This window comes from Phenylobacterium sp. (assembly GCF_965284355.1).
In the GTDB taxonomy this organism is placed as follows: Bacteria; Pseudomonadota; Alphaproteobacteria; order Caulobacterales; family Caulobacteraceae; genus Phenylobacterium.
Window position 1 is genome coordinate 2,334,856 of sequence record NZ_OZ260078.1, and the last position, 220,310, is coordinate 2,555,165.

Annotated in this window: 207 protein-coding genes, 1 tRNA gene and 5 pseudogenes (1 of these 213 running past the window's edge); 85 read left to right on the forward strand and 128 right to left on the reverse strand. The window is 69.3% G+C overall.

The window, feature by feature from the left end; translation table 11 throughout:
- Positions 1 to 144: 144 nt before the first annotated feature.
- Positions 145 to 921, reverse strand: a complete 777-nt coding sequence (locus ACQ66R_RS11325; RefSeq protein WP_430422010.1) for an SDR family oxidoreductase — start codon at positions 919 to 921, stop codon at positions 145 to 147.
- 161 nt (positions 922 to 1,082) lie between these two features.
- Between ACQ66R_RS11325 and ACQ66R_RS11330 the strand changes: the two genes are divergently transcribed.
- Both ACQ66R_RS11330 and ACQ66R_RS11335 read left to right on the forward strand, forming a co-directional pair.
- Entirely contained in the window at positions 1,083 to 3,164 is a 2,082-nt protein-coding gene (locus tag ACQ66R_RS11330; protein ID WP_430422012.1) for a 3-hydroxyacyl-CoA dehydrogenase NAD-binding domain-containing protein, read from the forward strand.
- An 88-nt stretch (positions 3,165 to 3,252) separates the two neighbouring features.
- Positions 3,253 to 4,458, forward strand: coding sequence for an acetyl-CoA C-acyltransferase (locus ACQ66R_RS11335; RefSeq protein ID WP_430422014.1), 1,206 nt, complete (start codon positions 3,253 to 3,255; stop codon positions 4,456 to 4,458).
- 95 nt (positions 4,459 to 4,553) lie between these two features.
- On the opposite strand, the gene ACQ66R_RS11340 is transcribed toward ACQ66R_RS11335, so the two are convergent.
- Positions 4,554 to 4,961: a GIY-YIG nuclease family protein gene (locus ACQ66R_RS11340; protein WP_430422016.1), complete on the reverse strand. Its 408-nt coding sequence runs from the start codon at positions 4,959 to 4,961 to the stop codon at positions 4,554 to 4,556.
- A 209-nt stretch (positions 4,962 to 5,170) separates the two neighbouring features.
- Positions 5,171 to 5,785: a YceI family protein gene (locus ACQ66R_RS11345; protein WP_430422018.1), complete on the reverse strand. Its 615-nt coding sequence runs from the start codon at positions 5,783 to 5,785 to the stop codon at positions 5,171 to 5,173.
- A 176-nt stretch (positions 5,786 to 5,961) separates the two neighbouring features.
- Here ACQ66R_RS11345 and ACQ66R_RS11350 point away from each other — a divergent pair, with 176 nt between their 5' ends.
- Positions 5,962 to 8,037 (forward strand): PQQ-dependent dehydrogenase, methanol/ethanol family, encoded by a 2,076-nt coding sequence (locus ACQ66R_RS11350; protein ID WP_430422020.1) that lies wholly within the window; start codon positions 5,962 to 5,964, stop codon positions 8,035 to 8,037.
- An 11-nt stretch (positions 8,038 to 8,048) separates the two neighbouring features.
- Here ACQ66R_RS11350 and ACQ66R_RS11355 read toward each other — a convergent pair whose 3' ends face one another.
- The 3 genes from ACQ66R_RS11355 to ACQ66R_RS11365 all read right to left on the reverse strand — a co-directional run bounded on the left by ACQ66R_RS11355 (position 8,049) and on the right by ACQ66R_RS11365 (position 10,618).
- Positions 8,049 to 8,642 carry a DUF3501 family protein gene (locus ACQ66R_RS11355; protein WP_430422022.1) on the reverse strand — a complete coding sequence of 198 codons (594 nt, stop codon included), beginning with the start codon at positions 8,640 to 8,642 and terminating at the stop codon, positions 8,049 to 8,051.
- A gap of 2 nt (positions 8,643 to 8,644) precedes the next feature.
- Positions 8,645 to 10,021 (reverse strand): heterodisulfide reductase-related iron-sulfur binding cluster, encoded by a 1,377-nt coding sequence (locus tag ACQ66R_RS11360; protein WP_430422024.1) that lies wholly within the window; start codon positions 10,019 to 10,021, stop codon positions 8,645 to 8,647.
- Positions 10,022 to 10,198: 177 nt separating this feature from the next.
- Positions 10,199 to 10,618, reverse strand: coding sequence for a rubrerythrin family protein (locus ACQ66R_RS11365; RefSeq protein WP_293362671.1), 420 nt, complete (start codon positions 10,616 to 10,618; stop codon positions 10,199 to 10,201).
- Between the two features lie 166 nt (positions 10,619 to 10,784).
- On the opposite strand from ACQ66R_RS11365, the gene ACQ66R_RS11370 reads away from it, so the two are divergent.
- On the forward strand, positions 10,785 to 10,976 hold the full coding sequence (locus ACQ66R_RS11370) for a hypothetical protein (protein ID WP_430422026.1): 192 nt from the start codon (positions 10,785 to 10,787) through the stop codon (positions 10,974 to 10,976).
- Between the two features lie 113 nt (positions 10,977 to 11,089).
- Here the strand turns inward: ACQ66R_RS11370 and ACQ66R_RS11375 are convergent, their stop codons facing one another.
- The 3 genes from ACQ66R_RS11375 to ACQ66R_RS11385 all read right to left on the reverse strand — a co-directional run bounded on the left by ACQ66R_RS11375 (position 11,090) and on the right by ACQ66R_RS11385 (position 13,989).
- The gene (locus ACQ66R_RS11375; RefSeq protein ID WP_430422028.1) at positions 11,090 to 12,751 is read right to left on the reverse strand and encodes a hypothetical protein; all 1,662 of its coding nucleotides are present in this window, start codon (positions 12,749 to 12,751) and stop codon (positions 11,090 to 11,092) included.
- Between the two features lie 164 nt (positions 12,752 to 12,915).
- On the reverse strand, positions 12,916 to 13,479 hold the full coding sequence (locus ACQ66R_RS11380) for an alpha-ketoglutarate-dependent dioxygenase AlkB (protein WP_430422030.1): 564 nt from the start codon (positions 13,477 to 13,479) through the stop codon (positions 12,916 to 12,918).
- Between the two features lie 144 nt (positions 13,480 to 13,623).
- Positions 13,624 to 13,989 carry a hypothetical protein gene (locus tag ACQ66R_RS11385; protein ID WP_430422032.1) on the reverse strand — a complete coding sequence of 122 codons (366 nt, stop codon included), beginning with the start codon at positions 13,987 to 13,989 and terminating at the stop codon, positions 13,624 to 13,626.
- Between the two features lie 206 nt (positions 13,990 to 14,195).
- Here ACQ66R_RS11385 and ACQ66R_RS11390 point away from each other — a divergent pair, with 206 nt between their 5' ends.
- Positions 14,196 to 14,738 (forward strand): SAM-dependent methyltransferase, encoded by a 543-nt coding sequence (locus ACQ66R_RS11390; RefSeq protein ID WP_430422034.1) that lies wholly within the window; start codon positions 14,196 to 14,198, stop codon positions 14,736 to 14,738.
- Positions 14,739 to 14,798: 60 nt separating this feature from the next.
- On the opposite strand, the gene ACQ66R_RS11395 is transcribed toward ACQ66R_RS11390, so the two are convergent.
- The 5 genes from ACQ66R_RS11395 to ACQ66R_RS11415 form a co-directional block, all read right to left on the reverse strand.
- The gene (locus ACQ66R_RS11395) at positions 14,799 to 15,614 is read right to left on the reverse strand and encodes a hypothetical protein (RefSeq protein ID WP_430422036.1); all 816 of its coding nucleotides are present in this window, start codon (positions 15,612 to 15,614) and stop codon (positions 14,799 to 14,801) included.
- A 140-nt stretch (positions 15,615 to 15,754) separates the two neighbouring features.
- Positions 15,755 to 16,153: a hypothetical protein gene (locus ACQ66R_RS11400; protein WP_430422038.1), complete on the reverse strand. Its 399-nt coding sequence runs from the start codon at positions 16,151 to 16,153 to the stop codon at positions 15,755 to 15,757.
- Positions 16,143 to 16,679, reverse strand: coding sequence for an ImmA/IrrE family metallo-endopeptidase (locus ACQ66R_RS11405; RefSeq protein WP_430422039.1), 537 nt, complete (start codon positions 16,677 to 16,679; stop codon positions 16,143 to 16,145). Before ACQ66R_RS11405 ends, ACQ66R_RS11400 begins: the two co-directional genes overlap by 11 nt.
- A gap of 158 nt (positions 16,680 to 16,837) precedes the next feature.
- Complete coding sequence (locus ACQ66R_RS11410) at positions 16,838 to 17,614, reverse strand: alpha/beta fold hydrolase (RefSeq protein WP_430422040.1); 777 nt, start codon at positions 17,612 to 17,614, stop codon at positions 16,838 to 16,840.
- Positions 17,615 to 17,616: 2 nt separating this feature from the next.
- Positions 17,617 to 18,894, reverse strand: coding sequence for an LLM class flavin-dependent oxidoreductase (locus ACQ66R_RS11415; protein ID WP_430422042.1), 1,278 nt, complete (start codon positions 18,892 to 18,894; stop codon positions 17,617 to 17,619).
- Positions 18,895 to 19,075: 181 nt separating this feature from the next.
- On the opposite strand from ACQ66R_RS11415, the gene ACQ66R_RS11420 reads away from it, so the two are divergent.
- Together ACQ66R_RS11420 and ACQ66R_RS11425 are read left to right on the forward strand one after the other, a co-directional pair.
- Entirely contained in the window at positions 19,076 to 19,270 is a 195-nt protein-coding gene (locus ACQ66R_RS11420) for a DUF2061 domain-containing protein (protein WP_430422044.1), read from the forward strand.
- Between the two features lie 16 nt (positions 19,271 to 19,286).
- Positions 19,287 to 19,724, forward strand: coding sequence for a Dps family protein (locus tag ACQ66R_RS11425; RefSeq protein WP_430422045.1), 438 nt, complete (start codon positions 19,287 to 19,289; stop codon positions 19,722 to 19,724).
- 3 nt (positions 19,725 to 19,727) lie between these two features.
- On the opposite strand, the gene ACQ66R_RS11430 is transcribed toward ACQ66R_RS11425, so the two are convergent.
- Together ACQ66R_RS11430 and ACQ66R_RS11435 are read right to left on the reverse strand one after the other, a co-directional pair.
- The gene (locus ACQ66R_RS11430; protein ID WP_430422047.1) at positions 19,728 to 22,808 is read right to left on the reverse strand and encodes a DUF2339 domain-containing protein; all 3,081 of its coding nucleotides are present in this window, start codon (positions 22,806 to 22,808) and stop codon (positions 19,728 to 19,730) included.
- Positions 22,809 to 22,859: 51 nt separating this feature from the next.
- Entirely contained in the window at positions 22,860 to 24,302 is a 1,443-nt protein-coding gene (locus ACQ66R_RS11435) for an erythromycin esterase family protein (protein ID WP_430422049.1), read from the reverse strand.
- Positions 24,303 to 24,392: 90 nt separating this feature from the next.
- Between ACQ66R_RS11435 and ACQ66R_RS11440 the strand changes: the two genes are divergently transcribed.
- The 3 genes from ACQ66R_RS11440 to ACQ66R_RS11450 all read left to right on the forward strand — a co-directional run bounded on the left by ACQ66R_RS11440 (position 24,393) and on the right by ACQ66R_RS11450 (position 27,011).
- Positions 24,393 to 24,959, forward strand: coding sequence for an NUDIX domain-containing protein (locus tag ACQ66R_RS11440; RefSeq protein WP_430422050.1), 567 nt, complete (start codon positions 24,393 to 24,395; stop codon positions 24,957 to 24,959).
- 118 nt (positions 24,960 to 25,077) lie between these two features.
- Positions 25,078 to 25,350 carry an usg protein gene (locus ACQ66R_RS11445; protein WP_430422052.1) on the forward strand — a complete coding sequence of 91 codons (273 nt, stop codon included), beginning with the start codon at positions 25,078 to 25,080 and terminating at the stop codon, positions 25,348 to 25,350.
- A 44-nt stretch (positions 25,351 to 25,394) separates the two neighbouring features.
- Positions 25,395 to 27,011, forward strand: coding sequence for a peptide ABC transporter substrate-binding protein (locus ACQ66R_RS11450; protein WP_430422054.1), 1,617 nt, complete (start codon positions 25,395 to 25,397; stop codon positions 27,009 to 27,011).
- A 33-nt stretch (positions 27,012 to 27,044) separates the two neighbouring features.
- Here the strand turns inward: ACQ66R_RS11450 and ACQ66R_RS11455 are convergent, their stop codons facing one another.
- A complete protein-coding gene (locus tag ACQ66R_RS11455) occupies positions 27,045 to 27,338 on the reverse strand; it encodes a glycine zipper 2TM domain-containing protein (protein ID WP_430422056.1) in 294 nt (97 codons plus the stop codon).
- Between the two features lie 125 nt (positions 27,339 to 27,463).
- Between ACQ66R_RS11455 and mhpT the strand changes: the two genes are divergently transcribed.
- The 4 genes from mhpT to ACQ66R_RS11475 are packed head-to-tail and all read left to right on the forward strand — an operon-like array spanning position 27,464 to position 32,115.
- A complete protein-coding gene (gene mhpT / locus ACQ66R_RS11460; RefSeq protein WP_430422058.1) occupies positions 27,464 to 28,648 on the forward strand; it encodes a 3-(3-hydroxy-phenyl)propionate transporter MhpT in 1,185 nt (394 codons plus the stop codon).
- A gap of 1 nt (position 28,649) precedes the next feature.
- The gene (locus ACQ66R_RS11465; protein WP_430422060.1) at positions 28,650 to 28,871 is read left to right on the forward strand and encodes a hypothetical protein; all 222 of its coding nucleotides are present in this window, start codon (positions 28,650 to 28,652) and stop codon (positions 28,869 to 28,871) included.
- A gap of 41 nt (positions 28,872 to 28,912) precedes the next feature.
- Positions 28,913 to 31,036, forward strand: coding sequence for a TonB-dependent receptor (locus ACQ66R_RS11470; RefSeq protein WP_430422062.1), 2,124 nt, complete (start codon positions 28,913 to 28,915; stop codon positions 31,034 to 31,036).
- The gene (locus ACQ66R_RS11475) at positions 31,036 to 32,115 is read left to right on the forward strand and encodes a PepSY-associated TM helix domain-containing protein (protein WP_430422063.1); all 1,080 of its coding nucleotides are present in this window, start codon (positions 31,036 to 31,038) and stop codon (positions 32,113 to 32,115) included. Before ACQ66R_RS11470 ends, ACQ66R_RS11475 begins: the two co-directional genes overlap by 1 nt.
- Positions 32,116 to 32,202: 87 nt before the next feature.
- On the opposite strand, the gene ACQ66R_RS11480 is transcribed toward ACQ66R_RS11475, so the two are convergent.
- From ACQ66R_RS11480 to ACQ66R_RS11490, 3 genes are all read right to left on the reverse strand, one after another.
- Complete coding sequence (locus ACQ66R_RS11480; RefSeq protein ID WP_430422065.1) at positions 32,203 to 33,189, reverse strand: NAD(P)H-dependent flavin oxidoreductase; 987 nt, start codon at positions 33,187 to 33,189, stop codon at positions 32,203 to 32,205.
- Between the two features lie 175 nt (positions 33,190 to 33,364).
- Positions 33,365 to 33,454, reverse strand: a tRNA-Ser gene (locus ACQ66R_RS11485).
- Positions 33,455 to 33,550: 96 nt separating this feature from the next.
- Entirely contained in the window at positions 33,551 to 33,973 is a 423-nt protein-coding gene (locus ACQ66R_RS11490) for a PaaI family thioesterase (RefSeq protein ID WP_430422067.1), read from the reverse strand.
- Between the two features lie 144 nt (positions 33,974 to 34,117).
- On the opposite strand from ACQ66R_RS11490, the gene ACQ66R_RS11495 reads away from it, so the two are divergent.
- The 3 genes from ACQ66R_RS11495 to ACQ66R_RS11505 all read left to right on the forward strand — a co-directional run bounded on the left by ACQ66R_RS11495 (position 34,118) and on the right by ACQ66R_RS11505 (position 37,269).
- The gene (locus ACQ66R_RS11495; RefSeq protein WP_430422069.1) at positions 34,118 to 35,590 is read left to right on the forward strand and encodes an AMP-binding protein; all 1,473 of its coding nucleotides are present in this window, start codon (positions 34,118 to 34,120) and stop codon (positions 35,588 to 35,590) included.
- 72 nt (positions 35,591 to 35,662) lie between these two features.
- Positions 35,663 to 36,859 carry a thiolase domain-containing protein gene (locus tag ACQ66R_RS11500; protein WP_430422071.1) on the forward strand — a complete coding sequence of 399 codons (1,197 nt, stop codon included), beginning with the start codon at positions 35,663 to 35,665 and terminating at the stop codon, positions 36,857 to 36,859.
- 2 nt (positions 36,860 to 36,861) lie between these two features.
- Complete coding sequence (locus ACQ66R_RS11505; protein WP_430422072.1) at positions 36,862 to 37,269, forward strand: Zn-ribbon domain-containing OB-fold protein; 408 nt, start codon at positions 36,862 to 36,864, stop codon at positions 37,267 to 37,269.
- Here the strand turns inward: ACQ66R_RS11505 and ACQ66R_RS11510 are convergent.
- Entirely contained in the window at positions 37,266 to 37,811 is a 546-nt protein-coding gene (locus ACQ66R_RS11510) for a hypothetical protein (protein ID WP_430422074.1), read from the reverse strand. The two genes, ACQ66R_RS11505 and ACQ66R_RS11510, sit on opposite strands and share 4 nt — an antisense overlap.
- Before the next feature lie 4 nt (positions 37,812 to 37,815).
- Entirely contained in the window at positions 37,816 to 38,979 is a 1,164-nt protein-coding gene (locus tag ACQ66R_RS11515; protein ID WP_430422076.1) for a S1C family serine protease, read from the reverse strand.
- 157 nt (positions 38,980 to 39,136) lie between these two features.
- On the opposite strand from ACQ66R_RS11515, the gene ACQ66R_RS11520 reads away from it, so the two are divergent.
- Positions 39,137 to 41,800 (forward strand): CHAT domain-containing protein, encoded by a 2,664-nt coding sequence (locus tag ACQ66R_RS11520; protein WP_430422078.1) that lies wholly within the window; start codon positions 39,137 to 39,139, stop codon positions 41,798 to 41,800.
- Between the two features lie 20 nt (positions 41,801 to 41,820).
- Here ACQ66R_RS11520 and ACQ66R_RS11525 read toward each other — a convergent pair whose 3' ends face one another.
- Complete coding sequence (locus ACQ66R_RS11525; RefSeq protein WP_430422079.1) at positions 41,821 to 42,492, reverse strand: hypothetical protein; 672 nt, start codon at positions 42,490 to 42,492, stop codon at positions 41,821 to 41,823.
- A 334-nt stretch (positions 42,493 to 42,826) separates the two neighbouring features.
- Positions 42,827 to 43,348, reverse strand: a complete 522-nt coding sequence (locus tag ACQ66R_RS11530) for a hypothetical protein (protein ID WP_430422081.1) — start codon at positions 43,346 to 43,348, stop codon at positions 42,827 to 42,829.
- A gap of 144 nt (positions 43,349 to 43,492) precedes the next feature.
- On the opposite strand from ACQ66R_RS11530, the gene ACQ66R_RS11535 reads away from it, so the two are divergent.
- Positions 43,493 to 43,963, forward strand: a complete 471-nt coding sequence (locus ACQ66R_RS11535) for a hypothetical protein (RefSeq protein ID WP_430422083.1) — start codon at positions 43,493 to 43,495, stop codon at positions 43,961 to 43,963.
- A 59-nt stretch (positions 43,964 to 44,022) separates the two neighbouring features.
- A complete protein-coding gene (locus ACQ66R_RS11540) occupies positions 44,023 to 44,739 on the forward strand; it encodes a hypothetical protein (RefSeq protein WP_430422085.1) in 717 nt (238 codons plus the stop codon).
- Positions 44,740 to 44,745: 6 nt separating this feature from the next.
- Here ACQ66R_RS11540 and ACQ66R_RS11545 read toward each other — a convergent pair whose 3' ends face one another.
- The 4 genes and pseudogenes from ACQ66R_RS11545 to ACQ66R_RS11560 all read right to left on the reverse strand — a co-directional run bounded on the left by ACQ66R_RS11545 (position 44,746) and on the right by ACQ66R_RS11560 (position 49,602).
- Positions 44,746 to 46,080, reverse strand: a complete 1,335-nt coding sequence (locus ACQ66R_RS11545; protein ID WP_430422087.1) for a hypothetical protein — start codon at positions 46,078 to 46,080, stop codon at positions 44,746 to 44,748.
- Positions 46,081 to 46,990: 910 nt separating this feature from the next.
- A pseudogene (locus ACQ66R_RS11550) lies at positions 46,991 to 47,095 on the reverse strand (PEPxxWA-CTERM sorting domain-containing protein); the annotation flags it as partial.
- A 535-nt stretch (positions 47,096 to 47,630) separates the two neighbouring features.
- Positions 47,631 to 48,851, reverse strand: a complete 1,221-nt coding sequence (locus ACQ66R_RS11555; RefSeq protein WP_430422089.1) for a CaiB/BaiF CoA transferase family protein — start codon at positions 48,849 to 48,851, stop codon at positions 47,631 to 47,633.
- 10 nt (positions 48,852 to 48,861) lie between these two features.
- Positions 48,862 to 49,602, reverse strand: a complete 741-nt coding sequence (locus tag ACQ66R_RS11560; RefSeq protein ID WP_430422091.1) for an IclR family transcriptional regulator — start codon at positions 49,600 to 49,602, stop codon at positions 48,862 to 48,864.
- 134 nt (positions 49,603 to 49,736) lie between these two features.
- Between ACQ66R_RS11560 and ACQ66R_RS11565 the strand changes: the two genes are divergently transcribed.
- The 4 genes from ACQ66R_RS11565 to ACQ66R_RS11580 are packed head-to-tail and all read left to right on the forward strand — an operon-like array spanning position 49,737 to position 53,273.
- Positions 49,737 to 50,903 (forward strand): acyl-CoA dehydrogenase family protein, encoded by a 1,167-nt coding sequence (locus ACQ66R_RS11565; protein WP_430422092.1) that lies wholly within the window; start codon positions 49,737 to 49,739, stop codon positions 50,901 to 50,903.
- A 1-nt stretch (position 50,904) separates the two neighbouring features.
- On the forward strand, positions 50,905 to 51,687 hold the full coding sequence (locus tag ACQ66R_RS11570) for an enoyl-CoA hydratase/isomerase family protein (protein ID WP_421937006.1): 783 nt from the start codon (positions 50,905 to 50,907) through the stop codon (positions 51,685 to 51,687).
- Positions 51,677 to 52,495 (forward strand): hypothetical protein, encoded by an 819-nt coding sequence (locus ACQ66R_RS11575; protein WP_430422095.1) that lies wholly within the window; start codon positions 51,677 to 51,679, stop codon positions 52,493 to 52,495. The genes ACQ66R_RS11570 and ACQ66R_RS11575 overlap by 11 nt, the downstream gene beginning before the upstream one ends.
- Positions 52,496 to 52,550: 55 nt before the next feature.
- A complete protein-coding gene (locus ACQ66R_RS11580; RefSeq protein ID WP_430422096.1) occupies positions 52,551 to 53,273 on the forward strand; it encodes an ankyrin repeat domain-containing protein in 723 nt (240 codons plus the stop codon).
- On the opposite strand, the gene ACQ66R_RS11585 is transcribed toward ACQ66R_RS11580, so the two are convergent.
- The gene (locus ACQ66R_RS11585; RefSeq protein ID WP_430422098.1) at positions 53,267 to 53,473 is read right to left on the reverse strand and encodes a hypothetical protein; all 207 of its coding nucleotides are present in this window, start codon (positions 53,471 to 53,473) and stop codon (positions 53,267 to 53,269) included. The genes ACQ66R_RS11580 and ACQ66R_RS11585 overlap by 7 nt on opposite strands.
- 321 nt (positions 53,474 to 53,794) lie before the next feature.
- Between ACQ66R_RS11585 and ACQ66R_RS11590 the strand changes: the two genes are divergently transcribed.
- Positions 53,795 to 54,868: a helix-turn-helix transcriptional regulator gene (locus ACQ66R_RS11590; protein WP_430422100.1), complete on the forward strand. Its 1,074-nt coding sequence runs from the start codon at positions 53,795 to 53,797 to the stop codon at positions 54,866 to 54,868.
- Positions 54,869 to 54,971: 103 nt separating this feature from the next.
- Positions 54,972 to 55,763 carry a PEPxxWA-CTERM sorting domain-containing protein gene (locus tag ACQ66R_RS11595; protein WP_430422102.1) on the forward strand — a complete coding sequence of 264 codons (792 nt, stop codon included), beginning with the start codon at positions 54,972 to 54,974 and terminating at the stop codon, positions 55,761 to 55,763.
- Between the two features lie 291 nt (positions 55,764 to 56,054).
- On the opposite strand, the gene ACQ66R_RS11600 is transcribed toward ACQ66R_RS11595, so the two are convergent.
- From ACQ66R_RS11600 to pgl, 5 genes are all read right to left on the reverse strand, one after another.
- Positions 56,055 to 57,401, reverse strand: a complete 1,347-nt coding sequence (locus tag ACQ66R_RS11600; protein ID WP_430422103.1) for an ABC1 kinase family protein — start codon at positions 57,399 to 57,401, stop codon at positions 56,055 to 56,057.
- A 4-nt stretch (positions 57,402 to 57,405) separates the two neighbouring features.
- Positions 57,406 to 57,900: a DUF427 domain-containing protein gene (locus ACQ66R_RS11605; RefSeq protein WP_430422105.1), complete on the reverse strand. Its 495-nt coding sequence runs from the start codon at positions 57,898 to 57,900 to the stop codon at positions 57,406 to 57,408.
- Between the two features lie 288 nt (positions 57,901 to 58,188).
- Complete coding sequence (gene glk / locus ACQ66R_RS11610) at positions 58,189 to 59,157, reverse strand: glucokinase (protein WP_430422107.1); 969 nt, start codon at positions 59,155 to 59,157, stop codon at positions 58,189 to 58,191.
- Complete coding sequence (edd, locus tag ACQ66R_RS11615; protein ID WP_430422109.1) at positions 59,157 to 60,974, reverse strand: phosphogluconate dehydratase; 1,818 nt, start codon at positions 60,972 to 60,974, stop codon at positions 59,157 to 59,159. The genes glk and edd overlap by 1 nt, the downstream gene beginning before the upstream one ends.
- Positions 60,975 to 60,979: 5 nt before the next feature.
- The gene (gene pgl, locus ACQ66R_RS11620) at positions 60,980 to 61,639 is read right to left on the reverse strand and encodes a 6-phosphogluconolactonase (protein WP_430422111.1); all 660 of its coding nucleotides are present in this window, start codon (positions 61,637 to 61,639) and stop codon (positions 60,980 to 60,982) included.
- 142 nt (positions 61,640 to 61,781) lie between these two features.
- On the opposite strand from pgl, the gene ACQ66R_RS11625 reads away from it, so the two are divergent.
- The 3 genes from ACQ66R_RS11625 to ACQ66R_RS11635 all read left to right on the forward strand — a co-directional run bounded on the left by ACQ66R_RS11625 (position 61,782) and on the right by ACQ66R_RS11635 (position 67,161).
- Positions 61,782 to 62,837 carry a glycosyltransferase family 4 protein gene (locus ACQ66R_RS11625; protein ID WP_430422113.1) on the forward strand — a complete coding sequence of 352 codons (1,056 nt, stop codon included), beginning with the start codon at positions 61,782 to 61,784 and terminating at the stop codon, positions 62,835 to 62,837.
- A gap of 15 nt (positions 62,838 to 62,852) precedes the next feature.
- Positions 62,853 to 65,012, forward strand: a complete 2,160-nt coding sequence (locus ACQ66R_RS11630; RefSeq protein ID WP_430422115.1) for an amylo-alpha-1,6-glucosidase — start codon at positions 62,853 to 62,855, stop codon at positions 65,010 to 65,012.
- A gap of 259 nt (positions 65,013 to 65,271) precedes the next feature.
- Positions 65,272 to 67,161 (forward strand): glycoside hydrolase family 15 protein, encoded by a 1,890-nt coding sequence (locus ACQ66R_RS11635; protein WP_430426271.1) that lies wholly within the window; start codon positions 65,272 to 65,274, stop codon positions 67,159 to 67,161.
- Positions 67,162 to 67,312: 151 nt separating this feature from the next.
- On the opposite strand, the gene ACQ66R_RS11640 is transcribed toward ACQ66R_RS11635, so the two are convergent.
- The 3 genes from ACQ66R_RS11640 to ACQ66R_RS11650 are packed head-to-tail and all read right to left on the reverse strand — an operon-like array spanning position 67,313 to position 68,585.
- Entirely contained in the window at positions 67,313 to 67,528 is a 216-nt protein-coding gene (locus tag ACQ66R_RS11640) for a YdcH family protein (RefSeq protein WP_430422117.1), read from the reverse strand.
- A 12-nt stretch (positions 67,529 to 67,540) separates the two neighbouring features.
- Positions 67,541 to 67,984 carry a TIGR02444 family protein gene (locus tag ACQ66R_RS11645; protein WP_430422119.1) on the reverse strand — a complete coding sequence of 148 codons (444 nt, stop codon included), beginning with the start codon at positions 67,982 to 67,984 and terminating at the stop codon, positions 67,541 to 67,543.
- 1 nt (position 67,985) lies between these two features.
- Positions 67,986 to 68,585 carry a UbiX family flavin prenyltransferase gene (locus ACQ66R_RS11650; protein ID WP_430422121.1) on the reverse strand — a complete coding sequence of 200 codons (600 nt, stop codon included), beginning with the start codon at positions 68,583 to 68,585 and terminating at the stop codon, positions 67,986 to 67,988.
- Positions 68,586 to 68,710: 125 nt separating this feature from the next.
- Between ACQ66R_RS11650 and ACQ66R_RS11655 the strand changes: the two genes are divergently transcribed.
- On the forward strand, positions 68,711 to 68,884 hold the full coding sequence (locus ACQ66R_RS11655; protein ID WP_430422122.1) for a YdcH family protein: 174 nt from the start codon (positions 68,711 to 68,713) through the stop codon (positions 68,882 to 68,884).
- A 149-nt stretch (positions 68,885 to 69,033) separates the two neighbouring features.
- On the opposite strand, the gene ACQ66R_RS11660 is transcribed toward ACQ66R_RS11655, so the two are convergent.
- Together ACQ66R_RS11660 and ACQ66R_RS11665 are read right to left on the reverse strand one after the other, a co-directional pair.
- On the reverse strand, positions 69,034 to 69,732 hold the full coding sequence (locus ACQ66R_RS11660) for a DUF1013 domain-containing protein (RefSeq protein ID WP_430422124.1): 699 nt from the start codon (positions 69,730 to 69,732) through the stop codon (positions 69,034 to 69,036).
- Positions 69,733 to 69,844: 112 nt separating this feature from the next.
- Positions 69,845 to 71,626, reverse strand: coding sequence for a M57 family metalloprotease (locus tag ACQ66R_RS11665; RefSeq protein ID WP_430422126.1), 1,782 nt, complete (start codon positions 71,624 to 71,626; stop codon positions 69,845 to 69,847).
- A 235-nt stretch (positions 71,627 to 71,861) separates the two neighbouring features.
- Between ACQ66R_RS11665 and ACQ66R_RS11670 the strand changes: the two genes are divergently transcribed.
- Positions 71,862 to 72,353: a hypothetical protein gene (locus ACQ66R_RS11670; protein WP_430422128.1), complete on the forward strand. Its 492-nt coding sequence runs from the start codon at positions 71,862 to 71,864 to the stop codon at positions 72,351 to 72,353.
- 34 nt (positions 72,354 to 72,387) lie between these two features.
- Here ACQ66R_RS11670 and ribB read toward each other — a convergent pair whose 3' ends face one another.
- The 7 genes and pseudogenes from ribB to ACQ66R_RS11705 form a co-directional block, all read right to left on the reverse strand.
- The gene (ribB, locus tag ACQ66R_RS11675; protein ID WP_430422129.1) at positions 72,388 to 73,530 is read right to left on the reverse strand and encodes a 3,4-dihydroxy-2-butanone-4-phosphate synthase; all 1,143 of its coding nucleotides are present in this window, start codon (positions 73,528 to 73,530) and stop codon (positions 72,388 to 72,390) included.
- A complete protein-coding gene (locus ACQ66R_RS11680; RefSeq protein WP_430422131.1) occupies positions 73,527 to 74,102 on the reverse strand; it encodes an NADPH-dependent FMN reductase in 576 nt (191 codons plus the stop codon). The genes ribB and ACQ66R_RS11680 overlap by 4 nt, the downstream gene beginning before the upstream one ends.
- Before the next feature lie 151 nt (positions 74,103 to 74,253).
- Entirely contained in the window at positions 74,254 to 76,011 is a 1,758-nt protein-coding gene (locus tag ACQ66R_RS11685; protein WP_430422133.1) for a class I adenylate-forming enzyme family protein, read from the reverse strand.
- A gap of 34 nt (positions 76,012 to 76,045) precedes the next feature.
- Complete coding sequence (locus tag ACQ66R_RS11690; RefSeq protein WP_430422135.1) at positions 76,046 to 76,429, reverse strand: type II toxin-antitoxin system VapC family toxin; 384 nt, start codon at positions 76,427 to 76,429, stop codon at positions 76,046 to 76,048.
- Positions 76,430 to 76,617: 188 nt separating this feature from the next.
- Positions 76,618 to 76,683 (reverse strand): annotated as a pseudogene (locus ACQ66R_RS11695) (type II toxin-antitoxin system prevent-host-death family antitoxin); the annotation flags it as partial.
- A gap of 61 nt (positions 76,684 to 76,744) precedes the next feature.
- Positions 76,745 to 78,070 (reverse strand): acyl-CoA dehydrogenase family protein, encoded by a 1,326-nt coding sequence (locus ACQ66R_RS11700; RefSeq protein WP_430422137.1) that lies wholly within the window; start codon positions 78,068 to 78,070, stop codon positions 76,745 to 76,747.
- A gap of 87 nt (positions 78,071 to 78,157) precedes the next feature.
- A complete protein-coding gene (locus ACQ66R_RS11705; RefSeq protein WP_430422139.1) occupies positions 78,158 to 78,925 on the reverse strand; it encodes a crotonase/enoyl-CoA hydratase family protein in 768 nt (255 codons plus the stop codon).
- Positions 78,926 to 79,011: 86 nt separating this feature from the next.
- Between ACQ66R_RS11705 and ACQ66R_RS11710 the strand changes: the two genes are divergently transcribed.
- Positions 79,012 to 80,235, forward strand: a complete 1,224-nt coding sequence (locus ACQ66R_RS11710; RefSeq protein WP_430422141.1) for a serine hydrolase domain-containing protein — start codon at positions 79,012 to 79,014, stop codon at positions 80,233 to 80,235.
- Here the strand turns inward: ACQ66R_RS11710 and ACQ66R_RS11715 are convergent.
- The gene (locus tag ACQ66R_RS11715) at positions 80,192 to 81,727 is read right to left on the reverse strand and encodes an MATE family efflux transporter (RefSeq protein ID WP_430422143.1); all 1,536 of its coding nucleotides are present in this window, start codon (positions 81,725 to 81,727) and stop codon (positions 80,192 to 80,194) included. The genes ACQ66R_RS11710 and ACQ66R_RS11715 overlap by 44 nt on opposite strands.
- 117 nt (positions 81,728 to 81,844) lie before the next feature.
- On the opposite strand from ACQ66R_RS11715, the gene rfbD reads away from it, so the two are divergent.
- Positions 81,845 to 82,732, forward strand: coding sequence for a dTDP-4-dehydrorhamnose reductase (gene rfbD, locus ACQ66R_RS11720; RefSeq protein ID WP_430422145.1), 888 nt, complete (start codon positions 81,845 to 81,847; stop codon positions 82,730 to 82,732).
- 140 nt (positions 82,733 to 82,872) lie between these two features.
- Here rfbD and ACQ66R_RS11725 read toward each other — a convergent pair whose 3' ends face one another.
- The gene (locus ACQ66R_RS11725; protein ID WP_430422147.1) at positions 82,873 to 84,258 is read right to left on the reverse strand and encodes an amino acid permease; all 1,386 of its coding nucleotides are present in this window, start codon (positions 84,256 to 84,258) and stop codon (positions 82,873 to 82,875) included.
- A 152-nt stretch (positions 84,259 to 84,410) separates the two neighbouring features.
- Between ACQ66R_RS11725 and ACQ66R_RS11730 the strand changes: the two genes are divergently transcribed.
- From ACQ66R_RS11730 to ACQ66R_RS11740, 3 genes are all read left to right on the forward strand, one after another.
- Positions 84,411 to 86,159 carry a DUF885 domain-containing protein gene (locus ACQ66R_RS11730; RefSeq protein WP_430422149.1) on the forward strand — a complete coding sequence of 583 codons (1,749 nt, stop codon included), beginning with the start codon at positions 84,411 to 84,413 and terminating at the stop codon, positions 86,157 to 86,159.
- 243 nt (positions 86,160 to 86,402) lie between these two features.
- Complete coding sequence (locus ACQ66R_RS11735; protein ID WP_430422151.1) at positions 86,403 to 88,502, forward strand: redoxin family protein; 2,100 nt, start codon at positions 86,403 to 86,405, stop codon at positions 88,500 to 88,502.
- Positions 88,503 to 88,548: 46 nt separating this feature from the next.
- Positions 88,549 to 89,538, forward strand: a complete 990-nt coding sequence (locus ACQ66R_RS11740) for a D-2-hydroxyacid dehydrogenase (protein WP_430422153.1) — start codon at positions 88,549 to 88,551, stop codon at positions 89,536 to 89,538.
- A gap of 45 nt (positions 89,539 to 89,583) precedes the next feature.
- Here the strand turns inward: ACQ66R_RS11740 and ACQ66R_RS11745 are convergent, their stop codons facing one another.
- Positions 89,584 to 90,222 carry a TetR/AcrR family transcriptional regulator gene (locus ACQ66R_RS11745; protein ID WP_430422155.1) on the reverse strand — a complete coding sequence of 213 codons (639 nt, stop codon included), beginning with the start codon at positions 90,220 to 90,222 and terminating at the stop codon, positions 89,584 to 89,586.
- Positions 90,223 to 90,443: 221 nt separating this feature from the next.
- Here ACQ66R_RS11745 and ACQ66R_RS11750 point away from each other — a divergent pair.
- The 3 genes and pseudogenes from ACQ66R_RS11750 to ACQ66R_RS11760 all read left to right on the forward strand — a co-directional run.
- Positions 90,444 to 90,626, forward strand: a pseudogene (locus tag ACQ66R_RS11750) (TetR/AcrR family transcriptional regulator); the annotation flags it as partial.
- Between the two features lie 126 nt (positions 90,627 to 90,752).
- Positions 90,753 to 91,850: a glycosyltransferase family 4 protein gene (locus tag ACQ66R_RS11755; RefSeq protein ID WP_430426273.1), complete on the forward strand. Its 1,098-nt coding sequence runs from the start codon at positions 90,753 to 90,755 to the stop codon at positions 91,848 to 91,850.
- An 86-nt stretch (positions 91,851 to 91,936) separates the two neighbouring features.
- Entirely contained in the window at positions 91,937 to 92,422 is a 486-nt protein-coding gene (locus tag ACQ66R_RS11760; RefSeq protein ID WP_430422157.1) for an NUDIX hydrolase, read from the forward strand.
- A gap of 26 nt (positions 92,423 to 92,448) precedes the next feature.
- Here ACQ66R_RS11760 and phnE read toward each other — a convergent pair whose 3' ends face one another.
- The 3 genes from phnE to phnC are packed head-to-tail and all read right to left on the reverse strand — an operon-like array spanning position 92,449 to position 95,065.
- Positions 92,449 to 93,261 carry a phosphonate ABC transporter, permease protein PhnE gene (gene phnE, locus ACQ66R_RS11765; RefSeq protein ID WP_430422159.1) on the reverse strand — a complete coding sequence of 271 codons (813 nt, stop codon included), beginning with the start codon at positions 93,259 to 93,261 and terminating at the stop codon, positions 92,449 to 92,451.
- A complete protein-coding gene (gene phnD, locus ACQ66R_RS11770) occupies positions 93,258 to 94,274 on the reverse strand; it encodes a phosphate/phosphite/phosphonate ABC transporter substrate-binding protein (RefSeq protein WP_430422161.1) in 1,017 nt (338 codons plus the stop codon). Before phnD ends, phnE begins: the two co-directional genes overlap by 4 nt.
- Positions 94,271 to 95,065, reverse strand: coding sequence for a phosphonate ABC transporter ATP-binding protein (phnC, locus tag ACQ66R_RS11775; protein ID WP_293361603.1), 795 nt, complete (start codon positions 95,063 to 95,065; stop codon positions 94,271 to 94,273). The genes phnD and phnC overlap by 4 nt, the downstream gene beginning before the upstream one ends.
- 355 nt (positions 95,066 to 95,420) lie before the next feature.
- Here phnC and ACQ66R_RS11780 point away from each other — a divergent pair, with 355 nt between their 5' ends.
- From ACQ66R_RS11780 to ACQ66R_RS11790, 3 genes are all read left to right on the forward strand, one after another.
- On the forward strand, positions 95,421 to 96,692 hold the full coding sequence (locus ACQ66R_RS11780; protein WP_430422163.1) for a type III PLP-dependent enzyme: 1,272 nt from the start codon (positions 95,421 to 95,423) through the stop codon (positions 96,690 to 96,692).
- A gap of 101 nt (positions 96,693 to 96,793) precedes the next feature.
- Positions 96,794 to 97,849, forward strand: coding sequence for a 1,9-bis(guanidino)-5-aza-nonane synthase (locus ACQ66R_RS11785; protein WP_430422164.1), 1,056 nt, complete (start codon positions 96,794 to 96,796; stop codon positions 97,847 to 97,849).
- Between the two features lie 240 nt (positions 97,850 to 98,089).
- Positions 98,090 to 98,866: an acid phosphatase gene (locus tag ACQ66R_RS11790; protein ID WP_430422166.1), complete on the forward strand. Its 777-nt coding sequence runs from the start codon at positions 98,090 to 98,092 to the stop codon at positions 98,864 to 98,866.
- 142 nt (positions 98,867 to 99,008) lie between these two features.
- On the opposite strand, the gene ACQ66R_RS11795 is transcribed toward ACQ66R_RS11790, so the two are convergent.
- Together ACQ66R_RS11795 and ACQ66R_RS11800 are read right to left on the reverse strand one after the other, a co-directional pair.
- Positions 99,009 to 99,797, reverse strand: coding sequence for a molybdopterin-binding protein (locus ACQ66R_RS11795; protein WP_430422168.1), 789 nt, complete (start codon positions 99,795 to 99,797; stop codon positions 99,009 to 99,011).
- A 14-nt stretch (positions 99,798 to 99,811) separates the two neighbouring features.
- Entirely contained in the window at positions 99,812 to 100,639 is an 828-nt protein-coding gene (locus tag ACQ66R_RS11800; protein WP_430422170.1) for a cytochrome b/b6 domain-containing protein, read from the reverse strand.
- Positions 100,640 to 100,778: 139 nt separating this feature from the next.
- Here ACQ66R_RS11800 and ACQ66R_RS11805 point away from each other — a divergent pair, with 139 nt between their 5' ends.
- The gene (locus tag ACQ66R_RS11805) at positions 100,779 to 101,012 is read left to right on the forward strand and encodes a hypothetical protein (protein ID WP_430422172.1); all 234 of its coding nucleotides are present in this window, start codon (positions 100,779 to 100,781) and stop codon (positions 101,010 to 101,012) included.
- Positions 101,013 to 101,236: 224 nt separating this feature from the next.
- Positions 101,237 to 102,154 (forward strand): thioesterase family protein, encoded by a 918-nt coding sequence (locus ACQ66R_RS11810; RefSeq protein WP_430422174.1) that lies wholly within the window; start codon positions 101,237 to 101,239, stop codon positions 102,152 to 102,154.
- Here ACQ66R_RS11810 and ACQ66R_RS11815 read toward each other — a convergent pair.
- From ACQ66R_RS11815 to ACQ66R_RS11825, 3 genes are read right to left on the reverse strand one after another with little or no spacing between them, the layout of a single operon-like run.
- Positions 102,143 to 102,589 (reverse strand): potassium channel family protein, encoded by a 447-nt coding sequence (locus ACQ66R_RS11815; RefSeq protein WP_430426275.1) that lies wholly within the window; start codon positions 102,587 to 102,589, stop codon positions 102,143 to 102,145. The two genes, ACQ66R_RS11810 and ACQ66R_RS11815, sit on opposite strands and share 12 nt — an antisense overlap.
- A gap of 21 nt (positions 102,590 to 102,610) precedes the next feature.
- Complete coding sequence (locus ACQ66R_RS11820; RefSeq protein WP_430422176.1) at positions 102,611 to 103,486, reverse strand: alpha/beta fold hydrolase; 876 nt, start codon at positions 103,484 to 103,486, stop codon at positions 102,611 to 102,613.
- 41 nt (positions 103,487 to 103,527) lie between these two features.
- Positions 103,528 to 104,808 (reverse strand): MFS transporter, encoded by a 1,281-nt coding sequence (locus tag ACQ66R_RS11825; protein WP_430422178.1) that lies wholly within the window; start codon positions 104,806 to 104,808, stop codon positions 103,528 to 103,530.
- Positions 104,809 to 104,879: 71 nt separating this feature from the next.
- Here ACQ66R_RS11825 and ACQ66R_RS11830 point away from each other — a divergent pair, with 71 nt between their 5' ends.
- Both ACQ66R_RS11830 and ACQ66R_RS11835 read left to right on the forward strand, forming a co-directional pair.
- Entirely contained in the window at positions 104,880 to 105,494 is a 615-nt protein-coding gene (locus ACQ66R_RS11830) for a TetR/AcrR family transcriptional regulator (protein WP_430422180.1), read from the forward strand.
- On the forward strand, positions 105,491 to 105,961 hold the full coding sequence (locus ACQ66R_RS11835) for a DUF488 family protein (RefSeq protein WP_430422182.1): 471 nt from the start codon (positions 105,491 to 105,493) through the stop codon (positions 105,959 to 105,961). Before ACQ66R_RS11830 ends, ACQ66R_RS11835 begins: the two co-directional genes overlap by 4 nt.
- 22 nt (positions 105,962 to 105,983) lie before the next feature.
- On the opposite strand, the gene ACQ66R_RS11840 is transcribed toward ACQ66R_RS11835, so the two are convergent.
- From ACQ66R_RS11840 to ACQ66R_RS11850, 3 genes are all read right to left on the reverse strand, one after another.
- Positions 105,984 to 107,198, reverse strand: a complete 1,215-nt coding sequence (locus tag ACQ66R_RS11840; protein ID WP_430422184.1) for a pentapeptide repeat-containing protein — start codon at positions 107,196 to 107,198, stop codon at positions 105,984 to 105,986.
- A gap of 199 nt (positions 107,199 to 107,397) precedes the next feature.
- A complete protein-coding gene (locus ACQ66R_RS11845) occupies positions 107,398 to 108,351 on the reverse strand; it encodes a magnesium transporter CorA family protein (protein ID WP_430422186.1) in 954 nt (317 codons plus the stop codon).
- A gap of 59 nt (positions 108,352 to 108,410) precedes the next feature.
- Positions 108,411 to 109,088, reverse strand: coding sequence for a CHAP domain-containing protein (locus tag ACQ66R_RS11850; protein ID WP_430422188.1), 678 nt, complete (start codon positions 109,086 to 109,088; stop codon positions 108,411 to 108,413).
- 497 nt (positions 109,089 to 109,585) lie between these two features.
- On the opposite strand from ACQ66R_RS11850, the gene ACQ66R_RS11855 reads away from it, so the two are divergent.
- On the forward strand, positions 109,586 to 110,365 hold the full coding sequence (locus ACQ66R_RS11855) for a TerC family protein (RefSeq protein ID WP_430422190.1): 780 nt from the start codon (positions 109,586 to 109,588) through the stop codon (positions 110,363 to 110,365).
- Positions 110,366 to 110,409: 44 nt separating this feature from the next.
- On the opposite strand, the gene ACQ66R_RS11860 is transcribed toward ACQ66R_RS11855, so the two are convergent.
- Positions 110,410 to 111,352 (reverse strand): IS630 family transposase gene (locus tag ACQ66R_RS11860; RefSeq protein WP_430419033.1). Its coding sequence is split into 2 segments (ribosomal slippage): positions 110,410 to 111,015 and positions 111,017 to 111,352, totalling 942 coding nucleotides; the frame shifts between segments, so codons are not numbered across the junction.
- Between the two features lie 85 nt (positions 111,353 to 111,437).
- A complete protein-coding gene (locus ACQ66R_RS11865) occupies positions 111,438 to 113,591 on the reverse strand; it encodes a primosomal protein N' (protein WP_430422192.1) in 2,154 nt (717 codons plus the stop codon).
- 76 nt (positions 113,592 to 113,667) lie between these two features.
- On the opposite strand from ACQ66R_RS11865, the gene fsa reads away from it, so the two are divergent.
- Genes fsa through ACQ66R_RS11880 form a run of 3 tightly spaced genes read left to right on the forward strand, consistent with a single transcriptional unit; the run spans position 113,668 to position 116,028 of the window.
- Entirely contained in the window at positions 113,668 to 114,321 is a 654-nt protein-coding gene (gene fsa, locus ACQ66R_RS11870; RefSeq protein ID WP_430422194.1) for a fructose-6-phosphate aldolase, read from the forward strand.
- A 13-nt stretch (positions 114,322 to 114,334) separates the two neighbouring features.
- Complete coding sequence (locus ACQ66R_RS11875; protein WP_430422196.1) at positions 114,335 to 115,117, forward strand: DUF484 family protein; 783 nt, start codon at positions 114,335 to 114,337, stop codon at positions 115,115 to 115,117.
- A complete protein-coding gene (locus ACQ66R_RS11880) occupies positions 115,102 to 116,028 on the forward strand; it encodes a tyrosine recombinase XerC (protein WP_430422198.1) in 927 nt (308 codons plus the stop codon). The genes ACQ66R_RS11875 and ACQ66R_RS11880 overlap by 16 nt, the downstream gene beginning before the upstream one ends.
- Positions 116,029 to 116,059: 31 nt before the next feature.
- Here ACQ66R_RS11880 and ACQ66R_RS11885 read toward each other — a convergent pair whose 3' ends face one another.
- The 12 genes from ACQ66R_RS11885 to ACQ66R_RS11940 all read right to left on the reverse strand — a co-directional run bounded on the left by ACQ66R_RS11885 (position 116,060) and on the right by ACQ66R_RS11940 (position 127,608).
- Positions 116,060 to 116,338 carry a hypothetical protein gene (locus ACQ66R_RS11885; protein WP_430422200.1) on the reverse strand — a complete coding sequence of 93 codons (279 nt, stop codon included), beginning with the start codon at positions 116,336 to 116,338 and terminating at the stop codon, positions 116,060 to 116,062.
- The gene (locus ACQ66R_RS11890; protein ID WP_430422202.1) at positions 116,338 to 116,604 is read right to left on the reverse strand and encodes a hypothetical protein; all 267 of its coding nucleotides are present in this window, start codon (positions 116,602 to 116,604) and stop codon (positions 116,338 to 116,340) included. Before ACQ66R_RS11890 ends, ACQ66R_RS11885 begins: the two co-directional genes overlap by 1 nt.
- A gap of 134 nt (positions 116,605 to 116,738) precedes the next feature.
- A complete protein-coding gene (locus ACQ66R_RS11895; RefSeq protein WP_430422204.1) occupies positions 116,739 to 117,170 on the reverse strand; it encodes an N-acetyltransferase family protein in 432 nt (143 codons plus the stop codon).
- Positions 117,171 to 117,326: 156 nt separating this feature from the next.
- On the reverse strand, positions 117,327 to 118,733 hold the full coding sequence (gene lpdA / locus ACQ66R_RS11900; RefSeq protein ID WP_430422206.1) for a dihydrolipoyl dehydrogenase: 1,407 nt from the start codon (positions 118,731 to 118,733) through the stop codon (positions 117,327 to 117,329).
- A 148-nt stretch (positions 118,734 to 118,881) separates the two neighbouring features.
- A complete protein-coding gene (locus tag ACQ66R_RS11905) occupies positions 118,882 to 119,346 on the reverse strand; it encodes a response regulator (protein WP_430422208.1) in 465 nt (154 codons plus the stop codon).
- Positions 119,347 to 119,359: 13 nt separating this feature from the next.
- Positions 119,360 to 119,752: a hypothetical protein gene (locus ACQ66R_RS11910; RefSeq protein ID WP_430422210.1), complete on the reverse strand. Its 393-nt coding sequence runs from the start codon at positions 119,750 to 119,752 to the stop codon at positions 119,360 to 119,362.
- Positions 119,753 to 119,889: 137 nt separating this feature from the next.
- Positions 119,890 to 120,243 (reverse strand): hypothetical protein, encoded by a 354-nt coding sequence (locus tag ACQ66R_RS11915; RefSeq protein ID WP_430422212.1) that lies wholly within the window; start codon positions 120,241 to 120,243, stop codon positions 119,890 to 119,892.
- Positions 120,244 to 120,267: 24 nt separating this feature from the next.
- Entirely contained in the window at positions 120,268 to 121,476 is a 1,209-nt protein-coding gene (odhB, locus tag ACQ66R_RS11920) for a 2-oxoglutarate dehydrogenase complex dihydrolipoyllysine-residue succinyltransferase (RefSeq protein WP_430422214.1), read from the reverse strand.
- Positions 121,477 to 121,555: 79 nt separating this feature from the next.
- Positions 121,556 to 124,492: a 2-oxoglutarate dehydrogenase E1 component gene (locus tag ACQ66R_RS11925; RefSeq protein ID WP_430422216.1), complete on the reverse strand. Its 2,937-nt coding sequence runs from the start codon at positions 124,490 to 124,492 to the stop codon at positions 121,556 to 121,558.
- Between the two features lie 262 nt (positions 124,493 to 124,754).
- A complete protein-coding gene (gene sucD / locus ACQ66R_RS11930) occupies positions 124,755 to 125,633 on the reverse strand; it encodes a succinate--CoA ligase subunit alpha (protein ID WP_430422218.1) in 879 nt (292 codons plus the stop codon).
- Positions 125,634 to 125,636: 3 nt separating this feature from the next.
- The gene (sucC, locus tag ACQ66R_RS11935) at positions 125,637 to 126,836 is read right to left on the reverse strand and encodes an ADP-forming succinate--CoA ligase subunit beta (RefSeq protein ID WP_430422220.1); all 1,200 of its coding nucleotides are present in this window, start codon (positions 126,834 to 126,836) and stop codon (positions 125,637 to 125,639) included.
- A 223-nt stretch (positions 126,837 to 127,059) separates the two neighbouring features.
- Entirely contained in the window at positions 127,060 to 127,608 is a 549-nt protein-coding gene (locus ACQ66R_RS11940) for a DUF2306 domain-containing protein (protein ID WP_430422222.1), read from the reverse strand.
- A 161-nt stretch (positions 127,609 to 127,769) separates the two neighbouring features.
- On the opposite strand from ACQ66R_RS11940, the gene ACQ66R_RS11945 reads away from it, so the two are divergent.
- A complete protein-coding gene (locus ACQ66R_RS11945) occupies positions 127,770 to 128,534 on the forward strand; it encodes a LytTR family DNA-binding domain-containing protein (RefSeq protein ID WP_430422224.1) in 765 nt (254 codons plus the stop codon).
- A gap of 45 nt (positions 128,535 to 128,579) precedes the next feature.
- Here ACQ66R_RS11945 and ACQ66R_RS11950 read toward each other — a convergent pair whose 3' ends face one another.
- Positions 128,580 to 129,125: a GNAT family N-acetyltransferase gene (locus ACQ66R_RS11950; protein WP_430426277.1), complete on the reverse strand. Its 546-nt coding sequence runs from the start codon at positions 129,123 to 129,125 to the stop codon at positions 128,580 to 128,582.
- A 118-nt stretch (positions 129,126 to 129,243) separates the two neighbouring features.
- Here ACQ66R_RS11950 and ACQ66R_RS11955 point away from each other — a divergent pair, with 118 nt between their 5' ends.
- The 5 genes from ACQ66R_RS11955 (at position 129,244) to ACQ66R_RS11975 (ending at position 136,033) form a co-directional block, all read left to right on the forward strand.
- Positions 129,244 to 130,473: a hypothetical protein gene (locus ACQ66R_RS11955; RefSeq protein ID WP_430422226.1), complete on the forward strand. Its 1,230-nt coding sequence runs from the start codon at positions 129,244 to 129,246 to the stop codon at positions 130,471 to 130,473.
- A 159-nt stretch (positions 130,474 to 130,632) separates the two neighbouring features.
- Complete coding sequence (locus ACQ66R_RS11960) at positions 130,633 to 131,424, forward strand: PEPxxWA-CTERM sorting domain-containing protein (RefSeq protein WP_430422228.1); 792 nt, start codon at positions 130,633 to 130,635, stop codon at positions 131,422 to 131,424.
- A gap of 155 nt (positions 131,425 to 131,579) precedes the next feature.
- On the forward strand, positions 131,580 to 132,353 hold the full coding sequence (dapB, locus tag ACQ66R_RS11965) for a 4-hydroxy-tetrahydrodipicolinate reductase (RefSeq protein WP_430422230.1): 774 nt from the start codon (positions 131,580 to 131,582) through the stop codon (positions 132,351 to 132,353).
- A gap of 1 nt (position 132,354) precedes the next feature.
- Complete coding sequence (locus tag ACQ66R_RS11970) at positions 132,355 to 133,794, forward strand: amidase family protein (protein ID WP_430422232.1); 1,440 nt, start codon at positions 132,355 to 132,357, stop codon at positions 133,792 to 133,794.
- 310 nt (positions 133,795 to 134,104) lie between these two features.
- The gene (locus ACQ66R_RS11975) at positions 134,105 to 136,033 is read left to right on the forward strand and encodes a YgiQ family radical SAM protein (RefSeq protein WP_430422234.1); all 1,929 of its coding nucleotides are present in this window, start codon (positions 134,105 to 134,107) and stop codon (positions 136,031 to 136,033) included.
- A gap of 5 nt (positions 136,034 to 136,038) precedes the next feature.
- On the opposite strand, the gene ACQ66R_RS11980 is transcribed toward ACQ66R_RS11975, so the two are convergent.
- A complete protein-coding gene (locus tag ACQ66R_RS11980; RefSeq protein ID WP_430422236.1) occupies positions 136,039 to 137,949 on the reverse strand; it encodes a potassium transporter Kup in 1,911 nt (636 codons plus the stop codon).
- Positions 137,950 to 138,093: 144 nt separating this feature from the next.
- Between ACQ66R_RS11980 and ACQ66R_RS11985 the strand changes: the two genes are divergently transcribed.
- The 3 genes from ACQ66R_RS11985 (at position 138,094) to ACQ66R_RS11995 (ending at position 144,429) form a co-directional block, all read left to right on the forward strand.
- Positions 138,094 to 139,593 carry a sensor histidine kinase gene (locus tag ACQ66R_RS11985; protein WP_430422238.1) on the forward strand — a complete coding sequence of 500 codons (1,500 nt, stop codon included), beginning with the start codon at positions 138,094 to 138,096 and terminating at the stop codon, positions 139,591 to 139,593.
- On the forward strand, positions 139,590 to 140,267 hold the full coding sequence (locus tag ACQ66R_RS11990) for a response regulator transcription factor (protein ID WP_430422240.1): 678 nt from the start codon (positions 139,590 to 139,592) through the stop codon (positions 140,265 to 140,267). Before ACQ66R_RS11985 ends, ACQ66R_RS11990 begins: the two co-directional genes overlap by 4 nt.
- A gap of 709 nt (positions 140,268 to 140,976) precedes the next feature.
- Positions 140,977 to 144,429, forward strand: coding sequence for a hypothetical protein (locus ACQ66R_RS11995; RefSeq protein WP_430422242.1), 3,453 nt, complete (start codon positions 140,977 to 140,979; stop codon positions 144,427 to 144,429).
- 92 nt (positions 144,430 to 144,521) lie between these two features.
- On the opposite strand, the gene ACQ66R_RS12000 is transcribed toward ACQ66R_RS11995, so the two are convergent.
- The 3 genes from ACQ66R_RS12000 to coaBC form a co-directional block, all read right to left on the reverse strand.
- Positions 144,522 to 145,847: an RsmB/NOP family class I SAM-dependent RNA methyltransferase gene (locus ACQ66R_RS12000; RefSeq protein ID WP_430422244.1), complete on the reverse strand. Its 1,326-nt coding sequence runs from the start codon at positions 145,845 to 145,847 to the stop codon at positions 144,522 to 144,524.
- Between the two features lie 252 nt (positions 145,848 to 146,099).
- Complete coding sequence (gene dut, locus ACQ66R_RS12005) at positions 146,100 to 146,555, reverse strand: dUTP diphosphatase (RefSeq protein ID WP_430422246.1); 456 nt, start codon at positions 146,553 to 146,555, stop codon at positions 146,100 to 146,102.
- On the reverse strand, positions 146,556 to 147,749 hold the full coding sequence (coaBC, locus tag ACQ66R_RS12010; RefSeq protein WP_430422247.1) for a bifunctional phosphopantothenoylcysteine decarboxylase/phosphopantothenate--cysteine ligase CoaBC: 1,194 nt from the start codon (positions 147,747 to 147,749) through the stop codon (positions 146,556 to 146,558). It lies immediately after the preceding gene.
- Positions 147,750 to 147,862: 113 nt separating this feature from the next.
- Here coaBC and ACQ66R_RS12015 point away from each other — a divergent pair, with 113 nt between their 5' ends.
- On the forward strand, positions 147,863 to 148,426 hold the full coding sequence (locus tag ACQ66R_RS12015; protein WP_430422249.1) for a hypothetical protein: 564 nt from the start codon (positions 147,863 to 147,865) through the stop codon (positions 148,424 to 148,426).
- Here ACQ66R_RS12015 and ubiB read toward each other — a convergent pair.
- Both ubiB and ACQ66R_RS12025 read right to left on the reverse strand, forming a co-directional pair.
- Entirely contained in the window at positions 148,423 to 149,913 is a 1,491-nt protein-coding gene (ubiB, locus tag ACQ66R_RS12020; RefSeq protein WP_430422251.1) for a 2-polyprenylphenol 6-hydroxylase, read from the reverse strand. The genes ACQ66R_RS12015 and ubiB overlap by 4 nt on opposite strands.
- A gap of 7 nt (positions 149,914 to 149,920) precedes the next feature.
- On the reverse strand, positions 149,921 to 150,679 hold the full coding sequence (locus ACQ66R_RS12025; protein WP_430422253.1) for a class I SAM-dependent methyltransferase: 759 nt from the start codon (positions 150,677 to 150,679) through the stop codon (positions 149,921 to 149,923).
- Between the two features lie 62 nt (positions 150,680 to 150,741).
- Here ACQ66R_RS12025 and mutM point away from each other — a divergent pair, with 62 nt between their 5' ends.
- The 5 genes from mutM to dnaA all read left to right on the forward strand — a co-directional run bounded on the left by mutM (position 150,742) and on the right by dnaA (position 155,582).
- Complete coding sequence (mutM, locus tag ACQ66R_RS12030; protein WP_430422255.1) at positions 150,742 to 151,605, forward strand: bifunctional DNA-formamidopyrimidine glycosylase/DNA-(apurinic or apyrimidinic site) lyase; 864 nt, start codon at positions 150,742 to 150,744, stop codon at positions 151,603 to 151,605.
- A complete protein-coding gene (locus ACQ66R_RS12035; protein WP_430422257.1) occupies positions 151,605 to 152,465 on the forward strand; it encodes a TraB/GumN family protein in 861 nt (286 codons plus the stop codon). Before mutM ends, ACQ66R_RS12035 begins: the two co-directional genes overlap by 1 nt.
- A 29-nt stretch (positions 152,466 to 152,494) precedes the next feature.
- Positions 152,495 to 153,274: an enoyl-CoA hydratase gene (locus tag ACQ66R_RS12040; RefSeq protein WP_430422259.1), complete on the forward strand. Its 780-nt coding sequence runs from the start codon at positions 152,495 to 152,497 to the stop codon at positions 153,272 to 153,274.
- 119 nt (positions 153,275 to 153,393) lie between these two features.
- Entirely contained in the window at positions 153,394 to 153,663 is a 270-nt protein-coding gene (rpsT, locus tag ACQ66R_RS12045; RefSeq protein ID WP_293362720.1) for a 30S ribosomal protein S20, read from the forward strand.
- A gap of 449 nt (positions 153,664 to 154,112) precedes the next feature.
- Positions 154,113 to 155,582, forward strand: a complete 1,470-nt coding sequence (gene dnaA, locus ACQ66R_RS12050) for a chromosomal replication initiator protein DnaA (protein WP_430422261.1) — start codon at positions 154,113 to 154,115, stop codon at positions 155,580 to 155,582.
- Between the two features lie 67 nt (positions 155,583 to 155,649).
- Here dnaA and ACQ66R_RS12055 read toward each other — a convergent pair whose 3' ends face one another.
- The 9 genes from ACQ66R_RS12055 to ACQ66R_RS12095 all read right to left on the reverse strand — a co-directional run bounded on the left by ACQ66R_RS12055 (position 155,650) and on the right by ACQ66R_RS12095 (position 163,706).
- Entirely contained in the window at positions 155,650 to 155,883 is a 234-nt protein-coding gene (locus ACQ66R_RS12055; protein ID WP_430422263.1) for a hypothetical protein, read from the reverse strand.
- 117 nt (positions 155,884 to 156,000) lie between these two features.
- Complete coding sequence (locus ACQ66R_RS12060) at positions 156,001 to 157,233, reverse strand: serine hydrolase domain-containing protein (protein WP_430422264.1); 1,233 nt, start codon at positions 157,231 to 157,233, stop codon at positions 156,001 to 156,003.
- Positions 157,234 to 157,364: 131 nt separating this feature from the next.
- On the reverse strand, positions 157,365 to 158,045 hold the full coding sequence (locus ACQ66R_RS12065) for a PEPxxWA-CTERM sorting domain-containing protein (RefSeq protein WP_430422266.1): 681 nt from the start codon (positions 158,043 to 158,045) through the stop codon (positions 157,365 to 157,367).
- 141 nt (positions 158,046 to 158,186) lie between these two features.
- A complete protein-coding gene (gene pnp, locus ACQ66R_RS12070; protein ID WP_430422268.1) occupies positions 158,187 to 160,322 on the reverse strand; it encodes a polyribonucleotide nucleotidyltransferase in 2,136 nt (711 codons plus the stop codon).
- Positions 160,323 to 160,625: 303 nt separating this feature from the next.
- The gene (gene rpsO / locus ACQ66R_RS12075) at positions 160,626 to 160,895 is read right to left on the reverse strand and encodes a 30S ribosomal protein S15 (protein ID WP_430422270.1); all 270 of its coding nucleotides are present in this window, start codon (positions 160,893 to 160,895) and stop codon (positions 160,626 to 160,628) included.
- A 16-nt stretch (positions 160,896 to 160,911) separates the two neighbouring features.
- The gene (gene truB / locus ACQ66R_RS12080; protein ID WP_430422272.1) at positions 160,912 to 161,841 is read right to left on the reverse strand and encodes a tRNA pseudouridine(55) synthase TruB; all 930 of its coding nucleotides are present in this window, start codon (positions 161,839 to 161,841) and stop codon (positions 160,912 to 160,914) included.
- A gap of 2 nt (positions 161,842 to 161,843) precedes the next feature.
- The gene (gene rbfA, locus ACQ66R_RS12085) at positions 161,844 to 162,281 is read right to left on the reverse strand and encodes a 30S ribosome-binding factor RbfA (protein WP_430422274.1); all 438 of its coding nucleotides are present in this window, start codon (positions 162,279 to 162,281) and stop codon (positions 161,844 to 161,846) included.
- A 98-nt stretch (positions 162,282 to 162,379) separates the two neighbouring features.
- Entirely contained in the window at positions 162,380 to 163,162 is a 783-nt protein-coding gene (locus ACQ66R_RS12090; protein WP_430422276.1) for a dienelactone hydrolase family protein, read from the reverse strand.
- A 40-nt stretch (positions 163,163 to 163,202) separates the two neighbouring features.
- Positions 163,203 to 163,706, reverse strand: a complete 504-nt coding sequence (locus tag ACQ66R_RS12095; protein WP_430422278.1) for a DUF2939 domain-containing protein — start codon at positions 163,704 to 163,706, stop codon at positions 163,203 to 163,205.
- A 59-nt stretch (positions 163,707 to 163,765) separates the two neighbouring features.
- Here ACQ66R_RS12095 and ACQ66R_RS12100 point away from each other — a divergent pair, with 59 nt between their 5' ends.
- Positions 163,766 to 164,299, forward strand: coding sequence for a GNAT family N-acetyltransferase (locus ACQ66R_RS12100; protein ID WP_430422279.1), 534 nt, complete (start codon positions 163,766 to 163,768; stop codon positions 164,297 to 164,299).
- A gap of 97 nt (positions 164,300 to 164,396) precedes the next feature.
- On the opposite strand, the pseudogene infB reads toward ACQ66R_RS12100, so the two are convergent.
- From infB to ACQ66R_RS12130, 6 genes and pseudogenes are all read right to left on the reverse strand, one after another.
- A pseudogene (gene infB, locus ACQ66R_RS12105) lies at positions 164,397 to 167,416 on the reverse strand (translation initiation factor IF-2).
- A gap of 86 nt (positions 167,417 to 167,502) precedes the next feature.
- Positions 167,503 to 168,168 carry an RNA-binding protein gene (locus ACQ66R_RS12110; protein WP_430422281.1) on the reverse strand — a complete coding sequence of 222 codons (666 nt, stop codon included), beginning with the start codon at positions 168,166 to 168,168 and terminating at the stop codon, positions 167,503 to 167,505.
- 21 nt (positions 168,169 to 168,189) lie between these two features.
- Positions 168,190 to 169,896, reverse strand: a complete 1,707-nt coding sequence (gene nusA / locus ACQ66R_RS12115; RefSeq protein WP_430422283.1) for a transcription termination factor NusA — start codon at positions 169,894 to 169,896, stop codon at positions 168,190 to 168,192.
- Positions 169,897 to 169,908: 12 nt separating this feature from the next.
- Positions 169,909 to 170,469, reverse strand: coding sequence for a ribosome maturation factor RimP (rimP, locus tag ACQ66R_RS12120; RefSeq protein WP_430422285.1), 561 nt, complete (start codon positions 170,467 to 170,469; stop codon positions 169,909 to 169,911).
- 129 nt (positions 170,470 to 170,598) lie between these two features.
- Complete coding sequence (locus ACQ66R_RS12125) at positions 170,599 to 171,057, reverse strand: hypothetical protein (protein WP_430422287.1); 459 nt, start codon at positions 171,055 to 171,057, stop codon at positions 170,599 to 170,601.
- 208 nt (positions 171,058 to 171,265) lie between these two features.
- A complete protein-coding gene (locus ACQ66R_RS12130) occupies positions 171,266 to 171,928 on the reverse strand; it encodes a hypothetical protein (RefSeq protein WP_430422288.1) in 663 nt (220 codons plus the stop codon).
- Between the two features lie 285 nt (positions 171,929 to 172,213).
- On the opposite strand from ACQ66R_RS12130, the gene ppa reads away from it, so the two are divergent.
- Positions 172,214 to 172,747 carry an inorganic diphosphatase gene (ppa, locus tag ACQ66R_RS12135; RefSeq protein ID WP_421936949.1) on the forward strand — a complete coding sequence of 178 codons (534 nt, stop codon included), beginning with the start codon at positions 172,214 to 172,216 and terminating at the stop codon, positions 172,745 to 172,747.
- Positions 172,748 to 172,866: 119 nt separating this feature from the next.
- Here the strand turns inward: ppa and trmB are convergent, their stop codons facing one another.
- From trmB to miaB, 7 genes are all read right to left on the reverse strand, one after another.
- Complete coding sequence (trmB, locus tag ACQ66R_RS12140; RefSeq protein WP_430422290.1) at positions 172,867 to 173,541, reverse strand: tRNA (guanosine(46)-N7)-methyltransferase TrmB; 675 nt, start codon at positions 173,539 to 173,541, stop codon at positions 172,867 to 172,869.
- A 77-nt stretch (positions 173,542 to 173,618) separates the two neighbouring features.
- Positions 173,619 to 174,839, reverse strand: coding sequence for a methionine adenosyltransferase (metK, locus tag ACQ66R_RS12145; RefSeq protein WP_430422292.1), 1,221 nt, complete (start codon positions 174,837 to 174,839; stop codon positions 173,619 to 173,621).
- A 99-nt stretch (positions 174,840 to 174,938) separates the two neighbouring features.
- Positions 174,939 to 176,495, reverse strand: coding sequence for an apolipoprotein N-acyltransferase (gene lnt, locus ACQ66R_RS12150; RefSeq protein ID WP_430426279.1), 1,557 nt, complete (start codon positions 176,493 to 176,495; stop codon positions 174,939 to 174,941).
- A 27-nt stretch (positions 176,496 to 176,522) separates the two neighbouring features.
- Positions 176,523 to 177,419, reverse strand: a complete 897-nt coding sequence (locus tag ACQ66R_RS12155; RefSeq protein WP_430422294.1) for a hemolysin family protein — start codon at positions 177,417 to 177,419, stop codon at positions 176,523 to 176,525.
- Positions 177,406 to 177,819 (reverse strand): rRNA maturation RNase YbeY, encoded by a 414-nt coding sequence (gene ybeY, locus ACQ66R_RS12160; protein WP_430426281.1) that lies wholly within the window; start codon positions 177,817 to 177,819, stop codon positions 177,406 to 177,408. The genes ACQ66R_RS12155 and ybeY overlap by 14 nt, the downstream gene beginning before the upstream one ends.
- 53 nt (positions 177,820 to 177,872) lie before the next feature.
- Positions 177,873 to 178,838: a PhoH family protein gene (locus tag ACQ66R_RS12165; RefSeq protein WP_430422296.1), complete on the reverse strand. Its 966-nt coding sequence runs from the start codon at positions 178,836 to 178,838 to the stop codon at positions 177,873 to 177,875.
- The gene (miaB, locus tag ACQ66R_RS12170; RefSeq protein ID WP_430422298.1) at positions 178,835 to 180,178 is read right to left on the reverse strand and encodes a tRNA (N6-isopentenyl adenosine(37)-C2)-methylthiotransferase MiaB; all 1,344 of its coding nucleotides are present in this window, start codon (positions 180,176 to 180,178) and stop codon (positions 178,835 to 178,837) included. The genes ACQ66R_RS12165 and miaB overlap by 4 nt, the downstream gene beginning before the upstream one ends.
- A gap of 143 nt (positions 180,179 to 180,321) precedes the next feature.
- Between miaB and ACQ66R_RS12175 the strand changes: the two genes are divergently transcribed.
- Positions 180,322 to 181,641, forward strand: a complete 1,320-nt coding sequence (locus ACQ66R_RS12175; RefSeq protein WP_430422300.1) for an alpha/beta hydrolase family protein — start codon at positions 180,322 to 180,324, stop codon at positions 181,639 to 181,641.
- A gap of 5 nt (positions 181,642 to 181,646) precedes the next feature.
- On the opposite strand, the gene ACQ66R_RS12180 is transcribed toward ACQ66R_RS12175, so the two are convergent.
- The 7 genes from ACQ66R_RS12180 to murJ form a co-directional block, all read right to left on the reverse strand.
- Positions 181,647 to 182,018, reverse strand: coding sequence for a Fur family transcriptional regulator (locus tag ACQ66R_RS12180; protein ID WP_430426283.1), 372 nt, complete (start codon positions 182,016 to 182,018; stop codon positions 181,647 to 181,649).
- 71 nt (positions 182,019 to 182,089) lie between these two features.
- Positions 182,090 to 182,545, reverse strand: coding sequence for a ribosomal protein S18-alanine N-acetyltransferase (rimI, locus tag ACQ66R_RS12185; protein ID WP_430422302.1), 456 nt, complete (start codon positions 182,543 to 182,545; stop codon positions 182,090 to 182,092).
- The gene (gene tsaB, locus ACQ66R_RS12190; protein WP_430426285.1) at positions 182,542 to 183,195 is read right to left on the reverse strand and encodes a tRNA (adenosine(37)-N6)-threonylcarbamoyltransferase complex dimerization subunit type 1 TsaB; all 654 of its coding nucleotides are present in this window, start codon (positions 183,193 to 183,195) and stop codon (positions 182,542 to 182,544) included. Before tsaB ends, rimI begins: the two co-directional genes overlap by 4 nt.
- Positions 183,196 to 183,292: 97 nt before the next feature.
- A complete protein-coding gene (locus tag ACQ66R_RS12195) occupies positions 183,293 to 183,862 on the reverse strand; it encodes a NifU family protein (RefSeq protein WP_430422304.1) in 570 nt (189 codons plus the stop codon).
- 43 nt (positions 183,863 to 183,905) lie between these two features.
- Entirely contained in the window at positions 183,906 to 184,382 is a 477-nt protein-coding gene (locus tag ACQ66R_RS12200) for a universal stress protein (protein ID WP_430422305.1), read from the reverse strand.
- 16 nt (positions 184,383 to 184,398) lie between these two features.
- Positions 184,399 to 185,433: a tryptophan--tRNA ligase gene (gene trpS, locus ACQ66R_RS12205; protein WP_430422307.1), complete on the reverse strand. Its 1,035-nt coding sequence runs from the start codon at positions 185,431 to 185,433 to the stop codon at positions 184,399 to 184,401.
- 123 nt (positions 185,434 to 185,556) lie between these two features.
- On the reverse strand, positions 185,557 to 187,185 hold the full coding sequence (gene murJ, locus ACQ66R_RS12210; protein WP_430422309.1) for a murein biosynthesis integral membrane protein MurJ: 1,629 nt from the start codon (positions 187,183 to 187,185) through the stop codon (positions 185,557 to 185,559).
- Between the two features lie 122 nt (positions 187,186 to 187,307).
- Between murJ and ACQ66R_RS12215 the strand changes: the two genes are divergently transcribed.
- Both ACQ66R_RS12215 and ACQ66R_RS12220 read left to right on the forward strand, forming a co-directional pair.
- Entirely contained in the window at positions 187,308 to 188,723 is a 1,416-nt protein-coding gene (locus ACQ66R_RS12215; RefSeq protein WP_430422311.1) for a class I adenylate-forming enzyme family protein, read from the forward strand.
- Between the two features lie 26 nt (positions 188,724 to 188,749).
- Complete coding sequence (locus ACQ66R_RS12220; RefSeq protein WP_430422313.1) at positions 188,750 to 189,403, forward strand: sulfotransferase family protein; 654 nt, start codon at positions 188,750 to 188,752, stop codon at positions 189,401 to 189,403.
- Here the strand turns inward: ACQ66R_RS12220 and ACQ66R_RS12225 are convergent.
- Positions 189,400 to 192,219 carry a [protein-PII] uridylyltransferase gene (locus ACQ66R_RS12225; RefSeq protein ID WP_430422315.1) on the reverse strand — a complete coding sequence of 940 codons (2,820 nt, stop codon included), beginning with the start codon at positions 192,217 to 192,219 and terminating at the stop codon, positions 189,400 to 189,402. The genes ACQ66R_RS12220 and ACQ66R_RS12225 overlap by 4 nt on opposite strands.
- A 129-nt stretch (positions 192,220 to 192,348) precedes the next feature.
- Here ACQ66R_RS12225 and ACQ66R_RS12230 point away from each other — a divergent pair, with 129 nt between their 5' ends.
- Positions 192,349 to 192,699 (forward strand): hypothetical protein, encoded by a 351-nt coding sequence (locus ACQ66R_RS12230; RefSeq protein ID WP_430422317.1) that lies wholly within the window; start codon positions 192,349 to 192,351, stop codon positions 192,697 to 192,699.
- Here the strand turns inward: ACQ66R_RS12230 and ACQ66R_RS12235 are convergent.
- Positions 192,696 to 193,244 carry a hypothetical protein gene (locus tag ACQ66R_RS12235; protein ID WP_430422319.1) on the reverse strand — a complete coding sequence of 183 codons (549 nt, stop codon included), beginning with the start codon at positions 193,242 to 193,244 and terminating at the stop codon, positions 192,696 to 192,698. The genes ACQ66R_RS12230 and ACQ66R_RS12235 overlap by 4 nt on opposite strands.
- Positions 193,245 to 193,373: 129 nt before the next feature.
- Between ACQ66R_RS12235 and ACQ66R_RS12240 the strand changes: the two genes are divergently transcribed.
- Positions 193,374 to 193,718 (forward strand): ArsR/SmtB family transcription factor, encoded by a 345-nt coding sequence (locus ACQ66R_RS12240; protein WP_430422321.1) that lies wholly within the window; start codon positions 193,374 to 193,376, stop codon positions 193,716 to 193,718.
- Positions 193,715 to 194,197 carry an SRPBCC family protein gene (locus ACQ66R_RS12245; protein WP_430422323.1) on the forward strand — a complete coding sequence of 161 codons (483 nt, stop codon included), beginning with the start codon at positions 193,715 to 193,717 and terminating at the stop codon, positions 194,195 to 194,197. The genes ACQ66R_RS12240 and ACQ66R_RS12245 overlap by 4 nt, the downstream gene beginning before the upstream one ends.
- 112 nt (positions 194,198 to 194,309) lie before the next feature.
- Here ACQ66R_RS12245 and ACQ66R_RS12250 read toward each other — a convergent pair whose 3' ends face one another.
- On the reverse strand, positions 194,310 to 194,888 hold the full coding sequence (locus ACQ66R_RS12250) for an HAD-IA family hydrolase (protein ID WP_430422325.1): 579 nt from the start codon (positions 194,886 to 194,888) through the stop codon (positions 194,310 to 194,312).
- A gap of 650 nt (positions 194,889 to 195,538) precedes the next feature.
- A complete protein-coding gene (mutS, locus tag ACQ66R_RS12255; protein ID WP_430426287.1) occupies positions 195,539 to 198,229 on the reverse strand; it encodes a DNA mismatch repair protein MutS in 2,691 nt (896 codons plus the stop codon).
- Positions 198,230 to 198,463: 234 nt separating this feature from the next.
- Between mutS and ACQ66R_RS12260 the strand changes: the two genes are divergently transcribed.
- On the forward strand, positions 198,464 to 199,018 hold the full coding sequence (locus ACQ66R_RS12260; protein WP_430422327.1) for an N-acetyltransferase family protein: 555 nt from the start codon (positions 198,464 to 198,466) through the stop codon (positions 199,016 to 199,018).
- A gap of 7 nt (positions 199,019 to 199,025) precedes the next feature.
- Here ACQ66R_RS12260 and ACQ66R_RS12265 read toward each other — a convergent pair whose 3' ends face one another.
- A complete protein-coding gene (locus tag ACQ66R_RS12265) occupies positions 199,026 to 199,970 on the reverse strand; it encodes an ABC transporter ATP-binding protein (RefSeq protein WP_430422329.1) in 945 nt (314 codons plus the stop codon).
- Positions 199,971 to 200,063: 93 nt separating this feature from the next.
- On the opposite strand from ACQ66R_RS12265, the gene ACQ66R_RS12270 reads away from it, so the two are divergent.
- Positions 200,064 to 200,354 (forward strand): zinc-finger domain-containing protein, encoded by a 291-nt coding sequence (locus ACQ66R_RS12270; protein WP_430422331.1) that lies wholly within the window; start codon positions 200,064 to 200,066, stop codon positions 200,352 to 200,354.
- A 162-nt stretch (positions 200,355 to 200,516) separates the two neighbouring features.
- Here the strand turns inward: ACQ66R_RS12270 and dnaN are convergent, their stop codons facing one another.
- The 4 genes from dnaN to hrcA all read right to left on the reverse strand — a co-directional run bounded on the left by dnaN (position 200,517) and on the right by hrcA (position 204,282).
- Positions 200,517 to 201,635 (reverse strand): DNA polymerase III subunit beta, encoded by a 1,119-nt coding sequence (gene dnaN / locus ACQ66R_RS12275; protein WP_430422332.1) that lies wholly within the window; start codon positions 201,633 to 201,635, stop codon positions 200,517 to 200,519.
- A 180-nt stretch (positions 201,636 to 201,815) separates the two neighbouring features.
- Positions 201,816 to 202,538: a PEPxxWA-CTERM sorting domain-containing protein gene (locus tag ACQ66R_RS12280; protein ID WP_430422334.1), complete on the reverse strand. Its 723-nt coding sequence runs from the start codon at positions 202,536 to 202,538 to the stop codon at positions 201,816 to 201,818.
- 120 nt (positions 202,539 to 202,658) lie between these two features.
- The gene (gene grpE, locus ACQ66R_RS12285; protein ID WP_430422336.1) at positions 202,659 to 203,249 is read right to left on the reverse strand and encodes a nucleotide exchange factor GrpE; all 591 of its coding nucleotides are present in this window, start codon (positions 203,247 to 203,249) and stop codon (positions 202,659 to 202,661) included.
- Positions 203,250 to 203,256: 7 nt separating this feature from the next.
- The gene (gene hrcA, locus ACQ66R_RS12290) at positions 203,257 to 204,282 is read right to left on the reverse strand and encodes a heat-inducible transcriptional repressor HrcA (RefSeq protein WP_430422338.1); all 1,026 of its coding nucleotides are present in this window, start codon (positions 204,280 to 204,282) and stop codon (positions 203,257 to 203,259) included.
- 150 nt (positions 204,283 to 204,432) lie between these two features.
- On the opposite strand from hrcA, the gene rph reads away from it, so the two are divergent.
- Positions 204,433 to 205,149, forward strand: coding sequence for a ribonuclease PH (gene rph / locus ACQ66R_RS12295; RefSeq protein WP_430422340.1), 717 nt, complete (start codon positions 204,433 to 204,435; stop codon positions 205,147 to 205,149).
- 516 nt (positions 205,150 to 205,665) lie between these two features.
- Here the strand turns inward: rph and ACQ66R_RS12300 are convergent.
- From ACQ66R_RS12300 to ACQ66R_RS12310, 3 genes are all read right to left on the reverse strand, one after another.
- A complete protein-coding gene (locus ACQ66R_RS12300; protein WP_430422342.1) occupies positions 205,666 to 205,902 on the reverse strand; it encodes a helix-turn-helix domain-containing protein in 237 nt (78 codons plus the stop codon).
- Positions 205,903 to 205,915: 13 nt separating this feature from the next.
- A complete protein-coding gene (locus tag ACQ66R_RS12305; RefSeq protein ID WP_430422344.1) occupies positions 205,916 to 206,443 on the reverse strand; it encodes a DUF2975 domain-containing protein in 528 nt (175 codons plus the stop codon).
- A gap of 124 nt (positions 206,444 to 206,567) precedes the next feature.
- Positions 206,568 to 206,774 carry a hypothetical protein gene (locus ACQ66R_RS12310; protein ID WP_430422346.1) on the reverse strand — a complete coding sequence of 69 codons (207 nt, stop codon included), beginning with the start codon at positions 206,772 to 206,774 and terminating at the stop codon, positions 206,568 to 206,570.
- Between the two features lie 89 nt (positions 206,775 to 206,863).
- Here ACQ66R_RS12310 and rdgB point away from each other — a divergent pair, with 89 nt between their 5' ends.
- The 7 genes from rdgB (at position 206,864) to ACQ66R_RS12345 (ending at position 213,768) form a co-directional block, all read left to right on the forward strand.
- Positions 206,864 to 207,463, forward strand: a complete 600-nt coding sequence (gene rdgB, locus ACQ66R_RS12315) for an RdgB/HAM1 family non-canonical purine NTP pyrophosphatase (RefSeq protein ID WP_430422348.1) — start codon at positions 206,864 to 206,866, stop codon at positions 207,461 to 207,463.
- Between the two features lie 142 nt (positions 207,464 to 207,605).
- The gene (hemW, locus tag ACQ66R_RS12320; protein ID WP_430422351.1) at positions 207,606 to 208,766 is read left to right on the forward strand and encodes a radical SAM family heme chaperone HemW; all 1,161 of its coding nucleotides are present in this window, start codon (positions 207,606 to 207,608) and stop codon (positions 208,764 to 208,766) included.
- Between the two features lie 123 nt (positions 208,767 to 208,889).
- Complete coding sequence (gene rsmI / locus ACQ66R_RS12325; RefSeq protein WP_430422353.1) at positions 208,890 to 209,774, forward strand: 16S rRNA (cytidine(1402)-2'-O)-methyltransferase; 885 nt, start codon at positions 208,890 to 208,892, stop codon at positions 209,772 to 209,774.
- A complete protein-coding gene (locus tag ACQ66R_RS12330; RefSeq protein ID WP_430422355.1) occupies positions 209,771 to 210,142 on the forward strand; it encodes a YraN family protein in 372 nt (123 codons plus the stop codon). The genes rsmI and ACQ66R_RS12330 overlap by 4 nt, the downstream gene beginning before the upstream one ends.
- A 108-nt stretch (positions 210,143 to 210,250) precedes the next feature.
- Positions 210,251 to 211,066, forward strand: coding sequence for a transglutaminase family protein (locus tag ACQ66R_RS12335; RefSeq protein WP_430426289.1), 816 nt, complete (start codon positions 210,251 to 210,253; stop codon positions 211,064 to 211,066).
- Between the two features lie 72 nt (positions 211,067 to 211,138).
- Positions 211,139 to 212,086 carry a glutathione synthase gene (gshB, locus tag ACQ66R_RS12340; protein WP_430422357.1) on the forward strand — a complete coding sequence of 316 codons (948 nt, stop codon included), beginning with the start codon at positions 211,139 to 211,141 and terminating at the stop codon, positions 212,084 to 212,086.
- A 134-nt stretch (positions 212,087 to 212,220) separates the two neighbouring features.
- Complete coding sequence (locus ACQ66R_RS12345; protein WP_430422359.1) at positions 212,221 to 213,768, forward strand: YifB family Mg chelatase-like AAA ATPase; 1,548 nt, start codon at positions 212,221 to 212,223, stop codon at positions 213,766 to 213,768.
- Here the strand turns inward: ACQ66R_RS12345 and ACQ66R_RS12350 are convergent.
- The 4 genes and pseudogenes from ACQ66R_RS12350 to ACQ66R_RS12365 form a co-directional block, all read right to left on the reverse strand.
- Positions 213,708 to 214,172, reverse strand: coding sequence for a hypothetical protein (locus ACQ66R_RS12350; RefSeq protein ID WP_430422361.1), 465 nt, complete (start codon positions 214,170 to 214,172; stop codon positions 213,708 to 213,710). The genes ACQ66R_RS12345 and ACQ66R_RS12350 overlap by 61 nt on opposite strands.
- Positions 214,173 to 214,238: 66 nt before the next feature.
- On the reverse strand, positions 214,239 to 214,601 hold the full coding sequence (locus ACQ66R_RS12355) for a hypothetical protein (protein WP_430422363.1): 363 nt from the start codon (positions 214,599 to 214,601) through the stop codon (positions 214,239 to 214,241).
- Positions 214,602 to 214,823: 222 nt separating this feature from the next.
- Positions 214,824 to 215,162 carry a hypothetical protein gene (locus ACQ66R_RS12360; protein WP_430422365.1) on the reverse strand — a complete coding sequence of 113 codons (339 nt, stop codon included), beginning with the start codon at positions 215,160 to 215,162 and terminating at the stop codon, positions 214,824 to 214,826.
- A gap of 127 nt (positions 215,163 to 215,289) precedes the next feature.
- Positions 215,290 to 215,469: pseudogene (locus tag ACQ66R_RS12365) on the reverse strand (LuxR C-terminal-related transcriptional regulator); the annotation flags it as partial.
- 140 nt (positions 215,470 to 215,609) lie between these two features.
- On the opposite strand from ACQ66R_RS12365, the gene ACQ66R_RS12370 reads away from it, so the two are divergent.
- Both ACQ66R_RS12370 and ACQ66R_RS12375 read left to right on the forward strand, forming a co-directional pair.
- Entirely contained in the window at positions 215,610 to 217,175 is a 1,566-nt protein-coding gene (locus tag ACQ66R_RS12370) for a response regulator (RefSeq protein WP_430422367.1), read from the forward strand.
- A 76-nt stretch (positions 217,176 to 217,251) separates the two neighbouring features.
- Positions 217,252 to 218,949 (forward strand): AmpG family muropeptide MFS transporter, encoded by a 1,698-nt coding sequence (locus ACQ66R_RS12375; protein ID WP_430422368.1) that lies wholly within the window; start codon positions 217,252 to 217,254, stop codon positions 218,947 to 218,949.
- A gap of 111 nt (positions 218,950 to 219,060) precedes the next feature.
- Here ACQ66R_RS12375 and ACQ66R_RS12380 read toward each other — a convergent pair whose 3' ends face one another.
- Positions 219,061 to 219,891, reverse strand: a complete 831-nt coding sequence (locus ACQ66R_RS12380; protein WP_430422370.1) for a S1 family peptidase — start codon at positions 219,889 to 219,891, stop codon at positions 219,061 to 219,063.
- A gap of 3 nt (positions 219,892 to 219,894) precedes the next feature.
- Positions 219,895 to 220,310 carry the 3' portion of a DUF350 domain-containing protein gene (locus ACQ66R_RS12385; protein WP_430422372.1) on the reverse strand. The gene runs 4 nt beyond the window's last position, so the window shows 416 of its 420 coding nt (coding positions 5–420); its start codon lies off the right edge, out of view; its stop codon occupies positions 219,895 to 219,897.

The following is a 220,310-nucleotide window of genomic DNA, read 5'->3' on the forward strand; positions in this document are numbered from 1 at the left end:
GAAGCCCGTCCGGGCGAAGGCGGATGGTGGAGGGGGGGAGAACGCGCTCCTGGCGCTGCACCGTGCGCCTTCCCAGCCGCGAGAGACAGCCAGTCCCCCTCCAACCTCAGCTACGCAAGTTCGGCGCCATTGGACGCAGTTATCTCAAACCCCCAGCTGCCCCAGCGCCACGCCGCCGTCGACCGCGATGGTTTCGCCCACCACATAGTCGCCCGCGCGGCTGGCCAGGTAGATGGCCACGCCCTGCATGTCCTCGTCCGTGCCGATCCGGCGCGAGGGGATGCGCTTGGCCACCTCGTCGCCCTGGTCGCGGGCCACGCGGTTCATGTCCGAGGCGAAGGCGCCGGGCGCGATCGAGCTCATGACGATGTTGTCCTCGATCAGCCGCGCGGCCATCCGGCGCGTCAGGTAGATCAGCCCGGCCTTCGAGGCGTGATAGGCATAGGTCTCCTGCGGGTTCAGCCGGATGCCGTCGATCGAGGTGATGTTGATCACCTTGGCCGGCCGCTCGTGGGTGGCGCTGGCCTTCAGGGTCTGGTGCAGGGCCTGGGTCAGGAAGAACGGCGACTTCAGGTTCAGGTCGACCACCTTGTCCCAGCCGCTCTCGGGATACTCCTCGAACGGCGCGCCCCAGGCGGCGCCGGCGTTGTTCAGCAGGATGTCCAGCTTGTCCTCGTGGCTGAGGTACCGCTCGGTCAGCATCTTGCAGCCCTCGACCGTCGAGATGTCGACCGGGATCGAGACGCACTGCGGGCCCAGTTCCTCGGCGGTCGCATCGCAGGCGGCGGCCTTGCGCGCCGAGATGTAGACCTTGCGGCAGCCGGCCTCGAGGAAGCCCTTGGCGATCATCTTGCCGATGCCGCGCGAGCCGCCGGTGACCAGCGCCACCTTGCCGTCGAGTGAGAACAGATTGGACGCCATGAACGGTCCCCTTCCCTTTCGTTGCGGCAGGGCTCCACGGTGCGCAATCCCGTGTCGGAATTGACTTGGCCCTGTCTGCCGGGGCCTATAACACGCGTTTGAATTTCACGGCCGCCAGATATTTGAACGAGCGGTCCGCCAACCACTTTCGAGGAAGCCAGATGACCGAGATCAATTCGGTGACCACCCTCACCCGCGATGGCGACGTGGCCGTCATCACCCTGAATTCGCCGCCCGTGAACGCCCTGTCGGCGAACGTCCGGGACGGTCTCTATGAGGGCTTCAAGGCCGCCGGCGCGTCGGACGCCAAAGCGATCGTCCTGATCTGCGACGGCCGCACCTTCATCGCGGGCGCCGACATCAGCGAGTTCGGCGCGCCGGGCAAGCCGTCGGCCTCCCTGCAGGACGTGCAGAACATGATGGAGAACTCGCCTGTTCCCGTCGTCGCCGCGATCCACGGCACCGCCCTGGGCGGCGGTCTGGAAGTGGCGCTGTGCGCGCACTACCGCGTCGCCGTCCCCTCGGCCCGCCTGGGCCTGCCGGAAGTGGCCCTGGGCCTGCTGCCGGGCGCCGGCGGCACCCAGCGCCTGCCCCGCGTGGTGGGCGTCGAAACCGCCCTGGAAATGATGACCTCGGGCCGTCACGTGCCGGCGCCGGAGGCGGCCAAGCTGGGCCTGGTCGACGAGTTGGCCCCCGAGGGCGGGCTCAAGGCCGCCGCCATCGCCTTCGCCAACAAGTGCGTCGCCGAGAACAAGCCGCTGGTGAAGATCAGCGAGAACAACACCAAGCTGGAAGCCGCCAAGGGCAAGCCCGAGATCTTCGCCGATTTCCGCAAGGCCAATGCGCGCAAGTTCCGCGGCTTCGACGCCCCGGAAGCCAACATCAAGTGCATCGAGGCGGCCGTGAACTCGGCCACCTTCGAGGAAGGCCTCGCCGAAGAGCGCAAGCTGTTCATGGGCCTGATGACCGGCGCCCAGTCGGCCGCCCAGCGCTACTACTTCTTCGCCGAACGCCAGGCGAACAAGATCCCCGACGTGCCCGACGACACCCCGATCCGCGAGATCAAGAAGGTGGGCGTGCTCGGCGCCGGCACCATGGGCGGCGGCATCTCGATGAACTTCATGAACGCCGGCATCCCGGTGGTGATGGTCGAGATCAAGCAGGAGGCCCTGGACCGCGGCCTGGCCACCATCCGCAAGAACTATGAGCGCTCGCGCGGCGCCGACCCGGCCGTCACCGAGAAGCGCATGAGCATGCTGACCGGCTCGCTCGACATGAACGACTTCGCCGACTGCGACCTGGTCATCGAGGCGGTGTTCGAGCGTATGGACATCAAGAAGGACGTGTTCACCAAGCTGGACGCGATCTGCAAGCCGGGCGCGATCCTGGCCTCGAACACCAGCTACCTGAACATCGACGAGATCGCCTCGGTGACGAAGCGGCCGGAAGACGTCATCGGCCTGCACTTCTTCTCGCCGGCCAACGTCATGAAGCTGCTGGAAGTCATCCGCGGCGAGAAGACCGCCAAGGACGTCATCGCCACCTCGATGAAGCTGTCCAAGAAGATCGGCAAGATCGCGGCCCTGGCCGGCGTCTGCCCGGGCTTCATCGGCAACCGCATGCTGAGCCAGCGCCAGCGCGAGGCCCAGAAGCTGATCATGGAAGGGGCCATGCCCTGGGACGTCGACCGCGTCCTCTACAACTTCGGCTTCCCCATGGGCCCGTTCGCCATGAGCGACCTGGCCGGCCTCGACATCGGCTGGGTGAAGGAAAACTCGAAGGGCGAGACCCTGCGCGACGTGCTCTGCGAAGCCGACCGCCGCGGCCAGAAGACGGGCGCGGGCTACTACGACTACGACGAGAACCGTAACGCCAAGCCCAGCGAGTTCACCGAGAAGGCCATCAACGACTTCATCGTGAAGTCGGGCAAGAACCCGCGGAAGATCTCGGATGAAGAGATCCTCGAGCGCTGCATCTTCCCGATGATCAACGAGGGCGTGAAGATCCTCGAAGAGGGCAAGGCCATCCGCTCGTCCGACATCGATGTGGTCTGGGTCAACGGCTACGGCTGGCCGGTCTATCGCGGCGGCCCGATGTTCTACGGCGACCTGATCGGCGGCCCCGCCAAGGTCCTGGAGAAGATGAAGGAGTTCCAGGGCACGATGGGCGACGACTTCAAGCCCGCCGCCCTGCTCGAAAAGCTCGCCGCCGAAGGCAAGAAGTTCGGCGACCTGAAGGGCTGATCCAGTTTGTAAAGGCGGGGTGGCTGGGCTGCCCCGCCTTTTTCGCGCCCACGACTTTACCCAACGTCAAAGCAAGAAAGACTCTCTCATGCGTGAAGCTGTCATCGTCGCCGCCAAGCGGACGCCCATCGGCAAGGCCTATCGCGGCGCCTTCAACAACACCTACGGCGCGACCCTCGGCGCCGAGGCGATCCGCGCCGCCGTGGCGCAGGCCGGCGTCGATCCCGGCGAGATCGACGACGTCGCCATGGGCTCGGCCCTGCAGCAGGGCACGACGGGCAACAACATCGCCCGCCAGGCGGCGCTGCGCGCCGGCCTGCCCAATACGGTCTCGGGCATGACCATCGACCGCCAGTGCTCGTCAGGCCTGATGGGCGTGGCCACCGCCGCCAAGTACATCATCAACGACGGCGCCCAGGTCGCCATCGGCGCCGGCATCGAGTCGATCAGCCTGGTGCAGAACGACAAGGTCAACCGCTTCATGGCCACCGACCCCTGGCTGCGCGAGCATGTGCCGGAACTGGCCACCTCGATGATCGAGACCGCCGAGATCGTGGCCGAGCGCTACGGCATCAGCCGCGAAGCCCAGGACGAATACGCGCTGCAGTCGCAGCAGCGCACCGGCCAGGCCCAGGCCGAAGGCCGCTTCGCTCAGGAGATCGTCCCGGTCACCACGATCATGAAGGTGCTGGTCAACAAGGAGACGGGCGAGACCGCCGACAAGGAGATCACCATCTCGGCCGACGAGGGCAACCGCCCCCAGACCACCCTGGCCGACCTCCAGAAGCTGAACCCCGTGTTCAAGGGCGGCAAGTACGTGCCCGAGGGCAAGTTCGTCACCGCCGGCAACGCCAGTCAGCTGTCGGACGGCGCCGCCGCCGTGGTGCTGATGGAGCGGGCCGAGGCCGAGCGCCGCGGCATCGAGGCCCTGGGCGCCTATCGCGGCATGGCCGTGGCCGGCTGCGGCCCTGAGGAAATGGGCATCGGCCCGGTCTTCGCGATCCCCAAGCTGCTCGAGCGCAACGGCCTGACCGTCGACGACATCGACATCTGGGAGCTGAACGAGGCCTTCGCGTCGCAGGTCATCTACTGCCGCGACAAGCTCGGCATCGACCCGGCCAAGTACAACGTCTCGGGCGGCTCGATCTCGATCGGCCACCCCTACGGCATGACCGGCGCCCGCTGCACGGCCCACCTCATGTACGAAGGCAAGCGCCGCGGCGCGAAGTACGGCGTCGTCACCATGTGCGTCGGCGGCGGCATGGGCGCGGCCGGCCTGTTCGAAATCTTCTGATTTCAAAACCAGCTGTCATCCCGGTTTCGCCGCTAGGCGAAGGCCGGGACCCACGACTGGGCGCCGCGACGCCTTTGGCGATCTGCTGAGCCCGATCAGGGGTCCCGGTCTTCGCTGCGGGAAGCCGGGCTGACGCGGCGTTTGTGTTCGGCAAGCGCGGCGGCGATGTCCGGATGGAGCGGCGGAAGCTCCATCATCTCGATGTAGAGATCGCTCCATTCAGGATTGTCGCGCTCGATCAGGCGGACCTTCCATTCGCGTCGCCAGCGCTTCAGCTGTTTCTCGAAGTGGATCGCCTCGGTGACCTCACCGAAGCCCCGGTAGCAGACAAGGCGGTCAACGCCATAGGTTCTTGTAAACCCATCGACACGCTGTGCCTTGTGCTCGGCGATGCGGCGCTCGAGCGAGTTGGTCACCCCGACGTAGAGCGTACCCTGCCGCTTCGAGGCGAGGACGTAGACCCAGTAGGTACGCTCCTCTCTCATCACCCCCACCTGTGTCATCCCGGTTTCGCCGCCAGGCGAAGACCGGGACCCACGACTGAGCTCTCTGTTGCCATATTGTTCCCAAAGTGCGCAACGATGGCCCGCGCCGAGCGTGATCGTGGATCCCGGTCTTCGCTCCGCGAAACCGGGATGACACTCTTTGGAACGGGTGCGCAAAGGGCCGCCCGCGAGGGCGGCCCTTCTTGTTGGATCGCGGTGAGCGGCGATCAGGGCGCGGGCTTGAACTCGGCCGCGAGGTCCAGCGTCACCTCGTCGCCGAGGACCGGCAGATAGGTCTTGATCCCGAAGTCCGAGCGCTTGAGCACCGCCTTGCCGGCGAAACCCACGGTGTACTTGCCGTCGGTGGGGGCGATGCCCGCGCGGTTGAAGGTCGCCTGGATCACGATCGGCTTGGTCACCCCGCGCAGGGTCAGGTCGCCGGCGATGTCGGCGGTACGCTCGCCGGTCAGCTTCACGGAGGTGGTCTTGAACGTAGCGGTCGGGAACTTGGCGGCGTCCAGGAAGTCGGGCGCCTTCAGGTGGTTGTCGAGCGCGGTGTTCAGCGTGCCGACCGAGGCGGTGGTCACCGTCACCTGGAGATCGGTGGCCTGCACGGCCTTGGGGTCCAGCTTCAGGGTCCCGGCGACGCCGGTGAACTGGCCGATGTAGGTCGAGAAGCCCAGATGGTTCACCGACCAGGTGATCTTGGAGTGGCTCGGCTCGAGCACATAGGCGCCGGCCTTCACCTCGGCGGGAACCTGGGTCGACTGGGCGTAGGCGACCGGCGCCGCGACCAGGGTCACGGCAAGGGCGTAGGCGGCGGTGTTCAACATCTGGCGCATGGATCGACCTTTCGAAATGCGCCAGGACAGCGCCGCACCTAGCTAGAACCTTCCCCCTCGGGGGACAATCTCGACCCCTGGCAAGGGACTGCTGCCCGACTGGAAATAGTCCCTCAGGACTCGCGGCACAGCCAAGCCTCTGCGACAGTCCGTCCAAAGAGTTCGGGGGGACGTTCATGAGGATGCTGCGCTGGGCGGCCGTGCTGTATCTGGCCGCGACGGTGGCCGGGTGCGATCGCGGCGTGGATCAGAAGCGGATCGAGGCGGCCGACGCGTCGGAGTGGCTCACCTACGGCCGCACCTACGACGAGCAGCGCTTCTCGCCCCTCACCCAGGTCAACAAGGACACCGTCGGCAAGCTGGGCGTCGCCTGGTGGGCCGAGTTCGACACCGACCGGGGCCAGGAGGCCACGGCCCTCGTTTCCGACGGCGTGCTCTACACCACCACCGCCTGGTCCAAGGTCGCCGCCTTCGACGCCAGGACCGGCCAGCGGCTCTGGGACTACGACCCGAAGGTGCCGGGCGAGGCCGGCTTCAACGCCTGCTGCGATGTCGTGAACCGGGGCCTCGCGCTCTGGAAGGGCCGCCTCTACCTCGGCACGCTGGATGGCCGGCTGATCGCCCTCGACGCCAAGACCGGCAAGGTCGCCTGGGACATCCAGACCACCGACAAGACCCGGCCCTACACGATCACCGGCGCGCCGCGCGTCGTGGGCGGCAAGGTCCTGATCGGCAACGGCGGCGCCGAGTACGGCGTGCGCGGCTATGTCAGCGCCTATGACGCGGCCTCCGGCAAGCTGGCCTGGCGCTTCTACACCACCCCCAACCCCACCGGCGCGCCCGACGGCGCCGCCTCGGACAAGGTGTTCAAGGACAAGGCCGCGGCCACCTGGAGCGACGGCGCCTGGAAGGAGACCGGCGGCGGCGGCACCGTCTGGGACGCCATCACCTACGATCCGCAGACCGGCCTCGTGTACATCGGCGTCGGCAACGGCACGCCCTGGAACCACAAGCTCCGCTCGGGCGGCAAGGGCGACAACCTCTTCCTCTCGTCGATCGTCGCCCTCAAGCCCGAGACCGGCGAGTACGTCTGGCACTACCAGACCACCCCCGGCGAAAGCTGGGACTACACCGCCACCCAGCACATCATGGCCGCCGACCTGAAGGTGGACGGCAAGGTCCGTCGCGTGGTCATGCAGGCCCCGAAGAACGGCTTCTTCTACGTCCTCGACGCGAAGACCGGCCAGCTGATCTCGGCCGAGAAGTTCGTGCCCGTCGACTGGGCCGAGCGCATCGACCTTGCGACCGGCCGCCCCGTCGAGATCCCCGCCGCCCGCTATCCCAAGGGCACGACGTCCAACCAGATGGTCGGGGCCCTGGGCGGCCACAACTGGCACCCGATGGCGTTCAGCCCCAAGACCGGCCTGGTCTACATCCCCGCCCAGCACGGCCGCGGATTCTACGCCGACCCCGCCGACTTCAAGTACGTCGCCGGGGCCTGGAACACCGGCATGCTGCGCCTGCCCGAAGGGCCCAACGCCAAGCCCACGATCGCCCGGCCCAACAACCGCGCCGCCGCCCGTGGCGAGCTGATCGCCTGGGACCCGGTCACCCAGACCAAGCGCTGGAGCATCATGTTCCCGCACATGACCACCAGCGGGGTCCTGGCCACCGACGGCGGCCTGGTCTTCCACTCGGCGCTCAACCGCCTGATCGCCTACGACGCCCAGACCGGGCATCTGCTGTGGAGCTACGATCTGGGCGCCCGCGCCATCGCGCCGGCCTCGACCTACGCCATCGACGGCGAACAGTACGTGGCCCTGATGGTGGGCGCGGGCGGCGCCGGCAACTTCGACCAGCCCCGCCAGCGCGGCCGCCTTCTGGTGTTCAAGCTGGGCGGGACCGTGAAGCCGCCGCCCTATCCGAAGCCTGTCATCCCCCCGCCGCTCGACCTGACGCTGGCCACCGCGTCAAAGGGCGACGCCGACAAGGGCGGGGTGGTGTACGACCAGTTCTGCGGCGGCTGCCACGGCCGCGGCGTGTTCCTGCCCAACCTGGCCCGCTCGCCCGCGATCCTCGAGCCCGAAGGCTTCAAGGCCATCGTCCTGGACGGCGCGCTGAAGGCGAACGGCATGGCCCCCTTCCGCCGCTTCTTCGACGACGCCGCCGCCGAGGACATCCGCGCCTTCCTGCTCTGGCAGGCCAAGACCGCCCCGCCCCCGGTCGCCGCGGAACCCCGCCACGCGCAGTAGGGGGCGCTTCGCTACGCGAAGTCGCGCGACAGCTCGGCCCGCGACGCCGGCGACAGCCCCGCCAGGTGGCTGTAGCGCTCGTGCGCGCAGCCGATCAGGATCTCGGTGCCCGGATCGCGGAACTTCGCCACATGCTCGGGCTTCAGCGCGAAGCGCAGGAAGTGGACCGAGCTGGTCTTGCCGTCCTCTCGGGTGCGCTCGACGTCGCCCTCGGGGACCGCCATCACCCGCTCGCCGCCCACCTGCACGAAGAACAGGTCCTCGGCCCCGCCCAGCCGCGCCAGTTCCGCCTCGCGCCGCACGGGATCGTCGATCTCGAACATCACGGTCGCCACCAGCTCGGAACCGTTCGGGATCAGCGGGTTGTATGCCGCCAGCTCGTCCGGGACCTGCGCCGCGCCGCCCTTCTCGATCAGCAGCATCTCCTGCACCTGGAAGAGCATGGTGTCGTAGTTCTCGAAGTAGAACGTGCAGTAGGGCCCGAGCGCGACCCGGCGCAGGCGCTTCACCGGCAACAGCTCGGCGCGCCAGGCCTTGCGGCGCTGGGCGAACTCGGCGTCGGGCAGCAGGTCTTCGGGCGTGATGCGGCGTTCGGCGAGCGGCATCTTCAGATCACTCCATAGGCGCGGGCGAACACCTCGATCGGGTGCGCCTCGGCCGGCCTGGGCGGCGCCCCTTCCTTGGCCTCGTCCCCGATCAGCTGGCCCAGGTGCTTGCAGGCCAGCGGGCAGTCCGAGCACAGGGTCTCGTTGCCCTTGGCCGTCACCTGGCGGGCGGCGGGCCGCCCGACCTTGTTGGCCGCCGGCCGCGTGGCCTTCATCACCCCGAACGTGCCGCCGTGGCCCGAGCAGCGCTCAACCAGGTCGACCTTGGTGTCGGGGATCAGCTTCAGCATCTCCATCGACTTCGCCCCCATGTTCTGGGCGCGCGCGTGGCAGGCGTGATGGAAGGTGACCCCGCCCGCCACCGGCGTCAGGCCGGGAACCAGGCCATAGGTCTTCGACAGCTCGACGACGTACTCGGCCACGTCCTTGGTCCGGGCCGACAGCGCCGTGATCGACGCGTCGTCCGGCAGCATCAGCGGCCACTCGAACTTCATCATCAGCCCGCACGAGGCGGTCAGCGCGACGACGTCATAGCCCTGCTCGATGTAGGGCGCGAAGGCCGCCGCCACCCGCCGCGCCTTGCCCGCCACGTCCTTGATGTCGCCCGCCTCCAGCTGCGGCATGCCGCAGCATTCGGGATAGACCAGCTTCACCTCGACGCCCTGCAGCGCCAGCACCTTGGCGGCGGCCACCGCCGTGTCGGGCTTGTTGTAGTCGACGTAGCAGGTCGCATAGAGGGCGACCTTGCGCTGGCCGAACGCCGGGCCCTGCGGATTGGCCGCCAGCGGGCTCTTCAGCCGGTCGGTCGCGGTCTTGCCCGCGAACGTCGGCAGCTCGGCCTCGGCGTCGATCTCGGCGATCGCTTCCAGGAGCTTGCGCAGCGGCGTGTTCTTCCGCGCGGTGGCCCAGTTGGCCAGGCCCGCCACGGGCTTGGCCAGCTTGCCGTTGCGGTCCATCTCGCCCAGCTGCTCGCGCACCCAGTCCTTCTCGCCCGCGCGGCGCTTGGCGGCGCGATAGCGCAGGATCAGGTGCGGGATATCGATGTCGAAGGGGTGCGGCGGGACGTACGGGCACTTCGTCAGGAAGCACATGTCGCACAGCGTGCAGGCTTCGGCGATGTGGGCGTGGTCCTTGGGCCCGATGCCGTCGATCTCGCCCGTCGGGCCCTCGTCGATGGCGTCGAACATCCGCGGGAAGCTGTCGCACAGATTGAAGCAGCGCCGGCACGTGTGGCAGACGTCGAACTGCCGTTGCAGCTCGGCCTCCACCTTCGCCAGGTCATAGTACTCTTCGTCCTGCCACAGGATCGGGCGGCGGAACGGCGCGTCGAGGCTGCCTTCGCGCGGAGGGCCGCCGGGCGCTTTGCTGTCTTCGCTCATGGGCTGCGTCGCTGGAGCGCTTGTCCGACCCTCCTCCCCCGATGGGGGAGGGGGACCATGCGCAGCATGGTGGAGGGGGCTTGTCCGGCAGGCTCGGCGGATGGGGCGTTCCCCCTCCACCGCGTCCCGCGGTCCCCCTCCCCCTGCGGGGGAGGAGAAGCCTTCCCCAGCGCCTTTCTACTGATCGAGCGAGTCGAGGGCGCGCTGGAAGCGGCCGGCGTGGGACTTCTCGGCCTTGGCCAGGGTCTCGAACCAGTCGGCGATCTCGTCGTAGCCCTCTTCGCGGGCCGTGCGCGCCATGCCCGGGTACATGTCGGTGTACTCGTGCGTCTCGCCGGCGATCGCGGCCTTCAGGTTGTCGGCGGTGCCGCCGATCGGCAGGCCCGTGGCGGGGTCGCCCACGCCTTCCATGAATTCCAGGTGGCCGTGCGCGTGGCCGGTCTCGCCTTCCGCGGTCGAGCGGAACACCGCGGCCACGTCGTTGTAGCCTTCCACGTCGGCCTTCTGGGCGAAGTAGAGGTAGCGGCGGTTCGCCTGGCTCTCGCCGGCAAAAGCGGCCTTCAGGTTCTCGATAGTCTTGCTGCTCGCAAGCGACATACGCATCTCCCTTGGGGCGCCCGCCTCCCCAGGCGGCGCCGTGCGGCGGGACTATGGACCCACCCGCACATCGATCAACATGGTTCTCTCTATGCTGGGCATCGAAACGCTCTATGGAGCCCGCCGCGCCCGCGCGGGTTCTGCTCCTGAAGCAAGGAGCACGGTCATGACCGACAACAAGATCCAGGGCGAAGGCGACTACGTCTCGGGCAAAAAGTACCAGGAAATGCAGCACGACTTCGCCAAGAACGGTCCCGTCGAAGAGAAGGCCCGCGAAGCCGAACAGGCCCTCGACGGCCCCGAAGCCGCCGACCTGGAAAAGGCCCGCCGCGACACCGCGAACGGCAAACCCGACTGACCCCGCGCGCCGCAGGCGCAGCAATCTGAACCACGGATTTCACCGATTTCACGGATGAGCCTGCGGCTGGCTCCGAGCCCATCCGTAATATCCGTGAAATCCGTGGTTCAATCCTACGGCGCCGAGGCCCCTACGGGCGCCGCCCGCGCCCGCTCGATCCGCGCCGTCAGCGCCGCGCGCTGGGCCTCCGTCTTGGCCGCCCACCACGTCCGCACCTCGTCCACCGCCACGGGCTTCACCCAGCGGTCGTAGCGTTTCAGCTCGGCCTTCGGATAATCGCTGGCGATCCCGCGCAGATGGCGGTCGAAGAAGCCCAACACGAAGTCGTTCTGCGCCCCGATCATCACCCGCGTCGGCGTCGTGCCGAACAGCGCGTCGCGGGCCGGCCGGCGCATGAACAGCGTGAAGTCCGACAGCCCCATGTGCTGCGCGCCCCTCAGCGACACGCGGTAGACGTCCGGCCGCGCCCCCATCGTCGCCAGGCGCTCGTACGAGAACTCGTTGAAGCTGCGCGGCGTCTCGGGCGGCGCGACCTTGAGCGACGTGTAGATGTTGTCCAGGTCGGAGTGGAACATCAGGAACGGCGCCGGGACGTCGGCCGCGAAGGCCTGGAACGGGAAGTCGCCGCCGTCCAGGTTGATCCCGGCCGCGCACCGCCGGTCACGCATGCACACGGTCCCCGACGTCGCGCCCCCGAACGACATGCCCATCTGCCCCACCCGCGTCAGGTCGCCGGCCGCGGCGATGGCGCGGATCTCGGGCGGCACGGCCCCGCGCTGCAGCTGGTCATGCACGAAGATGCGGTCGGCGGCCCAGATCTCGCCGCTCTTCATCAGCCGGTCGCTGATCCCGCCCAGCGCCAGCTCGCGCATCCGCAGATAGCCTTCCAGCCGCGCGTCCAGGGTGGCCCCCGACAGCGCCTGCTGCTGCGCCGTACGGGCCGCCTTGGCGGCGTCGGTCTCGGGCGCCTTGGCCATCTGCGCCAGCGCGGGATCGGCCGGAGCCACCTCGCCGCTCGGGAAGACGGTGTCCGACGAGTCGTAGGTGTGCTGCACCGAGAAGACGATGTAGCCGTGGCTGGCCAGATGCTCCATCAGCGCCGTGTTCTGCGACAGGAACGAGGTGTAGCCGTGGCTGTAGAACACCACCGGCAACCGCGACGGCCCCGCCAGCACCGGCGCGTTGGTGTACGAGTTCGTCGTCACATGCTTCACGTAGGTGAAGAACGGCGGGAAGCCCGCCAGGCTTCCCATGCCCTTGGCCGTCGTGTCGGCCTCCTGCTCCGAGAAATAGGGCGCCGGCGTCCGGCTGGTGATGTCGCCGGCTGGATACCAGACCCTCACCAGCAGCTTGCGCGGCTGGCCCGGCTTGGCCAGCAGCACGCCCGGCCGGCTGGCGTCGTCCACCTCGAAGCTGCGCACGCCCACCGGGTGCGGTCCGCTGGGCCTCGGCAGCGCCGAGACCGGGAAGCTCACGATGGCCGCCAGCGGGACCAGCGCCAGCAGCCCGAACAGCACGCCCGAGACCCACGGCTTGCCCGTCTTCTCCGGCGCCTTGCGCAGCCGGTTCACCAGCAGCACCAGCAGCAGCACCAGCGCCACGGCCGCGCCGATCCCGTCCTGCCACCGGTCGTCGATCACGCCCCACAGGCCCAGCAGCAACGCCGCCCCGGCCATCCCGGCCAGCAGCACCGCCCGCCCCGGAAGCCCGCGCAGCCACCAGACGACCACGAACGCCGCCAGCGCCCCCAGCAGCAGGATATCGACGACCGTCATGCGCGCGCTCCCTTTCCCCCACCCTAGCTGTCATCCCGGTTTTGCGAAGCAAAGACCGGGACCCACTATCAAGCTCAGCAGTGGACGACGCCCAGCTCAGCGCCCGGTCGTGGGTCCCGGTCTTCGCCTGGCGGCGAAACCGGGATGACAGCCGTTGTTGGAAATCAGGCGGCCCGCAAATTCCGGAAGGTGATCGAGTATCGGTGCGCCTTCGCCTCGGGCAGGCTGTGCTCCCACGCGTCCCGCGCCGGCCCGTCCAACAGGTAGGCCGAGCGCGGCGCGACGGGCACGTTGATCCGCTCGAACCGTTCGCCCGCCCGGCGGCGAAACCGCATCACGGTCGGCGAGACCAGCGAGACGCCGACGATCTTCTCGAACACCGGCCGGTCGCGGTGCCAGCCGATCGGCGCACCCTCGCGATACTCGTTGATCAGGACGTGCCGGAACGCCTCGCCCGGCAGACCCGCGAACGCGGCGGCACGGTCGCGGACGGGCAACAGCCAATCCGGCATCGGCTCGGCGTCCACCAGCCCCGGGCCCGTGAAATCGTACCGCAGCCCGAAGCTCACCACGCGCCGGCGGCCCTCATACCCTCGGAACTGGAACGGCTCGAACGCCAGCCCCGCCAGGCGGTCCACCAGCTCGGCCTCCTCGGCCGACGTCACCAGGTCGTCCCGGTACCGGAAGCCCTCGGGCGCAACAGGCGGAAGATCGAACAGCGCGTTCATCGCCGGTTCCATGGCCATAAACGAAGGCGGCGGGAAGGTGCGCCCTTCCCGCCGCCGACATCGAGGTCCGAGAACCGCGCCTCGGACCAAATCTTTCGAGGGCCCTCCTCCTGGAGTAGGAGGGGGCGCCTCTGCGCGGTCGGGCTAGTACCGCGGATAGTCGTTGTAGCCGTAACGCCGCTCGTCATCGCGGCGCGACAGGCGCACATCGTTGCTCAGGATGTCCATGCGGCGGTCCAGGTCGGCCCGCTCCCAGCCCGACAGGCCGTTGACCCGATAGCGCGCCTCCAGGCGGGCGACGCGGTTGAACTCGGTCTTCAGGCGATACGCCTCCCGGCGGGTCAGCTGGCCCGAGCGGACGCCCTGGTCGATCCGGAACGCCAGCTGCTCCTGGCGCCGGTCGATGTCGGTCCAGCGGTTGTCGTGGCGGCCATAGCCATAGGGCTGGGCGGCGGCCGCGCCGGCGGTCAGGGCGGTGGCGGCGGCCAGGGTCACGATCATGGTCTTCATATCGGTCTCTCCTCTCATGGGTCCATCGATGGAGGGGGCCGGCGCATCGCGCCCTGTCCGCTCCAGACGTCCCTCGATGGGGAGGCAAAACTCCGTTGGCCGGATTTGGTTCAGCGTCACCGCGCCTCCGCTCACGAAGGCGTGAACGCACCGCCCGCATACCGCCCCTCACAGTCGGGCTGTCGAAAACGCGCGGGAGCACACGCATGAGAGCCGCCTTGGCGCTGGTCGCGACCCTGCTCCTGGCCGCCTGCCAGACGATCCCGGCCGGCCGCGACATCGACGTGATCTATGTGCCGACGCCTTATGAGGCGGTCGATGCGATGCTGGCCCTGGGCGAGGTGAAGGCCGGCGACGTGCTTTACGACCTTGGCTCAGGCGATGGGCGCATCCCCATCGAGGCCGCCAGGCGCTTCGGCGCCCGCGGCGTCGGCATCGAGCTCAGCGAGGCCCGCGTGGCCGAGGCCCGCGCCAACTCCAGGGCCGCCGGCGTCGACCACCTGGTCCGCTTTCGCCGCCAGGACCTGTTCGCCGCCGACATCGGCGAGGCCACCGTCGTGATGCTCTACCTGCTGCCCGAACTGAACCAGCGCCTAAAGCCCAAACTCCGCGCCCTGCCCCCCGGCACGCGCATCGTCAGCTACACCTGGGACATGGGCGCCTGGGTCCCCGAGAAGATCGTCACCGTCGCCCCTGGCGTTCAGATCTACCTCTGGCGCGTGCCGGAAAAGGGCGTGGCGATCCCGTGAGGGTGGGCGGCCGACGCGCTCAGCCGGGCGAACCGGTCGCGCGTCCGGGCGTGGCGTCGGCTAGAGTTTCTTGACTAGGCCGACAATTGCTCCTGCTGGGGGGCGTTCCAGTGTGGATAGGGGCATGATGTCCGTAAGGGGATCAGCGACTGTTCCAAGGCTGAGAGTCTCAAACGCGTCTACGACGCTCGCGAAATCCTTGACGAGGTTCTCAAGTTTCGGGATCAGTTCCCGCCCTTCGAAGGGCCCTTGTTGGGGGAAGACGAGGCTGAAATCGACGGGTGAAACCCCCAGCTTTAGACCCTTCCGGTAAGCGGGATTTGTTATGCCCTTGGTAGGCTCTGATCCTGGCGAAAGGTCACCCGGAGTTACGCCGCCCATCGGATGCCGAAGGTGCCCAGCAACGGGCAGTAGGGCTCTGTGCTTGTCGACAATATCCAGCTCATGAATGCCCCGGAGGACATCGTTGCCACCCGGGAACGGCTTCATGCTCCGCACGAGGTCCTGCGCCTCAGGAGGAGCAAGCGCCATCCGTTTCGCGATTATTAGGTCAAGGTCTTCAAGTCGTTTTGCGAAAGGAAAATAGACATTCTCCAAAGGAGCCGAAGGGTTCGCGACCCGGACAACGTCGCATGCCATAAGGTCCAGTGAAGCTCTCAGGTTGTGAACGATATCCCCAATGATGGGCGCCCACGTCGGCGGGACGCCCTCTTTCACGCGCACCGCCCAGGCCCAAAGCTCTTTATTTTCCGGGTGGGGTTCGACCAAGAGATAGATCGGCCGCCTCAGCATGAAGGCGGCGACCTCACCGCGCAAAATCGCGACGTGCTGCGCGGCGCGTCCAATCTTCAGGCGCGAGGCTAGGAACGGTTGCATGGCTCAGAAGTCCCCGAGCGGATCGATGAAGAGGAAACCACGCGCCGCTTGAACGAGACTCTTGGGCACCTGGTGGACACGCCCGCGCAAGCCTCACTCCCGCTGGGCAAGCGCACGACGCCGAGGGACACAAACGAACGCTAGTTGAGGTCTTTGAAAAGGCTACGGACGGCGATGTACGCGAGCCCAGCGACCTGGAGGAGGTACTGGATCATCAAGGTTGGCAGGAGCCACGCATAGTCCTTGAAGTCCCAGAAACCGATGCCCACTCGGTAGATTAGCCAGCTCTGAAAGCCGACCATGAAGCCCATCAAGGCCATAAGGAACCACGACCAAAGCTTCTTGTGGCGGAAGTGATCTCTAAGGCCGATTAGGTGCGCGAGCGCACGCTCGGCTTCCACCGCTTGAACTGTGAAATGCTCTTCGTATCGCGTCTCTAGTGCGAGCGACTCAGCGGGAGGCGCCACCAAATCTGCGAAAACCGCCTCTGCCGTGGGCGGCAAACTTTCGGCCTCACCCTGCGCGTCGTCAGCGGACATTCTTCAGGCGAAACTCCATCGCCTCCGGCGAAACCGCGAACAGTCGGGCCATCTCACGAACCCCGACAAGGTCCCGAACCTTTTTGACCATCGACGTCGGCATGAGGATCGCCGCCGCAAATGCGTTGGCTTCCTTCTCGAGCGGGTCTGCGTTGAGCATTCCCCCCGTCGGGGTCCTGAGCAAAACCTTGTAGCGGGCGGGGTCCTGCTCGAACAACTCCCGATGAAGCATCCAGTGCCCGAACTCATGAGCAATGGTGAAGGTCTGACGGTTTAGTTGGTCCTCAGCATTCACGTAGATGCAGGCTTCGTCAAAATTAGTGAGCCCGGCGACAGTGCGTCCCATGGTCGCGAAGCGGACGAACTTCACGTCAACTCCCTCGCGCTCCACGATGTCTTTGATCGGGATCGGAGGCTGCGTCACACCCCACCGCGACAGGACAGCCTCAGCCTTGACGTTGATAGCTCTATAGTCGGGCATGGGCCGCCGAAAGGACAGGCGATCCCCAAACGATGCGTCTGCCATGTGATTCTCCCAGACGCCAATATGGGGGATATATCCCCAATTATCCAGAACAAAGACAGATCATCCACTTGACGAGTCAGACGATCGGCGCCTTAGCGCGGGGGCGCTTCCCCAGGATTGTGGGCTGTCTGCGCATGCGTGCGCGCCTTCGTTGCCCTCTACCCCAGCCGCCCGATCGCCTCGGCCACGGCGCGCGGGTGTTCCATCGTCACCATGTGGCCGGCCTCGGGGATCGAGACCAGTTCGGCGCCGAGGATGCCCTTCTTGAACCCGTGGGCGTAGACCGGCGGGATCAGCTTGTCGCCGTCGCCCCAGACGATCACGGTCCGGGCGCGGATGCGGTGCATGCGTTGATGGAGCCCCCGCTCAGGGATGGGAAACAATATGCGCCCCGCCATGCCCAGCTGGCGGGCGTTGTTGACCAGGTAGGTCTGCAGGAAGTTGGGGTCGGTTACGTTGCGGCCCGCGGTCAGCATCGCCGCGCCCGCCACGGCGTCGTGGAACAGCAGCGCCGGCATCTCGTAGGGCAGGGTCGCGAACAGGTCGGCGATCGGGTGTTCGTCGTCCCACAGGCCGGCGGGCGCGATCAGGCATAGCCGAGAGACGTCGTTGGGCTGAACCGCCGCCATCTCGGCCGCGATCATGCCGCCCATCGAGTGGCCGACGAGGATCGGGTCCTTCAGCCCCAGCGCCTGCACCACGTCCCAGGTGTGGAGGGTGAAATCCAGCATGTCGCGGATCTCGGGCGCCTCCTCGCTGTCGCCGTAGCCGGGGATCAGCGGGGCGTAGACCCGATGGCTCTTCGCCAGCTCGGCCAGCAGCGGGTCGTCGGCGGTGACGCCGCCGGCGCCGTGCAGGAAGACGAGGTCCGGCCCGGCGCCGCCGACGAGATAGCGGACCGGCGCATAGGTGGTCTGGACGGTGCGCAGCTCCATGGTCACGCCTCCACCGCGTAGGTCTTCAACAGCTCCTCGCGGGTGGGCGCCTGCTTGGGCAGGGCCCCCGAGGTGACCCGGTCCTTCAGCGGCTGGGTCCAGAAGCGGTTGTCGTGATCCCAGTCGGGGAACATGTTCCGCAACTTGGGCATCACCTTCTCGGCGAACAGCTTGGTGGAATACATGCACTTGTCCGCCGGCATGTTCCCCACGTGCATCAGGCAGAAGATGTTGCCGACGTTCAGGCCTTTGATCAGGTCCTCCATCCGCTGGCGCACGGTCTCGGGCGAGCCTGCGATGATATGGCCCTGCTCGGTCAGCTCCTTCCAGGTCAGCTGGGTGTAGCCGCCGGTGGGCGGGGCGTACTGGCTGAGCGCGCCGGTCTGTATGGTCTTGATCGTGCGGTAGCCGGGCGCGTCGGCGAAGCCCGGATAGACGTGCAGGCAGCGATTGTAGAAGTAGCTGACGTGCTCGGAATAGAGCCGCTCGGCCTCCTCGTCGGTGTCGGCCACCAGGATCGTCTGGGCGAAGCCGGCGCGGTAGGGGCTCTTGTCGACGCCCCGCTCCTCCACCCGCTTCCAGTAGCCGTTCATCAGCGCCTGGGCCCGCAGGTAGCCCGAGAAGCTCAGGTACGAGTAACTGTAGGTGTTGTCGATGCAGAAGTCGTAGGTCTCGACCGAGCCGCCGCCCGGGATGTGCACCGGCGGGTGCGGCTGCTGGATGGGCCGCGGCCAGATGTTCACGTGGCGCAGCTTGTTGTAGCGGCCGTTGAAGGCGAAGGGCTCACGCGTCGTCCAAGCCTTGATGATCAGGTCGTGGGCTTCCTGGTATTTCTCGCGCGTCAGGCTGGGGATCTGGCCGTAGCAGTAGTTGGTGTCCATCGAGGTCCCCACCGGGAACCCCGCGACCAGCCGCCCACCCGAGATGCAGTCCAGCATCGCGAACTCCTCGGCCACCCGCACCGGCGGGTTGTACAGCGCGATGGAGTTGCCCAGCACCACGACCGCCGCGTCCTTGGTCCGGCGCGCCAGGCCCGCGGCGATGATGTTGGGGCTGGGCATGATGCCGTAGCCGTTCTGGTGATGCTCGTTCACCCCGACGCCGTCGAAGCCGAGGGTGTCGGCGTACTCCAGCAGGTCCATGTAGGTGTTGTAGACTGCGTGGCTCTTGGCCGGGTCGAACAGCTTCTGATCGATATCCACCCACACCGAGCGGTTCGTCTCCCGGAAGTCGTCCGGGAGATAGGGCCACGGCATGAGGTTGAACCAGGTGAACTTCATTGGGCCGTTCCTCCGTCTGCGCCTCTTCTGCCGAGAGGTCGCTGAACGACGATAACTTGCGGGGGCGGGGCGCCAAGCGCGAAGTGAATAGGCTTTCTCTATGCAAAATCGCCAAAAGATCGATTGGACCTTTTGAAGATCAGTCCCTACCTGTGGTCAGTACAACATGGAGGGCCACCCGATGCGCCTCGCCGCCAAGACCGCCAGCTGGTCGCTGGTTCACATGATCGTCGCCATCGCCGTGGCCTATGCGCTGACCCGCAACTGGCAGGCGGCCTTGGCCGTGGGCCTGATCGAGCCCATCTTCCAGACCATCGCCTTCGCCGTCCACGAACGCGCCTGGGCCCTCAAGCCCGCCCGCGTCCGCACCCGCTGACCCAGGAGAGACAGACATGGCCGACAAATCGCAGAAAGAGATCGCCGCCGGGCTCTCCAAGCTGCTGGCCGACACCTACGCGGTCTATCTGAAGACCCACGGCTACCACTGGAACGTCCGCGGCCCGAACTTCGGCTCGCTGCACGCCCTGTTCATGACCCACTACACCGAGATGTGGGCCGCCATCGATCTGATCGCCGAGCGCATCCGCGCCCTGGGCGAGCTGGCGCCCATGGGCTACGGCGCCTTCGGCCAGCTGTCGCAGATCAAGGACGGCGACCCCAGCCAGAGCGCCGAGGCCATGCTCAAGGAGCTGGTCGCCGACCACGCCGCCCTGGTCGCCACCGCCAAGGCCGCCCGCGACGGCGTCGACGACGTCACCGCCTCCCTGATCGACGCCCGCGTCGAGGCCCACGAAAAGCACGCCTGGATGCTGCGCGTCTCGATCGGCTAGGGTCTACTGTTCTTCGGCCTCGCGTTTGCCGCCGAGGCCGAAGGGCAGCGCCTGGGTCCCCCCCAGCCTGCGCACGATGACCGCCGCGCCCAGCAGGAGCGTCCCGACCGCCAGGAACGAGGCGGCCCGGATCACGCCGTCCAGCCGGGACATGTCGAACAGGAAGATCTTCGCGAGCGTCAGCATCAGCACGCCCATGCCCGCGGTCCGCAGGTCGTTCGACCTGCGCGCGGCGCCGTAGACCAGGAGGCCGAAGCCGAACAGGCCCCACACGGCTGAGAAGGCCCACGTCTCGACGCTCTGGTCGCGAAGCACGGGGCGCATGTCGTAGCCATGAAAGCCGAACCGCACGACGAGGTTGGTCAACGCAAAGACGATCCCCACCCCCACAAGCCGGGCGGCGCGGGCCAGCGGCGCAGGTCCGCCCGTCGCCACCGCCTGTGACAGCAGGTAGGCCGCGACGGCGCCCAGAGCGTAGACGCCGAACAGCAGGCCGGTGGCGTAGGCCCCCGCCAGCGGCCGGTCGATCGGCCCCCACCAGGGGCTCGCGCCCCAGCCGAACACCAGCACCGCCAGCCCCAACGCGGCCCAGCTCACGCCTTGCCCCGCACGCACGAAGTCGCCCGACAGCGATGACACGCTCCAGGGTCGCCGGGCGGCGCGCTCGCCCACCCAGATCAGCGCCCGGGCCACCGCCACGGCCAGGACGGCGTAGGCCGCCGCCTCGGCGCGGCCGATGCCGTCGAAGCCGCCCGCCAGGCTCGCGCCCTGGAACAGTCGGCGCGTTTCCATGAACGCCCAGACCACGGCGAACACCCCGGCGCCAATGGTGTAGGCCGCCAGCAGCCAACGTTTGACGCTGACCTTCTTCCAGGTGGCGAAGCCCAGGATCACGGCCGGAGCCAGGAAGCCCAGCGCCAGACTGTCCAGCAGGGGCGGTCCGGCGACGCGCGGCGTCCCGTCGGCGAAAACCGGGTTCAGGGTCAGCGCCTGGAGCAGCAGGCCATGCGCCAGGCCCAGACCCAGCAGCACCTGGCCGCGCCAGCGGGCGATGACGCTCGAGTCCGCGCGCACCGACTGGGCCGAGGTCAGGCCGGCCACGAGGATGAGGAGGGTCCGCAGGCTCGCCTCGACGAAGTGGTCCAGTCCGCCCCCGCCCACCGCGCCTGACGTGGCCGCATGACGCAGCAGCAGGATCACGCCGGCCAGCCCGATGACCAGCGCGGTGGTCGACAGGGCCTCGGCGCTCTCACGCGGTCGGTCGGGGCGTAACGACAGTCGCGACCCCACATGGGTGAGGCCGGCAGCCGCGGCCGCCACGGCAGCCAGAGCCCACCAGCGCAGCCTGCCGTCTTCCAGCGCCTCGAACACCTCCGGCGAGATTAGCGCGCCGAGAGACGCCACCGCGGAGCCGACCATCACCGCCGCGAAGCCGCGCCAGCCCAGGCGCGCATGCATCACGGCCGCGACCAGCGACAGGCCGGCGGCCGTGACCGGCAGCCCCCGAGGATCGATCCCCTGCTGCAGCGCCACCAGTGCCCCGCCCCCGGCAGCCCAAAGCCAGATCGCCAGCGACAGGTCGCGCTGCGGCTCCGCCGAGGTCCGGGCAATCACGGCAGCGCCCGCCAGCAGGATCAGCGCCGCGCCGGCGTCGGGCAGCCAGGGCACTGGCTGGGTGAGCGGTCCCTGCAGGCTGAGCGCGATCGCCACTGCCACCAGGCCCGCGGCCGCCCCGCCGAGCCGCGACACGCGCGTCCGCTGACCGGTCGCGGCCATGACGCCCGCCGCCGCCATCGCGGCAATGAGGACGCCGCCCCAGATCTCCGCCTGGGCCACGTCGGCTGGCGCAAGATCGCGGAAGCTCAGTCCCAGGAAGGCCAGCGCCGGCGCATAGCCGATCGCCTGAATCGGCGCAGGGATCAGGCCGCGGCGGTCGCCCAGCGCGGTCAACAGCGCGACCAGGATCGACCCCACGCTCACAGGCGCCAGCCACGCCCCGGTCATGCTCGAGAACCACGCGGTCACCACCAGCAGGCCCGCCGCGATCAGCGAAAATGCCGGCAGGGTGACGAAGGTGTTGCCCGGCCCGGGATCGCCGACCGCCGCCTCACCCTTGCGGCGGCGCCACTCGACGGCGGCGTAGGCCAGCACCATCGGCGCCACGGCCAGCGCCACCACCCGGGCGTTGTCCTCCGCCGCGAAGCCCGCGACGCCCCACAGGAAGGCGCCCGCCAGCGCGGTGACGCCTGTACGTCCCCACGCGCGTACCGCCGCGACGCCGAAGCCGGTGGCGATCATCAGCGCCAGGTAGCCGGTTAGCGCAGGTGCGCTCCATTCCTGGGGTCCGGTGACGACGGGGGCCAAAAAGCCTCCGAACACGGCCAGGACCGCGAGGGGCTCGCCGTGTCGGAACGCCAGTGTGAGAAGGCCGAACGAAATGACCGCCATCAGCCCTGCGGCAGGGGCGAGGCCGATGAAGGCGTAGAGCCAGTAAGACGCCCACGCCGCGCCGTAGAGCGTGGCCGCGCCGGCGCCGGCGGCGAGGGCCGCGGCCAGCGGATTGCCCACCTTGCTCTTCAACCATTCGCTGGCGCCCAGCAGGACGAAGCCCGTCATCATCGCGGCCGCGATCCGAAGTGGCGGTGTGAAGACGCCGCGCTGGGCCGCGTAGGTCACCAGGAACAGGCCGCCCAGCGCCAGCGCGGCGCCGCCCGCCCAGGCCAGGCCGTTCTCCTCGAGCCAGGCGCGGACCACCTCCCGCAGCGGTGGGCCAGACGGACGGGGCGGCGGCGGACGGAGCCGAATGGTCGGGGCGGCGTCCGTCACGCTCTCCGGCTGACCGCGCTGTGACACGGCGAGCACGTCGCGAAGCGGGTCCGCGGCCGACGCGTCCTGGACCGGCTCGGCCGTCGTGGACGTCCTGGGCTTCACCGGCTTGGCCGCCGGCTGCACGCTGTCGTCCAGCCTTGCCTTCAGCTCGGCCAGTCGTCGCTCGAGGTTGTGGACGTGAGCACGCAGGTCGGCGAGCTGGAACGACAGGATGAAGACCCAGGCCCCTAAGGCCAGCGCCACGAACCAGATCATCAAACAGGCTCCGTGCGCCGCCCCCGCGGCCCGAGGCCCGAACCTAGTCTGCTACAACCCGAACGGCCAAGTGTCGTCCACGCGCGCAGGGGTGGCGGACGACGGCAGCGGGCTCACCGCCCGGGTCTGGTCGAACCAGACCCAGGCGTCGAACTGCTCGGGTAGGCGGCAGGCGGCGTAGTGGCTCTGGCGCTCGGTCTCGGGGTGGTAGATGGCGCCCACGAACCGCTCCAGCCGTGGCTGGGACAGGGCGCGGCGCAATGCGCTGTTCACCTGAGGACGCAGGTCCAGCAGGAAGCGGCCGATCCCGGCGTCTTGCGCATCGCGTTCCTGGCTCTCAGGCAGGGATGGCCGCAGCGGCGTCACCTTGAGAGACCCGTCGCAGGGGCTGGCGCAAGCGACCTCTCCGGCGTGAGCGCCCATGCCGATCAGCCGCACCTCGTCGCCCCAGGTCTCGCGGCACAGCTGGCCCAGGCTGAGCGCGTCGCGAACGCTGCCCATCTCGGTCGCCCGCGCATCGCCGACTTGGGCATTGTGCGCCCAGACCACGACCTTGGCGTCACGGCCCTTGCTTTCCCGCAGGGCCTGCAGGGTGTCGATCATATGCCGGGCGCGCAGGTTCCAGGCCTCTGCGCCGCCGTAGTACATGGCCCGGTAGTAGGCCGGGGCCTCACGGACCAGCCGCGCGGTGTTGGCGGCGCTGAGCAGCGCCTCATCGCCCCCGGCGGTCTCCTGGAGCTGGCGGGCCAGCGCGTCGGCCAGCCGCGACGTCACCGCGGCTTCGCTGGCCGCATAGCGCCCCGACACCGCCATCCGGCCACGCGCATCGGAATCCTGCGCCCACGGCGCCAGGCAGCCGAAGCGTTCGCGTGCAACCTCGGCGGTCTCCGGATCGGCCTTGGCCAGTTGGTCCACCGCCATCCGCATCGAACCGGCCAGGTTGTAGCGGTCCAGCCCGTAGATCGCCGTCTGAGCGCCCTTCGGTCGGTCGCTGTTGTGGTTGGCGAGCCAGGTCAGGAAGTCGTCGAACTCTGCGTTCCGGCACATCCGGTTCTGATTGGCAGGGGAGGCCGCAGGCGGTCGTTTCGCCGCCCGGACCCTGGCGTCCAGCGCACGTGCGTCCGGCCAGTCGGCCTCCAGCGCCAGGATGTTGAAGCCGCGCTTCTCGATCAGCCAGCGGGTGATGGCCGCCCGCGCGCGATAGAACTCCGACGTTCCGTGGGTGGCCTCGCCCAAAAGCACGACCCGGCCGTCGCCGAAACGGTCGAACAGGCGGCCGAACGCGGGATCATCCAGATCGGGCAGCGCTTCCGCCGCCAACGCGATATGCGCGGCGGGGCCATGACGCGCGCCCGGCGCCTGCGCTAGGGGCGGCGCGGGGCGGGAAGGTTCAGCAAACGCGCGCGACGGCTCTGCCGGCGGCACCGGCCGCGCATCGTCGGACTCACGCTCGGGATCGAGGGTCGGTCGGCCCGAAAGCCGGATGTCAGTCATGAGTTCGGCTGTTCCCGGATGGCGCCCCCCATGAGAACCAGCCAAGGTTGGTCGCAGTTCCGGGCAAATGCGCGGCGGGGGTGTGCAGAAATGGTGGTGGAGCTGCGCAGGGTCGAAACGGCCTACCAGGGGTTCGTGACCCTGATGGTCGCGACCTGCGCCGGGCCCGACGGCGGGACGTTCCGGCGCGAGATCGAACATCATGGACGGGGCGCCTGCGTCCTGCCCTACGACCCCGCGCGCAAGGTGGCGCTGATGATCAACCTGCCGCGCGCGCCGGTGATCTGGGCCGGCGGGCCGCCCGAGCTGCTCGAGGCGCCGGCGGGCATGGTCGAGAACGAGGATCCCGAGGACACCGCCATCCGTGAAGCCCTGGAAGAGACGGGGGTCACGTTGCGCCGGCTCGAGCCGGTAGGATCTCCGTTCTCCATGCCCGGCGTTTCGAGCGAGCGGATCGACCTCTTCCTCGCCGAGTACGGCCGGACGGATCGCACAGGTGCCGGCGGCGGTGTCGCTGGCGAGAACGAGCATATCACCGTCGAGGAAGTCCCCCTGTCGCTGCTCTGGACCTGGGTCGAGCAGCGCAGGATCGAAGACCTGAAGTCGCTGGCTCTGATCCTGGCGCTGAAGGTTCGGCGGCCGGAGCTATTCACCTAGCAGCAGCCTGCCAGGCTGAGTGCTAACATACTGTATTCACTCGTCTTTCATAAAGAATCGGGCGTACTGTCATCAAGCGTGGCCGCACGCGCCGCGCATGGCTGTTGCGCGAGGTCCCATGAAGGTGTCGCCTGAGTTCAAGAAGCAGCTGGAGGGCTATGGCCTGACCACGGCCGAGATCCTCTACCGGATGCCCGATCACCCCAGCCTGCTGCAGAGCTATGTCTGGCAGGACTATGACCTGTTCCCCGAGTTCCCCACGCTGCGGAAATTCCTCGACTTCTGGACCCGCCAACTGGACGGTCCCCTGTTCAAGGTCACCGTCGGCCACTGCAAGCTGATCAAGCCGGCCGAGCTCAAGGCCGTCGGGGCCGAGTTTCGGCTGCACTGAGGCGCGGCTCGACACGAACCGAATCCACGTGGACTGATGTCGGGGTGCTGAAGCCGCTCGCCGTCGCCCTCCTCGTCGTCACAGCCCCCATCGTCCTGGGACTCGCCGCTTGCCAGGGCGCGCCCCAGCGCGCCGCCTGCCCGGCCGGCAAGGTGTGCCTCGAGTACGGCAACAATTCCGAGCCCCAGACCCTGGACCCCGGCAAGGCCAATCTGGTCGATGAAGCCTCGATCATCGGCGACCTGATCGAGGGCCTGACCACCGACGCGCCTGACGCCACACCCCTGCCCGGGGTCGCGGCGCGCTGGGAGACGAGCGCGGACGGCCTCGTCTGGACTTTTCACTTGCGCGAGGCGCGCTGGTCGGACGGTCGAGCGGTCACCGCCGACGACTTCGTCTACGGCCTGCGACGCACGCTCGATCCCAAGACCGCGTCGATCTACGCCTATCTCCTGTATGTGATCAAAGGCGGGCAGGCGCTCAACGAAGGGAAGGCCGCGGCCGAGACCCTGGGCGCCACAGCCCTGGATGCGCGCACCCTGCGGCTGACGCTGGAACACCCGGCGCCCTACCTGCCCGAGCTTCTGAAGCATCAGAGCTTCTTTCCCGTCCCCAAGCACGTGGTCGAACGGTACGGCGACGGCTGGGTGAAGCCGGGCCGCTTCGTCTCGAACGGCGCCTTTCGCCTGACCTCCTGGCAGCTGGGCGACCGGATCACCGTCGAGAAGAACCCGTACTACTGGGACGCCAGGAACGTCTGCATCGACCGGGTCAACTACTACCCGACACCCGACGTGGTCACCGCCGAGCGGCGGATCGCGCGCGGCGAACTCGACCTCAACACCCGCTTCCAATCCAACCGCTACGAGCGGCTGCAAGAGACCATGCCGGGCGTGCCGCGCACCGGCGTCTCACTCGCCACCGCCTACATGTCGTTCAACACGCGCGACGTGGCGGCCTTCCGCGACATCCGGGTGCGCCGCGCTCTCTCGATGACCGTCGATCGTGACTTCATCGCGAAGAAGCTGCTGCGCGCGGGTCAGCAACCGGCCTACGCCTTCGTGCCCCCGATCACCGCAGGCTATGTGAAGAACGGCCCGCGCGTCGCCTGGGCCGACATGCCGTTCGCCCAGCGACAGGTCGAGGCCAAGCGGCTGCTCGCCGCCGCAGGCTTCACCGCGAAGAGACCGCTGAGGCTCACGATCACCACGCCCAACAACACCGACACCCTGCTGCTGATGGAGGCGATCCAGGCCGACTGGCGGGCGATCGGCGTCGAGGTGAAGCTGGCGCAATATGAGAGCGGCGTCGCCTTCAGCGCTTACCGCAACCGGGACTATGAGGTCGGCTCGATGAGCTGGTACGGCGACTTCAACGACCCGGTGACGTTCCTCGGCCTCTTCAAGTCGGACACCGGCGCCCAGAACTACGGGGACTACAAGAGCCCGGCCTATGACGCCCTGCTGGCGGCCGCCGACCAGGAGCCGGACCGCGCCCGACGCGCCGACATCCTGGCCCAGGCCGAGAAGCTCATCCTGGACGACGAGGCCACCATCCCGATCTACTTCGTGGTGAACCGCAATCTGGTGAGCAAGCGCGTCACCGGCTGGGCCGACAACGCGCCGAACTTCCATCGGACGCGCTGGATGTGCCTGAATTAACGGCCTTTTCCATGCAGCAAGAAGGGGTAGGACCTACCGGTATTCGTAGTGGCAGCGCTTCTTCTTGGCCTTGTTCTTGGCGATCTCGTGGCCCGCCACGGCGCCCACGCCGGCGCCGATGATCGTACCTTCGGTCTTGGCGCCGCCGCCGGCCACCACGTTGCCTAGCACGCCGCCGGCGACCGCGCCGATGACGGTTCCGTTCGTAGCCTTCTTCTTCACGTCCTTGCAGACCAGCACCCGCTTGGCCTCGGCCGGAACCGGAGCGGCGACGAGACCGCCGGCGGCCAGGGCGAACACCAGGGCGGCGACCATTCGATTGCGCATGCGAACTCTCCTCTGACGACCAAACATCGACCCGCCCGACGCTCTTAACCCGCAAGGCCGTGCTTGGGTTTCGCAGAGGTCGCCGATACGACTTGTCGCGGACGCGGATTCGCTCGGGGGCGGTGGTGCAGCAGAAGTCGGTCGCGAGCGGCCTGGTCGTTTTCATCTGCTTCCTGATCGCGGCGGTCGAGGGCTACGACATCCAAGCCTTCGGGGTGGCCGCGCCGAAGCTCGCGCCAGAGCTGGGCCTCAATCCCTCGCAGGTCGGCTGGGCGGCCAGCGTTGCGATGATCGGCCTGGTCATCGGCGCCTTCGCCGGAGGCTGGCTGGCCGACCGTACCGGCCGCCGGCCGGTGCTGATCGGATCGGTCGTGCTGTTCGGCGGCTTCTCGCTGGTGACGGCGGCGACCCACTCATTTGACGCCCTGCTCTGGGCGCGGTTCGCCACAGGGCTCGGCTTCGGCGGCGCCATGCCCAATCTCATCGCGGTGGCCGTCGAGATCGCCAAGCCCGAGCGCCGCGCGGCGACGGTGGCGGCGATGTTCTGCGGCATGCCCGTGGGCGGGGCGACGGCGGCCCTGATCGCACGCCTCGCGGGCGAGGGGCTGGACTGGCGGGCGATCTTCATCGCGGGCGGCGTCGTGCCCCTGGTGCTGGCGCCGATGATCTACCTGCTGCTGCCCGAGACCCGGCCCGCCGCCGATCCCAACGCAGACCGGAACCTGATGCGCGCGCTGTTTGCGCAGGGCCGCGCCGCGCCCACGCTGCTGATCTGGGCGGCGTTCATGCTGACCCTGGTGGTCCTGTACTTGGCGCTCAACTGGCTGCCCACCCTGGTGATCGACAAGGGCCTGCCGAAGTCGGAGGGTTTTGCCGCCTCGATGGCGTTCAATGTCGCCGGCGTCGTGGGCTCGCTGCTGGTGGGCGCCTTGACCGACCGCCTGGGCTGGCGCTGGCCGCTGGTGCTCGCCTACCTGGCGCTGGGCGCCGCCATGGCAGGTCTGGCCGCCGCGGGCGCCTCGCTGCCCATCATGGCGCTGTCGGCCGCCGCTGGCTTCCTGGTGATGGGCGCACAGTTCTCGCTCTACGCCGTCGCGCCGATGCTCTACCCGGCCCAGCTGCGCGGCGCAGGCGCGGGCGCCGCCGTGGCGGTCGGCCGACTGGGATCCATCGTCGGACCGCTGATCGCGGGCGAGCTGCGCAACGGCGGCTTCAGTCCCGGCCAGGTGTTCCTGACCATGACCCCGGTGGCGCTGGCGGCCGCGGCGATCGTGTTCGCGCTGGCCCGCACGGCCCGGCCCGCCGAGTAGGATGGCGACCGTCGGCCGCCTGAGATGGTGGATCGTCGGCCTCGTCTGCGTCGGCACGATCATCAACAACATCGACCGCAACGCGCTGGGCGTTCTGGCGCCGCACCTCACCGACGAGCTCGACCGCCGCGCGCGACCGCCTCAGCCCCGTAACGGGATAGCCCGTCACAGGATCAATCGCCGCCGGACGCAGGTTTGTGAGATTGCGAATGACTCGCACTAACCTTTGCCCTATAGGCCACCTCTCAATCTTTCGAGGGGACCATGCGGACTGCGCTTCTGACGTCGACGATTCTGGCCACCGCCCTGCTGGCGCACGCCGCAGCGGCCCAAACCGCCGATGACGGCCGCGAAGTCGAGGGGGTGACCGTGACCGCGGCGCGTACGGTGCTGCCGGCCAACGCCCTGCCCCTCACCGTCGAGGTGATCGGCGCTGAAGACCTGAAGCAGCAGGTGTCCATCGGCGGTTCGGTGGTCGACGCGGTCGCGGCGCTGACGCCGTCGTTCTCGCCCACCCGCCAGAAGCTCTCGGGCGCCGGCGAGACCCTGCGCGGCCGCTCGCCGCTATACGCCATCAACGGCATCCCGCAATCGACCCCGCTCCGCGACGGCTCGCGCGACGGCTTCACGATCGACCCGTTCTTCGTCGACCGCGTCGAGCTGATCTTCGGCTCCAACGCCCTGCAGGGCATCGGCGGCACGGGCGGCATCGTCAACCAGGTGACCGTGGGCGCGCCGAGCGAGGCGGGCGTTTCGGGCCGCGTCCTGCTACAGAACCTCTCCGACAACGGCTTCCACGGCGACGGCTCCGGCTACAAGGCCGCCGGGCTGCTGAGCTGGAAAGAGGGCGCGTTCGACGCCACCGCCGGCGCGGCCTACGAGAAGCGCGGCGCCTACTACGACGGCAAGGGCCGGCGCGTCGGCTTCGACGCGGCTCAGGGCGAGACTCAGGATTCCGACAGCTGGTCGCTGTTCGGCCGCTTCGGCTATGCGCTGAGCGACACGGCCCGCGCGGACCTGATCCTGAGCCGCTTCCAGCTGGCCGGGGACGGCGACTACGTGAACGTCGCCGGCAACCGAACCACCGGCGTCCCGTCGACCGCCCGCCGCGGAGTCCAGCCCGGCACGCCGGCGCGTGGCCGCACCGAGAGCGTCTCGGTCTCGTACACCGACACCGACCTGGCCGGGGGCAACCTGGTGACCCAGGCCTTCTGGAACCGCACGAAGGACCTGTTCGGCGGCGATTCCGGCGCCACCTTCCAGGACATCCGCATCGCCCCGCTGGGGACACTGCTGGATCAGTCCGAGAACCGCTCGCGCAAGCTGGGCGCCAAGTTCAGCTATGAGCGCGCCGTTCCCGGCCTGGACGGCCTGACCGCCACCGTCGGCCTCGACGTTTTGAAGGACCGCACCGAGCAGGCGCTGGTCCGCACCGACCGCGTCTGGGTGCCGCCGACCCGGTACACCAGCGTCGCGCCCTTCTTGCAGGGCAACCTGGCCCTCTTCGACGAAAAGCTGCGCCTCGCCGGCGGCCTGCGCCACGAGAAGGTGCAGATCAAGGTCGACGACTTCACCACCCTGGCGTTCTACGGCTCCCGCGCCGTGGCGGGCGGCTCGCCCGAATTCTCCGACACCCTGGTCAACGCCGGCGTGATCTTCGAACCCACGCCCGGCATCCGCGGCTACGTCAGCTATGCGGAGGGCTACACCGTGCCCGACGTCGGCCGCATCACGCGCGCCATCAACATCAACGGCGTCGATATCGACGACTATCTCGACATCAGCCCGATCATCTCGAACAACCGCGAAGTCGGGGTCGAGCTGAAGCGCGGGCCGTTCGACGCCAACGCCACCTACTTCTGGTCGACCAGCACCAAGGGCCAGCTGCTGGTGCTGGTGGGCACGGTGTTCGAGGTCCAGCGCCAGCGGGTCGAGATCGAGGGCTTCGAGTTCAACGTCACCGCCCGCACGCCCATCGAAGGCCTGACGGTGCAAGCAGGCTACGCCGACCTGAAGGGCCGCGCCGACTCCAACGCCGACGGCCGCGTCGACATCGACCTGGACGGCGCCAACATTTCGCCCGACCGCGTGGTGCTGGCCGCCAACTATCGCGAGGGCCCTTGGTCGGGCCGCCTGCAGCTGGGCAAGTACCTCAGCCGCGACTTCCAGGGCGCCGATCCGCGCAACAGCTTCGAGGGCTACACCCTGGTGGACGCCACCGTGCGATACGAGTTCGAGCGCTGGGGCGGGCTGACGCTGGCCGTCGCCAACCTCTTCGACGAGTACTACATCGACTACAACACCGACACGCAGCAGCCGACCAACAACGCCCGGTTCTTCTCGGGCCGCGGCCGCACCTTCACGCTGGCGTGGGACTACCGCTTCTGATGATGCGGCTCCTCGATCTCCTGCACCGCTGGCTGGGGGGCGTGATAGGGCTGCTGCTGGCGGTCCTCGGCGTCTCGGGCGCCCTGCTCGTGCACAAGGACGTCTGGACCGGCGTTCCCGGCGCGGGCGACCCACAGGTGACCGACACCGCGGCCCTCGCGGCGGCCGCGCAGCGGCTGATGGCCGATCCCGAGGCCCAGCCTCGCAGCATCGTCTTCGCCACCGATGGCTTCGGCCTGAATCGCCTGAGTTTCGAGGGCGAAGCGGGGGCCTACGCCGACCAGGCCGGCCAGATCGTCACCCGCTGGGAGAGCCAGTGGGAGCGGCCCGAGGTCTGGCTCTTCGACCTGCACCACCATCTGTTCTACGGCGACACCGGCGAGATGGTGGCGGGCGTCGCGGGACTGGTCGGACTGGGCTTCGTGATCACCGGCCTGATCCTCTGGTGGCCGTTGCGCCATTCCTACGGGTTCCGCCTGGTCCCGAAGGATTTCTCGCGCTTCGCGATCCTCCGACACCACCGCGATTGGGGCGTCCTGCTCGCGCCCGTGCTGGCGCTGTCGATGGTCACCGGCGCCATCATGATTTTCCGGCCCGTGACGAACCTGGTGCTGGGGCCGGGCGCCGAGGCCGAGATCACCCGGAGCCTGAAGCCGCCCCCGCCGCTCAAGGGCGTGAAGCTGGCGCCGGATCTTGACTGGGGCGGCATGATCCGCGCCGCGCGCCAACTCTATCCGACCGCCGAGGTGCGGATCCTGTCGCTGCCGCGCGAAGGCTCCGGCCTGGTCAGCCTGCGCCTGCGTCAGCAGCAGGAGTGGTTGCCCAACGGCCGCACCACCCTGTGGTTCGCCGCCGACACGGGCCGGCTGGTCCAGGCCCGCGACGCCCTGAAGCTGCCGCCCCGCGCCCAGGCGTTCAACGCGATCTACCCCCTGCACGCCGCGAAGGTCGGCGGCCTGCCCTATCGCCTGGTGATGACGGTTTCGGGCCTGACCCTGGGCCTCTTCGGCACGCTCACCGTCTGGACCTTCTGGTTCCGCCGCAAGCCCCGCCAGATGCGCGAACCCCGCGTCGCCTGACGCAAGAGGGCCGCCGGATGCTCCGGGCGGCCCTCTCCGCCAGCCTGATGCCGACGCCTCCCCCATCGGGAGAGGGCTGCCGTGAACCTAGGCCGTCACCGCCACGCGACGGGCGTTCTTCTGAAGGACGTCCTCGGCCTGGCGCATGATGTTGGCCACCATGTCCTTGCAGGTCGGGATGTCGTGGATCAGGCCCTGGCTCTGGCCGACGGTCCAGATGCCGCCGTCGGTGTCACCCTGGCCCAGCACGTTCGTGCGGCCACGGACGCCGGCCACCAGGTGGCGCACGTCCTCGATCGTCTTGGTCGGGTCCTGCTGGATCTTGACCACTTCCTCGGAGACCGCGTTGCGGGCCACGCGGCTGGTGTTGCGCAGGGTGCGGTTGGTCAGCAGCGTGTCGCGCTCGGTGTTCTCGACGATCTTGCGCTTCACGTTCTCATGGATGGCGCACTCCTGGGTGGCCATGAAGCGGGTGCCCATGTTGACCCCGTCGGCGCCCAGCATCAGCGCGGCGGCCAGGCTGCGACCGTCGGCCATGCCGCCCGAGGCGATCACCGGCACGTCGCCGATCGCGTCCACCGTCGCCGGCAGCAGCACGATCAGGCCGATGTCATCCTCGCCGGGGTGGCCGGCGCACTCGAAGCCGTCGATCGAGATCACGTCCACGCCGTGCTTCACCGCCGAGACCGAGTGGCGGACGCTGGTGCACTTGTGGATCACCTTCACGCCGTTGGCCTTGAAGTCGGGCAGGTGGTCGACGGGCGCGCGGCCGGCGGTCTCCACGATCTTGATCCCGCTTTCGATGATCGCCCGGCGATACTCGTCATAGGGGATCGGGTTCAGCGACGGCAGTAGGGTGAGGTTCACACCGAATGGCTTGTCGGTCAGGTCCTTGCAGCGCTGGATTTCCTTGTGCAGCTCCTCGGCCGACTGGCTGTGGTGGGCGGTGATGAAGCCCAGCGCGCCGGCGTTGGCCACCGCGGCCACCAGCGGCGCATAGCCCACGCCCGTCATGCCGCCCATAATCAGCGGAGTCTCCACACCGAACATCTCGGTGATGCGCGTCTTGATCATTGTCGTTTCCTTGCCCTCGGGACGGCCCTTGCGGCCATTCTGTCACGCCCAAACGCCGCCTGTCTTGCGGTGTGTCGGAGACAGTCCAGCAGGGGTGACGCGACGCGAAGCAAGCGGGGCGAACCGGCGCGCCGGGGCGCGGCCGGGCCGGCGGTCTGTTCGGCTGTTCAGAAAATGGCGGAGAGGGTGGGATTCGAACCCACGATACCCTTTCGAGTACGCCGCATTTCGAGTGCGGTACTTTCAACCACTCAGCCACCTCTCCAGAGCCGGCGCGAGCCTCCCGCTAGGGGGCCCGCTGAGCGAGGGCGCGTTCTACTCATCTCGCCCCGACTGCGCAACTGCGTTCTGACGTCGCGTTTCAGCGGGGGTAGAGGACCATCTGGGTGCAGCGGAAAACCGCGACCGTCTTGCCGGTGGTTTCGTTGATGGCTTCGGCGTCCCAGACCTGGGTCATGCGGCCGCCGTGCAGCAGGCGGGCCTCGCAGGCGACGGTCTCGCCTACCTTGGCCGTGCCCAGGTAGTTGGTCTTGATCTCGATGGTCGTGAAGCCGCTGGCGCCCTCGGGAAGCGAGGCCACGCAGCCATAGCCGCAGGCGCTGTCGACCAGCGCCACGACCGAAGCGGCGTGCATGAAGCCGTTAGCCGCCATGTGCGCCTTCTCGACCGTGAAGCGGCCGCGGGCGCGCCCGTTGGCGACCTCGTCCCATGCGATACCCAGAATACCGGGCAGCGTGCCCTCCTGGCGGGCGGTGAACAGGGCGGCCTGGTTGCCTTCGAGCATCTCGCGGGTCCTTCGCATTGCAGTCGCGAGGGACATGGGGTGCTGACGTCGCGACAACCAAGTCCAGAGACTGAACCGCGGCTTGCCTGCCGCAGCGCAAGGCCCGGATTGTCCCCCGCCGACGTATCCGCCCAGGAGGTCCCCGTGTCCGAAGCCCTGCCCGAAATGATCTCGCTGGGGGCGAAGCTGGCCCAGCATGCTCGGACCCAGGGGGACAAGCCGGCGATCAGCTGCGACGCCGAGACCCTGACCTATGCCCAGCTGCACGGGCGCTCGAACCGCATGGCGCGCGGTCTGGCGGCCAAGGGCGTCAGGTTCGGCGATCTCGTCACCATCGGCTTTCCCAACAGCGTCGACTTCGCGACCGCGGCCTATGCCGTGTGGAAGCTGGGCGCGACGCCGCAGCCGGTGTCGTTCCGCCTGCCCCGGAGCGAGCTGGCGGCGATCGTCGAGCTCGCGAAGTCGCCCGTGGTGGTCGCCGACTTCGACCACGTGCTGGACGTGCCGGTGCTGAAGGCCGCCGACATCCTGGCGCTCAGCGACGACGAGAGCGACCTGCCCGATCTTGTGCCGCCGATCCTGAAGGCGCCCACCAGCGGCGGCTCCACCGGCCGGCCGAAACTGATCCTCGCCGGGCAACCGGGCGTGGCGGCCAAGGAGACCCCCGAGGTGGGCGGCTTCCGTCTGCGGCCCGTCGACACCGTGCTGATCCCGGCGCCGCTCTACCACAACGCCCCCTTCGGCATGCTCACCTCGGCCACCAGCCTGGGCGCGCATGTGGTGCTGACCGCGCGGTTCGATCCCGAGGGTACGCTGAAGGAGATCCAGAGCCGCAAGGCGACCTGGGTCTACCTGGTGCCCACCATGATGAACCGCATCTGGCACCTGCCCGAGGCGGTGCGGTCGGCCTACGACCTGTCGACGGTGGAGACGCTCTGGCACATGGCGGCGCCCTGTCCCGCCTGGCTGAAGGAGGCCTTCATCCACTGGATCGCGCCCGGCGAGGTGATGGAGCTGTACGCCGGCACCGAGGCCCAGGCGGTCACCATCATCACCGGCTCGGAATGGCTGACACACCGGGGCTCGGTGGGCCAGGTGACGATCGGCGAGATGAAGGTGCTGGGCGAGGACGGCGCCGAACTGCCGCCCGGCGAGGTGGGCGAGATCTACATGCGCCGCGCCGCCGGCACGCCCGAGACCTACAAGTACGTGGGCGCCACCGCCAAGGTGAGCCCCGACGGGTGGGAGAGCCTGGGCGACCTGGGCTGGTTCGACGCCGAGGGCTACCTCTATCTGGCCGACCGGCGCACCGACATGATCCTGGTGGGCGGCTCCAACGTCTATCCGGCCGAGATCGAGGCGGCGCTGGACGAGCATCCGGCGGTCCAGTCCTGCGCCGTCATCGGCCTGCCCGACGACGACCTGGGCGCCCGCATCCACGCCATCGTCAACGCCAGGGGCGAGGTCTCGGCCGAGGACCTGAAGGCCCATCTCAAGGATCGCCTGGTCTCCTACAAGCAGCCGCGCTCGTACGAGTTCGTCGACGAGCCCGTGCGCGACGACGCCGGCAAAGTGCGCCGCACCGCGCTCCGCGACGCCCGCATCACAGCGCGCTGAGCGCTTGGTTCACCCAAGGCGCCCCTGCTATCGATGGCGCATTCGAACAAGCGGGATGGAGGGCGAGCGGCCATGAGCATCAAGGGCAAGGCCTATGTGATGGGGGCCTACGAGCACCCGACGCGCGACGCGCCCGACAAGACCACGGCCCAGCTGCACGCCGAGAGCGCCAAGGGCGCACTGGAGGACGCGGGCCTGAGTTTCGACGACGTCGACGCCTACTTCTGCGCGGGCGACGCCCCCGGCTTCGGCGCCATGTCGATGGTCGACTACATGGGCCTGAGGAACGTCCGCCACACCGACACCACCGAGACCGGCGGCTCGTCCTACCTGGTCCACCTGAACCACGCGTGCCAGGCGATCGCCGCGGGGAAGGTCAATGTGGCGCTGATCACCCTGGCCGGCCGGCCCCGCAACGGCGGCGGGCGCCCCGGCGGCCCCGGCGGCGGCGGGGCCAAGCCCGGCGTGCTGTCGGACGGCGCGCCCGAGGCCGGGTTCGAGAACATCTACGGTGGCTCGACCCACAACACCTACGGCATGTGCGCCATGCGCCACATGTACGAGTACGGCACCACGTCCGAGCAGCTGGCCTGGATCAAGGTGGCCGCCAGCCACCACGCCCAGTGGAACGAGCACGCCTTCCTCAAGAACGTGGTGACGGTCGAGGACGTCGTGAACTCGCGGATGATCGCCGATCCCCTACACCTGCTCGACTGCTGCGTCGTCACCGACGGCGGCGGCGCGGTGATCGTCACCTCGCCCGAGGTCGCCCGTTCGCTGAACCGGCCCAGGGTGAAGGTGCTGGGCGCGGCCGAGGCGCCCAAGATGCCCCTGGGCGGCCAGGACCTGGATCTCACCTACTGCGGCGCCGTCTGGACCGGACCTCCCACCTTCGCCGAGGCCGGGGTCACCCACGCCGACATCAAGTACGCCTCGATCTACGACAGCTTCACCATCACCGTGCTGATGACCCTCGAGGACCTCGGCTTCTGCAAGAAGGGCGAGGGCGGCCGGTTCGTGGCCGACGGCAACCTGATCTCGGGCGTCGGCAAGCTGCCGTTCAACACCGACGGCGGCGGCCTCTGCAACAACCACCCCACCAACCGCGGCGGGATCACCAAGATCATCGAGACCGTCCGCCAGCTGCGCGGCGAGGCCCACCCCAAGGTCCAGGTGCCCAACTGCGACATCGCCCTGGCCCACGGAACCGGCGGCTCGCTGGGCGTCCGCCATGCGGCGGCGACCGTCATCATGGAACGGGAGGCCTGAGAATGTCCGAGACCACCGCCCTCATGACCCGCCCGATCCCGGCGCCCGCCGTGACGCTGGAGACCAAGCCCTTCTTCGACGCCGCCGCCGAGGGCCGCTTCCTCATCAAGCGCTGCACCGCCTGCGGCAAGGCCCACTGGTACCCGCGCTCGATGTGCCCCTACTGCCACTCGGACGCCACCGTCTGGGAGGAGAGCCTGGGCACGGCCACCATCTACACCTACTCGGTCATGTGGCGCTCGCCCACCGGCCCCTACGCCATCGGCTATGTCACCCTCGACGAGGGCCCGGCCATGATGACCAACTTCGTCGACGTGGCCCCCGACGGCCTGAAGATCGGCATGAAGGTGAAGGTCAAGTTCCAGCCCACCGAGGGCGGCCCGCCCGTGCCGGTGTTCGTCCCGGCCTAGCCTTTCGACGAGGCCAGCGTCGCGATGAGCGCCTCGGCGTCGCGCGGACGGGTGACCCGGTGCTTCGCCACGTGCGCCAGCGCCGGGTCGTCGAACATCGCGGCGTAGTCGCGGCGGCGCCGGGCGTAGGTGTCCCAGGCCCAGCGGATCGGGTGCTCCCTGTCCAGCCAGCGGGCGAAGGTCTCGCGGTTGCCGGTGCCGGGCCATAGCTCGTCGCCTGTCAGCGCGCGGGCGAACGAGCGGCGCAGCACGCGGGCCATGACGAGCGCCTTCGGATAGTCCAGCCACACCAGGTGCGTCGCCCGCGCCAGCACCAGGGGCCGCACCTTCGAATAGTTGCCGCAGCTGACCCACGCCTCGCCGGCCACAGCCTCGGCCACCCGGCGGCGGAATTCGTCGGGATCGTGGGCGTTCAGGTCCTTCCATCCGGCCTGCCAGTTGATGGCGTCCAGCTCGATGTGGCGCGCGCCGAGAGCCTTCGCGAGCGCGCCCGCGAAGGTGGTCTTCCCCGATCCCGACGTGCCGACGACCGCAACGCGCATGGTCTCAGTTCTTGATCTTTTCCCACTTGTAGGGCTCGTCCTCGCCCTTGCGGAACGTCCCCAGCAAGTCGAATTCACCGTTGGCGTCGGTGTCATAGAGGCCGGTCTCCGGCGATCCGTCGCGGTTCTTGTCCACCAAGACGGTGTCGATCTTCCGGTCGTCGTCGGTGTCGAGCAGCGTCAGGACCGCCTCGCGCTTGTTGTCCGGGATCACGACGGTGTAGTCGCCGGCGTCGTCGCAGTCGGAGTCGATCAGGTACTCCATGCCGACAGGATCCTTCGACGGGCGACTGTCGACCTCGGCCTCCTTGCAGACGCCCCCGGGCGCGTTCGAGCGGGTCTTCGCCAGACGATCCTCGTGCAGCGCCAGCAGCGCCTTCACGTCGTCGGCCGACACCGCGAAGTTCAGGCCCTCGCCGTCGCTCTTGAAGCTGTTGATGCCGATCACCTGCAGCTTCTCGTCAAGCAGGGGACCGCCGGAGTTGCCGGGATTGATGGGCGTCTGGGTCTGGATGACCGTGGCCTTGTGCTCGAACTTGTCGCCGGTCGCGGTCCAGGCGTAATCGCGCCGCACCTGGCTCACGATCCCGCGGGTGTAGGTCCAGGATTCGCCGGTCGGATGCCCGATCGCGTGCACGTCGGCGCCGACCTTCACCGCCTCGACGCCCCCCAGCGCCAGCGGCTTGATCGTGGCCGGAAGGCCTTCCACCTTCACCAGCGCCAGGTCGGTCACCTCGTCGACGCGCAGCACCTTGGCCTTGTGCATCTCGGCGCCCTTCACCGAGGCGCCTTCGTGGGCGGGCTTGTAGATGACGCCCACGAACTCGTAGTCGCCGGCGACGTGGAGGTTAGTGACGATCTGGCCGTCGGCGCCCACCACGACGCCCGATCCCACGCCCTGGGGCGTCACGATCAGCACCACCGAGGGCGAGGCCTGCTCGTAGATCCGGGTCTCGGCGGCGCCGCGCGTGACGGCGCGCCCGTCAGCCTTCAGGCCGTCCAGCGCCTTGGCATAGCGCTTCACCGCAGGACCTGACCTGGCGGCGGCCGATCCGGCGGCGATCGAGGGCGCGACGGTCGCGCGGGCCGGCTTGCGGACGCCCTTGCTGTGGGCCGCGGAGGCCCCGAGGAAGGCTTCCGGCGGCGCGGACAAGGCATATGATGGCATGGCCAAGCTAGCCGTCAGCGCGGCGATTCGGAGCCATTTCATGGGCTTAGCTTTCCCCTCCGGACGTCTGCGGCGAAGCCTAGCCGGGCTGGGTTTTGCGGCAAGTCTCTTTCTCGGCTCGGTTGCGCCCGCGGCGAGCGCCACGCTCGACGAGCAGGTGAGCGCCGCGGTCCGGCTGTTTCTGGATGGCCAGGGGCTGAAGGCGCGCGCCCAGCTATCGGCCATCGCCGACGCCGCCCGCGGCGATCCGGCGGTGCGGACGCGCGCACTCGCCACCCTGCTGGAGATCTGCCGCCGGATGCAGGCGGACGCCTGCGTGGCCGAGCGGACGCAGGCCTATGTCGACGCCGTGGTCCCGTCGGCCGATCCGGCCGAGCGGCTGCGACAGGCGCTGGAGGCGGACTACCGCGTCAACGCCGCCCGCCTCGCGATCGGCTCCAAGGCGGCGCTGGACGAGGCCATGTCGGACCGCATGTGGACGGTGGACGGGCCCGGGGCCGGTCTGTCGTACCTGCGCCGCCGCGCGCTCCGGGCCGACATCCTGCTGGCCGCCGGGTCTCGCCAGGAGGCCGAGCGCGCGGTCAGCGAGGTGCTGGCCATCGCCGGCTCGGCCACGGGCCGCGAGGCCTACGACATCGCCACCGTCCTGGCCGACATGCTGGCGAACCTGGTTCAGCTGGGCGCCTACGAGCGGGCCTTCGGCATCTACACGGCCAGCGCGCCCTTCATCACCGCCGTCCTGCCGCCGCGGACGCCCGAGGCGCTGCTGTTCCACCGCACGGCCGCCAACCTGCTGGAGGCCGTGGACGACGGCGAGGGCGCGGCGCGGGAGGTCGACGCGGTCCTCGCCGGCCTGGCGACCGTGGAGCTGGATCCCCACGTGCGCGACGGGCTGGCCGGCTGGGCGCTCAGCCTGAAGGCGGTGCTCTGCAACGAGACCCCCGACTGCGGCGTCCGCGCGCTGGCCGACCACCCGCTGGCGGCCCTCTACCAGACGCCGGGGCGTGCGCCGGCCGGCCTCGACGAGGTGGCCTATCTCACCGCGCGCGCGGTGGCCGCCGTCCGGGCTCGGCAGCACGACGCGATCGCCGCCGCGGCGCTCCGGGGGCCGCTGGGGTTCAAGCCCGAGGCGCAGGATCGCGTGGCGGTCGAGGCCTATCGTCAGGCGGGCGAAGCCATGGCCCTGCCGATAGGCTCGGCGAAGAACCAGGCGTCCGTGCAGCTCGGCGCCCGCGTGCGCGCCCTGGCGACGGCCGACGCCCTGCCGGGCGCATGGTATCGGCCGGGCGTGTTCGACAATCTGCTGCTCGGACTCGCGCTGATCCCCTCCACCCGCCAGCTCAGCGATCCGGAGACCGCCTTCGCCCTCATCCAGCTGTCGAGCCGGGCCGGGCCGGGCTTCGACGCCGACGCCATGACCCTGCTGGCCTCGGCCCGCGACCCTGGCCAGCGTCGGCTGGCCCACGACGGCCTGCGCCTGCGGGCCCGGCGCGACCGGCTGGAACAGGCCGCCATCGCCGACATGATCCGCCGGATCGCCGCGGCCGGGCCAGGCCAGCGGTTCACGTATGACACCGCCCGGCTGGCCAACCTCGCAACCCGCAACGAAGCCCTGGCCGTCGCCGACAAGGCGCTGCTCAAGGCCCGCCTCACCGCATCGGGCGCCAACGTCGTCTCGCTGCAGGCGCTGCGCGGCGTCCTGAAGCCCGGCGAGGCGGCGCTGGCCCACGTGCCGATGGGCAGCGGGGTGGTCTACGCCTGCGTGCGCCGCGAGGGCCTGACGATCGTCACCGCCCGGCCCGACACCAGCCGCGTCAGCATCGACGCCCGCCTGCTGCAACAGGCGCTGTCGGCGACCCATGCCCCCGACGAGGCCGCCGACAGCCAGTTTCCGGTCGCCGCCGCCGTCCGGCTCTACGACCTCTGGCTGCGGCCGTTCGAGCCCTGCCTCAGGCCCGGCGACCATGCCATCTGGATCGCGCCGCTGGTCAGCACGGGCGGCACGCCGCTGGGCGTGCTGCTGCCGCGCCCCCCGCCGCGCCGGGGCGAGGGCTACGACCTGGCCGCCGCCGACTGGTTCGCGCGGTCTCACCCCATCAGCTACGCGGGCTCGGCCAGCGCGCTGGTGGCGGCCCGGTCGGCGCGAGGCCAACCGCCGACCCGGGCCTTCCTGGGCGTCGGCGATCCCGTGCTGGACGGCCAGGACGCCGAGGCCGTCCGCCGCGCGGGCCTGGGCCCCCTGCCCGAGACCGCGGCCGAGCTGGCGGCCTCGGCCCGCGCCTTCCCCGACGCCCAGGTCCTGACCGGCCCGGCGGCCACCGAAACCGGCGTCCGCGCCGCGCTCGCGCCCGGCGCCCGGCTGATCTCGTTCGCGACCCACGGCCTCATGCGCAATGAGGTCGAGGGCGTGTCCGAGCCGGCGCTGGTGCTCACGCCCACGGCCGGCGGCCCGCACGACGGCTTCCTCACCGCCTCCGAGATCGCCGACCTGACCCTGCCGGCCGACTTCGTCGCGCTCTCGGCCTGCAACACCGCCAACCTGGAGTTCAGCCGCATCGCCCAGGACCTGCCGGCGCTCAGCTCGGCCTTCGCCCAGGCCGGCGCCCGCAGCGTGCTGGGCACCCTTTGGCCGGTGAACTCGCAGACCAGCGCCACCGTCGTGGCCGCGCTCTTCGCAGACCTGAGCCGGCCGTCACGGGGCCCCGCCGCGGCCCTGGCGAAGGCGCAGCACGACCACCTGGCCACGCCGCCCAGCCGCGCCCACCTGCACCCCCGCTTCTGGGCGCCCTTCATCATCCTGGGCGACGGCGGCGCGCGCTGAGCATCGGCCGCAGCCGGCCGTCAGCTGGTGTCGTCGTCGCAGTCCCAGGACGGCAGGTCCATGGGCGGGGCCAGGCGGCCGCCGCCGACGGGCGCCGCCGGGGCCGCCGCCCCGTGGCCGGCCTTGAAGGCGGCGGCGATGGCCGCGGCCGTGGCCGACGCGGCGGCCACGACGGCCGGGTCGTCCGGTTCGTCGTCTTCCGCGTCTTCGTCGTCGTCCTCGTCGTCCCAGGCCCACGACGCGCGGGCGTAGCGCCGTTGGCCCCGCAGCGCGGCGGGGACGTAGCGCCGGGTCGGCTCGCCCGAGAGGCCCAGCAGGCCCGCGATCCGCTCGATCTGGGCCTCGACCGGCTCGTCGGCGAAGCCCTCGTCCAGGGCCTCGGCGTCCAGGCGCTCGTGCAGCTCGCCGGTGGCGACCTCGGCGTCGTGGGGGTCGAGCTCGGTCCAGATCATCCGGTCGACCGCCCCGGCCACCCGGGCCCTGCGGGTCTCGGCCGCGCGCCCGGCCGCCGAGGCCTTGAGCGCCTCAGCCTCCCGCGCCTCGCGCGCGGCGTCGCGGTTCAGCTTCGTCTCCAGCGCGATGGACATCCGCAGCGCCCGGCCCGCCTTGCCCAGCGCCGCGATCAGCCCGCACAGCTCCGCGGCGTCCTCCGTGGCCTCGATGGCCCCGTGCGCCTTCTCCGCCGCATGCATCGCGATCGCCTGAAACCGCGCGAGATCGCGGGCATGGGCTTCGGCCCTGGAGGTTGGTGTGCTCACGGGCGCGAGGGAAACACGGACGTACGTCAGAAACGGTCGGAAGGGGGATGTGAGGGAAGTGGGTGCTGACTCGTCCGCGACCTCGGGATGGTCCGCTTGTCGGCACCGACCTCGCGCCGGTAGCCAATGCGAACTCCTGACTCGCAGGGGACGTTGGGAAGGTCTGCTTGAGTTCATGATCCTTCCCATCAAGGGAGACGTAGAGAAAAGCGCTGTGTTTTCCGATGGTCTGTGGGGTCGAGAAAATCCGACGCCCGGCGGCTCGGTGCTACGAGAGCGCTGCCTTGAGCGTGTCGGCCAAGGTCTCGACCAAGTCGCACTCTGTTGCCACCGCCATGCGTCGAAAATCGATATCCTCCACGTGATCCTTAGCGCCATTGGCCAGCGCCTCAGCCGCGGAGATCAAGTCTCTCAGCCCGCGCGCAAGCTCCGCCACAGCGGCCATCGCCTCATTGCTCGGCAGGCTCAGTAGATCGAGGCCAGTCAATGCGTTGACGTATGGCTCCAACCTCGCCCGATCCGTTCGCATATGCGCCCAGTCGAACAGGTCGAATTTCTGTCCGGCGTCGTCGGTCGCTTCCTTCTTAATTATCGTCGCCTCAACGACGATTAGGTCGCAGAGTTGCGCGATGCGATCGATCCGCGTGCGCGCGGAGGCCTTGTGCACGTCGTGCGCCGACCAATGCTGAAAGAGCGCAATTCCTGCGGCAAACAGGATGGCGACAACAGAACCCACGGCCTGCACCCAGGCGGGCCAGTCGATGCCACCATCGCTGATCACGATCTCCATAACGCCAAGGTTAACACGCCACCCTTTGGGATTGCGACGCCAGCAGCACAGCTTAGCGCCAAGGCGTGGCGACCGAAGCGGCGGCGCGGGTTGAGACCGGCGCGGCGACCTTGACCATCCAGGCGTCGAAGCCATCATCCTCCCATGAACGAGGACGACGAACATGAGCCACTAGGCGCGCAGGCCGTTCAGGACATGCAGCGCGCCGAGTTGGAAGAGGCGCGACGTGACTACAACGACATCGTCAATCGGCTCTGGGCGGGCAACGGCGCCGGCCTGATCGCCTCTCTCACCCTTGTCGTGCAGGCGATCAACAAAAGTCACGCAACACCCTCATGGGGCATGTTCTCGCCAGCCGCGTTTATGCTGGCGATCCTGGCGCTCGGTCTGGGTGGCCTCGTTCGCCTAGTGACCCTGGCGCGGCGGGTGAAGGACCTTCAGTCGGCGCGGGATATCCTCGAAGTCCCAATTCGGACCATTCTTCATCCCTTGGATCGCGCCGAGCTGACTTGGTGGTCGCCGCGCAGCCTGTCTGCCTTAGTCGCGACCGGAATGTTCATGCTCGGCACCGTCATCGGTGTGCTGGCGATATTCGTCGCGGTCGTACGCACTTGAGCGGCGGCTGGCAGCGACCTCCTGGTCACCCCATTGACGAGACAAAGGCGCGAGAACTCATGGGGGGCGACCTGGGCGACGCCTATCGGCAGATCGTCATGGGATGCTGTCGGCCAATCTATTGGTTTTCGCTGGAGGCCGACGCTTGCATCCGTAACAACGGTACCGTCACGTTTCTGAGGACGCCGGAACGGCTGATTGGCATCACAGCCGCGCACGTCCTTGATGAGTATGATCGCGTCAGGACTGAGGAGTTGATGCGGCCGCAGATCGGTAACGTCGTCGTCCACGATCTCGACCGAAGGCGCATCGCGACCAATACGCGCCTCGACATTGCCACCATAGACTTGAGCGACGTTGATCCAGCAAAGTTCGGCAATGACCTCTGGCCGCTTGCCACGTGGCCCCCCATGCCTCCTGAGGAGGGGCGTGGGATCATGCTTGGCGGCTATCCTGGGGGAGACCGTCGGTCGATTGGACCCCTGGAGACGAACTGGGGCCTGTTCACAGCGCTAGGCATCGCGCGGACAGTTTCCGACGATCAGATCACGTGGATTGTTCCACGCGGCGAAGACGTGCACGTCGGCCCAATGGAGCTTCCGCTCCACCATGATCTCGGCGGGATCAGCGGGGGGCCTCTTATTGCTTCGTTCGAAAGCGCGGCGGGCCTAATGACCTACCGGCTCGCGGGCATCGTTTCCGAAGCGCAGGCGCAACTCGAGTACGTTGTCGCCCGGCGCATCGACGGCATTAGAGCTGACGGGTCGCTTGTTTAGCTCGGCTCAGTTTGCGCGACGAAACGGCCAGTTCTTGACCTCGCTCTCGTAGTAGCGGGCGACGCGATAGAAGCGCTCAGCCGTCTCTGGGTCTCCACTCTTCTCCGCGCGATCAGCCATCGCGTTCCAGGCCTTCAAGTCCTTCTCAAGTCGTCTCAGCACGATCCTAGGGGTATCCCGCGCAGTCGTTCGTAGCCTCTGAGGGTAGACGCCGGTTGCGACGTAGGGGCGGCGCACCCCGCCGCCATAGACATCATTCTGCGTGGCCCACAGGGCGTGGCCGAGCGGCTTGCCATAGTGCTTGACGAACATGCCGCGCGCGACGTCCGCCGCTTCGCCGTCCATGACCGGGATGACCGTACCCACATAGGCGCGAGCCCCAGCGAACATGAACCGCGAGCATAGCTCTCGCCACGATGTGCACGCGTTGTTGAAGATGATCGGCGTGTTGTGGGCGGCCACTGAGTGCGACATGGGGATGTAGTTGTCGTCATACATTTGAAGTGCCGCCGACCCGACCACACGCTCGATTTTCTCGCGCAGAACCGGCTCCAATGGCTCGGACGCGGCGCGGAGGTCATGGAAGTCTTTGATCGCAGAACCGATGTAGACCTTCTTCGCCTTGTCGGGGTCATTCCAGTCCACGCCATCCAGCGACCGATGGTAGATCATTTCGGTCACCATGAGCCGGTCGTCGTGCCCTTCAAGGGGGCGTCCAATCCCGAGTGCAATATCGACCACTAGGCGCCGACCGATGCCTTCGGCGTCGTCGAACTCATAGGTCCATCGATAGCCTGAAACGTCGCCGCAGTGCGTTGAAAACATCAACAAATCGTAGGGGAAGTGATCGACGTCCATCGCCACGTCCGTCACGTTCGCGGCTGGCCCATGCACGCTGCGCACCAGAACGCGGCGTTCCGCCAACGCGCGCGCCGTGGCGATGATCTCGGATGCCTCCGTCGTCCCAGGATCAACGAGCGCCGCCACGCTTACGCCCGGCGTGCCCGGCTGTTCGGCGGCAAATCCGTTAGCAATCGAGACGCCTAGGTCGGGATAGGTGAAGAGGTGGCTTGAGGGAAGTTCTGGATATGCTAGGCCCAATGGGAGCCTGCGGCTAATCCATGTGATCGAGCCGTTCGGCGGAAGCTCTATAGGTCCGATCAGGCTCCGTAATTCGGCTACGACCTCTCGGAACACATCGCCCGGCGACTGTTCCCGCTGGTCGAGGATGCCGTACAGGCGCTCCAACAGTGCGTCACCGACATCGTCCGGAATGGGATCGATGATCGCGAGGCCTGCGTCGAGAGCGAACGCGTAATTGGCGGCGTTGACCTCGGACAACTCTTCGCCCGCTTCGCAGACCACGAGGTGGTCGCTTGGGGCGGCAAGTAGATGGTGGTCGGAGCGCCGTCATCGAACTGGAGCCAGGTCTTCTGTCGCATCGCGGTGAGCAACCCGACGCCGATAGAGCCCGCGCCCCAGATGACCGGCACCTTTTTCAGCAACTCGTCAGGGAGCAACGCCTCGACGGCAATGTCGCTGGGAAGCACGGTGGAATGATCGTCCGGCAGGGCCGCTTGTAGCCTCCGCACCGCGTCTGCGTGGACGCCCTGCATGACGACGCGCCGAGCCTTCACTCGCGCCATAGCATTGATGCGGCGCGTGACTTCGTTCGCGCCGTCTGGACGTGTCATGCGCGGACTGTCGAGGACGGTGAAGTACCTTCCCCTGCGGGCGGTGGCGCATGAGATCGCGGCTGCGAGACGGGCGTTGTCGCTGATCAGGACCGTCGAGTGAATGGTCGGCACTTGCACCGGGCCAAGCTAGACCATGCCGGTCGAGACGCCAGGGTTGTTTAGTGCCCGCCCGGGGTCATCCCGGCGAGGTCGCCAAGCGCGCATCGGGCAGCACGAGGTAAGATCCGTCGTCGAACATGACTCCGGATGAGCACACGTCCAGCATTATTCGTGATGCGCCAACGTCCACTTTGTGGCGCGATGCCAACGTCCGCTCCTGGCGCTCAGCGGTCCAAAAGGCGGCGTAGGACCATCCTGCTAGCCGCCTCAGCTATGTGTTGGACGCGGCGAGGCGTCCGAGCCGTCGCTGACAAGCGCGCCAGGCATCTGCGTCGGGAGTGGGGACACGATACCTATCCCCGTGGCGAGGCGTCCGCCCGACGGTGAGGGGATAGGTATCATGTCCCCGGCGGCGTAGGGCCGCGGCGTCCGTCCGCCGAGCCAGCGCCAGCGCGTCAGGCCGCAGCAGCCGCCCCCACCCGCCGCCGCAGGCCTGCGCCGGCCAGGCCGAAGCCGGCGATCATCAGGGCCCAGGTGGTGGGCTCCGGGACGGCGGCAACCGTCAGCTCGGCGTTCAGGGGGGGGTTCCGTCGCGGCCCTGGTCGAAGGTGAAGGTTCCCAGCCTGAGCGTCGAGCGCGCCGTCGAGCCGGTGAACAGCTGCTCGCCGAATGCGGCGAACTGGACCCCCCGCTGTCGTCGGCGATCGACAGCCCGCCGCCGGCCGCTTCGCGACCGTGGTCAGGGAGGGCTCGCCGTTCTGAGCCATTCAATCCATGGACGGAGTTTGCCTTGGGGTCCGGCGATCTCAAGGACGGGCCGGAGGCCCGCCGCGGCGCGGCGACGCCCGGCGGGCGTCGTCCTTGACATCGCCGGGCCCCAAGGCTCGCATCAACCGTGGATTTCAGGGCGGGGACTATCCCCGGTGGGGATGGCGGCGCTGACGGAGCGCGGGAGCCGCCCCTGCGGTTGAGGCGCCCTGCCGGCGGCCCGCCCCCTCCACCACTCGCTCTACGGCCTGCGGCCTCGGCGCGTGGTCCCCCTCCCGCCGCTCCGCGGGGGAGGTAAGGCGCGGTGAGGGGGATAGGCCCCCTGCCCTACCCCTCCCCCAACTCGATCCCGAACTCGGCCAGCACCTCGTCGGTGTGTTCGCCCAGCTGGGGCGGGTGGCGGCGGAGGTTGCTGGGGGTTTTGGCGAACTTTACCGGGGGCTTCATGAGGCGGTAGGCGCCGACCTCGGGGTGGTCGTAGGTCTGGAAGAACTCGACGGCCTTGAGGTGGGGGTCGTCGGGGAGGTCGTCGAGCTGGTTGGTCTTCACCACCGGGATCGACAGGGGCTTGAGGATATCCAGCCATTCCTGGGTGGTCTTGGTGGCCGCGGCCTGCTCGATCATGCCGTAGAGCTCACGCGTGTGCTTGGCGCGGGTGGCGTAGTCGGCGAAGCGGGGGTCGTTTTTCACCTGCTCGCCGAAGCCGGCGGCGTCGAAGAACTGGTCCCACTGTTTGTCGGTGTAGGGCAGGAGGCCGATGTAGCCGTCGCGGGTCTTGAACGGCTTGCGGTTGGGATTGACCACGCGCTGGTAGCCCCACTGGCCGGTGGGCGGCTGGAACGTGTGGTCGTAGAGGTGCTCGACCAGGAGGAAGCTGGTCACGCACTCGAACATCGGCACCTCGACGAACTGGCCCTCGCCGGTGCGGGCGCGGTGCAGCAGGGCCGCGGTGACGGCTTGCGACAGGAACAGGCCCGAGACCTTGTCGGCCACCAGGGTGGGCAGGATGCGCGGGGTGGGGTCGCCGTCGGTGCGGGGCAGGATGTCGGCCATGCCCGAGGCCGACTGGATCAGGTCGTCATAGGCCGGCTCGCCCGCGTAGGGGCCATCCGAGCCGTAGCCGGCGGCGTGGACGAAGACGATGTCGGGCTTGATGGCGGCGACGTCCTCGTAGGCGAGGCCCAGGCGCTTCATGCCCTCGTAGCGGACCGACGAGGCGATGACGTCGCAGCCCTTGATGATCTTCGCCAGCGCCCGCTTGCCGGCGGGGGACTTCAGGTCGAGCAGGATCGAGCGCTTGTTGCGGTTGATGGTGAGGAAGATGGGGCCCATGCCCTTGGGGGCGCCCTCGGGCAGGTGGCCGGCCCAGCGCATGATGTCGCCGCCGTCGCCGCGGCCCGAGCCGGGGTCTTCCAGCTTGATCACGTCGGCGCCCTGGTCGGCGAGGATCTGGGTGCCGTAGGCGCCGTTGACGACGCTGGTCAGGTCGAGGATGCGGATGCCGCTCAAGGGGCCGGTGGGCTTGTCGGCGAACGTCCTGGCGGTCATCTCATTCCTCTCACGCGTGTTCCAACCATCGGATCATCGCCTGGAGATCGGCGACGATCGCATCCTTCTTCGCATCGAGGCGCGCGACGGCGCCCGCCACGCCCACGGCCGCGACCCGGCCGAACGGCCCCTTGGGCAGGGCGGCGCCGATCACGCCCACGCCGGGCGAGATGGCGTTTTTCGAGAGCGCGTAGCCGCGGGCCCGCACCTCGCCCACCCGGGCCATCAGTTCCTCGCGCGACTGTACGCCGCCTTCCCCAGCGGCATTGATACGCCGCCGCAGCCGTTCGATCTCGGCGTCGGTCTTACCGGACAGTAGGACCAGGCCCAGGCCCGAGCGGGCCAGGGGCCGGAGCGTGCCGGGCGGGACGCGGACCTGCAGCGGCTCGGCCGAATGGATCAGGTGGACGTACTGGGCGTGGAGGTCGCTCTGGACGGCCAGTATGACCGTCTCGCCGGTCTTCCTGTGGAGGTCCTCCAGGGCCGGGAGCAGCTCGCCGTCGCCGAACAGGGCGTTCGGCACCCAGGCGCCCAGCACCGCGATGCGCATGGTGGGGAAGTAGGTGCGGCGCTCGCGGTCGTAGTCGAGATAGCCCAGCTGGACGAGCGACTTCATCAGCGCCGAGCCCGACGAGGTGGGATAGCCCAGCTCGTCCAGGATCTCCTTCAGCGCCAGGGGCCGCTTGTGGCGCGCGAAGACCTCGAGGATCTCCAGCGCCCGCTGGGCCGACTTGACCGCGCCATCCGCCACGATTCCCAGGTCCCTACGTCAATGGTCCACATATATGGAAATGACATCCACATATGGGCGAAACTCGATGGAGCTAGTATCCCCTTGCGTCGGCCTGTTCAATGGCCCGCAACAACGACAGACGAGGACGCGCCATGGACTTCGAGCTCTCCGAAGAGCACCGCATGCTCAAGGACCTGGTGGCGAAGTTCGTGCGCGACGAGCTGGCGCCGCTGGAAGCCGGGGTGATGCAGCGCGAGGCCGAGGGCAAGGGCATGACCCTGGACCCCGCCGACCACGCCCGCCTGGACGCCCGCGCCCACGAACTGGGGCTGTTCGGCCTGGACGCGCCCGAGGACGTGGGCGGGTCTGACCTGCCGATGCAGGCGATGGTGGGCGTCGAGGAGGAGATGGGGCGGTGCATGACCCCCTACACCCTGCCGCCGGACAGCCCGAACCTGCGGATGCTGATGGCCACGGTGAACGAGCGCCAGCGCGAGGCCTACCTGGCGCCCTATGTGGCGGGGAAGGTCAGCTCGGCCATCGGGATCTCCGAGCCGGGCGCCGGGTCTGACCCGGCCGGTATGACCACCTATGCGGTGCGCGACGGCGACGACTGGGTGATCAACGGCCGGAAGATCTGGATCACGCGAGCCGCAGAATCCGATTTCACGATCCTGATGGCCGTGACCGACAAGGAGAAGGGCGCGCGCGGGGGCATGAGCGCGTTCCTGGTCGACAGGGGCACGCCGGGCTTCAACATCCTGCGGCGGATCCCGATGCTGGGCGGGCAGTACAGCTACGAGATCGCGCTGGAGGACTGCCGGGTCGAGGGCTGGAAGCTGCTGGGCCAGGAGGGCCAGGGCTTCGCGCCGATGCAGGTGCGGCTGGGCACGCGGCGGATCCAGATGGCGGCCTGGTCGGTGGGCATGGCGCAGCGGGCGCTGGACATGGTCATCGAGTACGCCCCGCAGCGGAAGACGTTCGGGCTGCCGCTTTCCGAGCGCCAGGCGATCCAGTTCTGGGTGGCCGAGGCGGCGACCAAGATCCACGCCACGCGGCTGATGACCTACGACTGCGCCTGGAAGCTGGACAACGGGCGTGACGTGCGCTCCGAGATCAGCATGATCAAGTGGTTCGCCACCGAGATGGCGTACGAGACCGTGGACCGCGCCATGCAGGCGTTCGGCGCCATGGGTATGACCAAGGAACTACCGCTGCAGCTGATGCAGGCGAAGCTGCGGACGATGCGAATCTACGATGGCCCCACCGAGGTGCATAAGTGGGTCGTGGCCAGAAACCTGTTGGGGACGAGACGGTAAGATGAAGACGCAGTTCGGCGACCATGTGAGCGTCGCGCTCAACGGCAATGTGGCGGTGGTGACCCTGAACCGGGGGCCCCACAACTTCGTCTCGGTCGACTTCATGCGCGACCTGGCCGACGCCTGCGACGCGGTCGACGCCAACCCCGACGCCCGGGCCATCGTGCTGCAGTCCGAGGGCAAGAGCTTCTCGGCCGGGGCCGATTTCAGCTCGTCGACCGACGCGGTGGCCTCGGGCATGGAGGGGATCAACGCCCTCTACGTCGAGGCCGTGCGGCTCTATTCCGTGGCGACGCCGATTGTGGCGGCGGTGCAGGGCGCGGCGATCGGCGCGGGCCTGGGCCTGGCGCTGGTGGCCGACTTCCGGGTGGTGAGCCCCGAGGCGCGGTTCTCGGCCAACTTCGTGAAGCTGGGCTTCCACCCCGGCTTCGGCATCACCTACGCCCTGCCCCGGATCGTCGGCGAGCAGAAGGCGGCGCTGCTGATGCTGACCGGCCGCCGGGTGAAGGGCGACGAGGCGCTGGCCATGGGCCTGGCCGACGAGCTGGTCCCGGCCGAAGACCTGCGCGCCGCGGCTCTGCGCCTGGCCGCCGAGATCGCCGAGAACGCGCCCCTGGCCGTGGTCGAGACCCGCAAGACCCTGCGCGAGGGCCTGGCCGCCGCGATCAAGGCGCGGACCGACATCGAGCACACCAAGCAGAGCGTGCTGCGCGCCACCGAGGACTTCCAGGAGGGCGTCCGCTCGGTGGCCGAGCGCCGGCCCGGGAACTTCGTTGGGCGCTAGGGCCGCCCTGATCCTCGCGGCGGCGCTGGCGGCGACGCCGGCGCTGGCGGAGGACAAGCCGACCGTGGCGGTGCGCACCCGCGCCGACGCGGTGGGCGACGTCTACCGGTTCCAGTCGGACAGCCGCTATGCCGAGAACGCTCTCCAGGGCCACGCCACCCAGACCAACAGCCAGGTCTTCGAGGTCCAGGTGCTGGGGGTGTCGGGCGACGGACTGCGCCTGCGCTACACCCTGAAGGAGGCCAGCCTCACCGACAGCTCGGGGCCGGCCATGGCCACGGCGCTGAAGGCGCTGGTGGGCGTGCCGCTGGAGTTCCGGGTGCGGGGCGACGGCATGATCGCCGGCCTCGACAACTGGGAAGACTTCAAGACCCGCGTGCTGGCCGCGGTGGACGCCGGCCTCCCGCCCGGCGACCCCATCCGCAACACCTACCACCAGCGCTTCGCCCAGGAGCCCATCAACGCGGCCGAGGACATGGTGCTGGCCGACGTGCGCCTTATGGCGGTGATGGAGCCGCGGGGCGCCGCCCCGCTGGGCATGTCGGAGGTGGTCGACAACCGCCGCCGCCCGCCGGGCCGCGCCATGTCGGACATCACGGTCAGCAAGCCCGGCTGCTCGGTGCGGGTCGTCCGCATCAGCGCCTCGCGCACGCCGGGCGTGATCCAGGACCTGACCACCGAGGCCCAGATCTCGATCCGCGACGGCCGCACCCTGACGCTCACCCAGCGCCGCGCCGACAAGGCCGGCGGCGACTCGAGCGAGGAACAGGTGACGATCAGGCGGCTGTCGCCCGCGCCGGGGTGCTGAGGCAGCTTCCAAGACTGGCCACATAAGGGTGCGGGGCGCGATGAGGGGAAGATGGATGATGCTCTGGCCGATTGTCGCCGCCGCCGCGCTAGCAGGAGCCTGGGGAACAGCGAGCACGGGTCAGACGCCGATTGGCGGATCGCCCCGTTGCGTCGCGCCGGCCGCGGACAAGGATTTTGCGTGGCGGTCCGCATCCGTGCCGGACGGCCAGCGCGACGGGCCCGCTGCGCCACTGTTCAAGGCCGTGATCGATGGGGACCTGGATGGCCTCAAGAGGCTGCTGGAGCAGGGCCAATCGCCCAACCAGCCGTTGCGTCCGGGCGGCTGGTCCGCGCTGATGGTGGCCGCGCAGCTCAACTGCGACGATGCGGTCAAGTTGCTGATAAATCATGGCTCTGAGGTCAACTATGTCGCCGATGGTGACCGTCGCGCCACGGCGCTCGATATCGCGCTGACCTATGGGGCGCCGCGCGGCAACCTCGCCATCTTCTACGCGCTGCTCGACCAGGGCGCGGACATGACCATGAAGAAATCCAACGGCCGCGACGTTGTGATTCACGCCGCCGTGATCGGGCAAATGGAGCTGGTCAACGAACTGCTCGATCGCGGCTATCGGGGCGACCTGCCGCAACTGTTGCAGACGCTTGAAATCATATTGGTGGATAGAGAGACCGAGCCTTTCAGACGAAAGGCGATCGCGAGGGTGAAGGGGCTGCTCAAGGCGCCAAAGGCCGAGGGCAAGTCGGGACAGGAAACAGGGGCACGCACCCCTCAGTAGACCTCGACCAGCGAAGTCGTGGGCATCCTCGCGCCGGGGTGCTGAGCCTGAAAGCGCGGTGGCGCGTCGGCCTCGCTTGAATCGACCACGAACAACACGAACCACACGAACGAGATTGCACCGGCAGGCCACGCGAGCATCAGGCTCCGTTCGCGTGGTTCGTGGTCAAACGATACAGCGCCTGCGGCGCGCACGATCACGGCCGCTTCTGGCGCTAGAGCTTACCGACGGCGCCGATCAGGCGGTTGTCGCCCGCGCCGGGCTGCTGAGGCAGCGCCACCTCCACCGCCCACCGGGTCGCACAGCGACCCGGCGCTTCTTCGCCTCGCCCGCCTGCAAGCGGGCGGTCCCCCTCCCCCGCAAGCGGGTGAGGAACTTGAGCAAGATCGCCCAAGCCGCCGGTTTGCCGCCTAGCCTGCGCGCGTTCGACAGGCCGACCGGGTTATCCAGCCGGTGCGCGGCTTTCCGGCGAGCACGAATCCCCTGCAGAACGGCGCTCAGTTCGAGTGGCGGGGGGTGGCGTGGGTATGGTGGACATCGACGAGATCTACGACGCGGCGTTCGACCGTGAGCGGTTTGAGCCCCTGCTGCGCAAGATCCTCACCGCGATGGGCGCGCAGGCGGGGTTCCTGGCCTGGGTGGATATGAAGCGCCAGGCGCGGTTCGAGGTCCAGTTCGGGAACGATCCGGCCTACCTGCAGAGCTACGCCGAAACCTATGCGCAGCACGACATCCTGCAGCCGACCCTGCAGGCGGCGCCGGAGGGGGTTGTTATGCACGCCTTCGAGGTCCTGCAGTCGCCGGAGGTGCGTGAAAGCCGGTTCTATCGCGAGTGGCTGGCGCCCCAGGGCGTCGTCGACAACCTGGCGGTCAACCTGATCAAGCGCGAGCAGATGTTTGCCCCCATGGCCATCCTGCGGACCGGCGACGCACCGCCCTTCAACGCCGAGGATGTCGCCCGCCTGGAGTCGATCGTTCCGCACCTGAAACGCGCGGTCCACGTGCAGAGCCGGCTGGTCCATCAGGCGAACCTGGTGGGCGGCTACCAGCGGATCACCAGCGGCGCACGTAACGGCCTGGTCCTGCTGGACGACAAGCTTCGTGTGCTGGACGTCGATCGTGCGACCCAGCGCCTGACCGGCCTTCAGGCCGAGCAGGTCCTCGGCGGTTCGGCGTTCGAGAAGGCGCTGCTGTCCACCGTGCGTGATGCGGCGCCGGTGGCGGTCGACGTCACGCCGCAGGACGAAGAGAGCCTGACCCTGCTGTGCGTGGCTCAGCCGCTGGAACGGGACGGGTTCGGCGATTTCGCGGGCGGATCGGGCGTGGTCGCCCATGCGATCCACGTCCTGCGCGTCGATCAGCCGGCCACCATCGCCTTCGCCAGCATGGCCGACCGCTATGGGCTGACGCCGACCGAGGTGCGGGTCATGGCCGACGCCTTCGCGCACGCGGACCTGACCGAGCTGGGCGACCGCCTGGGCATGGCGCGGGCCACCGCGCGGACGCACCTGCACCGCATCTACGACAAGACCGGCGTCCAGGGGTTCGCCGGCCTGGCCCTGCTGGCGCATCGGTTCGCGGTGCCGATCGCCTGAGCTCCTCGCGGAGTAAACAAAAGGTGGACGCTTCGCCGCCAGGACTTCGATAGGCCTTGATCCCGACCGCGCCGGCCTGGCGCGAGGGTTAGGGGTGCTTTTGATGAAACTGGCTTTTATTGCCGCCGCCGCGCTCGCCGTGGCCACGCCGGCGTTCGCCGCGACCACGACCTTCTCGGACAGCGCGATGCTGCTGAGCAACTACACGATTACGACGCATGTTCCGTCGTCCGCCTTCACCACCGACGTGGTCCAGGCGCCGCAGGGTCAGAACGACGACTCGTCGCTGGGGACGATCTACATCGCGACCGGCTCGACGACGCCGACCCCGCGTTTCCGGGCGCTGGGCGTCGACTACACCTACGATCCGTCGGCCCTCGGGGCGATCAGCACGATCGACGCCTCGTTGGATCAGCTCGTGGCGCTCTTCTACAATGGGCCGCGGTTGGACACGGGAACGTCGAACCTGCAGATCCGCCTGCTGGCCCAGCAGGACGGGCAGCTCTACCGCACCCGCGTCGTGACCGATGTCTTCGCGACCCCGGAGGTGTGGAAATCGACGTCTGTCGCCGGCCTCACGTCGGCCGATTTCCTCAAGCTCGACCCGAACGATCCGTTCGCCACGGCCAGCGGGACGGGCCTCGACTTCGCCGGGAGCGTGATCCGCTTCGGGTTCGAGATCGCGCCCTTCGGCGTGCAGCTCATCGGGGGCGGTCCGTCCACGGGCACGACCGTGTCCTACCACTTCGTCGACAACCTGAAGATCACGCTGAACACGCGCGATCCGGGGGCTCCCGTCGGCGGGGTGCCCGAGCCTTCGACCTGGGCGATGATGATCCTGGGCTTCGGCCTGGCCGGAACGGTCGTGCGCCGTCGCCGGATGGCGCTGGCCTGACATCAGACGGTTGTCGTCCGCGCCGGGGGGCTGACCCAGGCGCGGGTGGCGCGTCAGCGCCGTCAAGCGGTTGTCGCCGCGTCGGCTGCTGAGGCAGCGCCCCCTCCACCGCCCACCGGGTCGCACAGCGACCCGGCGCTTCTTCGCCTCGCCCGCCCGCAAGCGGGCGGGTCCCCCTCCCCCGCAAGCGGGTGAGGAACTGGAGCGACAAGTTCCTCCCCCATGCCAACGGGGGAGGGGGACCGCGAAGCGGTGGAGGGGGCGCTGGGTCCTGTCGCCGCTCCGGCTGTTTCAGCTGGCAGGCGGGCCGAGCCAGGGTTCGACGGTTTTGTGGATGTCGATGCGGGCCTTGAGGCGGGCGGCCAGGAGGGCGGTGCCGCTGATCTTGCGCTGGACGAACAGGATGTCGGTGGGCGGGAGATGCCAGGCGGCGGAGTCGGCGGCGATCTCGGCGCCGCGGCCGCGCAGGGCCTCGACGAAGCGGCGATCGCCGAAGTCGAAAAGCCCGGGGCGGCTGAGCTCGCCCTGGATCACATCGATGATCTGGTCGACGGCGCCGCCATGGCGCGCCACGACGGCCTGGCCCAGGAACCCGGCCGCCAGGGCCGCGTCCCGCACCGCGGCGCGGTCGCCCGAGAGCGTGGCGCGCAGCAGGTCGCGGTAGCCCGCCGCCGTCTGCGGCGCGACATCCCGCGCGGCGCCGAAATCGAGCAGGACCAGCCGCCCCGAACCGGGCTGGACGCGATAGTTGCCGAAGTTGGGATCGGTCTGCATCACGCCGAACTCGAACAGCTCGCGCAGGACCACCCGGATCAGCGTCTGCATCGTCGCGTTCCGGACCTCCTGGGTCGCGGTCTCGAGCGACTCGATGGGCCGGCCTTCCAGGAAGGTCATGGCCAGCACGCCGGTCGTGGTCAGATCCGGATCGAGGGTGGGGACGATCACCTCGGGCATGTCGGCGAGGAGCGCGCCCAGCCGCGTCATCTGCCGGCCCTCACGCTCGTAGTCGGCTTCTTCGGCGAGCTGGCGCTTGGCCTCGCCCAGCAACGGCGCGATGTCGAAGCCCTTCGGCAGGACGCCCGACACCTTCAGCAGGGTGGCGACATTGTCGACGTCGGCGTCGATGCTCTCGCGGACGCCAGGATACTGGACCTTGATGGCCAGCTTGCGCCCGTCGCGGGCGACCGCGCGGTGCACCTGGCCGATGGAGGCGGCGGCGACGGAGCGAAGATCGAAGTTGAGGAACCGCCCGCGCCAGTCCGGTCCCCATTCGCGGGCGAGAACCTGCTGCAGTTGGGCCGCGGGCATGTGCTGGGCGTTGTCGCGCAGCCGCGCCAGGATCGCCGACAGCTCGGCCGGGAGCAGGTCGCCGGCGTCCATCGAGATCATCTGGCCCAGCTTCATCGCCGCGCCGCGCAGGTGCGCCAGGCGGTCGGCGACCTTGCCGACATTGGCTGGGGTCAGCAGCATGTCGCGCAGCTGGGGCCGCTCGCCAGCGGCGATCCGGCGGCCGCCCTCCGCGATCATGCCGCCCGCGACGGATCCGGCCAACCGTCCGAACTGGCCCAGCCGCGACAGCCGGCCCCGGGGAACCTGGCGGCCGGGCGGGCCGGGGCGATCGGTGGGGTCGTCGCTCACGGCCTCACCACCCCAGACTGCCGGGACCGCCCTTGAAGGGCCCCGCGACCTTCGAGGTGATCCAGCCGCCGTAGAAGCCGCCGGGCTGGGGCGTGACGGTCTCGTCGTCGACGCTGCAGCGGTCGAAGGGCGCGGCGTAGAAGGCGACGTGGTCGCGCAGGATCGCGAACGGCGGCGTCGGGTCGGGATAGCTCCAGCCGACGCGGCGCAGCACCCGCTCGCCGATCACCACATCCCAGTAGATCGCGTGGCCCTTCCACTCGCAAAAGGAGCTGCCGGCCGCGGGCCGTAGGCAGCCCGGGGCGATGTCGGACGGCGGGATGTAGTAGCTGGGCGGATGGCTGGTCTCCAGGGTGCGGACCGCCGCGCGGGTGTCGGCCAGCACCACGCCGCCATGCTCGATGACCACATGGGCCGGGGTGAGCTCGGCCCGCGCCGGACGCGGATAGGCCCAGACGCTTTCCTGGCCGGGGGCCGGGGTGTCGGGGGCGGGCCTCACGCGCCGGGCCTGAAGGCGGAGGATGGCCGGGCGGTGTGCGACGGGATCATGCCGTGGATATAGGCTGCGGATCGGCGATGTCACGGACGGCCGCGCTTCCGTAGCGGCTGAACGCACACGCTGCATGCCTGGGGGCGCGGTGGCGCGCTAGCGCCGCCTGAATCGACCACGAACCATACGAACCACACGAACGGTGCCTGATGCTCGCGGGCCGCATGTGGGTTCCATCGCGTTCGTGGGGTTCGTGTGGTTCGTGGTCAAACGATACAGCGCCTGCGGCGCGCACGATCAGAGCCGCTCCAGCAGCTCCAGCTCGCGCGCGGCGCCGACGATGGCCGGGTAGGGGTGGACGACCAGGTAGGTCGGAATGGCGCTGAGGTAGTCCGACATGCGGCCCTTGCCCTCGAAGCGCGCGCGGAAGGCGCCGGTGTTCAGGCGCTCGGCGATGCGCGGGGCGATGCCGCCCGAGACGAAGACGCCGCCGCGGGCGCCGAAGGTGAGGGCCAGGTCGCCGGCCACCGCGCCCAGAATCAGCACGAAGCGGTCGAGGGTCTCGGAGGCCAGCGGGTCGCCCGCCAGGCCCTTGGCCGTCACCGCCGCCTCGTCGGGCAGGGTGGGCGCGACGCCCTTCAGGTCGCACAGGATCGTGTAGAGGTCGTACAGGCCCTGGCCCGACAGGATGCGTTCGATGGAGACGCGGCCGTACTTGGCGGCCAGCCGTTTCCAGACCTCGACCTCGACATCGTCCGAAGGGGCGAACGAGGCGTGGCCGCCTTCGGTGGGGATCGGCACGTCGCCGCGGTCGCTGCGGGCCAGACCGGCCACGCCGAAGCCGGTGCCGGCGCCCAGCGCCACCATCGGACATTCGTGCGAGCCCTTCGGCAGGGTCGGGCCCAGCACCTTCAGGTCCTGGCCCTCCAGCAGCGGGCAGGCCAGCGCCTGGGCGGCGAAGTCGTTGATCAGCGCGATCGCCTCGAACTCGAAGTGGGCCAGGAGCTCGCCCTCGGACACCACCCAGTCGAGGTTGGTGAACTCGATCTCGCCGTCCACCACCGGCCCGGCCACGGCCAGCACCGCCCGCGGCGGGCGCTTGCGGGCGGTCGTCTCGATGTACTCGGCGATGATGTCGGTGAGGCTCGCGTAGTCCTTGCACGGGAAAGTGCGCGGATTGCGGATATGACCCTGGACGTCGGTGAGCGCCAGGCGCGCGTTGGTGCCGCCGACATCGCCGACCAGCCCCGTCCACTGCGATCGCATCAGGCGGCCTCGAACAGGGCGCACGCGCCGGCGTCGGCGGGGCCGGCGGCGCGGCGCATCCAGCCGAACAGCTCGCGGCCGTAGCCGTGATCCTGGCCCAGGTTGGGGCGGCGCGCCCGCTCGCGGCCCATCAGCTCGCGGGGCTCGACGTGGATCTCCAGCGTCCCGGCCTCGGCGTCGAGGCGGATCACGTCGCCGGTGCGCACATAGGCCAGCGGGCCGCCGACCGCGGCCTCGGGCGTCACGTGGATCGCCGCCGGCACCTTGCCGCTGGCGCCGCTCATCCGGCCGTCGGTGACCAGGGCCACCTTGAACCCCTTGTCCTGCAGCACCCCCAGCGGCGGCGTCAGCGAATGCAGCTCGGGCATGCCGTTGGCCTGGGGACCCTGGAAGCGGACGACGGCGATGAAGTCGCGCTCCAGCTCGCCGCGCTTGTGGGCGGCCAAGAGGTCGTCCTGGTCCTCGAAGACGATGCAGGGCGCCTCGACGATGCGGTTGGCCGGCTTGACCGCCGATGTCTTGATGACGCCGCGGCCCAGGCCGCCGGTCACCAGCCGCATGCCGCCCTCGGCCTCGAAGGCGTCGTCGGCCGGGCGCAGGATGTCGCGGTTGAGGCTGACGGACGTGCCCTCGCGCCAGACCAGCTTGCCGCCGTCGAGGAACGGCTCCTGCTGGTAGCGGCGCAGGCCCTTGCCGGCGACCGTGTGGACGTCGTCGTGGACCAGTCCGTGATCCAGCAGGGTGCGGGTGACGAAGCTCATGCCGCCGGCGGCGTGGAAGGCGTTCACGTCCTCGGACCCGTTCGGATAGACCCGCGCGATCAGCGGGGTGACGTGGCTGAGGTCGTTCATGTCCTCCCAGGTGATGAGCAGGCCCGCGGCCCGCGCCATCGCCAGGATGTGCAGCGTGTGGTTGGTCGAGCCGCCGGTGGCCAGCAGGCCGGCGATGGCGTTGACCATGCTCTTCGCGTCGATCACCGCCGAGAAGGGCGTGTAGTCGTTGCCGCCGTCGCGGATCTCGACCGCGCGCCTGGGGGCCGCGGCGGTGAGCGCATCGCGCAGCGGGGTGTTGGGGCTCACGAAGGCGGCGCCCGGCAGGTGCAGGCCGGTCATCTCCATCATCATCTGGTTGGAGTTGGCGGTGCCGTAGAAGGTGCAGGTGCCCGGCCCGTGGTAGCTCTTCATCTCGCTGTCGAGCAGCTCTTCGCGGGTGGCCTTGCCCTCGGCGTAGAGGCCGCGGACGCGGGCCTTCTCGGCGTTGGAGATGCCGCTGGTCATGGGCCCGCCCGGCACGAAGATCGTCGGCAGGTGGCCGAAGGCGGCGGCGCCGATGAACAGGCCCGGCACGATCTTGTCGCAGATGCCCAGCATCAGGGCCGCGTCGAAGGCGTCGTGGGTCAGCGCCACGGCGGTCGACATGGCGATGACGTCGCGGCTGAACAGGCTGAGCTCCATGCCCGGGCGGCCCTGGGTGACGCCGTCGCACATGGCCGGCACGCCGCCGGCGAACTGGGCCGTGGCCTTCACCTCGTGGGCGGCGGCGCGGATGACATCGGGGAAGCGCTCGTACGGCTGATGGGCCGAGAGCATGTCGTTGTACGACGAGACGATGGCGATGTTGGGCGCGGTGGGGTCGCGCATCCGCTGCTTGTCGCCGTCGGGCGAGGCGGCGAAGGCGTGGGCCCAGTTGGCGCAGCTGAGCTTGCCGCGGCCGGGGCCGGCCTGGCGGGCGGCGTCCATGCGTTCGAGATAGTCGGCGCGCGTCTCGCGACTGCGCTCGGCGATCCGCGCGGTGACCTCGGCGGTGACAGGATGCATGAGCTTCAACCTCCGTCGGGGGTCCAGAAGATGCAGATGGACGTCTTGGCTTGCGCGATCAGCCGGCCCACCGGCAGGTCTTCGCCCGCCAGCGCCCGCTGAACGACCCCGCGCTTAGTCTCCCCCGCGACCAAAAGGAAGATGGCCCGCGCATCGAGCAATGCGCTGAGGGTGAGCGTGATGCGGGGCACGGGCGGCTTGCCCAGGCCGGCGGGCACGGGGCGGGTGGGCTCGGCCGTGGTCATGGCGTCCTCGAGGCCGGGGTCGCCGGGGATCAGCGAGGCGATGTGGCCGTCCTCGCCCATGCCCAGCATGACGACGTCGAACGGCCGCAGCGCCGCCAGCGCGGCAGGGTAGGGCTCGGGCCACAGGGGCAGCAGGTGGGCCTTCGCGCCGGGCCCCGTCAGCAGCCGCTCGCGGACCAGCTTCTGGTTCGCGGCCGGATCGTCGGCGGGCACGCAGCGCTCGTCCGAGAGGGTGACGTTGACCCGGCTCCAGTCCGGCCCGCCCTTGGCCAGCCGATCGTAGATCGCCCCGGGCGAGCGGCCGCCGGTGCCCACCAGCGACGCGCGGCTGCGCAGGCCGATCGCCTCGGCCAGAAGGCCGGCGATCGCGCCGGCCGCGGCGTCGGCCAGGGCCTCGGGAGTGGGGTAAGTCTCGATCATGCGCGCCTCATAACGCGCAGCCGCGCCGTGTGGCGCCAGATTCCGCGCGCGGGAGGGAACTTCCGCCGCAGCCCCGCGTCTCACTTCCCGGATGTCAGGCGCCGCGTCGGGGACGTGGGCGTCGTGCCAGGGAGTTTTGTGAATGCGTATCGCTCAGGTCGCCCCGCTGTACGAAGCCGTGCCGCCCAAGCTGTACGGCGGCACCGAGCGGGTGGTGGCGCACCTGACCGACGCGCTGGTGGCCCTGGGCCATGACGTCACCCTGTTCGCCAGCGCCGAGGCGCAAACAAACGCCACCCTGGCCCCGGTACGCGACCAGGCCATCCGCCTGGACCCCGCGCCGCTGAAGTCGGACCTCGCCGCGCATCTGCACCAGCTGGCCGAGGTGCGGGCGCGGGCCGCCGAGTTCGACGTGATCCACTTCCACACCGACATGATCCAGTTCCCGATGTTCGAGGAGATGGCGGGGCGCACGCTGACCACCCTGCACGGGCGGCTGGACCTGAAGGACCTGGCCAACGTCTACGCCCGCTGGCCGCAGTTCCCGCTGGTCTCGATCAGCGACAACCAGCGCCTGCCCCTGCCCGGCGCCAACTGGGCCGCCACCGTGCACCACGGGATGAGCGCCGAGCTCTATCGCTTCAACCCGGTCGGCGAAGGTTATCTGGCCTTCCTGGGCCGCATCTCCCCCGAGAAGCGGCCCGACCGCGCCATCGCCATCGCCACAGCGGCGGGCCGCCGTCTGCGCATGGCGGCCAAGGTGGACAACGCCGACCGCGCGTACTTCGAGGCCGAGATCGAGCCGCTGATGGCCGATCCGCTGGTCGAGTTCGTGGGCGAGATCGGCGACGGGCAGAAGTCGGCCTTCCTGGGCGGCGCGGACGCCCTGCTCTTCCCCATCGACTGGCCCGAGCCGTTCGGCCTGGTGATGATCGAGGCCATGGCCTGCGGCACGCCGGTGATCTCCTGGGAGAACGGGTCGGTGCCTGAGGTGATCGAGGACGGCCTCACCGGCTTCATCGTCCGTTCGGAGGCCGAAGCCGCGCGGGCCATCGAACGGCTGCCGACGCTGAACCGTCGCGCCATCCGCGACCGCTTCGAGGAGCGCTTCTCGGCGATCGCCATGGCCTATCGCTATGTCGAGATCTACGAGCGCCTGCGCCTGGCCAACGATGAACCCATGACGGAGGCCGCCTGACCGGTCGGCGAACCCATGAACGACCTGGCGCCTGAACATGCCGCCCCCGTCGAGTGGGGCGAGATCGAGGAACCCCGCGTTCCCCAGCGGCTGTATGCGCTGAAGGATCGCGATACCTTCATCGTGGCCGACAGCCATGGCGATATCGTGGGCGCGGCCGACGGCCTGTTCCACGACGACACCCGCATCCTGTCGCGCTGGGAGCTCACCCTGGGCGGCCGCGCGCCCACCCTGCTGTCGGGCGCGGTGAGCCAGGACAACGTCTATTTCACCAGCCATGGCCTGAACCGGGCGATCCCGGCGCCGGCCGGACCGGCCGGCCCGCCCGGCGTGGTGCACATCGAGCGCAAGCGCTTCCTCTGGGACGAGCGTCTGTACGAGCGCATCCGGCTGACCAACTACGCCCCCGAAGTGATGGAACTGCCGCTGATGTTCCAGTTCGCGGCGGACTTCCGCGACATGTTCGAAGTGCGTGGCGCGCGGCGCCGGGGCCGCGGGGAGCTGTTCGCGCCCCAGGTGCTGAGCCAGTCGGTCTGCTTCCGCTATAAGGGCCTCGATGGCGTGGGCCGGACCAGCGTGGTGGCGTTTTCCGAGACCCCGGACGTCATCGCCGCGGGCGAGGCCTCGTTCCGCATGGCCATCGACGCCGAGCAGTGCCGCGAGATCTATGTGGAAGTGGGCGACGAGGGGACCGAGCCGCCGTCGCGGGCGCGCTTCCGCGCCGCCGCCGCGCGGGCTCGCTTCGCCATGCGCGAACGGCGCCGGCAGGGCGCGCGGATCACCACCAACGGCCGGCTGTTCAACGCCTGGCTCGACAAGTCGCGCTCGGACCTGGCGCTGCTGACCACGCCGATGCCGACGGGGCCCTACCCGTACGCGGGCATCCCCTGGTTCTCGACCTGCTTCGGCCGCGACGGGATCATCACCGCCTGGCAAATCCTGTGGTTCGAGCCGGTGCTGGCTAAGGGGGTGCTGTCGTACCTGGCGTCATGGCAGGCGCAGGAGACCTCGGCGTTCCGCGACTCCGAGCCCGGCAAGATCATGCACGAGACCCGGCGCGGCGAGATGGCCGCCTTAGGCGAGGTGCCCTTCGGCCGCTACTACGGCGGGGTCGACACGACGCCGCTGTTCGTGGCCCTGGCCGGCGCCTACGCCCAGCGCACGAGCGACTACGCCCAGATCGACCAGTGGTGGCCGGCGCTGGAGCGGGCGGCCGGCTGGCTGGTGATGATGGCCGAGCGGCACCCCCTGGGCCTGATCGCCTACGCGCGGGCGATGGACGGTGGGCTGGTGAACCAGGGCTGGAAGGACTCGGGTGATTCCATCTTCCACGCCGACGGACGCTTCCCCGAGGGCCCGGTGGCGCTGGTCGAGGTGCAGGGCTACGCCTACGCGGCGTATCGGACGATGGCCGACCTCACGGCGCGGCGCGGCGACAACGCCGCGGCCGAAGCCTGGAGCGCGCGGGCGCAGCATCTGCGGCAGGTGGTCGAGGAACGCTTCTGGATGGACGAGGCCGGCTTCTACGGCATCGCGCTGGACGGCCAGAACGAGCTCTGCCGGGTGATGGCGTCGAACCCCGGCCACCTGCTGTTGACCGGCCTGCCCCGCGCCGACCGGGCGCAGCAGATGGCCGAGCGGATGTTCAGCGCGGACTTCTTCTCGGGCTGGGGCCTGCGGACGCTGGCGGTGCACGAGCCGCGCTACAACCCGATGAGCTATCACAACGGCTCGGTGTGGCCGCACGACACGGCGGTGGCGGCGCTGGGGCTGTCCTACTACGGGGAGCGCGGAGAGCGTGGTGAAGCTGACGGCGGCCTTGTTCGAAGCGGCAGGTCCCAGCTGGACATGCGCCTGCCCGAGCTGTTCTGCGGCTTCCCCCGCGCGGCCGGCGAGCCGCCGGTGGCCTATCCGGTGGCGTGTCTGCCGCAGGCCTGGGCGGCGGGGTCGGTGTTCATGCTGCTGCAGGCGTGCCTGGGCCTTTCGATCGACGCCGAGTGCTCGCAGGTGGAGGTGCGCGACCCCGTCCTGCCCACCGGCATCGACCAGCTCAGCATCCGCGACCTGCGCATCGGCGACGGCGCCATCGACCTCACCTTCGAACGCATCGGCTCCCGCGTGGCCGTCCACTCCAACAGCCGCGGCCCCAGCCTGCGGGTGCGGTACGGCGGATAGGCGCGAACGCCTCGGCCGCGTGGGCGCGTCAGCGCAGCAGATTGGAACCACGGAAAACACAGAAGGCCACGGAAGGCGGGTTCAGGCGCGGAGCGCTTTCCGTGTCCTTCCGTGTTTTCCGTGGTTCCAGATGACGGCGCCTGCGGCGCAGCCGCGGCTGACCCTGCGGAGCCAACGTCCGTCGGCTGCGTTTCCTTCGTCGGGCAGCCGACCTTGGCGGGGCGCGGCGGCTGGATCGTGAGCTTTGCGGAGGAACACCCTGACCCAGTCCCTGGACCTGTTCCCCATCGGCAACTGCGCCGCCAGCGCCCTGATCGACCGCGCCGGCCGCTATGTGTGGGCCTGTGTGCCGCGGGTTGACGGCGACCCGTTCTTTTCCGGCCTGCTCAGTGGCAAGGCCGCCGAAGCCGAGGACGCCACGGGCGTCTGGGCCATCGAGGTGGAGGGCGCGACCGAGACCACCCAGGCCTATCTGCGCAACACGCCGATCCTGCGGACCGAGATCGTCAACGCCGACGGCGCGGCCGTGGAGATCATCGACTTCTCGCCGCGCTACCGTCACCTGGGGCGGCAGTACCGGCCGCTGGCGTTCGTGCGGATCGTGCGGCCGCTGCGGGGCGCGCCGCGCATCCGCATCCGGCTGCGGCCGACGATGACCTACGGCGAGCGGCCCTGCCCCACCACGGCCGGGTCGAACCACATCCGCTACACCAGCGACGAGACCACCCTGCGGCTGACCACCGACGCGCCGGTGAGCCACATCCTGGAGGAGCGCCCGTTCCGGCTGGAGGAGCCCATCGGCCTGTTCCTGGGCCCCGACGAGGGGCTGGACGCCGACGTCTCGACCACGGCGGCGCGCATGCTGCGCGAGACCACCGACTACTGGCGCGGCTGGGTGCGCACCCTGTCAGTGCCGCTGGAGTGGCAGGAGGCGGTGATCCGCGCGGCGATCACGCTGAAGCTGTGCGCCTACGAGGAGACCGGCGCCATCGTGGCGGCGCTGACCACCTCGCTGCCCGAGCATGAGGCCGCCGCCGGCGCCGGCCGCAACTGGGACTACCGCTACTGCTGGCTGCGCGACGCGTACTACGTGGTCCAGGCGCTGAACCGGCTGGGCGCGGCCGACATGCTGGAGAACTACCTCGTCTACCTGCGCAACCTGGTGGACCTGGCCAACCGCGGCGACATGCGGCCCGGCGCGCCGGCGTCGGCGCAGCCCGAGCTGCCGGGGCTGGCGCCGGGCAAGCCCGCCAACGGCCGGGCGGGCCATGTGCAGCCGGTCTACGGCGTGGGGCTGGAGCCCGTGCTGACCGAATGGACCGCCCCGCACCTGCCGGGCTATCGCGGCATCGGGCCGGTCCGTGTGGGCAACCAGGCGCACGAGCACCTGCAGCACGACGTCTACGGCCAGATCGTGTTGTCGACCGTGCAGGCGTTCTTCGACGAGCGCCTGCTGCGACCGGCCAACGCCGACGACTTCCGGGCCCTGGAGCCGATCGGCGAGCGGGCCTTCGAACTGCACGACAAGCCCGACGCCAGCCTCTGGGAGTTCCGGGGCCGCGAGGCGGTGCACACCTATTCGTCGGTGATGTGCTGGGCGGCCTGCGACCGGTTGGGCAATGCGGCGGGCCGTCTCGGGTTGGCCGACCGGGCCGAGTACTGGAACGCCCGCGCCGCCCAGGTGCGCCAGACCATCGAGACCCGCGCCTGGAACGCGGCGGAGGGCCGCTTCGCCGCGACCTTCGAGGGCGATGAGCTGGACGCCTCGCTGCTGCAGCTGGTGGACGTGCGCTTCCTGCCGGCCGACGACCCGCGGATGGCCGCGACCATGGCGGCGGTGGAGAAGGGCCTGCGGCGCGGTCCCTACATGCTGCGCTATGCCATCCCCGACGACTTCGGCCTGCCGAAGACGGCGTTCAACTTCTGCACCTTCTGGCTGATCGAGGCGCTGCACCTGTCGGGCCGCACGGCTGAGGCGCGGCAGCTGTTCGAGGAGATGCTGGGCCGGCGGACGCGGGCGGGGCTGCTGTCGGAGGACATCTCGCTGGACGGGCAGGAACTGTGGGGCAACTACCCGCAGACCTACTCGCTGGTCGGCCTGATCAACTGCGCCAACCTGCTGTCGAAAAGCTGGCAAAGCATCCGGTAATCCTTCCCTCCCTTGATGGGGAGGGACAGGCCGCGCCCGCGGCCAGGGTGAGGCAGTGGGGGTCGGAGTGCTGAGGGCGGGAGGATCGCGACTCCCCCACCCTGATCGCCTTTGGCGATCTGTCCCTCCCCACAAGGGGGAGGGAAGCCGCTCACGCGATGATGTCGGGGTTGAGGTAGTGCTCGATGCGGGCCAGTTCGTCTTTCAGGGCCAACTTCTTGCGCTTGAGGCGGCCGATGATGACGAGGTCGGGCACCGGGCTGGCGGCCAGGGCCTGGATGGCGGCGTCCAGGTCGGCGTGATCCTGGCTCAGGTCCTTCCAGCGGGCCTCGAGGGCCTCTTCGGTGAAGGTCGAGTAGTCGATCATGTACGCCATGTCCTAAGCGAGCGCGGCGGCGAGTTCGGCCAGCGCGTCGGCGGGCGCGGGCTTGTCCCACGCCTGCGAGGCGGCTTCCAGGGCTTCCAGCGCGTGCGCCCCGCCTTGGCCGTGCGACAGATCAGCCAGGGTCTCCAGCAGCAGGCGCTCGGCCGCCAGTTCGAGGCCCTTGACCTCCTCGCGGAGGCTGAGCCGGGCGTCGTCGTCGAACGGCGGCAGGGGCGGCTTCAGGGCGCGGCGAACCTCGCGCAGCGGCTTCAGCGCCGTGGCGTCCCAGGCCCGGGCGGCCTCGGCGGCGCGGGCCAGCAGGACGGGGTCCTTGGTCTCGGCGTAGACGGCCCACAGCAGCAGCGAGGTGTTCTGGCCGTGGTCATCCTGCAGCCTGAGGCAGGCGTCGGGCACGCCGGGCTGGGCATACGCCCTGAGCGCCCATTCCCAGATCGACATCTCAGGCCCCGCCTTTCACGGGGCCCACGTCGAGGCCCCAACGTTTCACCGGCTTCCAGGCCAGGCCGAACAGGTCGAGCGCGCGGCCCACCGACTGGTCCACCATCTCCTCCAGCGACTGGGGCTTGGCGTAGAAGGCCGGCAGCGGCGGCGCGATGACGGCCCCCATCTCGGTCAGCTTCACCATGGTGCGCAGGTGGCCCAGGTGCAGCGGCGTCTCGCGCACCATCAGCACCAGCGGCCGGCGTTCCTTCAGGGTGACGTCGGCGGCGCGGGTCAGCAGTGAGGCCGTCACGCCGGTGGCGATCTCGCTCATCGTGCGCACCGAGCACGGCGCGACGATCATGCCGAGGGTCTGGAACGAGCCGGAAGCGATGGACGCGCCCACGTCGCCCGCCTTGTGCGCCACGTCGGCGCGGGCCTGGACGTCGGCGACCGAAAGCTCGGTCTCCTGGTCCAGGGTCAGCGCGGACGAGCGGCTCATCACGAGGTGGCTCTCGACGCCCAGCTCGCGGCACGCGTCCAGCGCGCGCAGGCCGTAGGCGACCCCGGACGCGCCCGAGATGGCCACGATCAGGCGCGACTTTTCCGAGTTGGCCATACGAGAACTACCGACCCCCGACGCGATCTGGTTCCAGCGGAACCGCGTGCAAACATATGTGATCTGACAGCGGCGGGAAGCGGGTGTTCACTTAGGCGCTGTCCAACTGCGAGGAGGCACTACGCATGGCGCTAGATGCCCGGATCCGTGAACTCGGATCCCGTCACCAGTCCCTGGAACAGGCCATCCAGGACGAGATGAGACGGCCATCTGCCGACGACATCAAACTCAAGGAACTCAAGCGACAGAAGCTGAGGCTGAAGGAAGAGATCGAGACCCTTCGCGGCCACATGCATTAGGGCGCATCCCTCCCCCTGGGGAGGGTGGCGAGCGAAGCGAGACGGGTGGGGATGTGTGGATCATCCCCAGTGTCCGCGCTTATCCGTGACTTCCCCACCCTGCTCGCCGTTGGCGAGCTGTCCCTCCCCGCAGGGGAGGGAAGACCTCGCTAGTCCTCGTCGCCGTCTTCGTCGTCGTGATCGGCGAAGACCGACGCGGCGGTGTGCGTGCGGTGATCCTCGTGATCGTCCTCGGGCTCCTCGACGGGCGCGCCGGTCTCGGCCGCCGGGCGCAGGGTGGCGCCCTCGGGCTCGACGATCCCCTTGCGGGCGTCGTCCTTGGCCTTCTTGTCGGCGGCCTTACGCACCACGGCGTCCAGCTCGAGCTGGGTGGCGAGGCCCAGGGTCACGGGATCGACCGGCTTGATCTGGGCCGAGTTCCAGTGCTGGCGGTTGCGCACCTGGTCGATGGTGGCCTTGGTGGTGCCCAGCAGGCGGGCGACCTGGCTGTCGGCCACTTCCGGGTGGTTGCGGATGAACCAGGCGATGGCGTCCGGGCGGTCCTGGCGACGCGACACCGGCGTGTAGCGCGGCGACTTCTTGACCGGCTTCAGCAGCTCGGCGTGCCGGCTCTTCTGGGCCTTCATCCGGTAGCTGGGGTTCTTCTCGGCCGCGTCGAGCTCGTCGCGCGACAGCTGGCCGTTGGCGATCGGGTCGGCGCCGCGGATGTCGCGCGCCACTTCGCCGTCGGCGATCCCCTTCACCTCGAGCGGGTGCAGAACACAGAAATCGGCGATCTGCTCGAAGGTGAGCGAGGTGTTGTCCACCAGCCAGACGGCGGTCGCCTTGGGCATCAGGATCTGGGTCATGTTTGGACCTTGGAGTCGTGTCTCGAAAACGAAGGCGCCCGGCCTTTCGGCCGGGCGGTGGGTTTCTTTCTATAGGCCGGATAACGCCGACTGAAAACGGGATTTCTCGCCGCTAGCCGATGATCACCCAGCCGTCGCCCAGCGCGCTCATCTGGACGCCCACCAGGATCACCTGGTCGCTGGCCCCGCCCAGGGTCAGCACGGTGTCGGCGCCCACCTGGGCCACGGTGTAGGTCGTCCCCACGTCCAGCAGAACGCGGTCGCCCTCCGCGAAATTGAAGTCGGTGATGCGGTCGATGTCGGCGCCGGTGAAGCTGTGGAACAGGTCGGCGCCGGCGCCGCCGGCCATGGTGTCGTTCCCACGGTCGCCCGAGACATAGTCGGCTCCGGCGTCGCCCATCAGGCTATCGGCGCCCTGGCCGCCGCGCAGGGTGTCGGCCCCCTCGCCGCCGATCAGGACGTCGTCGCCCAGGTTGCCGTAGACGAGGTCGGTCCCCTCGTTGCCGTAGAGGACGTCGTTGTCCTTGCCGCCCACGACCCAGTCGTCGCCGCCGCCGCCGAAGGCGGTGTCGTTGCCCATGTTGCCGTTGATGTCGTCGAACGACGCGCCGCCGAGGATGGAGTCGGCGCCCTCGTCGCCGCGCAGATAGCCCGAGCCCGATCCGCCATCGATGGTGTCATTGCCCGCGCCGGCCGCGACCCGGTCGGCGCCGGGGCCGCCGTCGATCGAATTGTCCACCGCATTGCCGTTGATGGTGTCGGCGCCGAAGCCGCCGATGGCGTTCTCGATCTTCGCGCCCTGGGCCACGGCCACGTTGCCCACCAGCGCGCCGACGTTGGAGAAGAAGCCCTCGCGCAGGTCGATGGTCTGGTTCTGGGAGTAGCCCGAGAAGTCGAAGGTGTCGTTGCCGCCGGCGTCCCAGACCGCGAACACGACCCGCGACGAGCTGTTCGCGATCGCGAACCATGCCCGCTCGGCGTTCGAGTTGAAGCCGTAGGTGGTGTCGCCCGTGCGGGTCGACATGTTGGCGCCATACTCGATCTGGATGGCCCGGATGTCGTCCATCTGCGGCGCGGCCGGGAACGTTGTCCCGTAGCTGGCGCCGGTGTTGGTCGCCGAGAAGTAGCTCATCACCGTGTACTGGCGGCTGTCCTCGAAATACTCGGCGTCGGCCGCATAGGTGATGACCGTGTCCTCGTCGGCGTTGTAGTCGCCGGGGTGCGCGAGCCCGATGGCGTGGCCGATCTCATGCAGCAGCACCTGCATGCCCTGGTTGTTCACGACCGGGAACGAATTGGTCCCAACGGTCAGGTTCACCCACACGTCCCCGCTGCTCTCGGACCGGCCGGGATAGAAGGCGAAGGCCGAGGAGCCCTTGGCGCCGTCGGTATAGTTGGCCAGCAGGATCTGGGCGGCGTTGGAATAGGCGTCCTCGCCGGTGTCGCCGAAGCCCACCCGCTGGAACCGGATGTTCGCCGCGTCGGACCAGCCCTGCATCGCAAGCTCGGTGGCCGCGATCTGGGCCGCGTTGAAGCGCTGGAAGCCGCTGGTGTCAGACGGCATCTGGGTCGGCTCGGACGCCCGGAACGCGTAGGTGACGGTGTAGGCTTGGCCCGCCACGCCGCCCCATCCGGGATAGGGCTGCATGGTGACGGGATCGAACCCGGTCATCTGCAGGCCGGCGCGGTCGCTCGTGAAGCTGGGCTTGCCGTTGGCCGTCGGTCCGGCGCGCTCGTCGGCGTTCAGGTAGGACTCGAAGGGCGGCGCGCCTGTTTCGACGACGATGGCCGCGCCGGCGCACAGCGGGCAGCTGCAGGCCGCGCCATCGGCGGCGAAGGCGCGGACGGCCAGGTCGGTTTCGGTCAGGGACGCGGGACTGGACTCGCTGGGCATTTCCACACTCTAGGTCTACCCATCCCCTTCAATTCCTTAAGGGAACGGGTGAATCCGCACCACGCGGACCCCGTGCGGCCGTGACGCGCACGTGTTGAAGATACGCCCGGCCCGCAATCACGGATTTGCCGACAGTGCCGCACTTTCCGCAGAACGGCTAGATGAGCCGCCCTTCCCCCGCTTTCGCAGCGCGTGGGCGCGGCGTAGGCTGCCCGCGGAACGGCTGGCGAGGCCCATGACCGCGGACGGCAGCGATCCCAAGGCGGACGGACGGGTGCTGGGCGCCCTGAAAGCCTGGCTGCCGGTCGTCACGGTGGCCGCCGGGGGCGTCTGGGCCGTGTTCGTCTATTTCGACGGGCGGGAGCCGCCGGCCAAGGCGCCCGCCGCGACGGCTCCGGCGACCGCGTCCCCCGTCACGGCCATCCCGGCCAACCCCGACGTCGACAAGCGCAAGTTCGCGATCTTCACCGAGGCCTCGCAGGTCGCCTCGACCCTGGCCAACACCCCCGTGGGCACGCCCGCCTGGGCGACCGCCGAGGCGCGGTTCTGGCAGCTCTACTGGGGCGAGATGTCGATCTACGAGAAGGGCGCCGTCGAGGACCGCATGGTCAAGTTCGGCAATGCGCTGAAGGCCCACAAGGCCGCGCCCAGCGACGATACCGCCGGCGACCTGCAGCTGGCGTCGCTGAGGCTGGGGCGGGCGTTACGGGACGAGCTAAGCCCTTGAGCCTTCCCTGCTTCCGCTGCGCAGGGACAGGCGACTAAGCCAGCGGCATCCGCCCGACGATCTTCAGGCCATAGCCCGCCGAGGCCGGCAGCACGGTCTGCGAGCTGCTGAGCAGCATCATGTCGCGCACGCCCAGGTCCAGCAGGATCTGGGCGCCGATGCCGTAGTCGCGCAGCACGTTTTCGGTGTGGTCGACCGGGGCCTGGCCGTAGCGCTCGCTGAGCCAATGCGGGTTGCTGTCGCGGATGAACACCGCCACGCCGGCGCCGTCGTAGGCGGCCAGGGCCTTCAGCGCGCGGGGCACGTACTCGCGCCGCGTCTCGACCGCGCCCAGCATGTCGGCGGCCATGTCCACGCGGTGCATGCGGACCAGAGTGGCCGTGTCGGGATCGATCTTGCCCTTGGTGAGCACCACGTGCTCGGTCTGGTCGATCGAGTTGCGGTAGATCACCATCCGGAACCTGCCGCCGTAGGCGCTCTCGAACGGCGTCTCCAGCACCCGCTCCACCTGCCGCTCGGTGCGACGGCGGTAGGCGATCAGGTCGGCGATCGTGCCGATCTTCAGGCCGTGCAGCTGGGCGAAGGCGACGAGATCGGGCAGGCGCGCCATCGACCCGTCGTCCTTCATGATCTCGCAGATCACGCCGGCGGGGTTCAGGCCGGCCATGCGGCTGATGTCGACGGCGGCCTCGGTGTGGCCGGCGCGGACCAGCACGCCGCCATCGCGCGCCACCAGCGGGAACACGTGGCCCGGCGAGACGATGTCGTCCACGCCCTTGGTGGGATCCACCGCCACCGCGATCGTGTGGGCCCGGTCGTGGGCCGAAATGCCCGTCGTCACGCCCTCGCGGGCCTCGATCGAGACGGTGAAGGCCGTGCCGTGACCCGAGCCGTTTTCGTGCGCCATGGGCGGCAGTCGCAGCTGGCGGGCGCGCTCGCCGGTGATCGACAGGCAGATCAGGCCGCGCGCGTGCTTGGCCATGAAGTTGATCTGCTCGGGCGTGGCGAACTGGGCCGGGATGATGACATCACCCTCGTTTTCCCGGTCCTCGGCGTCGACGAGGATGTAGGGTCGCCCGTTGCGGGCGTCCTCGATGATGTCCTCGATGGGGCTGATCGCGCCCTTCACAGGGTCTTCGTCGGAGCCCGAGGGCGGCACGAGGTAGGGGCGTTTCATCGCGATAGGGCTTTCATCTGGGCGAACTCGACCACCTGTTCGGCGACGGTGGCGAGCTGCCAGGCATCCTTCTGGTCTCGGCAGTCGCCGGCCTCGTCGAACAGGCTGGTTCCCGCATTCAGGGCCGCTCCGAACGGCGTCGGCCAGCCCCTCAGGGCATGTATGATCGCACGCAGCGCCATCAAGGTCGTCCCCGCGGCCTGCCAGCCGTCGGCGGTGATGATCGTGCCCACCGCCCTGTGGCTGAGGTAGGGGTCGGCGTCGGTGCGGGTGAGTTCCAGCGTGTCGAGGGCGTTCTTGATCACCCCCGAGATCGAGCCGTGATAGCCGGGGCTGGCCACGATCACGCCGTCGGCGCGGCGGATGGCGTCAGCCAGTTCCTGCTGGGACGCGTTGGTTTCGCCGGGGCGCGGGTCGAAGATCGGCAGGCCCGACAGGAAGGCGCCGCCCAGGAGGTGCGTCTCGGCCCCCTTCGCTTCGGCCGCCTTCAGCGCGCAGATCAGCGCTTTCTCGGTGGTTGAGCCCGCGCGCACGGTTCCGCCGAGGCCGACGATGAGGGGTTTCGTTGTCATCCTTCAGCGCATAGCGCGCCAGACGCGCCCCCTCCACCACTTCGTGGTCCCCCTCCCCCGCGAGCGGGTGAGGAACTCGGCCATTCGAGGCGTCCAGTTCCTCCCCCATGCCCATGGGGGAGGGGGACCGCGTAGCGGTGGAGGGGGCGTCTCACGCCGTCTCGGTTTCGGCGGCGAACACTTTCTTCAGCTCGGTCTTGAGGATCTTGCCGTTGGCGTTGCGGGGCAGCGTCTCGGGCCAGAAGGCCACCTTTACCGGCACCTTGAACGCCGCCAGCCGTTCGCGGACGAAGGCGCGCAGCTCGGCCTCGGTGGCCGTGCCGCCCGGCTTGAGGTGGACCACCGCGCCCGGTTCCTCGCCCAGCGTCTTGTGCGGGATGCCGACGATGGCGGCGTCCATCACGTCGGGGTGGTCGTAGAGGACGTTCTCGACCTCGACGCAGTAGATGTTCTCGCCGCCGCGGATCAGCATGTCCTTTGCCCGGTCGATGATGAAGAGGAAGCCCTCCTCGTCGATCCGCGCCAGGTCGCCGGTGCGCAGCCAGCCGTCCTGGAAGGTCTCGGCGGTGGCCTCGGGCTTGTTCCAGTACAGCTTCACCACCTGCGGGCCCTTGACCCACAGCTCGCCGACGCTTCCGACCGGCAGGATGGTCTTGCCGTCGGCCGGGTCGCGCACGTGCATCTCGCCCACGGGGGCGGCGGGGCCGGCGCTGTCGGGGCGGTTCTCGTAGTCGCGGCCCAGGTGGCTGGTGAAGGTGGCCGTGGTCTCGGTCATGCCCCAGCCGTTGCCGGGCTGCGAGCCGGGGAAGATCTCGGCGATCTTGCGCACCAGTTCGGGCGCCGACGGGGCGCCGCCGTAGGTCACCGCCACCAGCGACGAGAGGTCGTACTTCGCGCGCGCCGGATGCTCGATCAGTTGCCAGGCGATGGTCGGGACCCCGCCGGTCGCGGTGACCTTCTCACGCTCGATCAGCTTCATGGCCGGCTCGGCGTCCCAGCGGCGCATCAGCACGATCTTGCCGCCCGAGTTCATCGTCGGGCCCAGGGTCGCCGACAGGCCGGTGGCGTGGAACATGGGCACGACCAGCAGGGTGCAGCGCTGGGGAACCTTCAGCGGATCCATCTCGGGCAGCGGCTCGCCCGCGCGCAGGAAGTTCCGCGCCGCCGAGATACCGCCGGCGCCGATGTTGGAGGTCATGTTGCGGTGAGTGCCGAGCGCGCCCTTCGGCCGCCCGGTCGTGCCGGACGTGTAGAGGATGGTGGCGTCGTCCTCGGGGCCCAGCGGAACGTCGGGCATCGCCTGTTCCGGCAGGCTGCCCCAGCTGTTCACGACGCCGATCGCGTCCTCCAGCCGCTCGCACTTGATCGGCAGACCGGGAGCGGCGTGGCGGGTGACGTAGACCTTTTCGAGGTCGGGCAGCTTCTCCAGAAATTCCTCGACCCGGTCCAGGCGCTCGTCGTCGACGAAGGCGACCTTGGTCCCGGAGTCGGCCAGGCCGTATTCCAGCTCGGCGCCCGTCCACCAGGCGTTCAGCGGCGTCACGATGGCGCCCACCAGCTGGCCGGCCCAGAAGCAGACGGCCCATTCCGGCAGGTTGCGCATGATCACGGCGACCCGGTCGCCCTTCTTCACGCCGTCGGCGATGAGGCGGTGGGCCAGGGTGATGGTGGCGCGGCCGAACGCGTCGTAGGTGGCGCGGTCGTCGTCGTAGACCAGGAACTCGCGGTCCTTGAACCGCTGGCCGTTCAGGAACACGTCGCGAAGGGTGGGCGGGGCGTTCTTCCAGGTCTTCGTCGGGATGCCGCGGATGACCTGTTCCTCGATCTCGAAGGGCGAGCCGGGGCCGGTCAGGCGCGCATGCGCCTCGGCGATCGACATCACGGGCCAGGACTTGGGGGAATCGGTCATCGAAGCGCCTCTAGGGGTCGGACCCTGCGTTAGCCTACAAGGCGCTCCGCACGTCGGTCCGGGAAAAATCGTCCCCTACGAACAGCAGCGGACAGCTGTATCTCTGGGCCACTTCGTAGGCGAAACAATCGCCGTAGTTCAGGGCGGCCGGATGCACGCCCTTGCCCCAGGTTGCATAGGCCTTCGCCATAGCCACGGCCGTCGCCTGGGTGACCGGAACAACCTGCCACTGCAGGTCCCGCACAAGACGGTCCATCTCGGCCTGCAGATTGCGGCGCGCGGCCACGATCAGGGCTTCGGCGAGGGTTCCCGCCGAGATCAGCAACTCGGTGTCGCTCATCAACCGTGTGACGCAGGCGTCGGCTGCGGGTTCACGAGCGGCGATCGCCATCAAGGCGGAGGTGTCTATGGCGATCAATCGGGAAGGCCGTCGTCGTCGTAGAGGAAGTCCTGGCTACGCGCCGCGTCGGGTCCGGGCATGATGTTCGCGGGGCCGGTCCGCATGACGTCCTCCAACGCGCGGCGGCGCCGTTCCATGTCTATGGCGCCGACCACCGGCTGGAGCCGCACCACCTCGTGGCCATGACGGGTCAGCACGACCTCCTCGCCCGCCTCGGCCCGGCGGACAAGGTCGGTCAGCTGGGCCTTTGCTTCACTGAGGGAGACGCGCATGAGACGCCCTTTTGGACCATCAAGTGGACCAATATAGGACGATGGGTGGCGTCAGGCAACGTCATGCCTTCTCGGTCGCCCTTCGCGCCGCGTAGTGGTCGCGGATTTCGCCCAGTTCCTTGGCGAAGCGCTTGCGGGCTTCCTCCTGGAGCTTGGGGATGTGGTAGTTCGGGAAGAGGTCGTTGTCGGGCGTGTAGTCCTTCAGCACCTGCTTCGCGAGGGTCACCTTGTGGACCTCGGTGGGGCCGTCGGCGATGCCCATGACCAGAGCCGAATTGACCATCCGCATGAACGGCATCTCGTTCGAGACGCCCAGCGCGCCGTGCAGGTGGGCCGCCTTCTGGGCCACGTCGCCGTAGACCTTGGGCATGGCCACCTTGATGGCGGCGATGTCCTTGCGGACCTTCTGGTAGTCCTTGTGCTTGTCGATCAGCCAGGCGGTGCGCAGCACCAGCAGGCGGAAGCTCTCCACCGCGATCCAGCTGTCGGCGATCTGTTCCTGCACCATCTGCAGGTCGGCGAGGCGCCCGTCGCGGGTGGTGCGCGACACCGCGCGCTGGCACATCAGATCCAGGGCATGACGGCAGGCGCCGACGGTGCGCATGGCGTGGTGCACGCGGCCGCCGCCCAGCCGCACCTGGGCGATCACGAAGGCCGCGCCGCGGTCGCCCAACAGCGCGTCATAGGGCAGGCGCACGTTGTTGTAGCGGACGTAGGCCTCGTTCCCGCCGCCGATCTCGCCGCCCGCGCCCACGGCGACGTTGCGGATGATTTCGACCCCGGGGGTGTCGGTGGGCACCAGGAAGATCGAGGTGCGCCGGTACGGGTCCTTCGCGTCGGGATCGGTGATGGCGTAGAGCACCAGCACCTTGGAATACTTGGCGTTGGTCGAGAACCACTTCTCGCCGTTGATCACCCACTCATTGCCGTCCAGCACCGCGCGAGTGGTGAAGGTGAGCGGGTCAGAGCCGCCGGTGGGTTCGCTCATGGAGAAGGCCGAGCGGATCTCGCCGTTCAGCAGCGGCCAGAGGTATTTCTCCTTCTGCGCGTCGGTGCCGTAGTGGGCGATGATCTCGGCGTTGCCGCTGTCCGGCGCCTGGCAGCCGAACACCGAGGGGGCCAGGCTGTTGCGGCCCAGCTTCTCGTTCATCAGCGCCAGCTTGAGCTGGCCATAGCCCTGGCCGCCCAATTCAGGCCCCAGGTGGCAGGCCCACAGGCCCTCAGCCTTCACCTTGTCCTGCAGCGGCTTGATGAATTTCTTCCGGCCCTCGGTGGAGAACACGGCCATGCCGAGGTGCGACAGCGGCTCGACCTCGTCGCGCATGAAGTCCTCGATCCAGTCCAGCTTCTTCTGGAACTCAGGATCGGTCTCGAAATCCCACGCCATGCGCTTTCTCCCCGGCGGCAGCTTTTCGTATTTTTGGTATGCTATGCCCGGGTCGCGGCAAATTCAAACATTGTTCGGATGGCTGATTCAGAACGCGCCGCTGCGGCCCTGGCCAGAGGCGAAGCGTGTGGCGCCCTCCACGGCCGAGCCGGTGCGCAGGGTCTCCATGCCGACCTTGACCTCGTAGGCGGTGGCTTCGTCCCAATCGAGCGACCACTGCTCCAGGGCCGAGAGCCGGTCGTTGCGCAGGCAGAGCTGCGGGAAGGCCGAGAGCTGGCGGGCAAGCTCCAGAGCGGCGTTCAGCGCCTCGCCCTTCGGCACGACACGGTTGGCCAGGCCGATGGCCAGGGCCTCCTCGGCGTCCACGGGGCGGCCGGTGAGGATCAGGTCCATGGCCCGCGAGTGGCCGATGAGGCGCGGCAGCCGGACGGTGCCCAGGTCGATCAGCGGCACGCCGAAGCGGCGGCAGAACACGCCAAAGATCGCGTCCTCGGCCGCCACGCGCAGGTCGGCCCAGCAAGCGACTTCCAGCCCACCCGCCACCGCATGGCCTTCGACCGCAGCGATCACCGGCTTGCCCAGGCGCAGGCGGGTGACGCCCATGGGCCCGAAGTCGCCGTCCGGCTTCACCGGGTTGCCCCGGCCTTCGCTGATGCCTTTCAGATCGGCGCCGGCGCAGAAATAGCCGCCCCGGCCGGTCAGCACCGCCACGTCCAGGCCCTCGTCGGCATCGAACCGCTTGAACACGTCGTAGAGCTCGCGCGCGGTGGCGCCGTCGTAGGCGTTGCGCCGCTCGGGGCGCTCGACGGTGACGATGGCGATGCGGCCGTCGGTCTCGTAGCTGACGTTCGACATGGGGGCGCCTCCTGCTGCTTGCGCATCGTCGCGCTTGCGACAGCGGGGAACGCAAGGGCAAATGCGGGAAGTTTGGGAGGAACGGTATGGGCAAAGCCAAAGAGCACGGCTTCTCGAAGGAGCGCCTGGCGCGGATCGACAGGTTCCTGGACGAGAAGTACGTGGCCGCCGGCCGCCTGCCGTGCGCCCAGTTCCTGCTCGCCCGCAACGGCGAGGTGGTGCACCAGACGATCCTGGGCCAGCAGGACCCCGAGCGGGGCGTGAAGCTGGCCGAGGACACGGTCTACCGCATCTATTCCATGACCAAGCCGGTCACCTCGGTGGCGCTGATGCAGCTGGTCGAGGAAGGGGTCGTGGCCCTGGACGATCCCGTGGCGCGCCACATCCCCGAGTGGAAGGACCTGGGCGTCTTCTCCGCCGGGACCGGCCCCTACCTGACCACGCCGCCCAGCCGGCCGATGCAGGTGGTCGATCTGCTGCGCCACACGTCGGGCCTGACCTACGGCTTCCAGAACCGCACCAACATCGACGCCGCCTATCGCAAGCTCAAGCTGGAGGCGATGCACGGCGAGCACGACCTGGAAGCGATGATCCAGATGCTGGCCAGGCTGCCGCTGGAGTTCTCGCCCGGCGAGGCTTGGAACTATTCGGTGGCCACCGACGTCTGCGGCTATCTGGTGCAGAAGCTCTGCGGCAAGCCGCTGGACCAGGCGTTGCAGGAGCGGATCTTCGACCCCCTGAAGATGGTCGACACCGGCTTCCACGTTCGCGACGACCAGCGGGCCCGCTTCGCCGCCTGCTATGACGCCGCCCCCGGCGGCAAGCTGAAACTGCAGGACGACGCCCAGAAGAGCCCCTACCTCGCCCCGCCCAAGCTGCTGTCCGGCGGCGGCGGGCTGGTAGGCACGGCGGCCGACTACATGCGCTTCGCCACGATGCTGGTGAACGGCGGCGAACTGGACGGCGCGCGCATCCTGGCGCCCAAGACCATCGAGCTGATGGCCTCCAACCACCTGCCCGGGGGCAAGGATCTGACCGAGCTGTCGCGCTCGCTGTTCTCGGAGAGCACCAACGCCGGCGTCGGCTTCGGCCTGGGCTTCGCCACCGTGTTCGACCCGCCGCAGACCCTGATCCCCTGCAGCTACGGCGAGTTCTACTGGGGCGGGGCGGCCTCGACGGCCTTCTGGGTCGATCCCGTGGAGCAGGTGACGGCGGTCTTCATGACCCAGCTGCTGCCCTCGTCCACCTATCCGATCCGGCGCGAGCTCAGGACGCTGGCTTACTCGGCGCTGATGGAGACGTACGGGTAGCGGCCTCGGCCGCCACCTCGGACTCTTCCACGCCCGACGGCGGCGCCATCCCGGTGTCCGCGGCCTCGCCATGGGGCATCGTCGGCAGCATCCGCGACTTCCGCCAGCCGCCCCAGCGGTAGTAGGCGGCCGACAGCGCCAGCGACACCAGGCTGCCGACCGGGAAGGCGATCCAGACCGCGTCGGCGCCCAGCGTCGGCTCCAGCAGGTTGGCCAGCGGCACCCGGAAGCCCCACAGCGCGATGATCATGGCGATCAGCGGCGGCCAGACCGCGCCGGTGGCGCGCACGATCCCCGAGAAGATGAACGCCATGCCGAAGGGGATGAAGCCCCACAGCACGATGGAATTGATGTGCACCGCGATCGGCAGCGCCGCGCTGCCCGCCGGCAGGAACGCCTGCAGGATGAACGGATCCAGCAGATAGATGATCACGATCGGCGTGGCCGAGAAGACGGCGGCGTACAGCACGCCGGTCTTCGCGATCTTGCTCACCCGGTCCATGTTGCCCGCGCCGACGTTCTGGGCCGCCATGGACGACACCGCCGCGCCCAGCGCCATCGCCGGCATCTGCACATACGTCCACACCTGTACGGCCGCGCCATAGGCCGCCGCGGTGGTCGAGCCATAGCCGTTGACCAAGCTCATCATCGTCACCGCCGCCAGGCTGATGACGATCATCTGGAAGGCCATGGGCAGGCCCTTAAAGACGAGGTTCCGCACCACCTGCCAGTCCGGCCGGAAGGCGCGCCACTCGGCGGGCGTCAGCATCAGGATGCTCTTGCGGCGATAGAGGTGGATCACCATCACCGTCAGGGTCGTGCTCTGGGCGATCAGGGTGGCGGTCGCCGAACCCACGATGTCGAGTTTGGGGAACGGCCCGACGCCGATGATCAGCAGCGGGTTGAGCGTCACCTCCAGCAGCACCGCCACCAGCGAGAAGTAGAAGGGCGTGCGCGAGTCCCCCGCCCCGCGCTGGGCCATCATCAGGAAGGCGAAGCCGTAGACGATCGGGATCGCGGTGAAGATCACGCGCAGGTAGGCGATGGCGTCGCGCTTGGCGTCGGGCGGCGTGGCCATGCCGGTGAGGATGGCCGGCGTCAGGTGGTAGCCGGCGACGCCGATCAGCGTGGACAGGAGCAGGAAGAAGACGGTGGCCGTGCCCACCACCCGGCGGGCCATGTCGCGGTCGCCGGCCCCCACGGCCTGGCCGATCATGATGTTGGCGGCCATGCTCATGCCGAACATCGCGCCCAGCATCAGGAAGAATATCTGGTTGGAGTTGGAGATGGCGGTCAGCGCCGCCTCGCCCAGCACGTGGCTGACCCACACCGCGTTGGCCGTGCCGTTCAGGGACTGCAGGATGTTGGAGCCCATCACGGGCAGGGCGAAGAGGATCAGCGTCTTGCCGATCGGCCCCGTGGTCAGGTCGGGCATCTTGCGGCCGCCGGGGCCCATGCCCGGCCCGCGCGCCGCTCCCGCCTGACTGCTCAAGTGATTGCTCCCCCTATGTACCGACGCTTCTAAAGGCCGCCCGCCCTTCGGTTCAAGCGTGGCGCACGGCCACAGCCCGGCTTGAGGCGTCAGGGTTTCGCTGCTTAAGGAAGCGGCATGACCGTCCAGATCCTCCAGTTCGGAACCACCGGCCAACTCGGCGTGGAGCTGTTGCGCCAGGCGCCCGGCCACGACGTATCGGTGACCGCGCTGAGCCGCGCCGAGGCCGACCTGTCCGATCCCGCCGGCTGTGCGGCGAAGGTGCGGGAGGTCCGGCCTGACGTGGTGGTGATCGCTGCGGCCCACACCGCCGTCGACCTGGCCGAGAGCGAGACCGACCTGGCCCGCGCCATCAACGCGACCACGCCCGGGGCCATCGCGGCGGCTGCCGCCGAGGTGGGCGCGGCGGTGATCAACGTCTCGACCGACTATGTCTTCGACGGCGACGGCGGCGCGCCCTACGCCGAGACGGCGGCGACCAACCCGCTGAACGCCTATGGCCGCACCAAACTGGAGGGCGAGAGCGCCGTCGCCGCCGCGAACCCGCGCAGCCTCAGCATCCGCACCTCCTGGGTCGTCTCGCCCCACGGCAAGAACTTCGTGAAGACCATGCTGCGGGTGGCCGCCGCCGGGAACCCGCTGAAGGTGGTCGACGACCAGTCGGGCCGCCCGACCTCGGCCGCGGACCTCGCGGGCTTCATCTTGGCAGTCGCTCCGAAGCTGTCGGCCGCGAAAGCCGGCGACCCGCTGTTCGGCGTCGTCCACTTCGCCAACTCGGGCGAGGTGACCTGGCGCGACTTCGCCATCGAGATCTTCGCCCAGGCGCTGGGCGACAAGGCGCCCGAGGTGGGCGGCCAGAAGACCGCCGACTACGTGACCCCCGCGCGGCGCCCGCTGCGCGCGACTATGGATCTGTCGCGGCTGGAGCAGGTCTACGGCGTGACGCCTCGGCACTGGAAAGAGGCGCTGCGGGATATCGTGGCTGAGCTAAAGGTCGCGACCTGATTGTCATCCCGGTTTCGCCGCCAGGCGAAGACCGGGACCCACGGCCGAACGCGGAGCTACCCGCTCACCCCAGCACAGAGCCTGATCGTGGGTCCCGGTCTTTGGCTGTGCCAAAACCGGGATGAAAGCCGTTGGTAGGGCTACGCCTGCGCCAACCGGCTCTTCACCCGCCCGTAGAGCAGGTAGACCAGCGCGCCGAGGACGTTCGCGCCCAGGAAGAACAGCATCGTCTGGGTCTGCAGGCTGGCGAACAGATAGATGCAGCCGGCGATGGTCAGCGGCGCGACCACCCAGACCAGCGGCGTCACGAAGGGGCGCGGCAGCTCGGGCGAACGGCGGCGCAGCACCATCACCGCGAAGGCCACGGCGATGAACGCCACAAGTGTGCCGGCGTTGGCCAGCGAGGCGATCTCGTCCAGCGGCACCAGGCCGGCGAAGACGGCGGCCACGACGCCGGTGAAGATGGTCACCATGGTCGGCACGCCGCGGCCGTCGACCTTGGCCAGGCCTTGCGGCAGCAGGCCGTCGCGGGCCATGGCGAAGAACACCCGGCTCTGGCCGAACATGAAGACCATGATGACGGTGGGCATCGCCACGACCGCGGCGCCCGCGATGATGGCCGCCGGGCCCGGCTGGCCCAGCTGCTTCAGGGCGTAGGCCAGCGGCTCGGGGCTCTTGGAGAAGGGCTCGTAGGGCACCACGCCCAGCGCCGCGGCGGCGATGACCATGTAGATCAGGGTGCACAGCGCCATCGAGCCCACGATGCCGATGGTCAGGTCGCGCTTGGGGTTCTTGGCCTCCTCGGCCGCGGTCGAGATGGCGTCGAAGCCGTAGAAGGCGAAGAAGATGATCGCCGCCGCGCCCATCACTCCGTACTTCTTGCCGTCGATCTCGTGGGCGCCGAACCCGAACGGCGCGAACGGCTGGAAGTTGGCCGCATCGAAGTGCGGGATCGTGAAGGCCACGAAGGCGGCCAGCGCCACCAGCTTCACGCACACCAGGATGAAGTTGACCGTGGCGCTCTCGCGGGTGCCCAGCAGCAGCACGCCGGTGACCACCAGCGCGATGAAGATCGCCGGCACGTCGATCGCCCCGCCGTTCAGCAGCAGCTCGGGCACGCCGGCGCCGCGCAGCAGGCCCGAGGCGTAGCCGGACCAGCCCACGGCCACCGCGCTGCAGACCAGGGTGTATTCCAGGATCAGCCCGACGCCGACGATCCACGCCAGGGTCTCGCCCAGGGTGACGTACGAGTAGGTGTAGGCGCTGCCGGCCTGGGGGGTCAGGCTGGCCATCTCGGCGTAGCAGAGGGCCGCGCCGGCGCAGATGACGCCCGCCACGGCGAACGACAGGATCACCGCTGGGCCCGCCAACCCCGCCGCCACGCCGGTCAGGGTGTAGATGCCGGTGCCGATGATCGCGCCGACGCCCAGCGCCAGCAGATGCGGCCAGCCCAGGGTGGCCTTCAGGCCGCCGCCATGGGCGGGCGCGGCCAGCTCCAGCGGCTTGCGACGCGTGATGAAACTCATGTGATCCCCTCTCCGGCCCCTTTGGCTGGGTGTCGCCGGTTCCTTGAGGCGTCATTTGCGCTGAGCTTGGCCGGACTGCCAAGCCTTGCCCTGAAACGCTTGTCCCGCGGGCGAACACACGCCAGCTTGGCCGCCTTTCGGGGAGAAATCGCATGCGCCGCCACCTGTTCGCCGCCGCCGTCTTCGTGCTGGCCGCCGGGCCGGCGCTGGCCGACGATGCCGCGATCTCGAAACTGGCCTCGGATTACGACGCCTGGCTGCTGGCCGAGGACCCGATCACGGCCGGACGGCAAGGCGACCGCGCCGCGCTCTCGAAACTGCCCGAGGTGACCCCCGCGGCCGACGCGCGGCGGCTGGCGGCGCTGAAGGCGTTCCAGGCCCGGCTGGTCGCGATCCCGGCGCAGGGCCTGTCGGACAACGCCGCGCTCAACCGCGGCTACATGGCCTGGGAGCTGGAGAGCCGCGTCGGGCAGATCCAGTTCGACACCGCCCGCATGCCGGTCTCGTCGGACGGCGGCTTCGAGGATCTTCTGAACTACGTCGCCTCGACCACGCCGATGCGCGGGGTGGCCGACGCCGAGGCGTGGATCGCCCGGCTGGAGGCGCTGCCCGGCTACTATCGCGACAACGTCGCCAACGCCCGGCGCGGCATCAAGACCGGCTTCACCCAGCCCAAGCCCACCATCAACATCATCCTGGCCCGGGCCAAGGCCGCGGCGGCCGCGCCGATCGACGGCGACCCGCTGCTGCGGCCGTTCCGCACCCGGCCCGACGGCGTCGCCGCCGACCGCTGGGCGGCGCTGGCCGCGCGCGCCGAGACCGTGGTCCGCGAGAAGATCCGCCCCGTCCAGCGAGAGTTCGCGACCTTCATCGAGACCGAGTATGCGCCGGCCGCCCGCAAGGGCCTGGGCGTGCGCGTCACGCCCGGCGGCGAGGCGTTCTATCGCTTCGCGGTGAAGGACTTCACGACCACCGACAAGACCCCCGACGAGGTCTTCGCCCTGGGCGAATCCGAGGTGGCCCGCATCCGCGCCCAGATGCTCGTGATCATGAAGGAGACGGGGTTCACCGGCGACCTGCCCGCCTTCATCGCCATGCTGCGCAAGGACCCGAAGTTCTACGCCAGGAGCCGCCAGGAGTTGCTGGAGAAGGCCTCCGAGATCGCCAAGCGGATCGACGACAAGCTGCCCGGCTACTACGGAACCCTGCCCCGCCTCACCTACGGCGTGCGGCCCGTGCCCCCCGAGATCGAGGCGGCCTATACCACCGGCCGCTACTTCCAGGGCTCGCCAGATCAGGGGGTAGCCGGTGGGTATATGGTCAACACCTATGCGCTGGACCAGCGGCCGCTCTACGAGCTGCCGGCCCTGACCGCCCACGAAGCCGTCCCCGGACACCACCTGCAGATCGCCCTGGCCCAGGAGCTGAAGGACGTGCCGATGTTCCGGCGCGAGGGCGGGGTCACGGCCTTCGTGGAGGGCTGGGGCCTCTATTCCGAGAAGATGGCCGGCGACATGGGCATCTACCGCGACGCCTACGAGCGCTTCGGCCAGCTCAGCTACGAGATGTGGCGCGCATGCCGCCTCGTGGCCGACACGGGCATCCACTGGAAGGGCTGGGACCGAAAACAGGCCGAGGCGTGTTTCCTGGAGAACACCGCGCTGGCCCCGCTCAACATCACCGTCGAGGTCGACCGCTACATCTCCTGGCCCGGCCAGGCGCTGGCCTACAAGATCGGCGAGCTCAAGTTCCTGGAGCTGAAGGCCCGCGCCCGCGCCAAGCTGGGCGAGCGCTTCGACATCCGGAGATTCCACGACGCCGTCCTGCTGGCCGGCCCCCTGCCGATGTCTATGCTGGACGCCCGCATCGACGCCTGGATCGCGGCCGAGGCGTCGAAGTAGCGGACCTTCCAACTCCAATTCTCTGAACGTCATGGCCGGGATACGGCTCGCCGGGCAGGCGCAACCACACGCCTGTCGGGAAGGTGACACATCCGTCAACTTGCATCTGAACATTGATTAGAAATAATGATGCAACGTCGATCTGCTGGACTATGTTTTCGAGCAACACGCAATTCTAGGGTTGAACCCGGACGGGGCACGAATCTCCGCCGCGGCCCATGGGAGGACTATGGAATGATGCAGATGCGCCTTTCCGCCCTGGCCACGGCGGCCGCGACCGCTCTTCTGGCCGGCTGCGCCAGCGACAGCTCGGCGCCCAATGCGCTCTCCGCCGCGACCCCGACCTCGACGACCGAGGGCGCCAGGACGGCGATGCCGCTGCAGATCGACAATTTCATGCTCGCCGACCAGCACTACATGGGTCACGAGCTGTATCGCGAGGCCGGCGACGCCAAGGCCGTCGTGCTCATCACCCACGGCAACGGCTGCCCGATCGTGCGCAACCTGGCCCCCAAGGTGAAGGAGCTGCGCGCCAAGTACGAGCCCATGGGCGTCAAGTTCATGATGCTCAACTCGAACCTCCAGGACAGCGCCGAGGAGGTGGCCAAGGAGGCCGCCGAGTACGGCTACGACCTGCCCATCCTGATGGACAAGAACCAGCTGGTCGGCGAGCAGCTGGGCGTCACCCGCACGGCCGAGTTCTTCGTGATCGATCCGAAGACCTGGAAGGTCGTCTATCGCGGCCCGCTGGACGACCGGCTGGACTACGGCGCGCAGAAGGCGGTCGCGAGCCACGCCTGGACCGCCGACGCCATCGAGGCCGCGCTGGCCGGCCGCCAGGCCATGGCCGCCGGCAAGCCCAGCCCGGGCTGCCTGATCGACTTCCCCGACCGCGGCAAGGTGGCCAAGATCTCCTACGCCAAGGACGTCGCGCCGATCCTGGAAGCCAAGTGCGTGGCCTGCCACGTCGAAGGCGGCATCGGCCCCTTCGCGATGACCAGCTACGAGAAGGTCAAGGGCTTCTCGCCGATGATCCGCGAGGTCATCCGCACCGACCGCATGCCGCCCTGGAACGTCGACGCACACGTCAGCAAGTTCCAGGACGACAAGAGCCTGACCCCGGCCGAGATCAAGACGATCGTCCGCTGGGTGGAACAGGGCGCCGAGCGCGGCGCGGGCCCCGATCCGCTGGCCAAGAAGCGGCCCGCTCTGGCCGAGTGGCCGATGGGCAAGCCGGACCTGATCCTCGAGATCCCGGCGTACACGATCCCCGCCTCGGGCGTGGTCGACTATCAGCGCCCGGCGGTGGCCAATCCGCTCACCGAAGGCAAGTGGGTCAAGGCCTCGGCCTACAAGGTGGGCGAGCGCCAGGCGGTGCACCACTTCCTGACCGGCTACCTCAAGGAGATGCCGAAGGACGGCAAGGGCAACGAGAGCCGCTGGGGCGCCTCGATGGGCGGCTATGCCGTCGGCGCCGAGGCGACGCTGTGGCCCTCCAACATCGGCACCTACCTCCCGCCGGGCGGCGCCGTGGGCTTCCAGGCGCACTACACGCCCTTCGGCAAGGAGGTGACCGACAAGTCGTACCTGGGCCTCTACTTCTACAAGGACAACGAGAAGCCCGGCCTGGTGATGCGCAACTCGGTGATCGTGGACAACTCGATCCGCATCCCAGCCGGCGAAGCGCGCCACAAGGAGACGGCCTTCCTCGAGGTGCCGAAGGACATGCTGCTGTACTCGGCGTTCCCGCATGCCCACTACCGCGGCTATGCCTCCGACGTCTGGGTCCAGTACCCGGACGGCTCGAAGAAGCAGATCCTCGCGATGCCGCGCTACGACTTCAACTGGCAGCGGGAGTACACCTTCGCTGAGCCGCTGAAGATTCCGGCGGGTTCGAAGCTGATCGCCAACTACTGGTACGACAACTCCAAGCAGAACCCGGCCAACCCGGACCCGAGCAAGACCATCGTCTGGGGCGACCAGTCCTGGGAGGAGATGTTCTACACGGCGATCCGCTATCGCTGGGTGGACGAGACGGCGACCAAGCTCACGAACTACGACGACCTGATGGACCAGACCCGCCTGTTCGGGATGTTCGACGACAACATGGACGGCAAGATCCAGCAGGCCGAGTTCAAGGGTGAGCTGGGCGACCGCCTGAAGCCCTTCTACGCCCAGATGGACCAGGACAAGTCGGGCGGCGTCGAGAACAACGAGCTGATGGCGGCGCTGCAGGTCATGCGCCAACGGATGCGCCAGCAGGCTTCGGGCCACCCGATGCCGTCGGCCCCGGCCGCCACCACCAGCGCGGCCCCCGCGGCCAAGCCGGGCGGCGGACGCTAGTCATCGTGCGCTCTCCCTGGTCTAAGTCGGGGCCAGGGAGAGACCGATGCGCCTACTGATCTTCGAACCGTCGTACCGCCGGCTGCAGGCGCAGATCGACGCGATGCCCGGCGTCGAGCCGCTGGTGATGGGCGCCGGCGGGACCGTCGTCGCCAACGGCCGGACCCTCGCACCCGAAGAGATCGACGCCGACGCGGCCTGGACCAACGCCGACGTCTTTTTCGCCCCTGAGGCGCGCGCCTTCATGGTGGCGATGCTGAAGTCGCCCAGCCTGAAATGGGCGCAGAGCGGCGCGGCCGGCTTCGACAATCCCGTCTTCCAGCAGATCATCCAGAAGGGCGCCAAGCTCACCACCAGCCACGGCCAGGCGGTGGGCATGGCCGACTATGTCCTGTGGGGGGTGCTGGATGCGCTGCAGGGCGGGGCCAGGCGCCGCGCCGCCCAGGCCGCGCATAGGTGGGAGCGCCACCCCTTCCGCGAAATCTCGGGCTCGCGCTGGGCCATCGTCGGCTTCGGCGCCATCGGCAAGGGCGTGGCCGACCGGGCCCGCGCCTTCGGGGCCCACATCACCGGCGTACGCCGCAACCCGGCCGCCGACACCTCGGCCGACCAGATCACGGCGCCGGCCGACCTGATCTCGATCCTGCCGCAGACCGACGTCGTGGTGCTGGCCTGCCCGCTGACCGCCGAGACCCGCCATATGGCCGACACCGCGTTCTTCGGGGCCATGAAGCCGGGCGCGATCTTCGTGAACGTCGGCCGCGGCGGCCTGGTGGACGAGACCGCGCTGCTGGCGGCCCTGGAGAAGGGTGTGCCCGAGCATGCCGTCCTGGACGTCTTCGAGGCCGAGCCTCAGCCTGCCGACGGCCCGTTCTGGGACCACCCGCGGGTCACCCTGACGCCACACTCGTCGGGCATGAGCACCGGCAACGCGGCCCGCAACGACGCCCTCTTCCTCGACAACCTGAAGCGCTTCGTCAGCGGCGAACCTCTGAAGAACCTCGCTGACCCTAAGGACGTGCTGGCGGGCGGCTAGCGCAGACCTCCTCTCCCCCCGCAAAGCGGAGAGAGCGAGGAGGTGCTAGTCCCCCCAGAGGTCGTGGAGGTCGCCCTTGCGGTTCAGCATGCGGACGGCGCGCTTCACCACCTGCAGCAGGCGTTCGCGCCGCGCCGTCTCGTCGTAGGTCATCGAGCCCTTGGCGAGGCCTTCCAGCAGGAAGCGGCCCAGGTCGCGGCTGGTCTGCGATCGGGGATCATCGCCCGCCGAGACCAGGGCGCCTACGCGGTCGCCGCCCAGCTGGGCGTGGTCGAAGGCGCTCTGGGCGCCGGCCAGTCGCTCGGCCAGCATCGGATCGGTGCGCGCGGCGGCCTCCAGCTCGGCGAAGGCGCGGAACGGCAGTTCGTGCAGCAGGGCCCAGTACGAATCGATCGCCTGCTCGGCGGCGTCGACGCCGGGCGGGGCCGGGGTGGTCGCGGCCTGTTCGAAGAGGCGCGCGCGGGCGAGGTCGATATGGGCCACCGCCGCCTCGACCAGCTCCTCGCGGGTGGCGAAGTGGTACAGCATCGCGCCACGCGTCAGCAGCGCGGCGTCGGCGATCACCGCGTTGGAGGCGGCGTGGTAGCCGATCTCGGCGAACAGGCGCGTCGCCGCGTCGAGAATGCGCGCGCGCGTCCTCTGCGACTTGGGCGTCGCCCGCATGGGATAGGTTCTGGCGTCCATCGGACCCAATTTCAGCGACCTGGGGAGGGCCTGCTCACGCTACGCCCCTAGCAATATGAGGGCGGGTCATGCCAGAGCCTACGTGGCCGCAGGCAGGGCCGGATGCGTCAGCCAGGTAACATTGTGCGCAGATTGGGCGCCGGATGCGGCCCTTAGCGCCAGTTTGGGCGAACGGCGCTCAGCGTTGACTTCCCTCTCGAACTCATGACAGTGCCACTGTCATGAAAACCCCCCTGCCGAACCTGCGCGACCGCCAGCGGGAGGAGACCCGCGAGCAGATCCTCCACGCCGTGGGCCGCCAGCTGGAAACCCGCAGCCTGGAAGACCTCAGCTTCGCCGAGATCGCGCGCGACGCGGGCGTGGGCGAGCGGACGGTCTATCGCCACTTCCCGACGAAGGAAGCGTTGCTGGGGGCCTTCTGGGCCTTCCTGCAGAACGAGGCCTTCCGCCAGCCTGACAAGCCCAAGCCGGTGCGCTCGGACCGCCGCCTGCGCGAGGCCATCACGGCGCCCAGAGACGCGCTGCGGCCCATGCGCATCCTGGTCGCCACCGACGCGTGGGAGCCGCAGGTCAACGGCGTGGTCCGCACGCTGACGCGCGTGGTCAGCGAGCTGCAGGCCATGGGCCACACGGTGGAGGTGATCCATCCCGGCCAGTTCAAGACCTTCCCGCTGCCCACCTACGCCGAAATCAAGGTCGCCATCGGCGTCTACGAGCCGGTGCAGGAGCGGTTCAAGGCGTTCGAGCCCGAGGCCATCCACATCGCCACCGAGGGCCCGATCGGCCTTGCGGCGCGGCGCATCTGCGTGGAGTGGAAGCTGCCGTTCACGACCAGCTATCACACCCGCTTTCCCGAATACGTCTCGGCCCGCCTGCCGCTGCCCCTGGCGGCCGGCTATGCGTACATGAAGTGGTTCCACAAGCCGTCGGGCCGGCTGATGGTGGCCACGCCCACCATGCGCGAGGAGCTGTCGAACCACGGCTTCCGCAACATCTCGGCCTGGTCGCGCGGCGTCGACACCGACATCTTCCGGCCCCGCGCCGAGGACGAGCCCGACATCTTCGCCGACCTGCCCCGACCGATCTTCCTCTATGTGGGCCGCGTGGCCGTGGAGAAGAACATCGAGGCCTTCGTGGCCCTGGACCTGCCGGGGACGAAGGTGGTCGTGGGGCCGGGACCACAGCTCGAGGAGCTGAAGGAGAAATACCCCGAGGTGGTCTTCAAAGGGCCGAAGTCGGGCAAGGAGCTGGCCGACCACTACGCCTGCGCCGACGTCTTCGTATTCCCGTCGCTCACCGACACCTTCGGGCTGGTGATCCTGGAAGCCATGGCCGCCGGCACGCCGGTGGCGGCCTATCCGGCGCCGGGGCCCATCGACCTGATCCCGGGCTCGGCTGCGGGCGTCCTGGCGCTGACCGCCACCGAGGGCCTGCGCGAGGCCTGCCTCCAGTGCCTGGACCTCGACCGCAAGCGGGTGCGCGCCTTCGCCGAGAAGTTCTCGTGGCGAGCCTGCGCCGAGGACTTCGTGAAGAATCTGCAGCCCTATCCCGAGCCCGAGAAGACGCGGTTCTGGCGGCGCCTGCGCCGGCTGGCCCGCGTGCGCCGGCGAGGGCAGGACGCGGCCTGACCTCGCCGCTCTATGACGCTTTTGTGACATCCGGGATTGGCGCGGGGCGCAACCCCGCGTAAATCGCCCGGCTCCAGGCTCGACAAATGTTCGAACCGCACGGGAGCGTCGAAGCACGGCCGATGGGCAAGAAGACCGACAGGTTGCGGCCAGAGCCCGATCGGGAGCCGCGCACCCAGTACGCCGCCTTGCCCTGGCGCAAGAGCACGGACGGCGCCGTCGAGATTCTGCTCATCACGTCGCGCGAGAGCCGCCGCTGGGTGATCCCCAAGGGTTGGCCGATGAAGGACATGACGCCCGAAGGCGCGGCGGCCCAGGAGGCCTATGAGGAGGCCGGCGTGCTGGGCGAGCCCCACCGCAAGCCGCTGGGCGTCTACCACTACGACAAGCGCCTGGCCTCGGGCCGACTCCAGCATGTGCGGGTGATGGTGTTCGCGCTGAAGGTGACCGAAGCCCGCGACATCTGGCCCGAGATGGCCGAACGCGACCGCCTGTGGTCGTCACCGGCCGAGGCCGCCAGCCTGGTGGACGAGCCTGAGCTGCGGGAACTGCTGGCGAAGTTCAAGTCGTAGTTTCCCTCCCCTCAGGGGAGGGAGAGCTACAGCAGCCGTCCGCGGATCGCTTGGCTCAGCATGTCGATGCCGACCACGGCCACGATGATCACGATCACGATGGCGCCCGTCTCGGAGTAGCTGAAGCTGTTCATGCTCTCGTACAGCACCTGGCCGATGCCGCCGGCGCCGATCAGGCCCAGCACGGTGGCGCTGCGGCTGTTGGACTCGAAGCGGTACAGCGCATAGCTGGTCCACAGCGGCGCCACCTGGGGGATCACGCCCCAGACGATCTCGTGCAGCTTGGCGCCGCCGGTGGCGCGCACGCCCTCGACGGGCCCGCGATCGATGGACTCAGTGGCTTCCGAGAACAGCTTGGCCAGCACGCCCGAGGTGCCGATCGCCAGGGCCATGACGCCGGCCAGCGGGCCCGGCCCCACGGCCACCAGGAAGATCATCCCGATCACCAGGTCCGGGATCGACCGGACGATGTCGAGCGCGCGGCGGATCGGCCACTGGATGAACCACGGCGTGATGTTGCGCGAGGCGAGCAGGCCCAGCGGGATCGCCGTCAGAATGGCCAGGAAGGTGCCCCAGATGGCCATCTGGATCGTCTGCCACATCTTGGAGACGTAGAGCTGCAAGTTGGTCCAGTCGGGGGTCACGAAGCCCCGGCCCAGCTCCTGCATGTTGGACGAGTTCGCGAACAGAAGCGGCAGCTTGTAGAGCTCGGCCGGGCCGAACGCGATCAGCAGCAAGCCGATCAGGACCCCCCAGATCAGGAAATCCGGGACCCTCTGGGCCAGCGTCTTCTGCGGCGGCGGCGGAACCGCGCTCGCGGTGGTCGTCGTGGTGGTCATTGGGCGGCGGCGGGCTCGATGGCGCGCTTCTGCGCTGCGTCGGCGCGGACCTTGTCGAACTCGGCCTGGGCCTTGGCGATGCGGCCCGCGTCGCCCGAGCGCTTGGCGGCGGCCAGCGCTTCGCCGGCCTCCATCTCGCGCACCGGATCCAGGTAGCTGTTGTCGGCCGGTTTGAAGCCGCCATAGGCCAGGCCCTTCAGGACCTCACGCTGCTTGGCGGCCTTTTCGTCCGTGCCCGTGCCGTAGGTCAGGAAGAACTGGCGGATCTTTTCCTTCAGCGCCGGGTCGAGGTCGCGGCGCACCACGATCGACGATTCCGGCAGCGGCGGACTTTCCCAGATCGTCTCGACCTTGGCGGCGAGCTCAGGGCTCTGACGCGCGAAGAACAGCAAGCCGACCGAGTTGTTGGTCGCCACATCCAGGACGCCGTTGGCCACCGAGAAGGCGTTGGCCTGGTGGCTGGCCGAGCGCACCGACTTGAAGCACTTGGCCGGCTCGATGTCGCGGGGCGTGAACAGATAGGTCATCGGCGCCAGCGTGCCTGAGGTGGACTGGGTGTCGCCTAGGCCGAAGTTCAGGGTCTTGTCGCAGGACAGGATCTTGTCGAGCGTGATCCCGCTGCCCTTCCGGACGATAATCACCGACTTGTAGGTGGCCTCGCCGCCGGCGTCGACCACGCGGCCCAGCACCTCGGCGTCGGCCCGGCGCACGGCCTGCAGCGCCGGCGAGGCCGAGAACCACCCCATATGCACCTGCTTGAAGCGCATCGCCTCGACCAGGCTGGTGTAGTTCGTGGCGAAGTACGGCTTCACCTTCACGCCGATCGACTCGGACAGATCGGTGAGCAGCGGCGTCCACAGCGGCTCCATCGACGCCTGATTCTCGGCAGAGAGGATCGAGAAGGTCAGCTCGGTGGGCGCGCCGGCGGCGGCGGCCTTTTCCTCGGGCTTGCCGCAGGCGCTGAGCGCCACGGCGGCCGCGGAGAGGGTGAGGATGAGGGTGCGGCGGATCATGTGGGCGCTCCTTCCCAGAAGACGTCCTCGAATTCGGGGCCGTAGATGTCGATGAGTTGTTCGCGCTTCAGGCCGTCGGAGGGACCGTCGTAGACGACCTTGCCAGCTTTCAGCGCCACCACGCGGTCGCAATAGCGCAGCGCGTAGTCAACCTGGTGGAGGGTGACGAGGACCGTGAGGCCGTCGTTCTTGTTCAGCTCGCGCAGGATCTCCATCACCCGGCGGGCCGAGACGGGGTCGAGCGAGGCGACGGGCTCGTCGGCCAGGATGATCTTGGCCTTCTGGACCAGAGCCCGGGCGATCGCGCCCCGCTGCTGCTGGCCGCCCGACAGCGTGTTGGCGCGCTGGGTGGCGTAGTCCGAGACGCCGAAGCGGTGCAGGGCCGCCATCGCCGCCTGCTTGGTCTCGGCGGGCCAGAGGCCCAGCGCCGCCTGCCAGAAGCTGATCCGGCCCAGCGAGCCCAGCGCCACGTTGGTGAACAGCGAGAGCCGGCCCACCAGGTTGAACTGCTGGAAGATCATGCCGATCCGCGTGCGGGTCTTGCGCACGTTGGAATCGATGCGGCCGTCCTTCTGGACCGGACCGTCGAAGGCCACGATCTCGCCGGGGCCGGCGTCGATCGTCTGAAGCGCGCTGATCGAGCGCAGCAAGGTGGATTTCCCCGAGCCCGAAGGGCCGATCAGGGCGATCATCTCGCCCTTCCTGGCGTCCAGCGACACCCCGTCGAGGGCCCGGCGCTGGCCGAAGGTCTTGGAGACGTTCCGTATCGACAGAACGGCGGCGTCAGGCATGTGGTCGGTCGGAGCTTTCCCGTAACAAACCCGGCTTCATGGCACGTCTGGCGCCATGCGGTCCAGCGCGGGGCCGGGCTCGCGAGCCCTTCGGCCAAAATGGCGCCCCCTAAAGGGCGAACGGCCTGCAACTGCGCCAAGAGTACGGACCGGTCGCCCCCTCGCGGGCCCCGTCGCGGGCCCCTGGACGGCGTCTCGCGCGCGCCTACGCGAGGCGACGCGCAAAAAGTCGCAAACACGAGACTTTACATGGGTGTCCATTGCCCCTAAATGCGCGCCTTCCGGCGGACCCGATGTCCTCAAAAGCGCTGCTAACGCCGGACTTGGTTCAACAATCCGTTGGGGGTTGCGTGAGGTGCAGACGTACCATACGCCCCTGGACCTTGTCCGTGAGCGGTCACCGGAGCGTCCCGTCGCCTTTGCGCGACCCGACGCGGTGGCGGTAGCGGCGCGCTGGTTCCAGGACAGCTTTAAGGGCGACGTTTTCTACGCTGTGAAGGCGAACCCTTCGCCGTGGGTCATCGAGACCCTCGTGCAGAACGGCGTGAACTCGTTCGATGTGGCGTCGATCCGCGAGATCGAGCTCGTGGCGCAATTCGCCCCGGGCGCGCGCATGGCTTTCATGCATCCGGTGAAGAGCCGCAAGGCGATCGCAGAGGCGTACCACCGCTTCGGCGTGAAGACCTTCGCGCTCGACACGCATGAGGAGCTGGCGAAGATCCTCGAGGCCACCGACGGCGCCGAGGACCTGACCCTGATCGTGCGCCTCGCGGTCGTCGCGGAAGGCGCCTCCTATTCCCTGTCCGGCAAGTTCGGCGTCGATCTGCACGAGGCTCCGGCCCTGCTGCTGGCCGCGCGCCGCGCCACCCAGGGCAAGATGGGCGTCAGCTTCCACGTCGGCAGCCAGTGCATGCGGCCCACCGCCTACCAGGCGGCGATGGCCCAGGCCCAGCGCGCCATCGTGCGCGCCGGCGTCATGGTCGACATCGTCGACGTGGGCGGCGGCTTCCCGTCGGTCTACCCGGGCATGATCCCGCCGGACATGAGCGACTATGTCGACTCCATCCAGCGCGGCTTCGCCGAGATGAGCGTGCACGAGGAAACCGAGCTTTGGGCCGAGCCCGGCCGGGCCCTGGTGGCGGAAGCCTCCTCGGTGCTGACCAAGGTCGAGCTCAAGAAGGGCGACGCGCTGTACCTCAACGACGGCAGCTACGGCTCGCTGTTCGATGCGGCGCACATGAAGTGGCCCTTCCCGGTGAAGCTGTACCGCGGCGAAGGCGACGACGCCCATGAGGTGGACGGCGCCCTCCGGCCCTTTCGCTTCTACGGTCCGACCTGCGACTCGATCGACCACATGCCGGGCCCGTTCTGGCTGCCGGAAGACATCCGCGAGGGTGACTACATCGAGATCGGCATGCTGGGCGCCTACGGCGTGGCCATGACGACGAACTTCAACGGGTTCGGCGAAGCCGAGATCGTGGAGGTCCAGGACGCCCCGATGGCCTCGATGTTCGGTCTGGCCGGTCGCACCATCCGCCTGCCCCGCGAGGAGCGGGAGGAAGACCGCAAGGTCGTTCGCCTCTCGCGCCCCAAGGGCCGCGCCGGGAAGAGCCGCCGCAAGCGCTAAGAAGGGTCACAATAGTGCTATAGGCGCGGCCGGTCGCTCCGTCCCGGTCGCGCCTTTCTATTTTCGGACGGGCGATCACCCTCAGAAGGGAACTTCGGAAGATGAACGCTCCGACCAATTCGAACCGCAAGGCCGAGCTGCTGGCCAACACCGTCGAGCACGTGGCGATCGACCAGTACGACGCCCGCCCCGTCATCGACGCCATGCGCAAGATGAGCTTCACCAGCCGCGACACCGCGCGCGCCGCCGACATCTGGTCGATGTCGCTGGCCGATCCCGACTGCTCGACCTGGCTGACCCTGGCCGGCTCCACGAGCGCCGGCGGCTGCATGCACATCTACCGCGACATGGTGAAGTACGGGATGATCGACGCGATCGTCGCCACCGGCGCCTCGATCGTCGACATGGATTTCTTCGAAGCCCTGGGCTTCAAGCACTACCAGGCCGACTCTACCGTCGACGACCGTGAGCTGCGCGAGATGTACATCGACCGCATCTACGACACCTACATCGACGAGGAAGAGCTCCAGAACTGCGACGGCACGATCTACGCGCTGTGCGAACTGCTGGAGCCGCGCCCCTACTCGAGCCGCGAGTTCATCTACGAGATGGGCAAGTGGCTGGCCGCCGGCAACGCCAAGAAGGAAGGCAGCCTGGTCGAGACCGCCTATCACGAGGGCGTGCCGATCTTCTGCCCGGCGTTCGTCGACTCGTCGGCCGGCTTCGGACTGGTGAAGCACCAGGTCGAGCGGATGAAGGCGGGCAAGCCCTACCTCACGATCGACGCCGTGGCCGACTTCCGCGAGCTGACCGAGATCAAGCTGAAGGCCGGCGCGACCGGTCTCTTCATGGTGGGCGGCGGCGTGCCGAAGAACTTCGCGCAGGACACCGTCGTATGCGCCGAAATCCTCGGCCACGAGGTCGACATGCATAAGTACGCTGTCCAGATCACCGTGGCCGACGTGCGCGACGGCGCCTGCTCGTCCTCGACGCTCAAAGAAGCCTGCTCGTGGGGCAAGGTGGACGTGACCTGGGAGCAGATGGTGTTCGCCGAAGCCACCACCGTGGTCCCGCTGATCGCCTCGGACGCCTGGCACCGCGGCAGCCACAAGGCCCGCAAGAAGCCCCGCTGGGCGGATCTGTTCCTGAAGGCCTAGACACACGCACCTCCCCCAGCGCGGACGCGGTGGGGGATGGTGGAGGGGCGAGCCCCAGGCGTCGAGCCTGCGGCCGCCCCTTTTTCGATTCCCGCGATGTGGCTCGCCCCCTCCACCAGTCGCTCTTCGGCGACTGGTCCCCCTCCCCCGCTGCTGGCGCATCGGGGGAGGTGCGAGCGCGCGGTTGCGCCGGCGGCCCCGCTTTGCGACACCCTTTGGCAAAGAAGCGGGGAGAGTGTCATGCGGGTGCGTGTCGGGCTGGCGGCGCTGGTCGCCGGGATTGCGGCCTTCGGGTCGGCGACGGGACAGCCGCCGCCGTCGGGCTATCTGACGACCACGCCCGACGCGGCCCAGATCCTGCGGCCCGCGCCCAAGGAGGGCGACGCCCGCGACCTCGAGGACAAGCGGCTTTACGAGGCGGCCCGCAAGCTGGAGGGCGGCCCCCGCTGGGCCCAGGCCCAGGCCGATGTGCCCTATGCGATCAGCAACCGGATCGCCAACTTCTCGTGCGCCGTGGGCGTGAAGCTGGACGCCGCCTCGGCCCCCAAGCTGGCGCTGGTCCTGACCCGCACCTCGATGGACGTGGGACGGCTGAACACCGCGGCCAAGGCGGTCTACAGCCGGGCGCGCCCCTACAAGCGTTGGGGCGGGACGATCTGCACCGAGAAGAGCCCGGCGCTGGACAACAGCTTCGACTATCCGTCGGGCCACGCTCAGCTGGGTTGGGGCGACGCGCTGGTGGTGGCCGAGATCGCGCCCGACCGCGCCGCCCAGGTCCTGGCCCGCGGCCGCGCCTTCGCCGACAGCCGCGCGGTCTGCGGGGTTCACACGGTCAGCGCCGTCGACGCCGGCATGACCCTGGCCTCAGCCCAGTTCGCGCTGACCCAGTCGTCGCCGGCCTACCGCGCCGACCTGGAAGCCGCCCGCGCCGAACTGGCCGCCCTGCGCGCCTCGGGCCCCAAGCCCGACGCCGCGATGTGCGCCAAGGAAGCCGAACTGAACAAGTCGCCGTTCTAGGACAGGGCGCCTGACGCCCCCTCCACCGCTTCGCGCCCCCCGCAAGCGGGTGAGGAACTGAGGGAGATCGATCGGCTCTAGTTCCTCCCCCATGCCAATGGGGGAGGGGGACCCCGAAGGGGTGGAGGGGGCGCTGACGCGCCTAGATCCCCGCGTACCACTCGTAGCCGCGGTCGGGCCAGAAGCCGCCCTGGCCGCGGCCGATCTGGCTGAAGTCGGAGACGGCCTCGATCCGCATCACGTACTTGGCGTGCTTGTAGCCCAGCTGGCGCTCGACCCGCAGACGCAGCGGATAGCCGTGGCGCACGGGCAGGGTCGCGTCGTTCATCTCGTAGGCCAGGATGGTCTGCGGGTGCATGGCGTCGACCAGGTCGATGCTCTCGTAGTAGCGGCCCGACCCGTCCAGTGTCTGCTCCAGCGTGTCGAAGCAGTGGAAGACGATGTACTTCGCCTCGGGTTTCAGCTTGGCCTGGGCCAGCAGCGCCGACAGCCGGGCGCCCTTCCACTTGCCGATCGACGACCAGCCCTCGACGCAGTCGTGCCGCGTGATCTGGGTGCGCGACGGCAGCGCCCGCACCTGGCCCATCGTCAGCTCCAGGGGCCGCTCGACCAGCCCATCGACCACCAGCTTGTAGTCGGCGAAGCCGCTGGCCATCAGCTCGACGTACTCGTCGTCCTGCGGGCGCAGGGTGCCGTTGGCCTTGAAATCCTTGGAGATGTCGGCCGGCGTGAACTCGGCGGCCAGCGCATTGCGGTCGGCGACCAGCCGCTGGGCCCGATAGCTCCACTTCTCGGCCACCCGTAGAACCCCGGTGAAGGTGGAGTTGGTGGCGAGCTTGTCGCAGCCGGCCAGCCAAAGCGACGTTAGGGTCGCGCCGGCGGCGGTCAGCCAGTGACGGCGGTTGAGGCTCACGCCCGGCTTCCTTTTCACGCCCGCCCTCCCGCTCAAGACCGCCCGCCTTCGACTTCGATGGCGTAGCGGCCGGTGATCATCGAACGCATGTTGTTCCAGAGCCCCGAGAGCACCACCAGGATCAGGTGGACCACAACGAAGGCGACGATCAGCGCCGCCGAGATGAAGTGGATCGAGCGCGCCGACTGCCGCCCGCCGAAGAGATCCACCAGCCAGGGCGCCGCCGCGTTGAACCCGGGCGACATGCAGAGCCCCGTCGCCACCATCGTCGGCAAGAGGACCAGGATCACCGCGAGGTAGGTGAACTTCTGGATCACGTTGTAGCGCCGCGCCTCCTCGCCCTTGGCGAACTTGAGCCGCGCGTGGGTGCTGATCTCATGGAGGATGTGACGGGGCGAGAGCTGGTCGCGGCTAGGCAGCAGATCCTTCCGCAGGTGCCCCCCCAGCAGCCCCCAGGCCAGGTAGACGAGGCCGTTCAGGACGAAGAGCCAGGCGAAGAAGAAGTGCCAGTTGCGGCCGGTCGCCAGGTCGCGCCAGCTGGGGACCGTGGCCCACGAGGGGAAGCCGCGCTGCTCGCGCATGCCCTCGGGCCCCGACCAGCCCAGCACGCCGGTGGTGTCGAACTTCAGATCGCCGATGGTGGTGATCCCGCGCGGCTGGTCGCCGATCTCTTCCTTCTTCATGGCCAGCCAGGGCTCGGCGAAGGTGGACTTCGCGCCCCAGTACAGCGCCGGGTGCGCGTTGAAGATCTGCAGGCCGCTCATCAGGAGCAGGCTGATCACCAGCACGTTCAGCCAGTGGGTGAGCCTGGTCACCACCGAGTGGCGCTTGACCAGCACCTTCGCGGGCTTGTCCGTCATCGCCGCCTTCGGCCCCCTCAAATCAGCCTCTCCATTGTGGCGCCGCCTGCGCGCCGGTTCGAGCCCGGAAAACGCATCGGAACGATACCGTCCGCAGTTGCGCTTTGGAGGCGACCTTACACGCGCAAGGAGTTTCCCCATGGGCGCCGAGACGCACGCCGACGACAAGATCCAGAGCCAGGGCCGCACGGACAACGCCGCCCGGCCCCTGAACGACGCCCCCGACAACGCCGGCGCCGAGCGCTATCCCTCGGTGAACAAGGACGATTCCATCGATCCGGGCGCCGCCAACCCCCAGCCTCGCCAAGGGGCCGGCGACGGCGGCCCCCGCCCATCCGACCCCACCCTCGACCCATCCGCCGCCAAGCGCTGACCCGGCCGACTCAGCGCGCGCCGCAGGCGCTGTCCCAATCGACCACGAACCACACGAACGGAGCCTTCTGCTCGCAGTGCGGACCCAACCGCGCGTTCGTGTGGTTCGTGTGGTTCGTGGTCGATTTGAGCGGCGCTGACGTGCCACCGCAGCTGAAAGGCGCGCGCGAGGTAGCGGCCTCCGGCGGGCGCCCGTAAGTTCCCCCCGCAACGGTGGGGATGGGCATGGCGGCGATCGAGGTGTGGCGCGGCGGGGTGGCGGCCTGGGAGAGCGACTCCATGGGCCACCTGAACGTCGGCTTCTATGTCGCCAAGTCGATCGAGGCCCTGGCCGGGCTGGCGGCCGAGCTGGGCATGCCGCGGGTGTTCGCGCCCTCGACCGAGGCGACGCTGATCGTCCGCGAGCAGCACATCAGGTTCCTGAAGGAGGCCCGCCCCGGCGCCGCCCTGTCGATGACCGGCGGGGTGCTGGAGATCGGCGAGACCGACGCGCGGCTGTCGTTCCTGATGCGGCACCACGACGGCAAGCTGGCGGCGGCGATCCAGACCGTCGTCGCCCACGCCACCGCCCGCGACGGCCGCCCCTTCCCCTGGCCAGACCGCGTTCGCGCCCGCGCCGAGGCGCTGAAGACGGACGTCCCGGAGGGCGCCGGCCCCCGCTCGATCGGCCTGGATCCCGTGGAAACCCAGGCCAGCCTGGCGCGCGCCGAGGCGATAGGCCTGCGCCGCACCGGCCTGGGCGTGGTCGATGTCGCCGATTGCGACGCCTTCGGCCGTCTGCGCACCGAGGGATTCATGCACCGGCTCTCGGACGCGATCCCGAACCTGTTCGCCGGTCGCCGCCCGGGCAATGTCGACGACGGCCCGCCCAAGATCGGCGGCGCGGCCGTGGAGTATCGGCTGGTCCATCATCACTGGCCGCGGGCCGGCGACCGGCTGGAGATGCGCTCGGGCTCGGCGGGCGGCGATGCGCGCATCCGCAGGCTCGTTCACTGGATGCTGGATCCCGACACCGGCCGCCCGTGGGCCAGCGCCGAGGCCATCGCGGTCTCGTTCGACCTGACCACCCGCAAGCTCATCTCCCTGTCCGACGACGAGCTGGCGCGGGTGGAGGCCGACGCGGTCCCGGGCCTAGGGCTGTGACTCCCGCGCCGCGTTGAGCCGCGCCAGCTCGGCGCGGATGGCGACCAGCTCGGCCTTCATCGCCTCCTGCTCCTCGTGGGTGTAGGCGTCGCGGTTCTCGATCAGCGCCAGCGCGATCCGCCCGATCAGCAGCGGCAGGACGAACAGGATCGCCGTCAGCATCACGAAGCCGGCCAGCACCCGGCCGCCCACGGTCTGCGGGCTGATGTCGCCATAGCCGGTGGTGGTGGTCGTGACGACCGACCACCAGAGCGCATCGCCGAACGACTTGCCCTCGAAGAACGCGAACCCTGCCGCCGCGATCACGACCAGCCCCGCGTAGATGAGCAGCAGCTCGCCCACGCTGTTGGCGCCCCGAATGAGAATGTCGACCGCCCGCGTCTTACCCTTCAGCTGATCGGCCATGTGCGCCCTCCTGCAGACCGGCCGCAGGATGGGCCGGAATGGCGGCGCCTGTCAGCCCGCCGCGACGGCGATGAGGGTCTCGCGCACCAGTTCGGGGCGTTCCATCGGCAGGAAGTGGCTGGTCCCGGGGATCAGGTCGATGCGGAACCGGCCCGTCGCCTCGAGTTCGGCCTGGCCCTCGTCCAGCCGGGCAGTCGAGCCCACCTCGGCGCGCAGGATGCGGACCGAGCAGCGCGTCGCCCGGAACGCCCCCCAGACGTCGTAGTTGTGGGTGCGGAAATTCGAGGCCTCCCAGGCGGGCGCGCAGGTCAGGGTCACCTCGCCCGTCTCGGTTTCGCGGAAGCCCGCCTCGACGTAGTCGGCCAGCTGCTCGGCGCTCCAACTGCGGAATGCGCCGCGGCCGGTGTAGGCCTCGACGACGGCGGCCTTCGACGGGAACACCGCGCGCCGACGCTGGGCGCCCTCGGCCAGGGGGTTGTCGTTCACAGGGTCGCGGGCCATGCCCATGGCGAAGATCACCGGATCGAACAGCGCCAGCGCCTTCACCCGTTCGGGCGCATGCGCGGCGGCCAGCAGACTGGACGTGCCGCCCATGGAGTGGCCGGCCAGCACGACCGGGCCCTCCGCCTCGGCGTCGAGGAAGGCCAGCAGATCGTCGCGAAAATCGTTCCAGCCGCCGCGGGTCTCGACATCGGCCGGCAGGGTCGAGGCGCCGTGACCGCGCATGTCGATCGCCACGACCCGCAGGGACGCCGCCAGCGGGGCCAGGATGGTGCGATAGGTGCGGGCGTTGAAGCCGTTGGCGTGGGAGAAGACGATGTCGATGGGCCGGTCCGCCGGGCCGAAGTCCAGCACCGCCATCGTCCCGCCCCGCGTCGAGAGCGCGACCTGCCGCGACCGCGGCTCGAAATCCACCTTGGCGTCCATGGTCCCCTCCTAGCCGGGTTCCCCCGGGAGAGGAAACCCGGTCACGTCGGAACGGGCGTCGCAGGCCGCGCGCCGCCGCGGGCGATGGCCAGCGCGGCGAAGGCCGCCGCCAGGGCCAACATTCCGGCGATCACGAAGCTTTCGGTGTAGCGGCCCTGCAGGTCGCGCAGCACGCCCGTGCCGAAGGCCGCCGTCGCCGCGCCCATCTGGTGGCCGCACGCGATCCAGCCGAACACGATGGGGCCCTCGCGCTCGCCGAAGTTCTCGGTGGCCAACCGCACGGTGGGCGGCACGGTGGCCAGCCAGTCCAGGCCGTAGAACACCGCGAAGACCGACAGGCTGACGACATTGAAATCCAGGAACGGCAGCGCCAGCAGCGAGAGGCCGCGCAGGGAATAGTAGAAGAACAGCAGCTTGCGGGGGTCGTATCGGTCGGTAAGCCAGCCGGAGGCGGTCGTGCCCACCATGTCGAAGACGCCCATGGCCGCCAGCAGCAGTCCGGCCTGGACCAGCACCAGCCCCTTGTCGCCGCAGAACGAGATCAGGTGCGTGCCGATCAGCCCGTTGGTCGTGAAGCCGCAGACGAAGAATGTGGCGAACAGCAGCCAGAAGGCCGGGTTGCGCGCCGCCCGCGACAGCACGCCCAGCGCCAGCTTCACCGCGTCCTGCGGCCGGCCGGGCGGCGGGACCGGCTCGACCTCGGTCGCGCCGTAGGGCGCCTGGCCGATATCGGCGGGCCGCTCGGGCATGAGGAAGAACACCAGCGGGACCAGGACCGCAGCCGCCAGCGAGACGGTGATCACCACTGGCTGCCAGCCGCCGGTCTGGGCCAGGGCCGCCATGCTGGGCAGGAAAATCAGCGAACCGGTGGCGGTCGACGCGCTGAGCAGGCCCATGACCAGCCCGCGTTGCTTGACGAACCAGCGGTTCACGACGGTGGCGCCCATCGACAGCGCCACCGCCCCGCTGCCCAGGCCGGAGAGCACGCCCCAGGTGGCCACGTACTGCCACGGCTGGGCCATGAAGAGGCTGAGCGCGGTCGAAACGCTCATCAGGATCAGGCCGGCCAGCAAGGTGCGCTTCAGGCCCAGGGTCTGCATCAGCGCCGCCGCGAACGGTCCGACCAGGCCATAGAGGAAGATGCCGATGGCGGCGGCGGCCGACAGGGCAGCCCGCTCCCAGCCGAAGGCGTCATGCAAGGGCGTGAGCAGTACGCCGGGCGCCGAGCGCAGGCCGGCCGCCGCCAGCAGGGCCAGGAAAGTCACGCCGGCGACCACCCAGGCGTAGTTCTGGCCGAACGGCCGGCGCGCGACTATCTTCATGTTACCGACCGGTGTCCCCTCGAGCCTCGAGCACTAGATACGTACCGGTCGGTAACGCGCAAGGCCAAGCCATGACAAAAATCGCCCCCACCCCGGAAGAGCCGCCCAAGAAGGCCGCCGAGCGGATCCTGTCGACCGCCAGCGACCTATTCTACCGCGAGGGCGCCCGCGCTGTCGGCGTCGACGAGATCGTCGCGCGCGCCGGGGCCACCAAGCCCAGCCTGTATCGCGCCTTCGAATCCAAGGACCAGCTGATCGCGGCGTATCTGCAGGGTCAGGCCGAGGGGTTCTGGGGCTACTTCCACGCCTCGGTCGACCGGCACCCCGACGACCCGCGGGCGGGCCTGATGGCCTTCTTCGAGGACCTGGGCGCCCGCGCGGCCAAACCCGGCTATCGCGGCTGCGGCCTGACGAACGCGGCGGTCGAGTATCCCGACCGCAAGCATCCGGGTCGCAAGGTCGCCGTCGATCACAAGGCCGAACTGCGCGACCGCCTGCGCGGCATGACCAAGGCTATGGGCGCCCGGAAGCCCAAGAAGCTGGCCGACAGCCTGCTGCTGCTGATCGAGGGCGTCTACGTCACCAGCCAGCTGTTCGGCGACGACGGCCCGGCCGGCGCAGCCAAGGGGGCGGCAGAGGCGTTGATCGAGGCCCACACCCGCGAGGGCGCCAAGGAAGCTCCGTGACCACCACTCCGCCCAGCGCGATCCCCCTCGCCACCATCGGCTACGAGAGCGCCCCCCAGGCTCGGGTGATAGACGCCCTGAAGGCCGCCGGCGTCGAGGTGCTGATCGATGTGCGTGCGGTGGCGGCCTCGCGCCGCGCCGGATTCTCCAAGAGCCTGCTCTCCGCCAGCCTGGAGGACGCCGGCATCCGGTACGTTCACCTGCGCGAACTCGGCACGCCCAAGGAAGGCCGCATGGCCGCGCGGCGCGGGAAGACCGCCGAGATGCGCGAGATCTTCGAGGCCCACATGGCCGAGCCCGCGGCCCAGCTGCAGCTGGCCCAGGCCATCGAGATCGCGCGGGAAAAGAAAACCGCCCTGCTCTGCTACGAGGCCGACCACCGGGGGTGCCACCGCTCGATCGTGGTCGAGCACATGTCGCTGGCCGCAAACTTCGCCGTCGAAAACCTGGAGCCGTCGACGCTGTAGCGCGTCTGGCCCGCGCGCGTCGTCAGACCTCGAGCTCGGCGCCGGCCAGATCGCAGCCCGCGACGCGCGCGCCGTCCATCTGGGCTTCGAGGAAACGAGCCTTGGGCGCGTGGGCGCCCCGCAGGTCGGCCCCGCGCAACGAGGCGCGGGTGAAGTCGGTCCGCACGTAGCGGCCCTCGGCGATGTTCAGCGGGCCCATCTTCGCGCCCCGCAGGTCGGCCCGAGTCAGTTGGGCGTCGGTGAACCGCGCGCCGCGCAGGTCGGCCTCGCGCAGGTTGGCGCCCCGGAAGTCGCAGCCCGACAGGTCGGCGCCCTGCAGCTGCACGCCTTCCAGGTCCATGCCGAAGAAGATCGAGACGGGCGCCGAGAGCCCCGACAGCCGACGGCGCTTCAAGGTCCTGACCGGCCGGAAGTCGACCTCGGACAGCTTCATCACCTGGCCGCGCCGGCCGCCGGAATCGCAATAGGCCTCATGCTCGGCCAGCACTTCGGTCAGCGACCTGTCGTCGATGTAGAAGATCGGCGGCGGCGCCCGCAGCACGCCGGTCAGATCGCAATCGTCCAGCCGCGCCTGATTGAGGTTCACCCCGTTGAGCACCGCCCGCTTCATCGAGGCGCCGGAGAGGTCGGCCCCGGCCAGGTCGGCGCCCGACAGGTCGGCCCCGTCCAGCACCGCCCGCATCAGCTTGGCGCCCGTCAGCACCGCGCCCGACAGGTTGGCGTCGGTGAAGTCCGAGGTCATGGCCACGGCGCCGCTCATCTGGGCGCCCTGCAGGTTGGCCCCCGACAGCACCGCATAGTTCAGCTCGCCCGGCCGGTGCTCGTGGCGCAGGATCCGGAAGCCGTCCAGCTTGTCCTGCAACGCGATGCGGCCCTCGCGCAGGTCGCAGCCGGCCAGTTCGGCGCCCGCCAGGTTCGCCCCGCGCATGCACACCCCGCGCAGGTCGGCGCGCTTCAGGTTCACGTGCCGCATGTCGGCTTCGCGCAGGTCGGCCCCGAACAGGATCGCACGGCTCAGATTAGCCCGCGCCAGGGTGGCGCCCGCCAGCTTCGCCCCCGTCAGGTCGGCGTCGCGCAGGTCGATGCCCTCGAGGCTGCAGTTGGCGAGATCGGCGTAGTGCAGCGACAGGCGCCGCCCGCCTGACCGTCCGGCCAGATAGCGCTGGTGGGCGTCCAGCGCCTCACGCAGCGCGTGGACGTCGAGAGCCAGATGGTGCTGTTGCGGGGCGGACGACATGGGAACCTGTCGTTCACCATCGCCCAACGCGTTTAAGGATGGGTTGCGGGAGAGTCTTAAGGGGCCACGAAATCCCCGCCAAAGTTGTTCGAAAACAACCTAGAGCGTGGAACCAACTGACCCGGATGAGCAGGCTCGATCGCTTTGATTCAGAGCGCGTTTCGGAGCGAAACCGGCGTCCGCTCTCGCCCAACGCGCTCTAGAGCCAGCCACGCTTCTTGAACCACAGCACGGGCAGGATCCCGGCCACCACCATGGCCACCAACGCCATCGGATAGCCGAAGGCCCAGTGCAGCTCGGGCATGACGTCGAAGTTCATCCCGTAGATCGAGGCCACCAGGGTGGGCGGCATGAACACCACCGCCACCACCGAGAAGAACTTGATGATGCCGTTCTGCTCGATGTTGATCAGACCCAGCGCCGCATCCAGGAGGAAGGCCACGTGGGCCGACTGGTGGCTGGAGTGTTCGGTCAGCGATTGTGTGTCGCGCTGCAGGGTCTTGAGATGGGCGCGGCAGACGGGTTGGTCGGCGATCTCGGGCGCCAGGACCGCGAAGCTCAGCAGGCGCCCCACGCTGACCAGGCTGGTGCGGGCCAGAGCCGTGACCGACTGGGCCTGGGCCAGGCTGGTCATCAGGGGCCGGAAGTTGCCGGCGCGCGGACGGTCGAAGATGGCCGTGGACGCATCCTCGACGCTGCGGCCGGTGTCGTCCAGCACCTGGGCCAGCCGCTCGACCACGGCGTCCAGCAGGCCAAGCAGCGCCTCGCAGCCGCTGGTCTTCTCCTCTTCCAGCGCCCGGCCCGAGAAGACCGTGAACGCGCGCAGGTCCTCATAGCGCAGGGTCACCAGCAGGCCCTTGAACAGCACGAAGGTGACGGGCGTCCCGAAGGGCTTGTTCTCGTGGCTGCGGGCGAGCAGCGTCGCGGTCATGAAGGTGGCGCCGCCGTCCTGGTAGAGGCGGCTGGACGGCTCCAGCGCGGCCATCTCCTCGCGGGTGGGCAGGTCGATGCCCAGGGCCGCCTCGACGGCCAGCTCTTCCTCGCGCGTGGGCCGGAGGAGATCGATCCAGACCACCTCGGGGTCCGGCCGCCAGCCGGGGCCCGGGGTCTCGACCTGGAAGGCGCTCTGTCCGCGCCGAAGGACATTGTGCATGCCGCCGCCTCCGCGCCCTTCTGTGAAGGCGCGTCGGCGGGGCCGTCAATTGCCGAAGCTTAGTTCGAGCCGTTGTCCGGGCGCGTCGCGGCCGCGATCAGAGCGGCGATGCGATCGGTCGAGTCGGCGGCCTGCGAGAGGACGCTCATCGGACCCTGGCTGTTCGGGCGCACGGCGCTGGCCATCTGCTGGGCGGCCTGCTGGGCCACAGCGATGGCGCCGTTCTGGAAGCGCGTCACGCCGCTCGCGGCCAGCATCCGCGACGTGGCGTCGGGATAGATGAAGCCGTGCACCGAATAGGTCGAACCGCCCAGGTCGCGGTTGGGATCGTACCAGACCTTCACCTGGCTCCAGTCGCCGTTGGCCGACACGTCGATGACGGTGACGTCCTTTTCCACCTTGCCCCGCGAGCCTTCGATGGGGCTCCAGTTGGCGTGGGTGATCTGTACGACGCGGTCGGTCAGCACCTGGCTGACCACGGCCACGTGGCCCAGACGCATGCGCGAGGTCGGCTTGAAGCACAGCACCGCCCCGGCGCGCGGCACCACGCCCGTCTCGTACTTGCCGACGGCCTGGCTCCACCAGGTGCGCGCATCGCCGAAGATCTGGATGCCCGAAATGAGGCGCGCGAAGGGCACGCACTGCCAGTACGTCTCGGCGATCGCGCCGGCCGGAGCGACGGCGAAGAAGGCCGCAGCGGCCAGGGAACCCAACAGGGTCCGCGTCCGTTTGCGCATACTCGGTGACTCCCCGAACTCTCGGCGTGAAGGGGTAACGATATCTGCGCTGAGTGAAAAGAGGGTTTACGCGGCGCGGCGAGACGTCGCGCCCGGTTTATCCACAGCTCGGCTTAGGCATGTGGGGTCGCGCACGCACCACAATACAAGTATCCGACTGTTTTCGACCGCGATATGACATCCGTCGAAGAAAACTATTGGCGAACACGCGTTTGCATTCCCCAATTCAGCTAAACGACAGCTCGCATTGGACTTCTGATTAACCACTTGTAACCTTCGGATACCGCGTCCTCACGCAACGTTAACAAGGCGAAACAAGAGCTGGCCGGTCGGCAGAAAGTTCCTGGCCAGACTCGCCCAAGAGGAGAATTTTCCTCGTCACGAACCTGTGAGCAGGCAGGTCGCCTAAAAAATCGGCGCCGGCCTGATCCTGCGCGCGGGGCTGGATTTTTGAACGTGAGCCGTTACATGTATGCCGCACTCCTGGGGAGAGATAGATGGACATCGCTGCGCTGCTGAGCGACCCGGCCGCATGGGCCGCGCTGATCACCCTCATTGTGATGGAGGTGGTGCTCGGCATCGACAATCTGATCTTCATCTCGATCCTCTCGAACAAGCTGCCCGAGCATCAGCGCGCCAAGGCGCGGCGGATCGGCATCGCGCTGGCGCTGATCATGCGCCTGGCGCTGCTGTCGACGCTGGCCTTCATCGTGGGCCTGGTGAAGCCGGTCTTCACCCTGCCCTTCCCGGCGCCCCCCGGCATGGACTTCTCGTTCTCCTGGCGCGACCTGATCCTGATCGCCGGCGGCCTCTTCCTGGTGTGGAAGGCCACCACCGAGATTCACGAGAAGGTCGAGCCCAGCGACGGCCACGGCGTCATGGACGCCGGCGGAAAGGTCGTGGCCAACATGGGCGCGGCGATCTTCCAGATCATTCTGATCGACATCGTGTTCTCGATCGACTCGATCCTGACCGCCGTCGGCATGACCGACCACCTGCCCATCATGATCGCCGCCGTGGTGATCACCGTGGCCATCATGCTGGTGGCCGCCGACCCCCTGGCCAACTTCATCAACGAGAACCCGACCATCGTCATGCTGGCTCTGGGCTTCCTGCTGATGATCGGCGCCGTCCTGATCGCGGACGGCTTCGGGGTGCACGTGCCCAAGGGCTACATCTACGCCGCGATGGCCTTCTCGGCGGGGGTCGAGGCGCTGAACATGCTGGCGCGCCGGCGCGCCAATAGGCCCGCGCTCGACGACAAGACGCTGCACTGACCCTTCCTTCCCCGAAAGGAAGGGAAGACTAGAGCGTGACCGCTTCAGCATGGAGCGTATCCGGAGTTGACGAGGTAGTTGGCACACTCGGCGGCTGAGAAGTGGTCGAGGAGGAGGCCGATGCGTCGCCAGGTGGCTTCGACGGTGCGCTCGGCGGCTTTGCGCAGGAGGGTCTTCAGCTTGGCGAAGACCTGTTCGATGGGGTTCAGGTCGGGGCTGTAGGGCGGCAGGAAAATCAGGTGCGCGCCGGCGCGCCGGATGGCCTGGCGGACGGCCTTGCCCTTGTGGCTGCCGAGGTTGTCCATGATCACCACATCGCCGGGGGCGAGCGTCGGGACGAGGACCTGTTCGACGTAGGCCCGGAACCACTCGCCGTTGATCGGCCCATCCAGGACGAAGGGCGCGTCGATCCGATCGCATCGCAGTGCGGCCAGGAAGGTCAGGGTCTTCCAGTGGCCGTGAGGAACCTTGCCGACCAGCCGCTGGCCACGCGCGCAGCGGCCGTGGGTGCGGGTCATGTTGGTCTTCGCCCAAGTCTCGTCGATGAAGACCAGGCGGCGCGGATCAAGCCGGCCCTGATGGCGTCGCCAGCGGTCCCGCTTCCTGGCCACGTCCGGTCGGTCCTGCTCGATGGCGTGCAGGCTTTTTTTTGAAGGTCACGCCCTGGCGCAGGTAGAAACGCCACACCGCGTCGTAGCTCACAACCACGCCGCGGTCGGCGAGCTCGGCCTGGATCGCCCGGAGCGTCAGGTCCGGCTGCTCCGCGATCCGCGCCAGCAGCCAGTCCCGCTCGCCCGCCAGCACCAGCGGCCGATGACCGCCCATCCGCCGCGCTGCGGCGCTGCCTTCGCTCCGCAGACGCTGCGACCAGCGCACCGCCGTCGCCACCCCGACCCCGAACCGCTCCGCCGCCTCACGGCACGTCCCGCCCGCCACCACGAAGCGCGCCACTCGATCCCGCAGATCAAGCGAGTAGGGTCGACCCATGCGAGCTGGCCTCCCATCCAGCCCACATCTTGAATCATGATCCGCCCAAACCCGGAATCCCGATTCAGCTAAGCGCGGTCACGCTCTAGAGAAAGCTGTAGGGGTCGATGTCGATCGCCACGCGGATCTGGCCCGGGGGCCGCACCCGGGCCCGCCAGGCCGCCATGTAGGCCGACAGGTCCACGGTGCGGTCGGCGCGGACCAGGAAGCGCTTGCGGCGGCGACCGCGGATCAGTCCCAACGGCGCGTCAGCCGGGCCGTAGACCTCCACCCCCGGCGTGTTCGGCGCCTGGCTGGCCATCCCCTGCACGAACGCCTCCAGCTGCGCCGCATCCGGGCCCGACGCGATCACCGCCGCCAGCCGGCCGAATGGCGGCAGGCCCGACAGTTCGCGCTCGGCCATCTCGGCCTCGACGAAGGCGTCACGGTCCTGGGCCTTCAGCGCCTGCATCACGGCATGCTCAGGCGCGTAGGTCTGCAACAGCGCCTTGCCCGGCCGGTCCCTGCGCCCCGCCCGCCCGGTGGCCTGGGCCAGCAGCTGATAAGTCCGCTCGGCCGCCCGCAGGTCGCCGCCGCGCAGGCCGAGGTCCGCATCCACCACCCCCACCAGGGTCAGCTTCGGGAAGTTGTGGCCCTTGGCGGCCGCCTGGGTGGCCACCAGGATGTCGAACTCGCCCGCCGCCATCGCCTCGACCAGCCGCCGCGCTTCGCGGGCGTCGAACACCGTGTCGGACGAGAAGACGGCGATCCGCGCCTCCGGGAACAGCGCGCGCGCCTCCTCCTCGACCCGCTCCACGCCCGGCCCGATCGAGACCAGGCTGTCCTTGGCCCCGCAGTGGGGGCAGGCCGAGGGCTTTGGCATCGAGAAGCCGGTCAGGTGGCAGACCAGTCGCCCGGTGTAGCGATGCTCCACCAGCCAGCTGTCGGTGTCGGGCGCGGTCATCCGTTCGCCGCAGGCCTTGCACAGCACCAGCGGCGCATAGCCCCGGCGGTTCAGGAACAAGAGCGTCTGCTCGCCCCGCGCCCAGGTCTCGGCCATTTCCCGCACCAGGGGCGGCGAGAGCCACCGGCCCGCCTCGGGTGGGGTCGCGCGCAGGTCGATCAGCTCGATGTCGGGCAGCCGCGCCGTTCCGTGGCGCGTGGACAGCCGCAGCCAGCGATAGCGCCCGGTCTCGGCGTTGCGCAGGCTCTCCAGCGACGGCGTGGCCGAGGCCAGCACCACCGCGGCGTCCTCGATCCGCCCGCGCACCACCGCCAGGTCGCGCGCGTGGTAGATGAAGCCCTCTTCCTGCTTGAACGACCCGTCGTGCTCTTCATCGACGACGATCAGCCTCAGCCGGCGGAAGGGCAGAAACAGCGCCGAGCGCGCGCCCACCACGATCCGGCAGTTCCCCGACGCCACAGCCTCCCACACGCGCCGCCGCGCGGGCGGGGCCACATCCGAGTGCCACTCGCCCGGCTGGGCGCCGAAGCGGGCGGCCACCCGCGCGATCACCGCCTGGGTCAGCGCGATCTCGGGCAGCAGGATCAGCACCTGGGCGTCCGGATCGGCCGCCAGCGCCGCGGCCGCCGCCTCCAGATACACCTCGGTCTTGCCCGAGCCGGTCACCCCGTCCAGCAGGGTGACGTTGAAGCCGCCGACCACGGCCTTCAACGCATCGGCGGCCGCCGCCTGGCTGGCGTTCAGCTCCGCCCCGGCGCGTGTGAGGTCGGGCGCATCGAACCGCGCCTCGGCCACGATCTCGCGGACCGCCAGCGCGCCCTCGTCCAGCAGCCCCTTCACCACGCCGGACGAGACCCCCGCCGCCCGCGCCAGATCGGCGGCCGACATCGGCGCGGCGGCGGCTTCGAGCACCTTGGTTCGCGCCGCCGTGGGCCGGGCGGGCGTCGCGCCCGTGGCCACCACCACCCGCGTGGGTCGCGGCTTCGGCGCCCGCGCGCCGCGCAGCGCGATCGCCAGCGGCTGGCCCGGCGCATCGACCGCATAGCGCGCCGCCCACTGGATGAACTCCACGGTGCCCGGCGGCAGCGCCGGATCGGCCAGACGTTCGGCCACCGGCTTCAGCGGGCGGTTCCCGCCCAGCGCGTCCCGGACCTCCACCACCACGCCCCGGATGAGGCGCGGGCCCAGCGGCACGGCCACCTGGTCGCCCGCCGCCAGACCCATGCCTTCGGGCTCGGCGTAGTCGAACGCCTCGGGCAGCGGCATGGGGATCAGGACGGAGGCGATGCGGCTCATGTTTCTTGTCACGGGCTTCGCAGCTACAAGCAGGCCCGACAAGTGCCTGAAGATGGCAAGCCTCCAAGGTCAGACAATGCAGCTCTTCCTCGACACCACCGACACCGCCGTCCTCAAGGACCTCGCCGCCACCGGCCTGGTCGACGGCGTCACCACCAACCCGACCCTGATCGCCAAGTCCGGCCGCAACATGCTGGAGGTGATCGCCGAGATCTGCGAGATCGTGGAAGGCCCGGTCTCGGCCGAGGTCGCCGCCATGGACACCGCCGGCATGCTGGCCGAGGGCCAGAAGCTGGCCGCGGTCGCCACCAACGTGGTCGTGAAGGTGCCGCTCACCCGCGCCGGTCTCATCGCCACCCGCGAGTTCTCGGCCCAGGGCATCCAGACCAACGTCACCCTGTGCTTCTCGGCCGCCCAGGCCCTGCTCGCCGCCAAGGCGGGCGCCAGCTACATCAGCCCCTTCATCGGCCGCCTGGACGACCAGGGCGCCGTCGGCATGGACCTGATCACCGAGATCCGCGCGATCTACGACAACTACGACTTCGACACCGAGATCCTGGCCGCCTCGATCCGCACGCCCAAGCACGTGACCGAGGCCGCGCTCGCCGGCGCCGACTGCGCCACCATCCCGCCGGCGGTCTTCGAGGCGCTTTTCAAGCATCCGTTAACCGAAGCGGGTCTCCAACAGTTCATGGCCGACTGGTCGAAGACGGGTCAGTCGATTCTGTAGGGGCTTGAGTGACATGGACGGGTCGCAGGGTGAGTTTGCTTTCGAGAGCCCGCCGACCCGTCAGCCGGAGCCGGTCCGCCTTCCGGACGCGCCGGAAGCCCTGACCGTCGCGCGCTCGGACGCGGCGCCGGCGTCCGCCGTCTCGGAGGGCGCGCTGGACCCGTCCGCGGTCCGCCGCTTCCTGGCCGACAACCCCGACTTCCTGAAGGCCGACGCCGGCCTGCTCAGCGAGCTCGGCCTCTCGGTCGCCGCCGGCAATGTCGTCGAGTTCGCGCCCATGGCGCGCGTGCACGCCGCCCACCAGCGCGAGGCCGAACAGCGCCAGATCCTGGAAGAGACCGCCCGCGCCAACTTCGCCGCCCAGGCCCAGACCCACGGCGCCGTGGTCGATCTCCTGGACGCGCGCAACCACTCCGATCTTGCCCGACGCGTCGACGACCTGGCCCGCCTGCGCTTTGGCCTGGCCGCCGGGGTGATCGCGCTGGAGTGCGAGAACCTGCCGCCCGCGGGATGGCGTCCGCTGGTGGAGGGTCAGGTCGACCTGCTGCTGGACGGCCCGCGCCGCATGGTCCGCATGGGCCTCCTGCCCACCGCCTTCGGCCTCTTCGACGAGGCGGCCGGACCGATCGCCTCGGTCGCCATGGTGCGCATGGCGCTGTGGGAGCCTTCGCGCCAGGGCCTGCTGGCCTTCGGCTCGGCCGACCCCGACGGCTTCACGCCCGAGATGGGCTCGGAACTCATCGCGTTCCTGGCCCGGGTGGTCGAGCGCACGGCCGAGCGATGGCCGCTGCTCTGAGCGCCGAGCAGGCCCGCCAGGCCTGGCTCCAGCATCTGGCGCACGAGCGCCGCGCCTCGCCGCGCACGCTGGAGGCCTATGGCTTCGCCGCCAGCCGCTACATCGCCTTCCTGGAGCGGCACCGGGACGAGGACCTCAGCGTCCAGGGCCTGACCACCGTCACCCCGGCCGAGGTGCGCGCCTGGCTGGCCCATCTGCGAACGGGCGATCACCCGCTGTCGCCGCGGTCGCTCAGCCAGTCCCTGTCGGCCATCCGCACCTTCCACCGTTTCCTCGACCGCCGGCTCGACGCGCCCAACGCCGCGATCTCGCTGGTGCGCGGGCCGCGCGTGACGCCCGGCGCGCCGCGTCCGGTCACCGAGGACCAGGCCCAGGGCCTGCTGGCCGAACCGGCCCTGGATCCCGACCGCGAGGACTGGGAGGCCGCCCGCGACCAGGCGGTGCTGTCGTTGCTGTACGGCTGCGGCCTGCGCATCTCCGAGGCGCTGTCGCTCAGGCGCTCCGACGCCCCGCTGCCCGACATGCTGCGCATCACCGGCAAGGGCTCGAAGACGCGCATGGTTCCGGTGCTGCCCGCGGTGCGTGAGGCGGTCGACGCCTATCTGGCCCTGTTGCCGCAGGTGATCGACGGCGATGCGCCCCTGTTCCGGGCCAAGCGTGGCGGCGCGCTGTCGCCCCGCCACGTCCAGGCGACCGTGCAGGTGCTGCGCGGCCGACTGGGCCTGCCCGCGAGCGCCACGCCGCACGCGCTGCGCCACTCGTTCGCCACCCACCTGCTGGGCGCAGGCGCCGATCTGCGGTCGATCCAGGAACTGCTGGGCCATGCCTCGCTGTCGACCACCCAGCGGTACGCCGAGGTCGACGCCGCGGCCTTGCTGGGCGCCTACAGCCGGGCGCACCCGCACGCTTGAGCTCCCGCGACGCAGGGCGGACGGACAGAGACTACTCGTCGGCGACCTTGAGCGGGCCGAAGCCGCCCGGAGGCGTCGGCGCATGCATCAGATGGCAGGGCCGCGCGCGGCGCTCGTACCAGCCACGGCGGATCGGCACGCGCGTGCCCGTCAGGATGGTCTTCTGCGTCTTCTGGCGCTCACCGCGGTCGGCCACGAAGTAGGGCGCGGGGCGGCAGCGGATCTGGGCGCGTTCGGTCGCGTCGATCGGCTCGCCCGAGGGGCCCGAGACGACCACGGTGGCCGCAAAGATCAAGGCGGAGAAGCTCATCAGCGACCGACGCCGTAGCGCACGACCATCGGGTTCGAGCAGGGCCCGATCGTCCGCATCACCGCCTTCTCATGATTGGCCCTGGGAAGATCGCCCAGCGAACTCAGCCTGGCCTTGCCGTCGTCGCGGTAGAGCAGGGCCGGATCGGCGATCTCATAGCGGCCCTCGGACTTGCACGCGCCCGTCGCGGACTCGGCCGGCGACGCGACGAACACCCGCGGGGCGGGGTTCGAGGCCACGGCCGCGGCGACGATGATGGCGAGCATTGCGGACTCCCTATCGCAAGGCCTGAGCAAACTGCCACCATGCCGTGCGTCGGCCAAATTAAGGTTCGGTCACGCAGTGACCGTCAATGCATATCACCGGCGTTCGACGCGTCACGAAGCCCGCGGAGCGCGAGTCAGCCCCGGACATAGCGCAGCCACTTCACCCCGTCGTCCTCGCCCGCCTCGATGCAGATGAAGCCTTCGCGGTCGTAGAACGCCTGGGCGCCCAGGTTGGCGGCCTGGCACTTGAGGGCCAGCACCCCGCCCGTCTGGGCCAGAACATGGTCAAGCAGGGCCTTTCCCACGCCACGTCCGCGGGTCTCGACGTACAGCGAATGCAGGAACACCTGCGGCCTGTAGAGCGCCGCGAGGCCCACGATCCGCCCGCGCTCGACGGCGACATAGATCTCTTCGTCGCGCGCGGCGGCGAGGAAAGTCTCGGGACGGTGCCGCTCCCGCGGGACCCAGGTGAACGTCTCACGCAGGACGCGGACGTAGAGGGCGGCGCAGGCCGCCAGCTCATCCGCCCGCGCGCGGCGCAGCGTGAGGCTAGACTCGACGGACATCGCGCAGCAGCCTCGACCTCCTCCCCCAGTGGGGGAGGGGGACCATGCGCAGCATGGTGGAGGGGGCTTCGCCTGGAGCGCCGAGCGTGGTTGACCCCCCCTCCACCCCCCTTCGGGCGGTCCCCCTCCCCCTACGGGTGAGGAGACCCAGACCGATCAGGCCTGCATCGTCCACCCTTCGACTCCCATCGCGGCCTGGCGCAGCGCCTCCGAGCGGGTCGGGTGCGGATGGCAGGTGCGCGCCACGTCCTCGGACGCCGCCCGGAAGGCCATGGCCACGCAGTATTCGCCGATCATCTCGGAGACCTGCGGCCCGACCATGTGCGCCCCCAGGATCTCGTCGGTGGCGGCGTCGGCCAGCACCTTCACGAAGCCCTCGGTCTCATGGTTGATCTTGGCGCGGCTGTTGGCGGTGAAGGGGAACTTCCCGGCCTTGTAGGCGCGGCCCTCGGCCTTCAGTTGCTCTTCGGTCTTGCCCACCCAGGCGACCTCGGGGGTCGTGTAGACCACGCTCGGGACCAGGTTGTAGTCGATGTGGGCGTACTTGCCGGCGATCATCTCGATGCAGGCGACCGCGTCCTCCTCGGCCTTGTGCGCCAGCATGGGGCCATAGGTGACGTCGCCGATGGCCCAGACGCCCGCCGCCGACGTCTGCAGGTGGTCGGTCTCGATGAAGCCGCGCTTGTCGGGGGTGACGCCCACGGTCTCCAGCCCGAGGCCCTCGGTGTAGGGGCGCCGTCCGATCGCCAGCAGGACGTAGTCGGCCTCGAGCTCCTGCGCCGCGCCGCCGGCGACGGGCTCCCAGGTCAGCGTGACGCCCTTCTTCGACGCCTTCGCGCCGGTCACCTTGGCGCCTAGCTGGAAGGTCATGCCCTGCTTGGTCAGCGCGCGCTGGAAGGTCTTGGCCAGCTCGGCGTCCATCCCGGGCGTGATGCGGTCCAGGAACTCCACCACCGTCACCTTGGCGCCCAGGCGGCGCCAGACCGAACCCAGTTCCAGGCCGATGATGCCGGCGCCGATCACCACCAGGTGCTTCGGCACTTCGGGCAGCGACAGGGCGCCCGTCGAGTCCAGGATGCGCTGCTGGTCGACCACGACGCCCGGCAGGCTGGACGGCTCCGAGCCCGTGGCGATGACGATGTTCTTGGCTTCCAGCGTCGTGACCGTCCCGTCCTCGGCCGTCACCTCGACCTTGCCCGCGCCGGCGATGCGGCCCGCGCCCTTCACCCAGTCCACCTTGTTCTTCTTGAAGAGGAACTCGATCCCCTTGGTCAGGGCGGTCACGGACTCGCCCTTCTGCTTCATCATCTGCGGCAGGTTCAGCTTGGGCTGGACCTCGATCCCCAGGTGGGCGAACTCGCCGCTGGCGGCCGCGAACATCTCGGAGGCGTGCAGCAACGCCTTCGACGGCATACAGCCGACGTTCAGGCAGGTGCCGCCCAGGGTGACGCGCTTCTCGACGCAGGCGGCCTTGAGCCCCAGCTGGCCCGCGCGGATCGCCGCGTTGTAGCCGCCGGGACCGCCCCCGATGATGACGACGTCGTAGGTGATGGTGTCAGCCATGGTGCTGCCTAAGCCTCAGATGGGCGCGCAACCTAGTGCGCGCCCCGCAAAAGTGGAGTCCGGTTTGAGGGATGCGCACAAGACAAATGTGCCTTGCGCCCGTTCGCCGGGCTCAAGGCATCGAAAGCGCCAGGATCGCCGATGCGCCTCAGCAGTTCAGAATGACCTTGTGGCGGGGATCGCCCAGGGCCTGAGCGGCGGCGGGGGCCGACGGATGGGGCACGGCCGCGCCCTTCTTCAGCATACGCGTCAGGCGCTCCAGCACCGCGGCGCCGCTGTAGGGCTTGGCCAGCACGTCGCGCACCCCGAGCTTGACGCCGATGCGGACATCCTCGGCGGCGATGTCGCGGCCCACCAGCAGGACCGGCGGCATCTGGCGGCCCGGCAACGCCGACATCTCGCGCAGCAACGCCAGTCCATCCAGCATCGGCATGTTGCGTTCCAGGATCACCGCGTCGGGGCGGCTGGACTTCAGCACCTCCAGCGCCGCCAGGCTGGTGCGGGCCGCCAGCGGGTGGAAGCCTGCCACGTCCAGCCTGATCTGAACCATTTCCAGGGTGGTGCGATCATGGTCGACGACCATGATCTTGCTGCCGCGTCCGTCGAATTGCATGTGCGGCGCGCTCCTAGAACAGGTCCACGGCGCCGTCGTCAGGCACATCGCCCGCGTCGTCGTCTCCGCCGCCCAGTCCGGCGGTCAACCGCTCGGCCAGCGCGCCCAGTGTGATCTCGGCCAGCGCGGCGTCCACCGGCACGCCCATCCCTTGCGGGGCCGCGGCGCTGACGCCACGGGCGAAGGCGGACAGGCCCGTCAGATGTTGGGAGAGCAGGTCCACAGCGTGAAGGCCCTGCACCATCCGGGCGCGGTCGGCCTCAGGCAGGCCCTGCATCACGTCGCCGATGAGGCGGTCCAGGAAGATGCACCGGGCCGCCGACAGCTCGATCTCGGCCGCCAGCACGTCCAGCGTCACGGCGACGTCTGGCGCCCAGGCCCCGGCTCCCACGATCGGCGCGTTCATCAATCCCCCAGATTTCTGCCGAGGACCATTTCATTCGCACGCTGAATTTTGTGTGAATTCTGGGAAACGACGTTCGGCAAGCTCAACTACAAGCTCTCGCCTTGGCGCGTCTCGTCGCCAACGCCCGTTGCCCGGCGTCAGTCCGGCAGTTGGCGGCGACGCCTGAGCAGCGGCGCCGCCAGCCAGGCCAGGATGCCGGTGGCCGCCGCGAGGACGACGACGCCGGTCGTCACCAGCTCATTCTGTGGCCGGGGCGCCGGGAGGTCTGCCGTCGCTTCGTTGTGGATGGCGGCGAGATACGCCCGCGCATCCGAAGCGTCGGCCTCGGCGGCGTAGATCCCGAAGCCGCCCAGCGCGATCTGCAGATAGGGCTCGGTCTGGCCGTAGTGCTCGTTCTGGACGTGGATGCTCATGCCCGACGCGCGCAAGGCCGCGGCCGCAGCCTGGGCTTCGGTCAGGTCGAGGAACCGCTTGATCTCGACAAGGTCCATGCGCCCAAGGTGGCGCGATGGCGCTTAGACGTCCAGCAACAGGCGTTGCGGGTCTTCGATCGCGTCCTTCACGTGGACCAGGAACGTCACCGCCCCCTTCCCGTCGACGATCCGGTGATCGTAGCTCAGCGCCAGGTACATCATCGGGCGCACCACGATCTGGCCGTTCACGACCATCGGCCGCTCCTGGATCTTGTGCATGCCCAGGATGCCCGACTGCGGCGGGTTCAGGATCGGCGTCGACATCAGCGAGCCATAGATGCCGCCGTTCGAGATCGTGAACGTGCCGCCCTGCAGGTCGTCCATCGACAGCTGGCCGTCGCGGGCCTTCTTGCCGAGCGCGCCGATCTCCTTCTCGATCTCGGCCAGGCCCATCATGTCGGCGTCGCGGACGACCGGCGTGACCAGGCCCTTGTCGGTGCCGACGGCGACCGAGATGTCGTAGTGGTTCTTGTAGATGATGTCCGCGCCGTCGATCTCGGCGTTGACGTCCGGCACCTGCTTCAGCGCGTGGGTCACCGCCTTCACGAAGAAGGACATGAAGCCCAGCTTCACGCCGTGCTTCTTCTCGAACACGTCCTTGTACTGGTTGCGCAGCGCCATGACGCCCGACATGTCCACCTCGTTGAAGGTGGTCAGCATCGCGGCGTTGTTCTGGGCTTCCTTCAGCCGGCGCGCGATCGTCTGGCGCAGGCGGGTCATTTTCACGCGCTCTTCGCGCTCGTGGATGGCGCGCGGGGCAGCGGGCGCGGCCGGCGCGGCGGGGGCCTTCGAGCGGGCCTCCAGGGCGGCGAGCGCGTCGCCCTTGGTCACGCGGCCATCCTTGCCGGTGCCCGAGATCGCGGCCGCGTCCAGCTTGTTCTCGGCGACCACGCGCTGGGCCGACGGGGCCAGCACCGGTTCAGCGGCCGGCTTCGGCGCGGGCGCGGGCGCCGGCTTGGCTTCCGCCTTGGGGGCCTCGGCCTTCGGCGCGGCGGCGGGCGCTGCCGCGGCGGCGGCGCCTTCGGTGATCTTGCCCAGCACCCCGCCCGGCTCGACCGTGGCGCCCTCTTCGGCGCTGATCTCGGCCAGCACGCCGTCGGCGGGGGCGGCGACTTCCAGGCTCACCTTGTCGGTTTCGAGCTCGACCAGGATCTCGTCCTTGCGGACCGCGTCGCCGGCCTTCTTGGCCCAGCGCGCGACAGTCGCTTCGGTGACGGATTCACCCAGAGCCGGGGTCATGATGTCGGCCATCGGGGGGTAGCGCTCCTTGGATCACACAGACAGAGTTCGAAAAGACGGGCAGAGTTCGAAAAGACGGGCGGGGTTTACGCTAGGCGAAGGCCTCTGTCAGGAACGTCTCGAGTTCCTTCAGGTGGCGGTTCATCAGGCCGGCGGCGGTGGAAGCCGAGGCCGGGCGGCCGACGTAGCGGGCGCGCTTGGCCTTGACGGCCAGGCGCTCCAGCGTCAGCTCCAGCCAGGGATCGACGAACTGCCAGCCGCCCATGTTCTTGGGCTCCTCCTGACACCACACCAGCTCGGCGTTCTTGAAGCGCTTCAGCTCGTTGCTGAGCGACTTCAGCGGCCACGGATAGAACTGCTCCAGGCGCAGGATGTAGACGTCGTCGCGGCCGGTCTTGGCGCGCTGCTCCACCAGGTCGAAGTAGACCTTGCCCGAGCAGAGGATGACCCGCTTGATCTCGGCGTCTGGGCGCAGCGTCACGCCGCCGACCTCGCAGTCGGCCTCGGCCCCGTCGATCATCACCCGGTGGAAGCCGGTGCCCGTCACCAGGTCCGACAGGTTCGACACCGCCCGCTTGTGGCGCAGCAGCGACTTGGGCGTCATCACGACCAGCGGCTTGCGGAACTCCCGCAGCAGCTGGCGGCGCAGGACGTGGAAGTAGTTGGCCGGGGTCGTGCAGTTGACGACCTGCATGTTGTCTTCGGCGCATAGCTGCAGGAAGCGCTCCAGGCGCGCCGAGCTGTGCTCGGGCCCCTGGCCCTCGTAGCCGTGCGGCAGCAGCATCACCAGGCCGCTCATGCGCAGCCACTTTCGCTCGCCCGAGCTGATGAACTGGTCGATCACCACCTGGGCGCCGTTCACGAAGTCGCCGAACTGGCCTTCCCACATGGTCAGCGTGTCGGGGTCGGTCAGCGAGAAGCCGTACTCGAAGCCCAGCACCGCCTCTTCCGACAGCGCCGAGTCCAGCACCTCGAAGTGCGCCTGGTTCGGACCCAGATTGCGGAGGGGGAAGTAAACCTCCTCGGTCTTCTGGTCGATGATGCCCGAGTGACGCTGGCTGAACGTGCCGCGCACGCTGTCCTGGCCCGACAGGCGGACGGGATAGCCCTGGTCCAGCAGCGTGGCGAACGCCAGCGATTCCGCGGTCGCCCAGTCGATGTTCTGGCCGCTCTCGATGGCCTCGCGGCGGGCTGCGATGACGCGCTCGACCGTCTTATGGACCGCGACCGTGCTCGGGATCGAGGTCAGCTTGCGGCCCAGGTCCAGCAGCTTCTGCTTGGGCGCGCCGGTGGCGAAACGCTCGTCGCCCGAGGCCAGCTTCACGCTCGACCACTTGCCGTCCAGCCAGTCGGCCTTATTGGCGGCGTAGTTGCGGCCAGCCTCGAACTCCTGGTCGAGGAACTGGTCGAATTCCTGGATCCAGCCGTCGACGTCGGCCTGGGCGCACACGCCTTCGCCGATCAGGCGGGCCGCGTAGAGATCGCGCACCGACGGGTGGTTCTTGATCTTCGCGTACATCAGCGGCTGGGTCATCGTGGGGTCGTCCCCCTCGTTGTGACCGAAGCGCCGGTAGCAGAACATGTCGACGACCACGTCCTTGCCGAACAGCTGGCGGTACTCGGTCGCCACCTTGGCCGCGAAGGTCACGGCTTCGGGGTCGTCGCCGTTGACGTGGAAGATGGGGGTCTCGACCGCCAGGGCCACGTCCGTCGGATAGGGCGAGCTGCGGCTGTTCTTGGGGCTGGTGGTGAAGCCGATCTGGTTGTTGACCACGAAGTGCATGGTCCCGCCCACGCCATAGCCGCGCAGGCCCGACAGCGCGAAGCACTCCGAGACCACGCCCTGGCCGGCGAACGCCGCATCGCCGTGCAGCAGCAGCGGCAGCACGTGGCCGCGACCCGCATCCGGCTGCTCGCGCAGGGTGAAGGCCTGCTTGGCGCGCACCTTCCCGATCACGACGGGGTTCACGATCTCCAGGTGGCTGGGATTGGCGGTCAGCGACAGGTGGACGCTGTTGCCGTCGAAGTCCCGGTCCGAGCTGGCGCCCAGGTGGTACTTCACGTCGCCCGACCCCTGGACGTCGCTGGGCAGCGACGAGCCGCCTTGGAATTCGTGGAAGATGATGTGGTAGGGCTTGCCCATCACCGCGGCCAGCACGTTCAGGCGGCCCCGGTGCGGCATGCCGATGACGATGTCCTTCACCCCCATCGCGCCGCCGCGCTTGATCATCTGCTCCAGCGCCGGGACCATCGCCTCGCCGCCGTCCAGGCCGAAGCGCTTGGTGCCGGGGAAGCGGCGATGGAGGAACGCCTCGAAGCCCTGCGTCTCGATCAGCTTCTTCAGGATGGCGACCTTGCCCTCCTTGGTGAAGGTGATCTCCTTGTCGCGGCCCTCGATCCGCTCCTGCAGCCAGGCCTTTTCCTTGGGATTCGACACGTGCATGTACTGCACGCCGACGTTGCCGCAGTAGGTGCGGCGCAGGATCGCCAGGATCTCGCGGATCGTCGCGGTCTCCAGGCCCAGCACATAGTCGAGGAAGATCGGACGGTCGAAGTCGGCCTCGGAGAAGCCATAGCTGGCGGGCTCGAGCTCGGACGCGTCGCCCGGCGTGGTGGCGATGCCCAGAGGGTCCAGGTTGGCCTTCAGGTGGCCTCGCATCCGGTAGGCCCGGATCATCATGATGGCGCGCAGCGAATCCAGCGTGGCGGCGCGGACCTCGTCCTGGCTGACGCCGGGCTTGCGGGCCTCGACGCCCTTGGCCAGCTTGGCCTCGACCGCGGGCCACATCCCGTCGATCGCGCTCATCCAGTCGGGACGGGCGGCGGGGGCGGCCGGCTTCACCCACTGCGGCTTGGTCGCGGCGCCGCTCTCGCCCAGCGAGGCGAAGAAGGCCTGCCACGAGGGCTCGACCGACGCGGGGTTCGCCTCCCATTTCGCGTAGAGGTCCTCCACGAAGGCCGCGTTGCCGCCGTAGAGGAAAGAGGTCTCGGCCAGAACTTCGTTGATCAGGCCTGCGTCGTCCGCCATTTCGTCCGCCTTATGGGGGCCGAGCGCGTCAGGCGAAGTGTAAGCGGTTCGCCGCCCGGACGCGCTCGTCCATCAGAATTTTCAGCGGAAGGCTCCTACGGGAGCCTTCCCGCGGCCCACGGACTTCGGAAGAAGGAGCCGAGCGCGGACCGCCCAATACCTAAGTTTTGCCCCCCAAGGCATGCGAGGGATCTCGCATGCCCATACCCCGTATTGATTAACCGTTTACCACGCCGGCAAGCCCCGACCGTCGTGAAAACAGCTAGTTACCCTTCAGCACCTCGACCAGCGTGGTGCCCAGCGCCGCCGGCGACGGCGACACGCGGATGCCCGCCGACTCCATCGCCGCGATCTTGTCTTCCGCGCCGCCCTTGCCGCCCGAGATGATCGCGCCGGCGTGACCCATGCGGCGGCCCGGAGGCGCCGTGCGGCCGGCGATGAAGCCCACCATCGGCTTCTTGATCGGGTTCGCCTTGATGAACTCGGCGGCGTCTTCCTCGGCCGAACCGCCGATCTCGCCGATCATGATGATCGACTCGGTCTCGGGGTCCTTCAGGAACATGTCGAGCATGTCGATGAACTCGGTGCCCTTCACGGGGTCGCCGCCGATGCCGACGGCCGAGCTCTGGCCGAGGCCTGCCTGGGAGGTCTGGAACACGGCCTCGTAGGTAAGGGTGCCCGAACGGGAAACAACACCCACCGAGCCCTTCTTGAAGATGTTCCCGGGCATGATGCCGATTTTGCACTCATTCGGCGTCAGGACGCCCGGGCAGTTGGGCCCGATCAGCCGGGATTTTGAGCCGCTCAGCGAGCGTTTCACCTTGACCATGTCGGCCACCGGGATGCCCTCGGTGATGCAGACGATCAGCGGCACCTCGGCGTCAATGGCTTCCAGGATCGAGTCCGCGGCGAACGGCGGCGGCACGTAGATCACCGACGCGTCGGCCCCGGTCTGCTTCACGGCCTCGGCCACCGTGTCGAAGACGGGCAGGCCGATGTGGGTGGTCCCGCCCTTACCGGGCGTGACGCCGCCGACCATCTTCGTCCCGTACGCGACAGCCTGTTCCGAGTGAAAGGTGCCCTGGGCGCCGGTGATGCCCTGGCAGATGACGCGGGTGTTCTTGTTGATCAGGATCGACATGTCTTACGCAGCGCCTCGCACGGCCTTGACGATCTTCTCGGCGCCATCCGAGAGGTCGTTGGCGGCGATGACGTTCAGGCCGCTCTCGTTGATGATCTTCTTGCCCAGCTCGGCGTTCGTGCCCTCGAGGCGCACGACCAGCGGCACGTTCAAGCCCACCTGCTTCACCGCCGCGATCACGCCGTTCGCCAGGATGTCGCAGCGGGCGATGCCGCCGAAGATGTTGACCAGGATCCCCTTCACGTTCGGGTCGGCGATGATGATCTTGAAGGCCGCCGTCACCTTGGCCTCGTCGGCGCCGCCGCCCACGTCCAGGAAGTTGGCCGGCTCGGCGCCGTACAGCTTGATGATGTCCATGGTGGCCATCGCCAGGCCGGCGCCGTTGACCATGCAGCCGATCTCGCCGTCGAGGGCGATGTAGCTGAGGTCGTACTTCGAGGCCTCGATCTCCTTCGGGTCCTCTTCGGTCTCGTCACGCAGCGCCTGGACGTCCTTGTGGCGGAACAGGGCGTTCGAATCGAAGCTGATCTTGGCGTCCAGGACCCGCAGGTGCTCGTCTTCGGTGACGATCAGCGGGTTGATCTCCAGCATGCTCATGTCCTTGGCCACGAAGGCCTCGTACAGCTGGCCGAGCAGGGTGGCGGCTTCCTTGGCCAGGCCGCCCTTCAGGCCCAGCGCATTGGCCAGCGTGCGGCCATGGTGGCCCCACACGCCAGTGGCCGGATCGATCGAGAAGGTGACGATCTTGTCCGGGGTCGAGTGCGCGACCTCCTCGATGTCCATACCGCCTTCGGTGGAGGCCACGACCGAGACACGGCTCGTTTCGCGGTCGACCAGCAGCGACAGGTAGAATTCCTTGGCGATGGCGGCGCCTTCCTCGATGTAGAGGCGGTTCACCTGCTTGCCCTTCGGACCGGTCTGGTGCGTCACCAGCACCCGGCCCAGCATCTCCTCGGCGTTGACCTTCACGTCGGCCACCGTCTTGACGACACGAACCCCGCCCTTGGCGTCGGGGCCCAGGCCCTCGAAGCGGCCCTTGCCGCGCCCGCCGGCGTGGATCTGCGACTTCACGACGAACACCGGTCCGCCCAGTTTCTCTGCAGCCTGAACGGCCTCTTCGACCGTGAACGCGGCGTGTCCGCGCGGGACCGCGACGCCGAACTCCGCGAGGACGGCTTTGGCTTGGTGTTCGTGGATGTTCATGAGGCCTTGGGGGCGGCTGTGAGGGAGGCTCGCTCCTGCGGCGAGTGTGCGGGCTTATAGGCGCCGGCCCCTGTGATGACAACCGCGTGAGGACCAGAAACACCCCCTTGCGCGCACGAAGTTCACGCGACGGAACGTCCGTGCTCACCGGGAAAGAGCAGTCCCGAAAGGCCGCCCGCGGCAGCCCGCCGCGGATAGGGCCGCGGCGGGCGCAGGCTTGGGCTCAGCCCAGGAACATCATCCACAGGGTCCGGCCGGGGATCAGGGCGATGAACAGGTTCACCGCGAAGCCGCCGTAGAACAGGCCCATCATGGTCTTGCGGTGCCGCTGCACGGCGTGGCGCTTGGCCCAGATCACAGCCAGCGGCAGGGTCAGCAGCACCCAGCCGGTGAACAGGTGCAGGATCGACCAGGCGCCGTGGTTCAGGCTGGTGATGAACAGCGTCGCGCCCGCGGTCGTCGCCACCAGCACCACCCACACCCAGCCGGCCACGCGGTGGAAGGTCCGGCCCTTGCGCACCACCATCAGCGCCGCGCCCAGGACCAGCGCCGCCAGGGCCGTCAGCAGGTGGATCTTGATGGCAGGCGAGAGCCCGTTGAAGAGGGCCATGTCGGGCGCATGCAGGCGGGCCGACAGAGCCATGCGCGCCACCGCCCCCCAGGCGCCGCTCAGCGAGGCGCCCACGATCAGGACGGCCGCGGCCATGGACAGCGCAAAGCTCGTCCGGAAGTTCACCGTCGTGCGGGCCGGCGTTTGCGAAACAGACGACATCCTTTATCTCCAGCTTCGTGAGGGTGGCGCGGTGGTCCGCGGCCTGTTGAGCCAGGACATGACGGCGGTCTGGAAACGGTGCGAGCGCGGATGCGTCGGATGACGGCGGAGCTACGCGAACAACCGTGCGGCGCCGTTCACGCTTCGCGAGCGGCGGGCCGATGACGTCGATCCTCAAGCGTCTCGGCCCTTACGAGGAGATCCGCGGCTGGATCCGCGGCGGGATCGTGGCCCTCGTGTCCGGCCTGTTCCTGACGTTCTCGGGCGCGTTCGGAACCGACGAGGCGCCGCTGAGCCTGCGGCTGGCCTACTGGATGGGCCTGATGCTCCTGGGCTACCTCTGGGGGGCCTTCGTTTCGCGCTACTTCTTCAACAGCGAGCGACGGCGCACCGGCAACATCTGGCTAGACGGCATCGTCGCATCGCTCGTCATGTCGGGCCCCTTCACACTGGTGGTCTGGGCGGCGTCGCGGACGATCTTCAACTCCAACGCTCCGCTCAGCGCCCTGCCGATCCTGTTCGGTCCGGTGCTGCTGGTCTCGCTGGCGATCACGGCGATCAATCTGTTGATCGAGAGCCGCAGCCACGCGGCGCAGTCCGATGCGCCGACGCCGGTGAAGTTCCTCGAGCGCCTGCCGCTGAAGCTGCGCGGCGCCGAGGTCTGGGCGGTCGAGGCCGAAGACCACTACCTGCGCCTGCACACTTCCAAGGGCCAGGACCTGATCCTGATGCGCCTGGCCGACGCGGTCTCGGAACTGGACGGCATCGAGGGGACCCAGGTCCACCGCTCCTGGTGGGTCGCCCGCGACGCCATCGCCGACGCCAGGCGGGGCGACGGCCGGGCCACGCTCACGCTGAAGGACGGCTCGGAAGTCCCCGTCAGCCGCACCTACGCCGGCGTGCTGCGCGACAAGGGCTGGATCTGAGGGCGCCCGAGACGCCTTCGATCTGAACGGACGCCGATTCGCCTGTCAGGCCTTTCGCCGCGCAAGCCATTCCTCGCGGCTCTGGCCCCAGCAATCCACCGCGACGTTCAGCGGCGCGGGCAGCACGGCCTGGCGCAGGATGCGCGAGCCCAGGCGCCTGGCCACCTGCTGCGATTTCACATTGGGCGCCTCGATGGTGTGGATCACCTCGGTCCAGCCCAGGGTGTCGAACGCCCAGTCGATGGAGGCTTCCGCGGCCTCGGGCGCGTAGCCCCGGCCCCAGAACTCCCGCGCGATGCCCCATCCAACCTCGGTGCCGGGCCAGCCCTCGGGCTGCCAGGGCCCCACGCGCCCGACCCACCGGCCGGACGACTTCTCCACCACCGAGAACATCGAGAACCCGCGGGATAGCCAGGCGCCGGCCATGGTCGACATGATGCGCCAGGCGCCCGGCCGCTCCTGCGCCCCGCCCAGGAATTCGGCCGCCTCGGGATCGGCGCAGAAGGCCGCCCAGGGCTCGAAATCCGCGGGCTCGGGCGCCCGCAGGATGAGGCGTTCTGTCTCCAGGGTGGGGATTGTCGTGGGCACGATTTGGCCTCAAGTTGAGCTTGGGAGAGAGTTCGGGGTTGGGGCGTCGTCGAACGCGCGTGCGCGTTCACTTAGCTCTGCCATGTGCGTCGAGGGACCCGTTCGTACAAGGGTTCTTTACATGGCGCAGGATACTCTGCCCCCACCGCCCCCGACCGCGACTGAGCCGCCGCCGCTCGCCAGTCCGTTCCGCCCGAGCCGGTTCGTCCTCGCGGGCGCGTTCGGAGCCTGCGCGCTGGGCGTCGGCCTGGGGCTGTGGGCCCGGCCGACGTCGCCGGCCCTTTCGCGGATCGCCGCGGCCGAACCGGCGGCGCCCACGCTACAGGTGGTGGTCGACGACCGCCCCGCCCCGGCCGGCCCCTTGCTGGACGTGCTGCCCGACGACGTGGCGCCGACGGACCGGACACCCGCCGTCGCGCGCCTGATTCCGGTCGAGCCGCTGACCCCCCGCGCCGCCGGGCTGGTGCGCGTGGACGCCGTGGTCGCCCCGGCGGCGGCGTCCGTCGCGCCCGCGGCGAAGACGGCTCCCGCACCGCGGAAGGTCGTCGCCCCGGCTCCGCCACCCGCGCGGCCGGCCAAGGCGGTCGCGACGCCGAAGCCCTCGCCCGTGACCCGCGTGGCGCAGGCGGAGCCCAGGCCGCCGAAGGGCAAGCCCGAGAAGACCGTCAAGGTCGCCAGGGCCGAACTGAAGCCCAAACCCCGGGCCGAGGCCAAGCCCGCCCGGTCGGCGCCTCAGAAGGTGATCGCGAAGGCCAAGCCGACGGTCAGCCGTAAGACGCCCATCGAACAGGCCGAAGCGAAGCCCAGGCCGGCGAAGGCCAAGGTCATCAAGGTCGCCGCCAAGCCCCAGAAGGCGAAAGTGCAGCAGGCTAAACTCCAGAAGACGAAAGGGGGGAAGGCCAAGGTTCTGAAGGCCAAGGTCGAGCGCGCGCCCAAGGCGAAACCCGTGCTGACCAAGGCCAAGATCGCCAAGGCGCCGCCTCCGAAGACACGCACCCAGGTCGCCCGGGCCCCGGCTCCCAAGGCCGTCCCGGCCACGCCCCGCCGCGTCGTCCCGCGCGGTGAAGGCCCCCTGCGCGTGGCCCGCGCCGAGCGCTGCGCGGCGGCCGATCCGGGCGAGGCCCTGGTGTGCGCCGACCGCCGCCTGGCCGCCCGCGATCGCCAGTTGCAGCAGGCCTATCGCGACGCCGAAGCCGCCGGCGTGCCCGCCTCGGCGCTCCGCCGCCAGCAGACCCGCTGGGTCCAGGCCCGCGCCGCCGCCGCCCGCGAGGCGCCCTGGGCCGTCGAGGACGTGTACGTCGCCCGCATCTCGGAACTCCACGACCTCAGCCGCGACGCCCAGGAGAACTGACCGGAACGGTCCGCCCCTCGCCGCGCGTCGCTCGCCTTCGAGGAGAGTCGCGTTGCGTCGCAGCACGAATTCCGGTCAACCAATCGTCAGACCAGCGTCACGGGGGTGTGCGCCGGCAGGTCCGTCGATGGCGGACGACGGGAAATTCAGGGGGTTGGGGTGAAGATCCAGACGAAGATGCTGGCGGCGGTCGCCGCGGCGGCCGCGGTCGCGACGATGGCGACGCCCGCGGCGGCGGTGCAGAACATCTATCTCGAATACGCTACGATGAACACGACGTTCCAGGCCAACATCTCGGGTCTCGGCAACGTCTATTCGAACGGCGTGACGTTCCGCGTGAACGACAACGGGTATAGCCCGGCTTTCGACGCCAGCGATTACTACATCTATGGCTTCTGCATCGACATCTACCATAGCATGTACATCAACACGACGCTGAACTACACGTACACGTCGACCTATGGCGACGCTGGCCAGCCGCTGTTCACGAACTACGGCCCGAACGCGCCCGCCAACCAGCTGAACGCCGCGCAGATCGACGACCTGACCAACCTGGTCGACACCGGCTGGCTGCTGCACCAGGCCCAGCCGAACGACTACGACACCGCGATGCGGACGGCGGCGATCCAGGCGGCGATCTGGCAGGTGGCCAATCCTGACCGCGTCGTCACGGTGAAGAGCAACAACCTCAACGCGGCGCAGTTCCTGCAGTACCAGACCTACTTCAGCGACTACGTGAGCGGCAACTACACCAGCCTCGCCGACGCCAACGACCGCGTCTACACGATCACCGACCAGTCGCGGAACCCGATGCGCCAGACCTTCGCCATCGGTTGGCCGATCGAGAACACGGCGGTTCCCGAGCCGGGCGCCTGGGCGCTGATGATCCTGGGCTTCGGCGCCGCCGGCGCCATGCTGCGCAGCCGTCGCAAGGGCCTGGCCGCGGCCTGAGCCTCCACAACACCGCGTCTCAAGCAGCCCGCATCGCGAACCGGTGCGGGCTGTTTTGATTCCGCCCCGCGGCCCGAGGCGTGTTCCGCACCGGGGAAGGTTGACCCGACCTTCGCCACGCGCGACCTAAGCGCAGCACGCTGGAGACCGCCGCCTTGTCCGACCCGATCCGCATCGCCGTCGCCGGCGCGCTGGGCCGCATGGGGCAGGCCGTCGAGAAGACGGTCCGCGCCGATCCCGCGCTGGCCCTGGTCGCCCGCTTCGACCGCCCCGGCGCGGACGGCGACGGTCTGGTCTCGGCGGCCGAGGCGCTGGACGCCGCCCAGGTGGTCATCGACTTCACCACGCCGGCCGCCTCGGTGGCCCTCGCCGCCCAGGCCGCCGGCAAGCCCGTGGCCCTGGTGATCGGCGCCACCGGCGCGACCGACGAACAGCGCGCCGCCATCGCTGCGGCCGCCGCGCACAATCCCATCGTCTTCGCCGGCAACTACTCGCTGGGTGTGAACCTGCTGATGGGGCTGGTGGCCCAGGCGGCCCGCGCGCTGCCGGCCGACCTCTTCGACATCGAGGTCTTCGAGGCCCACCACCGCCACAAGGTCGACGCGCCCTCGGGCACCGCCTTCATGCTGGGCGAGGCGGCCGCGAAGGGCCGCGGCGTAGAGCTCAGCCAGGTGGAGCGCCGCGCCCGCGACGGCATCACCGGCGCGCGGCCCGTCGGCGAGATCGGCTTCTCGGTGGTGCGTGGCGGCGGCATCGTCGGCGAGCACAGCGTCATCTTCGCCGGCGAGGAAGAGATCCTCACCCTCAGCCATTCGGGCCGCGACCGCGGCCTGTTCGCCAGAGGCGCCGTCGCCGCCGCCCGCTGGGTCGCGGGCAGGCCCGCCGGCCTTTACGACATGCAGGACGTGCTCGGCATGAAGGACGCCTGAGATGGCGCGCGACGTCCTGGACCAGGACGCCACCGCTCAGCTGGTGGCGCTCCGGGAGAAGCGCATCTCGGCGGTCGAGCTGTTGAAGGCCTCGCTGGCCCGCCACGCCGAGACGCACGCCACGCTCAACGCCGTGGTCGCCGCCGACCCCGGGCGCGCCCTGGAACGGGCCCGCGCCCTGGACGACGCCCGCGTTCGCGGCGAGACCCTGGGCCCTCTGTCGGGCCTGCCGATGACGGTCAAGGACACCTTCGACGTGGCCGGCATGGCCGCCTCGTCCGGCCTGGCCCACCTGCGCCGCCGCCAGACGGAGGACGCCCTGGCCGTCTCCCACGCCCGCCACGCCGGCGCGGTGATCTGGGGCAAGACCAACGTGCCGGTCATGGCCGGCGACTGGCAGTCGGCCAACCCGCTCTACGGCGCCACCAACAACCCGTGGGATCCCACCCGCACGTCCGGCGGCTCGTCCGGCGGCGCGGCGGCCGCCCTGGCTGCACGGGTCACCCCGCTGGAGATCGGCTCCGACATCGGCGGCTCGCTGCGCGTTCCCGCGGCCTTCTGCGGCGTCTTCAGCCACAAGCCCACCTGGGGCATGGTCTCGCAACGCGGTCACGTCCCGCCGCACCCGGGCTCGTTCGCCGAGCGCGACCTCAACGTCGTCGGCCCCATGGCCCGCTCGGCCCGCGACCTGCGCCTGTTGCTCTCGATCCTCGAGGACGGCCCGCTGGCCCCCAAGGCCCCGCCCGCCGACCTCAAGACGACGAAGATCGGCCTCTGGCTCGACGACCCCGAGTGCCCGCTCGACCCCGAGGTCCGCGCCACCCTGGAAGCCTTCGCGAACGAACTGCGCGCCGCCGGCGCCACGGTCGAGCTGATCCCCAGCCCGATCGACATGCGCGCGCTGCTGTTCGCCTACCAGACGCTGCTGGGCGGCGTGCTGGGCGAGGACATGCCGCCCCGCTTCATCCGCGGCATGGAGCGGCTGCGGTTCTTCGCCAAGGGCGCGCTCAAGCGCGGCGCCGGTCCCCTGTCCAACGCCGCCCTCGCCATGGCCTACACCGCCCGCCACCGCGAGTGGCTGGCCGCCGACGCCGTGCGCGCGCGCCTGCGCCACGAGATGGTCGAGGCCCTGGGCGACTGGGACGCGATCCTGGCGCCCATCGCGCCGGTCCCGGCCTTCCCGCACGACAAGCGCCCGTTCCCGCGCCGCGAGCTGAAGCTCTCGGCCGGCAAGCCGATCTCGTACAACACGATGCTGACCTGGATCGCGCCCGCCACCGCCCTGCACCTTCCTGCGACGGCGGTGCCCGCCGGGCTGACGGCGTCGGGTCTGCCGGTCGGCGCCCAGCTCATCGGCCCGATCGCCGGCGACGCCAAGACCCTCGCCATCGCCCAGGCCATCGACGAGAACGTCCGCGGCTACATCGCCCCGCCGCTCTAGACTCGACCCCCTCAGCCGCGTTGGCGCGCCGCGCCTTAAGGTTCGAACCACGAAATACACGAAAGCGCCGGGGGTCCTCAGGCTGCCGGGCGGGCTCGCCTCCTTTTTGTGTATTTCGTGTACTTCGTGGTTCCAGATAGCGGCGCCCGAAGCACCAGCGGCGTCGGCGTGAGACCCAAACTGCGGCGCCTCGTCGGTTGTGTTCCGGGCGCCTAGCGCCTATCCGTCGGCCACGATGGAAGTTCCTCCCGAAACCCCCCTGATTTCCGGGACTTCCCACCGGACGCGTCCGCCCGCGCCGTTCCTGCCCATGAGCCGGGCCGAGATGGACATCCTGGGCTGGGACGCCTGCGACATCGTCCTGGTGACCGGCGACGCCTATGTCGACCACCCCAGTTTCGGCATGGCCATCATCGGCCGCCTGCTCGAGGCCCAGGGCCACCGCGTCGGCATCATCGCCCAGCCCGACTGGCAGTCCGCCGAGCCCTTCAAGGCGCTTGGCCGCCCCCGCGTCTTCTTCGGCGTCACCGGCGGCAACATGGACTCGATGGTCAACCGCTACACGGCCGACCGCCGGATCCGCAGCGACGACGCCTACACCCCCGGCGGCGAGGGCGGGAAGCGGCCCGACCGCTGCACGCTGGTCTATTCGCAGCGCTGCCGCGAGGCCTACAAGGACGTCCCCATCATCCTGGGCGGCATCGAGGCGTCGCTGCGCCGCATCGCCCACTTCGACTACTGGTCCGAGAAGATCCGCCGCTCGGTGCTCGCTGACGCCAAGGCCGACCTGCTGCTCTACGGCAACGCCGAGCGCGCGGTGATCGAGGTGGCCAACCGGCTGGCCGCCGGCGAGTCCCCGCGCGACCTGGCCGACGTCCGCGGCGTCGCCCTCTTCCGCAAGGTCCCCGAGCACTACGCCGAACTGCCGGCCGACGACCTCGACTCCTCCGACGAAGGCGCGGCCCGCAAGCCCGGCGACGTGGTCATCCGCCTGCCGTCCTACGAACAGGTCGAGGCCGACTCCGAGGCCTATGCGCGGGCCTCCCGCGTGCTGCACCGTGAGAGCAATCCCGGCAACGCCCGTCCCCTCGTCCAGCGCCACGGCGACCGCGACATCTGGCTGAACCCGCCGCCGATCCCGCTCTCCACCCAGGAGATGGACGCGGTCTACGACCTGCCCTACGCGCGGGCCCCGCACCCGTCGTACGGCGACGCCAAGATCCCCGCCTGGGACATGATCCGGTTCTCGGTGACGATCATGCGCGGCTGTTTCGGCGGCTGCACCTTCTGCTCGATCACCGAGCACGAGGGCCGCATCATCCAGAGCCGCTCCGAGGCCTCGATCCTCCAGGAGATCGAGCAGATCCGCGACAAGACCCCGGGCTTCACCGGCGTGATCTCAGACATCGGCGGGCCCACCGCCAACATGTACCGGATGGCCTGCAAGGACCCCAAGATCGAGAAGGCCTGCCGCCTTCCGTCCTGCGTCTTCCCCGACATCTGCCCCAACCTCAACACCAGCCACGACGACCTCATCCGCCTCTACCGCAAGGTCCGCGAGGTGAAGGGGGTCAAGAAGGCGCTGGTGGCCTCGGGCGTGCGCTACGACCTGGCCGTCACCAGCCCGGAATACGTCGAGGAGCTGGTCACCCACCACGTCGGCGGCCTGCTCAAGATCGCCCCCGAGCACACCGAGGACGGCCCGCTCGACAAGATGATGAAGCCGGGGATCGGCAGCTACGACCGGTTCAAGGCGATGTTCGACGCCGCGGCCAAGAAGGCGGGCAAGAAGTACCACCTGATCCCCTACTTCATCGCCGCCCACCCGGGCACGACCGACGAGGACATGATGAACCTCGCGATCTGGCTGAAGAAGAACGGCTTCCGCGCCGACCAGGTGCAGACGTTCCTGCCCTCGCCCATGGCCACCGCCACCGCCATGTACCACTCGGGCGTGAACCCGCTGAAGGGCGTGCGCCACGGCGCCAGCGAGAAGGTCGAAGTGGTGAAGGGCCTGCGCCAGCGCCGCCTCCACAAGGCCTTCCTGCGCTACCACGACCCCGAGAACTGGCCGATCCTGCGCGAGGCCCTGCGCGCCATGGGCCGCGCCGACCTCATCGGCCCGCGGCCCGACCAGCTCATCCCGGCGCACCAGCCCGGCGGCGGAAACGGCCCCCGCCGCCCAAACCGCCACCCGGGGACCAAGTTCACCACCAAGGGCGTCCCGCTGAAGGGCTGAACGCCCTAGATCGAGACCTGCGCCCCCAGTTCGACGACCCGCGAGGGCGGCACGCGGAAGTAGTCGGCGGCGCGCTCCGAGTTGCGTAGCAGGTAGGCGAAGAGCCGGTCCTGGAGCTGGGCCAGGCCCGTGCGCGGGCGAAGGACGAGGCTGCGCCGGCTGACGAAGAACGACGTCTTCATGATGTCGAACTTCAGCCCCCGGGCGCGGGCCAGCGCCAGCCCCCGCGTCACGTCCGGCGTCTCCATGTAGCCGAAGGTGAGAGTCAGCGCGGTGAAGCCGGGCGCGGGGTCGTGGATCTCCACCCGATCGGCGTCAGCGACCCGCGGGCGCCGGACGGTCTTCACCGTCAGCAGGACCACCCGTTCATGAAGGACCTGGTTGTGCTTGAGGTTGTGCAGCAGCGAACTCGGGACCTTGCCCGGATCGGCGGCCAGGAAGACCGCGGTCCCTCTCGCCCGCATCGGCGGACGGTCCTTGAGCATCGCCGCCACGTCGGCGACGTCCAGGTCGCTCTGTTCGGCGCGCGCGAGGCGGGCGCGGCCGCGCGTCCACGTCCACATGATGAAAATCAGCCCGGCGGCCATCAGCAGGGGCACGTACCCGCCATGCGCAACCTTCATCAGGTTCGCGGCGAGGAACCCGGCCTCGACCAGCAGGAACGGCAGGAACACCAGCAGCGACACCAGGATCGACCGCTTGTGCAGCCGGTGGATCGCGACGACGGCGAGGATCGACGAGGTGATCATCGCGCCGACCACCGAGATGCCATAAGCGCTGGCCAGTCCGCTGGACGACCCGAAGCCGAGCACCAGGGCGCTGACGCCCAGGAGCAGGATCCAGTTGACCTGCGGCGCATAAATCTGGCCCGCGTGCTGCTCGGACGTGGGCCTGAGCGTCAGGCGCGGCAGCAGTCCGAGCTGGACCGCCTGCTGGGTCAGCGAGAAGGCGCCCGAGATCACGGCCTGGCTGGCGATGACGGTGGCGGCGGTCGCCAGCGCCACGAGCGGCAGCTGGAACCAGTCCGGCGCCAGCAGGAAGAACGGGCTCTCGGCGGCCTCGGCGTCGGTCAGCACCAGCGCGCCCTGGCCGAGGTAGTTGAGCGTCAGGCAGGGAAAGACGAGCGCGAACCAGGTCGCGTTGATCGGCTTGCGCCCGAAGTGGCCCATGTCGGCGTACAGCGCCTCGGCGCCCGTCACGGTGAGGAACACCGAGCCCAGGATCAGCGCGGCCAGGCCGGGGTGGCGGCGCAGCACGTCGAGGCCCCGCAAGGGATCGAACGCCCAGAGGATCTCCGGCGCCTCGACGATGGACCTGACGCCGAGGACCGCCAGCACCACGAACCACACGACGCAGACGGGGCCGAACCACCGCCCCACCCCGCCCGTCCCGCGCCGCTGCACGGCGAAGAGGGCGGCGATGACGGCCAGCGCGATCGGAACGATGAAGGGGTCGATGCGGCCGGAAAGTCCGTCGATGATGCGAAGACCCTCCACCGCCGACAGCACCGAGACCGCCGGCGTCAGCATCGCGTCGCCGAGGAAGAGCCCGGCGCCCAGCATGCCGATCAGCATGACCAGACCGGCGCCACGGCCTCCGGCGCGCTGGACCAGGGCCATCAGCGACAGCGTCCCGCCTTCGCCGCGATTGTCGAAACGCATCAGGATCAGCACGTACTTCAGCGTGACGATCACCATCAGCGCCCAGAACATCAGCGAGACGACGCCGGTCACGTCGGCGGCCGCAAGCGCGCCGCCGGGGCCGCGCAGATGCGAAATGGATTCCTTGAAGGCGTAGAGCGGGCTGGTCCCGATATCCCCGTAGACCACGCCCGCCGAGCCGAGCGCGAGAGCGAGGAAGGTCTTGAGGCGGGGCGGCGCGGCCGGCGTCTCGTCGGGGGCGGTGATGGCGGACATGGAGCCCTCAGTGTGAGCGGAGCCGCCTTCTCGCGCCGGGCCACATAAAGATCCCATGTGGTTGTGGGGCGGGAACGTCGGAAGCGCTTGCAGCCGGGCCCCCGGATCGCATTTCTGAGGGCGAAGTCCTGAAGGGGCCTGGCCATGAGCCTTGCCGTCGCAACGCAACCCGCGCGAACCCCCAGCCCCGGTCTCGGCTATGCCGTCGCCGCCGGTCTCGTCGCCGCCGCCACGGCGCTCGCGCTGTGGCTCGAGGCGGCCGTGCGGGTTCCGAACCTGTCGCTGCTGTTCGTCCTGCCCGTCGTGCTGAGCGCGATCCGCTTCGGAGCCGGACCGGCCTTGAGCGCCGCGGGCCTGGGGGTGCTGGCGTACAACTTCTTCCTCCTGGAGCCGCGCCACACGCTCAGGGTCACCGACTCGGGCGACGTGCTGGCCCTGGTGCTCCTGCTCCTGGTCGCGGTCGCGGTCAGCGCGGTTGCGGCGCAGGCCCGGCGCCGGACCCAGGAGGCGGTCGAGGCGGCCGACCGGGCCGCGGCGGTGCGGGAGCTGGCCCGCGACCTCATGGCCGAGCGCAGTCCCGAGGGCCTGGCGCGCCGTTGCGCCGACGCCCTGGCCCGGATGTTCCGCACGCGGGCCTGCGTCCTCCTCGTCGACGGCGACGAGCTGAAGGGCGGCGCCTCGGATGGCGAAGCGCTCGCGCCGGCCGACCTGGACGCGGCGCGCTGGGCGGCGGCGGCGGGTCTGGCCACGCGCGGCGGCGCCTATCCCGTGGGCGAGTCCAGCTTCGACTTCTGGCCCCTGAAGACGCCCCTGCGGCGGCAGGCGGTTCTGGGCGTCGCGCTGTCGCGGCTCGACGCCGGGCGGCCGCTCCAGCCCGAGCGCCTGGTGGAGACGGTGCTGGGCTACCTGGGCGTGGCGCTCGATCGCGAGGCCTATGCCGCACAGGCGATGGAGAACCAGGTCGCGGTCGCCGGCGAGCAACTGAAGGGCGACCTGGTGGCCGCGGTCTCCCACGATCTCCGGACGCCGCTCTCGACCATCCTCTTCACCCTACAGAGCCTGCAGCGGTTCGGCGGCCGGCATGACGACCAGGCCCGTGCCGAGCTGCTGGCCGGCGCCGAGGCCGAGACCTCCCGGTTGGCCGGGATGGTGGACAATCTGCTCGACATGAACCGGGTCGAATCCGGGGCCCTGGGCGACCGTCGCGAGACCTGCGACGCCGCCGACCTGGTGGCGGGGGCCCTGACGCGGGCGGCCGGCGTGCTGCGGGGACGCCCCGTGATCAACCGCGTGACCCCGGGCGTGGCGTTGCGGGTCGATCCGGCGCTGTTCGAAACGGCCCTGGCGAATGTGCTCGCCAATGCGGCCAAGTACGCCCCCGAGGGCGACATCGAGATCGCCGGGGGCCGCGCGGATGACGAGGGCTGGGTCGAGGTGACCGACCGTGGCCCAGGTCTCGGGGCCGATCCCGAGGCGATGTTCGCGCGCTTCGTCCGCGGCGAGGCCGGCGACGGCCGTGCGCCCGGCACGGGTCTGGGCCTGGCGCTGGCCCGCGCCTTCCTTCGCGCCATGGGCGGCGACGCGACGGCCCGAAACCGCGAGGACGGCGGCGCCGCCGTCCGGCTGACGGCGCCCGCCCCATGACCGGCGATCCGGCGACCGTGCTGGTGATCGAGGACGACGCGCACCTCAACAATGCGCTGACGGCGACGCTCAAGGCGGCCGGCTATCGGCCCGTGTCGGCCCGCACCGCGGCCGAGGGCCTGCGCTGGTTCAACCACTACGCGCCGGATGTGATCCTGCTGGACCTGGGTCTGCCCGATCGCGACGGTCTGACCGTCATCCGCGACCTGCGCGCGCGGGGCGCGACGCCCATCGTGGTGCTCTCGGCGCGGGATGCGGAGGCGGTGAAGGTCGAGGCGCTGGACCTGGGCGCGGACGACTACGTCGCCAAACCCTTCGGCGTCGACGAACTGCTGGCGAGACTCCGGGCCGCCCTGAGGCACGGCGTCCAGGCCCGCGGCGCCGAGCCCGTCGTGACGGCGGGCGACCTCGTCATCGACATGGGGATGCGCACGGTGACCCGGACCGGACATCCCGTCAGCCTGTCGCCCAAAGAATACGACCTGCTGTGTGAACTCGCCCTCCAGTTGGACCGCCCGGTTCGCCGCGCCGACCTGCTGCGCGCGGTGTGGGGCAGCGAGAGCGCCGACGTCCAGTACCTGAGGGTCTACATCGGCCAGCTCCGCCACAAGCTGGGCGCAGAGCGGATCACGTCCGTCCCCGGCGTCGGCTACCGCCTCACCGCCCAGCCGTAGCCGGCGAACCGCCACCCGAAGAACGTGATTGGAGCTCCTCTCCCAAGCGCGAAGCGCTGTGGGAGAGGCCGGGAGAGGGCGGCGCGGCGATCGCCGCAAGCTCCGCGTTGGACCCGATCGCCCCCTCTTTACCTCCCCCGCGAAGCGGCGGGAGGGGGACCAGTCGCCGAGCGCAGCGGAGAGCGACTGGTGGAGGGGGCAGGCGGCCGGCAAAGCGCCTCAACCGCAGCTCCCCCGTCGTGGCGCCGTAACCTCGCCGCCCCGCGCGCCGTCAGCGCCCACATCCCCCAACCGGGATACAGCCCGCCCTGAAATCCATGGTCGATGCGAGCCTTGGGGCAGAGCCGTGTCAAGGACGACGCCTCCGGCGTCGCCGCCCCGCGGCGGCCCTGCGGGCCGTCCTTGAGGTGAGGCGCGGTCGGGCGCCAGCCCGAGCGATCAGTCCGGAGGACTGATCGCAGCAACGAACGCCCGGAGCGCAAGCGAAGGGCCGAGGCGAAGCGGCTCTGCCCCAAGGCAAACTCCGTCCATGGCTTGAATGGCTCAGAACGACGACCCCACCCTGATCCCTGCAATGCGCCAGGAGGAGACATTGAGACCGGGCCGGGAAGTGGACTTTGGCTAGATGTGGCCTGGCGCGATGCAGGGCCCACCTTGGCAACCCCAGGGATGTGTCGCCTTATCACTAACGGGGAACGGGGGGCGGCTCATGGCCAAGGGATTGGGTCGAGGCTTCCTCGGCAGCTTGTCAAAGCGCGTCGAGGAGGAAGTTCGCGAGCTCTACAAGGACAACGAGATCATCCGCAGGGAGCGGCATAGCTACTGGCACCGCTTGGTTCGGGGCTGGCTCGTTGATCGCACGATGCCCGCCATGCTGGCGGTATACTTCGCCATCGCTTCGTCGGTCATGGCAGCTGAGATTGTCGCTTACAAAGTCTGCGCTGACATTCCGGAGACAGCGTCCGCCGACAAGGTTGGCGATTTCCTCACCGATGTAGGCAGCTATCTTCTCGCGGCCCAGGTCGGCATTCTTGCAATCGTCTCTGTGGCTGTCGCTGTCGTGACTCTGCTGTCCCAGGGGGAGCAGAGCGCCACAGTCAAGTCTGACGTCAGGCTCTACTATGTGGAGTCCTTTTCCTACGAGTTAACGACAAGCTCTGTCGCCTTGCTGCTCGTTCTAACGGTCCAGCTGTTCTGGCCAGCCGAACTACTCCTTCATCAACTCGGCTACGGGGGCGCAAATCTCACACCTGCCTTGGTCCTCACAGCCGTTCATGCCGCGTGGTTCGCCTTCAACGTTCTGCTATTCCTGCAATTCACGACGACCACGCTGCGGTTCGTCGAACCTGGCGCGCGCGAACACATGCGCGAACGCTACGCCGCAAACCTAGTGATCCCTCGTGATCTCAGGACGCGCCTGTTTCGGGCACTCTATTCGAACGCTCCAAGCAACGTCTTTGGAGGAGCGGCACTTGCCGAAGGACCCTCCGTGTCATTTGGACATGGCCTGATTGATGACGACGACGCGACAACGGAAATCCAGCGCGAGTTTGATCGCCCGCATGTCCTCGCAGACGTGTGGCTTTCGCCACTGGCTGTGGCCATTCGATCCTGGCGGAAGCGGACGCAGAAGCAGGGGGAACGGAGGGAGCGGATGTTCGGCAGTCTCAGATGGAATGGCGAACTCGCAGTGTCGGCAGCACCCGGCCACGCTGCGGACCACATGGTTCTCCTTGAGCGCAATGGAGGTGTTCCGCTTCGCCGCTGGGAACGCTTCCTGATCAAGCATTCGCTTCGATTCCGGAAAGCCAATCGACGCGATGACGATCTTCCGACGACGAGCGATTTCCTCGAGGGCCTCATCGACAAGATGGTGGCCCAGATCGACAAGGCGGCGGTCACGAGCTTCAACGCGGCCTACGAAGAAGCAACTCGCTTCCACAAGTTCATACTTGCCGCCCAAAACACCCGTGATGAGGGCGGCAACGTAATCAACTTGGCAGAGGTTGGGGGGCTGTGGTCGCGCCCGGATGAGGAGTGGGTGCGGGCCTATCGACGCGCTTACGACGCAGCGGCCGAAAAGTTAAGTGTGAACACTGACTTCATGGAGCGGCTCGCGTATCTCCCCTATCGCTTGCTCCCGGCCGACGCGACGACCTTCTCGCAGCGGCCGATCATCGCCCTGGTCGATCTTGGGGCGTTTCAAGTGATTGCGCTGGAGGCTTGGGTGACCAAAAACACCCAGCCGTCGTACAATCCACTAGGCGACACTACCGCCCGCCTAGCGGGTTCCGACGCGCGTGCCTATGAGGCGGTCCTCATCCAGCTTGTAGGAGCCTGGGAGGCGTTTCAGAACGCCATTATCCAATCGACCGGGCTTAGAAAGCTGAAGAAGAAGTCGGCCGAGGAGCAGTGGCGACACTACGGCGCGGCGTGGCCAATCCTGCTCGCTCACTTGAAGGCGAGCGCGTACTTCCTGACATCGGCGGTCTGGAATGAGGATGACCCGGGCGAACAGCGGTTCCGCGATCACCTGCTTCGTTGGTGCAGCCCCCTCTACGAAGAGCTAGGGCGCGACTACGCTTTCTATCGCACCTATCTGCTTGTTCCGAGTCTGCTTGCCGCAACTTGGGGCGAAGCGGTTGAGTATGCGAAGCCTACGCTGAGATTTCAGCAAGCCGAGCGAGCGACACCACCTTCGATCTTCGGCGAGGTGCTTCGTACCACCCATCGCGACGTAGTGACGATTGTCGCGGCTTTGACGCTGTCCTGGTATGCGGACGAACAACAGGCGACAGATATTGGTGCCCGCGCGGCCGTACGATTGATGCGTCGAGAGACACTTGACGAGGGCTCGGACCTTACCGCCAGAACCAGCGCGCCCTATGCGCCTTTCCGCGCGGCATTCGACCTGCTCCTTCGAAACTCACTTGAGCCAAGCGTCGGCTCCGGCCGGTATGGCATCGGCCTTGATGATCTGGTCAGGCAGCTCGGCAGCGTGGCGAGTTCACGCATGGTACCGGGGCGGGTCTATTCCGGCTGGGGTGTTGAGGGCGTCGACACCATCAAGCGCGCCCTCTTCGCAATCATGGCTGCCGATCTTCCGACGGACCACGAGAAGCTCATCACAGAAGTCGCATCCCTAGCCGACGACGGCGGATCACTGGCGCAGCCCGACGCGCTCAGAAATGCGATCCGGTACTTCCAGCGACTCGCGAACGAAGTTGGTCAGACTCCCGATCCGGCCTTTGAGCGAGCAACCCGCGCTTTCGGCGCTGAGATTGATGTTGGCAGTGCAAGTAGCGCACTCCGCGCCATATTGACCTCGGTCGCCGAGGCCTTGCGCGAGAAGGAACTCGCGAAGCTCAGGGCCGCAGAACTGGACCCCGAAGCTGTCGCCCATTTGCGTCGGCGCATGTCAGAAGCGGTCCTGCGCGAAGGACCGAAGCTCGTGGTCTTTCGAGATATCCCGATCCGGTTGGCCAAGCAGCAGGAAGAGGTTCAGGAGTTCACATTCGGTCGCATCGACAAGGGGGCGTACTTCCGGCCGCCGATGTCCGCGCTCGATCGAGATGAGTTGGACGGCTTGATCACAGAGGCTCTTAGGGATGGCCTCGCTGGCTATTTCTGGAGATCTTTCCGCCATCAGCCACGTGAAGAGGCTGAGATTGGCGACACAGGAAGAGTCGAAGACTTCTGGCGTGTCATCGTGGAGCATGCGCAACGGGTGGCCGAACCGCGGGTAGCTCTGGTTCCTCGTCATCTCGGCGAGCCGGTCGGAATGGCGGCCTGGGAGATTCCAGGCCAGGGGCTGGATGACTTCCTCATCGAGCGAAAGGACAATCTCGGCGGCGGCGGCGGCTTGGCCTACGTCGGCACGCTCAACGGTATCGATGTCTACCAGTGGAACGATGACCGTGACGCCTTGCTGTTTTGTCCCCTGCTCGCGGAAACTCTCGACTACGCTCCTGTCGGTCCAAATGGTGAAGTCGTCGATTTTGAGTTCGTTGACGACGACAATCCGTCGGAGAGCCAAGTCAAGCTGCGCTTCTCTCAGAGTGTGACTTGGCGCGTCGGCACCATCATTCACTTCACCATTGTTGAACGGCACAGTGCTTCCCCGGTCCGACCGGAAGCGCCAACCGACGCCCCAGAAGACTAGCTCCGATAACGCCTGTCCTTCGCTGCAACTGGCTCCGACGGAGCACCGAGAACGGACCGTCCCAACGTCGCCAACGAGTCACGACCCGCCCCTCAGCGACCGCCTAAGCCCCGCTCACCCTCCCCCACCCCCCGCACCATCACCGCCGCGAAGAACCCATCCGTCTCATGCCGCGCGGGTGTCAGCGACAGGTACTCCGCATGCGCCGAGTCCGTGATCTGCGGCGCGACCTCGCTCAGCGGAACCACCCGGAACTCCGGATGCCCCGCCAGGAAGGCCTCCACCTGCGCCTCGTTCTCCTCCGCCAGCAGCGAGCACGTCGCGTAGACCAGCCGGCCGCCGGGTTTCACCAGTCGCGCCGCGCTGTCGAGGATGGACGCCTGCAGCGGCAGCAGGGTCTCGAACCCGGCGTCTTCCGTCCGCCAGCGCGCATCCGGGTTGCGCCGCCACGTCCCCGTCCCGCTGCACGGCGCGTCGATCAGCACGCGGTCGAAGCCGCCCTTGTGGCGCTTGACCCATTTGTCGCGCTCGCTGGTCAGCAGCCGCGTCTGGATGTTGTGCAGGCCCGCGCCGCGGAAGCGCTGCACCGCCCGCTTCAGCCGCGGCTCCGAGACGTCGCAGGCGATGACCACGCCCTTGTTCGCCATCTGTGAGGCGATCGCCAGCGTCTTGCCCCCGGCGCCGGCGCAGAAATCCACCACCCGTTCGCCCGGCTGCGCGCCCACCAGCATCGCCACCAGCTGCGAGCCCTCGTCCTGGATCTCGACCTCGCCGGTCTTCAGCATCGGCAGGCGGGCCAGCGACAGCTTTCGGGGCAGGCGGACGCCATAAGGCGCCCTGCGGCAGGCCTGGGCCTCGAAGCCGATGCGGCGCAGGGCCTCCAGCACGGCCTCGCGCGTGGTCTTGTGCGGATTGACCCGCAGGTCCAGCGAGGGCGCGCGCAGCATCGCCGCCATCTCGCGGGCGAACGCGTCGCCGAAGCGGGCCTGCAGCGGCCCCCACGCCCACTCGGGGCACTCGCCCAGCACCGCCTCGGACATCTCGGGATGGTCGAGCGTTCCGCCCTGCAGCCGCGTCAGCAGGGTGGCCTCGCCCTCGGTGAGGGCCGCCGCCGCGAACCGTCCGCCGTTGAACAGCCGCTCGACCTGCTCGCGCGTCTTGCCCTCGCTCAGCGCGAGCCAGGCCAGCAGGCGGTTGCGGGCCGTGGGCGCGCGGCGCTGCTTCGCCAGATGCCAGGTCAGCCGGGCCTGGCTGCGCAGCACCGCGTACAGCACCTCGGACAGCTCGCCGAAATCCTGGTCGTTCAGGTCGCGCCGGCTCTTGAACCAGGCCGAGACCACCGCATCGGCCGGCCGCGCGTCGGCCTCGACCTCTTCGATCAGTTCGAGCGCGGCTTGCAGGCGGGCGGCGGGGTTCACGGAAAGACGTCCTGGAGGGCGGGACGCGGGCTAATGCGCCCCATTCCGCCCGACATCAACAGGCGCCCACCCCGACGCGCCGCAGGCGCTGTCATCTGAAACCACGAAATACACGAAATACACGAAAGCGCCGGAGAGACCGCCCACACCTCAGCCCACGCCGACCCGTTCGTGTATTTCGTGTATTTCGTGTATTTCGTGGTTCAATTCCAACGGCGCTGACGCGCCATCGCGGCTGACAGATTCGCGCGGTCAGCTGCGGCCGGTGGAGCCGAAGCCGCCGGCGCCGCGGGCGGTTTCGTCCAGGCTCTCCACCTCGGCCCATTGCGCCTGCACCACGGGGGCGATCACCAGCTGGCCGATGCGGTCGCCTCTGCGGATCGTGAAGGCCTCGGCGCCGTGGTTGATCAGGATCACCTTCACCTCGCCGCGATAGTCGGCGTCGATGGTGCCGGGCGAGTTCAGGCAGGTGACGCCGTTCTTGAAGGCCAGCCCCGAGCGCGGCCGCACCTGGCCCTCGAACCCCGGCGGCAGGGCGAAGGCCAGCCCGGTCGGCACCGCGAACCGGTCGCCCGGATGCAGCACCAGGGGCTCGTCGTCCGGCACCGCGGCCCGCAGGTCCATGCCCGCCGCCTGGGCGGTCTCATAGGCCGGCAGCGGGATGTCGTGGCCGTGGGGCAGGCGCGTGATCGGGACGGTGGGCGACACTCAGAATTCCTCGGCGATGCGGGCGGCCAGCCGGCGGGCGACGTCGCCCTTGGCCATGCGGTCCCATCGCTCGATTCCCCCCTTGGAGACTATGGCCACGGCGTTCTGGTCGCCGCCCATCGTGCCCTCGATGCTGACGTCGTTGGCGACGATCCAGTCGCAGCCCTTGCGGGCCAGCTTGTCGCTGGCGTGGGCTTCGACGCTGTCGGTCTCGGCCGCGAAGCCCACCACCAGCTTCGGCCGCTGCGCGTGCTTCGACAGCGTCGCCAGGATGTCGGGGTTCTCCACCAGGCTGATGGCGGGCGGGCCGGCGCCGTTCTGCTTCTTGATCTTGCCGGCGCCCACCGTCTCGGGCCGCCAGTCGGCCACCGCCGCCACGCAGACGGCGATGTCGGCGGGCAGCGCCGCCTCGCAGGCCGCCAGCATGTCGCGCGCGGTCTCCACATCGACCCGCGTCACCCCGGCCGGGGCCGGCAGCGCCGTGGGGCCGCTGACCAGGGTCACCTCGGCGCCCAGGGCCGCCAGGGCGCTCGCGATCGCATAGCCCTGCTTGCCGGACGAACGGTTGGTGAGCAGCCGGACCGGGTCGATCGGCTCGGCGGTGGGGCCGGCCGTAATCACCGCCCGCCTGCCCGCCAGCGGCCGCGCGCCGGGTCCGGCCAGGGCGGTCAGGATCGCCTCGAGGATCGCCGGCGGCTCGGCCATCCGGCCCGGGCCGAACTCGCCGCAGGCCATCGCGCCCTCGTCCGGGCCCACGAACAGGACCCCGTCGGCCTTCAGCTGCTTCAGGTTCCGCTGGGTGGCGGCGTGCTCCCACATCCGCACGTTCATGGCCGGCGCCATCAGCACCGGCTTGTCGGTGGCCAGCAGCGTGGTCGAGGCCAGGTCGCCCGCCAGGCCGTTCGCCGCCTTGGCCATCAGGTCGGCCGTGGCCGGCGCCACCACCACCAGGTCGGCCGAGCGGCTGAGCTCGATGTGGCCCATCTCGGCTTCGTCGGTCAGGCTGAAGAGCTCGGTGTAGACCTTGTCCTCGCTGAGCGCCGACAGGCTGAGCGGCGTGACGAACTCGGCGCCCGCCTTGGTAAGGATCGGCCGCACGCCGACCCCGGCCTTGCGCAGCAGCCGGGTGAGCTCGAGGGCCTTGTAGGCCGCGATGCCGCCACCGACGATCAGGAGAACACGCTTCTCGGCCAAGGCTGGGCATCCCTTCGAACAGGGCTCCGATTTAGGTCATTGGCGGGGACTCGACAAACCCGGGAACCTGTGTTCATTCTTTGTTCCAGCTCGACCATGAGATGGGGCAAGAGATGCTAAACTCCAAGATTGTGCTGCTGCTGGCCGGCGCCGCCCTGGCGCTGAGCGCCTGCGACAACGGCCCCTCCGCCGTCGCGCCCAAACAGGCCGCCGGAACCCAGATGGCCGAAGACGCCACCCCCGGGACGCAAACTTCAACTTCGGACGGGTCCTACGGCGACCGCGCTCCTCGCGAGGACCATCGCGACGACCCGGTGAAGCTGGTCGAAGGCAAGCCGATGTGGTCAGCCAGCCGCCGCTACTCCGCCGACGAGAACGCCCAGCGCGCCTTCGCCCGCAACGGCCGCGCCTTCGGCGCCGACAATGTCGATGAGTTCGTCGAGAAGGCGCACGACTTCGTCCAGAGCCCCCCGCGCGGCACACTGACGCTGACCCGCGCCAACGGCGACGTCCTGCTGTACGATCCCAAGGCCAACGTCTTCGCCGTCCGCAGCAAGGCGGGCGCGCCACGCACCATGTTCAAGCCGGACGAGGGCATGGCCTACTGGGAAGAACAGAAGGCCCGCGAAGCCAGGCGCCAGGCCACCCGCCGCAACCGCGACGGCGACGACGCCTAGAGCAGTCGACCCAGCAGGAACGCCGCGCCCGACGTCACCGCGCCGATGGCGAACCACAACAGCGCGTTGGACCGTCCGGCGGGCTCGGCGACGACCACCGTCTGCGGCTGGGTCATGCGGGCGATGTTGCGGAGCGCGGTCTCGGCCTCGCCGGCCAGCTGCTTCACCCGGGTGAGGGGCGACAGCTCCCGGGAGATCCAGCGGCGGACGACCGGCTCGGCGGCGGCCCAGATGTTATGTTCGGGATCGATGCGGCGGGCGACGCCTTCGACCGTGACCATGGTCTTCTGCAGCAGCACCAGTTCGGGGCGCAGGTGCATGTCGTAGAGGGCGGTGATCTCGAACAGCTGGGTCAGGACCCGGCTCATATAGACCGCGTCCGCCTGGCGCCCGAACACGGGCTCGCCCACCGCTCGCAGCGCCTGGGCGAACGCCTGGACGCTGTGGTGGGCGGGCACGTAACCGGCGTCGAAGTGAACCTGGGCCACCCGGGCGTAGTCGCGGTTCAGGAAGCCCCAGAGGATCTCGGCCAGGTAGCGGCGCTCGGGCGCGCCCAGGCGTCCTATGATGCCAAAGTCGACCGCGTGGAGCCGCGCCGGCGCCGAGCAGAACAGGTTCCCCTCGTGCAGGTCGGCGTGGAACACGCCGTGATCCAGCGCCTGGGCCAGGAAGGCGCGGGTCAGGTTGTCGGCCAGCGCCTTGCGGTCCAGCCCCGGCTGCTCCAGCGCCGCGTCATTCGAGAGGGACAGGCCGGCGACCCATTCCATGGTCAGCACGCGCTTGCCGACGCCCGGCCAGACGACCTTGGGGGCGTCCATGTAGCCGTCCTTGGCCATCACCTCGACCATCTCGTCGGCGCCGGCGGCCTCCAGCCTCAGATCCAACTCAAGCTCGGTCGCGCGGATCACGGTGTTGGCGAAGGCGACGGGTTCCAGCCGCCGCACCGGCATCGCCCAGCGCTCGAGGAGCCGCGCGGCCAGCGCCAGCACCGCCGAGTCGGCGGCGACGCGCAGCTCGATCCCCGGCCGCAGCACCTTGACCGCCACGCGCCGGCCGTCGTGCAGCCGGGCGTCATGCGCCTGGGCCAGGGACGCCGCCCCGACGGGTTCGCCGAACTCGGCGAACAGCGCGTCCAGCGGCCGCCCCAGGCCGTCCGCCACCAGGGCGCGGGCCTGGCTGGTCGGGAACGGCGGCAGACGGTCCTTCAGCCGGCCCATGTCCTCGGCGAAGACGCGACCAAAGATGTCGGAGCGGGTGGAGAGGAACTGCCCCAGCTTGATGGCGACCGGACCCAGGCCTTCCAGCGACCGGGCCAGCCGCTCGCCCGGCCGCCCATCCTTGCGGTTGGCGAAGGCGCGCAGCGTGTTGGCGAGACCCCGCACCGCCGGGGAATAGTAGCCGTCCAGCTCGCGCGGCAGCAGGGCGTCGTTGCGGACCAGCGTCCACCCGGCGCCGACCAGCCGCATGAAGGCGCCCAGCGAGGCCATCAGCGTCTCAGATCGCCCGCCCGGTGTGCAGCGCCGCGACGCCGCCGGAATAGTTGGTGAAGCCCACCTGACTGAAGCCCGCCTCGGTGATCATTCTCGCGAACGTCTTCTGGTCGGGGAATCGGCGGATGCTTTCCACAAGGTACTGATAGCTCTCGCGGTCGTTGGCGACGCGCGCCCCGATCTCGGGGATCACCTTGAACGAATAGGCGTCGTACGCCGCCCGCAGCGCCTCGGTCGTGGGGCGCGAGAATTCCAGGCACAGGAACCGCCCGCCCGGCTTCAGCACGCGGCGCGCCTCACGCAGCGCCGCCGAGATGTCGGTCACGTTCCGGATCCCGAAGCTGATCGAATAGGCGTCGGTGCTGGCGTCGGGCAGCGGCAGCCGCTGCGCATCGCCCACTGCCCAGACCAGCTCGGGCATCACCCCCCGCTCGATCCCGGCGGAGATCATCTCGGCGTTATAGTCGACGACGAAGATGGTGGCGTCGGCCCCGCCGCGGCGCTCCTGAGCGCGGCGGACCATCTTCACGTAGCGGCGCGCCATGTCGCCGGTGCCGCCCGCGCAGTCGACGATCACCTCGCCGGGCTGCGGATTCAGCCGCGAAGCGGCCGCGTCCTTCCAGAGCCGGTGCACACCCGCGCTCATCAGGTCGTTCATCAGGTCGTAGCGCTTGGCCACGCGGTCGAAGACGCCGCGCACCAGCCCGGCCTTCTCGGAGGCGTCGACGTCGCGGAAGCCGAAGGTGGCGGAAGGTCCCGTCATGGCCGCGTCTTTAGCGTCCAACCCCTTGGCGCGCCAGCGATCCCGTGCCACCTCACACGGCAATGCCTGAACTTCCCGAAGTCGAGACCGTCCGGGGCGGACTTGCCCCCGTCCTGGAAGGCCATCGGCTGATGCGGGTCGAGACGCGCCGGCCCGACCTGCGCTTCCCGCTGCCGCCCAATTTCGTCCAGTTCCTGACTGGCGCCACCATCGTGCGCCTGGAACGCCGCGCGAAGTACCTGCTGGCCCGCCTCGACCGCGAGGACACGCTGGTGATGCACCTGGGGATGAGCGGGCGGTTCGAGATCTCGCGTCCGGAGGGGATGATCCGGCCCGGCCAGTTCCACTACGCGCCCGATCCCGACCCTAAACATGCCCACATCGTGTTCGAGACCGAGGCCGGGACGCGGGTCACCTACTATGATCCCCGCAGGTTCGGTTACATGGCGCTCGTCAACACCGCGACGTTCGATCTGCACCCGTGGTTCGCGGGGCTGGGACCCGAGCCGCTGAGCGACGCCTTCGACGCCGCCCGCCTGAAGACCGCCTTCGCCGGCCGCAAGCAGGGCCCCAAGACGCTGCTGCTGGACCAGCGGGTCGTGGCGGGCCTGGGCAACATCTATGTGTGCGAGGCGCTGAACCGGGCCCGCATCTCGCCCTTCAAGCCGGCGGGCAAGATCTCCGGTCTGCGGCTCGCGAAGCTGGTCCCGGAGATCAAGGCCGTGCTGGCCGAGGCGATCGAGGCCGGCGGCTCGACCCTGCGGGACTTCGCCCAGACCGACGGCGCCCTGGGCTATTTCCAGCATCGCTTCCGCACCTACGACCGCGAGGGCCAGCCCTGCCGCAACGACGGCTGTAAGGGCCTCATCGACCGCAAGGTCCAGGCCGGGCGGTCTACCTTCTACTGCCCCGTGTGCCAGGCGTGATGCTGCGCCTGCTGGCCTGCGCCGGACTGATCGCCGCGATAGCGCTGCCCGCCCGGGCCGAGGCGCCGATGTGGGTGGTGAAGGACGCCGATTCCGAGATGGTCCTGTTCGGCTCGGTCCACATCCTGCCTCCGGGCCTGGACTGGCGGCCGGCCCGCCTCGACGGCGCGCTGGCGAGGGCCGACGACGTCTGGTTCGAGTTGCCCGTCGGGCCTGCCACCGACCAAGCCGTGAGCCGTCTGGCCGCGGCCTCGGGGATCCTGCCGCCAGACCAGTCCCTCTTCAAACTGCTGCCGCCTGACGACAGCGAGCGGCTGCTGCGGCTGGCGCGGGCCTATGGCGCAGACCCGGCCAATCTGGCGCGGCTCGAGCCCTGGCTGGCGGAAGTGGCGCTGGCCGGTGCGGTGTTCGCCAAGGCCGGCGCCGAGACGAGCCACGGTGTGGAAGCCGTGCTGAACGCTTCGGCCCCCGCCGGCGCCCGGCGCCGGGCGCTGGAGACGCCGGCCGAGCAGATCGACCTCTTCGACCAGACCCCCATGGCCGACCAGATCGCCTCGCTCCACGCCTCGCTGGTCGATCTGGAGGCCGACCCCGACGGCTACATCAAGCTGGTCCGCGCCTGGATGGCCGGCGATCCCGCCGTTTTGGATCGCGAGGCGCTGGCGCCCCTGCGCGCCGCCTCACCGACTCTGTTCCGGCGGCTGGTGACCGAGCGCAACGCCCGCTGGACCACCGAACTGGACGCGCGCCTGAAGGGCCGGGGCCGCACGGTCGTCATCGTCGGCGTCGGCCACCTGATCGGCCCCGACGGCGTCCCGGCCCGGCTGCGGGCGCTTGGCTATTCGGTCATGGGACCGTAAGTCCGCTCTGAGCGGAGAGCGGAGCGCCCATGTCCTACGAGACCCTGATCGTCGAAACGCCCAGCGCGGGCGTGACCCTGGTTCGCCTGAATCGGCCCGAGGCGCTGAATGCGCTGAACAGCCAGCTTCTGGGTGAGCTCGCGGCGGTGCTGTACGCCGCCGAGGCCGACGACAGCGTCCGCTGCCTGGTGCTGACGGGATCGGAGCGGGCGTTTGCGGCCGGCGCCGACATCAAGGAGATGTCCGACAAGAGTTACGCCCAGATGTTCGCCTCGGACTTCTTCGGCGGCGCGGCCCGGCGGATCGAGCAGTTCCGCAAGCCGATCATCGCGGCGGTCTCGGGCTTCGCCCTGGGCGGCGGCTGCGAGCTGGCCATGCTGTGCGACTTCATCATCGCGTCCGAGACGGCGAAGTTCGGCCAGCCCGAGATCAATCTGGGCGTCATGCCCGGCATCGGCGGCACACAACGCCTGCCGCGCGCGGTGGGCAAGGCCAAGGCCATGGACATGGTGCTGACCGCCCGGATGATGGACGCCGCCGAGGCCGAGCGCGCCGGCCTCGTCAGCCGCGTGGTCCCCGCCGACAAGCTGCTGGACGAGGCGTTGGCCGCCGCCGCCAAGATCGCGGGCCAGTCGCCCCTGGCCGTGGCCATGAACAAGGAGCTGGTGAACGCGGCCTTCGAGACCACGCTCTCGACCGGCGTCACCATGGAGCGGCGCCTGTTCCACTCGCTGTTCGCCTTCGACGACCAGAAGGAAGGCATGGCCGCCTTCGTCGAGAAGCGGAAGCCCGACTTCAAGGGAAGCTGACGCTCTCGCGGCGGGGCGGGAAAGCGGATTGACCGCCGACGCCCGTTTCAGTATATCCGCGCCTCCAATTTCGCCCGCCGGCCATCCGGCGGGTGCTGCCCGTTTAAGAAGAGTCCCGAATGGCCAATACGCCCGGCGCCAAGAAAGCGGTCCGTAAGATCGCCCGTCGCACCGAAGTGAACACCGCCCGCCGCTCGCGCGTGCGCACCTTCCTCCGCAAGTTCGAGGAAGCCGTGGCTTCGGGCGACGCGACGGTCGCCAAGGACGCCTTCGTGAAGGCTCAGTCGGAACTGATGCGCGCCGTCACCAAGGGTGTCGTGCACAAGAACACCGGCTCGCGGAAGGTCTCGCGCCTGGCCGCCCAACTGAAGAAGATGTCGGCGGCCTAAGCGCCCGGCTCCGGGGACCGAAGGTTCCCGATATTCGGTTGGATCGGGGGGGTGTGATCACCCCCTCTTCGCCCCTAGGAATTACGATCAGCAGCGTCCTCCGGGACGCTGCTTTTTTGTGCGCGTGAAACGACGTGCAACGGCAGCGCCTGCGACCTTTTTTCTCAGTCTCAACACCCGCTTTCCGGCCTTTCCCTTGGACCGAAAAGGGTCCCTTGGGAGTCAATCCAAATATGTCTTGCGCCGAAAAAGAATCCCCGTTGACCCCCCGTCGGCCCCCATTAGTGTCAGCCCTCTTACAGGTTCTTACCCTTTGATCCCGGTTGAACCGGGGCAGCGGCGAAGCGTATCGCGTTCGCCGGATAAGGGATTGTTTGCGTTGAGTTTTGTCGTGTCGTGGGGTTCGGGACCTCGACATGTTGGCCGTGGTTCGATGAGGTTTTCGAGGGATGACGAGCGGGGGGGTTGCGGGAGCTATGGCAGGCGCGCCGGCGATGGCCGTGTGGAGCAAGACGTGCCAGGTTCTCAAGCGTGAGCTGGGCGACGCGACCTTTGGGTCGTGGCTGGGCCAGGCGGCGCTGCGCGAGTCCGGTGATGAGGTTTGTGTGGTGGCCGCTACGGGCGTTGCCCGGGACTGGATTCGCCACAATGCGTGGCGCCGGATCGGCGAACTCTGGGCGCAGAACGATCCGCTGGGTCGCCGCCTGGATCTGAAGTCGCGGATGGAAGTGGACGGGTATGCCGCCGCGCCGGTTCTGGCCGCACCGGTGGCCGCGAACGCCGCCGTGGCGTCCGCCCCCCGCGTCGCCGCTGCGCCGGCCGCAGACGTGTTCGAGGTCGAGGTTGAGGCGGTGGCGCCGGTCGCGGCGCGTCAGGGTCGCCTCCAGGGCCTGCAGGAGCGGTATTCGTTCGACAACTTCGTGTCGGGCCCGGCCAATGAGTTCGCCTTCGCCGTGGCGCGCCGCGTGGCGTCATGGGCGGACGGCCACTTCAACCCGGTCGTCTTCCATGGCCCCTACGGTTTCGGGAAGACCCACCTGCTGAACGCGCTGGCCTGGGAGGCCATGCGGACCGGCCACGGCAAGAAGGTGGTCTATCTCTCGGCCGAACGGTTCACTTCGACGTTCGTCAACGCCCTGCAGACACGCCAGACCGCCGCCTTCAAGGACGAGTTGCGCAACGCCGACCTGCTGCTGATCGACGACGTCCACTTCGTGGCGGGCAAGACCCAGACCCAGGAAGAGCTGTTCCACACGCTCATCGCCCTGGTCGAGGACGGCCGCCGCGTCGTGCTCACCGCCGACCGCTCGCCCACCGAGCTTTCCGAACTGGAGCCGCGCCTGCGCAGTCACCTGCAGGCGGGCCTGGTCTGCGGCATCGAGCCGGCCGACCGTACGCTTCGCCTGGGCATCCTGGAGCGCAAGCTGAACACCCTGGCCATCGCGGGCGGCTTCGTCCCGGCCGCGCGCGCCGAAGTGCTTCAGTTCCTGGCCGATCGCTTCACCGACAGCGTGCGCGAGCTGGAAGGCGCCCTGAACACCCTGGTGGCCCGCGTGGGCGGCGACATCGCCCGCCTGACCCTGGACGAGGCCCAGGCCATCCTGCGCCCGCACCTGAGCGTCAACGAGCGCAAGGTGACCGTGGACATGATCCAGAAGGTCGTGGCCGAGCACTATGCGCTGAAGCAGGCCGACCTGATCTCGGAACGCCGCGCCCGCGCGGTCGCCCGCCCGCGGCAGGTGGCCATGTGGCTGGCCAAGCAGATCACCACCCGTTCGCTGCCCGACATCGGCCGGCGGTTCGGCGGCCGCGACCACACCACCGTCCTGCACGCCGTGCGCCGCATCGAGGCGCTGAAGGCCGAGGACCCCGCTATCGCCCGGGACGTCGACGTCCTGCTGCGCAAGCTGCGCGGCTGACGCGGCGGCGAGGGCTGGTAGAGGCGACGGGGCCCGCGGCGACGCGGGCCCTTTGTCTATGCGGACGCTACTTCTTGGCGGCGTCGCGGCCACGCCGGTCCAGGAGCGGCACCAGGAAGGTCAGCACCAGGGCGATCGAGACCGATCCGATCACCACCACGATGATGCGGCCGCCCATCGGCAGCTGGTTGCTCTTGGCGAACAGCGAGCCCGCGGTGCCGACGGCGCCGACGGCGAGGAAGATGAAGAACCGGCGCCAGAAGCCGGCCTTGGGCCGGGGTGTTTCGTCGGGCGCGGTCATTGGCTCTGGCATCTTCCGGCAGTGAGTCTTGAATCGGGCCAGCCTGCCCGCAGGCGATGGCTAGTCAAGATGGCGCAGCAAGCCGCGGGCCACGACACTAGGTCGGCCAGGCATGCGTCAGCTTCGCAGCGCCTCGGCCGCGGCGCCCAGCAGGGCGTAGGTCTCCAGCTCCGCGGCGTCCTCCCAGGATTTTCGCCAAGCGCTCCACACCACCGCCACCACCTGCTCGCGCGGGTTCACATAAATGAACTGGCCGAAGATGCCCTGGGCGGTGAAGGCGCCGTCGTGGATGCCGCCGGCCTGCCGGGGCAGGACCCACCACTGATAGCCGTAGCCCAGGGGATAGCCCTTTATGAGGTGACCGAAGCCCGTCGCCTCGCTGTCGGGCTGGCCGGCCAGGTCGCGCCAGCCGACCGGGAGGATCCGCCGACCGTCGCGCGCCACTCCATCCTCGAGCACGAACTGACCGAAGCGGCCGTAGTCCCGCAGGCGCGCGCTGACGCCCAGGCCGGCCAACTCCATGCCGTCTCTGGTCTCAAGCTGCCAGTATCCGTCGGCCTCCATGCCGGCGGGTCCCCAGACCTTCTCGGCGTAATAGTCGGCCAGCGGCCTGCCCGTCGCGGCGCGGACGATCGCCCCCAGCAGGCAGGTCTCGCCGGTGGAGTAGTTGAACCGCGTCCCCTGGGGGACGGCCCGCGACAGGCTGCGCATCAGCTCCAGTACGGCGCCCGGCCGGTCCGCGGCCATGGCGGCGCCCAGCCGCACCACCTCGGAGACGCCCTTTGGATCGTACTCCTCTTTCCAGGCCACGCCTGAGCACATCCGCAGCACGTTGCGGACGGTGACATCTTGATAGGCCGAGCCCTTGAACTGCGGCAGGTAGCGGGTGACGGGATCATCCAGGCTGCGGATCGCGCCGTCGCGCAGCGCGGCGCCCGCGAGGGTCGAGGTCATCGACTTGGCGGTCGAGAAGCTGGTCCAGCGGCTCTCGGGGCCGTTGCCCATGCCGTACCGCTCGAGCGCGATCTCGCCACGCTTCAGAACCAGCACGCCGCCCGTGCGCCACTGGGTCATGTAGTCGTCCAGGGTGCGCGTCGCGCCGCCCAGCGGATAGCTGATCCCGGGCAACGCCCGCGCGTGCGGCGGCAATGGCCGGACGTTGGGGCCGCGACGGATCGGCCGGACGGGCCGGGTCTGGTCCTGGTTGCGGAAGGTGTAGGCCTGGTTCTCTGGCGTGGTGTCGAGGGGCGAGGGCGCGGCGACCTCGCCCTGGCTCCAGGCCGGCCCGGCCGCGGCAAAGCCGGCGGCGGCCAGCAACAGGGTCCGCCGATCAAGCGCCATTCCGTTCATATCGCCTCCCCTTGGCCCGCGCGTCTTGGCGCGCGTGGGCAGGCGCATGCTGCGCCGGACCGGGGCGCAAGAAAAGAGGCGGCTGGATCACTCCAGCCGCCTCCCGCATCACAAGCTCAAGTCGGATATCGTCAGGCCGTCGCCATCGCGCGGCGCCGGCGCAGAAGCGCGCCGGCCAGGCCGAAACCCCCGATCATCAAGGCCCAGGTGGCCGGCTCGGGAACGACGCCGCTCACCGAGACGTCGTCGAAGAAGACCCCGCCGTTGCCGGGCACGGTGGCCGCCAGACGGATCGTCTCGACGTCACCCGTGCCCACGAACGAGAACGAGCCCGATTTCCACTGCATATTGTGGCCGAAGCCATACGTGCCGTCGTTCGCCGCCGACACGGTGAAGCTCTGGCCGCCCGCGGTGACCAGCGCGGTCGCCGGGTTGGGCGCGCCGGCCACGTTGCGCGAGTAGTCGAACGACACAGTGTAGGTGCGGCCGAGGACGGTGGCGAACGACTGCGAGATCGTGCCGGCGTTCCAGCCGTTGATGTCCATCGAATAGTTCCCGTCCGACGCTGGGCCCCAGAACGAGGCGCTGGTGGTCAGGTCGACGCTGCCGGCCTCGACGGTCCAGCCCGGGATCGTCCACACCCCGCCGGCATAGTAGGTGAGCCCGCCCCAGCCTTCGGCCTGGGCCCCGCCAGTGTTCTCGAAGCTGCCGTTGGTCAGGTATTCGACGGCGGTCCCGGCCAGGGCCGGCGCGGCGCCCAGCGCCATCGCTGCCGTCGCCGCCAGGGCGCTGATCCGTTGGTTGCGTTTCACGTCCATCACCTCGGGCTTCTTGCCCGCGGCGCAGCAAGGCCGGCGCCGCCAGGGTCCTGTTCGACGCTGCTTCCCGGATATGGAAAGGGCGGCTGGATCGCTCCAGCCGCCCCTTTTGACTCAGGTCTGTTGAATCCCGCCTTAAGCGTCGGCGGTCTCTTCCTTCTTCGACAGGTCCTCGCCGGTCTCCTGGTCGACGACCTTCATGGAGAGGCGGGTCTTGCCGCGGTCGTCGAAGCCCAGGAGCTTCACCTTGACCGACTGGCCTTCCGTCAGGACGTCCGAGACCTTCTCGACGCGCTTGTCGGCGATCTGGCTCACGTGGACCAGGCCGTCCTTGGCGCCGAAGAAGTTCACGAACGCGCCGAAGTCGACGATCTTGACCACCTTGCCGGTGTAGATCGTGCCGATTTCCGGCTCGGACGCGATCGACTTGATCCAGTCGCGGGCCGCGTCGATCTTGGCTTGGTCGGCGGCCGCGATCTTGATCGTGCCGTCTTCGCCGATGTCGACCTTGGCGCCGGTTTCGGCGGTGATCTCGCGGATCACCTTGCCGCCCGAGCCGATCACTTCGCGGATCTTGTCGACCGCGATCTTGATGGTTTCGATCTTCGGCGCGAACTCGCCCAGGTGCGCGCGGGGCGCCTCCATGGCCTTGTTCATCTCACCCAGGATGTGGTCACGGCCGCCCTTCGCCTGGGCGAGGGCCTGCTTCATGATCTCCTCGGTGATCCCGGCGATCTTGATGTCCATCTGCAGCGACGTGATGCCGTCGGCGGTGCCGGCGACCTTGAAGTCCATGTCGCCGAGGTGGTCTTCGTCACCCAGGATGTCGGACAGAACGGCGAAGCCGTCGCTTTCCAGGATCAGGCCCATGGCGATGCCGGAGACCGGCTTCTTCAGGGGCACGCCCGCGTCCATCAGGGCCAGCGACGAGCCGCAGACCGAGGCCATCGAGGACGAGCCGTTGGACTCGAAGATCTCGGAGACGAGGCGGATCGTGTAGGGGAAGTCTTCGTAGGCCGGCAGCATCGGACGGATCGCCCGCCAGGCCAGCTTGCCGTGGCCGACTTCGCGGCGGCCCGGCGCGCCCATGCGGCCCGTTTCCCCCACCGAGAAGGGGGGGAAATTGTAGTGCAGCATGAACTTCTCATAGTACTTGCCGTCGAGCGCATCGATCAGCTGCTCGTCGTCGCCGGTGCCCAGGGTGGCCACGACCAGGGCCTGGGTTTCGCCGCGGGTGAACAGCGCCGAGCCGTGGGCCCGGGGCAGTACGCCCACTTCGCCGACGATCTGGCGGACCTGGTCGACCTTGCGGCCGTCGATCCGGATGCCGGTGTCGAGGATCGAGCGACGGACGACGTCGGCTTCCAGTTCCTTGAACACGCCGCCCAGCTTGTCGGCGGCATAGCCGGCCGGGTTGGTGTCGGACTTGGCGAACTTGGCGACGGCCTTTTCCTTCGCCGCCGACAGCGCGGCGTGCCGCTCGGTCTTGGCGGTGATCTTGTAGGCGGCGGCCAGATCCTTGCCGATGGCCTTCTTCACTTCGGCCTTGATGGCGTCGGTGTCGTCCGGCTGGAAGTCGAACGGCTCCTTGGCGGCGTGCTCGGCCAGTTCGATGATCGCGTCGATCACGGCCTGCATGGACTTGTGGGCGAAGGTGACGCCGCCCAGGACTTCCTCTTCCGAGAGCTCCTGGATTTCGGACTCCACCATCATCACGGCGTCCTGGGTGCCGGCGACCACCAGGTCCATCCGGCTTTCCTTCATCTCGTCGGTCGTCGGGTTCAGGACGTACTGGCCGTCGATGAAGCCGACGCGCGCGGCGCCGATGGGGCCCATGAAGGGGGCGCCCGAGATCACCAGGGCGGCCGAGGCGGCGACCATGGCGACGATGTCGGGATCGTTCTCGAGGTCATGGGCCAGCACCGTGGTGACGACCTGGACCTCGTTCTTGAAGCCCTTCACGAACAGCGGGCGGATCGGACGGTCGATCAGGCGGCTGGTGAGGGTTTCCTTCTGCGAAGGCGCGCCCTCGCGGCGGGGGAAGCTGCCGGGGATCTTGCCCGCGGCGTAGAACTTCTCCTGGTAGTTCACGGTGAGCGGGAAGAAGTCCTGACCGGGCTTCGCGCTCTTGGCGTAGACGGCGGTGGCCAGCACCATGGTCTCGCCGTAGGTGGCCAGGACGGCGCCGTCGGCTTGACGGGCCATGCGGCCGGTTTCGAGCGTGAGCTGCTTGCCCCCCCACTCGATGGTCTTGCGTTTGATATCGAACATTTTGGCTTCTTTCTGGTCCCGCGGGCGTATTCCCGGCGGGGGCGGACAGGGGATCGTCTGAGGCGAATCCTCTCCAATGGCACAGGCGGTGAGGACCTCTTTGCGACCCTCGGCGTGTGTGGGGCGCACTGCCCCGGCGCCGCATCTGCCCCCCGGCCTGTGACGGAGGAGCGGCTCCCGAGGCCCTCTAGGACGACCTCAGGAAAACTCGGACGGAACGCGGTGAAACCGCGCCCCGATGCGAAACGGACCCGATCCCCATCCTCGCTTCAAGAGGCTCGGGAAACGGGTCCGGTTGGAAACCTAGCGTCGCAGGCCCAGCTTCTCGATGAGCGCCTGATAGCGAGCCGCGTCGGACTTCTTCAGGTGATCGAGGAGCGAACGGCGGGCGGAGACCAGCTTCAGCAGGCCCCGGCGCGAGTGGTTGTCCTTCTTGTGGGTCTTGAAGTGCTCGGTCAGGTTGGCGATCCGTTCGGACATGATCGCAACCTGGACTTCGGCGCTGCCCGTGTCCGCTTCGCCGCGGGCGTGGGTCTTGATGACTTCGGCTTTACGTTCAACCGTGATCGACATCGGGTTTCTCCGCTCTTCAAAGATTGAAGACCCGCGAGGGCTCGAGCCGGCCCGCACGCATCTCGCAGAGCGCCACCATCGTCCCCCCCGCCATGGCCGAAACGGTGCGTGAGCCCGGCTTGAGCCCGGCTTTCACCGCTTCCACCTGTCGGGGAACGAGAACGATCGATCGTCCCTGCTTCAATCGAAAGGCGTCTTCATCGGTCACGGCCAGCACCGGGATGTCGTCCAGTGCGGTCTCGACCGGAAGCAGGGCCTCCGATTGGCGGGCCTCATAGCCCAAATTTTCAAGAGTTTCCAGCGCCACGGCATTTTCTTGCCGGAAGCGCCCAACCCGCGTTCGGCGCAGCGCGCTCACGTGGCCGCACGCACCCAGCGTATCGGCCAGATCGCGAACGATCGCGCGGACGTAGGTGCCCTTGCCGCAATCCATGTCCAGCGTGATGTGATCGGCGTCCGGCGCCTCGACCACGCGGATGTCGAAGACGTCGACCTTGCGGGCGGCCAGCTCCACCGTCTCGCCGGCGCGCGCCAGGTCGTAGGCGCGCTCGCCGTCCACCTTGATGGCCGAATAGGCGGGCGGCACCTGGTCGATCTGGCCAATGAAGGCGGGCAGCGCCGCGGCCACCTGTTCGGGCGTCGGGCGCACGTCGGAACTGGCGATGGTCTCGCCCTCGCGGTCAAAGGTCGCGGTCGTGCGGCCCCAGGCGATCGTGAAGCGATAGCCCTTGTCGGCGTCCACCAGGAACGGGACGGTCTTGGTCGCCTCGCCCAGCGCGATGGGCAGGATGCCGGTGGCCAGCGGGTCCAGCGTGCCGGCGTGGCCGGCCTTCTGGGCGTCGAACAGGCGGCGGATGCGGCCCACCGCGAACGTCGAGGTCAGGTCGTAGGGTTTGTCGAGGTTGATCCAGCCCGAGATCGCCTGGCCCTTCTTTCGGCGGGCCATGCCTAGTCATCGTCCTTCCAGCTGTCGGACGGCGCATCCGGCGTGAGGTCCTGGCGGACCTTGGGATCGTCGAACAGGCGCGCCATCCGTGCCGCCTCGTTGAAGCTCTCGTCGTGGCGGAAGTGCAGGTCGGGGGTGAAGCGCATGTCGACCATCCGGCCCAGGTGGCCGCGGATGAACCGCGAATGCCTGTTCAGCGCCTTGGTGACCTCGTCTGCGTTCTCGCCGCCCAGCGGCTCGACGAAAACGGTGGCGTGGCGCATGTCGGGGTTCACGCGCACCTCCGTGACGGTGACGGAGACGCCGGCCAGGACCGGGTCGTTGATCTCCTCCTCGCGGAAGATCTCGACCAGAGCGTGGCGCACCAGTTCGCCGGCGCGCAGCATGCGCTGCGACGGGCCCTTCGGGGCCGCGCGGCCGGATGTGTGGGGACGTTTCATGGGAAGGGGCCTCAGCAACCTGGCGGACGGATCGGACGCCCGTGCAGGAAAGCGGCGGCTTCTAGTTCATCTGCCTCGGCGTGTCACCTGTGGCGTGCTCACGCCCCGGTCCGCTCCCTGAAGAACTGGATCGTGCGCTGCTCGGCGGCCTTGGTGGGGCCGTCCTCCTTCAGGTGCAGGGTCAGGACCGAGTGGGGCGGGATGATCGCCGGGGCGGCGTCTTCATCCTCCAGCTCGATGGCTTCGAAGCGGTCGCCCAGTTCGCGGCGGTAGGTCTCGAAACGGGCGTCAGGGACCAGCTTGTCGCTCTTGAACCGCAGGCCCAGCACCGACAGGTCCTCGTCCGCCAGGCGGCCCTTCACGCAGGCCAGCTCTTCGCGCGAGACGCCGATCTGCGCCGCGCCCTTCTTGTTGATCGGCAGCGAGGGCTGCGACAGCACGGGCGCCACGACCGATGGATCGGTCATCATCGCCAGCGCGAAGCCGCCGGTGAAGCACATGCCGACGGCGCCCACGCCCTTGCCGCCGCAATCGCTGTGCGCCTGTCGGGCCAGCGCCTTCAGCCAATCCACCACCGGGCTCGAACGGTCGCCGCGCCAGACGTAGAACTCGCGCCGGATGCACAGCACGCCCAGCGCTGTGGTCAAAGTGTATCCGCGGCTGACGGGCTTGCCCGGCTTGCCGAACAGGCTGGGGCAGAAGACCGTCATCCCCGCCGCCGCCACCCGGTCGGCGAACCGAACCACCAGCGGGTGCAGGCCGGGCATCTCGTGCATGACGATCACGGCGGGGCCGGAGCCGCGCCGGTACACCGGATACGTCCGCCCATCATGCGTGAAATCGAACTTCGTGTAGGCGCTCAGCGCCGCCTCATCGCTCATGCCGCTTTCCCCAGACCAGACCGGGGAGAGCCTAACGTGATCAGCGGTTGATCCGCAGCCTGGAAAGATCGCCCGCGAAGCCCGAGAGCCGCCAGCGGTTGTCGGGCCCCTGGGTGAAGATCAGCTGGCAGGGGCCGCCCTTGCTGGTCACGGCGCAGACGCGGCCGTCGTCCAGGGGCTTGAGCATGGTGGAGATTCCGATCGGACCCGGGATCGCCATGTCGCGGCGATAGCCGTATTCCTCGGCCACGGCTCGGAACACCTCGGGGCGGATCAGGGCCTCGCCCGCGATCTCGGCCAGGCTGGGCGCCAGCATGGCGGCCAGCGCCGCCGGAACACGCGCGTCGCGTCGCGCCTCGGCCACCAGGCGTGACTGGATCTCCTGCTTCAGGGACCGCTCGTCGATCAGCGTGTTGAACGTCGCGCGATCGCCGTCGCGGATGGAAATCAGCAGCGCGTGGACGTCAGACGCGGCGTCCAGCTTCTGCACGGTGGCGCAGGCGCTGAGCGCCAGGGCCATCAGGACGATCACGAAGCCGCGCATGGGCATTCCTCTCAGGTCAAGCTGCGCTAGAACGCTCCCACACGGAGGCCCAACCGCAGATGAACGGATCCGGAGCCGGATCGGATCAACCGATCCTCACGACGGCGCGGATGTTTTTCCGGCCCTTCACGCGCAATGATCTCGGTCTGATCGCCGAGCTGCATCGCGACCCCGAGGTCGGCCGCTATATGGGCGGGATCTGGAGCGATGACGAGATCGCCGCCGCGCTCGATCGGTTCGTGACCGAGCACGCCACGCGCGGCCACTCGAAGTGGGCCGTGTTCACGACCGAGGGCGCCTTCGTAGGGCGGGCGGGTATCAGCCGGTGGCCGGCCACCAGCGAACTGGAACTGGGCTATGCTTTCCGACCGGAGTATTGGGGCCAGGGGCTGGCGACCGAGGCCGCCCGCGCCATCGCCGACTGGACCTTCGCCAACACCGACGTCGATCACATCATCGCCTTCACCGACCCGCAGAACTTCGGCTCGCAGCGCGTGCTGGAGCGCATCGGCATGACGCGGCTGGGCGACCGCGACATGGGGTTCGGCGGACCAAGCGCCTACTTCGAGATGAAGCGGCCCTCCCGCCCTTGATGGGGAGTCCAAACGCAAAACGGGCGGGGATGATCGACACATCCCCGCCCGTCTCAGTTCACTTGACACCCTCCCCGGCAGGGGAGGAAGCGGCGCCCTAGAGGCTCCGCTTGACCTCTTCGAGATTGAAGCACTCGATGACGTCGCCGGCCTTGATGTCCTGGAAGCCCTGGAACGCCATGCCGCATTCCTGACCGGACGGGACCTCGTTGACCTCGTCCTTGAAGCGTTTGAGCGTCTGCAGGACGCCCAGTTCCAGCACGACGATGTCCTGGCGGATGATCCGGACGCGCGCGCCCTTGCGGACCACGCCGTCGGTGACCTTACAGCCGGCGACCCGGCCGACCTTCGTGATGTCGAAGGCCTGCAGAACTTCGGCGTTGCCCAGGAAGGTTTCGCGCTGGATCGGCGCCAGCATGCCCGAGAGCACGCCTTTGATGTCGTCCAGCAGGTCGTAGATGATCGCGTAGTAGCGGATCTCGACGCCTTCGCGTTCGGCCAGCGCCTGCGCCTGCTTCGAGGCGCGGACGTTGAAGCCGAGGATCGCCGCGCCGGCGCCCTTGGCCAGCATGACGTCGCTTTCGCTGATCGCGCCGGCGCCCGACAGGATGATCCGCGCGCGGACCTCGTCGGTGCCGATCTTGTCCAGCGAGCCCACGATGGCTTCGTTCGAACCCTGCACGTCGGCCTTGATGACCAGCGGCAGCTCCGAGACCTTCTTGTCCGTGATCTTGGCCATCATCTCGGCCAGGGACGCGCCCTGGACCGGAGCGCCGGCCTTCTCACGCTTCAGGCGGACACGATACTCGGTCAGCTCACGGGCGCGGGCTTCGTTCTCGACGACGGCGAACGGCTCGCCCGGATCGGGCGTGCCGTCCAGGCCGAGGATTTCCACCGGAACCGAGGGGCCGGCTGCGTCCAGCTGTTCGCCACGCTCGTTCAGCAGCGCGCGGACGCGGCCGAAGTTGGCGCCGGCCACGACGATGTCGCCACGCTTCAGGGTGCCGCGCTTGACCAGCACGGTCGAGACGGCGCCCCGCCCGCGATCCAGCTTGGCTTCGATCACCATGCCGTCGGCGGTGCGGTCCGGGTTGGCCTTGAGGTCCAGCACTTCAGCCTGCAGCAGGATGTTCTCGATCAGGTCGTCGAGGCCCATCTTCTGCGTGGCCGAGACTTCGACCACCTGGGTGTCGCCGCCCAGGCTTTCAACCACGATCTCGTGCTGCAGCAGCTCGTTGATCACGCGGGTGGGATCGGCGTCGGGCTTATCGATCTTGTTGATCGCCACGATGATCGGAGCGCCGGCCGCCTTGGCGTGCTGGATGGCTTCGATCGTCTGAGGCATGACCCCGTCGTCGGCCGCCACCACCAGAATGACGATGTCGGTGACGTTGGCGCCGCGCATCCGCATGGCGGAGAAGGCGGCGTGGCCGGGGGTGTCGAGGAAGGTGACCTTCTGGCCGTTTTCCAGGCGAACCTGATAGGCGCCGATGTGCTGGGTGATGCCGCCGTGCTCGCCCGACACGACGTCGGTGGAGCGCAGGGCGTCGAGCAGCGAGGTCTTGCCGTGGTCGACGTGGCCCATGACGGTCACGACCGGCGGACGGCCTTCCAGGTGATCGTCGAGATCCTCGGCGCCGATGAAGCCTTCTTCGACGTCGGCTTCGGACACGCGCTTCACGGTGTGGCCGAACTCGGTGGCCACCAGCTCGGCGGTGTCGTTGTCGATGATGTCGTTGATCTTGAGCATCACGCCCTGACGCATCAGGAACTTGATGATCTCGACGCCGCGCACGGCCATCCGGTTGGCGAGCTCGCTCACCGTGATGACGTCCGGGATGACCACTTCGCGGGCCACGCGGGCCTGTTCGACCGCCCCGCCCTTGCGCTTTTCACGCTCACGTTCACGGGCGCGGCGAACCGACGCCAGCGACCGCATGCGCTCGGCGCCCTCGGCGTCGCCGGCCACGGCCTGGATCGTCAGGCGGCCTTCGCGTCGGTTCGGGGCGCCCTTGGCGCGGCTGATCGCGCCCTTGCCGGGCTCGCTGGCGCGGCGACGGTCGTCGTCGTCACGGCGGTCCATGACCGTGCCACCCGGCCGCGGGGCCTGACGGGTGGCCCGTTGAACCTCCGGCGTGGCCGGCGGAGCGTTGGGAGCCGGACGCGGACCACGGGCCCCAGGAGGGCCGCCGGGGCGGACGCCGTCGCGCGGAGGCGCCGGGCGTGGAGCCAGGGCCGAGTAACGGACAGTGCCCGTGCCTTCCGGACGCGGGCCACGGTCGCCCTGCTGCTGCGGACGGTCGTCGCGGCGCGGCGGGCCACGGTCGTCCCGCGGCGGACGGGCGTCGGCGCGGGCGCGCGCTGGCCGAAGTTGGCGTTCTCGAACCGGCCGGTCGAGGCGGCCGGCGGACGATAGGTCGTGGTCGTCGGGCGGTCGTCACGGCGATCGTGCGACGGCTGATAGGTGCGGGTCTGACCCTGACCCGGCGCGGCATGGCTGGGCCCGCTCGGACGCGGGGCGTGTTGTTGCGGCGGCGGCGCAGCGGCGACCGGAGCCGGCGCGGCCTGGACCGGCGGCGGCGCGGGCGCGGCCGGCGCCCGGGCGACCGGAGCGGGCGCAGGAGCCGGCGTCGGCGCCGGAGCGGCCGCCTGCACCGGCGGAGGAGCCGCAGGCGCAGCGGGTTGAACCGGCGGCGGAGCTGCAGCCTGCGCAGCGGCGGCCGCCTGAGCGGCGGCTGCGGCCTGGGCGGCGCGAGCGGCCTCTTCGCGGCTACGACGCTCGGCCTCGGCCTGCGCCTGCTGGGCGCGGGCCGCTTCGATCACTCGCTGGCGGGCGGCGCGTTCCTCGGCCGACAGGCCGTCGTTCGGCGCGGCCGGGCGCGGACCGCCCTGCTGCGGCGCGGGGCGCTGGGGCTCGAACACGCGGTTCTCGCGAGCGGACGGCGCGGCCAGATTGCCGCCGGGCGACGCATGCGGGCGCGCCCGCTTCGTCTCGACCACCACCGTCTTCGTCCGGCCATGGCTGAAGCTCTGCTTCACCGTACCCGAGCTGACCGCCCCGCCGGTGCGGGGTTTCAGGGTCAGGGGCTTACGGCCGTTGTTGTCGTTTTCGCTCATTCGCTCGCTTTACTCAGCCCCGGGCGGATCCCGGTCGTCTTCATCTCAACTAAGGCCCATCTCAAAATGAAGACAGGCGGAAAGCCCTACGGCTTCCGCTTGGCCTCGACAGGCTCCTCGCGCCAATCCTCAGGAAGGAGCGGACTAAACCCCTCCAGGCGGCGGACATCTTCGGCCCAACGCCCGGCGGCTCGCCCCGCAAGGAAGGCGGTGTGTATCACATTCTCCAGCCCTAAGGCCAAACCCAATTCCGCGGCGCCGAACACGCCCACCAGACCGGGCGGAGAGGTGGCCTTGCGGGCCAGGGCCAGGATCTTGCGGCGGCCATCGGCGGCGCCGTCCGAGGCTTCGATCAGCCAGGCGGCCTTGCCCGAGGAGATCGCGGCCGAAACTTTCTCGAACCCGGAGGTAAGGTCGCCGCCGCGCTTCGCAAGCCCCAGGCTGGCCAAAACCCGCTGCCGAAGCAGCCGCTCCACCTGATCCGGAAGGTCGGGCGACGCTTTCAGCGGCGCTTTCGCCGAGCGGGCGAACAGGTTCTTCTTGGCGGCGGCGGCCACCGCCGCGCGATTCGCCGCCACCCAGATTCCCCGGCCCGGCAGCTTGCGCGCCAGGTCAGGAACGACCTGGCCGTCGGGGCCCGCCACGAAGCGGATCAGCCGCGCTTCCTCCATGACCTCGCCCGAGACGACGTCACGCCGTTCGCGCGACGCCTGGGCGAGTGTGGCATGGGGCCTAGCGGCGGATATCTCCATGGCGGGTCACCTCACCCGACCTTAAGCGTCTTGGCTTTCGCCGGCGGCTTCCGCCTCGGCGAAGGCTTCTTCGCTGGGTTGCTCGGCCTCGAACTCTTCCTCGGCGGCTTCCGGCTGTTCCGGAGCCTCGACCCAGCCCATGACAATGCGTGCGCGCATGATCAGCAGCTCGGCGTCGGCCGGATCCAGGTTGAAGCTCTCGAGGATGCCCGGCTCGCGCACGCGCTCGCCGTTCTTGTTCTCGAACCAGCCGCGCAGGTCGTCGGGCACCAGGCCGGCCAGGTCTTCGACCGACTTCACGTCGCCCTGGCCCAGAGCCACGGCCATCGGCAGGGTAATGCCTTCGATCTCGAGCAGGCCGTCCTCGACGCCCAGTTCCTGGCGCTTGGCGTCGTACTCGGCGGCTTCCTTTTCCAGGTAGTCGGTGGCGCGGGCCTGGATCTCGGCGCCGGTGTCCTCGTCGAAGCCCTCGATCGAGGCGATCTCGGAAACGTCGACGTAGGCCACATCCTCGACCGAGGCGAAGCCTTCGGTGACCAGCAGCTGGGCGATGACCTCGTCCACGTCCAGGGCTTCCTGGAACAGGGCCGTGCGCTCGGTGAACTCGCGCTGGCGGCGCTCGCTCTCCTGGCTCTCGGTCATGATGTCGATCTGCCAGCCGGTCAGCTGCGAGGCGAGACGCACGTTCTGACCGCGACGGCCGATGGCCAGCGACAGCTGCTCATCGGGGACGACCACTTCGACGCGCTCGTCCTCTTCGTCCATCACCACCTTGGAGACTTCGGCCGGGGCCAGCGCGTTCACGATGAACGTGGCCTCGTCCTGGCTCCATTGGATGATGTCGATCTTCTCGCCCTGCAGTTCGGCCACCACCGCCTGCACGCGCGAACCGCGCATGCCGACGCAGGCGCCGACGGGATCGATCGAATTGTCGTTGCTGATGACCGCCATCTTCGCGCGGCTGCCGGGGTCGCGGGCCACGGCGCGGATCTCGATGACCGCGTCGTACACTTCCGGCACTTCCTGGGCGAACAGCTTGGCCATGAAGCCGCCGTGGGCGCGGCTCAGCAGGATCTGCGGGCCCTTCGTCTCGCGACGGACGTCGTAGATGTAGCAGCGGATCCGGTCGCCGATGTTGAAGTTCTCGCGCGGGATCGACTGGTCACGGCGCATGATGCCTTCGCCGCGGCCCAGGTCGACGACGACGTTGCCGTACTCGACCCGCTTGACCGTGCCGTTTACGATCTCGCCCACGCGGTCCTTGTACTCTTCGAACTGGCGCTCGCGCTCCGCGTCGCGGACCTTCCCCATCACCACCTGGCGGGCCATCTGGGTCTGGACGCGGCCGAACTCGAAGGGCGGCAGCAGCTCTTCGTAGGTCTTGCCGACCTCGGCGTCCTTGTCGCGGCGCTTGGCATCGGCCAGGCGCAGGATGCCCGGGGGCTCCTCAAACGGCAGGTCCTCGCCGGTCTCGGGATCGGTCCCGCCGCCAAAGACGGCGTCGTCGGCCACCACGGTGACCACGCGCTTGATCGTCGTCTCGCCCGTCTTCGGGTCGATATGGACGCGGATGTCGTGCTCGGCGCCGTAGCGCGAGCGGGCGCCCTTCTGGATCGCCTCTTCGATCGCCTCGATGACGATCTCCTTGTCGATCGACTTCTCGCGGGCGACCGCCTCGGCGATCTGCAGGAGTTCAAGCCGGTTGGCCGAAATGCCGGTCAGGCTCATGGGAATTTCCCTCTACTCGGTCGTCTGTTGTTGTTCTGAAGCGAGGCGGGCCGCACGGCCCTCGGCGCCCCGCTTCATCAGTTCGTCGGTGAGGACCAGCTTGGCCTCCACGATCCAGGCGAGCGGGATCATGGCCGTCTCGGCCTCGCCCTCCAGGTCGATGCCGACCTGGTCGTCCCCCGTCTCGCCCTTGTCGATCCCTTGCAGCACGCCGCGGAAGCGCTTGCGCCCCTCGGCCAGCCGGTCCAGCTCGATCTTCACCTCGAAGCCTTCCCAGGCCTCGAAATCCTTGGGCCGGGTCAGCGGCCGGTCGATACCGGGCGAGCTGACTTCCAGCGTGTATTCGCCGCTGATCGGATCGGCGGCGTCCATGACCTCGGAGATGGCGCGCGACAGCCGGGCGCAGTCCTCGACCACCATGTCGCCGTCCGAGGCCCGCTCGGCCATGATCTGCAGACGCCGGTGTTCGGCGCCGCCCATCAGCCGCAGCCGGACGATCTCATAGCCCGCGGCCTCCGCGACCGGGTCGAGGAGTTCCAGCAGCTTCAGATCTTCTGCGGTCTTCCCGCGCATACGAAAACTCAGGCCCAGATAAAGAAAAAAGCGGTCGGGCCGGAGCCCGCCGCTCGTAGGCGCCATACAGCGCTAACGGACGATGTTGGGAGGACATATAGCGAAGGGCGGAGGGCTTGTCACGAGGGCCTATGCGTCGGTGGCCTCTCCCGATCCCTTTATGAACCAGGCTGGGTCGAATAGCCGGCCCTCCTGAACGGCGGCCTCAATCCCATCGCCGATGAGTTGCCAGGACCCGTAAAGCGTGGATATGGTCAGGATCTCCAATCGCACCCCGCCTTCGAACGATAGACTGAGATCCGCGGTCTCTGAATCGACGCGTGCGGTCACAACGCGGCGCACCTCTAAGATGCTCGCGGCGATCGCTTCGGCGTCGATCGGCACATCCCTTCCGGCAGTCGCGCCGTCTTCGCGGTCTGTGACGACCAGCCCGCCATCTTTGATCAGTCGCCAGGCGTGCTCCACGTCCAAGTTCGCGCGGCGACTGCCGCCTCCCAGGAACGCGAACGTCCAGGAATGTTCACGGCGCTGAACCCGCTCGACACGAGCATCCACGAACCACCGCTCCACATCGTCCAGCAAGGGCATCGTCAGATGCTTCCCGTCTTTGAAGCTTATGGTCGATGCGAGCCTCGGGCCTTGGCGATGTCAAGCACCGGCCTCCGGCCGGCCGCGCCGCGGCCGCCCTCTCGAACCGTTCTTGTGATCGCCAAGGCCCGAGGCGGACTCGCAGCCATGAGATCCGTGATGGGGCCGGTAGGCTTCAGCTCTCGACTCGCGATGGGAGATCGCGTGATCAACGGCGAAGCCTACCGTCCGTCACCGCATCTTTCACGGCCAGCGCCGCGAGCAGCATGAGCGTGGCGCCGATCATTTCCAGGGTCTCCTCCAGCGCCACCTCCACGTGGCCCATGAAGAGGTGGAGGTAGCCCAGGCTCTCCAGGCCCGTCGCGCCGGCCAGCAACACCGCCGCGCCCGCCAGTCCCAGCGCGCTCGGCGCGGGAAACGCCCGCCAAAACCGCTTCACCTGGGGCCAGAAGAACGCCACGAGCAGCACCGCGGCCACGCCGTAGACCACGACCCAGGCGCTGTGCTCGTGTCCGAAGGGCGCCACGGACGGCGACGCCTTGTAGACCGCCCGCGACAGCGCTTCGTGCACCGCCGCCGCCTCGTCGGCCGAGAGGAAGACGAACCCACCGCCGGCGAGCCGCAGGAACCAAGGCGTCGGCCGGTCGGCGCCCGCGACGTGCTCAGACGCCGACCAGAGGGTCAGGCCGATCACCAGAAGCTGGCTGGCCGAGAACCACGCGCCCACCGACTGCTCGGCGTCGAGGTCGAACAGGACGCCCAGCCGGTGACCCAGGGCGCCTGGCAGCACGCCCGAATTGGTCACGAAGTACAGAAGAACCAACAGCGCCTCGGCCGCCAGCAGGCCAGCGAGCAACGACGGACGGACCACGACCGCCGCGCCACCCAACGCAAAAGGCTGACTTCCCCGCATACCCGCACCCCCGCCGAGTTTGCCCCGCAGCGCTCAACCTACGCTCAGCATGACGGTTCTGTGAACGTCGTTCGCGCGACAGGTGAGCCTGCGAGGCCGTATCCGTGAACCTGCAGGGGGCCTGTCAGCGAGCGGGCCGCATGTGATCGCGCGTCGGACGGCGGCGCAGCCTCTTCCGCTATCGCTCCGAATGGTCCATTGGAGCGCGCCTCTTGTTTTGTGTGTCTCTGAAAGACCCTCCCCATGGACCTCTCCAAGATTCCCGTCGGCGAGAACCCGCCGTACGACGTCAACGCGCTCATCGAGATCCCGCAGGGCGGCGAGCCGGTGAAGTACGAGATCGACAAGGAAAGCGGCGCGATCTTCGTCGACCGGTTCCTGCACACCGCGATGTTCTATCCGGGCAACTACGGCTTCATCCCGCACACCCTGGCCGATGACGGCGACCCGATGGACATCATCGTGGTGGGCCCGACGCCCGTGGTGCCGGGCGCCATCATCCGGGCGCGGCCGGTGGGCGCGCTGATCATGCGCGACGAGGCCGGCGGCGACGAAAAGATCCTGGCCGTCCCGGTCGACAAGCTGCACCCGTTCTACGCGGGCGTGGACAGCTGGCGCTCGCTGCCGTCGATCCTGACCGAGCAGATCGCCCACTTCTTCAAGCACTACAAGGACCTGGAGAAGGGCAAGTCGGTCGACATCGTCCGCTGGGCCGATCCCGAGGAAGCCGGCGAACTGATCCGCCAGTCGATCGAAGCCTACAAGAACGCCGGCTAGCGCTGAGTTGCCCCCGCCGGCGGAACTGTCAGCGAAGCTGACTGAGGGGGCTTCCGCGCAGGCCGCGGACGAAGCCCCCTCCACCGCTTCGTGGTGCCCCTCCCCCTTGGGGGGAGGAACTACTCTCGCACGAAATCCAGGAACACCGGCGCGCAGTCGCCCAGGCGCTTCTCCTCGTAGCGCGTCGTGATGTGGTCGGCGGGCGGGTTGCGCCACTCGTCCGCGCGCTGGGCCGGCCAGGCGAAAGCCGGGTTGGCGACGAAGCGCTCCAGCGCCTGATCGACATAGCTCGCCACATCGCTGGCGAACCGCAAGCGGCCGCCCGGGCGGAGGGTGCGCGCCAGATCCGCCACCAGCTCGGGCTGCACCAGCCGGCGCTTCTGCTGGCGGGCTTTCGGCCAGGGGTCGGGAAACAGGATGAAGACCCGCGCCAGGCTGGCGTCGGGAATGCGGGCGATCAGCTCGCGCACGTCGTTGTCATGCAGGCGCACGTTGCCCAGCGCCTGCTCGTCGATGTGCCGCACCGCGCTGGCGACGCCGTTCACGAACGGCTCGGCGCCCAGGATCAGAACGTCAGGATGGCGCGCGGCCTGGGCAGCCATGTGCTCGCCGCCGCCGAAGCCGATCTCGAGCCACGTCTCGCGCGCTTCAGGCATGAGCGCCTGGGGCGAGACCGGCCCGGCCGGAATGCGCAGGCCGGGGAGACGGGTCTCCATCAGGGCGGCCTGGCGCGGCTTGATCGGCCGAGACTTCAGGCGGCCGAACGACCGGAGCGGCGGGTGGTTCTCGGACATGGATGGTGTCTAGCGCAGAAACGAAGACGCCGGCGAAACGGATCGCCGGCGCCTCCTGGACGTCGATGTGGGTGGGGCTAGCCGACCGCCTTCAGCGCGTCGACCAGATCGGTCTTCTCCCAAGAGAAGCCGCCTTCATTGTCGGGCTGGCGGCCGAAGTGGCCGTAGGCCGCGGTGCGCGCATAGATCGGGCGGTTCAGCTGCAGGTGCTCGCGGATGGCCCGCGGCGTCGCACCGCCGATCAGCTGCGGGAGCAGGGTCTCCAGCTTGGCCGGATCGACTTCACCGGTGTTGTGCAGGTCGACGTAGAAGCTCAGCGGCTGGGCCACGCCGATCGCATAGCTGATCTGGATCGTGCACTTCTTGGCCAACCCCGCGGCGACCACGTTCTTGGCCAGGTAGCGGCAGGCGTAGGCCGCCGAGCGGTCCACCTTCGTCGGGTCCTTGCCCGAGAACGCGCCGCCGCCGTGCGGGGCCGCGCCGCCGTAGGTGTCGACGATGATCTTGCGGCCGGTGACCCCGGCGTCGCCGTCAGGGCCGCCGATCTCGAAGCGGCCGGTCGGGTTGATGTGCCACTTGGTCTTCTTGGTGATCAGGCCCGCGGGGATCACGCCCTCGACGTAGGGCCGGATGACCGCTTCGAGGCGCTTCGGCGTGGCCATGTGCAGGCCGATCCGCTTCTTGTGCTGGGTCGAGACGACGATCTGCATGATCTCGACCGGGCGGCCGTCCTCATAGCGAACCGTGACCTGGCTCTTGGCGTCGGGCTCGAGCACCGGACACTCGCCCGAATGACGGACTTCGGCCAGCTTCTTGAGGATGTCGTGGCTGTACTGCAGCGTGGCCGGCATCAGCGCCGGGGTCTCGTCGCAGGCGTAGCCGAACATGATGCCCTGGTCGCCGGCGCCCTCGTCCTTCTTCTCGGTGGCGTCCACGCCCTGGGCGATGTGGGCCGACTGCTCGTGCAGGTGGCAGGCGAACTTCGCCTTGTTCCAGTGGAAGCCCTTTTGCTCGTAGCCGATGTCCTTGATCGCGGCGCGAACCTTGGGCTCGAGCGACTTCACGATCTCCTTGGTCAGGGCCTTGTTGTCGGCCTTGGACCCGCCCGGTTTGCCGGCGCGGACTTCGCCCGCCAGCACGATGCGGTTGGTGGTCACCAGGGTCTCGCAGGCGACGCGCGCCTCGGGCTGAACGCTGAGGAAGGCGTCGACGACGGTGTCCGAAATGCGGTCGGCAACCTTGTCGGGATGGCCTTCGGACACGCTTTCGCTGGTGAAGATGTAGCTGGAACGGCTCAAGGAAAAGGCTCCGGATGTGGGCGTCTAACGGGGGCGCAGCCTGAATGTAGGGCGCAAGCCTATAAAGAAATCTTTATGTGATGCCAAGCGCGCGGAAAACTAGTCGGCGGGTTGCCGCGGGCGGCGCCTGCGGCCTGCAGCCCAGGCCAACGCGGACGCCAACAGCAGGCCTGCGAAGGGGCCGTCGCCCCAGCGGCTGTAGGGCGTGGGCGGCGCCGGCGACGGGAGCCGAGAGTCGATGATCCCGAACTGGCCCAGGCCCAGCGACTTGCCAGGCAGGATGCGGCCCTGGGGGTCGATCACCGCCGAGACGCCGGTGGGCGTGGCGCGGATGATGGGCAGGCCCTCCTCGATGGCGCGGTAGCTCGCGATGTTCAAGTGCTGCCAGGGGCCGCTGGTGCGCCCGAACCACGCGTCGTTAGAGACGTTGAGTATCCACTTCGGCCGCGGGCCGCGCGCCAGGCCCGGGAACAGCGCCTCATAGCAGATCAGCGGCTGGACGGCGGGAACGCCCGCCACGATCAGCGGCCGCGGCGGCGGGCCGGCAGTGAAATCCTCGGGCATGTGGACCAGCGAACGGATGCCCAGCCGGCCCGCCAGGTCGCCCAGCGGGATGAACTCGCCGAACGGGACCAGTCGGTGCTTGTCGTAGAAGCCGGTGACCCGGAGCGCGCTGTCGTCGCGGCGGAACGCCACCAGGGTGTTGAAGTAGCGGTAGTCGCCCTCACCCGCCGGCTCGACGCGGTTGGCCCCCATCAGCAGCGTCTGGCCGGGCCGGATCGCGTCACGGAAGCGGGGGCCATAGAGCGGATCGGCGATGAACTCATCGATCACCACGGGAAGCGCGCCTTCGGGCCAGATCACGATGTCAGGCTGGCGCGCCACCCCATGCTGCGCCCTGGCCGGACGCCGGGAGAGTTCGACATAGGCTCCGAAGACCTCTTCGAGGTTCTCGGGTTTCCACTTTTCCTTCTGGTCGATGTTGGCCTGGACGACGCGGATGACCGGCGCGTCCTTGGCGAACGTCGGCCGGGGCGCCGCCGCCAGCCGCCCCGCGCCGCCGGCGTAGAGCCCGGTCAGCGCGATCCCGCCCATCACCAGCATCCCGGCCTGGGCCAGACGGCGGACCGGCAGCACCAGCAGCGCCGGGGTCGAGGCGATCGCGAGCGTAATCCAGGTTAGGCCGTACGATCCCACAAGCGCGGCGGCCTGCGACGGCGCGCTGCCCGCCCGCCAGCTTTCGCCGACCAGGTTCCAGGGCAGCCCTGTGAGGATATGCCCGCGCAGCCACTCGGCGGCGGCGAAGCAGCCGGCGAACACCAGCGGCTTCCAGGCGCTGCGCGGCCGCAGCCACCGATAGGCCAGGCCCGCCGCTCCCCAGAACAGCGCCAGACCTCCGCCCATCAGCACGACGGCGAAGGGCGCCATCCAGCCGTGGATCGCGACATCGACCAGGAACGGCTCGGCGATCCACCAAGTGGAGAGGCCGAAGTAGCCCAGGCCCGCCAGCCAGCCCATCAGGAAGGCCGAGCGCCGGGGCCGCTCGCCCACGGTCTCCAGCCGCAGGAGCAGGACCGCATAGCCGAGCAGGCCCAGGATCAGGCCGAAGGGCGGATGCGCCAGCCCCGCGGCCAGCCCCGCCAGCAGGGCCGTCATGGGCGCATACCAGCGCGGACGGCTCACTCAGGCCTCGGCGGACATTTCGGGCACGGGCGGCCGGCGCACGCGCACGCGTTTCAGCCGGCGCGGATCAGCGGCCAGAACCTCAAACTCGAAGCCGTCGGGATGTTCGATCCGCTCGCGCTTCTGCGGCACCCGACCGGCCAGGGCGTTGACCAGGCCCGCCACCGTGTCGATTTCTTCGTCCAGATCCTCAGGCGCCAGGTCGACCCCGTGCCCGATGGCGTGCTCCAGCTCCTCCAGAGGGGCGCGACCGTCGACGATCCAGCCCTCGTCGTCGCTGACGATCGGCATGTAGGCTTGGTCGCCCTCCTCGTCGTGCTCGTCGGCGATTTCGCCCACCAGACTTTCGAGCAGGTCCTCCAGGGTTACCAGCCCGTCGACCCCGCCGAACTCGTCCATGACCAGGGCCATGTGGATGCGTTTGGCCCGCATGGTCGCCATCAGCCGCGCCGCCGCCATGGAGGGCGGCACATAGAGCACTTCGCGCACCAGGTGGTGGCGGCCGGTCAGCACCTTGTCGCCCGACTTCGGCGCGCGGGTCTTGCGGGCCAGCAGCTTGAAGACGTCCTTCACGTGGACCACGCCCACCGGCTCGTCCAACGTCTCCTTGTAGACCGGCATGCGGCTGTGCTCGGCGTCGATGAACCGGGCCACCACGTCCTCGAACGTACAGCTGCGCTCGATCGCCACGATGTCGGCGCGCGGGATCATCACATCCTCGACGCGCAGATCCTGGAAGGCGCGCGCCTGGGTGACCAGCTCGCCGCCGCTTTCGGTCAAAGGCTCAGGGGCTTCGTCGGCGGCGTGCTCGGCCGTCCGGCGGAAGAAATTGAACAGTCCAACGAGCCCGCGCCGACGGCGTGGGCTCTTACGACTGGAAGGGTCAGGGTCGCTCATGCTCTCCTTCGCCGGCCGCATAGGGGTCAGGAACCCCCAGATCGGCCAGCACCGCACGCTCAAGGTCTTCCATGACCTCGGCCTCATCATCGCCGATGTGATCGTATCCGAGAAGGTGCAGAACGCCATGCACCGTCAGGTGCTGCAGATGCTGCGCCAGGGTCTTGCCCTGTTCGGCGGCTTCGCGGGCGCAAACGCCGTAGGCCAGGGCGATATCACCGGCGAACCGCTCGGGGTTGTCGGGAGCCGGGAAGCTGAGGACGTTGGTCGGCTTGTCCTGGCCGCGGAACTGGGCGTTCAGCTCGCGCACGCTCTCGTCGTCGGTCAGCAGGATGGTGACGCCCTCGTGGCCCGCCTCCTCCCTATCCAGCGCCGCCAGCGCCGCGCCGCGGGCCAGCATCTCGGCCTTCGGAAGGGCCTCGGTCCAGGCCGGGTCTTCGATCTCGACGTCGATCAAACCGTGCGTCCAACCCGGGCCGCGTCGGCGTCGTAGGCGCGCACGATCCGCTCGACCAGCGGGTGGCGGACCACGTCTTCCGAATTGAAGCGGATGATCCCGATGCCCTCGACCCCTTCCAGCAGGCCCACGGCGTGGGCGAGGCCCGAGTCGCGGGGATTCGGCAGGTCGATCTGGGTCGGGTCGCCGGTGACGGCCATCCGCGCGCCTTCGCCCAGGCGGGTCAGCACCATCTTCATCTGCGCCCGGCTGGCGTTCTGGGCTTCGTCGACGATGACGAAGGCGTGGCTCAGCGTGCGGCCGCGCAGGAAGGCGATGGGCGCGACTTCGATCTCGCCCTTCTCGCGTCGACGGCGCAGCTGCTCGGCGCCCAGGATGTCGGTCAGCGCCTCCCAGACCGGCGCCATGTAGGGGTCGACCTTCTCGTTCATGTCGCCCGGCAGAAAGCCCAGGCGTTCGCCGGCCTCCACGGCGGGGCGGGAGACGATCAGGCGGTCGACGGCGCCGCGCAGCAGCATGCCGGCGCCGTGCGCCACGGCAAGGAAGGTCTTGCCCGTGCCGGCCGGACCCAGCCCGAACACCAGCTCGTTGCGGTTCAACGCCTCGAGGTAGCGCGCCTGCGTGGGCGTCTTGGGCGCCACCTGGCCGCGGCGGCCGATCGGCAGGGCGTTTCCGGCGCCCGGGCTGGCGGACGGCGCGCCCGAGCGGGCCTGGCCGATGGCCACGCGCACGTCGGCCTCGCCGATCTCCAGGCCATGGTCGGCGCGGGCCGCGATCGCCTGAACCGCCTTCTTGGCCGCGCCGCGCGACTTCGCATCCCCCGACAGCGAGACGCCGCCACCCGGGGTTTCCAGCAGGACGCCGAACGCGTCCTCGATCAGGGCGGCATGGCGGCTGTTGGCGCCGGCGACCGCCCGCAGGGCCTCGTCGGACAGCGGGACGAATTCGGGCGCTCGGCTCACGCGGGTTCCAGTTCAAGCACGCCCGACAGACTGTTCTGATGGGCGGTTTCCACCCTCACCGGAACGATCTGGCCCAGCATCCGATCCGGCGCGGTGACGTGGACCGCCTGCAGGTAGGGGCTCTTGCCGATCAGTTGCCCTTCATGGCGGCCGGCCTTCTCGAACAGCACGTTCACGACGCGACCGGCGGTGGCGGCGTTGAACGCCATGCGCTGCTCGTCCAGCAGGGCGTTGAGGCGCGCCAGCCGCTCGTCCTTCACCGCCTCGGCCACCTGGCCCGGCATGGCCGCCGCGGGCGTGCCCGGCCGGCGGGAATACTTGAACGAGAAGCAGCTGGCGTAGCCGACCTCGCGGACCAGCTGCAGCGTCGCCTCGAAGTCGGCGTCGCGCTCGCCCGGGAAGCCCACGATGAAGTCGCCGGAGATGGCGATATCGGGCCGGGCGGCGCGGATCTTCTCGATCACCCGCACATAGCTCTCGGCCGTGTGCGCCCGGTTCATCGTCTTGAGGATCTTGTCCGACCCCGCCTGCACCGGCAGGTGGAGATAGGGCATGAGCTCGGGCACATCACCGTGGGCGGCGATCAGGGCGTCGTCCATGTCGCGCGGGTGGCTCGTGGTGTAGCGGATGCGGTCCAGGCCATCGATCGCGGCCAGACGCTTCACCAGCGCCGCCAGCCCGCCTTCGCCATCATAAGCGTTGACGTTCTGGCCCAGCAGGGTGACCTCGCGCACGCCCTTCTCGGCCAGGCTGCGGGCCTCGGCCTCGATATCGGCGGCCGGACGCGACCACTCCCCGCCGCGGGTGTAGGGGACGACGCAGAAGGTGCAGAACTTATCGCAGCCCTCTTGCACGGTGAGGAAGGCGGACACGCCGGTCGGCCGCCGCTCGGCGGTCAGGGCGTCGAACTTCTCATCCGGCGCGAAGTCGGCCGACAGCCGCTCGCCGCGGGCCCGGTGCGTGCGCGCGATCAATTCGGGCAGCTGGTGATAGGCCTGCGGGCCCACGACCAAGTCCACCGCGGGCTGGCGGCGCATGATCTCCTCGCCCTCGGCCTGGGCCACGCAGCCGGCGACCGCAATCGTCATCCGCGCCCCGCCGCCGGCCAGGCGCTCGTCGCGCATCTCGCGGATCTTCCCGAGCTCGGAATAGACCTTTTCGGTCGCCTTCTCGCGGATGTGGCAGGTGTTGAGGACCACCAGATCGGCCATCGTGGGATCGTCCGTCATCCCATAGCCCAGCGGCGCTAGGACATCGGCCATGCGCTCGCTGTCGTAGACGTTCATCTGACAGCCGTACGTCTTGATATAGAGGCGCTTCTCGGGCGCGGTCTGGGACATTGCCGGGTTATGGGGTTGCAGACGGAGCGGCGCAAGTTTCGCCTCCGGCGCCGTCGAGCTTCGCATGACAGGAATTTAATCGCGCGCCCTGCGTCCGCGCGACCCGGCCCCCGCCTCTTACGGTCATCACCAGGGGGTTTGGGATGCGCCGGTTTTGTTTCGCTCTCACCACGATCGCGGCTCTGGCCGCCGTGGCAGGGTCCGCGCGCGCCCAGACCGCGCCCCCACCGGGCGCCTGTCACTTCGGGGCCTATCGCCTCGCCGACGGGACAGCGCTGATCATCGATTCCAGCGACGAGCCGAACATGCGCTACCGCCGCCTGGACGGCGCGAGCGGCAAGCTGTTCCGGGTCGGCGAGGGCCAGTACGAGGGCGGCGCCGGCTGGTCGGTTCGCGAACCCGTCGCCGTGCGCGCCCGGTTCGGCGCCTGTGGTGAAGGACGGCTGACGATGCAGCAGGGCGCGGGTCCAGCGACCGATGCGTACCGTATCGCCCTGCCGACCGTACCGATCACCTTCGCGAGCGGTCCCGAGCGGCTCTACGGCGAACTGGTCCTGCCGGCGGAAGGGAAGCCGAAGGCCGCCGTCGTCCTGCAGTATGGGTCCGGCCGGGACTCGGCGGTCTACAACAACTACCTCCAGAACCTGCTGCCGCTGAAGGGCGTGGCGGTGTTCGTGTTCGACAAGCGCGGGACGGGGCGATCCACCGGCGGCTACAGCGCCGACTTCACCGTCCTGGCCGACGACATGGCGGCCGCGGTCGATGCGGTCCGGTCTCGCCCCGAGGTCGCCGGCGTTTCGCTGGGCGTGATGGGCGAGAGTCAGGGGGGCTGGGTCGCGCCCCTGGCGGCGCAGCGCCGGCGGGTGGATTTCGTGGTGGTCGGCTATGGCCTTGCCGTCAGTCCGATCGAGGAGGATCGATCCGAGGTCGCCGAGAGCGTGCGCCCCTTCGGACCGGCGGCCCTCGCCAAGGCCCAGGCCCTGCACGACGCCGCGACCCGGGTCGTCGTGAGTCGATTCGGCGAAGGTCTGCCCGAGCTCGAGCGTCTGAAGGCGCTGAACGCTGGAGAGCCCTGGATCGGAAAGATCGGCGGCGACTACACCGGCCCGTTGGTCGCCACCCCGGCCGCGCACATGGACCACGTGCGGGCGGCGTTCGATTTTCCGATTTCCTTCACCTATGAGCCCCGCGCGGTCCTGGCCCAACTCCAGACCCCGTCGCTCTGGGTGCTTGCAGGCCGCGACACCGAGGCCCCGCACGAGGATACTCTCGCGATCCTCCGTCAGCTGCACGCCAAGGGATCGCCCATCGATATCGCGATCTTCCCGCAGGCCGACCACGGGATGATCGAGCGGGAGAAGGCGCGGATTTCTCCCGGCTATTACGATCTGCTGGCCGACTGGATCGCCAGCCCACGGCTGACGCGGGACTATGGCGATGCTGAGCTGATCCGGCGCCGCTGAGCGGATCAGTCCTCGATGGGAACGCCGTACAGCTCCAGCCGATGGTCCACCAGCTTGTAGCCCAGCTTGCGGGCGATCTCGACCTGCAGGGCCTCGATCTCCTCGTCGACGAACTCGACGACCTTGCCGGTCTTCATGTCGATCAGGTGGTCGTGGTGTTCGTCGGTGTGCTCTTCGTAGCGCGAGCGGCCGTCACGGAAATCCAGGCGGTCGATGATGCCCGCTTCCTCGAACAGGCGGACCGTGCGGTAGACCGTGGCGATCGAGATGTGGGGGTCGATGGCGTGCGCCCGGCGGTGCAGTTCCTCGACGTCCGGATGGTCGGCGGCCAGCGACAGCACGCGCGCGATCACGCGGCGCTGCTCGGTCATGCGCATGTTCTTGTCGAGGCAAAGCTTCTCGATGCGGTCCGACACGGGGGCCTCTCTCGTCTTCCGTAGCGATAGGTCTAGTCAGGTCTGGTTGTCAGGTCGAGCCGCATCACGAGCGCGTCCGCACGTCCGTTGGCGCCGCGGTCATAGTAGGCTTTGCGCAGGCCCGCACGCGCGAAACCCAGGCGTTCGTAAAGGGCCACTGCGCCCGCATTGGCGACATCGACCTCCAGGAACATCTCACCCGCCCCGGCCTCACGCGCCACGCCGATGGCGGCGACCATCAGGGCCTGACCGACCCCGCGGCGCCGCGCCCACGGCGCAACGCCCACGGTGAGGATCTCGGCCTCGCCGGCCACGGTGCGGCAGACCAGGACGCCGGCCGGGTCTTCGTCGCGGACCACGAACCCGAAGATGCCGGCGCCCTCCAGCAGGTCTTCGAAGTCCATCTCGTCCCAGGGCGTGTCGAAGGCCTGGGCGTGAGCCGAGGCCATCGCCGGGGCGTCGGCGGGGGTGGCGAGCTCCAGCTTCACGGGTCGCGGCCGCCCGGCAGCTTGGCGTCGGGCGCACGCAGGTAGAGCGGGCGGATGGGGGCGACGAGCTTCCGCGCCGCGAGTCGCGCCACGTGGCCGGCGTCGCAGCCTTCGGGCGTCAGCATGCGCGCGCCGGGCGCGGTCCCCGCCAGCAGCGGCGCGCCCGACCCCACCAGCGTCAGCGCCCGCCCCATGCCCAGCTCGGCCAGCCGCGCCGCGGCCGTCCCGATCGGCAGGACATCGGGGGCCATCAGCGGCTCACCATCCTCGAAGACCTGCAGGTAGAGCTGGTCGCGGCGCGCATCGATGGCGGCGGCGACCAGGCCCGTGGCCGCGGCCGCGAGCGCTTCCAGGCTGCCCACGCCCACGGTCGGGATCGACAGCGCCGAGCCCAGGCCCTTGGCGAACGCCACCCCCACGCGCAGGCCGGTGAACGATCCCGGTCCGACGGTGGCGCCGATGCGCTGCAGGCGGCCGAAGGCCAGACCTGCATCCGCCATCACGGCCTCCGCCATGGGCGCCAGCCGCTCCTGGTGACCGCGCGCCATCGCCTCGGACCAATGCGCGAGCACGCGCTCTCCCCCAGGTCCAACCTCCAGGATGGCGACCGAGCAGGCGTTCAGGCAGGTGTCGAGGCCCAGCACGAGCATGAGTGCGGCGTAGCGGATCAATAGGCTGTCGGAAAGCGGTTGCTGGGTCCCGGCTCGGCCTACGGGCTTCGCCCTCCGTTGGCCGGGATGACAGTTTCTAGAGAGCCTGCTCGACCGCCGTCACTTCCGGGACGTAGTGCTTCAGCATGTTCTCGACGCCAGCCTTCAGGGTCGCGGACGAGGACGGGCAGCCCGAACAGGCGCCGCGCATGTTCAGCCACACGACGCCGGTGTTCACGTCGAAGCGGTTGAAGAGAATGTCGCCGCCGTCCTGCGCCACCGCCGGGCGGATGCGGGTGTCCAGCAGCTCCTTGATCTCGGCCACGATCTGGGCGGTCTCGCCTTCATAGGCCGTATCGTCGTGGCCGGCGTCCTCGCTCTCGCCCACCAGCAGCGGACGGCCCGATGTGTAGTGATCCATGATCGCCGCCAGGATCGGCGCCTTGATCAACGGCCAGTCGACCGAGGCGTGCTTGCCGACGGTGATGAAGTCGGGGCCGTAGAAGACGCGGGTGACGCCGGTGATCTCGAACAGTTCGGCCGCCAGCGGCGAGGCGGCGGCGTCCTCGGGCTCGCGGAAGTCTCGCGTGCCCTCGCCCAGGACCGTCTGGCCCGGCAGGAACTTCAGCACTTCGGGATTCGGCGTGGCTTCGGTCTGGATGAACATGGATGAGATGTGGCGTCGTCGCGCGCATAGCGCAAGCGCGACGCTATGCCAGCGCGGCGATCTCGTCGTCGGTCAGGTCGCCGGGGACGATGGTCACGGGCACCTTGCGGCTGCCGAAGCGCGTGCCGTCCTTACCAATGGCGCTGACCAGCGGGCCCGGGCCGCCGCGACCGGCCGAGGCCGCCAGCACCAGGATCTTGATGTCCGGGTCCTCGCTCAACACGCGCTTCAGGGCGGCGCGGGTCGAGTCGGCCTCGAGGATCAGGAACTCCGGGGGCAGGCCGGTCTCGGCCTGGACGAACTCGGCCGACAGCTGCAAAGCCGTTTCGGCCTCTTGCCGCTGCTGACGTGCGATCTCCTCGCGGACGCCCGACCAGTGCTCGAACACCGCCGGCTGGATCACGCGCAGCAGGGCCACGTAGCCACCGGTCGACTGCGCCCGGCGGCACGCGAAGCGCAGCGCCGTCTGATATTCGGGCGTGTCGTCGGCGACCACCAGGAACTTGCGGCGCGTGCTCATGGCGTGGGAATCTAGCCTAGCCCGCCCAGTAGCCTACCAGTTTCTTGACCTCGGCCACGGTGGGCGCGGCCAGCGCCCGGGCGCGGTCGGCGCCCTCGGCCAGGACGCGGTCGATCTCGGCCGGATCGGCCAGCAGCCGGCGCATCTCGCCGCCGATCGGGCCCATGACCGAAACCGCAAGGTCGGCCAGCTTCGGCTTGAACGCGCCGAACCCCTGGCCGGCATATTCCGACAGCACGGCAGCCTCGGTCGCGCCGGACAGCGCCGCATAGATCGCCACGAGGTTCCGCGCCTCGGCGCGGCCCTCCAGCCCCTCCGCGGTTTCCGGCAAGGGATCAGGATCGGTGCGGGCCTTGCGGATCTTCTGCGCGATGGCCTCGGCGTCGTCGGTCAGGTTGATGCGCGAGTTGTCCGAGGGATCGGACTTGCTCATCTTGGCCGTCCCGTCGCGCAGGCTCATCACCCGCGCGCCCGGGCCCTGGGTCAGGGCTTCGGGCAGCGGGAAGAAGCCCGGCGCGTCGAAGTCGTTGTTGAACTTCTGGGCGATGTCGCGGGTCAGCTCCAGATGCTGCTTCTGGTCGTCGCCGACGGGCACCTTGGTGGCCTTGTAGGCCAGGATGTCGGCGGCCTGGAGCACCGGGTAGGTGTAGAGCCCGATGCTCTCGCGCTCCTTGTGCTTGCCGGCCTTGTCCTTGAACTGGGTCATCCGGTCGAGCCAGCCCAGGCGTGCGACGCAGTTGAACACCCAGGCCAGCTCGGCGTGCTCGGGCACCGCCGACTGGGCGAAGATGGTGGCGACCTTGGGATCGAGGCCGGTCGCCAGGTAGGCGGCCGCAATCTCGCGGACCTGTTGCTTCAGCTTCGCCGGTTCCTGCCACACCGTAATGGCGTGCATGTCGGCCACGAAAATGAAGGTCGGGATCTCGTGTTGCAGGCGGGCGAACTTCACGAGGGCGCCCAGGTAGTTGCCCAGGTGCAGGTCGCCGGTGGGCTGGACGCCCGAGAGCACACGTTCGGGGCCCGCGTAGGCGGCAGGAGCTTGGTCGATCATGGGATGGCTTCTCTAGGGAACAGGCACGTGGGCGCAAGGCCCGGTTTTCACGGGTGCGCGATCAGCGCCATCGCCCATCGATGCGTTCGAAAGCCATGGCGGGGAGATAACCCGCCGGGTCGCCTACGACAAGTCGGCCGCTGTCGGCGCCGGGTCGCCGCGACGCCGCCTGAGCGCGGCCTTGAATTCGGCGACGGTGACGCCGCCCGAGGCGAACAGCAGCACCGGATAGAGCCCCAGCCCGATCGTGCAGATCAGGACGATCGAGATCTCCTTCACGCCGTGCGACATCACCGTTCCGATCTCGCCCTCGATCTCGGCGCGGAACAGGTTGGCGGCGAACATCACCGCGCCCAGCAGGACGCTGGCGATGGCCACGCGGGTGATCTTGACGGCGGCGCGGGCGGACGGCTTCCAGACCCCGGTCCGCGCCAGCGAGAACCACATCTGCAGCACGCTTATCCAGGCGGCCACCGAGGTGGCGATGGCCACGCCCTGGAACCCGATGGCGAAGAACAGCGCCACGCCCAGGGCGATGTTCACCGCCACCGAGATCAGCGAGAAGCGCATCGGCGTCTTCGTGTCCTGTCGCGCGAAGAAGGCGGGCTGAAGGATCCGCAGCAACACGAAGGCGGGCACGCCCCAGCCGTAGTGGAACAACAGCTGGCCGGTCGCCAGCGCATCGGCCGGCGTGAACTGGTCGCGCGTGAACAGAGCGTCGATCAGATAGACCGGAAGCGCCATCAGGGCCGCCGCCGCCGGCAGGCTCAGCGCCAGGGCGAAGACGATCCCCTGGTCCATGGCGGCCTGGGCCCCGTCGTGGTCGTCCTTCTGCAGGGCCTGGCTCAGGCGCGGCAGCAGGGCCACGCCGATGGCCACGCCCACCAGGCTCATGGGCAGCTGGTAGAGTCGGTCGGCCACGTTCATCCAGACGCGCATCCCGGCGATCTGCGAGGCCAGGATGCCTGAGATGAAGATGTTGATCTGGGTGGCGCTGTTGGCGATGGCCGCGGGGATGGCCAAGGTCACGAGGGCCTTCATCTCAGGCGTCCACCGGGGTCGGACGGCGCCGATGCGCGCGCCGCTCTTGCGGGCGCCCCACCAGCAGATCCAGGCCTGGCCGACGCCCGCGATCACCACGCCGCCCGAGGCCCACCACGCCGCCTGGACCGGGTCCTTCTGCGGCAGGACGATCAGCAGCATCACGATGTTGAGGATCGTGGGATAGGCCGCGGAGATGATGAACTTGCCGCGCGCGTTGAGTACGCCGGAGAACAGGGCCGCCAGCGCCATGCACGGCAGGTAGGGCATGGTCAGCTGGGTCAGCATCCAGGCGAGACGGAACTTCTCGGGCTCGTCCGCATAGCCGGGGTTGATCAGGTACATCAGCCACGGCATCGCCAGCTGCGCGGCCAGCATCACCCCGACGGTCGCCGCGGCCACGGTCGCCGCCGCATCGGCCGCGAAATGGTCGGCGCCGGCTTCGTCGTCAGCCAGCTTGCGCGAATAGGTGGGCACGAAGGCCGCCGCGAACGCGCCCTCCGCGAAGATCCGCCGGAACAGGTTCGGGAACGCCAGCGCGGTGTAATAGGCGTCGGCGGCGATGGTCTGGCTGGCGCCCAGGCGCGCGGTCACCACCAGGTCGCGCGCAAAGCCCATGAACCGGCTGACCAGGGTCAGGCCCGAGAAGATGGCGCTGGAGCGCAACAGTCCGCCGGAGGTCTTGGCGGGAGTCTTGGCGGTCTCGGTCACAGGGGCCCTTGGAGGCTGCGTCGAAAGCGACGTCAACCTAGCGACTGGGGGCGCCTGGGGCGTGTGGATTCTTGGCGCAGGCGCGATAGGGTCTCGGCGGCCGATTTCAGGACCCTTCACGCATGTTCGACGCCTATGTCGCGTTCCAGGCAAGGCTACGGCCCACGGCCTTCGCGCTCATCACCCCGCAGCGGTGGGCCACCTATGCCGAGCTGGACGCCGACGTCGACCGCTTCGCCGCCGGGCTCACCGCGCTAGGGGTCAATCGCGCGCGCGGCGTGGTCTCGATCCGCATCGGCAACGACTACCTGACCCATGTGGTGCTGCTGGCCCTGGCCCGACTGGGCGTCGTCTCCTCACCGTTCGACGACCCGTCGCCGGATCTGCAGCTGGTCGTCGGAGAGGCGACCCAGCCCTATCAGCTGGCCCTGTCTCCGGCCTGGATCGAATCCGCGTTCCGCGCCGAGCCTCGGCCCGTGACGCCGGTCCGCTGCGACCCGAACGAGCTTGGGCGCGTGATGCTGTCGTCGGGCACGACGCGGACGGCGCGTCGCGTACCTCGCACCTGGCGGATGCTGGAGGACAACACCCGGACCTGTGCGCTGACCTATTGCGCGGGCAAGCCGGGTCGCTGGGTCTGCCTGACCGGCATGGACACCGGCCTGGGCCAGGCCATGACGCTGGCCGCGTGGAGTCAGGGATCGGCCCTGATCGCCGACTATACGGCCGCCGATCTGGCGCTGAGCCTTGAGGCGCTGCGGCCCTCCATCGTCGGCCTGACGCCGATCTTCCTGCGCCACTTGCTGGCCAACCTGCCGCCGGGCCTGGGCGTCCAACCGGGGCTCCGGATCGTCAGCACCGGCGGCGTCCTGCCCGCGGCTGTCGCCCGCGAGACGCGGCTGCGGCTCGCGTCCGAGATTCTGATCAGCTACGGCGCCGCCGAGACCGGCAGCGCCACGATGGCCGACGGAGCCTGGCTGGACGACCATCCCGGGTGCGCCGGCTACGCCGTGCCGGGCGTGCGGGTGGAGGTGGTGGACGACGCGGGCCATCCTGCGGCGCCTGGCGAGCCGGGCGAGGTGCGCATCATCAGCGACCGCGTGTCGGCGGGCTACATGGGGGATCCCGACGCCACGGCCGCCGCCTTCCGCGACGGCGCGTTCTATCCCGGCGACGTGGGCCGGCTGTCGGCCGACGGCATGCTGATGGTCGATGGCCGCATGGACGACCGCATGGACCTGGGCGGCGTCAAGTTCCTGCCCGACCTCCTGGAGGAGGTGGCCCTGGCCTATCCCGGTGTCCGCGACGCCGCGGCCTATGCCGCGCCGGACACCCAGGGCATGGACACCTGCTGGCTGGCCATCGTGGCGGATCCCGACCTCGATAGACAGGGGCTGGCCGAGCATATCGCGGCTCGCCCGGCGATGCCGGCGCACCGCTTCGCGTGGACGGAATCGATCCCGCGCAACGCCATGGGCAAGATCGAGCGGCGGCGGTTGCGTGAAGAGACCATGGCCGCGCTGGGCGTCCACCGCTAGGGTTCAGCCCAACGAGGGGGGACGCCATGGGACTGAAGGTGATCGGCTCGGGGCTGGGCCGCACGGGGACGCTCTCGACCAAGCTGGCGCTGGAACAGCTGGGCTTTGCGCCCTGCCACCACATGGTCGAGGTGTTCATGAACCCGGCCCAGGTTCAGCTCTTCATCGACGCTGGGAACGGCAGGCCCGACTGGGACGCGATCTTCGGCGGCTATGAAGCGATGGTCGACCACCCCGGCTGCGCCTACTGGCGCGAGCTGGCGGCGCACTATCCCGACGCCAAGGTGCTGCACACCGTCCGCGATCCCGACAAATGGTTCGACTCCACCCAGGCCACGATCTTCAACCCGGACCGCCCGCCCCCGCCCGAGGGCACGCCGATGCGGGTCTTCTTCGACCAGCTCTACGCCTGGTACGGCGGCGACATGCACGATCGGGGCTTCATGACCGACTTCTTCCGGCGCCATACCGAGCGGGTCATCGCCTCGGTCCCGGCCGAGCGCCTCCTGGTCTTCGATGTGAAGGAAGGCTGGGCGCCGCTGTGCGCCTTCCTGGGCGTCGACGTCCCGGCCACGCCCTATCCGCGCGAGAACTCCACCCAGGAGTTCCAGGCTCGGGTGGCGTCAGGCGAAATGCCCATCGACACGGACAAGGTCCGCGCGAACCTCGAGCGCCGCTAGCGGGCGACGCTGGCGCGGGCGCGCTGCAGGTTGCCACGCCGGCCGCCGGTGGAATCGGCCTCGCTGTCGTTGAGGGTGGCCAGCAGCGCGGCTTTCAGGGCGTTGCCCTTGCGCGCGTCGGTGAGCTTCTCGCCGTCGGCGTCGACCACGTAGAAGCAGTCCACCGCGCGCTCGCCGTAACCGTCGATGTGGGCCGAGGTGATCAGGAGGCCGGCGTCCGACAGGGTGCGGGCCAGCCCCGCCAGCAGGCCGGGGCGGTCGCGCCCCGAGGCCTCGACCACCGTCGACAACTCCGAGGCCTCATTGTCCAGCATCACCGCGGGCGTGATGGCGAAGGCGGCGGCGCGGCCCAGATCCTGTCGGCGGCGCTCTCGCACGACGGGCTCGCCGCGGGCGGCGCAGGCCAGCGCCTTGGCCAGCCGGCCCAGTGCGCGTTCGTCGCTGGCGCCGAAGGGCGCGCCCGTGACGTCCTGCACGTAGAACACGTCCAGCGCCTGACCGCCGCGCGAGGTAAAGACCCGCGCGCCGACGACGTTGGCGCCGGCGCCGGTGATGGCTTCGGCCAGGTCGACGAACAGGCGCGGGCGGTCCGCGGCGGCGACCACCACCTCGGACACGTTCAGATCGCGGCGCACGCGCCCTTCGGCGGCGCTGCCGGGACCGCCGGACGCCGCCAGCGCCAGGCGGGCATGCGTCAGCACTTCGTCGTCGGTGAAGGCGGTGAAGTAGGCGTCCTCCATCGCGTCGCCCCAGGGCTCGGCGCCGGCGTCGGCCTTGGCCAGACGCACGCGGGCGTCGTAGGCGGCGTTTTCCTGGTAGCGGCGCAGCGCCGCGGCGGCGTCCGAGCCCCGGCCGCCGCGGAACACCGCTTCGGTGGCGCTGTAGAGTTCGCGCAGCAGCTGGCCCTTCCAGCCGTTCCAGACCCCCGGACCAACGGCGCGGATGTCGGCCACGGTCAGCACCAGCAACAGGCGCAGGCGCTCAGGCGACTGCACGATGCGGGCGAAGTCGGCCACGGTGCGCGGGTCGGAGACGTCGCGCTTCTGGGCGTAGTCGCTCATCACCAGGTGGTGCTCGACCAGCCAGGCGACCAGTTCGATCTTGGAGCGCTCGAGGCCCAGGCGCTCGCAGGCCTGCCGCGCCGCCCGCGCGCCGGCCACCTCCTGGCCGCCCGCTCCGCCCTTGCCGGTGTCGTGCAGCAGCATGGCCAGGAACAGCGCCTCGCGGTCGGCGATCAGCGGCATGATCTGGGTGGCCAGCGGGTGGTCGTCGGGCAGACGCCCGGCGGCGATGTCGGCGATCACGCCCACGGCCCGCAGGGTGTGCTCGTCCACCGTGTACGAGTGGTACATGTTGAACTGCATCTGGGCCACGATCCGCCCGAACTCGGGCAGGTAGCGGCCCAGGACGCCGGCCTCGGTCATCAGGGTCAGCGTCGTGCGTGGGTCGCGGCCACGGGCCAGGATGTCCAGGAACACCTTGGCCGCGTGGCGGTCGCGCCGCACCGCCGAGGTGATCAGATTCATCGACCGCGAGGCGGCAGTGAAGGCGTCGGGGTGGAGGTCGAGGTTCCGCTGGTCGGCGATCCGGAACAGCCGCAGCAGGTTGACCGGGTCACCTTCGAAGATGTCGGCGTCAACGTCGAGGCGGCCGCCGATCTCGTGGAAGCCCGGTTCGGCCAGCGGCTTGCGCTTCACGCTTCGGCCCGGAATGAACCGGCTGATGCCCTTGGGCGCGATCTTGACCCGGTCGGCCTCCAGCTTGGCGGCGAACACCCGGGTCAGGGCGCCCACGTCCTTGGCGATCAGGAAATAGCGCCGCATGAAGCGCTCGACGGCCGGCGCGTCGCCGCGGTCGCCGTAGCCCATGCGGCGGGCGATCTCGGGCTGCAGGTCGAACGACAGGCGCTCCTCAGGCCGGCCCGTGGCGAAGTGCAGCTGGCAGCGCGTGGCCCACAGGAAGTCGAAGGCCACGATGAACGAGCGGATCTCGCGCCGGTCGAACATCTCGAGCTGCATGACCCGCTCCAGCGTCTCACCGGGGTGCAGGTACTGGGCGATCCAGAAGAGGGTGTTGAGGTCGCGCAGACCGCCCTTTCCCTCTTTCACGTTGGGTTCCACCATGTAGCGGCTGGCGCCGGCGCGGGCGTGGCGTTCGTCACGCTCCTTGAGCTTGGCGGCCACGAACTCGGCGCCCGTGCCCTTCACCACCTCGCCGCGAAAGCGCTTGATCAGCTCGTCCGCCAGCATCTCGTCGCCGGTCAGGCGCCGAGCCTCGAGGATCGAGGTGCGGATCGTGTAGTCCTCGCGGGAGAGCTTGATGCACTCCTCGATAGTCCGCGAGGCGTGGCCGACTTTGAAGCCCAGGTCCCACAAGGCGTAGAGCATGTACTCGATGACGCTCTCGGCGTGGGCGGTCTGCTTGTAGGGACGCAGGAACAGGAGATCGAGGTCGGAATAGGGGGCCAGCGTGCCGCGGCCATAGCCGCCCACCGCCATCAGCGCCAGGCGCTCGCCCTCCGTGGGATTGCGGGCGCGGAAGATGTGCACTGTGGTGAAATCGTAGAGCGCGCAGACCACTTCGTCGGTGACGCCCGACAGCAGCCGCGCCGTCTCAATACCGCCGGCGCCGTTCTCCAACCGCTCCTTGGCGATCATCCGGCCGCGGAACAGGGCCGCCTTCAGGACGTCCAGCGCCGCCTTCCGCTGGGCCGCCTCGTCGCCCAGGTTTTCGAGCGCGGCGGCCGACAGCTGCGATCGCAGCTTCACGCCGTCGACGACGTATTCCAGGCGGGTGGGTTTGAGGCGCGCGGACATCCGGCCACGCATATAGGACGGTTCGTTAACGGACGCAGGTGGTTCGCGCTTTTCCGACGCGGATCGTACCGCTAAGGGCTCCGGCCCCGGTAAGTGTTTTGGCCCGGTGTGCGTTCGAGTGGCGTGGTCATGAGCAGAGGATCGTATCGCGGCGGCTCGACCTCTGTCGGCTGGAACGCCAATCGCTATGTCTCGCCGTCGCTCACAGGCCGCACGCGCAAGGGCAAGGCGCTGATCAAGGATCTCACCGCGCGCACCGCCCAGAGCCGCGCCGAGCTGGCCGACCAGGATGAACGGGCCCGGAAGCGCCACGGCCTGGCGCCGGCGAAGGCGAAAGCGCCGGTGACCACCGCCACGGCGGCGAGCACCGGGCGATCGGGCGTAGCAGACCGGGCCCGCAAGCGGCTCAAGGCCGGCGGGCGTCAGGCGTTCTCGGTGACGGTGGTGAAGCGCAAGCAGCGGAAGGGCCGCCAACCTTAGGAGGAGTCGGTCGGCTGGACCTCTGCCTCGTCCTCGGTTTCGTCGGAATCCCGCGAGCCCCCAGACGGCGGCAGATCGACGAACATCTCGCGCATGCGGACGATGTGCGCCTCGATGGGCTCGTCGAGGAAGCCGTGATCCTGGCTCTCGTCCTCGAGCGTGGCGAGGAGGAAGGTGCGCATGTCGTCGACATCTTCATCGTCCAGCGCCTCGGCGTGCTCGGCGATCACGCGATCGACGGCGGCAAAGACCTCGCGAATGCGCTGGTTGATCTGCGACTGCTCGTGGACGGTCCGACCCCCCGGGGCGGCGGCCGCCTCGCGTGCCTCGGCGTCGCGGTCACGCTTCAGGCGCGACTTGAGCAGGAGCGACTGGCGGTAGCCCCGGGCGACGCGCTCGGAGGCGCGGGCGAGGTGGCAGGCGGCGTCGACGTCGGGCTCGTCCAGGGCGCGCTCGGACAAGCGGGTAGCGAGCCGCAGCTGCGCCTGGGCCAGCCGCGACAGGCCCTCGGCGTCCTCATCGGTGATGGCGAGCGGGTCGATCATTCGGCCGCGAGGGAAACACGGGCCTACGTCAAAAGCGGTCGCGACACCGTTCTCGGTCGCTGGGCCCGCACCCTTCCACGCCCGCTGCCCGCTTGCATGACGCCCATCGGCGCGCTAACACTGAACCATATGGTTCAGCAATTCACACCGCTCGACGCTTCGTTCTCGGCGCTCTCGGACGCCACCCGGCGCGGCGTCCTGGAACAGCTGGGGCGCTCGGACGCGTCGATCACCGAACTCGCCGATCGGTTCCACATGACCCTCACCGGCATGAAGAAGCACGTCGGCGTCCTGGAGCGCGCCGGGTTCGTCATCACGCAGAAGGTCGGGCGGGTGCGGACCTGCCGGCTGGGGCTTCGCCGCCTCGAGGAAGAGGCGGCCTGGATCGAGAGCTACCGCCAAGTCTGGGCCGCACGCTTCGAGGCGTTGGACGCGGTCGTCGAGCAACTGAAGCGCGAGGAAGAAGACCGATGACGAATCCCACCACGATCGAACAGGCGTCCGAGCGCGAGCTGGTCGTCAGGCGCACGTTCGATGCTCCGGCGCGCATCGTCTTCAAGGCCTGGACCACGCCCGAGCTGTTCATGCGGTGGTGGGCGCCCCGGTCGATGGGCATGAACCTGCTCTCCTGCGAGATGGATGTGCGCACCGGGGGCGGGTACCGGCTGGCGTTCGGACAGGACCCGGCCACCGCCGACGCGTTCTTCGGCCGGTATCTGGAGGTGACGCCGCCCTCGCGTCTGGTCTGGACCAACGACGAGGGCGAGGACGCGGCGGTCACCACGGTGACCTTCGAGGAACAGGATGGCCGAACCTTGCTGGTCCTGCGCGAACTATACCCCTCGAAGGCGGCGCTCGAGGCGAACCGCGGGGCCGAAGAGGGCCTGCCCGAACAGTTCGGGCAACTGGACGAGCTGCTCGCGACGCTGGGGGCCAGCGCGGCCGGTTCCTGAGGCGCGGCCCTCCCCCCGCAAGGGGAGGGGAGTGGCCGGGCGGGCCCTGTGACGCGTCGGTGAGGATCGACACACCCTCACCCTGGCCGCTGGCGCGGCCTGTCCCTCCCCATCAAGGGAGGGAGAGCACGTCGGCCAACGTCTGTGTCCCGTCCCACAGCACGCCGCCCCAGCCGGCGGCGCGGGCGGCCTCGACGTTGGACGGCTTGTCGTCGATGAGGACGAGGTCGGCGGCGCGGAAGCCGGTGCGGGCCCGGGCGGCGGCGAAGAACGCCGGGTCGGGCTTTCCGCATCCCACGTCGGCCGAATAGTGGATGGCGTCGAACCGGTCGCGCAGGCGCAGGGTGTCCCAGAGATAGGCGGCGCGCTGGTGCTCCTGGACGGTGGCGAGGTGGAGCTGGACGCCCGTGGCGCGAAGGGCGGCGAGGTCGGCCAGCAGCGTGTCGTCGAGCTGGGCGTCCTTGGCGAACCAGTAGTCCGTGAGGGCCTGGCTGGTCAGATGCGGGGCGATCTCTGCCAGGACCGGGCCCAGGCGGTCATGCAGGGCGGCGCGGCCCGTCACAACATCGTCCCAGTGCGGGGCGAAGAAGCGGGCCTGGAGGGTGGCGACGGACAGGCCGAGGTCGCGCTCCATGTCGATGGCCCAGCCGCCGGGGCGGGGGATGACCACCACGCCGTCGACGTCGACCATGAAGGCCTTCAAGCGAGCACCGTCAGGTGATGGGTGTCCATGGATCTCATGGGGAGATGCGAGCCTGCCTCTCAAAGTCAGTCAAGGACCGGCCTCCGGCCGGCCGCGGCGCGGCGGCCCCGGCGGGGCCGTCCTTGAGTGACTTTGAGAGGCAGGCAGACTGGCGGCCATGAGATGTATGGCTCGGTCTGGCCGCGCAAGGTCGCCTGAAGGTCTACTAGGTTTGGGAAGCAGACCTAGAGAACTTGCCCTTGGCGATACGCGATCTTGGCGTTCCCCCTGATCCGGCTTCCGCGCCTGGTCACCTCTAGGCCGATGTAGTCACGGTTGATTTCGCACATGAGCAGGCCGAGGCACTCGTGGCGTTCCAGCCCCGGTTCGGCGTCAGTTTCCACATGCAGCTCCAGGCGTCGTGGGTCGGGGCCGTAGTTCCTGACAACCGCGTTGTCGCCGTAGTACCTGTGCACGCATCGACGGATGTAATCGGCTTCGCCCGGCGGGAGGGGCGCGGGTTCCTTCGGTGGCGCGGGCAGTTTTGCGACTGGCACAGACCGACCCTACTGAGGACCCACCACCGCACAAGCCCCAACTGCGGACCTGCAGGAGGTCGCCTGCGGGGTGAAAGCGGGCCTTCCCGGCCCAACCCAGCCCTACGCCCCGCCCATCAACCCCTTGAGCCGGTACAGCGCGTCCATCGCCTCGCGGGGGCTCATGCCGTCGACGTCGAGGACCTGCAGGGCCTCCTCGACCTTGCTGGGGCCGAACTTGGCTTCCGGCTCGGCGACGGCGGCGAAGAGGGGGAGGTCGTCGAGGTTGGCGGGGCCGGCGGATTCCTTTTCCAGGCGCTCCAGCACCTGTTTCGCGCGCGCCACCACCGGCATCGGTACGCCCGCCAGCTTGGCCACCTGGACGCCGTAGCTGCGGTCGGCGGGGCCGGGGCCGGCCTCGTGCAGGAAGATCAGCTCGCCGTTCCACTCCTTGGCCTTCAGGCTGAGGTTGGAGACGTAGGGCAGGCGGCCCTCGAGGACCGCGAGCTCATGGTAGTGGGTGGCGAACAGCGCGCGGCAGCGGTTGGTCTCGTGCAGGGCCTCGGCGCAGGCCCAGGCGATGGCGAGGCCGTCGTAGGTGGCGGTGCCGCGGCCGATCTCGTCCAGGATCACCAGGCTGCGCGGGGTCGCCTGGCTGAGGATCGCGGCGGTCTCGACCATCTCCATCATGAAGGTGGAGCGGCCGCGGGCCAGGTCGTCGCCGGCGCCGACACGGCTGAACAGGCGGTCGACGACGCCCAGGCGCAGGCGTTTCGCGGGGACGAAGCAGCCGGACTGGGCGAGAACGGCGAGCAGCGCGTTCTGGCGCAGGAAGGTCGACTTGCCGGCCATGTTCGGGCCGGTGACGAGGCTGAGGCGCGGGCCCCCGACGCCCGCGCCGTCCAGGCGGCAGTCGTTGGGCGTGAAGGCGTCGCCGGCGCGGCGCACCGCGTTCTCGACCACCGGGTGGCGGGCGGCCTCGGCCTCGAAGGCGGTGGAGCGGTCGAGGATCGGGCGGGTCGCGCCCACGTCATCGGCCCATTCGGCGAGGGCCGCGGCCACGTCCAGGGTCGCGGCGGCGTGGGCGGCGGCCTGGATCAGCGACGCCACCCGGGTGGCGGCCTCGCGCCAGGCCTCGAAGGTGTCGAGTTCGATGGCCAGCGCCCGCTCGGCGGCCTGGGCGATCCTGGCGTCCAGCTCGGCCAGCTCCACCGTGGTGAAGCGGATCTGGTTCGCCATGGTCTGGCGGTGGATGAAGGCAGCGTTCAGCGGGGGCTTGAGCAGCGGCTCGGCGGCCTTGGCCGTGGCTTCGACGAAATAGCCCAGCACGGCGTTGTGGCGGACCTTGAGCGTCACGCCGCTGTCGGCGACCAGCTGGGCCTCCAGGGCGGCAATGACGCGGCGGCTGTCGTCGCGCAGGGCGCGGGCCTGGTCCAGTTCGGGCCGCACGCCCGGGGCCACGAAGCCGCCGTCGCGGGCCAGAGCCGGCAGGTCTGGGCCCAGGCCGTCGATCATCAGTTCCAGGAAGTTGGCGAGCTCGGGGACATTCTCCAGGTGCAGCGCCGACAGCGCCTGGGCGGTCTCCGTCGGCAGGGTCACCAGCGGGTCGCGCAGCTCGGTGAACAGGCGGCAGACGGCGCCGCCGGCGGTCAGCCCGTCGCGCAGGGCGCCCAGGTCGCGCGGCCCGCCCCGGCCCAGGGCCAGGCGCGACAAACCGCGCGCCATGTCGGGCAGGCCCTTCAGGGTCTCGCGCAGCTTCTGGCGCTGAGCGCGGTGGCCGACGAACCAGGCGACCGCGTCCAGGCGCACGTCGATGGCGGCGGGGTCCAGCAGGGGTCGCGCCAGTCGCGCCGCCAGCATCCTCGCGCCGGGGGCGGTGACGGTGCGGTCGATGGCGGCCAGCAGCGAGCCGTCGCGCGTCCCCGACGTGGCCTTCTCGATCTCGAGGCTGGCCCGCGTCGCCGGATCGATGACCATGACGTCGCTCTCGCCCGCTCTGCGAGGCGCGGACAGGGCCGGAAGCTTCCCGGCCTGGGTGGTCTCCAGGTGGGCGGCGATCAGGCCCAGGGCCGAGATCTCGGCGCCCGACAGCGGTCCGAAGCCGTCCAGGGTGTCGACGCCGTAGAGCCGCTTCAGCCGGGTCTCTGACGCGCCCGGCTCGGCCAGCGCGCTTGGCATCGGCTGGATGAAGCCGCCGGCCTGTTTCAGCGCCGCGCTGACCGCCTCGTCGGCGAACAGGCGGTCGGGGACCAGCACCTCGGACGGCCCCAGCGCCGCCAGGGTCGAGGCCAGCCCCGCCACCGTCACCGACAGGCACTCGACCTCGCCGGTGGAGAGCTCGACGCTGGCCACCGCCGCGCCGCCCGCGCGAACCGACACGGCGGCCAGGCGGTTGGCGCCGCGGGCGTCCAGCAGGCCGTCCTCGGTGAGCGTGCCGGGCGTCACCACGCGGGTGACGTCGCGGCGGACCACCGCCTTGTGGCCGCGCTTCTTCGCCTCGGCCGCGTCTTCCAGCTGGTCGCAGACGGCCACCTTGAAGCCCGCCCGGATCAGCTTGGCGAGGTAGGCCTCCATGGCATGCGCGGGGACGCCGGCCATGGGGATCGGCGCGCCGCCGTGCTGGCCGCGCGCGGTCAGCGTGATGCCGAGGGTGGCGGCGGCCTTCTGCGCATCCTCGAAGAACAGCTCGTAGAAGTCGCCCATGCGGAAGAACACCAGCGCGTCGGGCTGGCGCGCCTTGGCCTCGAAGTACTGGGCCATCACCGGCGTGGCGCCGGCGGCGTCGGGCGTGGGGGCGGAGACCTGGGCGTTCATCGGGCTGTTGAGTGTCATTCGATTCGACAGGGTCAGCGCCCCCTCCACCACTTCGTGGTCCCCCTCCCCCGCAAGCGGGTGAGGAACTGGAGCGACAAGTTCCTCCCCCATGCCAATGGGGGAGGGGGACCACGAAGTGGTGGAGGGGGCGCTGCTCGCGCCACGAGGCTAGAGGACGCCACCGAGTCCCGCACCCCCTTGAACCGCGCCGTGCGAGGCCCAAGCTGTGGATAGATGGCTTACGGCAGCGTTGATTCGCGTTTCGTGGTCTTCCCCGCCGGCCCGGCGGACGCCGAGGCGCTGGCGCTTGTTCACGTCACATCCTGGCGCGAGACCTACCGGGGCCTGCTCCCGGACGCCTACCTGGCCCGGATGTCGGAAACCGCCCACGCCCGCCGTTTCGGCCAGCAGCTGCTGCGGCCGGGCCCGGACGACGTCACCCTGGCGGCGGCCGACCGCTGGGGCATCGTGGGCTATGCTCAGGGCGGGCCGTCGCGCCGGGGCGTGCCGGGCGAGGCCGAGATCGCCACGCTGTACCTGGTTCGCGCCGCGCAGGGCCGCGGTCTGGGCGGGCGCCTGTTGCGGGATGCGGCCCGGGCGCTGGCCGAGCATGGCGCCAGGTCGCTGGTGATCTCGGTGCTGCGCGACAACGCGCCGGCCCGGCGGTTCTACGAACACCTGGGCGGCGAGGCCGAACCCGTCAGACTGGAGCCCGGACCCGCCGGCGGCATGCTGCACGAGGTGGCCTATCGCTGGCCGGATATCCGGACGCTTTCCGACCCGCCCTGAGGTCCGGCTACGCCTGTTCCGCCGCGTAGGTGAGGCTGACGAACACGTCCTCGAGGTCGGGGTCCTCGGTCGAGATGTCCTTGATGTGCAGGCCCGCGGCGCGGATCGCGGCCAGCACCTGTTCGACGCTGGACTGGCCGGTGCGGTAGCTGACCGAGAAGCCGCCGGCCTTGATGAGCTTGGTTTCGAAGCCGGGCAGCGCGGGGGCCTCGGTCACCGGCTCTTCCGGGGTGACCAGCACATGGCGCATGTCCATCCGGCGCAGCAGCGTGGTGGTGGGCTCGCAGGCCACCACCTGGCCGCGGTTGACGATGGCGATCTGGTCGCAGAGCTCCTGCGCCTCTTCCAGGTAGTGGGTGGTGAGCACGATGGTCACGCCCTTGCGGTTCAGCTCCAGCACGTAGTTCCACAGCTGCTTGCGCAGCTCGACGTCGACCCCGGCGGTGGGCTCGTCGAGGATCAGGACGGGCGGATTGTGGACCATGGCCTTGGCCACCATCAGGCGGCGCTTCATGCCGCCCGACAGCTGGCGGACGTAGGCGTTGGCCTTGTCGCCCAGGCCCAGAGCGTTCAGCAGCTCGTCGGACCGGCGCTCGGATTTCGGCACCGCGTACATGCCGGCGGCGACCTCCAGCGACTCCTTCGGCGTGAAGAAGGGGTCGGCGGCGATCTCCTGCGGGACGACGCCGATGGCGGCGCGGGCGTCCCTGGGGTGCGTGTCGATGTCGCGGCCCCAGATCTTCACCTCGCCGCTGGTCTTCTGGCAGAGGCCCGACAGGATGTTGATGAAGGTCGACTTCCCCGCGCCGTTCGGGCCCAGCAGGCCGAAGATCGACCCTCGGGGAATGGCCAGATCGATGCCGCGCAACGCCTTCATCTCGGGCGTGGTCTTGGTGGCGGCGTAGGTCTTGGTCAGGCCCTTGGCCTCGATGGCGAATTCGGGGAGATCCATGGGGTCCTGTCGTTGACGCGCCGAGCCGTGCTCGCATACCTAGGGCCACGCTGGCGGTGAGCCAAGCGACCTCCACCAAGGTAGTGACGATCCATGGCCCGCAAAGCCGCTGCTCCGAAGTCCAAGCCCGAACCGGCGCCCGCCAAGCCGGCGCTGATCGCCGATGCGAATCCGCCCGAGGTGATCACGGTGCGCAGCCACCGCGTGGCCTGCGACGGGATCGGCGGCGCGCTGGGCCATCCGCGCGTGTACCTGGAGATGGGCGGCGCCGATTTCGTCGAATGCCCCTACTGCGATCGCCGCTTCGTGCTGGCGCACGGGTCCGAGGGCAAGGAAGACGAACACCTGGCGCCGGGCGTCTACGAAGGCTCCGGCGGGCACTGAAGCCTGCGCCGCTCGACCTTCCCTCCCTTGATGGGGAGGGACCGCTCGCCGGAGGCGAGCAGGGTGAGGACGTGTGGGCCAGAGTGCGGAGTCGGAGCTTGATCGCGACTCGCTCACCCTGACCGCTTCGCGGTCTGTTCCTCCCCATCAAGGGAGGGAAAATCAGACTCTGAGCGGCATCAGGATGTACTGGACGTCCGCGTCGCTGGGGTCGAGGACCAGGGCCGGGTCGTTGGGGCCGCCGAAGCGGAGCTCCATCGAGCCACCCGAGATCTGGTCGGTGATGTCCAGCAGGTAGCGGGCGTTGAACGACAGTTCGAAGGGCTCGCCGTCGTAGTCGATCTCGAGCTCTTCCACCGCCTGGCCGGCTTCCATGTTGCGGACGGTCAGGACGACGCGGCCGCTCTCGATGGCCATGCGCACGCTGCGGCTCTTCTCGGCCGAGATGGTGGCGACGCGGTCAACGGCCTGGGCGAACAGCTTGGCATCGACCATGACCGTACGGTTGTTGTCCTTGGGGATGACGCGCGCGTAGTCGGGGAAGTTGCCGTCGATGACCTTCGAGGTCAGGGCGGCGCCGTTCATCTCCAGCCGCACCTTCTGGGCGCTGATCTGCAGGGCGACGTTCTCGCCGGCGTCGTCCAGCAGGCGGCGCATCTCGCCGATGGTCTTGCGGGGCACGATCACGCCGGGCGCGCCGGCCGAGCCCTCGGGCGCCGGCATGTCGGCCAGGGCCAGCCGCGAGCCGTCGGTGGCCACCGCGCGCAGGCGCGGGCTGCCGTCGACGATCACCGTGTGCACGTAGAGGCCGTTCAAATAGTAGCGCGTCTCTTCGGCCGAGATGGCGAAGCGGGTCTTGTCGATCAGGCGGATCAGGTCGTTCACGTCGACGTCGACCGAGCCTGAGAACCCTTCGGAGGACATCACCGGGAAGTCGCCGGCCGGCAGGACCGGCAGGTTGAAGCGCGAGCGGCCGGCGGCCACCGTCAGACGCGGATCCTCGCCGGTGAACGACAGGCTGACGTCCGCGCCCTCGGGCAGCTTGCGGACGATCTCGTAGAGCGTATGGGCCGGGGCCGTGATCTGGCCGGGCTGGTCCACCTGGGCCAGGGCCTCGTCGATGATCTCGAGGTCGAGGTCGGTCGCCGAGAACGTCAGCCGGTCGCGGTCGGCCGACAACAGCACGTTCGACAGGATCGGGATGGTGTTGCGGCGTTCGACGGCGCTTTGCACATGGCCAAGCGCGCGGAGCAGTGCGGCGCGTTCGATCGTCAGCTTCATTTCGGTCCCGGCTCACCAATCGCGCCCGGTCGAATCAGCTCGATCCGCGCACGCCCCGAAGGGAGGGGACTGCGGACATTAGCGATTTCGCGAGGCTGGGAAAGAGGATGGCCGCCCTACTCACAGCAAAACGCCCCGCTGGGACCAGCGAGGCGCTTTACCGCGACATCGGAGCGTTCATCAGGCCGCGGCTGCGCGCGCTCCACGACGCCGCATCATGGCGCCGGCGGCGCCGAAGCCCAGGATCAGCAGCGCCCACGTCGAAGGCTCGGGCACGCCGCCCGCCATCGGCAGGGTGGCGGTGACCTTCAGGTTGTCGACGCCCCAGCTTTCGTCGGCGCCGCCCTGCCAGCCCGCGCCGCCGGCCCGGAAACCCAGTGTGAAGGTGGAGGCCGTGTGGGCGAAGGACAGCCCGCCCACGCCGGACATGTCGACGACCCGGTCGTTCCAGCCGCTGTAGATGAAGTTCGACAGGTGGGTCTGGGCGCCCCCGGCGAAGTCGTTCGTCGAGCCCGAAGCGTTGTTCGCCGTGAGCTTCGCGAACAGCGCGCCGTCCAGGTAGATCTCCAGATAGTCGGGCGCGAGGCCGCCATCGATGCTGTCCCAGGAGTCCAGGAAGACCAGGGTGAAGTCCACGTCCAGGGACGTGTGGGCCGGCAGGTTCGACAAGGTGAAGATCGTCAGATCGGTCGAGCCGTTCTGCAGGAACCGGCCGGTGAGACCGCCGTAGTCGGCGCCGCCCACGTCGAACGCGCCGCTCGGACCGGTGATCGTCGCGACGACGCCCGAGCCCATGCTCGAGGTGTTGAAATCGTTCTGATAGACCACGGCCGTCGCGGCCACGGCCGACCCGGCGGTCGCGGTCAGCAGCGCGGCGGCCATGGCGGTTGCAAGCTTACGCATCACAGAGGTTCCCCAAAACGGCTCGGCGGCCGTGCACAACGAAGGCGACCCGCGGGCGGGTCGCCTTGCGAGGTACTGTTCGGGGAAAAGGACGGCCTCCCCCGAAAGGGGGCCTGATCGTCAGGCGCGGGTATCGAGGCTTCCGCCCGCGTCGGCGCCGGACTCTCCAGGATAGCCGTCGGGCTTCGCAGCGGGGCTCGCGCCCTTGGCCGCGACCACCACCATGGCCGGACGAACCAGCCGGCCCAGCAGTTCGTAGCCGGCCTGCAGCGTCTGAATGACGCCGCCCGGCTCCACGCCGTCGCCGGCGGGCTGTTCCATCATCGCCTGGTGCTTGTGGGGATCGAACTTCTCGCCCTTGGGCGGGAGGATCTTCTTGAGGCCGTTCTTGTCGAACGCCGACTGCAGTTCCTTGGACGTCATCTCGACGCCCACGACGAAGTTCTTCACGGCGCCTTCGCCCTCGGGGGCGGCGGCCAGGGCGCGGTCGAAGGTGTCGGCCACGCCCAGCAGGTCGCGGGCGAACTTGGTGATCGCATAGGCGCGCGCGTCGTTCATCTCGCGCTCGGCTCTGCGCTTGGTGTTCTCGGCCTCGGCGGCGTAGCGGAGCACCTGCTCCTTCAGCGCCTTGATCTCGGCGGCCATCGCTTCGACATCGGCGCCGGCGTCGTCACCAGCTTCGAGATCGGCAGGCGTCAGTTCCTCGGACATCAGACCTTCAGCTCTTCATCACCTGGCCAAGCACCCGGGCGGTGTAGTCCACCAACGGGATGATCCTGGCATAGTTCAATCGCGCGGGCCCGATCACGCCGATCGCGCCCACCACCTTTTGGGCGCCCGTCATATAGGGCGCCGCGATCACAGCGGAACCCGAAAGCGAAAAGAGTCGCGTTTCGGCGCCGATGAAGATGCGCACCCCCTGGCCGTCGCGCACGCCGTCCAGCAGCTGGATCAGCTGTTCCTTCTGCTCCAGGTCCTCGAACAGCGAGCGGACCCGCTCCAGGTCTTCCAGCGCGTCGCGGTCTTCCAGCAGGTTGGCGCGGCCGCGGACGATCAGGGCGCGGTCCTCGGCCTCGCCGCCGCCCCAGGCGGCCAGGCCGTCCTCGACCAGCCGGGCGGCGGTGACGTCCAGCTCCTGCCGGGCGCGGTCGAGCTCGAGGCGGAGGTCCGCCTTTGCCTCGGCCAGCGTCTTGCCGCGCAGGCGGGCGTTCAGGAAGTTGGACGCCTCGGTGAGCGCCGAGGGCGTCACGCCTTCGGGCAGGCGGATCAGGCGGTTCTCCACCGTGCCGTCGTCGAAGACCATGATCGCCAGGGTCCGGTCGCCCGAGAGCGGCACGAACTCCACGTGCGTCACGCCGGCGTCGCGCATGGGCGTGACGACCACCCCCGCCCCGCCCGCGAGACCCGACAGGATCGCCGAGGCCTCGTTCAGCGCGTCCTCGTAGTTGCGGCCGTGGGCCAGCAGGCGCGCCTCGATGTTGCGCCGTTCCTCCTCACCGACGTCGCCCACCTCCATCAGCCCGTCGACGAACAGGCGCAGGCCCGCATGGGTCGGCCGGCGGCCGGCGCTGACGTGCGGCGCGCCCAGCAGGCCCAGGTGCGTCAGGTCCTGCATGGTGTTGCGGATCGAGGCCGGCGACAGCGAGACGCCCCCCTTCGACAGGGTGCGCGAGCCCACCGGCTCGCCCGTCTCCAGATAGCTCTCGACGATGCGCCGGAAGATGTCGCGGGCACGGGCGTCCATGTCGGTCAGACTGGGCCCGACGGAAAACGGCGATGGTGTCACAGGGTGCGGCAGGGTTGGCCCATGGACTGTCTACTCCCGATCTAGGATAAGCGCGGCCCGTGGCGGCGCAAGATCGCGCCCCCAAGACAACGCCTGAAAGCCAGCCCCATGCGACCCTCCGAACGCGCCCCCGACCTTCTGCGCCCCATCGTCCTGGAGACGGCGGTGACGCGCTATGCCGAGGGCTCGTGCCTGATCTCGGCCGGCCACACCAAGGTGCTGGTGACCGCCAGCCTGGAGGAGGGCGTCCCCGGCTTCCTGCGCGGCAAGGGCCAGGGCTGGGTCACCGCCGAGTACGGCATGCTGCCCCGCGCCACCCACACGCGCGGCCGGCGCGAGGCCGCGGCGGGCAAGCAGAGCGGCCGCACCCAGGAGATCCAGCGCCTCATCGGCCGCTCAATGCGGGCGATCATCGACCTGAAGGCGCTGGGCGAGCGGCAGATCACCATCGACTGCGACGTCCTGCAGGCGGATGGCGGAACCCGCACGGCGTCGATCACCGGCGCGTGGGTCGCCCTGCGGCTGGCGACGAAGTACCTGCTGGACGAGGGCGTGATCGCCACCGACCCGATCCTCGACCAGGTGGCGGCGGTGAGCTGCGGGATCTTCAACGGCACGCCGGTGCTGGATCTCGACTACGAGGAGGATTCGAACGCCGAGGCCGACGCCAACTTCGTGCTCACCGGCAAGGGCGATATCGTCGAGGTCCAGGCCACCGGCGAGAAGCGCGGCTTCAGCCAGGGCGAGTTCGACGCGCTGTTCTCCCTGGCCCGCAAGGGCATCGGCGAGCTGTGCGAGATGCAGCGGACGGCGACGGGGGCGTAGCGCGCCTCCCTCCCTTGATGGGGAGGGACAGGCCGCGCCAGCGGCCAGGGTGAGGGAGTGTCGATCCTCCCCACCCTCTGAGCCCTGGCCCCGACTCCCTCACCCTGATCGCCTTTGGCGATCTGTCCCTCCCCACGAGGGGGAGGGGAGAAACGAAAACGGCGCCGCCCCTCGCGGGGTCGGCGCCGTGAACGTCCGTGAACCTGCGGCCTGCTTTCGCGGAACCGCGGTTACGGCGCGTAACTCAGAAGAACACGTTGAAGCGCATTGCCTGCGGGGGCATGCGCTCGAGTTCGCGCGCCAGCGGGGCGAACATCGCGTCCAGGAACTTTTCGATCAGGGCGATCATATCGAACCCTCCATTGTGCAGTGCAACTTGGAGGCGGAGATAGGGGTTCGTCTCGGGAATGACAAGGATTTCCCGGCCCGATGAATAAATCTGCGCTGCAATGCCGCATGTACGCTGCCGCAGCGCAGCATGCAGAGGGGGCGGCTGACGCCCCGTTGAGGGCGATTCTATCCCTCGTCCTCTTCGAAGCTGTCGTCGGGCCCGGGCTCGTAGACCAGAAGGTCGCCCGGCTGGCAGTCCAGCTCACGGCAGAGGGCCGACAGGGTCGAGAAGCGGACGGCGCGGGCCTTGCCGGTCTTGAGGATCGACAGGTTGGCGATGGTCACGCCGACGCGGTCCGCCAGCTCGGTCAGCGACATGCGCCGCTCGAGCAGCACCCGGTCGAGGCTAACGCGGATCGGCATCTGACGAGGGCCCCTAGATCGTAAGCTCGGCTTCGCGGCGCAGGCGGGCGCCTTCGCGGAACACTTCCGCGAGCACGAAGACCACAAGGACGGAGAACCAGGCGGTGAGGCCCATGCTGGGCTGGTTGCGCTCGACGCCGGGCAGCAGCGTGCCCACGGCCCAGACCGCGTAACGGCCCAGCTCCAGGCCGGCCAGCATCAGGCCGATCAGGCGAAGGCGGGCCACATTGTCGGGATGGAAGGGGTCGCCCGCGGTCAGCGTCGTGAAGATGCGGCGCAGCGAGCCCACGATGACGAGGATGCCGGCGAGGTAGAGCGCCGCGGCTGCGAGTCCGGCGGTCAGGACGGGACCGCGCTCCAGCAGCTCGGCGGCTTCGCCGTTGAATTTGACGCCCGTGAGAAGGTCGGGATTGAAGCTCAGCAGCAGCGCCGCGAGCGTGATCAGGGAGAGGACGGCGACGCCGATCCAGAGGGCCGCAAAAACCACATCGAGGATGATCTTCAGGAAGCTCGAAACCGAGCCCGGACCCAAGGCGCGCATGTCTCTGGTAGCTCCCCCTTGTTGGCTTCGTCGTGATCCGCCGCGGCGGCTGGTGGTCGTTCAGACCGGGGCCAGCGCCAGGGCGGATCGTTCGACGAACCTCATTGCTCTCGTGCTTCGGAGCTTAGAGGAAGGCGGCTTGGGCGACGATGCTCAGGATCGGCGCGGCGGCCAGGAGAACGATGAAGCTCATCGCGGTGCGGTCGAGGACGTTCATGGCGTTGGCGAACATTTGGTAGCTCCGTTTCGTTTGCTGCGCTGCGGCAGCGGGGTGGGTGAAGCGCTGGGCTTCGATGTGATTATCAATACGCCCGCATCGTTTCTCGATCACGTGAATATCGATTAACAATGTTAAACTTTCGCAATGCAGCGAACCGCGCGCGGCGGTAGGTTTCGCCCGCGAAGACACGGAGCGTGCGCATGAGCCTGAAGCTGGAACCGGGGACCCGCCTGGTCGTGGCGACCCACAACCCGGGCAAGGCGCGCGAACTGGCCGAGATTCTTGAGGGCCGTTTCCGGCTGGTGGCGGCGGGCGAGCTGGGGCTGCCCGAGCCCGAGGAGACCGAGCAGACGTTCCAGGGCAACGCCCTGCTGAAGGCGCGCGCCGCCGCCGAAGCCTCGGGCCTGATCGCGCTGGCCGACGACTCCGGCTTGTCGGTCAAGGCGCTGGACGGCGCGCCCGGCATCTATTCCGCCCGTTGGGCCGGGCCGTCGAAGGACTTCGGCCTGGCCATGAAGAAGGTCGAGGAGCGGCTGGAGGAGGTGGGCGCCGAGGACTTCGCCGCCTGGTTCACCTCGTCGCTGGCGGTGGCCTGGCCGGGCGGCCCGGCCGTGGTGGTCGAGGGCCGGGTCGACGGCGTGCTCACCTTCCCGCCGCGCGGCGACAAGGGCTTCGGCTACGACCCCATCTTCATTCCGGAGGGCTTCACCCAAACGTTCGGCGAGATGGAGCCGGCCGCGAAGGACGGCATGAGCCACCGCGCCCGGGCCTTCGTGAAGCTGAAAGCGGCGCTGCTGTGATGACCGCTTGCCCTCTCCTCACCCGTAGGGGGAGGGGGACCACGCGCAGCGTGGTGGAGGGGGCTTCGCATCAGACTCCGTGGGCGGGGCGTTCCCCCTCCACCGCCTTCGGCGGTCCCCCTCCCCCTACGGGTGAGGAGGGATGAGCGCGGCTCCGCCCCCGCTGGGCGTCTATGTCCACTGGCCGTACTGCGCGCGGATCTGCCCCTACTGCGACTTCAACGTCTTCAAGGCGCGGGGACGTGAGGCCGAGGCGGCCGGGCTGGCCCGCGCCATCGTGGGCGACCTGGAGGCCCAGCGCGCGATCACCGGCCCGCGCGAGCTGGTGTCGGTGTTCTTTGGCGGCGGCACGCCGTCGCTGATGGAGCCCGCCTGGGTCGCCGAGATCCTCGCGGCGGCAAGGCGGCTCTGGACGCCGGCGGCCGATCTCGAAGTCAGCCTGGAGGCCAACCCCACCGACGCCGAGACCGACCGGTTCGCGGGCCTGGCCGACGCCGGCGTGAACCGCCTGTCGCTGGGGCTGCAGGCGCTGGACGACGCGGCGCTGAAATTCCTGGGGCGCAATCACGACGCCGCCGAGGGCCGCCGGGCAGCCGAGACCGCGGCGCGGCTGTTTCCCCGCCTGTCGCTGGACCTGATCTACGCCCTGCCCGACCAGACGCCGCGGGCCTGGGCCGACGAGCTGAGGGCCGCCGTCGCCCTCGGCGCCGAGCACATCTCGCCTTACCAGCTGACCATCGAGGAGGGCACCGCCTTCGACCGCGCGGTGCGGCGGGGGCTGTTCGCCCCGCCCCGCGATGAAGCGGGCGCGGACCTCTACGACACGACCCAGGCGGTGCTGGAGGCCGAGGGGTTCGAGGCCTACGAGGTCTCGAACCATGCCCGCGGCGAGGCGGCCCGCTCGCGGCACAATCTCGTCTACTGGACGGGGGTCGACTACGTGGGCGCAGGGCCCGGCGCCCACGGGCGGATCACGGTCGAGGGTGCGCGCGTGGCGACAGAGGCCGCGGACCGGCCGGCCGACTACATCGCCCGGGTGAACGCGAGCGGGACCGGGTTCGCCGGGCGTGAGACGCTGACGCCGGTCCAGGCGGCCGAGGAGCGCCTGCTGAGCGGGCTGCGGATTGGCGAGGGCGTAGCGTTCGGCGAGGTCGCCGCGCTGGCCTTGTCGCCCGACACGCCGGTGGTTCGGCGGCTGGTCGAGATGGGCCTGCTGGCCCGCGACCCCGAGCGCCTTCGAGCGACGACGCACGGGCGGCGGCTGCTGAACGCCGTGACCTCGGAGTTGGTGCTCGGGGCCTGAGCCAGCCCCCCCGGGGGCGGCCCGTAGGGTCTCGCCTCGCGGCAGACTCATCGCCCGATGGCGGTTGCGCGTCACGTGTGCAGGCTTGCGTTTGGAGGGGGGACAGGAGAACCCTCCCCGCCCATGGCCCGCGCCCTGCCCCCACCGATCCTCGACGACGCCCCGCTCGCGCCCGGGCTCTATGTGGTGGCGACGCCCATCGGGAACCTGCGCGACATCACCCTGCGCGCGCTGGACGTGCTGAAGCAGGTCGACCTGGTGCTGGCCGAGGACACCCGGGTGACGGGCAAGCTGCTGCAGGCGTTCGGGCTCAAGGCTGCGCTGGAGCGCCACGACGAGCACGCCGCCGAGCGCGCGCGGCCCAAGGCCATGGCGCTGCTGGAGCGCGGCGGCCGGGTGGCGCTGGTGAGCGATGCCGGCACGCCGCTGATCTCGGACCCCGGCTATAGGCTCGTGCGCGAGGCCGCGGCGGCCGGCCACAACGTGGTCCCGATTCCCGGCGCCTCGGCGTTGCTGGCGGGGCTGTCGGCGGCGGGGCTGCCGACCGACCGGTTCCTGTTCGTGGGCTTCCCCCCGCCCAAGAGCGCGGCGCGGCGGACGTTCCTGACCGAGTTCGCCGGGGTGCGCGCCACGCTGGTGTTCTTCGAGGGCGGCTCGCGCCTGGCCGACACCCTGGCCGACATGGCCGCCGTGCTGGGCCCCGACCGCGAGGCGGTGGTCGCCCGCGAGATCACCAAGCTCTACGAGACCTTCTACCGCGGCCCGCTGGGCACGCTGGCGGCGGACCCCAAGCTGGACGCGCCCAAGGGCGAGATCGTGATCCTGGTGGCCCCGGGCCGCGAAACCGAGGCCACCGCCGCCGACGCCGACACGGCGCTGCGCGACGCGCTGGCCCGCCTGAAGCCGGCCGACGCCGCCGCCGAGGTGGCCAAGGCGCTGGGCCTGCCCCGCCGCGATCTCTACCGCCGGGCCCTTGAACTCAAGGACCTTGGGGAGCTGAAGCCGTGAACGTACGCGTCGCCCGTGGCGGCGCGGCGCGGCGATCCGGCCGCCGCGCCGAGGTGGTGGCGGCGGCCTGGCTGATGGCCAAGGGCTATCGAATCCTGGGGTTCCGGCTGAAGACGCCGCAGGCGGAAATCGACGTGCTGGCGAAACGCGGCGACGTCCTGGCGGTTGTAGAGGTGAAGAGCCGCACGAGCCTGGAGGTGGCGCTGGACACCGTGACCTTCGACCAGCGCGACCGCCTCCGCCGCGCCGGGGCGCAGCTGGCCGCGAACCGGCCCGGGCTTTCCCGCTGCGCGGTGCGTCTTGACCTGATGGCGCTCGCGCCCGGCAAGCTTCCCCGGCATATTCCCGACGCCTGGAAGGGCGCCTAGGGTTGCGGTTCGCCGCAACCCGAACTCTTGGAAAGGTTGACCATTCGTCGTTCTCAGCCTGAAACCGACCACAGGCGACGAATGGTCGGGGGAATGCACGGGACCCTTATGGACCGCGACGAGGCCGAAACCATCCTTTCTGAGGCCGGGGGCGCGCCGGAGGGCGAGTTCCCCCTGCTGGAGGCCGCCATCGCGTGCGCGATCCACGAGGACCCCGCGCGCGACCCGGTGCTGGTGCGCGAGGCCGCCGCCATCGGCGTCGAGCGGCTGGCCGAGCGGCTGAAGCGGGAAAGCCCCGAGGAAGCGATCGCCGAGACCATCGCCGGCGACTTAGGGATGAGCGGCGACCTGTTCACGCTGGAAGACCCCGACAACGCCGACGTGATCGCCGTGGCGACCCGCAAGAAGGGCCTGGCTGTGACCCTCGGCGTCTTCTACCTGCACGCCGCGCGCAAGTGCGGGCTGACGGTGCAGGGCGTGGACTTCCCGGGCCACTTCCTGCTGCGCATCGAGACCGAGGAAGGGCCGCTGGCCCTGGACCCGTTCTCCGAAGGCCGCGTGGTGTTGCCGTCCGAACTGACCCGGCGCGCCCTGCACGCCGGCCTGACCCCGAACGTCGCGGATCGCCTGGACCGGCTGATGGCGCCGGTGAGCGACCGGGCGGTGCTGCTGCGCCTGCAGAACATCATCTTCGCCAACGCCAGCGCCCACGGCGACTTCGCCCGCGCCGAGCGGGCGGCCCTGCGCCGCGCCCTCCTCGACCCCGCCGACCACCGGCCGTGGCTGGACGTGGCGTCCGCCCGCGAGGGCCAGGGGGCGCTGGCCGGGGCGCTGGAGGCATTGCAGCGCGCCACCGCCCTCGACGGCGGCGCGGCGCTGGCGGCGCGGGCGCAGCGCGAACGGGTGAGACTGCGGCTGAACTGATCGGTTCGAGAACTGGCGCTTGCCCCGACGACCGCCTATGTCGGCTGAGCTTCATCGCCCGAGGAAATCCACATGTCCCTGAAGGTCGCCGTCCAAATGGATCCCATCGAGGGCATCAATATCGAGGGCGACACCACCTTCCTGATGATGGAGTCGGCGCAGGCGCGAGGGCATTCGCTGTTCGTCTATCTGACCGACACCCTGGCCATGGAAGATGGCCGCGTGTTCGTGCGCGGCCGCGACATCACCGTGCAGCGGGTGGCGGGCGACCACTTCCGGGCCGGGCCCATGCGGCGCGCGGAACTGACCGAGTTCGACGTGATCCAGATGCGCCAGGATCCGCCGTTCGACATGCATTACATCGACGCCACCTTCTTCCTGGAGAAGGTGCACCCCAAGGTGCTGGTGGTGAACAATCCGTCCGAGGTGCGCAGCGCGCCCGAGAAGCTGTTCGTCACCCAGTTCCCCGGCCTGCAGCCGCCCACGATGATCACCTGGGACCGCGAGGCGATCCGCGACTTCCGCGCGCGTCACGGGGATATCGTGCTGAAGCCGCTGAACGGCCGCGGCGGCTCGGGCGTGACCCGGCACCTGAAGGACGATCCCAACCTGGACTCGCTGCTGGAGATCCACGCCGAGCTGGGGCGCGAGCCGGTGATCGTGCAGAAGTTCCTGCCGTCGGTGACCAAGGGCGACAAGCGCATCCTGCTGGTCGACGGCGAGCCGGTGGGCGCCATCAACCGCGTGCCGGCCAAGGGCCAGATCCGCTCGAACCTGGCGGTGGGCGGCGAGGCCCAGCCGGTGGAGTTGACCGCTCGCGACCGAGAGATCTGCGCCACCATCGGCCCCGAGCTGAAAAAGCGCGGCCTGATCTTCGTCGGAATCGACGTGATCGGCGATTACCTGACCGAGATCAACGTCACCTCGCCGACCGGCGCCGTGGCCCTGAAGCGCTTCACCGGAATCGATGCCACGGACGTGATGTGGGGCCGGATTGAAGCCCTGCGGGCAAACGCTTAGGTTGTTGTCGAAGAGACGCACCGAAGTCACGGAAACGTCTCACCTTCTCTCTAGGTTCCGTTTTTGTTCTTGATCTGAGCCGGACTGTATGCTCGGTTGTGGATAACTTTCGAGCGACTACAAGGGGTTGAGGCATGGCGGCGCGGGTGGTGACCCTGGCGTTCGATGGCGTGAACGCCGTGCGCGTCGATGTCCAGGTGCAGTTCACCATGGGCGACTCGAAATTCTTCATCGTCGGCATGGGCGACAAGGCCGTTCAGGAGAGCCGCGAGCGGGTGCGCGGCGCGTTCCAGGGCATGGGTCTGGCGCTGCCGTCACGGCGCATCATCGCCAACCTGGCGCCGGCCGACCTGCCCAAGGAGGGCAGCCACTACGACCTGCCGATCGCGCTGGCGATCATGGCCGCCATGGGGATCATCCCGCCCGACGCGCTGGAGGGCTGGGCGGCCGTCGGCGAGCTGGCCCTGGACGCGCGGATCACGGCTGTCGCGGGCGCTCTGCCCGCCGCGGTGGCCGCGGGCGGCATGGATCTGGGACTGATCTGTCCCGAGGCCTGCGGGCCCGAGGCGGCCTGGGCGGGCGAGACGCGGGTGCTGGCGGCGCCGTCGCTGGTGGCGCTGGTGAACCACTTCCGCGGGACCCAGGTGCTCTCGGCCCCCAAGCCTGGCGACATGCTGGACGCCGAGCGCGTCCCCGACCTGCGCGACGTGAAAGGTCAGGAGAACGCCAAGCGGGCGCTGGAGATCGCCGCGGCCGGCGGCCACAACCTCAGCTTCATCGGCCCGCCGGGATCGGGCAAGTCGATGATGGCCGCGCGCCTGCCCGGCCTCTTGCCCCCGCTGACGCCGGCCGAGCTGCTCGAGACCTCGATGGTGCATTCGGTGGCCGGCCTGATCGCCAAGGGCCAGCTCAGCCGCGCCCGGCCGTTCCGCAGCCCCCACCACTCGGCCAGCATGGCCGCCCTAACCGGCGGCGGCCACCGCGCCAAGCCGGGCGAGGTCAGCCTCGCGCACAACGGCGTGCTGTTCCTGGACGAGCTGCCCGAGTTCGGGGCCCAGGCGCTGGACAGTCTGCGCCAGCCGCTGGAGACCGGCGAGGTGGTGGTGGCGCGCGCCAACGCCCACGTCCGCTATCCGGCCCGCTTCCAGCTGGTGGCGGCCATGAACCCGTGCCGCTGCGGCCACGGCGGGCCGGGGCGCGGTGCGTGCGGCCGGGCCCCGCGCTGCCAGACCGACTACCAGGGCAAGATCTCGGGGCCGCTGATGGACCGCATCGACCTGCAGGTCGAGGTGCCGCCCGTGACCGCCGCCGACCTCGCCCTGCCCGCCCCCGCCGAAGGCACGGCCGAGGCCTCGGCCCGGGTGCTGGCCGCCCGCACGTTGCAGCTGGACCGCTCGAAGGGGCGCGAAGGCCCGCCGGTGCTGAACGCCCAGGCCGAGGGCGACTTCCTGGAGGCGATCGTCGACCTGGACCCGCCGGCCCGCGCCCTGCTGGCGCGGGCGGCGGAGGCGGGCGGCCTGTCGGCCCGCGGCTGGACCCGCACCCTGCGCCTGGCGCGCACCATCGCCGACCTCGAAGGCTCGGGCCCGGTGCGTCGCGTGCACGTGGCCGAGGCGCTGATCTACCGCCGCATCGCCCCGGCCATGGCCGGCGGCGGCTCCAGCGCGTCTATCTCGGCGTAGCGGCGGGGTGACGTGATGGCGCCGTAGCCAATGCCGAAGAGCGCCAGGTACTGAAAGCCGAGCGCCGCGGTGATGAAGGCCCAGCCGCTCACGCCCGCGTCGACCGCCTTGGCAAGGGGCACAGTAACGGCAAGCAGTTGGAGGGCGGCGACGGGCAGGGGCCAGAAACGCGGAGTCCTGAGGGCGATGGCGGCGAGGACGCCCAGCAACCCGAAGTCGACCAGGAGGACAGCCCACTGGGTGTCGAAGTCTCCGGATCGGGCGACGACCAGACTCAGCGCCCAAGCGGCCAGGAAGGCGGCGGCGGCCAGCCGCTCATCGTCACGGCCTCGCCAGACAGCGAGCGCGCACACTGTCATCAGGACAGCGGGCCAGACCCAGATCGGCAGCTTATAGGCGTACAAAAGAAAACGACCCCCGACGTTTTCCGAGGGCCGTCATCTTACTCGCGCCGGGCGGGATGGAAACCGTTACGACGCAATGCGGAGCGAGCGCATGCGCACGCGGTGGGTTTCAGCGCCCTGCGGGGGCGGCTTGTCGCCCAGGTCACCCGTCATCGTCACCGCACCAAGGCCGATCTGGCTCTGGACGATGCTGAGTTCCTTGTGGGTCTCGACGATGGCGCGGCGCGCTTCGGCGAGGGCCATGATGGCCTCGCTGGCGCGCTCGACAGCGTCCTGGCCGATCAGGGCCGAGGCCCCGGCCATCTTGCGCAGGCTGGGCATCACGCCCGTCAGTTGAGCGGTCTTGGCGAGGGCCGCATCGATCGCGGCCTCGGCTTCAAACAGGGCGCCGGCAACTTGCTCGGCCGCCAGGCGGCGTTCTTTGAGCATGAGTTCTCTCCGTGCGCGGCGCCTGGTAACGCCGCGTTTACAGTTTCGCGAAACGGGGTTTCTTGGCCGTGCAGGCTTTGCGTTAATTTACGCGGGGGCCTCAGGCCTTCAGCAGGGTCGACGCCAGGTCGTTGAGCGCGTGGAGCCCCGCCAGCATGCCCCCGAAAGCGAGGGCCGTGACGACGGCGATCACGACGATCGCGCCGAGTCGGGCAAGGGGGCTCAGCTCATTGCGGAGACCCCAAGGTCGGGTTCGCCCTTGAAGTTCTCGTCGAGCAGCACCCAGGTCAGGCACAGGATCTCGCGCAGCACCATTTCCGGCGGCTTGAACGGCGCCAGCTTGCGGGTGGCCGAAACCAGGTGGCGGGCCATATCCGCCTGCGCCGGGGTCGCCGAAAGGTCCACGAGCTGGCGCTCCAGCTGGGTCCAGGAGAAGCTCGGAAGAACTTCCTCCCGCTTCGCCAGCGCCGGCCACCGGGCCTCGAAGTCGTCGATCTCCCGGCGAAGGCGCAGCGCCCTGCCAATCACCGCTCTGTTCTCGAAGTTCGGCCACTCGCCCATTTGACGCTCCTCGATCCGTTGCCAGCCCATCGGGCCAGCTTCGGGACGAGGTGTCTGTCCTGATCGTGTCGTGTCCTGATTCAATCAGGACAGAGCCGACGTCGAGCTCACGCAGGATGCGGGCCGCCTGGAAGCGGTCGTCGACGCCCAGCTTGCGCCGCGCGCGATCGCAGTAGGTGTCGACGGACGTCTTCGACATGCCGAGTTCGCGGGCGATCTGCTTGGAGCTGAGATGCTGGTCGACCAGCCGCAGGCAATCACGCTCCCGCGGCGTCAAAACGTCGACAGCGTTCGTGATGTCAGCCAACGCCCACTCCAGTCCTTAAGCCGCAGTAAACGACGCCTTTCGCGTCACGTCTACTTTGACGAGAGGATTCACCCGCCGCGCGTTGTTTTATTGCAGCGCTTGACCTGCCGTTAAGCCCTGGCGCCTAAGCCTAGCGCCCTATGCGCAGACCGACCCGTCCCCTGTCCGAGCGTCGCCCGACCCGTGCCCAGATCAGCGCGGAACAGCTTGCGTCGCTGAGCCATGAATTCCGCACGCCGCTGAACGGCGTGCTCGGGATGGCGCGCCTGCTCGAAGGCACCAAGCTCACGGCCGAACAGAAGTCCTATGTCTCGGCGCTCCACGACAGCGGCCAGCACCTGCTGACGCTGGTCAACGACGTGCTGGATTTCGCCAAGCTGGGCGCCGGCGGCGTCGAGCTGCACCCCGCGCCGATGGAGCTGGAGGGCCTGCTGCGCGGCGTGGCCGAACTGCTGTCGCCCCGCGCCCGCGAGAAGGGCCTGGAGATCGCCTGGGCCGCGCCGGCGTCGCCGACCCAGATCCATGCCGACGAAGGCCGCCTGCGCCAGATCCTGCTCAACTTCGCCGGCAACGCCGTGAAGTTCACCGAGCGCGGCGGCGTCCTGATCACCGCCACGGTGCCCGAGCCCGGCCGCGTTCGGCTGGCCGTGGAAGACACAGGGCCCGGCGTCTCGAAGTCCGACCGCGACCGCATCTTCGAAGCCTTCGCCCAGGCCGACGCGGCCCACGCCGACCTCGGCGGCGCCGGCCTCGGCCTCGCGATCGCCCGCCGGCTCGCCCACGCCATGGGCGGGGAAGTGGGGGTCGATACCGCAAGAGGCGGCGGCGCCTGCTTCTGGTTCGAGGCGGCCCTGTCGGCCCTGCCCAGCCTGGCGCCAACGCGTCCGCTGGACGGCCTCACCGTCGGCGTGGCCTCGCCCAACCCGATCGTGCGCGAAGCCGCGCGGCTGCAGATCGAGGCCAGCGGCGGCGTGGTGGTGGTCACCGAGACGTTGGCCGAAGCCATCGCCCGGACGAAGCCGGGCGACGTCATCCTGGTCGACGCCAGCCTGGCCGCCGACGGCGGCACGCTGAAGCCGCCGCTGCAGCGCCCGGCCATCGTGCTGCTGGCGCCCGACGAGCGCGACCGCATCGCCCGCTATCGCCGCGCCGGGTTCACCGGCTACCTGATCAAGCCGCTGCGCCGCGCCTCGATCGCCGAGCGCGTGCTGATCGCGGCCGGCGTCGCGACCCCCGCGGGCCAGACCGCGCGCGAGGACGAGCGCATCGCCACCGCCGCGGCCCCCGGGGCGCGCGTGCTGCTGGTCGAAGACAATCCCATCAACGCCCTGTTGGCCCGCGCCCTGCTCAGCCGCGAGGGCTGTGAGGTCGAGCATGCCGTGGGCGGCGCGGAGGCCCTGGCCGCCTGCGAGGTCGGCGGATACGACCTGATCTTCATGGACATGCGCATGCCCGGCCTGTCCGGCCAGCAGACGGCGGAACGCCTGCGGGCCGACGGCGTCGAGACCCCGATCGTGGCTCTGACCGCCAATGCGTTCGAGGACGACCGCCATGCCTGCCTGGCCGCCGGCATGGACGACTTCCTGGTCAAGCCGCTGTCGCCGGACGCCCTGCGCGGCGCGCTGACCCGCTGGACCGGGCCCCGCGCCCAGGCGCGCACGCCGATTTCGCAGGGCGAGCGCAAGAAGGCCCGGGCGGCCAAGTAGCCCGCCTTTACGGCGCCTGCGGCGCGCGCCAAGGTCCGCGGTCTGGGGCAGGGGGCCCTGAGGCGCGGAGATCCGAGTGAGTGTTGAACCCGCGGAGCCCAAGCGCGGCGCGCTGAGCGCGCTGGCCGTCTTTGTCGAGCGCCGGGCGCTGGTGATGCTGGCGCTGGGGTTTGCCTCGGGCCTGCCCAACCTGCTGATCTTCGACACGCTGTCGCTCTGGCTGCGCGAGGCCGGCCTGTCGCTGAAGGTCATCTCGATCTTCGCCCTGGCGACCCTGAGCTATTCGTTGAAATTCCTCTGGGCCCCTCTGATCGACCGCACCCAGGTGCCGGGCCTCACGCGGCTGCTAGGGCATCGGCGCAGCTGGATGATCGTGCTGCAGGCGCTGCTGATGATCGGCCTGTGGATGATCTCGGGCGTCGACCCCGCGCGCGACCTGGCCCTGATGGCGGCCTTCGCGGCGCTGGTGGCCTTTGTCTCGGCCACCCAGGACATCGTCATCGACGCCTGGCGGATCGAGGCCGCGCCGACCGAGAAACAGGGCGCGATGGCCGCGGCATACCAGTGGGGCTATCGGATCGCGATGATCGTCGCGGGCGCCGCCCCGCTGCTGATCGCCGAGACCTACGGCTGGAGCACGTCGTACGCGGTGATGGCGGCCCTGATGCTGGCCGGGGCCGCCGGCGTGCTGGGGGCGCCGCGCGAGAAGGAACACGTGATCCGGCCGATCCACGCCGAGGGCCTGCCCCGTCGCCCGGCGCTGGAGCTGCCCGAGTGGATCGCACGGCTGGCGGTGTTCGCCTTCGGAGCGCTGCTGCTGGGCTCGGGTCTCGCCGCCGACGCCTCGCTGCTGGCCGCCGGCCTGAACAGCCTGGGCCTGCCCGCTGCCGCCGAGGCGGTGAAGGCGGCGTGGGAGATGAAGCCCCAGGGCGTCTATTTCCAGCTGCTGTCGGTCGCCGCGGGCCTGGGGATCATCGTCCTGGCGATCCTGCCCATTCCGGGCGTCAGGACGCGGCCCGGCGTCTACCTGTTTGCGGCGCTGGGCGACCCGCTGGTGGACTTCCTCAAGCGCTACAAAGGCGTCGCCGCCCTGATCCTGGCGCTGATCTGCCTATACCGGCTGTCGGACTTCGTCCTGAACATCATGAACCCGTTCTACGCAGACCTTGGCTTCAGCAAGATCGAGATCGCCGAGGTACGGAAGGTGTTCGGGGTCGTCGCGACCGTCATCGGCGTCGGCCTGGGCGGGTTCCTCGTCGCCCGGCTGGGAATGATGCGGGCGCTGGTGATCGGCGCCTTCGCAGGCCCGATCAGCAACCTGGCGTTCGGCTGGCTGGCGCTGCAGGGGCCGCAGCTGTGGGCCCTGTTCGTGGCCATCGGCGTGGACAACATCGCCGGCGGCGTCTCGGGCACCTGCCTGATCGCCTACATGTCCAGCCTGACCTCGGCGGGGTTCACCGCCACCCAGTACGCGCTGTTCTCCTCGCTCTATGCGCTGCCCGGCAAGCTGATCGCCTCGCAGTCCGGGCGGATCGTGGAGTCGTCGGCCGCCGCCGCCGATGTCGGGGGGCCGATGGCGGGGCTGAAGGCGATGTTCGGACGCCTGCCGCCCGAGGCGTTCGCCGGGGCGATGGAGAAGTCGCAGGTCAGTCCGGGGGCCCTGGGCGCGGGCTATCTGGTCTTCTTCATCTACTCGTCGCTGATCGGGGTCGTGGCCATCGTGCTGGCGTTCATGGTCGCGCGGCGGCAGCCCGCCACACCGTCGGAACCCTAGAGCCCGTCCCGGTTGGCTTGAATCAAGGCAACCGGGAGAAACGGGCTCGTCGTCTTCCTGCTGGAGCGCATCCTTATCGCCTGCGGCGCCTCATCCTCGGCGGGATGCGCTCTAGCGATCCAGGCAGATCACCTGGGCCACCTGCAGCTCGCGGCGCAGGTCGTCCGAGACGATGAAGTAGTTCTGCGGGGTGATCGGCTCGCCGGTGGCGGTGACGTCGGCGCGGCGGCCGTTGGCGGCCAGGGTGGCGCGGACGATCTCGGGCGCCGTCGTGTAGATGCGGCCGCGCCGGGGGCTCTCGGCGATGGTGACGCCCAGCACCCGGCCCTGAGCGTCCAGCGCCGGCGCGCCCGAAAGGCCGCCCAGGGTGCCTTGCAGGCCCTCGGTCCGGCCGGTCTCGGCCCACACCAGGACCGGCTCGCTGCGGGCGCCATGGCCGCGCACCACCAGGGTCTCGCGGCCCAGCAGGCGCGAGCTGGCCTCGCCGGGCTCGCCCTGCGGGAAGCCCGGGTGGAAGGCCCGTTGGCCGCGACGCAGAGGCTCGACCAGGCCCAACGGCAGCGGCGCGGCCCCGCCCTCGGTGAACAGCAGCGCCGCCTCGCTGTTGGGGTCGACCTTGACGCTGACCGCCACGCCGGTCCCCGGCCCCACGACGATCACCGGCTTGGCGCATCCGTCGACCACGTGGCGGGCGGTCAGCCAGACGCCGGCGCGCCCGATGGAGAAGGCGGTGCCGGCGGCGGGCCCGGTCTTATCGGGGACGTCGACCACCACCGCCGGATCGAACGGCGAGGCCGGTCCGACCACCTCGCCCAGCGGCTCGGCGCTCTTCGGCGGCGGCGGCGGCGCGTCGGTGCGCTCGTCGCGGCCACGCGCGGCGAAGAGCACCGCCACGATGATCGCGGCGTAGACCACCCAGTCCGGCAGCCGCGGGAAGCGCATGTGCTAGCTGCGCGCCGCCGCGATGACGATGGCGGTGGCGAGCTTGGCGCCGACCAGGAGCGCGGCGGCCGAGATCTCGCCTTCCTGGATGCGCTTGGGCAGGCCCCGCAGGATCATGTCCACCAGCCGGAAGACCAGCAGCTGGACTACCACGGTCACCGCGCCCCAGAGGCCGATCTCGATGACGTTGGTCGACGCCTTCAGCGACGCCGAAAGCGGGATCGCCAGACCCACCAGCACGCCCGACAGCGACAGCGCCGCCGCGGTGTTGCCCTCGCGGATGAGGGTGATTTCCTTGTGCGGCGTCAGCAGGACATAGAGCGCGGCGGCCACGATCAGGATGATGACCGTGACGCCCGCGTGGGCCAGGAAGACCGGGAACCCGGCGGCGAAGGCCTGGATCTCAGGCGATGGTGTGG

What these genes read in the sequence shown, in the direction of transcription:
- ACQ66R_RS12230 (WP_430422317.1), top strand. Translation starts at nt 192,349, where the DNA reads ATGAGCAGAGGATCGTATCGCGGCGGCTCGACCTCTGTCGGCTGGAAC.
- ACQ66R_RS11895 (WP_430422204.1), bottom strand. Translation starts at nt 117,170, where the DNA reads ATGTCCGTCGAGTCTAGCCTCACGCTGCGCCGCGCGCGGGCGGATGAG.
- ACQ66R_RS11790 (WP_430422166.1), top strand. Translation starts at nt 98,090, where the DNA reads ATGCGGGTGCGTGTCGGGCTGGCGGCGCTGGTCGCCGGGATTGCGGCC.
- ACQ66R_RS11640 (WP_430422117.1), bottom strand. Translation starts at nt 67,528, where the DNA reads ATGATCGACTACTCGACCTTCACCGAAGAGGCCCTCGAGGCCCGCTGG.
- ACQ66R_RS11395 (WP_430422036.1), bottom strand. Translation starts at nt 15,614, where the DNA reads ATGCAACCGTTCCTAGCCTCGCGCCTGAAGATTGGACGCGCCGCGCAG.
- ACQ66R_RS11845 (WP_430422186.1), bottom strand. Translation starts at nt 108,351, where the DNA reads ATGCACAATGTCCTTCGGCGCGGACAGAGCGCCTTCCAGGTCGAGACC.
- ACQ66R_RS11430 (WP_430422047.1), bottom strand. Translation starts at nt 22,808, where the DNA reads ATGATCTGGTTCGTGGCGCTGGCCTTAGGGGCCTGGGTCTTCATCCTG.
- ACQ66R_RS11705 (WP_430422139.1), bottom strand. Translation starts at nt 78,925, where the DNA reads ATGTCGAACGTCAGCTACGAGACCGACGGCCGCATCGCCATCGTCACC.
- ACQ66R_RS11990 (WP_430422240.1), top strand. Translation starts at nt 139,590, where the DNA reads ATGACCGGCGATCCGGCGACCGTGCTGGTGATCGAGGACGACGCGCAC.
- ACQ66R_RS11805 (WP_430422172.1), top strand. Translation starts at nt 100,779, where the DNA reads ATGGGCGCCGAGACGCACGCCGACGACAAGATCCAGAGCCAGGGCCGC.
- edd (WP_430422109.1), bottom strand. Translation starts at nt 60,974, where the DNA reads ATGCATCCTGTCACCGCCGAGGTCACCGCGCGGATCGCCGAGCGCAGT.
- ACQ66R_RS11535 (WP_430422083.1), top strand. Translation starts at nt 43,493, where the DNA reads ATGAACGAGGACGACGAACATGAGCCACTAGGCGCGCAGGCCGTTCAG.
- ACQ66R_RS12280 (WP_430422334.1), bottom strand. Translation starts at nt 202,538, where the DNA reads ATGCGTAAGCTTGCAACCGCCATGGCCGCCGCGCTGCTGACCGCGACC.
- ACQ66R_RS12270 (WP_430422331.1), top strand. Translation starts at nt 200,064, where the DNA reads ATGGCCCGCAAAGCCGCTGCTCCGAAGTCCAAGCCCGAACCGGCGCCC.
- trpS (WP_430422307.1), bottom strand. Translation starts at nt 185,433, where the DNA reads ATGATCGACCAAGCTCCTGCCGCCTACGCGGGCCCCGAACGTGTGCTC.
- ACQ66R_RS11330 (WP_430422012.1), top strand. Translation starts at nt 1,083, where the DNA reads ATGACCGAGATCAATTCGGTGACCACCCTCACCCGCGATGGCGACGTG.
- ACQ66R_RS12110 (WP_430422281.1), bottom strand. Translation starts at nt 168,168, where the DNA reads ATGGAGATATCCGCCGCTAGGCCCCATGCCACACTCGCCCAGGCGTCG.
- ACQ66R_RS11685 (WP_430422133.1), bottom strand. Translation starts at nt 76,011, where the DNA reads ATGACCGATTCCCCCAAGTCCTGGCCCGTGATGTCGATCGCCGAGGCG.
- ACQ66R_RS12355 (WP_430422363.1), bottom strand. Translation starts at nt 214,601, where the DNA reads ATGCTCAAAGAACGCCGCCTGGCGGCCGAGCAAGTTGCCGGCGCCCTG.
- phnD (WP_430422161.1), bottom strand. Translation starts at nt 94,274, where the DNA reads ATGATCCGCCGCACCCTCATCCTCACCCTCTCCGCGGCCGCCGTGGCG.
- odhB (WP_430422214.1), bottom strand. Translation starts at nt 121,476, where the DNA reads ATGGCCGACATCATGACCCCGGCTCTGGGTGAATCCGTCACCGAAGCG.
- ACQ66R_RS12240 (WP_430422321.1), top strand. Translation starts at nt 193,374, where the DNA reads ATGGTTCAGCAATTCACACCGCTCGACGCTTCGTTCTCGGCGCTCTCG.
- ACQ66R_RS11740 (WP_430422153.1), top strand. Translation starts at nt 88,549, where the DNA reads ATGCGCCTACTGATCTTCGAACCGTCGTACCGCCGGCTGCAGGCGCAG.
- ACQ66R_RS11510 (WP_430422074.1), bottom strand. Translation starts at nt 37,811, where the DNA reads ATGCGCGTTGCGGTCGTCGGCACGTCGGGATCGGGGAAGACCACCTTC.
- ACQ66R_RS11405 (WP_430422039.1), bottom strand. Translation starts at nt 16,679, where the DNA reads ATGGCAGACGCATCGTTTGGGGATCGCCTGTCCTTTCGGCGGCCCATG.
- dnaA (WP_430422261.1), top strand. Translation starts at nt 154,113, where the DNA reads ATGACGAGCGGGGGGGTTGCGGGAGCTATGGCAGGCGCGCCGGCGATG.
- ACQ66R_RS11480 (WP_430422065.1), bottom strand. Translation starts at nt 33,189, where the DNA reads ATGATCAAGACGCGCATCACCGAGATGTTCGGTGTGGAGACTCCGCTG.
- ACQ66R_RS12180 (WP_430426283.1), bottom strand. Translation starts at nt 182,018, where the DNA reads ATGCGCATGACCGAGCAGCGCCGCGTGATCGCGCGCGTGCTGTCGCTG.
- ACQ66R_RS12035 (WP_430422257.1), top strand. Translation starts at nt 151,605, where the DNA reads ATGCTGCGCCTGCTGGCCTGCGCCGGACTGATCGCCGCGATAGCGCTG.
- hrcA (WP_430422338.1), bottom strand. Translation starts at nt 204,282, where the DNA reads ATGGACGCCCGTGCCCGCGACATCTTCCGGCGCATCGTCGAGAGCTAT.
- ACQ66R_RS11980 (WP_430422236.1), bottom strand. Translation starts at nt 137,949, where the DNA reads ATGTCCGCCATCACCGCCCCCGACGAGACGCCGGCCGCGCCGCCCCGC.
- miaB (WP_430422298.1), bottom strand. Translation starts at nt 180,178, where the DNA reads ATGTCCCAGACCGCGCCCGAGAAGCGCCTCTATATCAAGACGTACGGC.
- ACQ66R_RS12370 (WP_430422367.1), top strand. Translation starts at nt 215,610, where the DNA reads ATGCGCAGACCGACCCGTCCCCTGTCCGAGCGTCGCCCGACCCGTGCC.
- ACQ66R_RS12175 (WP_430422300.1), top strand. Translation starts at nt 180,322, where the DNA reads ATGCGCCGGTTTTGTTTCGCTCTCACCACGATCGCGGCTCTGGCCGCC.
- ACQ66R_RS11970 (WP_430422232.1), top strand. Translation starts at nt 132,355, where the DNA reads ATGGCGCGCGACGTCCTGGACCAGGACGCCACCGCTCAGCTGGTGGCG.
- ACQ66R_RS12250 (WP_430422325.1), bottom strand. Translation starts at nt 194,888, where the DNA reads ATGGTCGACGTCGACGGCGTGGTGGTCATCCCCCGCCCCGGCGGCTGG.
- ybeY (WP_430426281.1), bottom strand. Translation starts at nt 177,819, where the DNA reads ATGCTGGCCCGCGGCGCGGCGCTGGCGGCGCTGGATAGGGAGGAGGCG.
- ACQ66R_RS11470 (WP_430422062.1), top strand. Translation starts at nt 28,913, where the DNA reads ATGCGGACTGCGCTTCTGACGTCGACGATTCTGGCCACCGCCCTGCTG.
- ACQ66R_RS11700 (WP_430422137.1), bottom strand. Translation starts at nt 78,070, where the DNA reads ATGGCGTGGGATTTCGAGACCGATCCTGAGTTCCAGAAGAAGCTGGAC.
- ACQ66R_RS11955 (WP_430422226.1), top strand. Translation starts at nt 129,244, where the DNA reads ATGGCGCAGGATACTCTGCCCCCACCGCCCCCGACCGCGACTGAGCCG.
- ACQ66R_RS12215 (WP_430422311.1), top strand. Translation starts at nt 187,308, where the DNA reads ATGTTCGACGCCTATGTCGCGTTCCAGGCAAGGCTACGGCCCACGGCC.
- ACQ66R_RS11375 (WP_430422028.1), bottom strand. Translation starts at nt 12,751, where the DNA reads ATGACGGTCGTCGATATCCTGCTGCTGGGGGCGCTGGCGGCGTTCGTG.
- ACQ66R_RS11905 (WP_430422208.1), bottom strand. Translation starts at nt 119,346, where the DNA reads ATGCAATTCGACGGACGCGGCAGCAAGATCATGGTCGTCGACCATGAT.
- ACQ66R_RS12335 (WP_430426289.1), top strand. Translation starts at nt 210,251, where the DNA reads ATGGACCGCGACGAGGCCGAAACCATCCTTTCTGAGGCCGGGGGCGCG.
- ACQ66R_RS12235 (WP_430422319.1), bottom strand. Translation starts at nt 193,244, where the DNA reads ATGATCGACCCGCTCGCCATCACCGATGAGGACGCCGAGGGCCTGTCG.
- ACQ66R_RS12360 (WP_430422365.1), bottom strand. Translation starts at nt 215,162, where the DNA reads ATGGGCGAGTGGCCGAACTTCGAGAACAGAGCGGTGATTGGCAGGGCG.
- ACQ66R_RS11595 (WP_430422102.1), top strand. Translation starts at nt 54,972, where the DNA reads ATGAAACTGGCTTTTATTGCCGCCGCCGCGCTCGCCGTGGCCACGCCG.
- ACQ66R_RS11455 (WP_430422056.1), bottom strand. Translation starts at nt 27,338, where the DNA reads ATGCGCAATCGAATGGTCGCCGCCCTGGTGTTCGCCCTGGCCGCCGGC.
- ACQ66R_RS11680 (WP_430422131.1), bottom strand. Translation starts at nt 74,102, where the DNA reads ATGACAACGAAACCCCTCATCGTCGGCCTCGGCGGAACCGTGCGCGCG.
- ACQ66R_RS11440 (WP_430422050.1), top strand. Translation starts at nt 24,393, where the DNA reads ATGGTGGTGGAGCTGCGCAGGGTCGAAACGGCCTACCAGGGGTTCGTG.
- ACQ66R_RS11660 (WP_430422124.1), bottom strand. Translation starts at nt 69,732, where the DNA reads ATGACCCAGATCCTGATGCCCAAGGCGACCGCCGTCTGGCTGGTGGAC.
- ACQ66R_RS11525 (WP_430422079.1), bottom strand. Translation starts at nt 42,492, where the DNA reads ATGCATGCGGCGGAGAAGGCGCACGGGGCCATCGAGGCCACGGAGGAC.
- ACQ66R_RS11710 (WP_430422141.1), top strand. Translation starts at nt 79,012, where the DNA reads ATGGGCAAAGCCAAAGAGCACGGCTTCTCGAAGGAGCGCCTGGCGCGG.
- ACQ66R_RS11730 (WP_430422149.1), top strand. Translation starts at nt 84,411, where the DNA reads ATGCGCCGCCACCTGTTCGCCGCCGCCGTCTTCGTGCTGGCCGCCGGG.
- ACQ66R_RS11755 (WP_430426273.1), top strand. Translation starts at nt 90,753, where the DNA reads ATGCGCATCCTGGTCGCCACCGACGCGTGGGAGCCGCAGGTCAACGGC.
- ACQ66R_RS11340 (WP_430422016.1), bottom strand. Translation starts at nt 4,961, where the DNA reads ATGACACAGGTGGGGGTGATGAGAGAGGAGCGTACCTACTGGGTCTAC.
- ACQ66R_RS11800 (WP_430422170.1), bottom strand. Translation starts at nt 100,639, where the DNA reads ATGACGGACAAGCCCGCGAAGGTGCTGGTCAAGCGCCACTCGGTGGTG.
- nusA (WP_430422283.1), bottom strand. Translation starts at nt 169,896, where the DNA reads ATGAGCCTGACCGGCATTTCGGCCAACCGGCTTGAACTCCTGCAGATC.
- ACQ66R_RS11785 (WP_430422164.1), top strand. Translation starts at nt 96,794, where the DNA reads ATGAACGCTCCGACCAATTCGAACCGCAAGGCCGAGCTGCTGGCCAAC.
- ACQ66R_RS11840 (WP_430422184.1), bottom strand. Translation starts at nt 107,198, where the DNA reads ATGTCGTCCGCCCCGCAACAGCACCATCTGGCTCTCGACGTCCACGCG.
- ACQ66R_RS11445 (WP_430422052.1), top strand. Translation starts at nt 25,078, where the DNA reads ATGAAGGTGTCGCCTGAGTTCAAGAAGCAGCTGGAGGGCTATGGCCTG.
- ACQ66R_RS11515 (WP_430422076.1), bottom strand. Translation starts at nt 38,979, where the DNA reads ATGCCATCATATGCCTTGTCCGCGCCGCCGGAAGCCTTCCTCGGGGCC.
- ACQ66R_RS11475 (WP_430422063.1), top strand. Translation starts at nt 31,036, where the DNA reads ATGATGCGGCTCCTCGATCTCCTGCACCGCTGGCTGGGGGGCGTGATA.
- rpsO (WP_430422270.1), bottom strand. Translation starts at nt 160,895, where the DNA reads ATGTCGATCACGGTTGAACGTAAAGCCGAAGTCATCAAGACCCACGCC.
- ACQ66R_RS12220 (WP_430422313.1), top strand. Translation starts at nt 188,750, where the DNA reads ATGGGACTGAAGGTGATCGGCTCGGGGCTGGGCCGCACGGGGACGCTC.
- phnC (WP_293361603.1), bottom strand. Translation starts at nt 95,065, where the DNA reads ATGCCTGACGCCGCCGTTCTGTCGATACGGAACGTCTCCAAGACCTTC.
- ACQ66R_RS11420 (WP_430422044.1), top strand. Translation starts at nt 19,076, where the DNA reads ATGCGCCTCGCCGCCAAGACCGCCAGCTGGTCGCTGGTTCACATGATC.
- ACQ66R_RS11975 (WP_430422234.1), top strand. Translation starts at nt 134,105, where the DNA reads ATGAGCCGGGCCGAGATGGACATCCTGGGCTGGGACGCCTGCGACATC.
- rimP (WP_430422285.1), bottom strand. Translation starts at nt 170,469, where the DNA reads ATGCGCGGGAAGACCGCAGAAGATCTGAAGCTGCTGGAACTCCTCGAC.
- trmB (WP_430422290.1), bottom strand. Translation starts at nt 173,541, where the DNA reads ATGTCCGAGAACCACCCGCCGCTCCGGTCGTTCGGCCGCCTGAAGTCT.
- tsaB (WP_430426285.1), bottom strand. Translation starts at nt 183,195, where the DNA reads ATGCTCGTGCTGGGCCTCGACACCTGCCTGAACGCCTGCTCGGTCGCC.
- ACQ66R_RS11670 (WP_430422128.1), top strand. Translation starts at nt 71,862, where the DNA reads ATGACCGCGGACGGCAGCGATCCCAAGGCGGACGGACGGGTGCTGGGC.
- ACQ66R_RS12015 (WP_430422249.1), top strand. Translation starts at nt 147,863, where the DNA reads ATGCTAAACTCCAAGATTGTGCTGCTGCTGGCCGGCGCCGCCCTGGCG.
- ACQ66R_RS12060 (WP_430422264.1), bottom strand. Translation starts at nt 157,233, where the DNA reads ATGAACGGAATGGCGCTTGATCGGCGGACCCTGTTGCTGGCCGCCGCC.
- rdgB (WP_430422348.1), top strand. Translation starts at nt 206,864, where the DNA reads ATGAGCCTGAAGCTGGAACCGGGGACCCGCCTGGTCGTGGCGACCCAC.
- ACQ66R_RS11345 (WP_430422018.1), bottom strand. Translation starts at nt 5,785, where the DNA reads ATGCGCCAGATGTTGAACACCGCCGCCTACGCCCTTGCCGTGACCCTG.
- ACQ66R_RS11530 (WP_430422081.1), bottom strand. Translation starts at nt 43,348, where the DNA reads ATGGAGATCGTGATCAGCGATGGTGGCATCGACTGGCCCGCCTGGGTG.
- ACQ66R_RS12195 (WP_430422304.1), bottom strand. Translation starts at nt 183,862, where the DNA reads ATGTTCATCCAGACCGAAGCCACGCCGAATCCCGAAGTGCTGAAGTTC.
- ACQ66R_RS11745 (WP_430422155.1), bottom strand. Translation starts at nt 90,222, where the DNA reads ATGGACGCCAGAACCTATCCCATGCGGGCGACGCCCAAGTCGCAGAGG.
- ppa (WP_421936949.1), top strand. Translation starts at nt 172,214, where the DNA reads ATGGACCTCTCCAAGATTCCCGTCGGCGAGAACCCGCCGTACGACGTC.
- ACQ66R_RS11735 (WP_430422151.1), top strand. Translation starts at nt 86,403, where the DNA reads ATGCGCCTTTCCGCCCTGGCCACGGCGGCCGCGACCGCTCTTCTGGCC.
- rfbD (WP_430422145.1), top strand. Translation starts at nt 81,845, where the DNA reads ATGACCGTCCAGATCCTCCAGTTCGGAACCACCGGCCAACTCGGCGTG.
- ACQ66R_RS11760 (WP_430422157.1), top strand. Translation starts at nt 91,937, where the DNA reads ATGTTCGAACCGCACGGGAGCGTCGAAGCACGGCCGATGGGCAAGAAG.
- glk (WP_430422107.1), bottom strand. Translation starts at nt 59,157, where the DNA reads ATGCGATCGCAGTGGACGGGGCTGGTCGGCGATGTCGGCGGCACCAAC.
- ACQ66R_RS11810 (WP_430422174.1), top strand. Translation starts at nt 101,237, where the DNA reads ATGGCGGCGATCGAGGTGTGGCGCGGCGGGGTGGCGGCCTGGGAGAGC.
- lpdA (WP_430422206.1), bottom strand. Translation starts at nt 118,733, where the DNA reads ATGGCTGACACCATCACCTACGACGTCGTCATCATCGGGGGCGGTCCC.
- ACQ66R_RS11400 (WP_430422038.1), bottom strand. Translation starts at nt 16,153, where the DNA reads ATGTCCGCTGACGACGCGCAGGGTGAGGCCGAAAGTTTGCCGCCCACG.
- ACQ66R_RS11725 (WP_430422147.1), bottom strand. Translation starts at nt 84,258, where the DNA reads ATGAGTTTCATCACGCGTCGCAAGCCGCTGGAGCTGGCCGCGCCCGCC.
- grpE (WP_430422336.1), bottom strand. Translation starts at nt 203,249, where the DNA reads ATGTCCGAGGAACTGACGCCTGCCGATCTCGAAGCTGGTGACGACGCC.
- ACQ66R_RS12200 (WP_430422305.1), bottom strand. Translation starts at nt 184,382, where the DNA reads ATGAGCACGCGCCGCAAGTTCCTGGTGGTCGCCGACGACACGCCCGAA.
- ACQ66R_RS12090 (WP_430422276.1), bottom strand. Translation starts at nt 163,162, where the DNA reads ATGAGCGATGAGGCGGCGCTGAGCGCCTACACGAAGTTCGATTTCACG.
- ACQ66R_RS12265 (WP_430422329.1), bottom strand. Translation starts at nt 199,970, where the DNA reads ATGGATCTCCCCGAATTCGCCATCGAGGCCAAGGGCCTGACCAAGACC.
- ACQ66R_RS11390 (WP_430422034.1), top strand. Translation starts at nt 14,196, where the DNA reads ATGAGAGCCGCCTTGGCGCTGGTCGCGACCCTGCTCCTGGCCGCCTGC.
- ACQ66R_RS11940 (WP_430422222.1), bottom strand. Translation starts at nt 127,608, where the DNA reads ATGTCGTCTGTTTCGCAAACGCCGGCCCGCACGACGGTGAACTTCCGG.
- ACQ66R_RS11985 (WP_430422238.1), top strand. Translation starts at nt 138,094, where the DNA reads ATGAGCCTTGCCGTCGCAACGCAACCCGCGCGAACCCCCAGCCCCGGT.
- ACQ66R_RS11500 (WP_430422071.1), top strand. Translation starts at nt 35,663, where the DNA reads ATGAGCATCAAGGGCAAGGCCTATGTGATGGGGGCCTACGAGCACCCG.
- fsa (WP_430422194.1), top strand. Translation starts at nt 113,668, where the DNA reads ATGCAGCTCTTCCTCGACACCACCGACACCGCCGTCCTCAAGGACCTC.
- ACQ66R_RS11885 (WP_430422200.1), bottom strand. Translation starts at nt 116,338, where the DNA reads ATGAGCTTCTCCGCCTTGATCTTTGCGGCCACCGTGGTCGTCTCGGGC.
- ACQ66R_RS11365 (WP_293362671.1), bottom strand. Translation starts at nt 10,618, where the DNA reads ATGTCGCTTGCGAGCAGCAAGACTATCGAGAACCTGAAGGCCGCTTTT.
- ACQ66R_RS11630 (WP_430422115.1), top strand. Translation starts at nt 62,853, where the DNA reads ATGAACGACCTGGCGCCTGAACATGCCGCCCCCGTCGAGTGGGGCGAG.
- ACQ66R_RS11335 (WP_430422014.1), top strand. Translation starts at nt 3,253, where the DNA reads ATGCGTGAAGCTGTCATCGTCGCCGCCAAGCGGACGCCCATCGGCAAG.
- ACQ66R_RS12260 (WP_430422327.1), top strand. Translation starts at nt 198,464, where the DNA reads ATGGCTTACGGCAGCGTTGATTCGCGTTTCGTGGTCTTCCCCGCCGGC.
- ACQ66R_RS11925 (WP_430422216.1), bottom strand. Translation starts at nt 124,492, where the DNA reads ATGGCGGACGACGCAGGCCTGATCAACGAAGTTCTGGCCGAGACCTCT.
- ACQ66R_RS12040 (WP_430422259.1), top strand. Translation starts at nt 152,495, where the DNA reads ATGTCCTACGAGACCCTGATCGTCGAAACGCCCAGCGCGGGCGTGACC.
- ACQ66R_RS11435 (WP_430422049.1), bottom strand. Translation starts at nt 24,302, where the DNA reads ATGACTGACATCCGGCTTTCGGGCCGACCGACCCTCGATCCCGAGCGT.
- ACQ66R_RS11665 (WP_430422126.1), bottom strand. Translation starts at nt 71,626, where the DNA reads ATGCCCAGCGAGTCCAGTCCCGCGTCCCTGACCGAAACCGACCTGGCC.
- ACQ66R_RS12155 (WP_430422294.1), bottom strand. Translation starts at nt 177,419, where the DNA reads ATGAGCGACCCTGACCCTTCCAGTCGTAAGAGCCCACGCCGTCGGCGC.
- ACQ66R_RS11325 (WP_430422010.1), bottom strand. Translation starts at nt 921, where the DNA reads ATGGCGTCCAATCTGTTCTCACTCGACGGCAAGGTGGCGCTGGTCACC.
- ACQ66R_RS11880 (WP_430422198.1), top strand. Translation starts at nt 115,102, where the DNA reads ATGGCCGCTGCTCTGAGCGCCGAGCAGGCCCGCCAGGCCTGGCTCCAG.
- rph (WP_430422340.1), top strand. Translation starts at nt 204,433, where the DNA reads ATGCGACCCTCCGAACGCGCCCCCGACCTTCTGCGCCCCATCGTCCTG.
- ACQ66R_RS11855 (WP_430422190.1), top strand. Translation starts at nt 109,586, where the DNA reads ATGGACATCGCTGCGCTGCTGAGCGACCCGGCCGCATGGGCCGCGCTG.
- ACQ66R_RS11555 (WP_430422089.1), bottom strand. Translation starts at nt 48,851, where the DNA reads ATGACCGCCAGGACGTTCGCCGACAAGCCCACCGGCCCCTTGAGCGGC.
- ribB (WP_430422129.1), bottom strand. Translation starts at nt 73,530, where the DNA reads ATGAAACGCCCCTACCTCGTGCCGCCCTCGGGCTCCGACGAAGACCCT.
- ACQ66R_RS11415 (WP_430422042.1), bottom strand. Translation starts at nt 18,894, where the DNA reads ATGAAGTTCACCTGGTTCAACCTCATGCCGTGGCCCTATCTCCCGGAC.
- ACQ66R_RS12305 (WP_430422344.1), bottom strand. Translation starts at nt 206,443, where the DNA reads ATGCGCGCCTTGGGTCCGGGCTCGGTTTCGAGCTTCCTGAAGATCATC.
- ACQ66R_RS11565 (WP_430422092.1), top strand. Translation starts at nt 49,737, where the DNA reads ATGGACTTCGAGCTCTCCGAAGAGCACCGCATGCTCAAGGACCTGGTG.
- ACQ66R_RS11645 (WP_430422119.1), bottom strand. Translation starts at nt 67,984, where the DNA reads ATGTCGATCTGGGAATGGGCGCTCAGGGCGTATGCCCAGCCCGGCGTG.
- ACQ66R_RS11360 (WP_430422024.1), bottom strand. Translation starts at nt 10,021, where the DNA reads ATGAGCGAAGACAGCAAAGCGCCCGGCGGCCCTCCGCGCGAAGGCAGC.
- ACQ66R_RS12025 (WP_430422253.1), bottom strand. Translation starts at nt 150,679, where the DNA reads ATGACGGGACCTTCCGCCACCTTCGGCTTCCGCGACGTCGACGCCTCC.
- rbfA (WP_430422274.1), bottom strand. Translation starts at nt 162,281, where the DNA reads ATGAAACGTCCCCACACATCCGGCCGCGCGGCCCCGAAGGGCCCGTCG.
- ACQ66R_RS11825 (WP_430422178.1), bottom strand. Translation starts at nt 104,808, where the DNA reads ATGAAGATAGTCGCGCGCCGGCCGTTCGGCCAGAACTACGCCTGGGTG.
- ACQ66R_RS11995 (WP_430422242.1), top strand. Translation starts at nt 140,977, where the DNA reads ATGGCCAAGGGATTGGGTCGAGGCTTCCTCGGCAGCTTGTCAAAGCGC.
- ACQ66R_RS11385 (WP_430422032.1), bottom strand. Translation starts at nt 13,989, where the DNA reads ATGAAGACCATGATCGTGACCCTGGCCGCCGCCACCGCCCTGACCGCC.
- gshB (WP_430422357.1), top strand. Translation starts at nt 211,139, where the DNA reads ATGTCCCTGAAGGTCGCCGTCCAAATGGATCCCATCGAGGGCATCAAT.
- ACQ66R_RS12225 (WP_430422315.1), bottom strand. Translation starts at nt 192,219, where the DNA reads ATGTCCGCGCGCCTCAAACCCACCCGCCTGGAATACGTCGTCGACGGC.
- ACQ66R_RS11915 (WP_430422212.1), bottom strand. Translation starts at nt 120,243, where the DNA reads ATGGACCTTGTCGAGATCAAGCGGTTCCTCGACCTGACCGAAGCCCAG.
- ACQ66R_RS12100 (WP_430422279.1), top strand. Translation starts at nt 163,766, where the DNA reads ATGAACGGATCCGGAGCCGGATCGGATCAACCGATCCTCACGACGGCG.
- ubiB (WP_430422251.1), bottom strand. Translation starts at nt 149,913, where the DNA reads ATGGCCTCGCTGGGCGCCTTCATGCGGCTGGTCGGCGCCGGGTGGACG.
- dnaN (WP_430422332.1), bottom strand. Translation starts at nt 201,635, where the DNA reads ATGAAGCTGACGATCGAACGCGCCGCACTGCTCCGCGCGCTTGGCCAT.
- ACQ66R_RS11865 (WP_430422192.1), bottom strand. Translation starts at nt 113,591, where the DNA reads ATGAGCCGCATCGCCTCCGTCCTGATCCCCATGCCGCTGCCCGAGGCG.
- ACQ66R_RS12245 (WP_430422323.1), top strand. Translation starts at nt 193,715, where the DNA reads ATGACGAATCCCACCACGATCGAACAGGCGTCCGAGCGCGAGCTGGTC.
- ACQ66R_RS11875 (WP_430422196.1), top strand. Translation starts at nt 114,335, where the DNA reads ATGGACGGGTCGCAGGGTGAGTTTGCTTTCGAGAGCCCGCCGACCCGT.
- ACQ66R_RS11350 (WP_430422020.1), top strand. Translation starts at nt 5,962, where the DNA reads ATGAGGATGCTGCGCTGGGCGGCCGTGCTGTATCTGGCCGCGACGGTG.
- rsmI (WP_430422353.1), top strand. Translation starts at nt 208,890, where the DNA reads ATGGCCCGCGCCCTGCCCCCACCGATCCTCGACGACGCCCCGCTCGCG.
- ACQ66R_RS11580 (WP_430422096.1), top strand. Translation starts at nt 52,551, where the DNA reads ATGATGCTCTGGCCGATTGTCGCCGCCGCCGCGCTAGCAGGAGCCTGG.
- sucC (WP_430422220.1), bottom strand. Translation starts at nt 126,836, where the DNA reads ATGAACATCCACGAACACCAAGCCAAAGCCGTCCTCGCGGAGTTCGGC.
- ACQ66R_RS11625 (WP_430422113.1), top strand. Translation starts at nt 61,782, where the DNA reads ATGCGTATCGCTCAGGTCGCCCCGCTGTACGAAGCCGTGCCGCCCAAG.
- ACQ66R_RS11945 (WP_430422224.1), top strand. Translation starts at nt 127,770, where the DNA reads ATGACGTCGATCCTCAAGCGTCTCGGCCCTTACGAGGAGATCCGCGGC.
- mutS (WP_430426287.1), bottom strand. Translation starts at nt 198,229, where the DNA reads ATGAACGCCCAGGTCTCCGCCCCCACGCCCGACGCCGCCGGCGCCACG.
- ACQ66R_RS11410 (WP_430422040.1), bottom strand. Translation starts at nt 17,614, where the DNA reads ATGGAGCTGCGCACCGTCCAGACCACCTATGCGCCGGTCCGCTATCTC.
- ACQ66R_RS11850 (WP_430422188.1), bottom strand. Translation starts at nt 109,088, where the DNA reads ATGCGCAAACGGACGCGGACCCTGTTGGGTTCCCTGGCCGCTGCGGCC.
- ACQ66R_RS11380 (WP_430422030.1), bottom strand. Translation starts at nt 13,479, where the DNA reads ATGAACGCGCTGTTCGATCTTCCGCCTGTTGCGCCCGAGGGCTTCCGG.
- ACQ66R_RS11425 (WP_430422045.1), top strand. Translation starts at nt 19,287, where the DNA reads ATGGCCGACAAATCGCAGAAAGAGATCGCCGCCGGGCTCTCCAAGCTG.
- ACQ66R_RS11830 (WP_430422180.1), top strand. Translation starts at nt 104,880, where the DNA reads ATGACAAAAATCGCCCCCACCCCGGAAGAGCCGCCCAAGAAGGCCGCC.
- ACQ66R_RS11910 (WP_430422210.1), bottom strand. Translation starts at nt 119,752, where the DNA reads ATGAACGCGCCGATCGTGGGAGCCGGGGCCTGGGCGCCAGACGTCGCC.
- sucD (WP_430422218.1), bottom strand. Translation starts at nt 125,633, where the DNA reads ATGTCGATCCTGATCAACAAGAACACCCGCGTCATCTGCCAGGGCATC.
- ACQ66R_RS11570 (WP_421937006.1), top strand. Translation starts at nt 50,905, where the DNA reads ATGAAGACGCAGTTCGGCGACCATGTGAGCGTCGCGCTCAACGGCAAT.
- ACQ66R_RS12345 (WP_430422359.1), top strand. Translation starts at nt 212,221, where the DNA reads ATGGCGGCGCGGGTGGTGACCCTGGCGTTCGATGGCGTGAACGCCGTG.
- pnp (WP_430422268.1), bottom strand. Translation starts at nt 160,322, where the DNA reads ATGTTCGATATCAAACGCAAGACCATCGAGTGGGGGGGCAAGCAGCTC.
- truB (WP_430422272.1), bottom strand. Translation starts at nt 161,841, where the DNA reads ATGGCCCGCCGAAAGAAGGGCCAGGCGATCTCGGGCTGGATCAACCTC.
- ACQ66R_RS12300 (WP_430422342.1), bottom strand. Translation starts at nt 205,902, where the DNA reads ATGCCGATCCGCGTTAGCCTCGACCGGGTGCTGCTCGAGCGGCGCATG.
- ACQ66R_RS11890 (WP_430422202.1), bottom strand. Translation starts at nt 116,604, where the DNA reads ATGCTCGCCATCATCGTCGCCGCGGCCGTGGCCTCGAACCCCGCCCCG.
- phnE (WP_430422159.1), bottom strand. Translation starts at nt 93,261, where the DNA reads ATGACCACCACGACGACCACCGCGAGCGCGGTTCCGCCGCCGCCGCAG.
- ACQ66R_RS11505 (WP_430422072.1), top strand. Translation starts at nt 36,862, where the DNA reads ATGTCCGAGACCACCGCCCTCATGACCCGCCCGATCCCGGCGCCCGCC.
- lnt (WP_430426279.1), bottom strand. Translation starts at nt 176,495, where the DNA reads ATGACGGCCCTGCTGGCGGGGCTGGCCGCGGGGCTGGCGCATCCGCCC.
- pgl (WP_430422111.1), bottom strand. Translation starts at nt 61,639, where the DNA reads ATGATCGAGACTTACCCCACTCCCGAGGCCCTGGCCGACGCCGCGGCC.
- ACQ66R_RS11655 (WP_430422122.1), top strand. Translation starts at nt 68,711, where the DNA reads ATGGCGCTAGATGCCCGGATCCGTGAACTCGGATCCCGTCACCAGTCC.
- ACQ66R_RS11540 (WP_430422085.1), top strand. Translation starts at nt 44,023, where the DNA reads ATGGGGGGCGACCTGGGCGACGCCTATCGGCAGATCGTCATGGGATGC.
- ACQ66R_RS11490 (WP_430422067.1), bottom strand. Translation starts at nt 33,973, where the DNA reads ATGCTCGAAGGCAACCAGGCCGCCCTGTTCACCGCCCGCCAGGAGGGC.
- hemW (WP_430422351.1), top strand. Translation starts at nt 207,606, where the DNA reads ATGAGCGCGGCTCCGCCCCCGCTGGGCGTCTATGTCCACTGGCCGTAC.
- ACQ66R_RS12125 (WP_430422287.1), bottom strand. Translation starts at nt 171,057, where the DNA reads ATGCCCTTGCTGGACGATGTGGAGCGGTGGTTCGTGGATGCTCGTGTC.
- ACQ66R_RS11820 (WP_430422176.1), bottom strand. Translation starts at nt 103,486, where the DNA reads ATGGACGCCAAGGTGGATTTCGAGCCGCGGTCGCGGCAGGTCGCGCTC.
- ACQ66R_RS11650 (WP_430422121.1), bottom strand. Translation starts at nt 68,585, where the DNA reads ATGGCCAACTCGGAAAAGTCGCGCCTGATCGTGGCCATCTCGGGCGCG.
- mutM (WP_430422255.1), top strand. Translation starts at nt 150,742, where the DNA reads ATGCCTGAACTTCCCGAAGTCGAGACCGTCCGGGGCGGACTTGCCCCC.
- ACQ66R_RS11370 (WP_430422026.1), top strand. Translation starts at nt 10,785, where the DNA reads ATGACCGACAACAAGATCCAGGGCGAAGGCGACTACGTCTCGGGCAAA.
- ACQ66R_RS12095 (WP_430422278.1), bottom strand. Translation starts at nt 163,706, where the DNA reads ATGCGCGGCTTCGTGATCGTCCTGATGGCCCTGGCGCTCAGCGCCTGC.
- rpsT (WP_293362720.1), top strand. Translation starts at nt 153,394, where the DNA reads ATGGCCAATACGCCCGGCGCCAAGAAAGCGGTCCGTAAGATCGCCCGT.
- ACQ66R_RS11355 (WP_430422022.1), bottom strand. Translation starts at nt 8,642, where the DNA reads ATGCCGCTCGCCGAACGCCGCATCACGCCCGAAGACCTGCTGCCCGAC.
- ACQ66R_RS11465 (WP_430422060.1), top strand. Translation starts at nt 28,650, where the DNA reads ATGGCGACCGTCGGCCGCCTGAGATGGTGGATCGTCGGCCTCGTCTGC.
- ACQ66R_RS12380 (WP_430422370.1), bottom strand. Translation starts at nt 219,891, where the DNA reads ATGCGCTTCCCGCGGCTGCCGGACTGGGTGGTCTACGCCGCGATCATC.
- ACQ66R_RS12055 (WP_430422263.1), bottom strand. Translation starts at nt 155,883, where the DNA reads ATGACCGCGCCCGACGAAACACCCCGGCCCAAGGCCGGCTTCTGGCGC.